228 protein-coding genes, 2 pseudogenes and 1 riboswitch (2 of these 231 only partly in view) are annotated in these 223530 nt (G+C 72.1%); of the genes and pseudogenes, 101 read left to right on the top strand and 129 right to left on the bottom strand.

Annotated features, from left to right (window positions below):
* Positions 1–349 carry the 3' portion of a Cys-tRNA(Pro) deacylase gene (gene ybaK / locus N538_RS0102210; protein ID WP_028635927.1) on the top strand. 125 nt of this gene lie to the left of the window's left edge, so 349 of the gene's 474 nt are visible here — the last part of the coding sequence; the start codon falls outside the window, past its left edge; its stop codon occupies positions 347–349.
* Here the strand turns inward: ybaK and N538_RS0102215 are convergent.
* The 25 genes and pseudogenes from N538_RS0102215 to mraZ all read right to left on the bottom strand — a co-directional run bounded on the left by N538_RS0102215 (position 336) and on the right by mraZ (position 26294).
* Entirely contained in the window at positions 336–851 is a 516-nt protein-coding gene (locus N538_RS0102215; RefSeq protein ID WP_028635928.1) for a hypothetical protein, read from the bottom strand. The genes ybaK and N538_RS0102215 overlap by 14 nt on opposite strands.
* The gene (gene dnaE / locus N538_RS0102220) at positions 836–4429 is read right to left on the bottom strand and encodes a DNA polymerase III subunit alpha (RefSeq protein ID WP_231496114.1); all 3594 of its coding nucleotides are present in this window, start codon (positions 4427–4429) and stop codon (positions 836–838) included. The genes N538_RS0102215 and dnaE overlap by 16 nt, the downstream gene beginning before the upstream one ends.
* 204 nt (positions 4430–4633) lie before the next feature.
* Positions 4634–5341 carry a GNAT family N-acetyltransferase gene (locus tag N538_RS27100; protein WP_051548636.1) on the bottom strand — a complete coding sequence of 236 codons (708 nt, stop codon included), beginning with the start codon at positions 5339–5341 and terminating at the stop codon, positions 4634–4636.
* Positions 5331–6266 carry an RluA family pseudouridine synthase gene (locus N538_RS0102230; protein WP_036569211.1) on the bottom strand — a complete coding sequence of 312 codons (936 nt, stop codon included), beginning with the start codon at positions 6264–6266 and terminating at the stop codon, positions 5331–5333. Before N538_RS0102230 ends, N538_RS27100 begins: the two co-directional genes overlap by 11 nt.
* Entirely contained in the window at positions 6266–6835 is a 570-nt protein-coding gene (gene lspA / locus N538_RS23490; RefSeq protein ID WP_036569213.1) for a signal peptidase II, read from the bottom strand. The genes N538_RS0102230 and lspA overlap by 1 nt, the downstream gene beginning before the upstream one ends.
* A complete protein-coding gene (locus N538_RS29195) occupies positions 6808–7713 on the bottom strand; it encodes a TraR/DksA family transcriptional regulator (RefSeq protein WP_081790234.1) in 906 nt (301 codons plus the stop codon). The genes lspA and N538_RS29195 overlap by 28 nt, the downstream gene beginning before the upstream one ends.
* A 161-nt stretch (positions 7714–7874) precedes the next feature.
* Positions 7875–8624 (bottom strand): DivIVA domain-containing protein, encoded by a 750-nt coding sequence (locus N538_RS0102245; RefSeq protein WP_036569365.1) that lies wholly within the window; start codon positions 8622–8624, stop codon positions 7875–7877.
* A gap of 102 nt (positions 8625–8726) precedes the next feature.
* Complete coding sequence (locus N538_RS0102250; protein ID WP_231496115.1) at positions 8727–9002, bottom strand: YggT family protein; 276 nt, start codon at positions 9000–9002, stop codon at positions 8727–8729.
* A gap of 46 nt (positions 9003–9048) precedes the next feature.
* Positions 9049–9537 (bottom strand): cell division protein SepF, encoded by a 489-nt coding sequence (locus N538_RS0102255; RefSeq protein ID WP_028635934.1) that lies wholly within the window; start codon positions 9535–9537, stop codon positions 9049–9051.
* Positions 9538–9574: 37 nt separating this feature from the next.
* Complete coding sequence (locus N538_RS0102260; protein WP_028635935.1) at positions 9575–10273, bottom strand: YggS family pyridoxal phosphate-dependent enzyme; 699 nt, start codon at positions 10271–10273, stop codon at positions 9575–9577.
* The gene (locus N538_RS0102265) at positions 10270–10956 is read right to left on the bottom strand and encodes a polyphenol oxidase family protein (RefSeq protein WP_028635936.1); all 687 of its coding nucleotides are present in this window, start codon (positions 10954–10956) and stop codon (positions 10270–10272) included. The genes N538_RS0102260 and N538_RS0102265 overlap by 4 nt, the downstream gene beginning before the upstream one ends.
* 254 nt (positions 10957–11210) lie before the next feature.
* Positions 11211–12158: pseudogene (gene ftsZ / locus N538_RS0102270) on the bottom strand (cell division protein FtsZ); the annotation flags it as partial.
* A gap of 210 nt (positions 12159–12368) precedes the next feature.
* Positions 12369–13100 (bottom strand): cell division protein FtsQ/DivIB, encoded by a 732-nt coding sequence (locus N538_RS0102275; protein WP_036569215.1) that lies wholly within the window; start codon positions 13098–13100, stop codon positions 12369–12371.
* The gene (locus N538_RS0102280) at positions 13097–14434 is read right to left on the bottom strand and encodes a UDP-N-acetylmuramate--L-alanine ligase (protein WP_028635939.1); all 1338 of its coding nucleotides are present in this window, start codon (positions 14432–14434) and stop codon (positions 13097–13099) included. The genes N538_RS0102275 and N538_RS0102280 overlap by 4 nt, the downstream gene beginning before the upstream one ends.
* Positions 14431–15504: an undecaprenyldiphospho-muramoylpentapeptide beta-N-acetylglucosaminyltransferase gene (murG, locus tag N538_RS0102285; protein WP_028635940.1), complete on the bottom strand. Its 1074-nt coding sequence runs from the start codon at positions 15502–15504 to the stop codon at positions 14431–14433. The genes N538_RS0102280 and murG overlap by 4 nt, the downstream gene beginning before the upstream one ends.
* 11 nt (positions 15505–15515) lie before the next feature.
* Positions 15516–16754, bottom strand: a complete 1239-nt coding sequence (gene ftsW / locus N538_RS0102290; protein ID WP_028635941.1) for a putative lipid II flippase FtsW — start codon at positions 16752–16754, stop codon at positions 15516–15518.
* A gap of 25 nt (positions 16755–16779) precedes the next feature.
* Positions 16780–18231, bottom strand: a complete 1452-nt coding sequence (gene murD / locus N538_RS0102295) for a UDP-N-acetylmuramoyl-L-alanine--D-glutamate ligase (RefSeq protein WP_036569217.1) — start codon at positions 18229–18231, stop codon at positions 16780–16782.
* The gene (mraY, locus tag N538_RS0102300) at positions 18231–19325 is read right to left on the bottom strand and encodes a phospho-N-acetylmuramoyl-pentapeptide-transferase (protein WP_028635943.1); all 1095 of its coding nucleotides are present in this window, start codon (positions 19323–19325) and stop codon (positions 18231–18233) included. Before mraY ends, murD begins: the two co-directional genes overlap by 1 nt.
* The gene (locus N538_RS0102305; RefSeq protein ID WP_231496116.1) at positions 19322–20668 is read right to left on the bottom strand and encodes a UDP-N-acetylmuramoyl-tripeptide--D-alanyl-D-alanine ligase; all 1347 of its coding nucleotides are present in this window, start codon (positions 20666–20668) and stop codon (positions 19322–19324) included. Before N538_RS0102305 ends, mraY begins: the two co-directional genes overlap by 4 nt.
* On the bottom strand, positions 20668–22095 hold the full coding sequence (locus tag N538_RS0102310) for a UDP-N-acetylmuramoyl-L-alanyl-D-glutamate--2,6-diaminopimelate ligase (RefSeq protein ID WP_331279513.1): 1428 nt from the start codon (positions 22093–22095) through the stop codon (positions 20668–20670). The genes N538_RS0102305 and N538_RS0102310 overlap by 1 nt, the downstream gene beginning before the upstream one ends.
* A gap of 101 nt (positions 22096–22196) precedes the next feature.
* Positions 22197–23957 (bottom strand): peptidoglycan D,D-transpeptidase FtsI family protein, encoded by a 1761-nt coding sequence (locus tag N538_RS0102315; protein WP_028635946.1) that lies wholly within the window; start codon positions 23955–23957, stop codon positions 22197–22199.
* Between the two features lie 41 nt (positions 23958–23998).
* On the bottom strand, positions 23999–24550 hold the full coding sequence (locus N538_RS27110; RefSeq protein WP_051548638.1) for a hypothetical protein: 552 nt from the start codon (positions 24548–24550) through the stop codon (positions 23999–24001).
* A complete protein-coding gene (gene rsmH / locus N538_RS0102325) occupies positions 24547–25506 on the bottom strand; it encodes a 16S rRNA (cytosine(1402)-N(4))-methyltransferase RsmH (protein WP_028635947.1) in 960 nt (319 codons plus the stop codon). The genes N538_RS27110 and rsmH overlap by 4 nt, the downstream gene beginning before the upstream one ends.
* Before the next feature lies 1 nt (position 25507).
* Positions 25508–25681 (bottom strand): hypothetical protein, encoded by a 174-nt coding sequence (locus tag N538_RS28270; protein WP_155991937.1) that lies wholly within the window; start codon positions 25679–25681, stop codon positions 25508–25510.
* A 169-nt stretch (positions 25682–25850) separates the two neighbouring features.
* Positions 25851–26294, bottom strand: coding sequence for a division/cell wall cluster transcriptional repressor MraZ (mraZ, locus tag N538_RS0102335; RefSeq protein WP_028635948.1), 444 nt, complete (start codon positions 26292–26294; stop codon positions 25851–25853).
* 396 nt (positions 26295–26690) lie between these two features.
* Between mraZ and N538_RS0102340 the strand changes: the two genes are divergently transcribed.
* Genes N538_RS0102340 through N538_RS0102350 form a run of 3 tightly spaced genes read left to right on the top strand, consistent with a single transcriptional unit; the run spans position 26691 to position 31337 of the window.
* Complete coding sequence (locus tag N538_RS0102340) at positions 26691–27668, top strand: AAA family ATPase (RefSeq protein WP_036569219.1); 978 nt, start codon at positions 26691–26693, stop codon at positions 27666–27668.
* Between the two features lie 7 nt (positions 27669–27675).
* Positions 27676–28950, top strand: coding sequence for a DUF58 domain-containing protein (locus N538_RS0102345; RefSeq protein ID WP_028635950.1), 1275 nt, complete (start codon positions 27676–27678; stop codon positions 28948–28950).
* The gene (locus N538_RS0102350) at positions 28947–31337 is read left to right on the top strand and encodes a transglutaminase family protein (RefSeq protein WP_028635951.1); all 2391 of its coding nucleotides are present in this window, start codon (positions 28947–28949) and stop codon (positions 31335–31337) included. The genes N538_RS0102345 and N538_RS0102350 overlap by 4 nt, the downstream gene beginning before the upstream one ends.
* 123 nt (positions 31338–31460) lie before the next feature.
* On the opposite strand, the gene N538_RS0102355 is transcribed toward N538_RS0102350, so the two are convergent.
* From N538_RS0102355 to N538_RS0102370, 4 genes are all read right to left on the bottom strand, one after another.
* Complete coding sequence (locus N538_RS0102355; RefSeq protein WP_028635952.1) at positions 31461–31907, bottom strand: DUF3040 domain-containing protein; 447 nt, start codon at positions 31905–31907, stop codon at positions 31461–31463.
* A 135-nt stretch (positions 31908–32042) separates the two neighbouring features.
* A complete protein-coding gene (locus tag N538_RS0102360) occupies positions 32043–32762 on the bottom strand; it encodes a methyltransferase (RefSeq protein WP_028635953.1) in 720 nt (239 codons plus the stop codon).
* Between the two features lie 18 nt (positions 32763–32780).
* Positions 32781–33212 carry an SAV_6107 family HEPN domain-containing protein gene (locus N538_RS0102365; protein ID WP_028635954.1) on the bottom strand — a complete coding sequence of 144 codons (432 nt, stop codon included), beginning with the start codon at positions 33210–33212 and terminating at the stop codon, positions 32781–32783.
* Between the two features lie 160 nt (positions 33213–33372).
* A complete protein-coding gene (locus N538_RS0102370; RefSeq protein ID WP_028635955.1) occupies positions 33373–33813 on the bottom strand; it encodes a hypothetical protein in 441 nt (146 codons plus the stop codon).
* A 61-nt stretch (positions 33814–33874) separates the two neighbouring features.
* Here N538_RS0102370 and N538_RS0102375 point away from each other — a divergent pair, with 61 nt between their 5' ends.
* Genes N538_RS0102375 through N538_RS0102390 form a run of 4 tightly spaced genes read left to right on the top strand, consistent with a single transcriptional unit; the run spans position 33875 to position 37089 of the window.
* The gene (locus N538_RS0102375) at positions 33875–34348 is read left to right on the top strand and encodes a YbaK/EbsC family protein (RefSeq protein ID WP_028635956.1); all 474 of its coding nucleotides are present in this window, start codon (positions 33875–33877) and stop codon (positions 34346–34348) included.
* Positions 34348–34704 (top strand): ArsC/Spx/MgsR family protein, encoded by a 357-nt coding sequence (locus N538_RS0102380; RefSeq protein WP_028635957.1) that lies wholly within the window; start codon positions 34348–34350, stop codon positions 34702–34704. Before N538_RS0102375 ends, N538_RS0102380 begins: the two co-directional genes overlap by 1 nt.
* Positions 34691–35812, top strand: coding sequence for a hypothetical protein (locus N538_RS27115; protein WP_051548640.1), 1122 nt, complete (start codon positions 34691–34693; stop codon positions 35810–35812). The genes N538_RS0102380 and N538_RS27115 overlap by 14 nt, the downstream gene beginning before the upstream one ends.
* Before the next feature lie 11 nt (positions 35813–35823).
* Positions 35824–37089, top strand: a complete 1266-nt coding sequence (locus N538_RS0102390) for a phytoene desaturase family protein (protein ID WP_028635958.1) — start codon at positions 35824–35826, stop codon at positions 37087–37089.
* A 7-nt stretch (positions 37090–37096) separates the two neighbouring features.
* On the opposite strand, the gene metF is transcribed toward N538_RS0102390, so the two are convergent.
* Positions 37097–37987, bottom strand: a complete 891-nt coding sequence (gene metF / locus N538_RS0102395) for a methylenetetrahydrofolate reductase [NAD(P)H] (RefSeq protein WP_028635959.1) — start codon at positions 37985–37987, stop codon at positions 37097–37099.
* A 64-nt stretch (positions 37988–38051) separates the two neighbouring features.
* Here metF and N538_RS0102400 point away from each other — a divergent pair, with 64 nt between their 5' ends.
* Positions 38052–39137 carry a polyprenyl synthetase family protein gene (locus N538_RS0102400; RefSeq protein WP_028635960.1) on the top strand — a complete coding sequence of 362 codons (1086 nt, stop codon included), beginning with the start codon at positions 38052–38054 and terminating at the stop codon, positions 39135–39137.
* A 13-nt stretch (positions 39138–39150) separates the two neighbouring features.
* Here the strand turns inward: N538_RS0102400 and N538_RS0102405 are convergent, their stop codons facing one another.
* Positions 39151–39519 (bottom strand): Rv2175c family DNA-binding protein, encoded by a 369-nt coding sequence (locus tag N538_RS0102405; protein ID WP_028635961.1) that lies wholly within the window; start codon positions 39517–39519, stop codon positions 39151–39153.
* 120 nt (positions 39520–39639) lie between these two features.
* On the opposite strand from N538_RS0102405, the gene pknB reads away from it, so the two are divergent.
* From pknB to N538_RS0102425, 4 genes are read left to right on the top strand one after another with little or no spacing between them, the layout of a single operon-like run.
* Complete coding sequence (pknB, locus tag N538_RS0102410; RefSeq protein ID WP_051548642.1) at positions 39640–41646, top strand: Stk1 family PASTA domain-containing Ser/Thr kinase; 2007 nt, start codon at positions 39640–39642, stop codon at positions 41644–41646.
* 31 nt (positions 41647–41677) lie between these two features.
* On the top strand, positions 41678–42529 hold the full coding sequence (locus N538_RS0102415) for a deoxyribonuclease IV (RefSeq protein ID WP_028635963.1): 852 nt from the start codon (positions 41678–41680) through the stop codon (positions 42527–42529).
* Positions 42526–43413 carry a DMT family transporter gene (locus tag N538_RS0102420; RefSeq protein ID WP_028635964.1) on the top strand — a complete coding sequence of 296 codons (888 nt, stop codon included), beginning with the start codon at positions 42526–42528 and terminating at the stop codon, positions 43411–43413. The genes N538_RS0102415 and N538_RS0102420 overlap by 4 nt, the downstream gene beginning before the upstream one ends.
* A 13-nt stretch (positions 43414–43426) precedes the next feature.
* On the top strand, positions 43427–44485 hold the full coding sequence (locus N538_RS0102425; RefSeq protein WP_028635965.1) for a DNA glycosylase AlkZ-like family protein: 1059 nt from the start codon (positions 43427–43429) through the stop codon (positions 44483–44485).
* Positions 44486–44491: 6 nt separating this feature from the next.
* Here N538_RS0102425 and N538_RS23505 read toward each other — a convergent pair whose 3' ends face one another.
* Positions 44492–44893 carry a DUF7144 family membrane protein gene (locus tag N538_RS23505; RefSeq protein WP_036569223.1) on the bottom strand — a complete coding sequence of 134 codons (402 nt, stop codon included), beginning with the start codon at positions 44891–44893 and terminating at the stop codon, positions 44492–44494.
* A gap of 415 nt (positions 44894–45308) precedes the next feature.
* On the opposite strand from N538_RS23505, the gene N538_RS0102435 reads away from it, so the two are divergent.
* Positions 45309–46037, top strand: a complete 729-nt coding sequence (locus N538_RS0102435) for an NADase-type glycan-binding domain-containing protein (protein ID WP_028635966.1) — start codon at positions 45309–45311, stop codon at positions 46035–46037.
* On the opposite strand, the gene N538_RS0102440 is transcribed toward N538_RS0102435, so the two are convergent.
* Both N538_RS0102440 and N538_RS23510 read right to left on the bottom strand, forming a co-directional pair.
* Complete coding sequence (locus N538_RS0102440; RefSeq protein WP_028635967.1) at positions 46034–47026, bottom strand: threonine aldolase family protein; 993 nt, start codon at positions 47024–47026, stop codon at positions 46034–46036. The two genes, N538_RS0102435 and N538_RS0102440, sit on opposite strands and share 4 nt — an antisense overlap.
* Before the next feature lie 12 nt (positions 47027–47038).
* Positions 47039–47929, bottom strand: coding sequence for a DMT family transporter (locus tag N538_RS23510; RefSeq protein ID WP_036569225.1), 891 nt, complete (start codon positions 47927–47929; stop codon positions 47039–47041).
* A 79-nt stretch (positions 47930–48008) separates the two neighbouring features.
* On the opposite strand from N538_RS23510, the gene N538_RS23515 reads away from it, so the two are divergent.
* The 4 genes from N538_RS23515 to N538_RS0102465 all read left to right on the top strand — a co-directional run bounded on the left by N538_RS23515 (position 48009) and on the right by N538_RS0102465 (position 51637).
* Positions 48009–48908 carry a LysR family transcriptional regulator gene (locus N538_RS23515; RefSeq protein WP_231496117.1) on the top strand — a complete coding sequence of 300 codons (900 nt, stop codon included), beginning with the start codon at positions 48009–48011 and terminating at the stop codon, positions 48906–48908.
* 229 nt (positions 48909–49137) lie between these two features.
* On the top strand, positions 49138–50301 hold the full coding sequence (locus tag N538_RS27120; protein WP_197025216.1) for an HNH endonuclease signature motif containing protein: 1164 nt from the start codon (positions 49138–49140) through the stop codon (positions 50299–50301).
* 20 nt (positions 50302–50321) lie between these two features.
* Entirely contained in the window at positions 50322–50873 is a 552-nt protein-coding gene (locus tag N538_RS0102460; protein ID WP_028635968.1) for an AAA family ATPase, read from the top strand.
* A gap of 101 nt (positions 50874–50974) precedes the next feature.
* Positions 50975–51637 carry a Type 1 glutamine amidotransferase-like domain-containing protein gene (locus N538_RS0102465; RefSeq protein ID WP_028635969.1) on the top strand — a complete coding sequence of 221 codons (663 nt, stop codon included), beginning with the start codon at positions 50975–50977 and terminating at the stop codon, positions 51635–51637.
* Here N538_RS0102465 and N538_RS27125 read toward each other — a convergent pair.
* The 5 genes from N538_RS27125 to N538_RS0102490 are packed head-to-tail and all read right to left on the bottom strand — an operon-like array spanning position 51624 to position 56634.
* The gene (locus N538_RS27125) at positions 51624–52181 is read right to left on the bottom strand and encodes a plastocyanin/azurin family copper-binding protein (protein ID WP_051548645.1); all 558 of its coding nucleotides are present in this window, start codon (positions 52179–52181) and stop codon (positions 51624–51626) included. The two genes, N538_RS0102465 and N538_RS27125, sit on opposite strands and share 14 nt — an antisense overlap.
* Before the next feature lie 10 nt (positions 52182–52191).
* Positions 52192–53154: a haloalkane dehalogenase gene (locus N538_RS0102475; protein ID WP_036569229.1), complete on the bottom strand. Its 963-nt coding sequence runs from the start codon at positions 53152–53154 to the stop codon at positions 52192–52194.
* 10 nt (positions 53155–53164) lie between these two features.
* Positions 53165–54502: a class II 3-deoxy-7-phosphoheptulonate synthase gene (locus tag N538_RS0102480; protein WP_028635971.1), complete on the bottom strand. Its 1338-nt coding sequence runs from the start codon at positions 54500–54502 to the stop codon at positions 53165–53167.
* Positions 54503–54561: 59 nt separating this feature from the next.
* Entirely contained in the window at positions 54562–56022 is a 1461-nt protein-coding gene (locus N538_RS27130) for an APC family permease (protein WP_028635972.1), read from the bottom strand.
* Between the two features lie 54 nt (positions 56023–56076).
* Positions 56077–56634, bottom strand: coding sequence for a hypothetical protein (locus N538_RS0102490; RefSeq protein WP_028635973.1), 558 nt, complete (start codon positions 56632–56634; stop codon positions 56077–56079).
* 64 nt (positions 56635–56698) lie between these two features.
* On the opposite strand from N538_RS0102490, the gene N538_RS0102495 reads away from it, so the two are divergent.
* Positions 56699–57460, top strand: a complete 762-nt coding sequence (locus tag N538_RS0102495) for an endonuclease/exonuclease/phosphatase family protein (protein WP_028635974.1) — start codon at positions 56699–56701, stop codon at positions 57458–57460.
* A 5-nt stretch (positions 57461–57465) separates the two neighbouring features.
* Here the strand turns inward: N538_RS0102495 and N538_RS0102500 are convergent, their stop codons facing one another.
* Positions 57466–58506 (bottom strand): 6-phosphofructokinase, encoded by a 1041-nt coding sequence (locus tag N538_RS0102500; protein ID WP_028635975.1) that lies wholly within the window; start codon positions 58504–58506, stop codon positions 57466–57468.
* A gap of 92 nt (positions 58507–58598) precedes the next feature.
* On the opposite strand from N538_RS0102500, the gene arfA reads away from it, so the two are divergent.
* Complete coding sequence (gene arfA / locus N538_RS23545) at positions 58599–59999, top strand: arabinosylfuranosidase ArfA (protein ID WP_155991938.1); 1401 nt, start codon at positions 58599–58601, stop codon at positions 59997–59999.
* Here arfA and N538_RS0102510 read toward each other — a convergent pair.
* Entirely contained in the window at positions 59965–61215 is a 1251-nt protein-coding gene (locus N538_RS0102510) for an MFS transporter (protein ID WP_231496118.1), read from the bottom strand. The two genes, arfA and N538_RS0102510, sit on opposite strands and share 35 nt — an antisense overlap.
* Positions 61216–61275: 60 nt before the next feature.
* Between N538_RS0102510 and N538_RS0102515 the strand changes: the two genes are divergently transcribed.
* Both N538_RS0102515 and glpK read left to right on the top strand, forming a co-directional pair.
* Complete coding sequence (locus N538_RS0102515; protein ID WP_028635977.1) at positions 61276–62097, top strand: DUF1028 domain-containing protein; 822 nt, start codon at positions 61276–61278, stop codon at positions 62095–62097.
* Complete coding sequence (glpK, locus tag N538_RS0102520; RefSeq protein ID WP_028635978.1) at positions 62094–63560, top strand: glycerol kinase GlpK; 1467 nt, start codon at positions 62094–62096, stop codon at positions 63558–63560. Before N538_RS0102515 ends, glpK begins: the two co-directional genes overlap by 4 nt.
* On the opposite strand, the gene N538_RS0102525 is transcribed toward glpK, so the two are convergent.
* The 4 genes from N538_RS0102525 to N538_RS0102540 are packed head-to-tail and all read right to left on the bottom strand — an operon-like array spanning position 63557 to position 66528.
* A complete protein-coding gene (locus N538_RS0102525; protein WP_028635979.1) occupies positions 63557–64453 on the bottom strand; it encodes a hypothetical protein in 897 nt (298 codons plus the stop codon). The two genes, glpK and N538_RS0102525, sit on opposite strands and share 4 nt — an antisense overlap.
* Positions 64454–64463: 10 nt before the next feature.
* Complete coding sequence (locus N538_RS0102530) at positions 64464–65306, bottom strand: arylamine N-acetyltransferase family protein (protein ID WP_028635980.1); 843 nt, start codon at positions 65304–65306, stop codon at positions 64464–64466.
* Positions 65303–65812: a flavin reductase family protein gene (locus N538_RS0102535; RefSeq protein ID WP_028635981.1), complete on the bottom strand. Its 510-nt coding sequence runs from the start codon at positions 65810–65812 to the stop codon at positions 65303–65305. The genes N538_RS0102530 and N538_RS0102535 overlap by 4 nt, the downstream gene beginning before the upstream one ends.
* On the bottom strand, positions 65809–66528 hold the full coding sequence (locus N538_RS0102540; protein WP_028635982.1) for a lysophospholipid acyltransferase family protein: 720 nt from the start codon (positions 66526–66528) through the stop codon (positions 65809–65811). The genes N538_RS0102535 and N538_RS0102540 overlap by 4 nt, the downstream gene beginning before the upstream one ends.
* 113 nt (positions 66529–66641) lie before the next feature.
* Between N538_RS0102540 and N538_RS0102545 the strand changes: the two genes are divergently transcribed.
* The 3 genes from N538_RS0102545 to N538_RS0102555 are packed head-to-tail and all read left to right on the top strand — an operon-like array spanning position 66642 to position 69159.
* Positions 66642–67415 carry an alpha/beta hydrolase gene (locus N538_RS0102545; RefSeq protein ID WP_028635983.1) on the top strand — a complete coding sequence of 258 codons (774 nt, stop codon included), beginning with the start codon at positions 66642–66644 and terminating at the stop codon, positions 67413–67415.
* A 23-nt stretch (positions 67416–67438) separates the two neighbouring features.
* On the top strand, positions 67439–67897 hold the full coding sequence (locus N538_RS27135; RefSeq protein WP_051548649.1) for a hypothetical protein: 459 nt from the start codon (positions 67439–67441) through the stop codon (positions 67895–67897).
* A gap of 17 nt (positions 67898–67914) precedes the next feature.
* Positions 67915–69159 (top strand): ornithine cyclodeaminase, encoded by a 1245-nt coding sequence (locus tag N538_RS0102555; protein WP_036569381.1) that lies wholly within the window; start codon positions 67915–67917, stop codon positions 69157–69159.
* On the opposite strand, the gene N538_RS23555 is transcribed toward N538_RS0102555, so the two are convergent.
* Positions 69092–70060, bottom strand: a complete 969-nt coding sequence (locus N538_RS23555; RefSeq protein ID WP_081790239.1) for an ROK family protein — start codon at positions 70058–70060, stop codon at positions 69092–69094. The genes N538_RS0102555 and N538_RS23555 overlap by 68 nt on opposite strands.
* A 551-nt stretch (positions 70061–70611) precedes the next feature.
* On the opposite strand from N538_RS23555, the gene N538_RS27140 reads away from it, so the two are divergent.
* The 10 genes from N538_RS27140 to N538_RS0102615 all read left to right on the top strand — a co-directional run bounded on the left by N538_RS27140 (position 70612) and on the right by N538_RS0102615 (position 79662).
* A complete protein-coding gene (locus tag N538_RS27140) occupies positions 70612–71856 on the top strand; it encodes an HNH endonuclease (protein ID WP_028635985.1) in 1245 nt (414 codons plus the stop codon).
* Between the two features lie 162 nt (positions 71857–72018).
* Positions 72019–72303 carry an antibiotic biosynthesis monooxygenase gene (locus tag N538_RS27830; protein ID WP_197025217.1) on the top strand — a complete coding sequence of 95 codons (285 nt, stop codon included), beginning with the start codon at positions 72019–72021 and terminating at the stop codon, positions 72301–72303.
* Positions 72304–72466: 163 nt separating this feature from the next.
* The gene (locus tag N538_RS23565) at positions 72467–74728 is read left to right on the top strand and encodes a hybrid sensor histidine kinase/response regulator (RefSeq protein ID WP_051548652.1); all 2262 of its coding nucleotides are present in this window, start codon (positions 72467–72469) and stop codon (positions 74726–74728) included.
* 8 nt (positions 74729–74736) lie between these two features.
* A complete protein-coding gene (locus N538_RS0102585) occupies positions 74737–75120 on the top strand; it encodes a response regulator (protein WP_028635987.1) in 384 nt (127 codons plus the stop codon).
* Positions 75117–76253, top strand: a complete 1137-nt coding sequence (locus tag N538_RS23570; protein WP_036569239.1) for an adenylate/guanylate cyclase domain-containing protein — start codon at positions 75117–75119, stop codon at positions 76251–76253. The genes N538_RS0102585 and N538_RS23570 overlap by 4 nt, the downstream gene beginning before the upstream one ends.
* Positions 76250–77815: a peptide ligase PGM1-related protein gene (locus N538_RS0102595; RefSeq protein ID WP_028635988.1), complete on the top strand. Its 1566-nt coding sequence runs from the start codon at positions 76250–76252 to the stop codon at positions 77813–77815. The genes N538_RS23570 and N538_RS0102595 overlap by 4 nt, the downstream gene beginning before the upstream one ends.
* A complete protein-coding gene (locus N538_RS23575; RefSeq protein ID WP_036569241.1) occupies positions 77812–78447 on the top strand; it encodes a hypothetical protein in 636 nt (211 codons plus the stop codon). Before N538_RS0102595 ends, N538_RS23575 begins: the two co-directional genes overlap by 4 nt.
* A 4-nt stretch (positions 78448–78451) precedes the next feature.
* Positions 78452–79108: a Crp/Fnr family transcriptional regulator gene (locus N538_RS0102605; RefSeq protein ID WP_051548653.1), complete on the top strand. Its 657-nt coding sequence runs from the start codon at positions 78452–78454 to the stop codon at positions 79106–79108.
* A gap of 71 nt (positions 79109–79179) precedes the next feature.
* On the top strand, positions 79180–79419 hold the full coding sequence (locus tag N538_RS0102610; protein WP_155991940.1) for a hypothetical protein: 240 nt from the start codon (positions 79180–79182) through the stop codon (positions 79417–79419).
* A 15-nt stretch (positions 79420–79434) separates the two neighbouring features.
* Positions 79435–79662 carry a hypothetical protein gene (locus N538_RS0102615; protein ID WP_028635991.1) on the top strand — a complete coding sequence of 76 codons (228 nt, stop codon included), beginning with the start codon at positions 79435–79437 and terminating at the stop codon, positions 79660–79662.
* Between the two features lie 46 nt (positions 79663–79708).
* Here the strand turns inward: N538_RS0102615 and N538_RS0102620 are convergent, their stop codons facing one another.
* Positions 79709–80014 carry a hypothetical protein gene (locus N538_RS0102620; protein ID WP_028635992.1) on the bottom strand — a complete coding sequence of 102 codons (306 nt, stop codon included), beginning with the start codon at positions 80012–80014 and terminating at the stop codon, positions 79709–79711.
* 268 nt (positions 80015–80282) lie between these two features.
* On the opposite strand from N538_RS0102620, the gene N538_RS0102625 reads away from it, so the two are divergent.
* Positions 80283–80927, top strand: a complete 645-nt coding sequence (locus N538_RS0102625; RefSeq protein WP_155991941.1) for a hypothetical protein — start codon at positions 80283–80285, stop codon at positions 80925–80927.
* A 70-nt stretch (positions 80928–80997) separates the two neighbouring features.
* Here the strand turns inward: N538_RS0102625 and N538_RS0102630 are convergent, their stop codons facing one another.
* The 5 genes from N538_RS0102630 to N538_RS0102650 are packed head-to-tail and all read right to left on the bottom strand — an operon-like array spanning position 80998 to position 85039.
* Positions 80998–82065, bottom strand: a complete 1068-nt coding sequence (locus N538_RS0102630; RefSeq protein WP_028635994.1) for a saccharopine dehydrogenase — start codon at positions 82063–82065, stop codon at positions 80998–81000.
* 47 nt (positions 82066–82112) lie between these two features.
* Positions 82113–83054 (bottom strand): ROK family glucokinase, encoded by a 942-nt coding sequence (locus tag N538_RS0102635; protein WP_028635995.1) that lies wholly within the window; start codon positions 83052–83054, stop codon positions 82113–82115.
* A complete protein-coding gene (locus tag N538_RS0102640; protein WP_028635996.1) occupies positions 83051–83410 on the bottom strand; it encodes a hypothetical protein in 360 nt (119 codons plus the stop codon). Before N538_RS0102640 ends, N538_RS0102635 begins: the two co-directional genes overlap by 4 nt.
* A gap of 1 nt (position 83411) precedes the next feature.
* Complete coding sequence (locus N538_RS0102645) at positions 83412–84605, bottom strand: ArsA family ATPase (RefSeq protein ID WP_028635997.1); 1194 nt, start codon at positions 84603–84605, stop codon at positions 83412–83414.
* Complete coding sequence (locus tag N538_RS0102650; protein WP_028635998.1) at positions 84602–85039, bottom strand: SRPBCC family protein; 438 nt, start codon at positions 85037–85039, stop codon at positions 84602–84604. The genes N538_RS0102645 and N538_RS0102650 overlap by 4 nt, the downstream gene beginning before the upstream one ends.
* A gap of 89 nt (positions 85040–85128) precedes the next feature.
* Between N538_RS0102650 and N538_RS0102655 the strand changes: the two genes are divergently transcribed.
* The 9 genes from N538_RS0102655 (at position 85129) to N538_RS0102695 (ending at position 94872) form a co-directional block, all read left to right on the top strand.
* Positions 85129–86916: an AMP-dependent synthetase/ligase gene (locus N538_RS0102655; protein WP_028635999.1), complete on the top strand. Its 1788-nt coding sequence runs from the start codon at positions 85129–85131 to the stop codon at positions 86914–86916.
* 169 nt (positions 86917–87085) lie between these two features.
* Complete coding sequence (gene cpaB / locus N538_RS27145; RefSeq protein ID WP_028636000.1) at positions 87086–87823, top strand: Flp pilus assembly protein CpaB; 738 nt, start codon at positions 87086–87088, stop codon at positions 87821–87823.
* A 10-nt stretch (positions 87824–87833) separates the two neighbouring features.
* A complete protein-coding gene (locus tag N538_RS23585; protein ID WP_051548655.1) occupies positions 87834–88997 on the top strand; it encodes an AAA family ATPase in 1164 nt (387 codons plus the stop codon).
* Between the two features lie 4 nt (positions 88998–89001).
* The gene (locus tag N538_RS0102670) at positions 89002–90366 is read left to right on the top strand and encodes a CpaF family protein (protein ID WP_028636001.1); all 1365 of its coding nucleotides are present in this window, start codon (positions 89002–89004) and stop codon (positions 90364–90366) included.
* Entirely contained in the window at positions 90363–91337 is a 975-nt protein-coding gene (locus N538_RS0102675) for a type II secretion system F family protein (RefSeq protein ID WP_036569246.1), read from the top strand. Before N538_RS0102670 ends, N538_RS0102675 begins: the two co-directional genes overlap by 4 nt.
* Position 91338: 1 nt before the next feature.
* Positions 91339–92256 carry a type II secretion system F family protein gene (locus N538_RS0102680; protein WP_051548657.1) on the top strand — a complete coding sequence of 306 codons (918 nt, stop codon included), beginning with the start codon at positions 91339–91341 and terminating at the stop codon, positions 92254–92256.
* Positions 92253–93788 (top strand): sensor histidine kinase, encoded by a 1536-nt coding sequence (locus tag N538_RS0102685; protein ID WP_028636004.1) that lies wholly within the window; start codon positions 92253–92255, stop codon positions 93786–93788. The genes N538_RS0102680 and N538_RS0102685 overlap by 4 nt, the downstream gene beginning before the upstream one ends.
* Positions 93785–94429: a response regulator transcription factor gene (locus tag N538_RS0102690; protein ID WP_028636005.1), complete on the top strand. Its 645-nt coding sequence runs from the start codon at positions 93785–93787 to the stop codon at positions 94427–94429. Before N538_RS0102685 ends, N538_RS0102690 begins: the two co-directional genes overlap by 4 nt.
* Positions 94430–94641: 212 nt before the next feature.
* Positions 94642–94872, top strand: a complete 231-nt coding sequence (locus N538_RS0102695; RefSeq protein ID WP_028636006.1) for a Flp family type IVb pilin — start codon at positions 94642–94644, stop codon at positions 94870–94872.
* Positions 94873–94930: 58 nt separating this feature from the next.
* On the opposite strand, the gene N538_RS0102700 is transcribed toward N538_RS0102695, so the two are convergent.
* The 6 genes from N538_RS0102700 to N538_RS0102725 all read right to left on the bottom strand — a co-directional run bounded on the left by N538_RS0102700 (position 94931) and on the right by N538_RS0102725 (position 100513).
* Positions 94931–96193 (bottom strand): M48 family metallopeptidase, encoded by a 1263-nt coding sequence (locus N538_RS0102700; RefSeq protein WP_028636007.1) that lies wholly within the window; start codon positions 96191–96193, stop codon positions 94931–94933.
* The gene (locus N538_RS27150) at positions 96190–97428 is read right to left on the bottom strand and encodes a hypothetical protein (RefSeq protein ID WP_051548660.1); all 1239 of its coding nucleotides are present in this window, start codon (positions 97426–97428) and stop codon (positions 96190–96192) included. Before N538_RS27150 ends, N538_RS0102700 begins: the two co-directional genes overlap by 4 nt.
* 13 nt (positions 97429–97441) lie before the next feature.
* Positions 97442–98356, bottom strand: coding sequence for a C40 family peptidase (locus N538_RS0102710; protein ID WP_231496119.1), 915 nt, complete (start codon positions 98354–98356; stop codon positions 97442–97444).
* Between the two features lie 81 nt (positions 98357–98437).
* Positions 98438–98609: riboswitch (cyclic di-AMP (ydaO/yuaA leader) on the bottom strand.
* 166 nt (positions 98610–98775) lie between these two features.
* On the bottom strand, positions 98776–98979 hold the full coding sequence (locus tag N538_RS0102715) for a hypothetical protein (RefSeq protein ID WP_036569248.1): 204 nt from the start codon (positions 98977–98979) through the stop codon (positions 98776–98778).
* Positions 98980–99044: 65 nt separating this feature from the next.
* A complete protein-coding gene (locus tag N538_RS0102720; protein WP_028636010.1) occupies positions 99045–100280 on the bottom strand; it encodes an NYN domain-containing protein in 1236 nt (411 codons plus the stop codon).
* Positions 100277–100513, bottom strand: coding sequence for a hypothetical protein (locus N538_RS0102725; RefSeq protein WP_028636011.1), 237 nt, complete (start codon positions 100511–100513; stop codon positions 100277–100279). The genes N538_RS0102720 and N538_RS0102725 overlap by 4 nt, the downstream gene beginning before the upstream one ends.
* Positions 100514–100610: 97 nt before the next feature.
* Here N538_RS0102725 and N538_RS23595 point away from each other — a divergent pair, with 97 nt between their 5' ends.
* Genes N538_RS23595 through N538_RS0102740 form a run of 3 tightly spaced genes read left to right on the top strand, consistent with a single transcriptional unit; the run spans position 100611 to position 103298 of the window.
* Positions 100611–102392, top strand: coding sequence for a DEDD exonuclease domain-containing protein (locus N538_RS23595; RefSeq protein ID WP_036569249.1), 1782 nt, complete (start codon positions 100611–100613; stop codon positions 102390–102392).
* An 18-nt stretch (positions 102393–102410) separates the two neighbouring features.
* The gene (locus tag N538_RS0102735; protein WP_028636012.1) at positions 102411–102689 is read left to right on the top strand and encodes an Lrp/AsnC family transcriptional regulator; all 279 of its coding nucleotides are present in this window, start codon (positions 102411–102413) and stop codon (positions 102687–102689) included.
* 3 nt (positions 102690–102692) lie between these two features.
* Positions 102693–103298, top strand: coding sequence for a hypothetical protein (locus tag N538_RS0102740; RefSeq protein ID WP_028636013.1), 606 nt, complete (start codon positions 102693–102695; stop codon positions 103296–103298).
* A gap of 10 nt (positions 103299–103308) precedes the next feature.
* Here the strand turns inward: N538_RS0102740 and trpD are convergent, their stop codons facing one another.
* Genes trpD through N538_RS0102755 form a run of 3 tightly spaced genes read right to left on the bottom strand, consistent with a single transcriptional unit; the run spans position 103309 to position 105714 of the window.
* Positions 103309–104334 carry an anthranilate phosphoribosyltransferase gene (trpD, locus tag N538_RS0102745; RefSeq protein WP_028636014.1) on the bottom strand — a complete coding sequence of 342 codons (1026 nt, stop codon included), beginning with the start codon at positions 104332–104334 and terminating at the stop codon, positions 103309–103311.
* Positions 104331–104750 (bottom strand): Rv3143 family two-component system response regulator, encoded by a 420-nt coding sequence (locus N538_RS0102750; RefSeq protein WP_028636015.1) that lies wholly within the window; start codon positions 104748–104750, stop codon positions 104331–104333. The genes trpD and N538_RS0102750 overlap by 4 nt, the downstream gene beginning before the upstream one ends.
* A gap of 13 nt (positions 104751–104763) precedes the next feature.
* Entirely contained in the window at positions 104764–105714 is a 951-nt protein-coding gene (locus N538_RS0102755) for a cytochrome c oxidase assembly protein (RefSeq protein WP_028636016.1), read from the bottom strand.
* 73 nt (positions 105715–105787) lie between these two features.
* On the opposite strand from N538_RS0102755, the gene ctaE reads away from it, so the two are divergent.
* The 4 genes from ctaE to qcrB are packed head-to-tail and all read left to right on the top strand — an operon-like array spanning position 105788 to position 110154.
* Positions 105788–106426, top strand: coding sequence for an aa3-type cytochrome oxidase subunit III (ctaE, locus tag N538_RS0102760; protein ID WP_036569254.1), 639 nt, complete (start codon positions 105788–105790; stop codon positions 106424–106426).
* Positions 106427–106463: 37 nt separating this feature from the next.
* On the top strand, positions 106464–107333 hold the full coding sequence (qcrC, locus tag N538_RS0102765; RefSeq protein ID WP_028636018.1) for a cytochrome bc1 complex diheme cytochrome c subunit: 870 nt from the start codon (positions 106464–106466) through the stop codon (positions 107331–107333).
* Positions 107330–108400, top strand: a complete 1071-nt coding sequence (qcrA, locus tag N538_RS0102770; RefSeq protein ID WP_028636019.1) for a cytochrome bc1 complex Rieske iron-sulfur subunit — start codon at positions 107330–107332, stop codon at positions 108398–108400. The genes qcrC and qcrA overlap by 4 nt, the downstream gene beginning before the upstream one ends.
* A gap of 2 nt (positions 108401–108402) precedes the next feature.
* A complete protein-coding gene (gene qcrB, locus N538_RS0102775) occupies positions 108403–110154 on the top strand; it encodes a cytochrome bc1 complex cytochrome b subunit (protein ID WP_036569255.1) in 1752 nt (583 codons plus the stop codon).
* A 378-nt stretch (positions 110155–110532) separates the two neighbouring features.
* On the opposite strand, the gene N538_RS0102780 is transcribed toward qcrB, so the two are convergent.
* From N538_RS0102780 to ctaC, 4 genes are all read right to left on the bottom strand, one after another.
* Positions 110533–111741 carry a L,D-transpeptidase gene (locus tag N538_RS0102780; protein ID WP_028636021.1) on the bottom strand — a complete coding sequence of 403 codons (1209 nt, stop codon included), beginning with the start codon at positions 111739–111741 and terminating at the stop codon, positions 110533–110535.
* A 93-nt stretch (positions 111742–111834) separates the two neighbouring features.
* Positions 111835–112233: a cytochrome c oxidase subunit 4 gene (locus N538_RS0102790; RefSeq protein WP_028636022.1), complete on the bottom strand. Its 399-nt coding sequence runs from the start codon at positions 112231–112233 to the stop codon at positions 111835–111837.
* Positions 112233–113984: an aa3-type cytochrome oxidase subunit I gene (gene ctaD / locus N538_RS0102795; RefSeq protein WP_028636023.1), complete on the bottom strand. Its 1752-nt coding sequence runs from the start codon at positions 113982–113984 to the stop codon at positions 112233–112235. The genes N538_RS0102790 and ctaD overlap by 1 nt, the downstream gene beginning before the upstream one ends.
* On the bottom strand, positions 113981–114877 hold the full coding sequence (ctaC, locus tag N538_RS23600; protein WP_051548664.1) for an aa3-type cytochrome oxidase subunit II: 897 nt from the start codon (positions 114875–114877) through the stop codon (positions 113981–113983). Before ctaC ends, ctaD begins: the two co-directional genes overlap by 4 nt.
* Before the next feature lie 95 nt (positions 114878–114972).
* Here ctaC and N538_RS0102805 point away from each other — a divergent pair, with 95 nt between their 5' ends.
* Positions 114973–116079, top strand: a complete 1107-nt coding sequence (locus tag N538_RS0102805) for a cysteine desulfurase family protein (protein ID WP_028636024.1) — start codon at positions 114973–114975, stop codon at positions 116077–116079.
* A complete protein-coding gene (locus N538_RS0102810; RefSeq protein ID WP_028636025.1) occupies positions 116076–116300 on the top strand; it encodes a sulfurtransferase TusA family protein in 225 nt (74 codons plus the stop codon). The genes N538_RS0102805 and N538_RS0102810 overlap by 4 nt, the downstream gene beginning before the upstream one ends.
* Here N538_RS0102810 and N538_RS0102815 read toward each other — a convergent pair.
* Genes N538_RS0102815 through N538_RS23605 form a run of 3 tightly spaced genes read right to left on the bottom strand, consistent with a single transcriptional unit; the run spans position 116276 to position 118417 of the window.
* Positions 116276–117403: an NAD(P)/FAD-dependent oxidoreductase gene (locus tag N538_RS0102815; RefSeq protein WP_028636026.1), complete on the bottom strand. Its 1128-nt coding sequence runs from the start codon at positions 117401–117403 to the stop codon at positions 116276–116278. The genes N538_RS0102810 and N538_RS0102815 overlap by 25 nt on opposite strands.
* A gap of 4 nt (positions 117404–117407) precedes the next feature.
* Positions 117408–118013: a GTP cyclohydrolase I gene (folE, locus tag N538_RS0102820; protein ID WP_028636027.1), complete on the bottom strand. Its 606-nt coding sequence runs from the start codon at positions 118011–118013 to the stop codon at positions 117408–117410.
* Entirely contained in the window at positions 118010–118417 is a 408-nt protein-coding gene (locus tag N538_RS23605) for a hypothetical protein (RefSeq protein ID WP_036569258.1), read from the bottom strand. The genes folE and N538_RS23605 overlap by 4 nt, the downstream gene beginning before the upstream one ends.
* Positions 118418–118509: 92 nt before the next feature.
* On the opposite strand from N538_RS23605, the gene N538_RS0102830 reads away from it, so the two are divergent.
* The gene (locus N538_RS0102830; RefSeq protein ID WP_028636028.1) at positions 118510–119187 is read left to right on the top strand and encodes a helix-turn-helix transcriptional regulator; all 678 of its coding nucleotides are present in this window, start codon (positions 118510–118512) and stop codon (positions 119185–119187) included.
* Here N538_RS0102830 and N538_RS0102835 read toward each other — a convergent pair.
* Positions 119171–120154, bottom strand: a complete 984-nt coding sequence (locus N538_RS0102835; RefSeq protein ID WP_028636029.1) for a carbohydrate kinase family protein — start codon at positions 120152–120154, stop codon at positions 119171–119173. The two genes, N538_RS0102830 and N538_RS0102835, sit on opposite strands and share 17 nt — an antisense overlap.
* Before the next feature lie 64 nt (positions 120155–120218).
* Here N538_RS0102835 and N538_RS0102840 point away from each other — a divergent pair, with 64 nt between their 5' ends.
* From N538_RS0102840 to N538_RS28845, 4 genes and pseudogenes are all read left to right on the top strand, one after another.
* A complete protein-coding gene (locus tag N538_RS0102840) occupies positions 120219–120416 on the top strand; it encodes a hypothetical protein (protein ID WP_155991943.1) in 198 nt (65 codons plus the stop codon).
* A gap of 338 nt (positions 120417–120754) precedes the next feature.
* A complete protein-coding gene (locus N538_RS28835) occupies positions 120755–121159 on the top strand; it encodes a hypothetical protein (protein ID WP_197025218.1) in 405 nt (134 codons plus the stop codon).
* Positions 121160–121184: 25 nt separating this feature from the next.
* Positions 121185–121418 carry a hypothetical protein gene (locus N538_RS28840; protein WP_028636032.1) on the top strand — a complete coding sequence of 78 codons (234 nt, stop codon included), beginning with the start codon at positions 121185–121187 and terminating at the stop codon, positions 121416–121418.
* 75 nt (positions 121419–121493) lie between these two features.
* A pseudogene (locus N538_RS28845) lies at positions 121494–121853 on the top strand (transposase); the annotation flags it as partial.
* 197 nt (positions 121854–122050) lie between these two features.
* Here N538_RS28845 and erpA read toward each other — a convergent pair.
* Positions 122051–122413 (bottom strand): iron-sulfur cluster insertion protein ErpA, encoded by a 363-nt coding sequence (gene erpA / locus N538_RS0102860; RefSeq protein WP_028636034.1) that lies wholly within the window; start codon positions 122411–122413, stop codon positions 122051–122053.
* Between the two features lie 61 nt (positions 122414–122474).
* Positions 122475–123548: a glycerate kinase family protein gene (locus tag N538_RS0102865; RefSeq protein WP_028636035.1), complete on the bottom strand. Its 1074-nt coding sequence runs from the start codon at positions 123546–123548 to the stop codon at positions 122475–122477.
* Positions 123549–123566: 18 nt separating this feature from the next.
* Between N538_RS0102865 and N538_RS0102870 the strand changes: the two genes are divergently transcribed.
* Both N538_RS0102870 and nadA read left to right on the top strand, forming a co-directional pair.
* Positions 123567–124439 carry a GNAT family N-acetyltransferase gene (locus N538_RS0102870; protein ID WP_231496120.1) on the top strand — a complete coding sequence of 291 codons (873 nt, stop codon included), beginning with the start codon at positions 123567–123569 and terminating at the stop codon, positions 124437–124439.
* Between the two features lie 29 nt (positions 124440–124468).
* The gene (gene nadA, locus N538_RS0102875) at positions 124469–125641 is read left to right on the top strand and encodes a quinolinate synthase NadA (protein ID WP_028636036.1); all 1173 of its coding nucleotides are present in this window, start codon (positions 124469–124471) and stop codon (positions 125639–125641) included.
* A 51-nt stretch (positions 125642–125692) separates the two neighbouring features.
* On the opposite strand, the gene pspAB is transcribed toward nadA, so the two are convergent.
* From pspAB to N538_RS0102890, 3 genes are read right to left on the bottom strand one after another with little or no spacing between them, the layout of a single operon-like run.
* A complete protein-coding gene (gene pspAB / locus N538_RS0102880) occupies positions 125693–126271 on the bottom strand; it encodes a PspA-associated protein PspAB (RefSeq protein ID WP_028636037.1) in 579 nt (192 codons plus the stop codon).
* Positions 126272–126287: 16 nt separating this feature from the next.
* Entirely contained in the window at positions 126288–127202 is a 915-nt protein-coding gene (gene htpX, locus N538_RS0102885) for a zinc metalloprotease HtpX (protein WP_028636038.1), read from the bottom strand.
* Positions 127203–127234: 32 nt separating this feature from the next.
* Positions 127235–128026 carry a PspA/IM30 family protein gene (locus tag N538_RS0102890; RefSeq protein ID WP_028636039.1) on the bottom strand — a complete coding sequence of 264 codons (792 nt, stop codon included), beginning with the start codon at positions 128024–128026 and terminating at the stop codon, positions 127235–127237.
* Between the two features lie 76 nt (positions 128027–128102).
* On the opposite strand from N538_RS0102890, the gene N538_RS0102895 reads away from it, so the two are divergent.
* On the top strand, positions 128103–128684 hold the full coding sequence (locus tag N538_RS0102895; protein ID WP_028636040.1) for a DUF3043 domain-containing protein: 582 nt from the start codon (positions 128103–128105) through the stop codon (positions 128682–128684).
* Positions 128685–128693: 9 nt separating this feature from the next.
* On the opposite strand, the gene N538_RS0102900 is transcribed toward N538_RS0102895, so the two are convergent.
* From N538_RS0102900 to paaA, 6 genes are read right to left on the bottom strand one after another with little or no spacing between them, the layout of a single operon-like run.
* Positions 128694–129707, bottom strand: coding sequence for an aldo/keto reductase family protein (locus tag N538_RS0102900; RefSeq protein ID WP_028636041.1), 1014 nt, complete (start codon positions 129705–129707; stop codon positions 128694–128696).
* Between the two features lie 28 nt (positions 129708–129735).
* Positions 129736–130794 (bottom strand): 1,2-phenylacetyl-CoA epoxidase subunit PaaE, encoded by a 1059-nt coding sequence (gene paaE, locus N538_RS0102905; protein WP_028636042.1) that lies wholly within the window; start codon positions 130792–130794, stop codon positions 129736–129738.
* 15 nt (positions 130795–130809) lie between these two features.
* Entirely contained in the window at positions 130810–131283 is a 474-nt protein-coding gene (paaD, locus tag N538_RS0102910) for a 1,2-phenylacetyl-CoA epoxidase subunit PaaD (protein ID WP_036569260.1), read from the bottom strand.
* A 5-nt stretch (positions 131284–131288) separates the two neighbouring features.
* Entirely contained in the window at positions 131289–132026 is a 738-nt protein-coding gene (gene paaC / locus N538_RS27835; RefSeq protein ID WP_028636044.1) for a 1,2-phenylacetyl-CoA epoxidase subunit PaaC, read from the bottom strand.
* Positions 132023–132304 (bottom strand): 1,2-phenylacetyl-CoA epoxidase subunit PaaB, encoded by a 282-nt coding sequence (paaB, locus tag N538_RS28275; RefSeq protein ID WP_028636045.1) that lies wholly within the window; start codon positions 132302–132304, stop codon positions 132023–132025. Before paaB ends, paaC begins: the two co-directional genes overlap by 4 nt.
* On the bottom strand, positions 132301–133221 hold the full coding sequence (gene paaA / locus N538_RS0102925) for a 1,2-phenylacetyl-CoA epoxidase subunit PaaA (RefSeq protein ID WP_028636046.1): 921 nt from the start codon (positions 133219–133221) through the stop codon (positions 132301–132303). The genes paaB and paaA overlap by 4 nt, the downstream gene beginning before the upstream one ends.
* An 85-nt stretch (positions 133222–133306) precedes the next feature.
* Here paaA and N538_RS0102930 point away from each other — a divergent pair, with 85 nt between their 5' ends.
* The 4 genes from N538_RS0102930 to N538_RS0102945 are packed head-to-tail and all read left to right on the top strand — an operon-like array spanning position 133307 to position 135102.
* A complete protein-coding gene (locus tag N538_RS0102930) occupies positions 133307–133840 on the top strand; it encodes a GNAT family N-acetyltransferase (protein ID WP_028636047.1) in 534 nt (177 codons plus the stop codon).
* Between the two features lie 44 nt (positions 133841–133884).
* Positions 133885–134103, top strand: coding sequence for a hypothetical protein (locus N538_RS0102935; protein ID WP_028636048.1), 219 nt, complete (start codon positions 133885–133887; stop codon positions 134101–134103).
* A 10-nt stretch (positions 134104–134113) separates the two neighbouring features.
* Complete coding sequence (locus N538_RS23615) at positions 134114–134803, top strand: AzlC family ABC transporter permease (protein WP_036569262.1); 690 nt, start codon at positions 134114–134116, stop codon at positions 134801–134803.
* Complete coding sequence (locus N538_RS0102945; RefSeq protein ID WP_028636049.1) at positions 134800–135102, top strand: AzlD domain-containing protein; 303 nt, start codon at positions 134800–134802, stop codon at positions 135100–135102. Before N538_RS23615 ends, N538_RS0102945 begins: the two co-directional genes overlap by 4 nt.
* 60 nt (positions 135103–135162) lie before the next feature.
* Here the strand turns inward: N538_RS0102945 and N538_RS0102950 are convergent, their stop codons facing one another.
* Together N538_RS0102950 and dapB are read right to left on the bottom strand one after the other, a co-directional pair.
* The gene (locus tag N538_RS0102950; protein ID WP_028636050.1) at positions 135163–136722 is read right to left on the bottom strand and encodes a M4 family metallopeptidase; all 1560 of its coding nucleotides are present in this window, start codon (positions 136720–136722) and stop codon (positions 135163–135165) included.
* A gap of 124 nt (positions 136723–136846) precedes the next feature.
* The gene (dapB, locus tag N538_RS0102955) at positions 136847–137593 is read right to left on the bottom strand and encodes a 4-hydroxy-tetrahydrodipicolinate reductase (protein WP_036569264.1); all 747 of its coding nucleotides are present in this window, start codon (positions 137591–137593) and stop codon (positions 136847–136849) included.
* A gap of 30 nt (positions 137594–137623) precedes the next feature.
* Here dapB and N538_RS0102960 point away from each other — a divergent pair, with 30 nt between their 5' ends.
* The 3 genes from N538_RS0102960 to N538_RS0102970 are packed head-to-tail and all read left to right on the top strand — an operon-like array spanning position 137624 to position 139341.
* Entirely contained in the window at positions 137624–138139 is a 516-nt protein-coding gene (locus N538_RS0102960) for a class I SAM-dependent methyltransferase (RefSeq protein ID WP_028636052.1), read from the top strand.
* Positions 138140–138196: 57 nt separating this feature from the next.
* On the top strand, positions 138197–138793 hold the full coding sequence (locus tag N538_RS0102965; RefSeq protein ID WP_036569265.1) for a transposase: 597 nt from the start codon (positions 138197–138199) through the stop codon (positions 138791–138793).
* The gene (locus tag N538_RS0102970; RefSeq protein WP_028636054.1) at positions 138790–139341 is read left to right on the top strand and encodes a hypothetical protein; all 552 of its coding nucleotides are present in this window, start codon (positions 138790–138792) and stop codon (positions 139339–139341) included. Before N538_RS0102965 ends, N538_RS0102970 begins: the two co-directional genes overlap by 4 nt.
* A 321-nt stretch (positions 139342–139662) precedes the next feature.
* Here N538_RS0102970 and N538_RS0102980 read toward each other — a convergent pair whose 3' ends face one another.
* The gene (locus tag N538_RS0102980) at positions 139663–140376 is read right to left on the bottom strand and encodes a hypothetical protein (protein WP_028636055.1); all 714 of its coding nucleotides are present in this window, start codon (positions 140374–140376) and stop codon (positions 139663–139665) included.
* Positions 140366–140881, bottom strand: coding sequence for an RNA polymerase sigma factor (locus N538_RS0102985; RefSeq protein ID WP_028636056.1), 516 nt, complete (start codon positions 140879–140881; stop codon positions 140366–140368). The genes N538_RS0102980 and N538_RS0102985 overlap by 11 nt, the downstream gene beginning before the upstream one ends.
* Positions 140882–140994: 113 nt before the next feature.
* Between N538_RS0102985 and N538_RS0102990 the strand changes: the two genes are divergently transcribed.
* Complete coding sequence (locus tag N538_RS0102990) at positions 140995–141558, top strand: GNAT family N-acetyltransferase (RefSeq protein ID WP_036569404.1); 564 nt, start codon at positions 140995–140997, stop codon at positions 141556–141558.
* Positions 141559–141592: 34 nt separating this feature from the next.
* Here N538_RS0102990 and N538_RS0102995 read toward each other — a convergent pair whose 3' ends face one another.
* The 6 genes from N538_RS0102995 to N538_RS0103020 form a co-directional block, all read right to left on the bottom strand.
* The gene (locus N538_RS0102995) at positions 141593–141991 is read right to left on the bottom strand and encodes a hypothetical protein (protein ID WP_028636058.1); all 399 of its coding nucleotides are present in this window, start codon (positions 141989–141991) and stop codon (positions 141593–141595) included.
* An 86-nt stretch (positions 141992–142077) separates the two neighbouring features.
* Positions 142078–143409 (bottom strand): M16 family metallopeptidase, encoded by a 1332-nt coding sequence (locus N538_RS0103000; protein WP_028636059.1) that lies wholly within the window; start codon positions 143407–143409, stop codon positions 142078–142080.
* 14 nt (positions 143410–143423) lie between these two features.
* Entirely contained in the window at positions 143424–145664 is a 2241-nt protein-coding gene (locus N538_RS0103005) for a polyribonucleotide nucleotidyltransferase (protein ID WP_197025220.1), read from the bottom strand.
* Between the two features lie 242 nt (positions 145665–145906).
* On the bottom strand, positions 145907–146182 hold the full coding sequence (rpsO, locus tag N538_RS0103010) for a 30S ribosomal protein S15 (protein WP_028636061.1): 276 nt from the start codon (positions 146180–146182) through the stop codon (positions 145907–145909).
* Positions 146183–146376: 194 nt separating this feature from the next.
* Positions 146377–146619 carry a DUF6458 family protein gene (locus N538_RS0103015; protein WP_028636062.1) on the bottom strand — a complete coding sequence of 81 codons (243 nt, stop codon included), beginning with the start codon at positions 146617–146619 and terminating at the stop codon, positions 146377–146379.
* A 55-nt stretch (positions 146620–146674) separates the two neighbouring features.
* The gene (locus tag N538_RS0103020; protein ID WP_028636063.1) at positions 146675–148822 is read right to left on the bottom strand and encodes an MMPL family transporter; all 2148 of its coding nucleotides are present in this window, start codon (positions 148820–148822) and stop codon (positions 146675–146677) included.
* Between the two features lie 136 nt (positions 148823–148958).
* Between N538_RS0103020 and N538_RS23620 the strand changes: the two genes are divergently transcribed.
* From N538_RS23620 to N538_RS0103050, 6 genes are all read left to right on the top strand, one after another.
* Positions 148959–150107 (top strand): sensor histidine kinase, encoded by a 1149-nt coding sequence (locus N538_RS23620; protein ID WP_036569267.1) that lies wholly within the window; start codon positions 148959–148961, stop codon positions 150105–150107.
* Positions 150059–150700 (top strand): LuxR C-terminal-related transcriptional regulator, encoded by a 642-nt coding sequence (locus N538_RS0103030; protein WP_028636064.1) that lies wholly within the window; start codon positions 150059–150061, stop codon positions 150698–150700. Before N538_RS23620 ends, N538_RS0103030 begins: the two co-directional genes overlap by 49 nt.
* Positions 150701–150774: 74 nt before the next feature.
* A complete protein-coding gene (locus N538_RS0103035; RefSeq protein ID WP_028636065.1) occupies positions 150775–151158 on the top strand; it encodes a hypothetical protein in 384 nt (127 codons plus the stop codon).
* Complete coding sequence (locus N538_RS0103040) at positions 151155–151583, top strand: hypothetical protein (protein ID WP_028636066.1); 429 nt, start codon at positions 151155–151157, stop codon at positions 151581–151583. Before N538_RS0103035 ends, N538_RS0103040 begins: the two co-directional genes overlap by 4 nt.
* Positions 151584–151598: 15 nt before the next feature.
* Positions 151599–153389, top strand: coding sequence for a hypothetical protein (locus N538_RS0103045; RefSeq protein ID WP_028636067.1), 1791 nt, complete (start codon positions 151599–151601; stop codon positions 153387–153389).
* Positions 153390–153625: 236 nt separating this feature from the next.
* Positions 153626–154045 (top strand): helix-turn-helix domain-containing protein, encoded by a 420-nt coding sequence (locus N538_RS0103050; protein ID WP_197025221.1) that lies wholly within the window; start codon positions 153626–153628, stop codon positions 154043–154045.
* On the opposite strand, the gene ptsP is transcribed toward N538_RS0103050, so the two are convergent.
* Positions 154042–155712 (bottom strand): phosphoenolpyruvate--protein phosphotransferase, encoded by a 1671-nt coding sequence (gene ptsP, locus N538_RS0103055; RefSeq protein ID WP_028636069.1) that lies wholly within the window; start codon positions 155710–155712, stop codon positions 154042–154044. The genes N538_RS0103050 and ptsP overlap by 4 nt on opposite strands.
* 87 nt (positions 155713–155799) lie before the next feature.
* Between ptsP and N538_RS0103060 the strand changes: the two genes are divergently transcribed.
* The 4 genes from N538_RS0103060 to N538_RS0103075 are packed head-to-tail and all read left to right on the top strand — an operon-like array spanning position 155800 to position 159908.
* On the top strand, positions 155800–156567 hold the full coding sequence (locus tag N538_RS0103060) for a DeoR/GlpR family DNA-binding transcription regulator (protein WP_028636070.1): 768 nt from the start codon (positions 155800–155802) through the stop codon (positions 156565–156567).
* A complete protein-coding gene (locus tag N538_RS0103065) occupies positions 156564–157523 on the top strand; it encodes a 1-phosphofructokinase family hexose kinase (protein ID WP_028636071.1) in 960 nt (319 codons plus the stop codon). The genes N538_RS0103060 and N538_RS0103065 overlap by 4 nt, the downstream gene beginning before the upstream one ends.
* A 5-nt stretch (positions 157524–157528) precedes the next feature.
* Positions 157529–159601, top strand: a complete 2073-nt coding sequence (locus N538_RS0103070; RefSeq protein ID WP_028636072.1) for a PTS fructose transporter subunit IIABC — start codon at positions 157529–157531, stop codon at positions 159599–159601.
* A gap of 49 nt (positions 159602–159650) precedes the next feature.
* Entirely contained in the window at positions 159651–159908 is a 258-nt protein-coding gene (locus N538_RS0103075) for an HPr family phosphocarrier protein (RefSeq protein WP_028636073.1), read from the top strand.
* Positions 159909–159913: 5 nt separating this feature from the next.
* Here N538_RS0103075 and N538_RS0103080 read toward each other — a convergent pair whose 3' ends face one another.
* The gene (locus N538_RS0103080) at positions 159914–160603 is read right to left on the bottom strand and encodes an aspartate/glutamate racemase family protein (RefSeq protein WP_028636074.1); all 690 of its coding nucleotides are present in this window, start codon (positions 160601–160603) and stop codon (positions 159914–159916) included.
* Between the two features lie 80 nt (positions 160604–160683).
* Between N538_RS0103080 and N538_RS23625 the strand changes: the two genes are divergently transcribed.
* The gene (locus tag N538_RS23625; RefSeq protein WP_051548666.1) at positions 160684–161634 is read left to right on the top strand and encodes a LysR family transcriptional regulator; all 951 of its coding nucleotides are present in this window, start codon (positions 160684–160686) and stop codon (positions 161632–161634) included.
* On the opposite strand, the gene N538_RS0103090 is transcribed toward N538_RS23625, so the two are convergent.
* The 8 genes from N538_RS0103090 to rimP form a co-directional block, all read right to left on the bottom strand.
* Positions 161567–162532 (bottom strand): hypothetical protein, encoded by a 966-nt coding sequence (locus N538_RS0103090; protein ID WP_028636075.1) that lies wholly within the window; start codon positions 162530–162532, stop codon positions 161567–161569. The two genes, N538_RS23625 and N538_RS0103090, sit on opposite strands and share 68 nt — an antisense overlap.
* Positions 162529–163461, bottom strand: coding sequence for a bifunctional riboflavin kinase/FAD synthetase (locus N538_RS0103095; RefSeq protein ID WP_028636076.1), 933 nt, complete (start codon positions 163459–163461; stop codon positions 162529–162531). Before N538_RS0103095 ends, N538_RS0103090 begins: the two co-directional genes overlap by 4 nt.
* Positions 163462–163484: 23 nt before the next feature.
* Positions 163485–164345: a tRNA pseudouridine(55) synthase TruB gene (gene truB, locus N538_RS0103100; protein WP_028636077.1), complete on the bottom strand. Its 861-nt coding sequence runs from the start codon at positions 164343–164345 to the stop codon at positions 163485–163487.
* Positions 164342–164797: a 30S ribosome-binding factor RbfA gene (rbfA, locus tag N538_RS0103105; RefSeq protein WP_028636078.1), complete on the bottom strand. Its 456-nt coding sequence runs from the start codon at positions 164795–164797 to the stop codon at positions 164342–164344. Before rbfA ends, truB begins: the two co-directional genes overlap by 4 nt.
* 68 nt (positions 164798–164865) lie before the next feature.
* Positions 164866–167676, bottom strand: a complete 2811-nt coding sequence (gene infB, locus N538_RS0103110; protein WP_028636079.1) for a translation initiation factor IF-2 — start codon at positions 167674–167676, stop codon at positions 164866–164868.
* A gap of 142 nt (positions 167677–167818) precedes the next feature.
* A complete protein-coding gene (locus tag N538_RS0103115; RefSeq protein WP_081790248.1) occupies positions 167819–168142 on the bottom strand; it encodes a YlxR family protein in 324 nt (107 codons plus the stop codon).
* Between the two features lie 80 nt (positions 168143–168222).
* Positions 168223–169200 carry a transcription termination factor NusA gene (gene nusA, locus N538_RS0103120; RefSeq protein WP_028636081.1) on the bottom strand — a complete coding sequence of 326 codons (978 nt, stop codon included), beginning with the start codon at positions 169198–169200 and terminating at the stop codon, positions 168223–168225.
* The gene (gene rimP, locus N538_RS0103125; protein WP_028636082.1) at positions 169200–169709 is read right to left on the bottom strand and encodes a ribosome maturation factor RimP; all 510 of its coding nucleotides are present in this window, start codon (positions 169707–169709) and stop codon (positions 169200–169202) included. Before rimP ends, nusA begins: the two co-directional genes overlap by 1 nt.
* A 74-nt stretch (positions 169710–169783) precedes the next feature.
* On the opposite strand from rimP, the gene N538_RS0103130 reads away from it, so the two are divergent.
* Together N538_RS0103130 and N538_RS23630 are read left to right on the top strand one after the other, a co-directional pair.
* Positions 169784–170209, top strand: a complete 426-nt coding sequence (locus N538_RS0103130) for a hypothetical protein (RefSeq protein WP_028636083.1) — start codon at positions 169784–169786, stop codon at positions 170207–170209.
* The gene (locus tag N538_RS23630) at positions 170206–170640 is read left to right on the top strand and encodes a ferritin-like domain-containing protein (protein WP_036569270.1); all 435 of its coding nucleotides are present in this window, start codon (positions 170206–170208) and stop codon (positions 170638–170640) included. The genes N538_RS0103130 and N538_RS23630 overlap by 4 nt, the downstream gene beginning before the upstream one ends.
* Positions 170641–170795: 155 nt before the next feature.
* On the opposite strand, the gene N538_RS0103140 is transcribed toward N538_RS23630, so the two are convergent.
* Positions 170796–171497, bottom strand: coding sequence for an HAD family hydrolase (locus N538_RS0103140; protein WP_028636084.1), 702 nt, complete (start codon positions 171495–171497; stop codon positions 170796–170798).
* 49 nt (positions 171498–171546) lie between these two features.
* Positions 171547–173316 carry a proline--tRNA ligase gene (locus N538_RS0103145; protein ID WP_028636085.1) on the bottom strand — a complete coding sequence of 590 codons (1770 nt, stop codon included), beginning with the start codon at positions 173314–173316 and terminating at the stop codon, positions 171547–171549.
* 60 nt (positions 173317–173376) lie between these two features.
* Between N538_RS0103145 and N538_RS0103150 the strand changes: the two genes are divergently transcribed.
* Complete coding sequence (locus N538_RS0103150; RefSeq protein ID WP_028636086.1) at positions 173377–174303, top strand: hypothetical protein; 927 nt, start codon at positions 173377–173379, stop codon at positions 174301–174303.
* A 177-nt stretch (positions 174304–174480) separates the two neighbouring features.
* Here the strand turns inward: N538_RS0103150 and N538_RS27155 are convergent, their stop codons facing one another.
* The 9 genes from N538_RS27155 to N538_RS23645 all read right to left on the bottom strand — a co-directional run bounded on the left by N538_RS27155 (position 174481) and on the right by N538_RS23645 (position 183184).
* Positions 174481–175095, bottom strand: a complete 615-nt coding sequence (locus N538_RS27155; protein ID WP_155991944.1) for a hypothetical protein — start codon at positions 175093–175095, stop codon at positions 174481–174483.
* Between the two features lie 173 nt (positions 175096–175268).
* Entirely contained in the window at positions 175269–175841 is a 573-nt protein-coding gene (locus N538_RS0103160; RefSeq protein WP_028636087.1) for a DUF6318 family protein, read from the bottom strand.
* Positions 175842–175903: 62 nt separating this feature from the next.
* Complete coding sequence (locus tag N538_RS23640) at positions 175904–176101, bottom strand: hypothetical protein (RefSeq protein ID WP_051548668.1); 198 nt, start codon at positions 176099–176101, stop codon at positions 175904–175906.
* Entirely contained in the window at positions 176101–176946 is an 846-nt protein-coding gene (locus tag N538_RS0103170) for a GNAT family N-acetyltransferase (RefSeq protein ID WP_028636088.1), read from the bottom strand. The genes N538_RS23640 and N538_RS0103170 overlap by 1 nt, the downstream gene beginning before the upstream one ends.
* 170 nt (positions 176947–177116) lie before the next feature.
* Positions 177117–178256 (bottom strand): alkaline phosphatase family protein, encoded by a 1140-nt coding sequence (locus tag N538_RS0103175; RefSeq protein WP_028636089.1) that lies wholly within the window; start codon positions 178254–178256, stop codon positions 177117–177119.
* A complete protein-coding gene (locus N538_RS0103180) occupies positions 178253–179515 on the bottom strand; it encodes an alkaline phosphatase family protein (protein WP_051548670.1) in 1263 nt (420 codons plus the stop codon). The genes N538_RS0103175 and N538_RS0103180 overlap by 4 nt, the downstream gene beginning before the upstream one ends.
* A 63-nt stretch (positions 179516–179578) precedes the next feature.
* Complete coding sequence (gene ispG, locus N538_RS0103185; RefSeq protein ID WP_036569272.1) at positions 179579–180730, bottom strand: flavodoxin-dependent (E)-4-hydroxy-3-methylbut-2-enyl-diphosphate synthase; 1152 nt, start codon at positions 180728–180730, stop codon at positions 179579–179581.
* Positions 180731–180740: 10 nt separating this feature from the next.
* Positions 180741–182102 carry a M50 family metallopeptidase gene (locus tag N538_RS0103190; protein ID WP_028636092.1) on the bottom strand — a complete coding sequence of 454 codons (1362 nt, stop codon included), beginning with the start codon at positions 182100–182102 and terminating at the stop codon, positions 180741–180743.
* The gene (locus N538_RS23645) at positions 182099–183184 is read right to left on the bottom strand and encodes a 1-deoxy-D-xylulose-5-phosphate reductoisomerase (RefSeq protein WP_036569275.1); all 1086 of its coding nucleotides are present in this window, start codon (positions 183182–183184) and stop codon (positions 182099–182101) included. The genes N538_RS0103190 and N538_RS23645 overlap by 4 nt, the downstream gene beginning before the upstream one ends.
* 92 nt (positions 183185–183276) lie before the next feature.
* On the opposite strand from N538_RS23645, the gene gabT reads away from it, so the two are divergent.
* From gabT to N538_RS0103215, 4 genes are all read left to right on the top strand, one after another.
* Complete coding sequence (gene gabT / locus N538_RS0103200) at positions 183277–184623, top strand: 4-aminobutyrate--2-oxoglutarate transaminase (RefSeq protein ID WP_028636093.1); 1347 nt, start codon at positions 183277–183279, stop codon at positions 184621–184623.
* A 111-nt stretch (positions 184624–184734) separates the two neighbouring features.
* Positions 184735–185988, top strand: a complete 1254-nt coding sequence (locus N538_RS0103205; protein WP_028636094.1) for a cation:proton antiporter domain-containing protein — start codon at positions 184735–184737, stop codon at positions 185986–185988.
* Positions 185989–186022: 34 nt separating this feature from the next.
* Positions 186023–187810, top strand: coding sequence for an N-acyl-D-amino-acid deacylase family protein (locus N538_RS0103210; RefSeq protein ID WP_028636095.1), 1788 nt, complete (start codon positions 186023–186025; stop codon positions 187808–187810).
* Complete coding sequence (locus N538_RS0103215; protein WP_028636096.1) at positions 187807–188256, top strand: nuclear transport factor 2 family protein; 450 nt, start codon at positions 187807–187809, stop codon at positions 188254–188256. The genes N538_RS0103210 and N538_RS0103215 overlap by 4 nt, the downstream gene beginning before the upstream one ends.
* A 72-nt stretch (positions 188257–188328) precedes the next feature.
* Here N538_RS0103215 and N538_RS0103220 read toward each other — a convergent pair whose 3' ends face one another.
* Together N538_RS0103220 and N538_RS0103225 are read right to left on the bottom strand one after the other, a co-directional pair.
* Entirely contained in the window at positions 188329–190356 is a 2028-nt protein-coding gene (locus tag N538_RS0103220) for a hypothetical protein (protein WP_155991945.1), read from the bottom strand.
* Positions 190357–190494: 138 nt separating this feature from the next.
* The gene (locus N538_RS0103225) at positions 190495–194007 is read right to left on the bottom strand and encodes an ATP-binding cassette domain-containing protein (protein ID WP_028636098.1); all 3513 of its coding nucleotides are present in this window, start codon (positions 194005–194007) and stop codon (positions 190495–190497) included.
* Between the two features lie 161 nt (positions 194008–194168).
* Here N538_RS0103225 and N538_RS23650 point away from each other — a divergent pair, with 161 nt between their 5' ends.
* The 3 genes from N538_RS23650 to N538_RS0103240 are packed head-to-tail and all read left to right on the top strand — an operon-like array spanning position 194169 to position 195801.
* Positions 194169–194858 carry a hypothetical protein gene (locus N538_RS23650; RefSeq protein WP_051548673.1) on the top strand — a complete coding sequence of 230 codons (690 nt, stop codon included), beginning with the start codon at positions 194169–194171 and terminating at the stop codon, positions 194856–194858.
* On the top strand, positions 194855–195259 hold the full coding sequence (locus N538_RS0103235) for a phage holin family protein (protein WP_028636099.1): 405 nt from the start codon (positions 194855–194857) through the stop codon (positions 195257–195259). The genes N538_RS23650 and N538_RS0103235 overlap by 4 nt, the downstream gene beginning before the upstream one ends.
* A complete protein-coding gene (locus N538_RS0103240; protein WP_028636100.1) occupies positions 195235–195801 on the top strand; it encodes a DUF3618 domain-containing protein in 567 nt (188 codons plus the stop codon). Before N538_RS0103235 ends, N538_RS0103240 begins: the two co-directional genes overlap by 25 nt.
* Positions 195802–195827: 26 nt before the next feature.
* On the opposite strand, the gene N538_RS0103245 is transcribed toward N538_RS0103240, so the two are convergent.
* Positions 195828–196700 carry an ADP-dependent NAD(P)H-hydrate dehydratase gene (locus N538_RS0103245; protein ID WP_028636101.1) on the bottom strand — a complete coding sequence of 291 codons (873 nt, stop codon included), beginning with the start codon at positions 196698–196700 and terminating at the stop codon, positions 195828–195830.
* Positions 196690–197445 (bottom strand): histidine phosphatase family protein, encoded by a 756-nt coding sequence (locus N538_RS0103250; protein WP_028636102.1) that lies wholly within the window; start codon positions 197443–197445, stop codon positions 196690–196692. Before N538_RS0103250 ends, N538_RS0103245 begins: the two co-directional genes overlap by 11 nt.
* 117 nt (positions 197446–197562) lie before the next feature.
* Between N538_RS0103250 and N538_RS27160 the strand changes: the two genes are divergently transcribed.
* Both N538_RS27160 and N538_RS0103260 read left to right on the top strand, forming a co-directional pair.
* Complete coding sequence (locus N538_RS27160; protein ID WP_197025222.1) at positions 197563–198840, top strand: polysaccharide deacetylase family protein; 1278 nt, start codon at positions 197563–197565, stop codon at positions 198838–198840.
* Between the two features lie 113 nt (positions 198841–198953).
* The gene (locus tag N538_RS0103260; protein ID WP_028636103.1) at positions 198954–199172 is read left to right on the top strand and encodes a hypothetical protein; all 219 of its coding nucleotides are present in this window, start codon (positions 198954–198956) and stop codon (positions 199170–199172) included.
* Between the two features lie 166 nt (positions 199173–199338).
* Here the strand turns inward: N538_RS0103260 and N538_RS23660 are convergent, their stop codons facing one another.
* From N538_RS23660 to speB, 4 genes are all read right to left on the bottom strand, one after another.
* Positions 199339–200547, bottom strand: a complete 1209-nt coding sequence (locus tag N538_RS23660; RefSeq protein WP_231496122.1) for a saccharopine dehydrogenase family protein — start codon at positions 200545–200547, stop codon at positions 199339–199341.
* A complete protein-coding gene (locus N538_RS0103275) occupies positions 200540–201973 on the bottom strand; it encodes a gamma-aminobutyraldehyde dehydrogenase (protein WP_028636104.1) in 1434 nt (477 codons plus the stop codon). Before N538_RS0103275 ends, N538_RS23660 begins: the two co-directional genes overlap by 8 nt.
* Before the next feature lie 71 nt (positions 201974–202044).
* Positions 202045–203625 (bottom strand): amidohydrolase, encoded by a 1581-nt coding sequence (locus N538_RS0103280; protein ID WP_028636105.1) that lies wholly within the window; start codon positions 203623–203625, stop codon positions 202045–202047.
* Complete coding sequence (gene speB, locus N538_RS0103285; protein ID WP_028636106.1) at positions 203622–204623, bottom strand: agmatinase; 1002 nt, start codon at positions 204621–204623, stop codon at positions 203622–203624. The genes N538_RS0103280 and speB overlap by 4 nt, the downstream gene beginning before the upstream one ends.
* A gap of 103 nt (positions 204624–204726) precedes the next feature.
* Between speB and N538_RS0103290 the strand changes: the two genes are divergently transcribed.
* Together N538_RS0103290 and N538_RS23665 are read left to right on the top strand one after the other, a co-directional pair.
* Positions 204727–206109: an aspartate aminotransferase family protein gene (locus N538_RS0103290; protein ID WP_028636107.1), complete on the top strand. Its 1383-nt coding sequence runs from the start codon at positions 204727–204729 to the stop codon at positions 206107–206109.
* A 148-nt stretch (positions 206110–206257) separates the two neighbouring features.
* Entirely contained in the window at positions 206258–207226 is a 969-nt protein-coding gene (locus N538_RS23665) for a type IV toxin-antitoxin system AbiEi family antitoxin domain-containing protein (protein WP_051548677.1), read from the top strand.
* 16 nt (positions 207227–207242) lie between these two features.
* Here N538_RS23665 and N538_RS0103300 read toward each other — a convergent pair whose 3' ends face one another.
* From N538_RS0103300 to N538_RS0103315, 4 genes are read right to left on the bottom strand one after another with little or no spacing between them, the layout of a single operon-like run.
* Positions 207243–208046, bottom strand: a complete 804-nt coding sequence (locus tag N538_RS0103300) for an ABC transporter permease (RefSeq protein WP_028636108.1) — start codon at positions 208044–208046, stop codon at positions 207243–207245.
* The gene (locus N538_RS0103305) at positions 208046–208951 is read right to left on the bottom strand and encodes an ABC transporter permease (RefSeq protein ID WP_036569277.1); all 906 of its coding nucleotides are present in this window, start codon (positions 208949–208951) and stop codon (positions 208046–208048) included. Before N538_RS0103305 ends, N538_RS0103300 begins: the two co-directional genes overlap by 1 nt.
* On the bottom strand, positions 208951–210120 hold the full coding sequence (locus tag N538_RS0103310) for an ABC transporter ATP-binding protein (protein ID WP_081790251.1): 1170 nt from the start codon (positions 210118–210120) through the stop codon (positions 208951–208953). Before N538_RS0103310 ends, N538_RS0103305 begins: the two co-directional genes overlap by 1 nt.
* Positions 210104–211273 (bottom strand): polyamine ABC transporter substrate-binding protein, encoded by a 1170-nt coding sequence (locus N538_RS0103315; protein ID WP_036569279.1) that lies wholly within the window; start codon positions 211271–211273, stop codon positions 210104–210106. The genes N538_RS0103310 and N538_RS0103315 overlap by 17 nt, the downstream gene beginning before the upstream one ends.
* 163 nt (positions 211274–211436) lie before the next feature.
* Here N538_RS0103315 and N538_RS0103320 point away from each other — a divergent pair, with 163 nt between their 5' ends.
* Positions 211437–211910 carry an Lrp/AsnC family transcriptional regulator gene (locus N538_RS0103320; protein WP_028636112.1) on the top strand — a complete coding sequence of 158 codons (474 nt, stop codon included), beginning with the start codon at positions 211437–211439 and terminating at the stop codon, positions 211908–211910.
* Positions 211895–213301, top strand: coding sequence for an NAD(P)/FAD-dependent oxidoreductase (locus N538_RS0103325; RefSeq protein ID WP_081790252.1), 1407 nt, complete (start codon positions 211895–211897; stop codon positions 213299–213301). Before N538_RS0103320 ends, N538_RS0103325 begins: the two co-directional genes overlap by 16 nt.
* Positions 213302–213304: 3 nt before the next feature.
* On the opposite strand, the gene N538_RS23670 is transcribed toward N538_RS0103325, so the two are convergent.
* Positions 213305–214735: a M1 family metallopeptidase gene (locus N538_RS23670; protein WP_051548679.1), complete on the bottom strand. Its 1431-nt coding sequence runs from the start codon at positions 214733–214735 to the stop codon at positions 213305–213307.
* A gap of 56 nt (positions 214736–214791) precedes the next feature.
* Between N538_RS23670 and N538_RS0103335 the strand changes: the two genes are divergently transcribed.
* The 4 genes from N538_RS0103335 (at position 214792) to N538_RS0103350 (ending at position 220046) form a co-directional block, all read left to right on the top strand.
* Positions 214792–216144 (top strand): rhodanese-like domain-containing protein, encoded by a 1353-nt coding sequence (locus tag N538_RS0103335; protein ID WP_028636114.1) that lies wholly within the window; start codon positions 214792–214794, stop codon positions 216142–216144.
* A 157-nt stretch (positions 216145–216301) separates the two neighbouring features.
* A complete protein-coding gene (locus N538_RS0103340) occupies positions 216302–217156 on the top strand; it encodes a serine protein kinase RIO (RefSeq protein WP_028636115.1) in 855 nt (284 codons plus the stop codon).
* Between the two features lie 313 nt (positions 217157–217469).
* Complete coding sequence (locus tag N538_RS23675) at positions 217470–218381, top strand: LOG family protein (RefSeq protein ID WP_231496123.1); 912 nt, start codon at positions 217470–217472, stop codon at positions 218379–218381.
* Between the two features lie 27 nt (positions 218382–218408).
* Positions 218409–220046 (top strand): TIGR03767 family metallophosphoesterase, encoded by a 1638-nt coding sequence (locus N538_RS0103350; RefSeq protein WP_028636116.1) that lies wholly within the window; start codon positions 218409–218411, stop codon positions 220044–220046.
* A 119-nt stretch (positions 220047–220165) separates the two neighbouring features.
* On the opposite strand, the gene N538_RS28280 is transcribed toward N538_RS0103350, so the two are convergent.
* The 5 genes in view from N538_RS28280 to rlmN are tightly spaced (at most 38 nt apart) and all read right to left on the bottom strand, a layout consistent with a single transcriptional unit that may run on beyond the window.
* Positions 220166–220909, bottom strand: a complete 744-nt coding sequence (locus N538_RS28280; RefSeq protein ID WP_028636117.1) for a hypothetical protein — start codon at positions 220907–220909, stop codon at positions 220166–220168.
* Positions 220909–222087, bottom strand: a complete 1179-nt coding sequence (locus N538_RS0103360) for a hypothetical protein (RefSeq protein WP_028636118.1) — start codon at positions 222085–222087, stop codon at positions 220909–220911. Before N538_RS0103360 ends, N538_RS28280 begins: the two co-directional genes overlap by 1 nt.
* Positions 222087–222365, bottom strand: a complete 279-nt coding sequence (locus tag N538_RS28285) for a hypothetical protein (protein ID WP_036569282.1) — start codon at positions 222363–222365, stop codon at positions 222087–222089. The genes N538_RS0103360 and N538_RS28285 overlap by 1 nt, the downstream gene beginning before the upstream one ends.
* The gene (locus N538_RS23685; protein WP_036569284.1) at positions 222362–222634 is read right to left on the bottom strand and encodes an SAV_915 family protein; all 273 of its coding nucleotides are present in this window, start codon (positions 222632–222634) and stop codon (positions 222362–222364) included. Before N538_RS23685 ends, N538_RS28285 begins: the two co-directional genes overlap by 4 nt.
* A gap of 38 nt (positions 222635–222672) precedes the next feature.
* Positions 222673–223530, bottom strand: the 3' portion of a protein-coding gene (gene rlmN / locus N538_RS0103375) for a 23S rRNA (adenine(2503)-C(2))-methyltransferase RlmN (protein WP_028636119.1). It continues 273 nt past the right edge of the window; only the last 858 of its 1131 coding nucleotides appear in the window; the start codon falls outside the window, past its right edge — the gene reads right to left on this strand; the stop codon is at positions 222673–222675.

Here is a 223530-nt window from a genome sequence, read left to right on the forward strand (position 1 = left end):
CCCGGGCTGCGTCCTCAAGACGCTGGTGGCCACCGTCGACGGGAAGCTCACCGTCGGCATCGTCCCGGTCTCCGGCCAGCTCGACCTCAAGGCCCTGGCTCGGGCGAGCGGCGGGAGCCGGGCCGCGATGGCCGACGTCGCCGCGGCCGAACGCGCCACCGGGTACGTCGCCGGCGGGATCTCGCCGATCGGTCAGAAGCGCCCCCACCCGACGGTGCTCGACGACAGCGCGACGGGCTTCGCGGTCGTCTACGTCTCCGGCGGGCGGCGCGGGCTCGACCTGGGGATCGCGCCGGCGGACCTCGTGCGGGTCACCGGCGCGACCGTCGCCGGGATCAGTCGGCGGTGACGTCGGACCGGTGCACGGCCGACAGGCCGATGAACACCAGCGCCAGCGCGACCAGGGCGGCGGCCGGGAGCGCGACCCACGGGCTGCCGCCCGAGATCGAGAGTTGGGCGGGCAGGTGCGCGCCCTGCTTCTGGCTGAGCGCCACCTTCGTCGGGTCCGACGGGCCGAGGAGGACGCCGACGCGGTACATCAGGGCGGCGCCGAGGAGCGAGCCGACCGTCACGCCGATCAGGGTCGCGATCGGCACCCGGTCGAGGAACAACGCGACCAGCGCGCCGCCGACGAGCCCGGCGACCGAGCCCACGACGACGTACAGGCCGGTGGCGGAGAACTGCCCGCGCAGGCTGGCCTCGTCGAGCGCGACCCACTTGTGGTCGACCACCACGCCGGTGGGCGCGGTCCAGACCCACTCCCACACCACGCCCGCGAGCGCGCCGGTGACGGCGAGGACGATGACGGCGAGGCCGACCTGCAGCAGCGCCGGCTTCAGCCCGTCAGGCATCCGGGCCCCAGCAGCTGCTTGAGGTCCGCGAAGAGCGCGGGGCTCGGGCTGACCCGCAGGCGGTCGTCGAGGCGCATGACCATGGTCTGCTCACGGGTCAAGAGTCGCAGGCGCACCTCGGTCATGCCGGGGTGGGTGCCGAGCACGTCCTTCAGCTGCTCGACCACCGGTGGCGTGCACCTGGTCGACGGGAGGCTGATCACCACCGGTCCGGACGGGCCGTCGGACAGGTCCGGGACGGACACCTCCTGGCCGTGGATCTCCGGCTGGTCCTTGCTGCGCGACAGCCGGCCGCGGACCGTGATGATCGCGTCCTCGACCAGGTGCGGCCCGGCGAGCTGGTAGGCGCTCGGGAACAGCAGGACGTCGATGGCGCCGTCCAGGTCCTCCAGCGTCACCATCGCCCAGGCGTCACCACGCTTGGTGATCTTGCGCTGCACGGTCGTGACCAGGCCGGAGATCGTGATCGAGGCGCCGTCGGGACGCTCCTCGTCCAGCATCAGCTGGCCGATGGTGCAGTCGGAGCTGTTCGACAGGACGTGCTCGAGGCCGAGCAGCGGGTGGTCGGAGACGTAGAGACCGAGCATCTCGCGCTCGTGGCCGAGCAGGGTGGTCTTGTCCCACTCGTCGATCTCCGGGATCGCGACCGAGACGCCGAAGCCGCCGTCCGCGTCGTCGAGCCCGCCGAACAGCGAGTCCTGCCCGATCGCCTCGTTGCGCTTGATGTCGACGTACTGGTCCACGGCGGTCTCGTGCACCGCCACCAGCGCACGGCGCCGGTGCTTCATGTCGTCGAACGCGCCGGACTTGATCAGCGACTCGATGACCCGCTTGTTGCAGACCTGGGCCGGGACCTTCTCGAGGAAGTCGTTGAACGTCTCGTAGCGGCCCTTCTCCTCGCGGGCCGCGACGATCCCGTCGACGACGTTGGCGCCGACGTTCCGCACGGCGGTCAGGCCGAAGCGGATGTCGTGGCCGACGGGGGTGAAGTTGTGGGCCGACTCGTTGACGTCCGGCGGCAGCACCTGGATCTTCATCCGGCGGCACTCGTTGAGGTAGATCGCCGACTTGTCCTTGTCGTCCTTCACCGAGGTCAGCAGCGCGGCCATGTACTCGGCCGGGTAGTTCGCCTTGAGGTAGGCGGTCCAGTACGACACCAGGCCGTACGCCGCGGAGTGCGCCTTGTTGAAGGCGTAGTCGGAGAACGGCAGCAGGATGTCCCAGAGCGTCTTGACGGCACCGGCGGAGTAGCCCCGCTCGCGCATGCCGGCGGAGAAGCCCTCGAACTGCTTGTCCAGCTCCTCCTTCTTCTTCTTGCCCATCGCCCGGCGCAGGATGTCCGCCTGCCCGAGGCTGTAGCCCGCGAGCTTCTGGGCGATCGCCATGACCTGCTCCTGGTAGACGATCAGGCCGTAGGTCTCCCCCAGGATGTCCGCCAACGGCTCGGCCAGCTCGGGGTGGATCGCCTCGACCGGCTCGCGGCCGGTCTTGCGGCGGGCGTACTTGTTGTGGGAGTCCGCGCCCATCGGGCCGGGCCGGTAGAGCGCGCCGACCGCGGAGATGTCCTCGAAGGTGTCCGGGCGCATGCTGCGCAGCAGCGCCCGCATGGGGCCGCCGTCGAGCTGGAAGACGCCCAGGGTGTCGCCACGCTGGAGCAGGCGGTACGTCGCCTCGTCGGTCAGCGCCAGGTCCTCGAGGACGATGTCCTCGCCCCGGTTCGCCTTGATGTTCTTGACCGCGTCGTCGAGCACCGTGAGGTTGCGCAGCCCCAGGAAGTCCATCTTGATCAGGCCGAGGGCCTCACAGGTGGGGTAGTCGAACTGCGTGATCATCGCCCCGTCGGCGGGCCGCTTGAGCATCGGGATGATGTCGAGCAGCGGCTCGCTGGACATGATCACGCCGGCTGCGTGCACGCCCCACTGCCGCTTGAGGCCCTCGATCCCGATCGCGGTGTCGACCACGCGCTTGACGTCGTTGTCGGCGTCGTAGAGCGAGCGGAACTCGCCGCCCTCGCCGTACCGCTTGTGCTCGGAGTTGAAGATCTCCTGGAGCGGGACGTCCTTGCCCATCACCGCGGCGGGCATCGCCTTGGTGATCCGGTCGCCCATCGCGAACGGGTAGCCGAGGATCCGGCTGGAGTCCTTGACCGCCTGCTTCGCCTTGATGGTGCCGTAGGTGACGATGTAGGAGACCCGGTCGTCGCCGTACTTCTCGGTGACGTACCTGATCACCTCGCCGCGCCGGCGCTCGTCGAAGTCGATGTCGAAGTCGGGCATCGAGACGCGGTCGGGGTTGAGGAAGCGCTCGAAGATCAGGCCGTGCTCGAGCGGGTCCAGGTCGGTGATCCGCATGGCGTAAGCGACCATCGAGCCCGCGCCCGAGCCACGCCCGGGGCCGACCCGGATGCCGTGGTCCTTTGCCCAGTTGATGAAGTCCGCGACCACGAGGAAGTAGCCCGCGAAGCCCATCTGGGTGATCACGCCGATCTCGAACTCGGCCTGCCTGCGGACCTTGTCCGGCACGCCCGCGGGGTAGCGCCGGCTCAGGCCGGTCTCGACCTCCTTGACCAGCCAGGAGTCCTCGTTCTCCCCGGGCGGGCAGGGGAACCGGGGCATGAAGGTGCCGTTGCCCTCGGTGAAGGAGACGTCGCACCGCTCGGCGATCAGCAGCGTGTTGTCACAGGCCTCCCGGAGGCCGTGCTTGTCGACCCAGAGAGCGCGCATCTCCTCGGCCGACTTGATGTAGTAGCCGTCACCGGAGAACGCGAACCGCTGCCCCGGCCCGTCGCCGGCCGGGATGTCCATCGTCGAGCCCGAGTTGATGCAGAGCAGGTGCTCCTGGGAGGGCGCGTCCTCCCGCATCACGTAGTGGGAGTCGTTGGTCGCGAGCAGCGGGATGCCGAGGTCCTTGTGGAGCCGCAGCAGCCCGTCGCGGACGCGGTTCTCGATGTCGAGCCCGTGGTCCATCAGCTCGAGGAAGTAGTTCTCCTTGCCGAGGATGTCCTGGAACTCGCCCGCGACCTTGCGGGCGGCGTCGTACTGGCCGTGCCGCAGGTGCACCTGCACCTCGCCCGACGGGCAGCCGGTCGTGCCGATGATGCCCTTGCCGTGCTGGGCGAGCAGCTCGCGGTCCATGCGCGGCTGCTTGAAGAAGCCGTCGCGCCAGGCGCCGGTGCTCAGCCGGAACAGGTTGTGCATGCCCTCGGTGGTCTCCGAGAGCAGCGTCATGTGCGTGTAGGCGCCGCGCGCCGAGACGTCGTCCGGGCCGCCGCCGTAGAAGTTGACGCCCTTGCGCTCGAACCGGCTGATGTTGGGCGTGAAGTAGGCCTCGATGCCGATGATCGGCTTGACCCCGGCCGCCTTCGCCTTGCGGTAGAACTCGTAGGCGCCGAACACGTTGCCGTGGTCGGTCATCGCGATCGCGGGCATCCCCAGCTCGGCCGTGCGCTCCGCCATCGCCTGGAGCCGGGCGGCCCCGTCGAGCATGGAGTACTCGGTGTGCACGTGGAGGTGGACGAACGAGTCCTGGGCGCCGTTGGCCATGGTCGCGGGCCACTCCTCGAGTCGATCTTCGGGCATGCTGCACAGAGCCACGGTCGCGTCGTGGCGCCGCTGTTGGGGAAGGGCGCCAGCCTACGCGACCGCGAGACCCACGGTAGGGGGACGCACCGACAGCCGACAGATACCGGTCTCGATACGCCGGTCGCGAGCTCGTGCCTCGCTCGCGCGGCTACTCGACCTGGCTGCTGGGTGCTGATCCTCGCACGCTCGGATCAGGCCAGCTCAGAGCTCGGTGGCGGCGTCCAGGCTCTCGGTGATGATCGCGTGCACGATCCGCGACAGCCGGTCGTGGCCGAGCGCGGGCGCGCGCCGTGCCAGCGCGGCGGCGATCTCCTGCTCGCGCTCGGGATCGCGGGACGAGTCGTCCTTGTGCGCCTGCACCGCGTGGGTGAGCGCGGCGCGCCGGGCCAGCAGGTCACCGAGCTGCTCGTCGACCTCGTCGATCAGGCGCCGGTAGAACGCCAGCGGGTCCTGCCCCGGCCAGGCCATCCGCAGGTCGGGCGACCGCTCCTCGTTCGTGGATCCGTCCGTGTGCTCGAGGTCGACCAGGCCACGCCGCTGGTAGAAGCCGCGGGCCGGCAGGTTGCTCTCGAACACCCAGAGGCAGAACCCCTCCGGGCGCAGGCCCTTCGCGACGTCGAGCAGGGCACTGCCCACACCGTGGCCCGCGGCCTCGGGCAGCACGTACAGCGAGTTCAGCCAGGCGTCCTCGACCACCAGGAACCCGACCGGGCGGCCGTCCAGCTCGGCGAGCCAGACGTCCCGGCGGGCCAGGTCCCAGCCGCCGACGTAGGCGTGCACCTCGTCGGGCGTGTGGATCTGGGGTGGCATCGCGGGAACCGCGGCGGTGCGGACCAGCAGGTAGATGTTCGCGATCGCCGGCAGGTCGTCGGCGGTCGCCGGTCGCAGCTGGAGCTCGTCAGTCGGCATCGCGGATCACTTCGAGCGCGTGCGCGAGGTCCTCCGGATACGCGGTCTCGTACTCGACGTACTCCCCCGAGTCGGGGTGCTCGAAGCCGAGGCGCACGGCGTGCAGCCACTGCCGCTCGAGGCCGACCCGCCTGGCGAGCGAGGGGTCCGCGCCGTAGGTCAGGTCGCCCACGCACGGGTGCTTGAGCGCGGCCATGTGGACCCGGATCTGGTGGGTGCGCCCGGTCTCGAGGTGGATCTCGAGCAGGCTGGCGAAGCGGTGCGCCTCGAGCGTCTCGTAGTGGGTGACGCTGTGCCGGCCGTCTGCCATCACCGCGAACTTATAGTCCGCGCGCGGGTGGCGCCCGATCGGCGCGTCGATGGTGCCCTCGAGCGGGTCCGGGTGGCCCTGGACCAGCGCGTGGTAGACCTTGTCGACGGTCCGGTGGCGGAACGCGTTCTTGAGCACGGAGTAGGCGTGCTCGGACTTGCAGATCACCATCACCCCCGAGGTCCCGACGTCCAGTCGCTGCACGATGCCCTGCCGCTCCGAGGCGCCGCTGGTCGAGATCCGGAAGCCGGCACCGGCGAGGTGCCCGACCACCGTGGGCCCGGACCAGCCGGGCGAGGGGTGCACGGCGACGCCGACCGGCTTGTCGATCACCACGATGGCGTCGTCGTCGTGGATGATCTTGATCCCCTCGACGACCTCGGGGACGACCTCGAGGGGGTTGGCCTCGACAGGGATCCGCACGTCGAGCACGGCGCCCGGGACGACCCGGTCGCTCTTGCCGACCGCCCTGCCGTCGAGCTCGACGTTGCCGCGGGCGATCAGGTCGGCTGCCCGGGTGCGGGACAGCCCGAACAGGCGCGCCATGGCGGCGTCCACCCGCTCACCGTCCAGGCTCTCGGGCACCGACAGGACCCGGTGGTCGGCGGCGGCCATCACGTCGCGCCCTCCCGGGATGCGCGACTGCCGTCGAGCCGGATGCCGCGGTAGACCTGCACCAGGATCAGCGCGGCCGCGACGTCGATGCACATGTCAGCGACGTTGAAGACCGGCCAGTGCGGCAGCATGAAGAAGTCGATGACGTGCCCACGCAGCGGACCGGGCGCGCGGACCAGCCGGTCGGTCAGGTTGCCGGCGACGCCCGCCATCAGGAGGCCGAACGCGACCGCCCAGACGGCGTTGCCGAGCTTCCGCGAGAACCACGCGATCACCAGCACGGCGGCGATCGCCACGACGCTGAACACCTCGGTGTAGGCGGTGCCGGTGCTGAAGGCGGCGCCCGGGTTGCGCACCAGGTGCAGGACGAACAGATCCCCCACGACCTCGACGTCGGCGCGGTCCGTCAGCTTCTCGACCGCGACCACCTTGGCGACGACGTCGACGGCGTACGCCGCGATCGCGACCGCGGCGAAGACCGCGAGGTACCGGCCGCGAGGGCCGTGGGGACGGGTCGTTCCGCTGTCGTTCTCGTCGCCGGTCAGCGACGCTCCTCGCGCTGCTTGCATGTCATGCACAGTGTGGCACGGGGGAACGCCATGAGCCGCATCTTGCCGATGGGGTTGCCGCACGACTCGCACACGCCGTACGTGCCGTCGTCGATCCGGGCGAGCGCGCGCTCGATCTGGGCCAGCTTGTCGCGCTCGCTGTTGAGCACGGTGAGCTCGTGGTCGCGCTCGAAGCTGGTGGCGCCGAGGTCGGCCTGGTCCTGGCCGGCCCCGTCGCCGGAGTCGCGCATCAGGCCGCTGAGCTCGGTCTCCTGCGCCTCGACGATCGAGCGGCTGTGCTCGAGCTGCTCGTGCAGCTCGGCGACGAGCTCCTTGAGCTCGGCCTTGGTCCAGGCGCCCTCGCCCTCCTTGACCACGAGCGAGCTGCGGGCGGCCTTGCGCGGAGCGGCCTTCTTGGCCGGGGCCGCCTTCTTCGCGGGCACGGCCTTCGTCGCGGGAGCCGCCTTCTTGACCGGTGCCGCCGCCTTCTTCGCCGGAGCCGCCTTCTTCACGGGTGCCGCCGCCTTCTTCACCGGAGCCGCCTTCTTCACCGGGGTCGCCTTCTTCGCCGGGGTCGCCTTCTTCGCCGGAGCCTTCTTCGCCGGAGCCGCCTTCTTGACCGGAGCCGCCTTCTTGACCGGAGCCGCCTTCTTCGCCGGAGCCGCCTTCTTCGCCGGAGCCGCCTTCTTCGCCGGAGCCGCCTTCTTCGCCGGAGCCTTGGCGGCGACCGTCCTCTTGGTCGGAGTGGCCTTCGCCACGGCGCCGTTCCTCGTCGACGTGGCCTTCGGGGCCGCCTTCTTGGCCGGCGTGGCTGCCTTGGCGGCCGGCTTGCGGCCGATCACCTTGCGAGCGGCGGAGGCCGCCTGCCCAGCGAGCGACTTCCTCGTGCTGCGAGCCATGGTCGGGCCTCCTCAGGCCTCGGCGACTGTGGCTTCAACCACAGCGTGTGCGGGGAGGGTAGCCGGTGACTCCAAGGGCCTCAAATCAGCCACACCGCGGAATGCGAAAGCGGCCGGCCCCCTCGGGGGCCGGCCGCTCGCGCCAAGCGATGGTACGGCGGTCAGGCGTCGTCCTCGCCGAGGATCGAGCGCAACCGCTTCGGTGCCGGGGTGTCCTCGCCCGCCGGGCCGTCGGACGTGCCGCTGCCGAGCGCCTCCAGCTGCTGGCTGAAGTAGCTCTTGAGGCGGGAGCGGTACTCGCGCTCGAAGGAGCGGAGCTTCTCGACCTCGCCGTTCAGGATGTCGCGCTCGCGCTCGAGGTCCCCGAACATCTGGCGACGGCGCTCGGCCGTCTCCGAGTCGAGCATCTGGGCACGGGTGCGGGCATCCGACTCGAGGCGGTCGGCCTTGGTCTTCGACTCCGACTCCAGGCGCTCGGCCTTGGTACGGGCCTCGCCGACGATCTTGTCGGCCTCGTTCTTCGCGTCCTCGACGAGCTCGTCGGCGTTGCGGGTCGCGATCTCGAGCAGCCGAGCCGCGGCGTTCGAGGCCTGCGGGACGGTCTCGACCCGGATCGTCTCGACGGGGGTCGCGGCGACCACGGGGGCCGGCGTGGCGACCACCTCCGGCTCCGGCGCCGGCGTCGGCTCGGGTGCCTTCTCCTCGGCGCGCGGCTGCGGGGCCGTCTCGGTCGAGACGCCACCCTGGGCCGTGGACAGCTTCGCCCTGAGGTCGTCGTTCTCCTTCGTGAGACGCGCCAGCTCGGCTTCCACCTCGTCGAGGAACTGGTCGACCTCACCCATGTCGTAGCCCTCGCGGAGCCGGACGGGAGTAAAGCGCTTGTTGCTCACGTCCTCAGGCGTCAGCGGCATGACCTCACCCATTCTCGTCGTCAAAGTTACTGTCGGTCGAACAATAGCGCTTGCACAGGTGAGCGGCTCATCGACGCCGGCGCTCCCCTGCTCCCGGCCGGTTCAGGCCAGGAAGATCTCGCGGTTGACCCGGAGCAGGACGTACGCGGCGACGATCACGATCAGGAAGCTCAGGTCGAGCGAGATGCTCCCGATCCGCAGTGGCGGGATCACCCGGCGCAGCGCCTTGATCGGCGGATCCGTGGTGGAGTACACGCCCTCGAGCGCCACCAGGAGCACGCCGTGGGGCACCCACGCCCGCGCGAACACCTGCACCCAGTCCACCACGAACCGGACCCACAGCAGGGCGATGAAGAACCACAGCACGGCCTCGATCAAGCCACCGGCAACATTCACGTACGACGGATCCTCGCTCTGGACGGCGTCAGCTCTGGTTGAAGAACCCGCCTGCGACGATCCGCTGCTTGTCCTCGGCGGCCACCGTCACGTTCGGCGGCGAGAGCAGGAACACCTTGTTGGTGACGCGCTCGATCGTGCCACGCGTGGCAAACACCAGCCCGGCCGCGAAGTCGACGAGCCGCTTGGCGTCGGAATCGTCCATCTCCGAGAGGTTCATGATCACCGGCGTGCCCTCGCGGAAGTTCTCGCCGATGGTGCGCGCCTCGTTGTAGGTGCGCGGGTGCAGGGTCGTGATGCGGGACAGCTCGGCCACCACTCCGGTCGGTCCGGGAGCCGGACGCCGGCGCTCGGAGATGTCGGACACGGGTGCGGGACGCACCTCGCGCTTCGGCGCACGGACAGGAGCGGTCTCCTGGGTCTCGTACTCGCCCTCGTAGGCGTACTCGTCGTCGTACCGGCCGGTGTCCTCGAGCAGGCCGAGGTACTCGCCGATCCTGCGCATAGCGCCGCTCATGACTGTGCCCTCCGGTGGTGGTGTGGTGGTTGGGACATTACTTGACCTGTGGCCTCGAACCGAGGACCGCCGAGCCAATGCGCACGTGTGTCGCGCCGGCCCGGACGGCGTGCTCGAGGTCGCCGCTCATCCCGGCCGACAGCCAGGTCGCGTCGGGGTGGTCGGCGAGGAAGTCACGGCGGATCCCGGCGAGCCGCTCGAACGCGGACGCCGGATCCTCACCGAGCGGCGCTACGGCCATCAGCCCCCGCAGCCGGAGCATGCCGGCCGCGGCGACCGCGGTGCCGAGGGCGGCCAGCCCGTCGGGGTCGACGCCGGCCCGGCCCTCGCGCCCGGGCGGGTCGAGGCTGACCTGGAGCAGGACGTCGAGGGCGCGGTCACGCTCGTGCGCGCCGCGGTCGAGGCCGGTGAGCAGCTTCGCGCGGTCGACGGACTCGACGACGTCGGCGTACGACGCGACGGCCGCCGCCTTGTTGCTCTGCAGGCCGCCGATGAAGTGCCAGGTGAGCCCGAGGTCGGCGCACTCAGCTGCCTTCGCCTGGGCCTCCTGGTGACGGTTCTCCCCCACGTCGGTGATGCCGAGGTCGGCGAGGATCCGGACGTCGGAGGCCGGGAAGAACTTGGTGACCACGACGAGCCGGACCTCGCCCGGGTCGCGGCCGGCGTCGGCGCAGGCGCCCGCGATCCGGCCCCGGACGACCTCGAGCCCGGAGGCGACCTGCTCCTGGCGGGTCATGCACTCCTCCAGACCACGCCGGCGAGCCGGCCGGCGGCCACGCCGTCGCGGCGGTAGGAGTGCAGGCTCTCGTCCTCGCGGGTGCAGCCGCCGACCTCGGTCGCGGGTACGCCGGCCGCGGCGAGCTGGGCCAGGACGCCGGCACCGAGGTCGAGGGCAGGAGTGCCCCAGCTGGTGGTGGCGCCGGTCTCGGGCACGGCCGCCGCGACCTCGGCCCGCAGCTCCTCGGGCACCTCGTAGCAGCGGCCACAGATGTGCGGCCCGACCCAGGCCCGGAGACCGGTCGCGCCGAGCTCGCGCAGCCGCTCGACGGCGGCGGTGACGACGCCCCGGCGTACGCCCTCCCGGCCGGCGTGCACCGCCCCGATCTCGCCGCCGGCGGCGACCAGGAGCACCGGCACGCAGTCGGCCGCGCGCGCGAGCAGTGCGATCCCCGGCTCGGTGGTGAGCAGGGCGTCCGCGTCCGGCGCCGCCTCGTACGAGCCATCGACGAGGTGGACGGCGGTGCCGTGCACCTGGTGCATCAGGTACGGCGTCGCGCCGGTCTCGGCCGCGACCGTCGCGAGAGCCGCGCCACGGACGTGGTCCGTCGCGAGGTCGCCGAGGTCGAGGGTGCGGTCGGTGAACGCGACCGACACCGTGCCGGTCGTGACCGGCACGGTGTCCTGGAAGAGGAAGGTCACTTGAGGAAGTCGGGCACGTCCAGGTCGTCGTCGTCGAACTGCACCTGGTGCGGAGCGGGTCGCGGCGTACTGGCCTGGGAAGCGGTCGTGCCGACCTTCTCCTTCTCCTTCTCGCGGTCCTGGTCCCGGCCCTTGTCCCTGTCGGCCGCCGGCGGGGCGGCGGGGCCGGCCTGCGCCGGCGCCTTCGTCTCGGAGGGGGCCTGGGCCGGCCGGGTGTCGCGGCGCAGCACGGCGCCCTCGTCACGACGCTTCGGCTGGCCGCCGTCGAACCCGGCCGCAATGACCGTGACCCGCACCTCGTCGCCGAGCGCGTCGTCGATGGTCGCGCCGAAGATGATGTTCGCCTCGGCGTGCACGGCCTCGGCGACCAGCGCGGCCGCCTCGTTGATCTCGAACAGGCCCAGGTCGGAGCCGCCGGCGATCGAGAGCAGCACGCCGTGCGCTCCGTCGATGCTGGCCTCGAGGAGCGGGCTCGACACCGCCATCTCGGCCGCCGCCACGGAGCGGTCCTCGCCCCGGGCCGAGCCGATGCCCATCAGCGCGGAGCCGGCGTTCGACATCACGGACTTCACGTCCGCGAAGTCGAGGTTGATCAGTCCGGGCGTGGTGATCAGGTCGGTGATGCCCGAGACGCCCTGGAGCAGCACCTGGTCGGCCTGCTTGAACGCGTCGAGCACCGAGACGTTGCGGTCGCTGATCGAGAGCAGCCGGTCGTTCGGGATCACGATGAGGGTGTCGACCTCCTCGCGCAGCTGCGCGATGCCCTCCTCGGCGGAGTTGGCGCGACGCCGGCCCTCGAACGAGAACGGCCGGGTCACGACGCCGATGGTCAGGGCGCCGAGGCTCCGGGCGATCCGGGCCACGACGGGTGCGCCGCCGGTGCCGGTGCCACCGCCCTCGCCGGCGGTCACGAACACCATGTCGGCGCCCTTCATGACCTCCTCGATCTCGTCGGCGTGGTCCTCCGCCGCCCGGGCGCCCACGTCGGGGTTCGCCCCGGCGCCGAGCCCGCGGGTCAACTCACGACCGATGTCGAGCTTCACGTCGGCGTCGCTCATGAGGAGCGCCTGCGCGTCGGTGTTGATCGCGATGAACTCGACGCCCTTGAGGCCGACCTCGATCATCCGGTTGACGGCGTTGACACCACCACCGCCGATGCCCACGACCTTGATGATGGCCAGGTAGTTCTGCGCTGCTGCCACGGCTTTCGCCCTTCGCTGCTCGTCGGATGCTGGTCGATGTGCTGTGTCTCGGGTGTGTCTGCGTGACTCGGGGAAGTCGGCGTCGGCCTGTCCGTTAACTCTGACCCTCAGCCTGAGGGTTATAGTTATGTCAACCTCGCCGTGGTCACGACACTAGGCAGCCGCCGCGCTCGATCGATGGAGACACGCCGGTGGATGCGGGCGCTGCTCCTACTTCGTGGTCGGCTGACCCGGGACGGAGACGTCGTAGGTCTGGGCCTTGCGGGCGACCAGGAGCTGGGCGAGCACCTCGGCCTTGAGATCGGAGTCGGCGGAGCTCCCCCAGCGGACGGTCCGACCGTCACGGAGGTCGAGGGTGATCTCGTCGACGGTCTCGACCTCGACGTGGTCGACCTTCGCGGCCAGGTCGGCGGGCAGGGCGGCGACGACGAGGGCGGCCTCGCGCAGGGCGGCGTTCCCGGTGTCGTTGCCGGTCACCACACGCGGGAGGTCGGGTGGGGCCTGGGCGTAGTCGCGGAACACCACGCCGTCGGCGTCCATGCCGCGCAGCTGTCCGGCGATCTCGACGACCGCGACGGGGACGCGCTCGGTGACGTCGATGCGGACCTGGTCCGGCCACTCGCGCGAGACGTCGGCGGAGCGTACGGCGGCGAGCGCCTCGACCCGGGTGCGGATCCGCTCGAGGTCGACCCGGGCGAGGGCCTGGCCCTCGGGCACCGCGGCCGCCTGGCGGACCTGGCTGTCCGAGAGCAGCCGGGCGCCGTGCACGTCGACGCCCGTGACCGAGAGGTAGGAGGAGAAGAAGACCAGCCAGACGGTGCCGACCAGGAGGACCAGGACCAGCACCACCGCGAGCACGGGCTTCCAGTTCAGCCAGCGGCGGGCCCACTGGCGGCGCGCGAACCGCTTCCGGGTGCGCAGGTCGGTCGACGCCTCGGTCATCCGAGCAGCTCCAGGACCTGAGGGCCGATCGCCGTCACGGTGCCCGCGCCCAGCGTGAGCACCAGGTCGCCGGGCCGGGCCCGGGCGACGAGCGCCGCGGCGACGTCGTCGAACGACGGCACGAACGCCACCCGATCGGCCGGGAGCGGTACGGCGGCCGCCACCATCGCCCCCGTCACGTCCGGGTCCGGGTCCTCGCGGGCGAGGTAGACGTCGAGCACGACGACCTCGTCCGCGGCACCCAGCGCCTCGCCCATCTGCACACCGAAGATCCGGGTGCGCGAGACCAGGTGCGGCTGGTAGCCCACCACGACCCGGCCCGACCCGGCGAGCGCCCGCGCGGCTTGCAGGTCCCCGGCGATCTCGGTCGGGTGGTGCGCGTAGCTGTCGTAGACGCGCACTCCCCCGGCCTCGCCCTTGAGCTCCATCCGGCGCTTGGTGCCGGTGTACGCCGCGATGCCGCGCACCAGGTCGTCGGCGTCGTAGCCCAGCGCGACACCGGCGGCCAGCGCCGCCAGGGCGTCGACGAGGTAGTGCTCCCCCGGCGACCAGAGCGTGACGTCCGTCAGCAGGCCGGGCGACGACGCCGACACCCGCACGACCCGCCGGCCCCGGTCCTCCGCACGCGACGCGAGCGCGGCGGCCCCCGGGTCGTCCACGCAGCAGACCAGGAAGCCGTCGGGCGCGACGGTGTCGGCGAAGTCCTCGAACGCGCGCCGGTAGCCCTCCTCGGTCCCCCAGTGGTCGAGGTGGTCGGCCTCGACGTTCGTGACGATCGCGGCGTACGGCGAGTAGTGCAGGAACGCACCGTCGCTCTCGTCCGCCTCCGCGACGAAGTCGAGTCCGGTGCCCTCCGCGGCGTTCACGCCGGTGGCCGCCAGGTCGCCGCCGATCGCGTACGTCGGGTCCGCGCCCGCCGCCTGAAGTGCGACCGTGAGCAAGGAGGTGGTCGTCGTCTTGCCGTGCGTGCCCGCGACCGCGACGACGCGACGCCCGGCCATCACCGCGGCCAGCGCCGCCGACCGCGGGAGGACGCGCAGCCCGCGGCGGACGGCCTCGGCGTACTCCGGGTTGTCCGCACGGACCGCCGTCGACACGACCACCGTGTCCGCGTCGCCCAGCTGGGACGCGGAGTGCCCGACGAAGACGGAGGCGCCCAGCGCCCGCAGGGCGGCCAGCGCCGGCGAGTCGGCACCGTCGCTGCCGCTCACCGTGATGCCGCGGGCCAGCATGATCCGGGCGATGCCGGACAGGCCGGCCCCGCCGATGCCGACGAAGTGGACGTGACCGAGCCGGTCGGCGGGGAGGATCTCGTCCGGGACGGGCACCTTCACGGACGCGCCGCCTCGAGGACGATGCGCGCGAGCCTCTCGTCGGCGTCGCGCGGGATCAGGGCCGCGGCCGAAGCGCCCATCGCCGCCAGCCGCGCGGTGTCGGCGGCGAGGTCCGGGACGTGCGCGACGACCCACTCCGTCGTCAGGTCGGCGTCCCGCACCAGGAGCCCGCCGCCCGCGGCGACCACGGGCGCGGCGTTCTTCTCCTGCTCGCCGTTGCCGATCGGCAGCGGCACGAAGACCGCGGGCAGGCCGACGGCGGCGGCCTCGGTCACGCTGGAGGCGCCCGCCCGGCAGACGACGAGGTCGGCGGCGGCGTACGCGAGGTCCATCCGGTCGATGTAGTCGACGACGACGTACGGCAGGTCGGTCGGGTCCGGCGTGGCGCCACCGTGCTTGCCCTGCGCGTGCAGCACCTGCACGCCGGCCGCGGCCAGCGAGGCCGCCGCTCCGGACACCGCCTGGTTGAGCCGGCGGGCGCCCTGGGAGCCGCCGGTGACCAGCAGCGTGGGGCGGTCGGGGTCGAGGCCGAAGAACGCCCGGGCCTCGGCGCGCCGCGCGGCCCGGTCGAGGCCGGAGATCATCGTGCGGATCGGCAGGCCGACGTACTCAGCCTTCCTCAGCGGGGTGTCCGGGAAGCTCACCAGCACCCGCTCGGCGAATCTGGCACCGGCCTTGTTCGCCAGGCCGGGGACGGCGTTCTGCTCGTGGATCACCAGCGGGACCTGGCCCTTGCGGACCGCGAGGTAGAGCGGCATCGAGACGTAGCCGCCGTACCCGACGACGACGTCGGGCCGCACTCGATCGAGCACCGCGCGGGTCTCGCGCACCGCGGCGCGGAGCCGGGCGGGGACCTTGAAGAAGTCGGCGTTGGGGCGGCGCGGCAGCGGCACCGGCGGGATCAGCTCGAGCGGGTAGCCCGCCTCGGGGACGACCTTGTTCTCCAGGCCGCGCGGCGTGCCGAGACAGGTGACCTCGACGCCGGGCGCCAGGCGGCGCAGGGCGTCGGCGGTGGCGAGCAGGGGTGAGGTGTGGCCGGCGGTGCCGCCGCCGGCGAGGAGTACGCGCATCGCGGTCAACCCTAGGAGACGCGACCCGCCGACAGTCCGGCGGAGCGGGCCTTCCTGCGCTGCGCCAGGGCGCGCGCGGCCTCGGGCTCGCGGCGTGCGAAGCCGACCAGGATGCCGAGCGCGACGAGCGAGGGCACCAGGGCCGAGCCGCCGTACGACACCAGCGGCAACGGGATGCCGATGACGGGGAGGAGGGCCAGCACCATGCCGACGTTGATGATCATCTGGCCGAGGAGCCAGACCACGATGCCGAAGGTCATGTACCGGACGAACGAGTCCTTGGTCTGCGCCGCGACCCGGATGGCGGCGTACGCGATGGTGAGGAAGAGCGCGATCACCAGCAGCGTGCCGACCAGCCCCAGCTCCTCGCCGAGCACCGCGAAGATGAAGTCGGTGTGCGCCTCGGGCAGCTCGCCCCACTTCTGCCGGCTGGCGCCGATGCCCTCGCCGAAGATGCCGCCGCTGGCGAGCGCGAACAGCCCGTGCGCGGGCTGCCAGCCCGCGTTGTGGTAGTCCTTGAACGGATCCGCGAAGTTCGTGATCCGCTGCAGCCGTTCCGAGCTCGTGGACGCGAGCCCGATCGCGACCACGCCCACGATGGTCAGCGCGAACGTGAAGAGCCGGCCGGGAGCGCCGACCACCCACAGCATCGCCAGCAGGATCGCGAAGAGCACCAGCGCGGTGCCCAGGTCCTTGCCGAAGACGACCAGTCCGATGACCGCGAGCAGGCCGGGCACCACGGGCATGAAGACCTCGTGGAAGCTGCCCAGCCGCTTGTCCTTCATCGCGTACACGTGGGCCGCCCAGAGCACGATCGCGAGCTTGGCGATCTCGGCGGGCTGGACGACGAACGGCCCGACGCCGAGCCAGTTCTGGTTGCCGTTCACCGTACGGCCGAGTCCGGTCTGGGTCAGGCCGAGCAGCACGATCGAGGTGAACAGGCCGAGCCACGCGAACCGCCGGATCAGCGAGTGCGGCAGCCGCGAGGCGACGAACGCGCACGGGATGCCGATCAGCACCCAGACCAGCTGCCGCTCGACGACCGCGTAGGAGTTGCCGTTCTGCTCGTAGGAGTAGACGCTCGACGCGCTGAGCACCATGACGAGCCCGATGGTGAGCAGCAGCCCGGAGGCGCCGAGCAGCAGGTAGTACGCCGTGAGCGGGCGGTCGAGCGCCTCGCGGACCGACGCGTACCAGCTCCCGAGGGCGGAGCGGCGCCGCGTCTGGTCGAGGGGGTCCGCGGTGGTCATCGCGTCCTCCTCGGGGTCGAGCTGGCTAGAGCCTGCGGCGTACGGCGTCTGCGAACGCGTCGCCGCGCTCGGCGTAGTTGGTGAACATGTCCATGGACGCGCACCCGGGAGCCAGCAGGACCGTGTCGCCGGGTCGAGCCAACTCGGCTGCGGCTCCCACGGCACGCTCCATGGCATGCCCACCGTCTACGGGACCAGTCTCGTCGGCACCGACCACGATCACGGGCACATCGGGGGCGTGTCGCGAAAGCGCGCCCGCGATCACGTCCCGGTCCCGGCCGAGCAGGACGACGCCGCGCAGGCGGTCGCGCACCGCGAGGACGAGCTCGTCGAAGCGCGCACCCTTGGCCAGGCCTCCGGCGACCCAGACGACCGGGTCGTAGGCCTGCAGCGACGACTGGGCGGCGTGCGGGTTGGTGGCCTTCGAGTCGTCGACCCAGGTGACGCCGTCGCGCTCCCCGACGACCGCGATCCGGTGACCGTCGGGACGGAAGTTGCGGAGCCCCTCGCGGACCGCGGCCTGGGAGACGCCGTGGGCCCGGGCCAGCGCGGCGGCCGCGAGGGCGTTCTGCACGTTGTGCGGCGCGGGCGAGGAGAGGTCGGAGATCGTGCACAGCTCCGCCGCACTCGACTCACGCTGCTCGATGAACGCCCGGTCCGCGAGGATGTCCTCGACGACGCCGAGCATGCCGACGCCGGGCATCCCGAGGGTGAAGCCGACGGCCCGTGCCCCCTCGACGACGTCGGCCTCGCGCACCAGGCGCTCCGTCTCGGGGTCGGCGACGTTGTAGACGCAGGCCCGGCTGACCCGCTCGTAGATGCGGCCCTTGTCGGCCGCGTAGTCCGCCATCGAGGAGTACCAGTCGAGATGGTCCTCGGCGACGTTGAGCACCGCGGCCGACTCCGCGGCCATCGAGTCGGTGTAGTGCAGCTGGAAGCTGGAGAGCTCGACGGCGAAGACGTCGTACGGCTCGGGGTCCATCACGGCCTCGACGATCGGCAGGCCGACGTTGCCGACCGCGATGCTGCGCAGGCCGGCGGCGCGCAGGATCGTGTCGAGCATCTGCACGGTCGTGGTCTTGCCGTTGGTGCCGGTGACGCAGAGCCACGGGGTGTGGTGGTTCGGGTCGCGCAACCGCCAGGCGAGCTCGACCTCGCCCCAGACCGGCACGCCGCGCGCTCGCGCCTGCGCCAGCAGCGGCGCGTCCGGCCGCCAGCCGGGCGAGGTGACGAGCAGGTCGGCGTCGTCCGGCAGCGTCGCGGTGCTCCCGAGCCCCAGGCGGACGTCGGCGCCCAGCACCTCCAGGAGCTCGGCCTTCTGGGGGCGGTCGCCCGCCTCGGACTCGTCGAGCGCGACCACCCGCGCGCCGAGGTGGTTGAGGTTGTCGGCGGCGGCGAACCCGGACACGCCGAAGCCCGCGACGACCGCGTGGACACCCTCCCAGGAGTCGTGGCGTCCGAGACTGCGCGGGTCCATCAGATGCCCGCGACCCATTCGGCGTAGAAGATGCCGAGGCCGGCGGCGACGCAGATGCCGGTGATGATCCAGAACCGGATCACGACCGTCACCTGCTCCCAGCCGAGCATCTCGAAGTGGTGGTGGACGGGCGCGATCCGGAAGACCCGCCGCCCCGTCCCGGTCAGCCTCTTGGTGACCTTGAACGTCGTGACCTGGAGCATCACCGAGACCGTCTCGAGGACGAAGAGCCCGCCGAGGATGATCAGCAGCAGCTCGGTGCGGGTGAGGATCGCGAGCCCCGCGAGCGCTCCGCCGAGCGCGAGCGACCCGGTGTCGCCCATGAAGATCGCGGCGGGCGACGCGTTCCACCACAGGAACCCGAAGCACGCGCCGGTGATCGCGGCGGCGACCACCGCGAGGTCGAGGGGGTCCCGGACCTCGTAGCAGAGGTTGGGCTGGTCGAGGCCGGACTGGCCGCACCACTGGTTGTTCTGCCAGATGTTCACGAACATGTAGGCGCCGAAGACCATCACGCACGCACCGCTGGCGAGCCCGTCGAGGCCGTCGGTGAGATTCACGCCGTTCGACGTGGCGGCGATGACGAGCCAGATCAGCACCAGCACGACGACGGTCGGCAGCGTGATCCAGCCGATGTCGCGGATGAACGAGATGTGCTTGGACGCCGGGGTCTGGCCGCGGTCGTCCTCCAGCCACGGCGACAGCGAGAGCGCGCCGAAGACCAGCGCGATCACGGTCAGCCCGATCATCTTCGCCTTGCTGCGCAGGCCCAGGCTCCGCTGCTTGGAGATCTTGATGAAGTCGTCGAGGAAGCCGACCAGGCCGGTGCCGACGAACAGGAACAGCAGCAGCAGCGCCGAGGCCGTCGGCATGTCCTGGGTGATCAGCTTCGCGGCGAAGTAGCCGATCACGGTGGCGAGGATGATGACGACGCCCCCCATCGTGGGCGTGCCGCGCTTGGTGTGGTGGCTGGTCGGACCGTCGTCGCGGATCTCCTGGCCGTACCCCCACTGGGTGAACAGCGTGATCGCGACCCGGGTGCCGAGCAGCGAGACGAGCAGGGCGAGGCCGCCGCCGAGCAGGATGGCTCTCATGGCGCGGTTCCGTCTCCCTCCACCAGCAAACCCTCAGCGATCGTCTCCAACGCGGCGCCGCGCGATGCCTTGACCAGCACGACATCGGCGCCCGACGCATTCTCCCGCACCCACGCCAGTGCCTCGGCACGCCCCGCCGTGACGATCGTCTCGCGTCCGAAGCCGACGGCGATGCCGGCCGCGCCCTCGCCGACGACCACCAGCAGGTCCACCCCCAGGTCGGCCGCGGTGCGCCCCACACCCACGTGCTCGTCGTACGACGTCGGGCCGAGCTCGCGCATCTCGCCGAGGACCGCGACCGTGCGCCGGGACCGGCGCGCGCCGATCGCGACCAGCGCCTCGAGCGCCGCGGTCATGGAGGCGGGGTTGGCGTTGTAGGCGTCGTTGACGACCAGCAGCCCGTCGCCGCGCTCGTGCAGCTCCATCCGCATCGGCGACGCCGCCGTCGCCGTGCTGAGCGCCGAGGCGACCGTGGCCAGCGGGACACCGGCGGCGACCGCCATCGCCGCCGCCGCGGTGGCGTTCGCGACCTGGTGGAGGCCGGACTGCGTGAGCCGCACGGGCCGCCACTCCCCCGCGTGCCCCAGCTCGAACGACGGTCGGCCCAGGTCGTCCAGCTCGACGCCCCGCCACGCGACGTCGCCGGCGGCGCCGAAGGTCAGGACCGTCGCGGACGTGCGAGCGCGCATCGCGGCCACGAGCTCGTCGTCGACGTTGAGGACGGCGGTGCCCGTGGACGGCAGCGCCTCGACGATCTCGCCCTTCGCGATCGCGATCGCCTCTCGGCTCCCGAACTCGCCGAGGTGCGCCGTGCCGACGTTGAGCACGGCGGCGATGGACGGCCGTGCGATCTCGCAGAGGAAGGCGATGTGGCCGATGCCGCGGGCGCCCATCTCCAGCACGAGGAACTCGGTGCCCGCGTCCGCGCGGAGCACCGTGAGCGGCAGGCCGAGCTCGTTGTTGAAGCTGCCCGCGGTGGCGACGGTCGGGCCCGCCGCGGCGAGCACCTGCGCGAGGTAGTCCTTGGTCCCGGTCTTGCCCTGCGAACCGGTCAGCGCCAGCACCGTCGCGTCGAGGCGGCGCGCGACGTGACGCGCGAGCGCCGCGAGCGCCGTCTCCGGGTCGCCGACGACGACGGTCGGTGCGCCGATCGGCCGGCTGCCCAGCACGGCGTGCGCCCCGGCGGCGTACTCGTGACCGTCGACGTGCTCGCCGACGACCGCCACGAACAGCCCGCCCGGCTCGGCCTTCCGGCTGTCGAGGAACGCGGGGGCGTCGACCACCAGATCCGGGTCGCCGTGGACGGTGCCGCCCACGACCTCGGCGATCTCCTGCAGGGTCATCACAAGCACGCGAGCTCCTCCCGGGCGACCTCGCGGTCGTCGAAGGGGTGCACCACGCCGTCGACCTCCTGGCCGGTCTCGTGGCCCTTGCCGGCGATCAGCACGATGTCGCCGGGCCGGGCCCGGCGCACCGCCTCGCGGATCGCGAGCCGCCGGTCGCCGACCTCGAGCACCTCGCCACCCGCGTCGTCCCCGACACCCGCGAGCATGGCGGCCCGGATCGCGGCCGGGTCCTCGGTGCGCGGGTTGTCGTCGGTGACGACGAGCAGGTCCGCGAGCCGCGCGGCGATCCCCGCCATGATCGGGCGCTTGCCGGGGTCCCGGTCCCCGCCCGCGCCGAGCACCATGATCACGCGGCCGTCGGTCAGCGGGCGCAGGGTCCCGATCGCGGCCTCGACGGCGTCCGGCTTGTGGGCGTAGTCGACGACGACCACGAAGTCCTGGCCGGCCTCGATGCGCTCGAGCCGCCCGGGTACGCCGCCGCCCGCCGCGATGGCAGCCGCGACCGCGGGCGCGTCGAGCCCGGCCTCACCGGCGGCGGCCACGGCAGCCAGCGTGTTGGCGACGTTGAAGCCGCCGGGCAGCGGGCAGCCGGCCGCGAAGGTCTCACCCTCCGGCCCGGTGACCACGAACGTCGAGCCGTCCGGCCTCAGCTGGACCTCGCCGGCCCGCCAGTCCGCCTCCGCCCCGGTGGCGGAGAAGGTGCGCACCGGGACCGTCGCCTCGCGGACCAGCCGCCGGCCGTGCTCGTCGTCGACGTTGACCAGCCCGAGCCGGGCGCGACCAGGGGTGAACAGCGACGCCTTGGCGAGGAAGTAGTCCTCGACGTCGGCGTGGAAGTCGAGGTGGTCGCGGCCGAGGTTGAGGAACACCGCGACGTCGAAGACGACCCCGTCCACGCGTCCCATCACCAGCGCGTGGCTGGAGACCTCCATCGCGCACGCCTGCACCCCGCGCTCGCGCATCATCGCGAACAACCCGTGCAGGTCCGGCGCCTCGGGCGTGGTGAGCGTGGTCCTCACGTCCTCGCCGCCGACCCGGGTGCCGACGGTGCCGATCACGGCGGCCGGGACGCCGGCGCCGGCCAGCCCGCTCTCCAGCAGGCGTGTGGTCGTGGTCTTGCCCTGCGTGCCCGTGACGCCGACCATCCGCATCGCGGCCGCCGGCTCGCCGTACAGCCGCGCCGCGAGCCGGCCGAGCACCGCGCGGGGCTGGTCGACGACGAGGAGCGGCACGTCGACGGACACCGCATCCGCGCCGGCGGGGTCGGTCAGGACGGCGACGGCGCCGGCCCGCACCGCGGCGGCCGCGAACTCGATCCCGTGCGCGCGGGAGCCGGGCAGGGCGGCGTACAGGTCACCGGGCCGGATCCGCTGCGAGGACAGCGAGATCCCGGTGACCTCGACGCCCTCGGCGTCGCCGCGCAGGCCCGCGTCGAGCCAGGCCGCGACGGTCGGGAGCGGCGTCCGCGCAGGTGCGTCGGGCCGGGTGGAGTCGCTCACCACGTGAACCTATCGCTGCGAAACCCTCACCACTCCACAGGGAGGGTGGAGGGCTTCGCACCGGTCGGCGGGACCGCGTAGCGCTTGAGCGCGTAGCTCATGATCTTGGAGAAGGCAGGGCCGCCGACCGAGCCGCCACCCCCACCGTTGCTGGGGTTCTGCACCACGACGTAGACCGTGAAGCGCGGGTCGTCGGCCGGAGCGAAGCCGGCGAACGACACTGTGAACGTGCCGTCGTAGCAGCCGCAGGCCTTGCCCACGCGCTGGGCCGTGCCGGTCTTGCCGGCGACCACGTAGCCGGGCACCTGCGCGGCCGGGGCGACGCCGACCTCGGGGTCGACGACCCGCTCCATCATGTGCGTCATCTGGGTCGCGGCGCGGGAGCTGACCACCCGCCGCTTCGTGGTGTGGTCGGTGCCGACGGGCTGGCCGTCGTCGGTGGTCGCGGACCCCTCGATGAGGCTGGGCGACACGCGGACCCCGTCGTTCGCGATGGTGTTGATCGCGGCGGCCATCTGGACGCCGTTGACCGACAGCGACTGGCCGAAGGCGATCCGGTCCTGGGTCTGGTGGGTCCACACGCTCCTGGCGGGCAGCAGACCTGCGGTCTCGCCGCGGACGCCGATGCCGGTCGGCTGGCCGAGGCCGAACTGGCGCAGGTAGTCGTAGAGCTGGCCCTGCTTGAACCGGTCGGCGGCGAGCACGGTCGCGATGTTCGACGACTTCGCGATCGCGCCGGCCATGGTGAGGTGGATGGTGCCGTGCGGGAACCAGTCGTGGATCGGGCGGTCCTCGCGCATCAGCATGGGGGGCACGACGATCCGCGTCTGCGGCGTCACGAGGCCCTCGTCGAGCAGCGAGCTCACCGTGAGCACCTTCTCGACCGAGCCCGGCTCGTAGACGTCCTGCATCGCACGCGAGCCGAGGTCCGCCTTGGGCGCGTCTGTCGGGTCGTTGGCGTCGTACGTCGGGTCGTCCGCGACCGCGAGGAGCTCGCCCGTGCGGCTGTCCATCACGACGGCGAAGCCCGACTCCGCGCCGGCGTCCTCGACGGTCTGGCGCAGCACCCGCTGGGTGTACCACTGCAGGTCGAGGTCGATCGTGGTCCTCAGGTCCTGTCCGTCGACCGGCTTGGTCACGGTCTGGTCGCCGAGGGGGATCCGGTTGCCACCCCCGACCTCGTACCGGGCCGAGCCGTCGGTGCCCGAGAGCTGGGTGTCGAAGGTCCGCTCGAAGCCGGCGAGCGGCTCGTCGGTGCCCATGAAGCCGACCAGGTTCGCCGCGACGTCGCCGGCCGGGTAGTCGCGCACCGGGTCGCGGCGCGTGTCGAGCCCGTCGTACCCGTGCTTCTCCGCCGCCGCGATGACGGCCGTCGCGAGCGTCGACGGGACCCGGCGGGCGATGTACTCGAACCGGCTGCCGGGCGCGCGCAGCTTGGTGAGCGTCGAGACGTAGTCGATGTCGAGGCGCTTGTAGAGGAACCGCGCCAGCTCGGGGGCCTTCGCGGCGGTCAGGGCGGGATCCGCCACGACCATCATCCCGTCGACCGAGTCCGCGAGCGGCTCGCCGTTGCGGTCCAGGATGTCGCCGCGCTCGGCGGGCAGGTCGACCCGGACCAGACCCTCGGCGGCCGCCATCGCGGCGTACGAGTTCGGGTCGAGGCCCTGCAGCTGCACCAGGCGGGCGCCGAACAGCGACAGCACCATCGCGATGAAGACGAACCCGACGCGCAGCCGCAGCTGCGGCGAGCCACGACGGGATCCGCGCGGCGGGCGGGTCTGGCGCACGTCTGCTCGATTCTTCCGCGGGTCAGGTGGGGCGGGTGTGACTACTGGTGATTCTTGTCGCGGTGCCGCCCGTTTCCGGTGCTCTGCTGCCCCGTGTCGTGAGATTCCTCCGGCGTGACCGTGACGACGTGCGCCGGCGGGTTCAGCAGCGCCGGCTTCTTCGGCGGCAGCGGGTTGATCCGCAGCGCGGTGGTGCCGTCGCCCGGTGAGGGGACCCCGGTGACCTTGCCGGTGCCGAGCTCGAGGAACGCCGGGTTGCCCGCCTGCACCATGCCCAGGCCGATCGCGGCCTTGGCGATCCGCTGGGGGTTGCGCAGCTGGTCGAGGTCCATCTGGAGCGTCTGCTGGCGGGCGGCCAGCGTGCTCGCCTGGTCCTCGAGGGCGGTCGACGCGAACGACGCCTGCTGCATCGAGGTGTTGAAGAGGAGCAGCCCGACGACGCCGCCGAGCAGCACCATCGAGACGAGCGCCACGAACGGCATCCGGGCCGCGCGGGTGCGCCGGCGCGGGACCACGGTGAGCCGGGCGCGCTCGACGGCGACCTCGGCGATCCGCGGCATCCTGGTGCGGATCTGGGCGACCGTACTGCTCATGCTGCAACCCCTCCCTGGGTGACACGCTCGACCGCGCGCAGCCGGACCGAGGCCGCGCGCGGGTTCTGTGAGATCTCCTCCGGGCTCGCCTTCTCGGCGCCCCGGGTGACCAGCCGGAGGGCCGGCTCGTGCCCCTCCGGCACGAACGGCAGGTCCTCCGGGACGTCGAGCCGCGTGGCCGCGGCGAACGCCTGCTTCACGAGCCGGTCCTCCAGCGAGTGGTAGGACTCGACCACCACTCGCCCGCCGACGCTGACCGCGTCGATGGCGGCCGGCAGGGCGCGGCGCAGGACCGCGAGCTCGTCGTTGACCTCCATGCGGAGGGCCTGGAAGGTCCGCTTCGCCGGGTGCCCCCCGGTACGCCGGGCCGGCGCCGGGATCTCGGCGTAGAGCAGCTCGACCAGCCGGGCCGATGTCGTGAACGGCTCCTTCGCACGCTCCCGCACGACGGCGGCGGCGATCTTGCGCGCGAACCTCTCCTCGCCGTACTCCCGCAGCACCCGGGTCAGCTCGGCCGCGTCGTAGGTGTTGAGGACGTCGGCGGCGGTCGGGCCGTCGCCGCCCATCCGCATGTCGAGCGGCGCGTCCTCGGCGTAGGCGAACCCGCGCTCACGCACGTCGAGCTGCATCGAGGAGACGCCGAGGTCGAAGAGCACGCCGTCCACGGTCGGCAGGCCGAGGTCGTCGAGCACCTCCCGCAGCTCGTCGTACACCGCGAGCACGCCCGTGAACCGGTCGCCGAACGGCGCCAGCCGCTCGCCCGCCCGACGCAGCGCCTCGGGGTCGCGGTCGATGCCGACCACCCGGACCGCGTCGAGCCGCTCGAGCACCGCGGCGCTGTGTCCACCGAGGCCCAGCGTGCAGTCCACGAGCACGGCGCCCGGGCGGTCGAGCGCAGGCGCCAGCAGGGCGACGACCCGGTCGAGGAGGACCGGGACGTGGGAGGGGCTGCTCATGTCAGGCCTGACGCGCCAGCAGTGCCAGCGGCAGGAAGCCCCCGGCTACCCCGAGTGAGGTCACGGCCGAGAAGGCCATCAGCGCCGCGGCGTCGCGAGCCTGGTGGCGGACCCGGCGTACCGGAGCCTCCTCCTCGACCCGGAGCGGCGTGACCGCCGCGTGCGCGATGCTCATTCGACCCTGCCTCGACCCTCGTGTGTCCCGGAAATCCGATGGCGATCCGCCTGACCAGGTCCCTGCCCGCTCCCTGGGGAAGGCCATCTGGAACCGGGGAAGTTGACCCAGATGGCAGCGGGAGCGGGCTCGAGACCTCGTCCTGCGGATCGCTGTTGAGTTCGTGGTGCTAGTTCTGCTGGTGCTGCTGCGGGTTGGGCTGCTCGTCCAGCTCGGCGAACTTCGCCTGCGCACCGGAGGAGTAGTCCTGCCACCGGGCCGGGTCCCAGATCTCGATGCGGTCCATCACGCCGATCACGACCACGTCGCGGTCGAGCCCGGCGTACTCCCGCAGCGAGGCCTGGATGCCGATCCGGCCCTGCTTGTCGAGCGAGCCCTCGTCGGCGCCGGCGAACAGGATGCGCGCGTAGTCACGCGCTCCTCGCACCGTCAACGGCGTGGCCTGCGCCCGCCGGGCCTCCTCCATGAAGACGTCCGTGGGCCACACGACCAGGCAGTTCTCCTGACCTTGGGTCACCACGAGCCCCTCCGCGAGTCGGTCCCTGAACTTCGCCGGGAGGAACAGCCGGCCCTTGTCGTCGAGCTTCGGCGTGTACGTGCCCATGAAGAACATCGGGCACCTCCACTCCTGACCCTTCCTCCACTGCGCTCCACTTTACGCCACTTTCCCCCACCGTCAACCATCTTCCGCGCGTTTCGCCGCTGTTTCCGCCCGGTTCTCCACGTCGGTCGCACCGGGAGCCGGCAACGGGAGGAGTCCCGTTCCTGCAGGTCAGCGCGTGCGAAGCCAGACGACCCACGGAGAGTGGGGCGTGGTGGAGGGCTCGGCGCAGGGCGCGTGGGGCGGAGTGGAGGGAGGGGTGGAACCCCCGCACTCCCCCACTGCAACCAATTCGTGACCCGGGGAGTCGAACGCATCGGTGCTCGGTCCACGTAGGTTTCTCCGGCACGACTACGGTGAGACCAGCAAGTGGCGTGGGTCACGCGGGGGATCGGGGAAGGGACACCAGTGGGAACAGAGTCAGATGGGGCGACGGGCGGAGCGGACCTGCAGACCCTGGCCCGCGTGGTCGGCCGGGTGCGGTCGAACATCGAGCGCGTCATCGAGGGCAAGCCCGACGTCGTCAACGCCGCGCTCGTGGTGCTGCTCGCCGAGGGCCACCTGCTCATCGAGGACGTGCCGGGAGTCGGCAAGACGATGCTGAGCAAGTCCCTGGCGCGGAGCATCGACTGCTCGGTGCGGCGCATCCAGTTCACCCCGGACCTGCTGCCCTCCGACGTGACCGGCGTCTCGGTGTTCAACCAGAACACCCGGGAGTTCGAGTTCCGCCCCGGCGGCGTCTTCGCGAACATCGTGGTCGGCGACGAGATCAACCGCGCGTCGCCCAAGACCCAGTCCGCCCTCCTGGAATGCATGGAGGAGCGGCAGGTCACCGTCGACAACACGACGTACCAGCTCGAGCAGCCGTTCATGGTGATCGCGACCCAGAACCCGATCGAGATGGAGGGCACCTACGCCCTCCCCGAGGCGCAGCGGGACCGCTTCATGGCGCGCGTGTCGATCGGCTACCCGGTCGAGGCCGCCGAGATCGCGATGCTCACCTCGCACACCGGCCAGAACCCGCTCGACGACCTCGAGCCGGTGACCGACGCCGCCGAGGTGCGCAAGCTCGTGGGCATCGTCGGCCAGGTGCACGTGTCCGAGGCCGTGCAGCGGTACGCCGTGGCGATCACCTCCGCCACCCGTCGCTCCGACGAGCTCACCCTCGGTGCGTCGCCGCGCGCGTCGCTGCACCTGGTCCGCGCCTCCAAGGCCGTCGCCGCGATGGACGGCCGGGACTACGTGCTCCCCGACGACGTGCTCCGCCTCGCCCGACCGGTGCTGTCGCACCGGCTGCTCCCGAGCGTCGAGGCCGCGATGAGCGGCCGCTCGACCGCCGCCATCCTCGAGGCGGTGCTCACCGGCGTACCGGTCCCTCAGCCGTGAGCACGTCATGAAAGAGGCACTGGCCGGCCTGACCGTCCGCGGACGGGCGTTCCTGGCCGCCGGGGTGACGGCGCTGGTCTGCGCCATCGTGCTCGACCAGTCCGCGCTGACCCGGGTCGGGATCCTCGTCGTCGCGCTGCCACTGATCACCGCGTGGGTCGTCGGCCGCAACCGGTACCGCCTCGCGCTGGTCCGCACCGTGACCCCGCAGCTGGTCGCCGCCGGCCAGCCCGCCCGGGTGACGCTCAGCGTCACCAACGAGGGGCGTACGCCGAACGGCGTGCTGCTGCTCGAGGACCAGGTGCCCTACGTGCTCGGCACCCGACCGCGCTTCATCGTCGAGGGCATCGGCATGGGCTGGAAGCAGACGGTGACCTACCAGGTCCGGTCCGACATCCGCGGCCACTTCGAGATCGGCCCGATGTCGGTGCGGGTGACCGACCCGTTCGGCCTCGTCGAGCTCGGTCGCGCGTTCCGCACCACGGTGCCGCTCACGGTCACCCCGCGCACCGTCGTCCTGCCCCAGATCCCGCTCGGGGGCGCCTGGACCGGCTCCGGCGACAACCGGCCGCGCGCGTTCGCGACCGGCTCGGCGGAGGACGTCACCGTGCGCGAGTACCGCCGCGGCGACGACCTGCGCCGCGTGCACTGGCGCAGCTCGGCCAAGGTCGGCGAGCTGATGGTGCGCCGCGAGGAGCAGCCGTGGCAGTCCCGGGCGACGCTGTTCCTCGACAACCGCTCCAGCGCCCACCGCGGCCACGGCATCGCGTCCTCGCTCGAGGCGGCCGTGTCCGCCGCGGCGTCGATCGCGGTCCACCTGACCCACCGCGGCTTCGCCGTACGCCTGGTGACGGCGACGGGCGAGGACCCCAGCAGCGCCTGGCACGTCCGGAACGCCGACCTCAACACCGGTCCGCTGCTCGAGGCGCTCGCGGTGGTGCAGGCGGTCCCGCAGCTGCGGCTCGACACCTCCTGGCTGACGGAGGGCTCGCACGGCGGCCTCACGGTCTCGGTGTTCGGCAAGGTCGACGCCTCCGACCTCCCGGCGATGCGCCGGATGCAGCACCAGGCCGGTTCCGCGCTGGCGGTCGCGGTCGACGTGGACGCGTGGGCCGGCGCGCCCCCGAGCCCGGGGGCGACCAGGGCGCTCGCCCAGCAGGGCTGGCGTTCGGTCGTGCTCGGGCCCCGCGACCGTCTCGACGCCGTCTGGCAGGAGCTCGGCCGCAGCAGCGCCCACTCCTCCCGCGGGGCCGCCCACCCACGCGAGGGGGTCGTCGGATGAGCAGGAACCGCGGCAGCCTGGCCGCGTCGGTCACGCTCCCGGCCGTCGCCGCCGGCACCACCTGGATCGCGATGTACGCCTGGCGGGACTTCGCCGCCACCCCGGGTGGCTTCCTCAATCCCCTGTTCCTGCTGGCGATCGTCGTCGCGGGCACGGGCACCGCGCTGCGCCGGTGGCGGACGCCGGCGTCGCTCGTCGTCACGGTCCAGGTCCTGGCGTCCGGCCTGGTGGCGATGCTGCTCATCACCGGGTCGCCGCTGCCGGTCGGCGGGGGGTGGACCGAGCTCCACCGCGCGATCTCGGAGGCGCTCGACACCTCGCGCCAGTTCGCGGCACCGGTGCCCGACACCGCCCCGCCGATCGACCCGCTGCTGATCCTGTGCGGGCTGCTCTGCCTGCTGCTCGTCGACCTCCTGGCCTGCACGCTGCGCCGGGTCCCGCTGGCGGGCCTGCCGCTGCTGACGATCTACAGCATCCCGGTCAGCATGGTCGGCCACGGCATCAGCTGGTGGGTGTTCGTCGCGACCGCGGCCGGCTTCCTCGTCATGCTGTTCCTCCAGGAGGGCGACCGCGTGGCCCGCTGGGGACGGCCGATCGGCATCGACCGCGAGACCGGCGACCCGATCTCCTTCGGCGCCGGCGCCCACGTCGTCCGCAGCACCGCCGGCGCGATCGGCGGCGTGGCCACCGCGCTCGCGGTCTTCCTGCCCGCACTGGTGCCGACCGCCGGCGTGCACCTCCTGGACTTCGGACCGGGGCACGGCGGCGGCAACGACATCCGGATCGACAACCCGACCGCGGACCTGGTGCGCGACCTCAAGCGCGGCGACGACACTCCCCTGGTGCAGATCACCACGACCGATCCGGACCCGTCGTATCTCCGCATCCTCGCGCTCACCCGCTTCAGCGACACCGAGTGGAGCCCGGGGAACCGGGACGTGCCGGCGGACCAGGGCGCGGACGGCGCGGTGCCCCCGCCCGAGGGGGTGTCCGCGTCGGTCGGACGCCAGGAGACGCCGTACGACGTCACGATCCTCCCGGCGTTCAACTCCCGCTGGCTGCCCACGCAGGCGCCGATCAGCAGGATCCAGGCCGCCGGCGACTGGCGCTACGACAGCAAGACCATGGACTTCCTCGCCGTACCGGACGACCTGTCGACCTCCGGCATGCACTACACGATGAGCGCGCTGGACCTGAGGCTCACCTCCCAGCGGCTCGAGGACGCGGGCAGCGCGGTCGGCCGGGTCAGCGAGGCGTTCACCGACGTCCCCGCCGACGTCCCGCCGATCGTGCGCGAGCTCGCCGTCGAGGTGACGCAGGACGCCACCACCCGGTTCGAGAAGGCGGTCGCGCTGCAGGACTGGTTCCGCTCGGGCGGGGGCTTCACCTACTCCCTCGCCAACGCGGACGGCAGCGGGTACGACGCGCTGGTCAGCTTCCTCAGCGACGGTCCCGGCGGGCGCACCGGCTACTGCGAGCAGTTCGCCTCCGCGATGGCGGTGATGGCGCGACTGCTCGGCATCCCGGCCCGGGTCGCGATCGGCTTCCTCCATCCCGACCCGGCCGGCCCGGACACCTGGATCTACAGCTCCGACGACATGCACGCCTGGCCGGAGCTCTTCTTCGAGGGCGCCGGCTGGGTGCGGTTCGAGCCCACCCCCGCAGGGCGCGCCGAGACGGTGCCGACCTACACCCGGATCGCGACCGGGCCGGGCGAGGGCGTGACCGACCCGGCCGGTCCGACCGGTGGCCAGAGCGCGATCCAGCCCACCAACAACCGCCCGAGCCTGGACGAGCAGTCCGCGGCCGGTGCCGGCCCGAACGACCACGGCGGCAACGGGCCGTGGCTCCCGCTCGGCGGCGCGCTGGTCGCGGCGCTGGTCGTCGGCGGGCTGCTGCTCCTCCCCCGGGCCGTCCGGGGGCGGCGCCGCGAGCGACGGCTGACGGCCGGCGCGCCGGAGGAGGCGTGGGTCGAGCTCCGCGACACCGCGGTCGACCTCGGCGTCCCGTGGCCGGCCGGCCGGTCACCACGCGCGACCAGGAACCTGCTGGTCGACCACCTCGGCGCCCCGCTCGGTCCCCACACCCCGGACCGACCGGCGCACGGCCCGGTCGAGGCGCCCGCGGCGGTGGCGGCCCTGGACCGGCTGGTGCACGACCTCGAGCGGCTCCGCTACGCCCGCCCCGGCTGGGCACCCGACCCGGTGCGGGTGCGTGCCGACGCCCAGACCCTGCTCGACTCGCTCGCCGGGGGCGCGATGCGGTCCGCGCGGCGCCGCGCGACCTGGTGGCCGCGGTCGGTGCTGGCCTTCGCCTCCCGCCCGACCGGCCCCGCACCCACCACCGTCGAGGCGCGGTACGGCGGGGTCGTCGACCACGTCAACTGAGGGTCAGCTGGTCAGCGCGTCTGGATCGGTCTCGATACGCCGGATCCGAGCTCGTTCCTCGCTCGGACGGCTCCTCGACCTTTGCGTCTGTCTTTCACCCCGAGCAAGCTCGGGGCGAGGACGCTAGAACCCGCCGTCCTCGCGGCGGCGACGCCACCGCTCCTCGACCCGCTCCATGAAGGAGTGGCCGGAGTGGCTGCGGCGCAGCCGCCTGGCCTTGCCGGTCTTGCCGGTCTTGCCGCCCTCGATGACGGTGAACCCGTGGCTGGGGTGGGCGGACCGCGGGTCGTGGCCGTGGCCCTGCTGGCCGCGCATCGCGGTGAGCGCCACGGTGGCCGAGACGAGCATGATCACGAACCCGACGATGCCGACGGGGGTGATCTGGGCGACCGCACCGGTCATCAGCACGACCACGCCGACCACGAAGCCGACACCCGCGACGATCGCGCGGCGACGGGCGGAGCGACGGAACGCGGTGCCGCGCAGCGTCGAGGCGAGCTTGGGGTCCTCCTCGACGAGGGCACGTTCCATCTGCTCGAGCAGTCGGAGCTCCTCTTCCGAGAGTGGCACTGTGCCTCCCCTGCCATGTCAGCGCCGGTCCGGGTCCGGTTGTGGCAAGTCTAGGCAGCGGCCGGGCAACTCGGTAGGCGGGATCGTAAATTCGTGATTCAACCGTTCCCGTTCTCACGGACCCGAAACGAGGGCTCAGCGCGCAAGCACGTGCAGCTGCGTCGCCAGCGGCCGGAACTCCGTCCGTTCTGCGACCGCCCGCTCCAGCTCCACGAGGGCGGCCGTCGCCCCTGGCTCCAGGTCGAGCAGTGACCCCGGCACCAGGTCGGCGAACACGCGTACGCCGTGCACGGTCCCGATCTCGAAGCCGGCACCGACCAGCAGGGCGCGGACCTCCTCCTCGGTGAAGCGGTGCCCGGCGCGGCCGCTTCCGGCGGCGGGATCGTCGAGCATCGCGAGCGCCTGGGCGAAGTGGCCGGCCATCGCGCGCGCCACGACCGAGGCGTACCGCTGGGCGACCAGCAGGCTCAACGTGCCGCCCGGCCGCAGCACCTGGCGCAGCGTCGTCAGTGCGGCAGCCGGGTCGTCGACCACCTCGAGCACCCCGTGGCAGAGCACCACGTCGGCGCTCGCGGGGCCGCTGACGTCGAGCAGCGTGGACAGGTCACCCTGCTCGCCGGTGACGGCCACACCGAGCTCACGCGCCCGGCGGTCGAGGGCGGCGAGTGCGTCCGGGCTCGGGTCGACCACGGTGACCCGGTGGCCGAGCTCGGCGACCCGGACCGCGAACCCGCCCGTGCCCCCGCCGATGTCGAGCACGTCGCCGGCACCGGCCAGCACCTGCTCGAGCGCCGTCCAGACCAGCGAGGTCCGGGCGGAGCTGCGGCGCTCGCTGGGCTTGACGCTGTCGGGCATGGCCCCACCCTAGAGGGCTCAGCCGGCCCGCATCGCCACCGACCGCGCGGGCCCGGTCGCGTGCGGGACCAGGCCGAGCGACCGCTCGACGACGGCGAGGAACCGGTCCGCGTCGCGGACCAGGTCGTCGGCCTCCCGCTCGCTGACCGCGCGGGTCGAGCCGGCCTCCGCGGCCGCCCGCTTCGCCGCTCCCCCGGCGAAGAACTGCGCCCACTCGGTGAGCTCGGGCGCGACCTCGGCGAGCAGCACCCACGCGTTCTTCTGGCGGCGCCGCCGGGCCGGCGTGGGCTGGGCGCGGGCCGCGAGCAGCGCCGCCGCCGCCCGGAGCGCGGCGACGTGCGCACAGGCGTAGCGGGTCGGGACCTCGGTCGCGGCGATCGCCTCACTGAGCGACTCGGCGGCACGGGCGAGGTAGGAGTGGGTGGTGGCGGGCAGGGCGTACGGGTTCATCGCTGACCTCTCCTCGACCCCGGGACCGCGACCCCTGGGCCTGCGTCGTGCGACCCCGGCGGGGGCGGGGGTCGAGGTCGCCCCCGCCGGGTCTGTTCGAACGCATGTTCGAACAGGACCCTCACGCTACACCCGCCCCCGGACAGGGCGTCAAGGCCGGTCAGGCGGCGCGGTCCCCGGTGCCGCAGAAGACGCGGGTGTCCTTGTGCCACAGCCCGACGACGGCCGCGACGTCGACGAGGAGCGAGACGATCGCGACGACGAGGAACAGCGCCGGCGGGTTGGTGCGCAGGATCGCGAACGTCGCGATGCCGATCATCACCACCAGGGCGCTGAGCAGGATCCGGGCCCAGTTGTGCCCGCCGCGGAAGAACGAGATCAGCACCACGGCGAGCAGCGCGACCACGACGAACATCGTGATCGCCACCGGCACGAACGCCGGCGGCTCGACCGCTCCGGCGTCGGAGCGGTCGGCGGCCCACGCCCGCACCAGCTCGTCCTTGAACACGATGGTCATCAGTGCGGTGAGGCCGGTCATCGCCACGGCGGCGGCGGCGAGCCAGGTCGCACCGGTCACCACGGCCGGGCGCTGCGGGGTCATCCGCTCTCCTCACTGGTCCCTCGGGTGTCGCTGTCCGCTGGACACCCTAGGGTCTCGCTGTATGACGACCGAGCACCCCTCGATCAGCCGCTTCCGCGAGGACCACTCCGCCCGCGGTGGCGCCGGGGAGATCGTGGTCCTGCCCGACTCCGTGCACACCGCGGCCCTGGCCGCGGAGGCGCTCGGCTGCGAGGTCGGCGCGATCGCGAACAGCCTGCTGTTCGACGCGGACGGCGGACCGGTCCTGGTCCTGACCTCCGGCGCGCACCGCGTCGACACCGGCAAGGTCGCGGCGTTCATCGGGGTGGGGAGGCTCAGCCGCGCGACCCCGGAGTTCGTGCGCGCGCACACCGGCCAGGTGATCGGCGGTGTCTCCCCCATCGCCCACCCGGCGCCGGTCCCGACGTACCTCGACTCCTGGCTGCGCCGCTATCCCGCGGTCTGGGCCGCCGCCGGCCACCCCTCCGCGGTGTTCTCGACGACCTTCGACGAGCTCGCCGCGATGACGGGCGCGACCGAGATCGAGGTCGAGTGATGGAGATCTGGCTCAACCCGGGCTGCTCGAAGTGCCGCACCGCGGTCTCGGAGCTCGACGCCGCCGGGGTCGAGTACACCGTGCGCCGTTACCTCGACGACCCGCCGACCGCCGCCGAGCTCGGCGAGGTCGTGGCCCGGCTGGGGCTCCAGCCCTGGGACGTGGCCCGGGACAAGGAGGCCCGCCAGGAGGGCATCGACCTGCCGAAGGACGCCGCCCACCGCGACGACTGGCTGGCCGCGCTGGCCGCACACCCGCGGGCGATCCAGCGGCCGATCATCACCGCTGCCGACGGCACCACCGTCGTGGGACGCGACGAGGACTCGCTGCGGCGGGTGCTCGATGCGGAGGGCTGAGCTCCGCGATCGACTGGCCGAGCTGTACGCCGGCCGCCCGGTCGTCCTCGGCCCCGGACCGGTGGCCGCCTGGGCGCCCTGGGTCGAGCGCCTGGGCCGCCTCGGCTGCCCGACGCTGGCGCTCGACCTGCCGGCACCCGCGACCCTGCTGGCCACGGACGGCGCCCGGCTGCACGACCGGCTGCTGCGCGACCTGCCGCCCGAGACGGTCGCGGCGGTGGAGCGCTTCGACCCCGACCGGCGCGGGGTGTTCCGCACCTCGCCGTTCGTCACCAGCGACGAGCCGGTCCTCGGCCGCCCGGTGACGGGCGGCCGGCCGCGCGCGTTCCTGGCCCTCGAGGACAAGCTGCGCGCTGACGCGATCTGGGCCGCCGCCGGGGTCGACGCCGCGCCGTACCGGATCGTGCCGCTGCAGGAGGACGCGCTCGCGGAGGCCACCCGGGAGGTCGCCGGTCCCCTGGGCGCGGTGTGGTCGGGCGACGGCTTCACCGGCGGCGGCGACTACGTGCGCTGGGTGCTCGACCGCGACGACCGGGTCCGCGCCCGGGCGTTCTTCGCGCCGCGGTGCGAGCGCGTCCGGGTGATGCGGTTCCTCGACGGGGTGCCGTGCTCGATCCACGGCTTCGTGCTGCCCGACGGCACCGCCGTGCTGCGCCCCGTGGAGATCGCGGTGCTGCGCGACCGCGCCGCGCGGACGTTCGAGTACGCCGGCGTCGGCTCAGGCTGGGACCCGCCACCCGCCGACCGGGAGCACCTGCGGGACGTCGCCCGCCGGGTGGGCGAGCACCTGCGCGCCGAGCACGGGTTCCGCGGCGCGTTCGGCGTCGACGGCGTGCTCACCGCCGACGGCTTCCGGCCCACCGAGCTCAACCCCCGGATGTCGGCCGGGTGCACGCTCCTGACCGGCGTCGACCCCGACTTCTTCCAGCTGCTCCAGGCCAACCTGCTCATGGGTATCGACGCCGGCGTCACGGTGCCGGACGTCGAGGGCTTCCTTCCGGACATGGACGCCGAGCGGCGCAGCAGCACCGACCGGCTGCTCCGACCCGGCGACCGGCTCGCGGTGTCGGCCGGGCACCTCGAGGCCGCTCCCGACCTCAAGCCCTAGAGTCACGGCCCATGCGGGTCGTGGTGGTCGGTGGGGGCTTCGGCGGCCTCGCCGCCGCGGTGCGGCTCGCCAAGCTCGGTCACGCCGTGACCGTCGTCGAGCGCGCACCGACCGTCGGCGGCGCGCTCTCCGAGGTCACCGAGGACGGCTTCAGCTGGGACGCCGGTCCGACGTACACCCTGCTGCCCGCCGTGGTGCGCGACCTGTTCCGCAAGTCCGGCCGCCCGGTCGAGCGCGAGCTCGAGCTGGTCCCGCTGGACCTGGTCCGCGAGCACCGCTTCGAGGACGGCTCGTCGGTCCGCGTCGCCACCGGGCGCGCGGCCCAGCTCGCGGCGTTCGAGGAGCTCGGCGCCGGCCTGGGCCGGCGCTGGGTGGACTACGTGGAGTCGTACGCCGACGACTGGGACGTGCTGCGCCGCACCTACCTGGAGAACCCGTGGGACCCGGCCGCCCCTTCGCGGCTCCTCGACGGCCGGGAGATGCTGCACAAGCGCCTGAAGAAGGCGTTCAAGGACGAGCGCCTGCGGCTGGTCGCCGGCCACCCGTTCGTCGCCGAGGGGCACGAGCTGCGCAACGTGCCGGCCTGGCTGGGCGTCACGGCGTACGTCGAGCAGCGCTTCGGCGCATGGACCGTCGAGGGGGGCATGCACCGGCTCGGTGCCGCGCTGGCTGACCGGCTCGCGACCCGTGGCGTGACCACGGTGACGGGCACCGAGGCGCGTGACCTCGTGATCCGCGAGGGCCGGGTGACCGCGGTGCGCACGGCCACCGGCGACCTCGACGCGGACGCCGTCGTGTGCGCGATCGACCCGCGAGGCCTGCCGACGCTCGCGCCGTACGTCGAGCGCACGATGCCCGCCATCCCGCCGGTCGTCGTGCACGTCGGGCTGTCCGGTGAGGCGCCCGACCTCCCCCACGAGCTCGTCCTGCACGGCGACCCGATGCTGGTCGTCCGCCGGAGCGGCGACGCGCTCACCGTGCACGGACGCGGCCGGCTCTCCGAGGACATCCTGCGCGCGCTGGCGAGGCACCGGATCGACGTGCGCGCCCAGGTCGCGGCCCGGGTGGACCGCAGTCCGCGCGACCAGGTCGAGCTCTGGGGCAGCTCGCCGATGGGCGTGCGCTGGCAGGGCCGCGGGACCGTCCGCCGGCGGCTCGGGCCGCGCACGCCGGTCGCCGGCGTGTACGCCGCCGGGGCGCACGCCACCCCCGGGGCCGGCATCCCCTTCGTCGGGCTGTCCGCGGCGCTCGTGGCGGCGGAGATCGGCCCTGCCTGACCGGCGATCAGACCGACATGTTCAGCGCGGCGAAGATCTCGCGCGTCGCCTTGGACCGGTTCAACGTGTAGAAGTGCAGGCCGGGCGCGCCACCCGCCAGCAGCTCGTCGCAGAGCTCGGCGGCGAGCTCGATGCCCGCGGCGCGCATGGACGCCGGGTCGCCGTCGTGGGCGGTGATCCGGGCGACCACCGGGGCCGGCACCTCGGTGCCGATCAGCTCGCCCTGGCGGCGGATGTTGGCCAGGTTCAGGATCGGCATGATCCCCGGCAGGATCGGCAGGTCGACGCCACGTGCCCGCACCCGGTCGACCAGCCCGAAGTAGTCCTCCGCCCGGAAGAACATCTGGGTGACCGCGAACTCGGCACCCGCGCGCGCCTTGGCCACGAGCACGTCCGCGTCGTGGTCGAGCGACTCCGCCGACGGGTGCCCCTCCGGGAACGCCGCGACGCCGATGCTGAACTCACCGCGCTCGCGGACCAGCTCGACCAGCTCCCGTGCGTAGGTGAAGCCGCCCTCGGTCGGGGTCCACGGCGCGCGCGGGCCCTCCTCCGGGTCGCCACGGAGCACCATCACGTTGCCGATGCCGGCCGCGGCGTACGCGTCGAGGATGCCCTCGAGCTCGGCCCGGGTGTGGCCGACGCAGGTCAGGTGGGCCATCGCGGTCAGCGACGTCTCGGCGGCGATCCGGCCCGTCACCCGCACCGTGGTGTCCCGGGTGGAGCCGCCGGCGCCGTACGTCACGGAGACGAAGGTGGGGGCGTACGGCTCGAGGTCGCGGATCGCCTGCCAGAGCTGCTCCTCGCCGGCGGCGTCACGCGGCGGGAAGAACTCGAACGAGAACGACCGCTCGCCGTCCCGGACCAGGTCACCGATCCGCCGAGTCTGCCCGTGCACCATGCGCAACAGTCTAGGGACGGGGCCGCGTCGGGCCCGACGCCGTCCACTGGCTAGTCTCGACGCCGTGACGGGCGAGGACGGCTGCGACACCGCTTGGGACAGCGCCGGGTTCCGCGACCGGGTCCAGTCCGCGCTCGACGCGTTCATCGACGAGCGGGCCACCACCCTCGCGCCGCTCGGCCCCGACGCCGACCGCCTGGTCCGTGAGGCGCACACCTCCGTCGCCGGGGGCAAGCGGTTCCGCGCCGCGTTCTGCTACTGGGGCCACCGCGCCGTCGCGCCGGACGTGGCCGACGAGGACGCCCTGGTCCGCGCCTGCGCCTCGCTTGAGCTCCTGCACGCGAGCGCGCTGGTGCATGACGACTTCATGGACGCCTCCGACACCCGGCGGGGCCGGCCGGCCACGCACCGGCAGTTCGAGGCGGAGCACCGCGGGGCGGGGTGGCGCGGCGACCCCGGGCAGTACGGCGCCGCCGCGGCGATCCTGCTCGGCGACCTGCTGCTCAGCTGGTCCGACGAGCTGCTGCGTCGCTGCGGGCTCCCGTTCGCCCAGGTGGCGCCGGCGCTCGAGGTCTTCGACACGTGCCGCGCCGAGGTGATCGCCGGCCAGTTCCTCGACGTCTCGGTGCAGGCACGCGGCCGCGCCGACGTGGAGGCGGCGATGACGGTGCTGCGCTACAAGTCCGCGAAGTACTCCATCGAGCGGCCGCTGCACATCGGCGCCGCGCTCGCCGGCGCGTCGCCCACCACGATGGCGGAGCTGTCCCGGTTCGGCCTCCCGCTCGGCGAGGCGTTCCAGCTCCGCGACGACCTGCTCGGTGTCTTCGGCGACCCGTCCGCCACCGGCAAGCCGGCCGGGGACGACCTGATCGAGGGCAAGCGCACCGTGCTCGTGGCGCTCGCCCTCGATGCCGCCGGCCCCGCTGACGCCGCGAAGCTCGATGCCGCCCTCGGCACCGACCTCTCCGAGGAGCAGGTGGCCGAGCTGCGCGCGATCATCGACGCCTCCGGCGCGCACGCGCAGGTCGAGGCCGTCATCGAGGAGCTCGCCGGCCATGCGGTCGCCGCGCTCGGCCGGGCCGACCTCGACGAACGCGCCCGCGGCGTGCTGCGCGGTCTGGCGTCGTCAGCGACCCAACGGGTCGTCTGACCGGAGCACCTGGCTAGAGCATCGCCTGGGCGCGGCGCTTGACCTCCGAGCCGCGGTTCTCGCGGAGCGCGTCGATCGGGCGGCCCGGGAGGTCGTCGTCGGTGAAGATCCACGCGATGCACTCGCGGTCGTCGAAGCCGGCGTCGTGCAGGATCGTCAGCAGCCCCCGCAGGCCCTTCACGGGGAGTCCGTCCTGGAAGAAGTCGGCCGGCACCTGCTGGCCGGCGCCGGGCGCGGGCACCGCGGCGGCCAGCTCGTGCTCGCGGATCATGGTGCGGACCTTCGCGACGGTGACGCCCAGCTGCTCAGCGGCCGCGGCCCAGTCGATCCACTCGGGCACGAGGGCGGCGAGATCGGCGTCGGCGAGGCTCGGGTCGTTCATGGGATCAGTCTTGCACCGTCGGCCGCGCCACGCCGGGGAGGGCTGAGCACGGCGCCACGCCTCCGCGTCCGTACGATTGGGGCACCGGATCCTTCCCCATCCGGCCACAGGAGGGTCGCTGTGACGCCTGACCGGCGCTCGGAGCGGCACGCCCAGAAGGGCGCTGCCGACGCCCCCGTCGACCCCATGACCGGCCGGGTGCTCGACGGTCGCTACCGGATCGGGCCGCGGATCGCTCGCGGCGGGATGGCCAGTGTCTACGAGGCCACCGACATGCGGCTCGACCGCACCGTCGCGGTCAAGGTGATGCACCCCGGGCTCGGCGACGACGAGGAGTTCGCGGCCCGGTTCGTGCGCGAGGCGCGCGCCGCCGCCCGCCTCTCGCACCCGAACGTGGTCGCGGTCTACGACCAGGGCGACGACCACGGAACCGTGTTCCTGGCGATGGAGCTGATCGACGGCATCACGCTGCGTGACGTCATCCGCAAGGAGGCGCCGATGTCGCCGGCTCGGGCGCTGGCGCTGCTGGAGCCGGTCCTCTCGGCCCTCGCCGCCGCGCACCGGGCGGGGCTGATCCACCGCGACGTGAAGCCCGAGAACGTCCTGATCGCCTCCGAGTCCGACTCCGGGGCGAGCCGCGTCAAGGTCGCCGACTTCGGCCTGGCCCGCGCGGTCAGCGCCGAGACCCAGCACACCGCGACCGGCGGCGTGCTGATCGGGACCGTCTCCTACCTCGCGCCCGAGCTCGTCGTCGACGGCCGCGCCGACGCGCGCGCGGACGTGTACGCCGCGGGCATCGTGCTGTTCGAGCTGCTCACCGGGGTCAAGCCGCACGACGGCGAGACCCCGATCCAGGTCGCCTACAAGCACGTGCACGAGGATGTCCCCCCGCCCTCGAGCCTCGAGCCCGGCATCCCGGCGTACGTCGACGCGCTCGTCGCCCGCGCCACCGCACGCGACCGCAGCCTGCGGCCCGCCGACGCGGGCGTGCTGCTGCACCAGGTCCACCGGGTCACGCACGCACTCGCCGAGGGCGTGGCCGAGGACCCGGACCTGACCGCGGACCTCACGCCCCTCCTGATGACCGCGAGCCACGAGGACACCGCGGCCGACCCCTTCGACTCCCGCGAGATGGCCACGCTGATGGCGCCGTCGGACCTCGCCGAGGAGCGGACCACGCAGCTGCGCACGTCTCCCCCGCCACCTCCGCCGCCGGGCCGGACCTCGGGGCCTCGACGGCGTCGCCGCGGCCTGCTCGCGACGGTCCTGACCGTCCTCCTCGTCGCGGGCCTCGGCGTCGGCGCGTGGTGGTTCCTCGACGGGCGCTACACCTCGACCCCCGGGGTGCTCGGCATGACGAAGGCGGCCGCCGAGCACGAGCTCGAGGACGCCGGGCTCACCGCCGGGACCGGCGACCCGGCGTACTCCGAGACGGTCCCCGCGGGGCACGTCGTCGCGACCGACCCGGACCCGGGCGCGAAGGTGCTCGACGGCGGCACCGTCACGCTCACGCTCTCGCTGGGCAAGGAGCGCTACGACGTACCGAAGCTCAAGGGGATGACCGAGGACGAGGCGCAGGACGCGCTCGCCGGCACGCACCTGGCGTACGGAACCTCGACGGGGCGCTGGTCTGGGACCGTACCCGAGGGCCAGGTCATCACCAGCAAGCCCGGCGCGGGTACGACGCTGCGCCCGGACACCGCCGTCGACCTGGTCGTGAGCAAGGGGCCGAAGCCGGTCACGCTCAAGGACTGGGTCGGCAAGGACTCCGACGACGCGCTGGCGTGGCTCGACAGCAGGGGCCTGGACGGCAAGGTGACCAGCTCGGAGTACTCCGACACCGTGGACGACGGCGACGTCATCTCGATGGACCCGACCGGAGGCACCACGCTGCACCGCGGCGACACGGTGCGCCTCGTGGTCTCGAAGGGCCCGGAGCTGGTCGACGTGCCGTCCGTGCGCGGCCAGGGCGTCGACGCGGCGACCCAGACCCTCGAGGGCCTCGGCTTCCACGTCGTGACCCGGGAGGCGTCCGGCTCGCTCGGCCTCGGCTTCGTCTGGTCCCAGGACCCCGAGGGCGGCGCGCGGGTGCCGAAGGGCTCGACGATCACGCTCACCCTGATCTGACCGTCCGCGCCGTGCTCGATAGGTTGACGCGGTGCGCAACCCGATCGGAACCCATGTGCTGGTCGGCAAGGGGCTGGTCGACGGAGCCGTCGCGAACGCCGACCTCGTGGGCTGCGAGACCTTCCAGGTCTTCGTCGGCAACCCACGCGGCTGGGCGCTGAGCGACGGGAAGCCGGCGGAGGACGCGCGGTTCCGCGACCTGATGGCCGAGCGGCGCACGCGCACCTTCATCCACTCGCCGTACCTGGTGAACCTCGGCAGCCCGACGCCGGCGACGTACGAGCGCTCGGTGGCGTCGGTCGCGCACAACCTCAGGCGGGCCGCCGAGATCGGCGCCGAGGGCGTCGTCGTGCACACCGGGTCGTACGTCGGGGACGTGGACGACACCCGCGCGATGAGGCAGGTCCGCGAAGGGCTGCTGCCGATCCTCGACGCGATCGCGGACGACGCCGCGCCGTGGCTGCTGCTGGAGCCGACCGCCGGCCAAGGGCGGTCGCTGTGCGCTGGCGTCGACGACCTCGAGGCGTACCTGGCGGCCCTCGACTTCCACCCCAAGGCCGGGATCTGCCTCGACACCTGCCACGTATTCGCAGCCGGGGCGCCGCTCGACGAGCCCGGCGGCACCACCGCCACCGTCGACCGGGTCGTCGAGATCGGCGGCCCCGGGCGGCTCCGCCTGGTCCACGCCAACGACTCCATGGACGTGCGCGGCGCGTTCCGGGACCGGCACCAGCGGATCGGCGAGGGGCACATCGGCGAGGCGGCGTTCGTCGAGCTGTTCGCGCACCCCGCGACCGAGGGGGTGCCGTTCATCCTCGAGACCCCCGACTCGCGGGACGCCGACACCCGCGACATCCCGCTGCTGAAGCGGCTGCGCGGATGAGCCGCCGTACCTCGCTGCTCGCCACGCTCACCCTGCTGGGCATCACCGCGTGCTGGGGATCGACCTTCTTCCTCATCCACGACCTGCTGGACCGGATCCCCGCTGTCGACTTCCTCGCGGTGCGGTTCTCGATCGCCGGCGTGCTGCTGCTCGTGGTCGCGCCGAAGGCCGTCCTCCGGCTCTCGCCGCAGGCGCGCCGCCAGGCCGTGGTGCTCGGCGGCCTGTACGGCGTCGCGCAGATCCTCCAGACCCTCGGCCTCGCGCACACCCCGGCGAGCGTGTCCGGCTTCATCACCGGCATGTACGTCGTGGCCACGCCGCTGTTCGCGGCCGTGCTGCTGCACAACCGGATCACCGGGCTGACCTGGGCGGCGGTGCTGCTCGCGTTCGTGGGGCTGGCGGTGCTGACCCTCGACGGGCTCTCGGTCGGGTACGGCGAGGCGCTGACCTTCGTGGCGGCGATGCTCTACGCGCTGCACATCGTCGGGCTTGGCGCCTGGTCGAACGCCCGGGACGCGCTCGGGATGTCGATCCTCCAGGTTGTCGTGGTCGCGGTGATCTGCCTGGTCGCCAGCGCTCCGCACGGCATCGTGCTGCCCGACAACGGCCGCGACTGGCTGTCGGTGGTCTACATGGCGGTGTTCCCGGCGGCGCTCGCGCTTCTCGGCCAGACCTGGGCGCAGGCGCACCTGTCGGCGACCCGCACCGCGATCGTGATGAGCATGGAGCCGGTGTTCGCGGCCTTCTTCGCAGTGCTCTTCGGCGGGGAGTCGTTCACGGTGCGGATGGTCACCGGCGGCGTGCTGGTGCTGACCGCGATGCTGATCGTGGAGCTCGGGCCGCGCCGCAAGGTCGAGGCCGAGGTCCCCCACATCGCCGTCTGACTACGCTCGTCCGGTGCACGAGCTGACCCGCGACGACGCCCGCCGGGTCGCCGTGCGTGCGCAGCTGCTCGACGCACGTCGGCCGAGCGACCTCCTCGAGGTCGTCCGGCACCTGACCGCGCTTCAGGCCGAGCCGACGAACGCCGTCGCGCCGAGCGCCGACCTGGTGCTGTGGAGCCGGCTCGGCTCGACGTACGACCCGGCCGACCTGCGCGCCGCGCTCGACGAGCAGGTGCTGGTCGAGCACCAGGGCTTCGTCCGGCCGGTCGAGGACCTCGCGCTGTTCCGCGCCGAGATGGCGGTGTGGCCGGGCACCGGTGAGCTGAAGGACTGGGAGGTCTGGCGGGCCGGGTGGGTCGAGGCGAACGACGGCTGCCGGCGCGAGGTCCTCGAGCTGCTGCGCACCGACGGGCCGCTGCCGACCAGCGCGCTGCCCGACACCTGCGAGGTGCCCTGGCGCTCCAGCGGCTGGAACGACAACCGCAACCTGCCACGGCTGCTGAACCTGATGGTCGAGAGGGGCGAGGTCGTGACGGTCGGCCGGCAGGGCCGCGAGCCGTTGTGGGACCTGGCCGAGCGGGTCTACCCCGACGACCGGGTGCCGGACCTCGAGGAGGCCCGGCGGATCCGGGCGGAGCGTGAGCTGCAGGCGCTCGGCATCGTCCGCCGCGGCGACGCGGGCGAGCCGGCGAAGGTGGACGGCGTGCGCGGGACCTGGCGGGTCGAGCCGTCCCTGCTCGACGCGCAGCTGACGGCCCGGGCGGCACTGCTGTCGCCGTTCGACCGGCTGGTGTTCGACCGCAAGCGGCTGGCGGACCTGTTCGGCTTCGAGTACCAGCTCGAGATGTACAAGCCGGTCGAGAAGCGGCGCTGGGGCTACTACGCCCTCCCCGTCCTGTACGGCGACCGGTTCGTCGGCAAGGTCGACGCCACCGCCGACCGGGCCGAGGGCGAGCTGATCGTGCACGCGCTGCACGAGGACGAGCCCCTCGACGACACCGCGCGCGACGCGGTGCTGGCCGAGGTCGACGACCTGGCCGCCTGGCTCGGTCTCGAGCCGGTGCTTCCCTGAGCCGGGCTAGCGGCGCTGGCCCATCATCACCGTCATGGCCCAGATGACCGCGAGGTCGAAGGCGATGATCGCGAGGGTCCAGAACGGGTAGAACGGCAGGAACGCGAAGTTGGCGAGCGCCGAGAGGACCGCGACGCAGATGCCGGCGACCATCGCCCAGTACTGGCCGAGCAGCACGCAGACACCGATGACGACGGCGGCAGCGCCGATGAGCATGTGGACCCAGCCCCACGCGTTGACGTCGACGTCGAACAGGTAGTTCTGCGTCCGCACGAAGACGTCGTCCTTGGCGGCGGCGGACAGGCCCTCCAGGAACTGGAAGACGCCGAGCGTCGCGAGGATCGTGCCGGCGAAGATGCCGGTGCCTTCGGCCCAGGCACGCTCGCGGGGCGTTGTGTTGTCGACCATGCCCGCACTCTCCGCCGCCCCCGGACGGCGCGGTTCACCCGTACCGGGCGAAACTGCCCTTTGGTCCTAGTACCACCCAAATGCCGGTGGACGGCCGTCCCGCGGCCCTAGCCTGTGCCTCGGTCGACCCCACTGCTCTCGTCCCACGCCCGGTGCCGGCCATCGAGCTCCCGGAGGGTGCTCGGCGTCCTCGCCCGCAGCGCAGCGGTGGACGATGCCACGGGCACCCTCCTGGGCAGCAGCACGGGCGCACTACTCTGACCCGCGGGCCGGAAGGCTGGGAGGAGGGTCGATGGGCACCTGTGTGAGCTGTGGCCACGAGCTCGGGGGCGGCCGGTTCTGCACGAGCTGCGGCCGCCCGGTCGGCGCGCCCCCGCCCCCGCCCTCGACTCCCCCGCCCCCGCAGGCGGGTCAGGTGCCGCAGCCGGCTCCGCGGTACCCGTTGTTCGCCGACGAGTCGGAGCCGACGTACGACGCTCCGCCGCCCTCACCTCCCCGGCGCCGTCGCCGCCCGGTCTGGCCCGCCGCGGTCGCCGCGGCCGCGCTGGTGCTGGCGGTCGGCGTGCTGGCCGGGATCGCCGCGCTGTCCGGTGACGACGACCCCCCGCCGGCCGCGACCCCCGGGAGCACCGGGCACGGACACTCCTCCTCGGCCACGCCGTCCGGCGCCGACCTGGCCACGGGGTCGACGGTCTCCGTCCCGGCCACGGCACCGCCGAACCAGGACGTCACCGGCAGGCCCACGACGTACGACGGCGACAACATGCTCGACGGCGTGCCCGAGACCTGCTGGCGGATGCCCGGCGACGGCACCGGCGAGGAGATCACCGTGACGCTGCCGCAGGAGACACGCCTGCGCCGGGTCGGGTTGATCAACGGGTACGCGAAGACCGCACGGGACGCGCAGGGCAACGAGCTCGACTGGTACCACGGCAACCGCCGCGTGCTCAGCGTCGAGTGGGTCTTCGACGACGGCACGACGGAGCAGCAGGACCTCTCGGACACCCGGGCCGTGCAGTGGCTCGACGTCGACGTCACCACCACGACCGTCGTCCTGCGGCTGGTCACGGTCTCGCCGCCGGGGACGGGTCGGGCGGCCCGCGACTACACCGCGATCAGCGACCTGTCGTTCGTGGCGGGCTAGAGCGCCCCCAGGACCGCTGCGGCCTTCTCGGCGTCCTCGCGGGTCACGTCGAGGTGCGTGACCAGGCGCACGGCGGTGGGGCCGACCGTGGAGATCACGACACCCTCGTCCCGGGCCCTCGCCACGAAGTCCGCGGCGTCGGACCGGTGCACGACCACGATGTTGGTGTCGACCGTCGCCGGGTCCACGCCACAGGCTTCGGCGAGGAGCTTCGCGTGTGCGTGGTCGTCGGCCAGCCGCGCGACGTGGTGGTCCAGTGCGTGCAGCCCGGCCGCGGCGAGGATGCCGACCTGGCGCATGCCGCCGCCCATCCGCTTGCGCCACACCCGCGCCTCGGCGATCGCGTCGCGGCTGCCGATCATCAGCGAGCCGACCGGGGCGCCGAGTCCCTTCGAGAGGCAGACGCTCATGACGTCGGCGACCGCGCCGTACTCCTCGAACGGCGTGCCGGTCGCGACGTGCGCGTTCCAGATCCGGGCGCCGTCCATGTGCACCCGGACCCCGACACCGGTGGCGTACTCGCGCAGGTCGCGGAGGTCCGCCAGCGGCAGCACCGCGCCGCCCGCGAAGTTGTGGGTGTTCTCGACCGAGATCGCCGCGGTAGGCACGAAGAACGGCCCCATGTCCGGCGCGAAGATCGTCTGGATCGTCGGGAGGTCGACCTGGCCACGCGGGTGGATCCAGGTGCGCATGGTCAGGCCCGTGTACGCGCCGTGCGCACCCAGCTCCGCGCGCGCGATGTGCGCGCTCGCCTCGCAGAGCACCTCCTGGCCGGCGTTCACCACGGACCGTACGGCGAGGACGTTCGCCATCGATCCGGTCGGCGTGAACAGCGCCGCCTCGTGCCCGAACATCCCCGCGACCCTCTCCTCCAGCGCGGCGACCGTCGGGTCCTCGCCGTACACGTCGTCGCCGACCTCGGCGCGCGCCATCGCCGCGCGCATCTCGTCGGTGGGCCGGGTCAGGGTGTCGGAGCGGAGGTCGATCACGGAGCCATCCTGTCAGGCCGACGCGGGCTCCAGCTCGAGCCCCTGCTGCCGCACGGGCCACTGGACGACGGCGACCGCGGACAGGACGAGCAGCCCACCGAACGCCTGTCCTGCGGCCAGGGCCTCCCCGAAGACGATGGCGGCGGCGCCGACCGTGACGACCGGCTCGATGATGGAGAGCAGCGCGGCCGGCGTCGGGCCCACCCGCGCCATGCCCGCGAAGAACAGCAGGATCGCGCCGACGGTGCTGACCAGGGCCAGCGCGCTCAGCCAGCCCCAGGCCGCCCGGCCGAGATCGAGGTCGGGTCCACCGCCGACGAGCAGGCTCGCCGCGAGGCAGCTGATGAAGGCACCGACGCAGATGAACGCGGCCAGCGGCAGGGGCGGGATGTCGGTGACGACCCGGTCCCCGACCAGGATGTAGACGCAGTAGACCAGGGCGGAGCCGAACGACAGTGCGGCCCCGACCGGGTCGAACCCACCCCCGGCGGCGCCACCGAGCACGAGCACGATCCCGGCGAGCGCCAGGACAAGTGCCGCCAGGCGCCGGGCCGAGGACCTCTCCCGACCGATCGCGATCGCCGCGACCATCACGAGCACCGGGTAGACGCAGAACACCAGGGCGACCTGGGACGCGTCGACGCGGGACACGGCGGCGAGGTACAGGCCGGCCTGCAGCGCGTAGCCGAGCCCGCCCATCGCGAGGCCGGTCAGGACCGTGCGCCTCTCGAGCCGGCGCAGCGCACCCGTCGCCGCCCCGATGACGAGCAGGACCAGGCCCGCCAGCCCGAACCGGACGACGAGGAGCCCGTCGACCGACGCCCCGTCGGCGTACGCCAGCTTCGCGAACACGGCCATCAGGCCGAAGCCGACGGCGGACAAGAGGCAGAAGACGGGACCCACGCCACCATCGTCCGGCCTCCGAAACTTGTGCGTCCAGCGCAATCTTTCGAACGGTATCGTCCCTATGATCGGGACGGTGATGGACCTGCGCCGCCTGCACCTGCTCCGAGAGCTCCGGGAGCTCGGGACGATCCACGCCACCGCGACAGCACTCGGGTACTCCACGAGCGCGGTGTCCCGTCAGCTCGCCGTCCTCGAGCGCGAGGTCGGGGCTGCGGTGCTCGAGAAGGTCGGTCGCAACGTCCGGCTCACCCCGGTCGGCGAGCTCCTCGCGGCGCGCGCCGACGTGCTCCTGGCCGAGGCCGAGGCGGCGGAGGCGGCGGTGGCCGAGGTCACCGCCGGACGGCTGGCCGGTGTGGTCCGCGTGGCCGGGTTCCAGTCCGCCGTGCTCCGCATCGTGGCGCCCGCCGTACGGGCCCTGGCCGTCACGCACCCCGACATCACCGTCGAGGTCACCGAGGCCGAGGTCGAGCAGTCGGTCCCTGCCTTGCGCCTCCAGCACCTCGACCTCCTCATCGGCGACGAGTACGCCGAGCAACCTCGCCCCGTCTACGACGACCTCAACCTCATCACCCTGCTGCGCGAGCAGATCAACCTCGTGCTCCCCGAGGACCACCCCGCGGCGTCGGGTGCCGAGGTGGTGCTCCGCGACCTGGCCGACACACCGTGGGCCGCGTGCCAGCCCGGGACGGGACACCACCAGATGCACCTGCGGGTCTGTCGCCAGCTCGGCGGCTTCGAGCCGCGCATCCGGCACACCTCGGACGACTTCGTGATCCTGCTCGAGCTGGCGCGGGCCACCGGCTCCGCGGCCCTGCTCCCCGAGCTCATCCACCCCCAGGACGCCCCCGGTGTGGTGGTGCGCGAGCTCGCCCACGGAAGTGTCGAGCGGCACGTCTACGTCCAGACCCGCCGCGGCACCACCCCGACCGTCGCGGCCGTCGTCGACGCGCTCCGGGCCGCCAGCGCTGGTGGTTGAGGACGTGTCGGCAGCTTTCCGGTCGCCAGTGGTGGCGACCGAAAGGGCAGCTACGGGAACGGTCGGTGGGTGGTCGTCGCCGGTTGCCGACTTGCGGGTCCGCCGTGCCACCGGGCCTGTGGAAAGCGGCTCGGAATCGTGACCTGTTCGTCACCCAGATCCCTGTGGAACAAGGGGTTCTGGGCCTCTCAGTGTCGGTGCTCGATGCTTGAGTAGCACCATGACAGCGATGGCCACACCCAGGCACCGAGTCTCGGTGGCCGTCGCCCACGCCCACACCGAGATCGATGCGGTCGCGGACGCCTCGGTGTGGTCCATGGAGCCCGCGGAGACCACCGCGACGCTCGTGGAGATCAGCAAGCTCAAGGCGAAGGTCGCCGAGCTGGAGGCCCGGGTCGCCGAGCACGCCGACGACGAAGCCGTGGACGCGTGGGCGCACCGGACCCGGCAGACCAAGCCCGCGGTGCTCGGCCAGGTGAAGCTCGGCCAGGCCCTGGTCACCCGCGGCCATGTCCGGGACGCGCTCGCGGCCGGTGACCTGGTGCTCGAGCAGGCCCGGGTGATCGTCACCGCCCTCGACCAGCTCCCCGGCGACCTCCACCCGGCCTTGGTGGCCAAGGCCGAGCGGCACCTGGTCGCCGCCGGACGCGAACACACCGCCCCCACCCTGCGGATCCTGGGCAAGCGACTGATGGACGTGGTCGCCCCCGACCTGGCCGACGCCTACGAAGCGCGGCAGCTCGAACGCGAAGAGGCCGACGCGCTACTGGCCACCACGTTCACGATGGTCGACGACGGCCACGGCAAGTGCCACGGCCGGTTCACCGTCCCGTCCCTCCACGGCGCCGCGCTGAAGAAGATGCTGCTCGCAATCGCCGCCCCCAAGCACCGCACCGCCACCGACGGCCCCGCCGCCGGTGCCGTGCCCCGGCCCGGCCGGGAACGCCTGGGGCGGGCGTTCTGCGAGCTCCTCGAGCGCTACCCCGCCCACCAGCTCCCCCAGACCGGCGGAGTCTCCGCCACCATCGTGGTCACCATGACCCTCGAGGCCCTCGAAGGCCGCCTCGAGCAGGCCGCACTCCTGGACACCGGAGAGAGGATCACCGCATCGACGGCCCGCCGGCTGGCCTGCGAGGCGGGGATCATCCCGGCCGTGCTCGGCGGCAACTCTGAGGTGCTCGACCTCGGCCGCACCCGCCGCTTCCACACCAAGGCCCAGCGCATCGCGATCGGGATCCGCGACAAGGGCTGCACCGAACCGGGCTGCGATTGGCCACCGGCGATGTGTCACGTCCATCACGACATCCCGTGGAGCCGCGGCGGACCCACCGACGTCGAGCACGGCAGACTGCTCTGCCCCCGCCACCACGCCCGCTACCACCGACGGACGTGAGCCGGCGCTAGCCTCGGTCGGTGAGCCGACTGATCCACCTCAACGGTCCACCGGGAGTGGGCAAGTCGACCATGGCCCGGCGCTACGGCGCCGATCACCCGGGCGTGCTGAACTGCGACATCGACGTGTTGCGGACGCTGGTCGGTGGCTGGCAGGACGACTTCGCCGGTGCCGGGGCCGCCATCCGGCCCGCAGCGCTGGCGATGATCCACGCGTACCTCGCCGAGGGCCGGGACGTCGTGATGCCCCAGATGCTGGTCGACCCGGCCGAGCTCGCGCGCTTCGAGAAGGCAGCCACCGACGCCGGCGCCGACTTCGTCGAGCGGTTCCTCATGGACTCCGCCGACTCGACGATCGCGCGGTTCCACCGCCGCGGAGCCGGTGGCGACCCGGACCCGTGGCACGACCAGGTGCGGCAGATCGTGGCCGGGGAGGGCGGGGACCAGCGCCTGGTGCAGTGCCACAGGGCGCTCGAGGAGCTGGCGGCACGGCGATCCCGGGCGAAGATCGTCAGGAGCGTCGAGGGTGCGGAAGACCGGACCTACCGGGACCTGGTCGAGTCCCTCGCCTGAGCGGTGCGGGACGAGGACGACACCGGACGAGACGATGATTCCGGCGCCGGCCGCCGGTCCGTACGCCGTACCCATCCATCGCAACCGCACCAGGAGGCCACGTGAAGCTGCTGCTGACGTCCGGGGGTGTCGCGAACCCGAGCATCCGGGACGCGCTGGTCGAGATGCTGGGCAAGCCGATCGCCGAGTCCACGGCACTCTGCATCCCCACCGCCCAGTGGGGCCACCAGATGTGCGGTCCGGCATCGGTGCGCGGATTCGTCACGGGCGAGCCGCCTTGGGGCCTGACCAGCATGGGCTGGAGGTCCGTGGGCGTCCTGGAGCTCACGGCGCTGCCCACGATCGGCGCGGAGCGCTGGGTCCCGTGGGTCCGGGACGCCGACGTCCTGCTCGTGGACGGCGGCGATGCGACCTACCTGTGCCACTGGATGCGGGAGTCCGGGCTGGCCGACCTGCTCCCGACGCTCGAGGACACCGTCTGGGTCGGCGTGAGCGCCGGCAGCATGGTGATGACGCCGCGGATCGGCGCGGACTTCGTCAGCTGGACCCACAGCGAGACCGACCGCACGCTGGGGATCGTCGACTTCTCGATCTTCCCGCACCTCGACGTCTTCCCGGACAACACCCTGGCCGCGGCCGAGCGGTGGGCAGGCGACATCGGCGGGCCGGCGTACGCGATGGACGACCAGACCGCGATCCGGGTCGTCGACGGCCAGGTCGACGTGGTCTCCGAGGGGACGTGGCAGCTGCTCAGCTCGACCTGACCTTCACCGCCGGGGACCAGCCGGAGGTCGAGGAGCCGATCTGGGTCCGCGCGCGCACCGACCAGGTGCCGACCCGATGGAACGACGCCGAGGTGGCGGAGGTGTCGTTCTTCAGCGCCTTCCAGGTGCGGTGTCCCTTGCGGACCTGGACGTCGTACGTCGCGCCGGAGCCGGTCGCCCAGCGCAGGGTCCAGCCGGACGAGGTCGAGCCGGAGCGGGACACCGGGACCCGGATCGAGCCGCGCATCTCCGGGTGGATCGTGCAGTGGTACGGATACGTGCCCGCCGAGCCGAAGGTCCGCTGGTAGGACGCCCCGCCGGACTTCTGGCCGCTGTTCCAGAAGCCCTGCGTGGAGGTCGTGGTGTGAGCGATCGAGTCCGGGAAGCTCCACGTGACCGTGGCGCCGAGCCCGGTCTTGAGGGTGGCCGGGGTGAACTGCATGTCCGCCACCGACACGGTGGGCCCGCCGGCCGACGTGGAGGCAGCGGGTACGACGCTGAGCCCGGCCGCCAGCAGCAGGCCGGCAACTACGCGAGTGATCATGGCCGGGACGCTAGACCCGCTTCATGAGAGCGGCGACGATCAGCGCCAGCTCCTCCCCCGCGTCCTCCTGGAGGAAGTGCCCGGCCCCGGCGAGCGTCACGTGGTCCTGGCCGCGCGCGCCGGGGACACATTCCTGGAAGATCCGGTCCCAGCCCCGCGTGGCCGGGTCGCCGTCGGAGTAGCAGGTCAGGAACGGCCGCTCGAACTCCTCGAGTGCGCGCATCGTCCGGCGGCCGATCCGCGCGCCCACGTCGTTGCGGGTCAGCGGGAGCAGCGCGGTCATCTGGCGCAGCCCGGCCGTGAGGTCCTCCGAGGGGTACGGCGCGTCGTACGCCGCCAGCACCTCGGCCGCCAGCGGCCGGGCGGTCGCGGCGCCGACGAAGTCACTGGCCCGCAGCTGCGGCGCCCGCTGGGTGTGGAGGAGGTAGTCGACCAGCGCCTGCTCGAGCACGACCCGGCTCTCACCGGATCCGTGCACGGCCCAGTCGAGCCGGCCGGCGAGCGCGGGGTCGGCCGTGTGCAGGATCGTGTTCGCGGCGACGACAGCCGAGAACCGGTCGGGTTCCGCGGCCAGCACACTGAAGCCGATCGGCCCGCCCCAGTCCTGCGCGACCAGCGTGACGTCGCGCAGGTCGAGGGTGGTGACCAGGCTCCGCATCCACTCGATGTGCCGGGCGAAGGTGTAGTCCGTGGGGCGCGCCGGCTTGTCGGAGCGGCCGAAGCCGATGTTGTCCGGGGCCACGACCCGGATGCCCCGCGCGACCAGGACCGGCACCAGCGACCGGTACAGGTAGGACCAGGTCGGCTGGCCGTGCAGCAGCAGCGCGACCGGGCCGTCCGCCGGACCCTCGTCGAGGTGGTGCATCCGCACGGGGCCGAGGCCGTCGGCCACGACCTCGGCGTAGTGCGGCTCGAACGGGTGGCCGGGCAGGTCCGCGAAGCACTCGTCGGGAGTGCGCAGCACCTCGGTCACGCCCCGCAGACTAGGCCTGGCGCAGCATCTCCGCGACGAGGAACGCCAGCTCGAGCGACTGGACCCGGTTCAGGCGCGGGTCGCAGACCGACTCGTACCGGTGCGCCAGGTCGAGATCGGTGAGCTCCTCGCCACCGCCCACGCACTCCGTGACGTCGTCGCCGGTGAGCTCGACGTGCAGGCCGCCGGGCCAGGTGCCGAGCGAGCGGTGCACGTCGAAGAAGCCCTGGACCTCGTCGATCACGTCGCCGAAGCGGCGGGTCTTGTAGCCCGAGGACGCCTCGAAGGTGTTGCCGTGCATCGGGTCGCAGACCCAGGCGACCTCCAGGCCCGCGGCGGTGACCTTCTCGACGAGGTCCGGCAGCCCGTCCCGGATCCTGCCGGCGCCGAAGCGGGTGATGAACGTCAGCCGGCCCGGCTCGTTGGCGGGGTTCAGCTTCGCGGCCAGCGCCAGCGCGTCGTCCGGGCTGGTCGTCGGGCCGAGCTTCACGCCGATCGGGTTGCGGATGTGGCTCATCAGCTCGACGTGCGCGCCGTCCAGCTGCCGGGTCCGCTCGCCGATCCACACGAAGTGGGCCGACACGTCGTACGGCGTGCTGGTCCGCGAGTCGATGCGCGTCATGGAGTGCTCGTACTCGAGCACCAGCGCCTCGTGGCTGGAGTGGAAGTCGACGCGGTGGAACTCGTCCGGGTCCGCGCCGATCGCCTGCATGAACGTCAGCGCGCGCTCGATCTCGTTCGCCATCGCCTCGTACTGCTGGCCGACCGAGGACTCCCGCACGAAGTCGGTGTTCCAGGTGTGCACCTGGCGCAGGTCGGCGTAGCCGCCGGTCACGAACGCGCGGACCAGGTTCAGCGTCGCGGCGCTGGAGTTGTAGACGTCCACGAGCCGCTGCGGGTCCGGAATCCGCGAATCGGGTGTGAAGTCGTAGCCGTTGACGGCGTCGCCGCGGTAGGCCGGGAGCGTCACGCCGTCGCGGGTCTCGAGGTCCGACGAGCGCGGCTTGGCGTACTGCCCGGCGAGCCGCCCGACCTTCACGACCGGCACGGAGGCGGCGTACGTCAGCACGACCGCCATCTGCAGCAGCACCCGCAACTTGTTGCGGACGTTGTCGGCGGTCACGCCCGCGAACGTCTCGGCGCAGTCGCCGCCCTGGAGCAGGAACGCCTCGCCCCGCGCGACCTGGGCGATCTTGGCCTTGAGCTCGTCGCACTCCCCCGCGAACACCAGCGGCGGCACCGTGCGCAGGCGGGCGACGGCGGCGTCGACCGCGGCACGGTCGGGGTACGACGGCTGCTGCGCCGGGCCGAGGGCGTGCAGGTCGGTCAGGGACGGGACGACACTCACCCGGCAAGGGTACGGCGCGGCCCGGTCCCGGCCCGATTCGGCAGCCCGGCGCGAGACGGCTACTCCCCGTCGACGTGCTCGATGTCGCGGAAGCCGGTCCTCTTCGCCCGCACCGCCCGGTTGGTCAGCCACGTGAACGCCCAGAGCGCGATCCCGAGGACCAGCAGGCCGCCGGCGACCTGGTACTGCACCCAGTCCTCGCGGTCCCGGGCCCACGGCCCGGCGAGGAACACGCACGCGGCGGCGCCGACGAACGGCGTCCAGCCGGGCGCGCTGAACCGGCTCTCCGCGGAGGAGTCACGGCGCAGGACCACGCAGGCGACGTTCACGACCGCGAAGACGCACAGCAGCAGCAGCGCGGTCGTGCCGGACAGTGCCGAGATGACCGAGGTGTCGGCGAGGAAGGTCACCACGACGATCAGCCCCAGCGCGAGCACCGTCGAGAAGCCGATGCCGGCGTACGGCGTCCGGCGGCCCGGCAGCACCTTCCCGAGGGTGCGGGGCAGCACGTCCTGCTGGGCGAGGCCGTAGAGCAGCCGGCTGGCCATCAGCATGTTCAGCAGGGCGGTGTTCGCCACCGCGATCACGGTCAGGAACGGGAAGATCTTGTCGATGGGGAGGCCCGGCGCGCCGGTCTGGACGACCGCGAGCAGCACCTTGCCCTCGTCGGCGACGACGGACTCGATCTCGCCCTCGGGGATCACCGCGATCACCGAGATCGCGACCAGCACGTAGAACACGACCGCGATGCCGAGGCCGCTGAGCATGATCCGCGGGAAGATCCGCTCCGGCTCCCGGGTCTCCTCGACCATGTTGACGGAGTCCTCGAAGCCGACCATCGCGAAGAACGCGATGGCGGTCGCGACCGTCACCGCCAGGAACAGGCCGCGGTCGGACTTCGAGTCGAACACCACGATCCGGCCCAGGTCGGCGTCGCCCTGGGCCATCACCCAGAAGCCGATCACGATCACGATCACCAGTGCCGCCATCTCGATCAGCGTCAGCACGACGTTGAACTTCACGCTCTCGCCGACGCCGCGCAGGTTGATGCCGGCGAGCAGCAGCATGAAGGCGATGGCCACGACCGTGATGGCGGTGTCGCCCTGCGGCACGTCCCAGCCCAGGCCGTCGAAGCCCGCGAGCAGGTTGGTGGCCAGCAGGTTGGAGGACGTCGACGCGCTGGTGACCCCGGAGCAGATCACCGCGAACGCGACGAGGAAAGTGACGAAGTGGATCCCGAACGCCTTGTGCGTGTAGAGCGCCGCACCGGCGGCCTGCGGGTACTTGGTGACCAGCTCGAGGTAGGAGAGCGCCGTCAGCGTCGCGACCGCGAACGCGACCAGGAACGGCAGCCACACCAGTCCGCCGACCTCGAGCGCCATCTCGCCGGTGACCGCGTAGATGCCGGCGCCGAGGATGTCGCCGACGATGAACAGCAGGAGCAGCCGGGGACCGAGGACCCGCTTGAGGTCCGGGGTGGGGCCGTTGACGTCCACGGAGTCCGAGCTCTGGGTGGTCATGGGCCCCACCCTGCCCCGGGACCGGCGCCTCTAACCAGAGCCAGCTCGGCGTCCTCAGGCGGACGGCTCGACCACCTCCAGCCGGCGGAGCAGGAACAGCGCGGCCTCGGCGAACGGGTTGCCCTCCGTGCGCCGCGCGACCTCGTCCCAGTCCACCTGCTCGCGCACGGCGCGCGCGGCGGCGACCGTCTTGCCGAGGTCGCAGGCGTGCTCCTCGAGTGCCCCCAGCTTGTCGACCATGAGCTCGGTGGCCGACAGCACGGGCATCAGGACGGACTCGACCTCCAGCTGGTCGACGTGCTCGAACCGCTCCCGCCCCACCGGTTCGCTCCCGGCCCGGAAGAGCACGTCGACCATCGCGTCGTCGACGTACACCTTGAAGAGCCAGTCCTCGGGGGGCTGCACCACGTCCAGTCCTCGGCCGGCGAGCAGGGCGGCCGTCTCGGCGGCGTCCTCCTCGGCGACCAGGAAGTCCACGTCGTGGTCGGGCTCGGGCCCGCCGCGCGCCCACAGCGCGTAGCCGCCGGTGAGCGCGAACGGCGCGTCGCCGCCCTTGAGCGCCACCGCGACCAGCTTCAACGCCTCACGCAGGTGCCGCTGCCCGTCGCTCATGCCCCCGCGTACCCGCCCAGCCGCGCGGCATGCCGGTGCGGTACGACGGGGTACCGGTGTCCCGATGCGCCTCGCGACCTTCAACATCCTGCACGGGCGGCACCCCGCCGACGACCACGTCGAGCCGGCGCGGCTGGCCCAGGCGGTCCGCGACCTGGACGCCGACGTCCTCGCCCTCCAGGAGGTGGACCGCAACCAGGCGAGGTCCGCGCACGCCGACCTCACCGCCGTGGCGGCGGAGGCGATGGGTGCGGTGGACCACCGCTTCGTCGCGGCCCTCCACGGCAGTCCGGCGACCTGGACCGCCGCGACCGGCGACGAGCAGCCGGACGCGGCCGCCTACGGCATCGCCCTGCTCACCCGCTACCCGGTCCGCGCCTGGCAGGTGGTCCGGCTGGCCCCGGCCCCGACACCGGTGCCGATGTGGTTCCGCGGCAGCCGGCTGCCGACGCTGGTGCGCGACGAGCCGCGGGTCGCCGTCGCCGCCGAGGTCGAGTCGCCGCTCGGGTGCGTGACGGTCGTGAACACGCACCTGTCGTTCCTGCGGTCGTGGAACCGGCGGCAGCTGCGCCGGGTCGTCGCCGCCGTCGGCACCGCGCCGCGGCCGCTCGTGCTGGTCGGCGACCTCAACATGGGCCCGGCGCCGGCCAGGGCGGTCACGCGCCTGCGACCGATCGCGGTGCACGCGACGTTCCCCGCCGACGCGCCGCGCGAGCAGATCGACCACGTGCTCCTCGACGGGCAGCTCGGCGTGACCGCCACGGCGGCCGCCCGATTCCCGCTGTCCGACCACCGGGCGCTGGTCGTCGACCTGGCGCCAGGCTGACGCCGTCAGCCGAAGAAGACCTGTGCCTCGGCGTACTCCTCGGGGCTGACCAGCTTCAGGGCGCCGGTGCCCTCGATGAGCGGCACCCGCACGATCTTCGTGCCGCGCAGCGCCATCATGGTGCCGAAGTCGCCGTCCGCGACCGCGTCGATCGCCTGGAGCCCGAAGCGGGTGGCGAGCCAGCGGTCGAACGCCGTCGGCGTGCCGCCGCGCTGGATGTGGCCGAGCACGACCGCCCGCGCCTCCTTGCCGGTGCGCTGCTCGATCTCGTGGGAGAGCCGGTCCCCGATGCCGCCGAGCCGGACGTGCCCGAAGGCGTCCAGCTCCCCGGACACCAGCGTCATGCCCTCCCCGTCGGAGGTGCTCTCGCGCGGGACCGCTCCCTCGGACACGACGAGGATCGGCGCGTAGTGGGACTCGAACCGGCTCTCGACCAGGGCGCACACCTCCTCGATGTCGAACGGCTGCTCGGGGATCAGCACGATGTTCGCGCCGCCGGCGATGCCCGAGTGCAGTGCGATCCAGCCCGCGTGCCGCCCCATCACCTCGACGACGAGCACCCGGTGGTGGGACTCGGCGGTGGTGTGCAACCGGTCGATCGCCTCGGTCGCGATGTTGACCGCGGTGTCGAAGCCGAATGTGAAGTCGGTGCCGGAGAGGTCGTTGTCGATCGTCTTCGGGACGCCGACGACGTTCACCCCGAGGTCGGCGAGCTTGGTGGCGACGCCGAGGGTGTCCTCGCCGCCGATGGCGACCAACGCGTCGACGCCGTCGGTCGCGAGGTTCTGCTTGATCCGCTCCACGCCGTTCTCGAGCTTGAACGGGTTGGTCCTGGACGAGCCGAGGATGGTGCCGCCACGCGGGAGGATGCCCCGGCACTGCTCGATGCCGAGCTCCATGGTCACGCCCTCGAGCGGGCCGCGCCAGCCGTCCCGGTAGCCGACGAACTCGAAGCCGTGCTCCTTGACCCCCTTGCGCACGACCGCCCGGATGACGGCGTTCAGGCCGGGGCAGTCCCCGCCTCCGGTGAGCACTCCGACGCGCATGACCACTCCTGATCAAAAGGTTTGGATCGTTCACAACAAACAGGGCGACTCTAGTGGGACGCGCGGACCGGTAGAAAGGCCCGGTGCCCCCCGTGACCAGAGCCTCCCTGACCGTGGACCCGGCTGCCCGGGTCGGCCCCGTCGACCGCCGCCTCTTCGGGTCGTTCGTCGAGCACATGGGCCGCTGCGTCCACACCGGGATCTTCGAGCCGGGCCACCCCGCGGCCGACGAGCGCGGCTTCCGGGCCGACGTGCTCGACCTGATCCGCGAGCTCGGGCCGTCGATGATCCGCTACCCCGGCGGCAACTTCGTGTCCGGCTACCGCTGGGAGGATGGCGTCGGCCCGGTGGCCGAGCGACCGAGGCGGCTGGACCTCGCGTGGCACGCGGTCGAGCCGAACACGTTCGGGACCGACGAGTTCGTCGCGTGGTGCCGCGCGGCCGCCGTCGAGCCGATGCTCGCCGTCAACCTCGGGACCCGCGGCGTGCAGGAGGCCGTCGACCTCCTCGAGTACTGCAACCACCCCGGCGGGACCCGCCTGTCGGACCAGCGGCGCGCGAACGGCTCTCCCGACCCGCACGACGTCCGCGTCTGGTGCCTCGGCAACGAGATGGACGGGCCGTGGCAGATCGGGCACCGCTCGGCGGCGGAGTACGGCGCGCTCGCGGGCCGGACCGCCCGGGCGATGAAGATGCTGGACCCCCGGATCGAGCTCGTCGCGTGCGGGAGCTCGAACAGCGGCATGCCGACGTTCGGCGCCTGGGAGGCGACGGTGCTCGAGCACTGCTACGACGCCGTCGACCACGTGTCGCTGCACAGCTACTACGACCCCACCGGGAAGTCCGTCGGCGAGTTCCTCGCCGGCGCTGCGGATCTGGACCGGGCCATCGACGCGGTGGTCGCGACCGCCGACCACGTCGGCGCCCGGCTCAGGTCTCGCCGGAGGCTCGGGGTCTCGGTGGACGAGTGGAACGTCTGGTACTACTCCGCGTGGGACCCCGAGGCGGTCGCCGAGTGGCGCGAGGCCGGGCCGCTGATCGAGGACACCTACGACGACGTGGACGCGACCATGGTCGCCTCGCTGCTCGTGACCCTGCTCCGGCACGCGGACCGGGTGCACCTGGCCTGCCTGGCCCAGCTGGTGAACGTGATCGCGCCGATCCGCACCGAGCCGGGCGGGCGCGCGTGGAAGCAGAGCATCTTCGAGCCGTTCGCGGCGATCGCGGGTGCCGCGCGCGGCGACGTGCTCGACGTGCGGCCCCGCGTCGCGACGTACGAGAGCGAGTCGGGCGACGTGCCCCTGGTCGACGCGACGGCGACGTACGACGAGGCGTCGGGCGCCGTGGCGCTGGTGCTCGTCAACCGCTCGACCGAGCCGGCCGAGGTCGCCGTCGACGCGCGAGCGCTCGGCCTCGCCACCTTCGACGTCCGGCTGGACCCGGTCTCGTGGCGGCTGGTCAGGCCGGGGCCTGCTGCCCCGCCCGGTTCGTGACCCGCAGCGCGGCCTCCGGCAGCACCCGGCCGAGCTGGACGGCGAGCAGGGAGCCGACCAGGCTCAGCGCGGCGAGCGCCAGCCAGATCGGCGACGAGCCACGGGCCAGCAGCCAGGCGAACGCGACGGGCGCGACCGCGCCGGAGATCGTCCAGGCCAGCTGCATCAGCGAGAGGTAGCGGCCGCGCAGGTGCTCCGGCGCGGCCTCGGCACCGAGCGCGCCGAGGACCGGGCCGCCGAGCAGCTCACCGCCGGTGTACACGACCGAGCCCACCAGCACCACGACGGTCGCGAGCACGACGGAGACCGCGGTCGCGCCCACCAGCACGACGAACGAGGCAGCGAACACCAGGTTCGTCAGCACCAGGACCCGCCAGCGGTGGTGGCCGGTCATGCCACGGACGACCAGGCCCTGGCCGAAGCCGACCATCACCGTGTTGATCGTGAACACCGCGCCGGTCACCCAGCCCGGCAGGCCGAGCACCGTGACCGCGTAGATCGGCATCGCGAAGTTGAGCGCCATCATCGCGGTCGAGTAGCAGAGCTGGACGAGCCACAGCAGCCGGTAGGGCCGGTCCCGGAGCACGGTCGCCCAGGCCCCCTCGGGCGACCGGTGCCCGCTCGGCGCGGTGGGCGGCACGGCGAGGAGCAGCAGGAAGGCGACGGCGTACGACACCGCGTTGACCAGCACGACCGACAGGTACGCCTCGTGCGTCCCGATCGTGATCGCGAGGCCGGACAGCAGGCCGCCGGCCGCGAACCCGACGTTGCGCAGTGCGCCGAGGAAGCCGAACCACTTCTCCCGCTCCCCCGGCTGGGAGATCGCGGCGACGATGTTGCCGTACGACCCCCAGAACGCGGTGCGGCCGACCGCGACCACCACGGTCCAGAGCGTGAGGCCGAGGAACGAGTCGGTGACCAGGTAGGCCAGGAAGCCGACGAACTGGGCCAGGTTGCCGGCGAGCAGCACCCGCTTCGCGCCGTACCGATCGACGATGCCGCCGAGGAGCGGGCCGGCCGGGATGGCGGCTGCCGACGCGACCGAGATCGCGGCGCCGATCTGCACCAGGCTCAGGTCGGTGGTGACGAGGAAGTAGAGCATCGACACCGGCATGAACACGCCGCTGCCGACCGCGTCGATCGCGATCGCGGTGACGAACCGGCGGTGGTGGCCGAGGGAGGGGAAGCCGAGCTTGTCGGTGACGCGATCGAGCACCCGCCCATCCTCCGGCTTCGACCCCGCTCGAGAGCAAATCGTTATCGGTAGTGTCGCGTCATGACGTTCTCGATCGTGGCCCGCTCCGCCGACGGCCGGTCCTGGGGCGTGGCCGTCGCCTCGAAGTTCCTCGCCGTGGGCTCCCCCGTCCCCGCAGCCGTCGCCGGAGTCGGTGCGATCGCCACCCAGGCCGACGCCAACGTGGCCTACAAGGGCCAGGCGCTGGCCCACCTCGACGACGGCGCGACCGCGTCCGTCGCGCTCCAGCGGCTGCTCGAGGACGACGAGGGCCGCGACCACCGGCAGGTCGGGATCGTCGACGTCGACGGCGGCGCCGCCAGCCACACCGGCCCCGCGTGCCTGGACTGGGCGGGCGGCGTGACCGGCGACGGGTACGCGATCCAGGGCAACATCCTCACCGGCGAGGAGGTCGTCCAGGCGATACAGGCCGCGTGGCTGGCCTCGCCCGAGGACGCCCCGCTCGCCCGCCGGCTGCTCGCGGCGCTGGTCGCGGGCGACGAGGCCGGCGGTGACTCCCGCGGCCGGCAGTCGGCGGCCGTGCTGGTCGTGGAGGACGGTGCCGGGTACGGCGGCCTCGACGACATCGCCGTCGACCTGCGGGTCGACGACCACGAGCAGCCGATCCCCGAGCTGACCCGGCTGCTCGACCTCAGCGACCTCTACCTGACGGCCTCCACCGAGGACGAGAAGGTGCCGGTCACGCCCGAGCTCGAGGCCGAGCTCGAGGAGCTCGCCCGGGCCGCCGGCGCCCGCGACTTCCCGGCCTGGGTCGGCACCCAGAACTACGAGATGCGCGTCGCCGCGGACGGTTCCTGGATCGACCGGAAGGTCCTGGAGATCATCCGGGCCGCCCGCGCATGAGCGTCCTCGCGATCGACGCCGGGACGACCGGCGTCACCGCGGTCGTCGTCGAGCAGGACGGGTCCATCGCGGCGAAGGGCTACCAGGAGTTCGCGCAGCACTTCCCCCGGCCGGGCTGGGTCGAGCACGCGCCGGAGGAGATCTGGCAGGCCACCCTCGAGGCGACCCGCCAGGTCCTGGCCTCCCACGACGCCGGCCGGCTCCGGGCGGTCGGCATCACCAACCAGCGCGAGACCGTGCTGCTGTGGGACCGCGAGACCCTCGGCTCGCCACGCAGGGCGATCGTCTGGCAGGACCGGCGTACCGCCGACCTGTGCACGCGGCTGCGCGACGAGGGCCACGAGGAGCGGGTCAGCGAGCTGACCGGGCTGCGCCTCGACCCGTACTTCTCCGGCACCAAGCTGATGTGGCTGCGCGAGAACGAGCCGCACACCTGGGCGCTCGTCGAGTCCGGGCGGTACGCCGTCGGCACCGTGGACTCGTACCTCATCGCGCGGATGACCCGCGGGACCTACCACGTCACCGACGTCTCGAACGCGTCGCGCACGCTGCTGATGGACCTCGCCGCCGGAGACTGGTCCGACGAGCTCTGCGACCTGTTCGGCGTCCCCCGCGACGCGCTGCCGGAGCTGGTGCCGAACTGGGGCGAGATCGCCACGACCGACCCGAAGTCGTTCCTCGACCTGTCGCTCCCGATCGCGGGGGTCGCCGGCGACCAGCAGTCCGCGCTCTTCGGCCAGACCTGCTTCGACGAGGGCGACTCGAAGTGCACCTACGGCACCGGCTCGTTCGTGCTCTCCAACACCGGAACGTCGATCCAGCGCTCCGACGCCGGCCTGCTGGCGACCGCCGCGTGGCGCTCGCCGGACGGCGAGCTGACCTACGCCAGCGAGGGCGCGATCTTCGTCACCGGCGCCGCCGTGCAGTGGCTGCGCGACGGGCTGCAGATCGTCGGCTCGGCCGCCGAGACGCAGGCGATCGCCGGGACCGTCCGCGACACCGAGGGCGTGGTGTTCGTGCCCGCGCTGACCGGGCTGGGCGCCCCGCACTGGGACCCGCGCGCCCGCGGCCTGATCATCGGCATCACCCGGGGCACGACCCGCGCCCACATCGTCCGGGCGACGCTCGAGGCGATCGCGTTCGAGGTCCGCGACGTGCTGGAGACGATGCCCGCGCTGTCGTCGCTACGGGTGGACGGCGGCGCGGCCGCGAACGACCTGCTCTGCCAGGTGCAGGCCGACCAGGTCGGCGTACCGGTGGAGCGGCCGAAGGTCGTGGAGACCACCGCCCTGGGCGCAGCGTTCCTCGCCGGCCTCGGCGCCGGCGTCTGGGACTCCACCGACGACCTGCGGCACACCTGGAGCCTGGACCGCCGCTTCGAGCCGGGCGGGGACCGGGCGGCCGCGGACGCGGCGCACGCCCGGTGGCGGGACGCGGTCGAGCGCTCGAAGGGCTGGGCCTAGCTCCGCAGCTTCTCGAGCGCCGCGGCCGCGGCATCCCGGGACCTGGTCGCCTCCCGGACGCCGGCCTCGGCCTCGTCGCGGGTGTCCTCGGCGTCGGAGAGCTCGTCGTCGACCTCCTCGGCCGTCGACTCGAGCTCCGCGATCCTCCCGCGCAGCTCGTCGATCTCGGCCTGGAGCTGCAGGCTGCGGGCCTCGAGCTCGTCGTACGCCGACCGCGCGCCGTCGTACGCCTGGGTGGCCTCGTCCAGCTGGGACTGGGCGGCGGCGAGCGCCTGCTCGGCGGCCTCGACCGCCTTCCGGTCCGCCTCGGGGTCGGGCACCACGTGCAGCTCGGGCCGCGGCGGCGGCTCCACCTCCCGGGCGCTGGCGCTGAACCCGATCGCCTCCGGCACGGCGACCGCTCCCGCGAGGTCCGCCGGGTCGAGGCCGGTCGAGGACAGCGCGGCGACCAGCATCCCGCTGCGCACCGCGAGGCCGCACTGCTCGTCGACCATCGCGGCGGTCAGCGTGGCCTCGACCTGGTCGGCGACCGCGTCGGTGACCTTGGTGCCCTCCTCGCGAGCGGTGCGCCGGGCCTGGGTGGTGACCGCCGCGGTGAGCTGCCGCCGCTGCCGGGTCAGCTCGCGCAGCGCGTCGCCCGACATCGACGCCTGCGCCTCGCGCAGCGCGGCACCCACGGACAGCACCTGCTCGACCTGCTCGGTCTCGCGGCGGACCAGGAGGTTCACGACCCACGCCGCGACCGACGGCTTGCGCAGGGCCTTGACCTGCTTGCCCAGGTCGGCGCCCTTCAGCTCCTTCGCCTTCGCGTCCCGGGCGGGGGTGAACTCGGGCAGCGACAGGCCGTAGAGCTCGTCCGCGATGCTCAGCAGGTCCGTGGACTGGTCGGCCATGCGGGTGATCCTAGGAGTCCCGCCGGACGAGGTGCGCGGCCCACATCCGCTCGTACAGCTCGCGCAGCTCGTCCTCGTCGAGGTCGTCGAGCGGCAGGTGCAGGTCGGCGAGGGCCGTGCACCACGTCCCGAACGTCGCCAGCTCGGTCTCGGTGGTGCCGCCGGCGCCGACCCGCGTGAGCAGGCAGCCGCGCAGGGTGGCCGCGCCGCCGGCGTACCGGCGCTGGACGACGAGCACCTTCGAGAACCGTCCGGTCCCGGGCGCGGACAGCTCCGCGTGCGAGGCGAGCAGGTCCGCGGGCTCCGTCGGGCGCGACGTCACCTCGACCCCGGTGAAGCTGCCCGTGGCGTCGTGGCGGAACGACCAGCCGTCGGGGCGCACCTCGTCGACGACGTAGGTGAAGGGGTCCTGCCGGTGCTCGCCGACGACCAGCGGCAGCGGATCGCGGAACGCGTCGCCGAGCCCGACGTCGACCCACCACTCGCCGCCGGGGTTGGCGGAGGTCGGCAGCCCCGCGACCTGGAGGACGAGGTGGTTGAGGAAGTCCCCGTGGCGGTCCCACTCGTCGGTCCAGACGTGACCGTGGCGCCGGGTGACGTCGTACCCCAGCTCCCTCAGCACGAGCTCGATCGCGCCGTTCTGGTGGAAGCAGTACCCGGCCCGGCCGAGCTCGCCGACCCGCTCCAGCGACGCGACGGCGTCCACGGACGGCGGCCGGCCGAGCATCACGCCGAGGTTCTCGTACGGCACCCGCTCGAGGTGCCGCCGGTGCAGGAGCACCAGGGTCTCCAGGGTCGGTGGCGGCGGGATGTCGAAGCCGAGGCGGCTCAGGTACGCCGCGGTCGCGCTCACCGGCCGGGGCGCACGTAGCGCCCGCGCCGGTGCACGAGCGGCTCCGGGTCGTCGCCGGCCGTGATCTCGTCCACGGCCAGCGTGAGCAGCGTCGACCAGCCGACCGGGGCCGCCGACTCGAGCGTGGTGCCGACCCAGGTCGCGGCGTCGGCCAGTCGAGGCCCCCACGCGGTGTCCTCGAAGGTCCCGGTGCGGAAGGGACCGCCCGGTGCGGGGGCGGTGCCGGCGAACGCCTCCGCGAGGTCGCGGTGCGACCAGGACAGCAGCTGCACGACGGCCCGCCCGGTGCGCGCGACCTCCTCGGCCAGGTCGCTGTCCGGGTCGACCAGCGCCAGCACCCGCGCCGGCTCACCGTTGGCGACCATCAGCGAGCTCACCGTCAGGCCGGCGCGCTCACCGTCCCCTCCGGCCGTGACCAGGGCGACCGTCCCGGTGAGCCGGCCGCGGAGCCGGCGTACCGGGTCGGGCTCGGGATCGGCGAACGGGTGGCTGGAGTGGATGGTCAAGACGCCAGCTTGTCGGCCTCGGAGCCGCCGTCCTTGTCCTTCTTGGACTCCTCCTTGGCGCGGGAGGCGTACATGTCGACGTACTCCTGGCCGGAGAGCCGCATGATCTCGTACATGATCTCGTCGGTGATCGACCGCAGGATGTAGCGGTCGTTCTCCATGCCCTCGTAGCGGCTGAAGTCCAGCGGCCTGCCGAACCGGACGACGGGACGCGTGAACCGGCCGAACGTCTTGCCGGGAGGCGCGACGACGTCGGTGCCGACGACCGCGACCGGGATGACCGGCGCCTTCGTTTCGAGCGCCAGCCGCGCGACGCCGACCTTGCCGCGGTAGAGCTTGCCGTCGTGGGAGCGGGTGCCCTCGGGGTAGATGCCGAACAGCTCGCCCTGGTCGAGGAGTCGCTTGGCCGAGATGATCGCGCCCTCGGACGCGTTGCCGCCGGACCGGTCGATCGGCACCTGGCCGGAGCCCTTGAAGAACGTCTTCTGCAGCCAGCCCTTGAGGCCGGGCGACGTGAAGTACTCCGCCTTCGCGACGAACGTGACGCGGCGCGGCAGCGTGAGCGGCATGAACAGCCAGTCGGCGTACGAGAGGTGGTTGCTCGCGAGGATGGCCGGGCCCTCGAGCGGCACGTTCTCGGCCCCGGAGACCCTCGGGCGGAACACCAGCTTGAGCCACGGACCCAGGGCGATCCACTTCAGGAACCAGTAGAACACCCGACACCTCCGCACGCGATCCCGAGACGACCCGACGCGGGCAGCCTAGACCGTCGCCGGGGACTTCCCCATACCCCAGTCCGTGGATGGCTCCGGTGGGGCATCATGCCGCCATGACTGTGCATCCCCAAGCCTCGCCGTACTCCGCCCCGGCCCGGCCGGAGCTCACCGGGGGGCGCAGCATCGGCGTCCTCCTCAGCCACGGCTTCACCGGGCAGCCGGCCTCGATGAAGCCCTGGGGCGAGGCGCTCGCGGCCCTGGGGTACGCCGTCGAGGTGCCGCGCCTGCCCGGCCACGGCACCACCTGGCAGGAGATGAACTCCACGACCTGGGCGGACTGGTACGCCGAGGTGTCGGGCGCGCTGGACAAGCTGCGTGCGGACAACGACGCGGTCGTGCTCTGCGGGCTGTCCATGGGCGGCGCCCTGGTGCTCCGCCTCGCCGCCGACCGGCCGGACGACGTCGCCGGCGTCGTGGTGGTCAACCCCGCGGTCGCGACCAAGCGGCTCGACGTGAAGCTACTGCCGGTGCTCAAGCACCTGGTGAAGTCGTTCCCCGGGATCGCCAACGACATCAAGAAGGAGGGCGGCGAGGAGTACGGCTACACGAAGACGCCGCTCAAGGCCGCCCACTCGATGATGCAGGCGTGGCCGCTGCTCGTGGCCGACCTGTCGAAGGTGACCGCGCCGCTGCTCTACCTGCGCTCCACCGAGGACCACGTCGTCGACGAGAAGTCCCAGCCGCTGATCACCGGCGGCGTCTCGTCGACCGACGTGACCGTCGTACCGCTCGAGGAGAGCTACCACGTGGCGACCCTCGACAACGACTTCGACAAGATCGTCGCGGAGTCGTCCGCGTTCATCGCCCGCGTGACTTCGGCGTCCTAACGCCGGGGGCATACCCTCGGAGTGTGCAGCCCGACCACCACGACGACGAGGCCGAGGACCAGGCCTGGCGCGCGATCGTGGACAACTACGGCGACCGCGCCGAGATCGACGACTCCGCCCCGCCCACGGCTCCGCCGACGGCGCCGCCCGCGTCCGGTGCGCCGTTCGCCGGCCGCTTCGGTGACCTGCGGGCGTTCCCGTCCGAGAACGAGGACGAGCCGTTCGTGGCGGCGGAAGAGGACGAGGGCTTCGTCCCGCCCGAGCCGCCACCGCTCCCCCGCGTCGAGCCGGACCGGATGCTCGCCTGGGTGGGGGTCCTGGGCTCCCCCGTGGTGCTGCTCTGCGCCCTGGTCTTCGCGATCAGCGTGCCCGAGTGGCTGGGCTACCTGCTGGTCGCCGGGTTCGTCGGCGGGTTCCTCTACCTGGTGGTGAAGATGCCCCGCGAGCCGCGTGACCCCTGGGACGACGGCGCGCAAGTCTGACGGTTAGTGTGCGCAGCGTGAGCGCCAACGAGACGGTCGAGATCACCGGCCACCTGATGGACCACGGCATCCTGTCGCGGGTCCTCGACGACATTCGCGAGTACGGCGGCGACTACTCGATCGACCGCTTCGACGTCGGCCGGGAGACCGACGACCCGTCGCACGCGGTGATCACGGTGGTCGCCGAGGACGAGGAGTCGCTCCAGCGGCTGCTGATGCGGCTGCAGACCCGTGGCGTGAACCAGGTGGACCCGGGCGAGGCGTCCGTGGCCGTCGCGGACCGCGACGGCGTGTTCCCCGACAGCTTCTACTCGACCACCAACCTCGACACCCGGGTCCGCGTCGACGGCACCTGGCTGGAGGTCGAGAACCCCGAGATGGACTGCGGCCTGGTGCTCGAGCGCGACGCCGACGGGCGACCCACGCGCGTCTACACGCTGCCGATGTCCGACGTGCGCGAGGGCATGCTGGTGATCACCGGTGCGTCCGGCGTCAAGGTGTCGGTCCCCGAGCCGGACCGGACCGCGGGCGCGTTCGGGTTCATGGAGTCCGAGGTGTCCTCCGAGAAGCCGCAGGCCGTCCTGGTCCGCCAGGTGGCCGACGGCATGCGCGAGGCCAAGGCGGAGGGCAAGAAGGTCCTCTGGGTCGGCGGCCCCGGCGTCGTGCACACCGGCGCCGCGCCGGCGCTGGTCGCGATGGTCCACGCCGGCTTCGTCGACGTGCTCTTCGCGGGCAACGCCCTCGCCACCCACGACATCGAGTCCTCGCTGTACGGCACCAGCCTCGGCATCGACCTGGCCATGGGCCGCGGCGTCGAGCACGGTCACGAGCACCACATCCGCGCGCTCAACACGATCCGCAAGGAGGGCTCGATCAAGGCCGCCGTGGACAGTGGCGTACTGACCGGCGGCATCATGCACGCGCTCGTCACGCACCGGAAGGAGTTCGTCCTCGTCGGCTCGGTCCGTGACGACGGTCCGCTTCCGGACGTCTACACCGACGTGATCGAGGGCCAGCGGGCGATGCGCGCCCAGCTCCAGGGCGTCGGGTTCTGCCTGATGGTGGCGACCATGCTGCACTCCGTCGCGACCGGCAACATCCTGCCGGCCTCGATACCCCTGGTCTGCGTGGACATCAATCCGGCGACCGTCACCAAGCTCGCCGACCGAGGGTCGTCGCAGGCGCGCGGCATCGTCACCGACGTGGGGCTGTTCCTCGAGCAGCTTGCAGTCGAGCTCGTGCCCGAGTACCGGCGTTCCTGAAGGTCTGCCGGGCCAGGTACGCCGCCCCGATGGCGCCCGCCTCCGGTCCGAGTCCCGCCCGGACGAGCGGCGGCACGACCCGGTGCTCCGCACCCACCAGGGACTCGCGCAGCGCGGCGCGCGCCGGCTCGAGGAGCAGGTCGCCCGCGATCGACGGGCCACCACCGACCACCACGATCTGCGGGTCGAAGGCGGCCACCAGGTTGGCGGTGCCGACGCCCAGCCAGCTGCCGATCGACTCGAACGCCGCCCGCGCCACCGGGTCACCCGCCTCGGCCGCCTCCATCACCTGGGGACCGGTCAGGTCCTCGGGGCCGCCGTTCTCACGGACGAACCGGCCCAGCGCGTTGCCGCTGCAGTACTGCTCCCAGCAGCCCGTGCCCCCGCACTCGCACGCCCGGCCACCGGGGACGACCTGCATGTGGCCGAACTCGCCCGCCATGCCGTTGTAGCCGCGGTGCACGGCGCCGTCGAGCACGACCGCCCCGCCGATCCCGGTGCCGAGCGTGATGACCAGGGCATCCTCGACGTTGCCGACCGCGCCGTACACGACCTCCGCGCGGGCCGCGCAGTTCGCGTCGTTGTCGAGCACCACCGGAGCGCTCCAGCGCTCGGCGAGCCGGGCGCGCACGCCCTCGTCGCGCCAGGGCAGGTGCGGGGCGAACCGCACTCGCTCCCCCTGCGCGTCGACGAAGCCGGCCGCGGCGATGCCGATCGCCGAGGGACGCCGTATCCCTGCGATCTCCTGGACCGCCTCGGTCAGCGCGTCCTCGACGAGCCGGGCCTCGACCCGCCGGCCCGGCGTCGTCCGCCGTGCGGTGCGGAGGACCCGACCGGTCGAGGAGACCGCGGCCGCGAGGACCTTGGTGCCGCCGATGTCGACACCGATGAAGAGCGCCATGGGGGTTATTCGACCAGACCGCATCGCTGGTGGTCGGGGAACGCGCTCTGCGGGTTGCCGTCGAAACGGTGCTCGGTCGGTGACGGCTAGTCGCAGGCCTTCTGTGGTGGCGGCCGACGTGGCGGCGGAGCGGGTGCGGTGCGCTGGGGTCGAGGTCGCTTTCCAGGTTGCGGGTTCGTGCCGGTGGTGTGGAGTTCAGGACCATCACTTCGCCGGTGGCCGCGGGCTGCGGGCCTCTGGATGGTTACGACCGACATGGCAGCTAAGCGGGTACGGCAGGCGCGGGTCGAGGTCGCTTCCCGGCCTGCGGGTCCGCGCCAGTGGTTGAACTTGAAGACCATCACCTGGTCGGTGACGGCGGGCTGCGGGCTTCTAGCTGGTTGCGACCGACAAGGCAGCGACGGCAGGCGGGGCGGTTGGTCGCCGCCACTTCCCGGCCGGCGGGACCGCGTTGAGACCCGGCCGAGATTTTACTTTGGAAATGCTCAGAACCCTGTGGATACAGGGGTTCTGGGCCTCTGAGTGTCGGTGGTCGATGCTGTGATGGATCCATGACAGCGATCGCGACGCCCCGGCACCGGGTCAGTGTCGCGACCGCGCATGTGCACGCCGAGCTCGACGCGGTCGCCGAGGCGTCGGTGTGGTCGATGGACCCGGTCGAGACCGGCCAGACGCTGGTCGCGCTGCAGCGCGCCGAGGCCCGGCTGGTCGAGCTGAAGGCCCGGGTCGCGGCGCACGCCGAGGACCTGCACGTCGGCCACGAGGTCGGGGCGTCGTCCGCGGCGAACTGGCTGGCCCACGAGACGAAGGCGACCCGGGCCGCGGCATATGCCGCGGTCCGGCTCGGCCGCGACCTCGAGGCCCACTCCCTGACCCGGGCGGCGTTGGCCGCCGGGCGGGTGTTGGCCGACCAGGCGCGGGTGGTGATCCGGTGGGTCGACCAGCTCCCCGACACCCTCGATCCCCAGGCCATCGCGAAGGCGGAGGCGCACCTGCTGGGCCAGGCCCGGCACCACGACGCGAAGGCGCTGAACCGGCTCGGGAAGCACCTGTTCGAGGTGGTCGCCCCCGAGGAGGCCGACGCCCGCGAAGCCGCACTGCTGGCCAAGGAGGAGGCGGCCGCCGCCAAGGCCTGCCGGCTCTCGATCTACGACGACGGGCAGGGCAAGACCCACGGCACCTTCACCCTCCCCACCCTCCACGGCGCCGCCTTGCGCAAGATCCTCGGCGCCCTCGCCGCCCCGAGGCACGTCGCGGCTACCCAGGGCGCCGGAATTGAGCGGCCACCCACTCCCGAAGCACTCGGCCAAGCGTTCTGCGAGCTGATCGAGCGCTACCCCGCCGACCAGCTCCCCACCACCGGCGGCGTCTCGGCCACGGCCGTGGTGCTCATCGACCTCGACGTCCTCCTGGGCAAGCTGGACAAGGCGTGCGTGCTGGACACCGGGGAGAAGATCTCCCCCGGCCTCGCCCGCCGCCTCGCCTGCCAGGCCGGGATCATCCCCGTCGTCCTCGACGGCGACTCCCAGCCCCTCGACGTCGGCCGCAAGAAGCGCTACTTCACCGAAGCCCAGCGGACCGCCATGCACGTCCGCGACCGCGGCTGCCGCGCCGAGGGCTGCGACCGCACCACCGGACTCCACGCCCACCACAAGACCCGCTGGGCCGACGACGGCCACACCGACCTCAAAGACGGTGTGTCCCTGTGCCACTGGCACCACAACCGTGCCCACGACACCAACTACGACACCACCTACCTGCCCACCGGCAAGGTCCAGTTCCACAGGCGGACCTGACGGTCCGTCCGGCCACCGGACTGCGACAGGCTTGCTGACTCGCGGTGCCGGAGTTCCTCAGGCTTGGCGATGCCGCGGGGGGCCAGATCACGCTACGTTCCGAGCGCCGGGTCAGACTCGACGGTCATTCGGCCGCGGAGTCTGTCCGCAGAGGAGTCAGGCATGTACGGACGAGTAGTTGTCTACACGCACGACGAGGACAGGGATGCACTGGAAGCCAAGGCCAGGGCCGGCGTGATCCCGATCGTCACCAGTGCTCCGGGCTACATCTCCTACGGGGTCATGTTCGACGGCGACCGCGTGGTGTCGGTGAGCCAGTGGGAGTCCGAGGAGCACGCCAAGTCGGCAGACGCCGCACTGGCCGAGTGGGTCAGCGCGAACACGTCGATGAAGAGCGAGACCCGCTTCACCGGCGACTTCGCGTGGCTGGAGCTCGCCTCACGATAGGTGGTGGCGCAACATCCTGGCGGTCATCGTCTCGGGCTGGTGGCCGCCCGCGGGTGCTAGCCATTGCGGTCCTCTCGACCACCGGCGGCCTTGCCGCCGTCGGGCAACGCGAGGAGAGTGGACGACGCGGCCGGGGGTGCCCGTCCGCAGGGAGGGACCACCCGTGGTCGAGCTTGGACCGTCTCGCAGCCGGGGCGGCGTCGACGTCGCGGAGTACGAACGGCTCCGTCGGGACCATGGCGCCCTGAAGGACCAGCTCGGTGCCACGTCCGACGTCCTCGAGGCCATGGGCCGGTCGGCCGCCGATCCCGATGCGGTGCTGAGGACGATCGTCGAGAGCGCGCGCCGACTGTGCCGGTCCGAGGCCGCGCACCTCTACCTCCTGGAGGACGACACCTACCGCGTGATGACCACGGTCGGTCTCTCCGAGGAGTCCCGCCGCCTGTTGATCGAGCACCCGATCGCGGCGGACCGGGAGACCCTCACCGGACGTGTCGGCCTGGAGCGTCGGACCCTCCAGATCGCCGACGTCCTGGCGGACCCGGACTACGGACGTCTCGACCTCCAGCGCGCCGCCGGCTTCCGTACCGTGATCGCGGCGCCGCTGGTCGTCGACGACGAGGTCGTGGGCGCCCTCAACGTCTGGCGGAACGACGTCCGCCCCTTCGACGACCGCGAGATGGCCATCGTCAGCGCCTTCGCCGTCCAGGCAGGCATCGCCGTCCACGGGGTCACGCTGGTCCAGCAGCTCGAGGCGCGGGGCGCCCAGCTCGCCCGGAAGGTCGACGAGCTCGAGGCGCTCCGGGCGGTGGGCGAGGCGGTCAGCTCCACGCTCGACCTCGAGGACGTCCTGGAGACCATCGCGGAGCACGCGGTCGCGTTGTCCGGAACCGATGGCGGCTCGATCATGGAGTATGTCGAGCGTGACCGGAGATTCTTCGTGCGGAGCGTCTACCGCACCGAGCCCGAGGTCGTCGAGCGGCTGCGCTCGGTGCGGATCGACCTCGACAGCACCCTCGTCGGCCGCGCGGCCGGGGAACGCCGGCCGATCGTCGTCCCTGATCTCGGTGCGGTCGAGCTGGACCCGCACCTGGCGATCCTGCACAAAGGGGGGTGGCGATCCCTCGTCGCGGTCCCCCTCCTGCGCGAAGGCACGATCGTCGGGTCACTCATCGTGCGTCGCAGGCGCACCGGCAACTTCTCTGCCGAGGTCGTCGACCTCCTGGAGACCTTCGCGAGCCAGTCGGCCCTGGCGTTGCTCAACGCGCAGCTCTTCCGCGAGCTCAAGGAGCAGAGCCTCGAGCTCGAGCTGGCGAGCCGGCACAAGTCGGAGTTCCTGGCGAGCATGTCGCACGAGCTCCGCACTCCCCTCAACGCGGTCCTCGGGTTCTCCGAGGTGCTGCTCGATCGCATGTTCGGCGACATCAACGAACGCCAGGAGGAGTACCTCCGCGACATCCACGGGTCGGGCAAGCACCTGCTCGAGCTCTTGAACGAGATCCTCGACCTGTCGAAGGTCGAAGCGGGGCGGATGGAGCTGGAGTACTCGTCGTTCGAGCTGCGGGTCGTCCTGGAGGAGGCCGCCGGGATGATCCGTGAACGAGCGGCCGCCCACCGCATCGCGCTGCACGTCGAGGCCGATCCGGGCCTCGACTCCGTGTACTCCGACCACCTGCGGCTGAAGCAGGTCGTCCTCAACCTGGTCACGAACGCCGTCAAGTTCACTCCGGACGGCGGCACGGTCATCATCCGGGCACGTCGGACGCCGTTCGACATGGAGGTCACGGTCACCGACACCGGGATCGGCGTCCCCGAGGCCGACCAGGAACGCATATTCGAGTCGTTCCAGCAGGGCGGTCGGGGCGCCTCGCGGGAGGAAGGGACCGGGTTGGGACTGACCCTGTCACGACGGATCGTCGAGTTGCTGGGCGGACGGATGTGGCTGGAGAGCGAGGTCGGCGTCGGCAGCACCTTCGGCTTCTCCCTCCCTTCCCGGACCAACGACGGTCCGACCGGCCCGGACCTCGCCCCCGGCGTTCGCGACGTCGTCGTCATCGAGGACGACCGGCCGTCGCTCGACCTCTTCACGGCGTTCCTGACCGGCGCCTCCGTGCGTGTCACGGCTGCTCGCGACGGGCTCGCGGGACTCGACGCCGTGCGTGTGAACCGGCCGAGCGCCGTGCTGCTGGACATCCGGCTCCCGGGCATAGACGGCTGGGCCGTGCTGACCGCGCTCAAGCAGGACCCGGAGACGCGCGACATCCCGGTGATCGTGGTGTCGATCGTGGACGAACGCCAGCGCGGCGCAGCCCTTGGCGCGGCGGCCTACCTGGTCAAGCCGGTCAGCCGCGACATGCTGCTCGGTGCCCTGGATCGGGTCGGCGCTCCGGCCGCCACGACCGAACGCAGGGCGGAAGAAGTGTGAGGACGGCGATGGGCGACAGACGGATCCTCGTGGTCGAGGACAACCCCAAGAACCTCAAGCTCGTCTGCGACGTGCTCGTCCACTTCGGCTACGAGGTCGTCGGGGCGACCACCGGTGAGGACGGGGTTCGCCTGGCCGGGGAGATCGCACCGGACCTCGTGCTGATGGACCTCCAGCTGCCCGGCATCGACGGCGTCGAGACGCTACGGCAGATCCGGGCGATCGAGTCCATCGACGCGGTGCCCGTGGTGGCGGTGACGGCCTTCGCCATGGACGACGATCGCGAGCGTGCGCTCGCGTCGGGGTTCGATGCGTACGTCGAGAAGCCGATCAGCGTGCGTGCGCTGCCGCAGCAGGTCGAGACGTTCCTCCGGCTCGGACGAGTGAGATGACGACCGCCGAGCCGCGCACAAGGGTGCTGGTGGTCGATGACCAGCCCGCGAATGTCCGCCTGCTCGATGCCATCCTCACGCCGCTCGGCTACGACGTACCTACCGCGGCCTCGGGCGACGAGGCGCTGCTAGCGATCGCCGACCTGGAGCCGGACCTCGTGCTGCTCGACATCGTGATGCCGGGCATGGACGGCTACGAGGTGTGCGAACGCATCCGGGAGAGGCCGGAGACGGCCTATCTCCCGGTCGTCATGGTCACCGCGAGCGGCGACGCGCAGAAGGTGCAGGCCCTCCAAGCAGGCGCCGACGACTTCCTCACCAAGCCGATCGATCGCAACGAGCTGATCGCGCGCGTCGCCTCCCTGACCCGCATCAAGCGGTACCAGGACACCATCAGGCGCCAGGCGAACGAGCTCGCGAGCTGGAACCGGGAGCTCGAGAGCAGGGTGGAGACCCAGGTCGCCGAGCTGGACCGCATGGGACGCCTGCGACGTTTCCTCGCCCCGCAGCTCGCCGAGCTCATCGTCGACTCCGGCGACGCGTCCTTCCTGGACAGCCACCGGCGGGAGATCGTCGTCGTGTTCTGCGACCTCCGCGGTTTCACGCCGTTCGCCGAAGCGAGCGAGCCGGAGGAGGTGATGGGCGTGCTGGCCGACTACCACGCGGCGCTCGGCGACCTCATCTTTCGGTTCGAGGGCACCCTGGAGCGCTTCACAGGCGACGGGCTGATGGTGTTCTTCAACGACCCGGTCCCTTGTGACGACGGGCCGCTGCGCGCCCTCCGCATGAGCGTTGCCATGCGGTCACGGGTGATGGGCCTGGCAGAGACATGGAGCCGTCAGGGTCACGATCTCGCGCTCGGGATCGGGATCGCGCAGGGATATGCCACCTTGGGCAGGATCGGGTTCGAGGGCCGGTCCGACTACGCAGCGATCGGCACCGTCACCAACTTGGCAGCCCGGCTCTGTTCCGACGCCGGGCCGTGGGAGATCCTCACCACCGAGCGCGTGCACGCAGCCGCCGGGCCCTCGGTCGTGGCTCAGGAGGTGGGGACGCGCCAGCTCCGTGGCTTCAGCCGCCCCGTGCGGGCGTTCGCGATCACCGGTCTCGACGCAGCGAGGACGCCGTCGTGAGCACACGTGGCGACCTCCTGTCCGAGCTCCCCGAGGAGGCGCGCAACCGCCGGTTCGACGAGCTGCAGCGCCGGCTGGCGGACGTCTGGTCCGAGATGCGGCTCAACCACCCCGATGAGTCCGTGGTGGTGATCCCGTCGGTCACGCTCGACCGCGCGGTGTCGGCGAGCGGGAGCCTCACCCAGGCCTACGAGGAGCGCTACCTCTTCATGCTGATGCTCCTGCGTCAGCCGCGGCTGCGGATGATCTACGTGACCTCGACTCCCGTCGCTCCTGAGATCATCGAGTACTACCTGTCGCTGCTGCCGGGCGTCATCCCCAGTCACGCGCGCGCCCGACTGTCCCTGGTCGCCGTCAACGACCTGTCGGAGCGGTCCCTGAGCGAGAAGCTGCTCGACCGGCCGCGGCTGCTGCGTCGCATCGCCGCCCTGATCCCGAACCCGAAGCGCTGCCACCTGGTGCCGTACAACTCCACCGAGCTCGAGCGGGACCTGGCGCTCGGCCTCGGAGTGCCCATGTTCGGCGCCGACCCGCGCCTGGCTCCCCTCGGGTCGAAGACCGGGTGTCGCCGCCTGTTCGCGGAGGTCGGTGTCCCCCATCCACTCGGTGCGGAGGACCTGAGGCGCCTCGACGAGGTCGCCGACGCGGTGCTCGGGATGCGAGCCGCGCGACCTTCCATGCAGGGCGTGATCGTCAAGCTGAACGAAGGTGTGTCCGGCGCCGGCAACGCGCTCGTCCGGTTGGACGGCCTGCCGGTCCCCGGCGCGGCCGACGAGCGCGCTGCCGTCCTCGCACGGCTCGGCGACATGGAGCTCGAGTCGAAGGAGACGCCACGAGAGGTGTACCTCGCCAAGCTCGAGGAAGGCGCCGGGATCGTCGAGGAGCGCATCACCGGCACCGACCTCCGTAGCCCGAGCGTGCAGTTGCGCGTGCTGCCGAACCGAGAGGTCGAGCTGCTCTCGACCCACGACCAGCTGCTCGGCGGCGCGAGCGGCCAGAGCTACCTCGGCTGCACCTTCCCGGCCTCTCCCGAGTACGCCGCGATCATCTCCGAGCAGGCCGCGCGTGTCGGTGATCGCCTTGCGGAGCTCGGCGCGCTGGGCCGGTTCGCGGTCGACTTCGTCGTCGTGCGGGACGACGCCGGGTCGTGGTCGTCCTACGCCATCGAGCTCAACCTGCGCCGTGGGGGCACCACGCACCCGTTCCTGACCCTGCAGTTCCTCACCGATGGGCGGTACCACCCGGACTCGGGGCTCTTCCTCACACCTCGCGGACGCGAGAAGCACCTCGTGGCGACGGACCACCTCGAGTCGGACGTGCTGCGAGGTCTGGCGCCCGCCGACCTCTTCGACATCGTTGCCCGGCACGGCCTGCTCTTCGACCAGTCCCTCCAGGCGGGGGTGGTCTTCCACATGATCAGCTGCCTGACCGAGCACGGCCGCGTGGGGCTGACCGCCGTCGGCGACACCCCGGCTGACGCCTGGGAACGGTACGTCGCGGCCGAACGGATCCTCCTGGAGGAGGCGCGGCTCGCCCTCCAGGAGCAGCCGCTCCCCGGATGAGCGCCAAGGCGCCGACGCGGGTCTGGTACGTCGCCTACGCGTCCAACCTGTCGCTGGAGCGGTTCCGCTACTACCTGCGCGGTGGTGCCGTGCCGGGAGGCTCCCGGACCTACCCGGGGTGCCGCGATGCCGCCGACCCGGAGGAGGCAGCCGGTCTCTGTCTCCCCGGTCGGCTCGTCTTCGCCGGCCGGTCGACCGTGTGGGGAGGTGGCATGGCCTTCCACGATCCCGGAGGCCCGGGGCAGGTCGCCGCGCGCGGCTACCTGGTCACGCCGGGCCAGTTCGCCGACGTCGTCGCACAGGAGGTGCGGCAGCCGCCCGGCGGCCGCGTGGCGCTCGGGATCGAGGACTGGCTCCGCGAGCAGGACGGGACCCCCGACGGCTGGGACGCCACGGTGCTCTACGACAGCGTGACCGTCCTCGGCCGGCGCAACGGCGTCCCGCTCGTCACGATCGCACGCCGCGACGTCGCAGGGATGACACCTGTACCACCGGCCGCGGCGTACCTGAGTTGGATCGTCACGGGCCTGCGCGAGGCACACGGGTGGGAGACCGACCGGATCGACCGCTACCTGGCGCGGATGCCCGGCATCGAGCCCCGCGACGGCGACCCCGCGCGTGTGCTTCACTGACGGCGTGTGGCGGCTGCTCGAACCGCTGCGAGCCGAGGAGCGCGAGGCGTTCCTCGCCCTCGCCCACCGTCGTACGTTCACACGCAACGAGGTCCTGTGCCACGAGGGCGATCCGGCTGACTCGTTGCACCTCGTGGAGGACGGGCACCTCTCCGTGCGGGGCACGCTGGCGTCCGGCGCCACCGCGACCTTCTCGGTGCTCTCCGCCAGCGACTACGTCGGCGAGCTCGCGCTGCTGCGAGCCGACCGCCGGCGTACGGCGACCGTGGTCGCCCTCGAGCCGAGCCGGACGCTGGCAGTCGCTGCTGCCGCATTCGACGGACTCCGCAGCCGCAACCCGGGGGTGGAGCGGATCGTCTCCACCCTGCTGGCGGACCGGATCGACGACCTCAGCCGACGGCTGCTGGAGACGATGTACGAGAGCCTGGACCGCCGCGTCTACCGGCGCCTCGTGGAGCTCGCCCTCGCCTACGGTGGGGCCGACGACACCGTCACGGTCGTCCCGCTGAGCCAGGGCCAGCTCGCCGATCTCGTGGGCGCGACGCGCCCTCCGGTCAACCAGGTGCTGAAGCGTCTCGCCGATCGCCGGGTGCTGCGGCTCGGCCGGGCACGTATCGAGATCCTGGACCTGGCCGAGCTACGACGACGGTGCCCTGCCTAGAGCCGGGTCGGGCCGGCCACTGTCCGGCGCCGGACATCCACAGAGTCATCCGGCGAACAGATACTTCCTCGGTGCACGCGCAGGATCGGGTGATCACCCGATCCCGCAAGGAGCCCGACATGTTCCCCTACGAAGCCGAAGCAATCACCCGTGCGAACATCGAAGACCGCCTGCGAGAGGCGACCCACCGGCGACTGGTCCGCGAGGTCCGAGCAGGGGCTCCCGCCCCGAAGGAGACGACCACGAGCGACCAGTCCCGGCGCCACTCCCGGCTCTGGCGCCTCGTCCACCTCCCCCACGCCTACACCTGAGTGATGGTGAGACCGATGGTCACACCTGTCGCCGCCGGGCCCGGCCAGCTGAACGACGCGCTGCGACGGGAGCTGCTGCGGTTGGCCGGCCAGGAGGAGACCGCCGCCGCCTCGGAAGCCGAGGGCCTGCGGTACTGGGAGGCGGTACCCGTCGGGGTCGTCGTCCATCGCCGGTGCGCTGCTGCCCTGCGCGACGCTGCGGACGAGCTCCTCGTCCGTCCTCCTCGGCGCCTCGAGCACTGAGCTCGTCGGGCGCCACCAAGTGCCTTCGCCCCACGGTCCGGCCAGCTCAGCTGGGCGTGAGTACGGCCTGGAGGAAGACAACCGCAACCCCGACGAGGAACAGTGTGGTCAGCCCGAGGAGCATGCCTTGCCCCAAGAGGCGAGTGGAGCGCCGTGTCGTCAACACGACCGCGACAAGGCACGCCGCCGTCGCGAGCGCGAACCACCACGCGAACCAGGCCGACGAGATCCCACCCGTGTCCGAGCGCGCATCGGTCTCGTAGAGGCCGACCAGGACGACGAGCCAGAGAGCCCCACCGCCGCCGCCGACGACCCAGCCGACGCCACGCTCAGGAAGTCCGGAAACGATCAAGAGCCGCCTCCCATCCGGGACCGGTTGGGCTCCCGACGTTCGGTCTCAGCATGCTCGGGCCGCGAGTGCCCGTCCAGAGCGTTGGTCCGCCGGTCGGCGGAATCCGCACCCCATTGAGCACCGAGCCCCCGAATCCAGGTGGTGGCGCGACATCCTGCGGTCACCTGCTAGGGCCGGTGGCCGCCCGCGATGAGCGGACGCTCGCGCCGCGACGGATCAGTGCGTCGCACTGCTTGCTGCGAGGGCGCGTCGAGACGGATCCTGAGGCATGGCACCGCTCGCCCGCATTGCCCTCGCGGGACTCCTCGGAGCGCTGATCGCGGGCTGCGGAGGTGGTGCCGACGAATCATCACGCTCCACAGACCCAGCCCCGGATGCAGGCACGGACGCAGCCACGGCTGCGGCGTCGCCCGACCTCGAACGGTTTCTCCTGCAAGAAGATGAGGGGCCCAGCCTGGAACCGGTGGTGTCGCCGCAGACCGACTCGGAGGAACCGTTCGATCTCTCTCAGGGGGGCGCTGAGCGCCTTCAGCGCAGCGGCTACATCGCGAACACCTACCAGCCCGGCCGGGGCGCCAGCAGCGCCGGCGTCAGCAGCGTCCTGCTCTTCGAGACCGAGACCGAGGCCGGGGCACGTGGCTGGATGGCCTACGAGACGAGCGACGAGGCGCTCAACGCCCAGATCCCGGGCGAGCGGTACAAGCGGTTCGAAGTTCCGGAGGTCCCTGGCGCGAACGGGTGGACTGGACCCGACATTCACGGCAACGCGATCGGCCAGGTGTACTGGACCCAGGGCCGCTGCATGATGACGATCAGCCTGGAGACCATGGGGCCGCGAGTCGAGCCGTTGTCGGCCGGCGCCAAGGCGATCTATGAGCGCACGGGCGGCACCTGCCCGGAGTCGCGCAGCTGATCACAGGCCGGGCGGCCCAGGATGATCGCCTGCACGGCAGGCCTCGGCCTCGCCGCGGCGTGCGCCTCGTTCACGCGCGGACGCGCAGCGCCTGGTCGAACGCGCGGCCGGCCGCCTGCCACGGTCCCGACGGCCCGACCTCCCCGGCCAGGCCGAGCAGCTGCGGGGTCAGTTCCGCGCTGAACCCTTCGCTGGCTTCGCGCGGGAGCAGCGAGGGCAGGTTGTCGATGGCGATGACCTCCAACGGCGCGCTGCCGTGCTCGGGGGTGCCGTCGTGCAGTCGCCGGACCGGTTCCTGCCAGGTGGTGATCTCGGTGTTCACCGGGAGCATGTTCGTCGGGCCGGTGACGTCGCAGGTCACGTCCGCGAGAACCCGGAGCCGGCGCTCGTGGTCCAGGTCCGCCTGCTCCACGAACGGAGTCGTCGGGGTGTGCGTGACGACGCAGTTCACCAGCAGGTCGTGGCCGAGCAGGGCCTGCTTGTGCAGGTCCCGCGTCTCCGGGCGATCCCACCGGGTGATCGGCAGACCAGCGGTCATCAGCGCCCTCTGGGCGCCTCGACCGGACCGTCCACGCGCGCCGGTGACCAACGCCAGCAGCTGGTCGGCTCCCGCCTTCCCGGCCTGCTCCAGCTCGGCGTCGAGCTCGTGCTTGGCCATCGGGGCGAGCGGCGCGGCCAGCATGCCGGCCAGGTGCAGCACGCCGAGCGCGGCCCCGACGTAGCCGGCCCAGTAGCCGAAGGCGACGACCCGCTTGCCGTGTTCGTCGGTGAGGTACTCGATGTCGAGCAGCCGGCCTCCGCCGCGGCGGAACCGCTCCAGGGTGCGCCGGGCGTCCTCCTGGCCCTTGAATGCGTGCGCGAAGTAGATGTGCCGGTGCCGGAGCGACGCCGGCTCGTCCGGCAGCTCCTTGATCCCGAGGACGTAGGCGTCGTCGGGTGCGTCAACCCAGGTGCCTTCGGCCACGACGGACGCTCCGGCCGCGGCGTACTCCTCGACGTCGAAGATCCGTTGCGGCGACTCCTCGACGGTCACCTCGATCCCGGCGTCCAGCAACACCGGGACGTCGGCAGGTACGACGGGCGCACGTCGCTCCGTGCCGCGGGACTCGGACCGGATCCACACCTGGAGGGGATGCATGCGCACAGGATGGCATCGTCGGCCGCGGCGGGCTCGACCCCGGGTCCTCAGCGCCGGGAGAGGTCCGCCGCGCCGATCATGCCGGCCTTGTTGCCCAGGCGGGCCTTGCGGATCTCGGGGATCGGCCGGAAGCCGCGGCCGACGAGCTGCCCGGCGAACGCCGTCCGGGTCGGGTCGAGCAGCAGCTCGTCCGCCTCGCTGACACCGCCGCCGATCACGACGACCTCCGGGTCGAGGATCTCGGTCAGCGACGCGATGCCTTCGCCGAGCCAGCGGCCCAGCTCGGCCAGCTGCTGGGTGGCCCCGGCGTCGCCGGCCTGGGCGGCCTCGGTGATCAGCGGCCCGGTGATCCCCGTCAGGTCGCCGCCGGCCCGCCGCAGCATCCCCTGCGCGATCTGCGCGCCGCTCATCGCCAGCGCCCGGGCCTCGCGCACCAGCGCCGACCCCGACGCGTACTGCTCGAAGCAGCCGTGCTTCCCGCAGCCGCACAGGATCCCGTTCGGCACCACCCGCATGTGCCCGATCTCCGCACCCACCCCGTTCGCACCGCGGTAGACCTCGCCGTCCAGCACCAGGCCACCGCCGACACCGGTCCCCACCGTGACCAGCAGCAGGTCATCGGCGTCGTGGGCAGCGCCGTACCGGAACTCACCCCACGCCGCGGCGTTCGCGTCGTTCTCGATGACCACCGGCAGCTCCACGCGCTTCTCGAGCTCGGCCTTCAGGTCCTCGTTGCGCCACGCGACGTTGGGGGCGAACAGCACCACCGCGCGCGCCTTGTCGACGTACCCGGCCGCACCGACCCCGACCGTCGCGATCGGGTGCCGCGAACGCAGCTCCGTGACCAGGCCCGCGATCGCCTCCTCGATCGCCTCCGCGTCGGTCGCCGGCGACTCGACCCGCAGCTCCTCGAGGATCCTGCCGTCCTCGTCGACCACGCCGCCGGCGATCTTGGTGCCCCCGACATCGATCCCGCAGGCCAGGCTCATCGCTCACCCTCCTCGGGATCAGTGTCCTCGGGCCAGTCACCGTCGTCATCGTGGCCGTCGAGGTCGATGTGCTCGACACTGCCACCCCGGGCGTCGGGCGAGGCGTTCGCCATCAGTCCGGCCGCGGCCTGGAGGAACGTCGTCGCGGCCGTCGCGAGCTGCGTCCGCACCTCCGGGCTCAGCCCGCGCACCGCGTGCACGGTCCGGCAGATCGGACAGTACGTGCACTCCTCGGCGCCGGTCGCGACGTGGCTCTCGACATCGTGCGCCGCGTCCTTCGCCCACTCCGAGAGGGCAGCCAGCAGCTTCGCCGCCTCGTCGGCCACGGACCCGACGTCATCCCGGTCCCCGCTCATGTCACCTTCCGGCCTCGTCCACGGGGTCCTCGACGAACCGCACCTGCAGTTCCCCCTGCTCCACCCGGGCCCCGGCGATGCGGAAGCGCGCCAGCCCGGACGGGAGCGTCAGCAGCCGACGATACGATCCCACGGTCACGACCAGATCGTCGCCATTGCGCGCCAGGTCCACGTCGGCGCGTGAGACGAGCGGCAGCGCGAGGCGGAGCACCGCGCCGGCCTCGGTACGCCGGATCCGGAACGGTCCACGGCCCGTCCCGGTCGCCAGCGGGTCGGCGCCGGCGTACAGGTCGCGCGCCATCGTCACCACGGACTCGACCCCGACCGGCTCGCTCGCGCGGTACTCCGAACGCCAGATCGGCAGCCCTGCGAACGACTCGCCGACCCGCTCCAGCACCTCGTCCTGCGCGACCACCCAGCCGGCCCGCCAGTCGTCGGCGCCGTCGGCGGGGAACACGCGGTTCGCGACCACGCCGTCGACGCGGTAGCCGAAGAGCGAGAGCGTCGTGTACGAGCGTCGGGCCTCGGCGAGCACGACGTTCTCCGGGGTGAGCACGAGCCGGACGCTCGAGTCCGGTCCGCTGAGCAGCTGGCGGACCTCCTCGAGCTCGGCGTGCAGCCGCTCCACGGCGTCGAAGACGGTGTCGCCGGGCATCGGGACACCGGCGGCGCGGTTCAGGACGGGCCGCAGCGCCTTGACCACCCGCCGCTCGACCGGGAGCACGCGGTGCATGTACCAGCCGAGCGCCTCGGGGAGCGCCAGCAGCCGCAGCGTCTCGGCGGTCGGCGCGCAGTCGACGACGATCACCTCCCAGTCGCCCGACAGCGCCTGGTGGCGCAGCTCGAGCAGCGCCAGCACCTCCTCGGCGCCCGGGATGACCGTGAGCTCCTCGGCCGCGACCGGGTCGACGCCCGCGGCGTCGAGCACGGACAGGAGGTACCGCTGGATGTCGGCCCAGGACTGCTCGAACCGCAGCTGCGCGTCGACCTGCTGCACGAACAGCTGCTCCGCCACCTCGGTCGGCTCTGCCCCGATGGCACCGGTCGGGCAACCGAAGGCGTCGGCCAGCGAGTGCGCCGCGTCGGTGGACAGCACCAGCGTGCGGCGACCCTCGGCAGCCGCCAGAGCCGCGGTCCCGGCAGCGACGGTGGACTTCCCGACCCCGCCCTTGCCGGTGAAGAGAAGGATCCTCAGAGCGACTCCACGCGCTTCTTCAGGCCCTTGAGCGCGGTGTCGATCAGGATCTTCTCGCCCTTGCGCTTGAGCATGCCGATCAGCGGGATCGAGACGTCGAGGGAGAGCCGGTAGGTCACCTCGGTGGAGCCGTTGCCCAGGTCGCGGAGCACGTAGGCACCGTCGAGCGCACGCAGCATCTTGCCCTCGACCAGCGTCCAGGTGACCTCGTCGTACCCGTCCCACTCGTAGGCCAGCGTGTACTCGTCCTTGATCGGGCTGACGTCCAGCGCGAAGAACACCTGCTCGGCCCAGCCGTCGGGTCCGTCCTTGACGACCTCGGCCCTGGTCACACCCTTCGCCCACTGGGGGTACGCCGGGAAGTCGCCGATCACGCCCATGATGTCCGCCGGGTCGGCGTCGATGACGATCGACGAGGTGGTCTGCTCGGCCATCGGGTCCCCTTGCTCCACGGGCTGGTGTGACTCGGGCAGCGAGCGTACCGGATGGACCGGGGCCCCTCGCCACGCGGTAACGTCGGCTCGTGCGTGAGTTCTCGACCCCGATGACGACCGGTGTCCCGGCCACCGGCAACCTCACCGACGACGTCGTGAACAACGCCCGCGACGCCGGCGACCGGGTGCAGTTCAGCCGTCCCGGTGCCGACGGTTGGGAGGACGTCACCGCGGCCGGCTTCCTCGCCGAGGTCAGCGCCGTGGCGAAGGGCCTCATCGCGGCCGGCATCGAGGTGGGCGACCGCGTCGCCCTGGTCTCCAAGACCCGCTACGAGTGGACACTCCTCGACTACGCGATCTGGTTCGCGGGCGCGGTCACCGTTCCCGTCTACGAGACCTCGTCCGCCGAGCAGATCGCCTGGATCCTCCAGGACTCCGGAGCCCGGGCCGTGGTCGCCGAGGGTCCGGACCACCTCGCCCGGATCCGGGAGGTGCGCGGCGGCCTCGACGAGCTCAACCACGTCTGGTCGATCTCCGACAACGCCATCGGCACGCTCACCAGCCTGGGCGACGACATCTCGGACGAGGAGCTGGAGAAGCGGCGTACGTCGGCGACGCCCCTCGACCTCGCCACCCTGATCTACACCTCGGGCACCACCGGGCGGCCCAAGGGCTGCATGCTCACCCACGGCAACTTCATGTTCGAGCTCGCGGTGGCCCTCGAGGAGCTGCCCGAGCTGTTCGACACCGACGACGCCTCGACGCTGCTGTTCCTCCCGCTGGCCCACGTGTTCGCGCGGATCATCCAGGTCGGCTGCATCAAGTCCCGCACCCGGCTGGGTCACAGCGCCGACATCAAGAACCTGCTGCCGGACCTCCAGGCGTTCCGGCCGACGTTCATCCTCGCCGTGCCGCGGGTGTTCGAGAAGGTCTTCAACACCGCCTCGCAGCGGGCCACCGCGGACGGCCGCGGCAAGATCTTCGACCAGGCCGCACAGACCGCCATCGACTACTCACGCGGGCTCGACCGCGGCCGGCCCTCGGTCGCGACCCGCGCGAAGCACGTGGTGTTCAAGAGGCTGGTCTACGGAAAGCTCCTCGACGCGCTGGGCGGCCGGTGCGTCTACGCCGTGTCCGGCGGCGCTCCGCTGGGCGACAAGCTCGGCCACTTCTACCGCGGCATCGGCCTGACCGTCCTCGAGGGCTACGGCCTGACCGAGACCACGGCGGCCCTGACCGCGAACCTCCCGGCCGCGATCAAGGTCGGCTCGGTCGGACGGCCCCTGCCCGGCACCGCCGTCCGGGCGGCCGACGACGGCGAGCTGCTCTTCCAGGGCGGCCAGGTGTTCGCTGGCTACTGGCACAACGAGCAGGCGACGATCGAGGCGTTCGAGCGGGACGGCTGGTTCCACACCGGCGACCTCGGCGAGGTCGACGACGAGGGCTTCGTCCGGATCACCGGCCGCAAGAAGGAGATCATCGTGACGGCCGGCGGCAAGAACGTCGCGCCCTCGGTGCTGGAGGACCGGGTCCGGCTGCACTTCCTCGTGGACCAGTGCATGGTCGTCGGCGACGGGCAGCCCTTCATCGGCGCCCTGGTGACCATCGACCGCGAGTCCCTCCCTATGTGGGCCGAGCAGCACGGCAAGACCGGCACCGTCGCCGACCTCGTCGACGACCCCGACCTGCGGGCCGCGGTGCAGGAGGCCGTGGACGACGCCAACAAGGCCGTGTCGAAGGCCGAGGCCATCCGCAAGTTCGCCGTCCTCGCCGACGAGTGGACCGAGGAGAACGGCCAGCTCACGCCGAGCCTCAAGCTCAAGCGCAACGTCGTGATGCGCGAGTTCAAGGACGACGTTGCCGCCTTGTACCAGTGAATCCGGGTCCATTACCCAGGAGTAGCGGGTTTCCAAACCTTCGTCCCGCAGTGGTCTGCTCCGCCGATTCACACGCGTCAAGAACGGCTCTACAGTCCGGCTGAGGAACCGGACTGTCGGGGGTGAGAGTCCGGTTGTCCGCCGTCGTCAGATGGGAGGGCATCCGGGGATGGACCGACGACGACTGCTGATCCTGGGCGCGGCCGTGGTGGCCGTGCTGGGGGTGGCACTGGTACTGACGTACGCCCGCAGCGCCGACGCGCGCGCCGAGGACCGCTTCGGCGGGGTCGACGTGCTCGTCGCGACCCAGCAGCTCGCACCCGGCGAGACCATCGAGGCGGCCGAGGCGGCCGGCAAGATCGGCACCGCCAAGGTCGCGCGCGGCGACGTCCTCGACGGCGCCGGCGCCACGGCGGACGCGTTGAAGGGCGAGGTCGCGCTGGTGCCGATCTACCCCGGCGAGCAGCTGATCGCCGCGAAGTTCGGGTCCTCCGCCGAGGCTGCCGCGACGCTGCCGATCCCGCCGGGGAAGATGGCCGTCTCGGTCAACCTCACCGACGCGGCGCGGGTCTCCGGGTTCCTCGAGCCGGGCTCGGAGGTGTCGGTGTTCCTCAACGGCACCGACCCGCAGACCGGCCAGACGTTCACCCGGCTGCTGCTGCCCCGGGTGACCGTGCTCGGCGTCGGCTCGACGGCACCCGTGACCACGACGACCACCGGCGACGACGGCGCCCCGACGACCGAGGAGCTGCCTCGCACGCTGCTCACCGTCGCCGTCGACCAGAAGGACGCCCAGAAGGTGCTCTACGCGTCCTCGAACGGCGAGCTGGCGTTCGCCCTCATCAACGGGGACAGCAAGGTCAAGGGCGGCGGCGGCGGCGTGACCTCGACGAATCTCTTCAAGTGAGGCTGAGCTGATGCCCGTCGTCGTCGATCCCGACCCGACCGCCGTCGCCGAGCTGCTGACGGCGATGCCCGACTCCGCGCACGGCGTCGACTCCACCGAGCGGCTGGCCGCCTGGCTCGCCGAGCACACCGAGGAGTACCTGGTGCTGCTCGGTCCGCACCTCGACCTGGACGACGCGCTCGCGGTCTGCGAGGGCCTGCGCACGGGCCGGCCGACGGTCAGCGTCGTGCTCGCGCGGGACGCGATCGACGCGGGGGTGCTCGGCCGGGCCATGAAGGCCGGCGCCCGCGACGTCGTACCGGACCACGACCTCGATGCCGTCGCGGCCGCCGCGAACCGCGCCCACCAGCTGTACGTCGCCCTGCGCGGGCCGTCCGGCGCGACCCAGCACGGGAAGGTGGTCACCGTCTTCTCGCCCAAGGGCGGCGTCGGCAAGACCACGATGGCGGTCAACCTCGCACTGGCGCTCGCCGACCGGGGCGCCCGACGGGTGTGCCTGGTCGACCTCGACCTCGCGTTCGGCGACGTGGCGATCACGCTGCAGCTGTTCCCGTCGCACACGATCGAGCACGCGATCGGCTCCGAGGACGCCCTGGACGCCGCACTGGTCGGCACCCTGCTGACCCGGCACCAGGACGCGCTCATGGTGCTCGCCGCCCCGAGCCAGCCCGACGTCCGCGAGCGGGTGACGCCCGCGCTGGTGAGCCGGGTGCTCGCGCTGCTGCGGGAGTCGTTCGACTACGTCGTGATCGACACCGCCCCGGCGTTCGACGAGCCGACGCTCGCCGCGCTCGACGAGACCGACGAGTGCGTGGTGATCGCCACCCTCGACGTACCGACGCTGAAGAACGTGCGGGTCGCGCTCGAGACGCTGGAGATGCTCGGGATCGCCCGCGGCCACCGGCACCTGCTGCTCAACCGCGCGGACGACGCGGTCGGGATCGGGCCGGACAAGGTCGAGGCGATCCTCGGGCTGTCCGTCGCGACCCAGGTCGCCACGTCCATCGACATCGCGGCGTCCACCAACGCCGGCACCCCGATCGTCGTCGGCAAGCCGGACCACCCCTCCAGCACCGCGATCCGCGGCCTGGCGACGCGGCTGACCGGGGACCCGGCCGAGCCGGCCGCCGAGCAGCTGGCGCCGGCCGGCCGCCGCTTCCGGATCCGGAGGTGACCCGATGAGCCTCGCCGACCGCCTCGCCGCTGCCCGTGAGGATGCCGGACCCGAGCCCGCCGAGCCGACGCCGCTCACCGAGCGGATGTCGCAGCTGGGCAAGCAGGACCCGCTCGAGGAGATCAAGGGCACGGTGCACGCCGAGCTCCTCCAGGAGCTGGGACCGCAGCTGTACGACGCCGAGATGGACCAGGACGAGCTCGCCGGCAGGGTCCGCGCCGTGCTGGCCGACGTCCTCGGCGCCCAGGAGAAGCCGCTCAGCCACTCCGACCGAGCTCGCGTGACCCAGGAGATCACCGACGACATCCTCGGCTACGGCCCGATCGAGCCGTTCCTGCGCGATCCCACCGTCTCCGAGGTGATGGTCAACGGCCCGCACCAGGTCTGGCTGGAGCGGAACGGCCGGCTGGAGCCGACCGCGGCGCGGTTCGTCGACGAGTCGCATCTGCGCAGGACGATCGACAAGATCGTGTCGCGGATCGGCCGGCGCGTCGACGAGTCGAGCCCGATGGTCGATGCCCGACTGCCGGACGGCAGCCGGGTGAACGCCGTGGTGCCGCCGCTCGCGGTCGACGGCTCGGCCCTGACGATCCGGAAGTTCGCCGCCGACCCGCTCGGCGCCGACGACCTGGTGGCGAACGGCACCCTCACTCCCGGGGCTCACGACTTCCTCTCGGCGTGTGTCCGCGGGCGCCTCAACATCATCGTCTCCGGCAGCACCGGCGCCGGGAAGACCACCACGCTGAACGTGCTGTCGTCGTTCATCCCCGAGGACGAGCGGATCGTCACCATCGAGGACGCCGCCGAGCTGCAGCTCAAGCAGGAGCACGTCGTCCGGCTGGAGTCGCGGCCGCCGAACATCGAGGGGCGCGGCGCGATCGACACCCGCGACCTGGTGCGCAACGCGCTGCGCATGCGCCCCGACCGGATCGTCGTCGGCGAGGTCCGGGACGCGTCCGCCCTGGACATGCTCCAGGCCATGAACACCGGCCACGACGGCTCGATCTGCACCGTCCACTCGAACGGGCCGCGCGACACGCTGTCCCGGATCGAGACCATGGTGCTGATGGCCGGCATGGACCTGCCGATGCGGGCGATCCGTGAGCAGATGGCCTCCGCGATCGACGTGATCGTGCACCAGACCCGCTTCAAGGACGGCTCGCGACGGGTCACGCACGTCACCGAGGTCGAGCGGATGGAGGGCGACGTCGTCACCCTCCAGGACGTGTTCGTGCTCGACCGCGCGGGGGGCACGCTGGTGCCCAGCGGGCTGCGGCCCAAGGTGCTCGAGAAGCTCGCGTACGCCGATGTGGAGGTCGACCCTGCCCTGTTCGCCGTGCCTCCGACCCCGCCCGCGAGGCGCCGGTGAGCTGGCAGCTGGTCGTCGGCGCCGCGGCCCTGGGCCTCGGCGTCCTCGCCGTGCTCGTGCTCCTCGTGCCGGCATCGGGCCCACGGGTGATGTCGGCCGAGGAGCGGGTGACGACGTACGCAGGGCCGGGCGCCGACATCGCGGCCGCGGCGGCCGCCCACCGCCCCGGCGCGGTCGCCCAGGCGACCGGCGCGGCCGCCCACGTGCTGGGCAGCAACCGCGGCCTCGAGCAGCGGATCCACCACCGGCTCGAGGGGGCGGGCAGCCGGCTCACCTCGGCCGAGTGGCTGCTCCTGCACACCGCGATCTTCGTGCTCGCCGGCCTCGCCGGGCTGCTGCTCGGCGGCGGGAACGTGCCCCTCTTCCTGCTGGTCGGCGCTCTCGGCGCGCTCGGACCCTGGCTCTACCTCGGGATCCGGCACGGGCGGCGCCGCAAGGCCTTCGCGGCGGCGGTCCCGGACACGCTGCAGCTGATGTCGGGCTCGCTGGCGGCCGGTCTGTCGCTGGCCCAGGCCGCGGAGACGGTGACCCGCGAGGGCTCCGAGCCGGTCTCGGGTGAGTTCCGCCGCGCGTTGGTCGAGACCCGCCTCGGCGTACCCCTCGAGGACGCGCTGGAGGGCGTGGCGCAGCGCTTCGACAGCGACGACCTGCACTGGGCGGTGATGGCGATCCGGATCCAGCGGGAGGTCGGCGGCAACCTGGCCGAGCTGCTCGACACGGTGGCCGCCACGATGCGCGAGCGGGAGTACGTCCGGCGCCAGGTCAGCGCGCTCTCCGCGGAGGGCCGCCTGTCGGCGTGGGTGCTCGGCTGCCTGCCGGTGCTGTTCCTGCTGTACATGCTGCTGGCGAACCGCGCGTACATCATGCCGCTGTTCACCGATCCGCGCGGACTGGTGCTGCTCGGATTCGGCGGCATGCTGCTGGCCGTCGGCGTCTTCTGGATGAGCCGCATGGTGAAGGTGGAGGTCTGACGTGATCCTCCTGCTGGGTGCGCTCCTCGTCGCGGTCGCGATCGGGCTGCTGTCGGTCGCGCTGCGCGAGGAGCCCGACCAGCGGGGCGTGGCCCGGTCGCTGGCGCTCGTCGAGGCCTCCTCGACGGCGCCTCAGCGGCTGCTCGAGGATGCGCGTCCGCCGTTCCGCGAACGGGTCCTCGACCCCGCCCTGGACTGGTTCCGCGGGCTCGGCCGGCGCCTGGCCGGCGCGGACGCACCCGAGCGGATCCGTCGCCGCCTGGACCTGGCCGGCAACCCGCCCGGGTGGAACGTGGACCGCGTCCTGACCTGGACCGTGCTCGGCGCGCTCGCGGGAGCCGGCGGCGCGGGCGTGCTCGGGCTGCTGCTCGGCGCCTCGGTGCCGGTGCTGCTCGTGCTCGTCGCGGGGGGTGCCGTGCTCGGGTTCTACTCCCCCGGACTGCTCCTGTACCAGCGCGCGTACGACCGCTCCGAGCAGGTGCGCCGCGCGCTCCCCGACGCCATCGACCTGCTCACGATCAGCGTCGAGGCCGGGCTCGGGTTCGACGCGGCCGTCCAGCAGGTCGCGCACAACACCGAGGGACCGCTCGCCGACGAGCTCTCGCGGGTGATCCGCGAGATGCAGCTCGGCCAGGGCCGGGCCGCGGCACTGCGCGGCCTCGCCGCCCGCTCGAACGTCCCCGAGCTGCGCGCCTTCGTCGGCGCCATGGTGCAGGCGGACTCGCTCGGCATCCCGATCGCGCAGGTGCTGCGCGTCCAGTCTGCCGAGATCCGCGTGAAGCGCCGTCAGCTGGCCGAGGAGCGCGCCCAGAAGGTGCCGGTGAAGATGACCATCCCGCTGATCTTCTGCATCCTGCCCTGCCTGTTCGTCGTCGTCCTCGGGCCGGCGGCACTGAGCATCATGGACTCGTTCGGATGAACCGGCTCGTCAGGATCACCCGCCTCGCGGCCATCGTCGTGCTGCTCGCCCCCGCGCTGTGGACCCGCGACCTCACGGCAGTGGTCGCACTGCTCGCCATCGGGGGCCTGTGGTTCGTCGCCGAGCTGGTCGACCTGCCCGGCGGGTGGGCCTCGATCGCGATCGAGTCGCTTGCGCTCGGAGCGCTCTGCGGCGCCACGCTGCCGACGACCACCGCGGTCCTCGCCACGCTGGTGGTCCCACCCTTCACCGCGGGCGTACGCCGGGGGTCGCGCGGCTCCGGGTTCTCGCTCGCCGTGGAGCTGGCCGCTGCCGTGGTCGCCGCCCTGCTCGTCGGCGACCGGATGTCCGGCACCGAGGTCCGCGCGCTCACGACCTGGGCGTTCGCGGCGGTCGGGTTCGCGATGATCGCGGCCTTCCTGCACTCGGCCCTGCGTCGCGACCCGGATCCTCTGACGCCGTACCACGACGCCCGGGAGCTGATCCGCCAGCTGATCAGGGTGTCGGACGGACTCAGCTCCGGACTCGACCCGACCACGCTGGCCACGACCCTGCTCGACGCCGTCCGCGACGAGCTGCCGACGACCGCGCTCGTCCTGTACGTGCCCCGCGGGCCGGACCTGACCCCTCTGGTGTCCACTGCCCAGGCGCCTGCCGTCACCGAGGTCGCGCTCAACTGCTGGACGGGCAGGGAGCCGGTGCTCGACGGACCTGCGTTCGCGTTCCCGCTGACTGCTGACGACAGCGTGGTCGCGGTCGTTGCCGGCCGGTTCTCCGAGCGCGTCGACCCCACCGGCATCGGGCTGGCGGACCGCGTGCGCGAGCTCGGCAGGCGGCTCGGCCCCAGCGCGGTCCGGCTCGACACCGCGCTGTTGTTCGCCGAGCTGCGCGACCGGGCCGCCGCGACCGAGCGGCGCCGGCTGGCCCGCGAGATGCACGACGGACTGGCCCAGGACATCGCCTCCCTCGGCTACCTCACCGACGCGCTGGCGGCGACCCCGAGCTCGCCCGAGCAGGCGGCCCGGATCGATGCGCTCCGGAGGAGCATCACCGCGGTCGTGGCGGAGGTGCGCAGCTCGGTGGTCACCCTGCGCACCGGGGTCGGCGAGGCGGCCAGCCTGGGCGCCGCACTCGGCACGGTGGCGCGGAACCTGACCGAGTCGTTCGGCGTCCCCGTGCACGTCACGCTGGACGAGCGGGAGACCCGGCTCCGTCCGGAGATCGAGGCGGAGCTGTTCCGGATCGCCCAGCAGGCGATGAGCAACGCGGTGCGCCACGCGGGCGCCACGGCCATCCACGTGCACTGCCGGGTGCGGCCACCGGGGGCGGTCATCACCGTGGCCGACGACGGCCGCGGGCTTCAGCCCGCGCGCCCGGACTCCCAGGGCCTCGACATCATGCGCGAGCGCGCCACCCTCATCGGCGCCCGCCTGGACATCGCGGAGCGACACCCTCACGGCACCACCGTGACCGTCCGTCTGGGAACCCGTGCCACGCCGGCAGCCACCCGGGAGGAGGCGGTCACCGCATGACGACGTCCGTGCTGCTGGTCGACGACCACGAGCTGATCCGCAACGGCCTGGCCGCCGTGCTCGACCTCGAGCCGGATCTCGACGTCCTCGGGACCGCCGGCACCGTCGCGGAGGCCCTCGCGGCGTACGAGGACCTCCGTCCGGGCGTCGTGATCACCGATCTCCAGCTGCCCGACGGCACCGGGCTCGACATCGTGCGCGCGGTGCGGCGCACCGACCAGGCCACCGGCCTGGTGGTGCTCACCCTGCACTCGGGGGACGACCAGATCTTCGCGGCCATGGAGGCCGGCGCGTCCGGGTTCGTCGGCAAGGACGCCCCGGCGGCCGAGGTCGTCCGCACGGCCCGGCACGCCGCGGTGGCGCCGCGCTCGTTCGTCTGCAGCGGGCTGTCCGAGGTCGTGCTGCGCCGGGCCGGGTCCGGCTCGACCCGGCTCTCCGAGCGCGAGCACGAGGTGCTGCTGCTGCTCGCCGACGGCGTCGGGACGGCCGGCATCGCCGAGCGGCTGTTCATGAGCGAGTCGACGGCGAAGTCGCACATCGGGCACATCTACCAGAAGCTCGGCGTCTCGAACCGTGCCCAGGCCCTGGTGACCGCGATGCGGGTCGGCCTGCTCTCGTCGGTCGGCCCGCTCGACGCCTGACCCCGGCGGCTCGACCCCGGCGGCAGCTGCCACCGGGATGGCCCGCGCGTGCCCCGCGACCGATGGCCGATCGACGCGCTGACCTAGTCATAAATGACTAGATGAACCAGGGCGATCGTCCGGTTCGGGTCACCCGTCTGCGGGGAATGTTGTGGTTCCGAGGGGTGAGGGCCCCGCCGGGCACTCGCAAGAACAAGTGGGAGGGAAACCACATGCTCCAGTACATCCGCAACCTGATGAACGGCCACCGGGAGAGGGACGAGCGCGGCGCGTCCGCCGTCGAGTACGGCCTTCTGGTCGGCGGCATCGCCGCCGTCATCGTCGTTCTCGTGTTCGCACTCGGGAGCCAGATCAAGGACAAGTTCTCGGACACCTGCGACGCCGTGAAGACCGGGGGCGGCGCCGCAGCGAGCTGCACGACCACCACGCCCGGTGGTAGCTGACAGAGATCCCCCGACGTCGAAGGCCGCGGACCGCGAGGTCCGCGGCCTTCGGCGCGTCTCAGGGCTGGTGGGCCCCGTCTTGCGCCGGCTGCAGGTCGAGCTGCCGGGCGATCGCGATCCGGGTCAGGCCCAGCGGGTGCGAGCCGAACCAGAGCTGCGCCCAGGCGGGTGGGGTCGGATCGGCGAGGGAGCGCACCATCAGCTGCCGCTGCACCGCCTGGAAGGCGCCGGGGTCCCGGGTCACCTCGAGCGCATCGACGTCCGCGCGGGTCTCGATGTGCCGGCTGATGCCGTTCTGGACCGGCATGGAGAGCAGCGTCCCGACCGCGATCAGCGCGAGCACGAGCGGCACGACCTCCGGGTCTCGCATCCGCACGCCACGACGCTCCCCCACTGCCCCGACCACCAGCGCGAGCAGCCCGACCCCGAGGACGGCGCCGGCGGCGCCGAGCAGCGAACCGGTCAACACGTCGTCGTGCTTGGCGTGCGCGAGCTCGTGCGCGACGACCGAGAGGGTCTGGTCCTCCGGCACGTCGTCGACCAGGTTGTCGTAGAGCACCACGCGGCGGGTGTCGCCGAAGCCGGACACGTAGGCGTTGAGCGTCGTCGTACGCCGGGACGCGTCGGCCACCAGCACGTCGTCGATCGGCACGCCCTCCTGGTCGGCGAGCGCGAACACCTTCGTGCGCAGGTCGCCGTCGGGCAGCGACGTGAAGTTGTTGAAGAGCGGCTCGACCACCACCGGGTAGCCGAAGGACGCGACCATCACGAAGACGCCGAGGGCGCCACCCGCGACGGCCGGCCAGGCCCGCGGCCAGCGTCGCGCGCACCCGACGAGCACGACCAGCAGCACCGACGTGACGACCGCCGAGACGCCGAACGAGAGGGCGACGTCGCGCGCGAAGCCCGACCAGGCCTGGGTGCTGAGCCCGTAGTCGAGGACGTGCCGGCGGGCCAGCACGGCGAGCGGCAGGGTCGCCAGCCGGCCGATCAGCGCGACCACCAGGACCGCGAGCACCACCCGCACCCACCACCAGCCGGGCAGCCTCGCCACGATCCGGCGGCCCCAGCTGCTGAAGCCGAGCACGCATGCCACGACGAGCGAGACCGCGAGCGAGGACCACCCCCAGGTGCGGGCCAGCGCGGAGAAGTCCTCGGCGCGCCGGACCTGCTCCGACGTCAGGACCGAGCTCGCCGCCACCGGCGGCGGCGTCCCGCCCGGGACCGGGTGCCACGGCACGAGCACCGCTGCGATCACCACGAACGCGATGCCCCCGACCGCGGTCACGACCCACGCCACGCGGCGGTCTGCGCTGCTCACCCGGCCAAGTGTTGCAGGAGCGTCCGCCACTGCTCCGTGAAGGCCGGCACGCCGAAGCCGAACGTCGACCGCATCGCGCGGCCGACCGGGGCACCACCGTCCACCTCCCGGTAGAACCGCACCAGTGCGGGCTCCCCGCCGTCCCGGGCGAGCAGCCGGTTGGCGAGCCAGGCGCTCTCGTACGTCGCACCGAGGTCCGGCGTGCGGGTGCCGAAGTCGTCCTCGGACGGGAGCGACCGCGGCGCGCCGTCCTTGCGCACCTCGGCGATGATCTGCGACGCCGACCGCGGCACCGGCAGGTCGACGTCACGGAGCGCGACGTAGTCGGCGAAGCCCTCCAGGATCCACAGGGGCATCGGGCTGGTGAACGCACCCGTCGCGACGTGCGTCGCCTCGTGGCTCATCACCACCTGCGCACCGGTCGGCTTCAGGCCGCCGAAGACGTCGGGGTTCACGAACACGTGCACCGGTGCGTTCGCGGTGAGCTGCCCGTCGTCGGACGTCGTGACCGCGGCGATCTGGTCGTAGCTGCCCGGGTCGGCGTCCAGGACCCCGTCCAGCGCCTTCTCGGACGCCGGCACCTCGACCACCAGCCCGCGCCGCCAGTCCGGGAGCACGCGTCGTACGACGGGCACGGCGGTGGCCGCCCGCAGCGCGTACTGCCGCGCCTCGGCCGGCGTCCCGTCGACCAGCACCAGCGTCCTCGGCGTACGCCGGACCTGGAGCGGACCCGACAGCCACAACGGCGACACCCGGTCGCCGCCGCCGAACCCGGTCAGCGCGACCCGGTCGCCGTCGTCCTGGAGAGCCACCAGCACCTCCGCGTGCGCCGGCGCCCGGTCGAACCCGGCGAACCGCCAGGTCGCGTCCACGGCGGCGTGCCAGCCACCGTCGGCGTACGCACCCTCGGCGTCGACGTAGCGCAGCGTGAAGTCCTCCACCCGCGCGGCGCGGGCGTTGGCGACGATGCCGGCCAGGCGGTCGGCGGCCGCGTCGTCGCCCGTCGGCGCGAGCGCGCGTGCGGCGTCCTCGTCACCGGTGCGGACGGCGCGCTCGAAGGCGCGCAGCACCTCGCTCGCGAGTGCCGGCGACGGGCTCGACCGGGTGGCGGCCGGCTGCGTCGGGACGACGTACGGACCGTCGTCGACGACGACCACCCAGGAGACGACGCCGACGGCGACGAGCAGGCACAGCGAAAGACCGGCCACCCACCAGAGGGGACGACCGGTCTTCACGCGAAGGAGTATCTCAGCCGGGGCGGACCGCTCCGACGTACGGCATGGCGTGCAGGCCGGTGACCCGGATGCCGGAGCCGGGGTTCTCGGCGTTCACGATCAGGCCGTTGCCGATGTACATGCCGACGTGGCTGATCGGGCTGTAGTAGAAGACCAGGTCGCCCGGCTGGAGGTCGCTCTCGGCGATGTGCGGGCCGGAGGAGTACTGCGCGCTCGACGAGTGCGGCAGGGCCACACCGGCCTGGGCCCAGGCCATCATCGTGAGGCCGGAGCAGTCGAACGCGTTCGGGCCGGCGGCGCCGTAGACGTAGGCCTTGCCGACCTGAGCCATCGCGTACGCCACGGCGGCCGAGGCCCGCCCCGAGACAGGGATGTCGGAGGGCGTGCGGACCGTGCCGCGGGAGAGGATCTCCTGGCGCTGCTCGGCCTGCAGCTGCCCGAGGAGGGTCTTGGCCTCGGCGAGCTTCTTGTCGGCGGTCGCCTTCTCGGCGCCGAGGTCCTTCTGGAGCTCCGCGACCTGCGCGGCCCGCTTGGCGGTCGCGTCGCTGCGGATGTCGAGCGACTTGAGCTCGGTGGCGTAGTCGTCGAAGAGCTGGTCCTGCATGTCGTTGTACGACGACATGGTGCTCAGCTGCGAGAGGAACTTCTGCGGGTCGTCGGAGAGGACGACCTGGCCCATGGCGGAGAGGCTCTGGCCCTCGTACTGCCGGATGACGGAGTCCTGGACCTGCCGGCGGACCTTCTCCAGCCGGTTGCCCTGGCGACCCTGGTCGGCCTTGAGGAGGCCGAGGTCGCGCTTGAGCGAGGTCAGCTCGAGCTTCGCGTCGTTGTAGCGCTCGGAGGCCTGCTCGGCCTCGTGGTAGAGCCGGTCCACCCGGGCCTGGACGTCGCCGATGTCCGGCTCCGCGCTCGCCGGCGTGGAGGGCATGAAACCCACCACTGCGACGAGGGCACTTCCGGACACCAGGGTGATCAGTCGCTTCCGGGCGTTCAGCACGAGCCGGCGCTCTCCTTGTTACGTCGTACGCCTACCGGGTGAGCTGACGGATTCGGGCACGACATTTGCCCTACCTCCGCATCGCGGAGGATTCACCCCAGTGGTGGTCGTCCGAGCACGGCCACCGGTTGGTTCCCCGGCTCCCGGGCCGGCGAACCGGTCCGAGACTCAGCGCGGTGGCCGCGAGGATCCGAGTGATCCACGGTCCGGCCACCTGAGTGCCACACGTTAACGGGGGTCTCGCAGGACGACCAAACTTTCAACGTAAAAGGTGGGCGTGTTTCGCCGCGAGATGGGCAGGGGGTGTCACACAGGTCACACCAGTCACACCAGTCACAGGGGCGGCCGGCTCATGCGGACTCCACGTGGGGCGTGTCGACCGGCTGGACCAGGCGCAGCGGTGGCACCAGCCCGCCCGCGGCCAGGACGTCGAGCGCGCGGGCGCCGTCGTCGTCGAGACTGAGCTCGGGTGGCGGCCCGAGCAGGACGGTCACCACGCAGTCGTGGCAGTGGAGACCCCGCACCGTGCAGGAGTCGCAGTCGATTCTCGTCATGCCGGGAACGGTCGCAGGCACCACCGACAGTCGGACCGGCCGCCCGGGGCACCGGCGTGTCGCCGCTACCGCGTGACCAGGTCCAGGAGCGCGTCGGGCGGTACGACGCGGGCGCCGTCGCGGGCCACGTCGCGGGCGACCGCCTGGTCGGCGGTGACCACCACGACCACCCGGCCCTCGGGCTCGGCCGCGACCAGGTCGCGGATCACGTCGTCGGCGATCACGCCGCGCGGACTGAACAGCACCCGGACGCCGCGCGGCGCGTTCACCGGCGGTCGGTGGTCGGTCTCGGCGGCGTCGAACACGACGGTGGTCTCGGCACCGGTGCGAGCCACCAGGGGGGCGAGCGAGCCCATCAGGCGGACCCGCTGGGCCTCCAGCGACGAGCTGGGCCACGCGGCCTTGCTCACGTTGTAGCCGTCGACGACCAGGCGGGCGCGCGGCATCGCGAGGTACTGCTCGAGCGACGCCTGGCTCGGCACCCGCTGGCCCGCCTCGGCCACGTCGGCCTCGACCCGGTCCGAGGGCGCGCCGCTCACCTGCGGCAGCGCGAGCTCGCGGCGCAGTCCGGTCGCCGCGTCGATCACGGTCTCCAGCAGGATCCGGGCGCGCAGCGTCGCCTCGTCGCGCTCGGCCCGCGCGTCGCGGCGTCCCTCCCGGGCGTCCTCCTCGAGCCGCTCGACCTGCGCGCGCAGCCGCTTGTTCTCCCGCTCCAGCGCCGTGGTGCGCTCCCCCGCGGCCCGTCCGGCGGCGGCGGCCTCCTCGGCCGACGCCCGCGCCTCCTTCTCGGTGACCCGGCTCTCGCCGAGCCTGCGGCGGAGCGCGGTGTTGTCGGCTTTGACCTCGTCGAGCTGCGCCTTGTGCGCAGCACGCAGCTCGCGGGCCGACTGCTCCGCCTCGGCCAGCCGGCTCCGCAGCCGCTCCAGCTCCCGCTCGGTCCGGTCACCGGCCGGGGCCGGCCGCTCGGCGACACGGCGCAGCGCGTCCTCGAAGCCGTCCTCCCAGTGCTCGGGCCGGGTCAGCCAGCGCAGCGCCGCGTCGGCCGCGGGATCGGCCGGGTCCGGCGCCGGTCGCGCGGCGACCTGGGTGCCCACCCGCTCGCGCAGCTCGTCGTCCCCGAGCGCGTCGGCGATCGCGGTCGCCCCCAGCCGGGCCCGGCGCGCGGGGGCGAAGCCGGCCACCCGGCGTACCGCCGGCGGGAGCTTGGGTACGTCGGGGAGCACGTCGGCCGTCAGCGCGACGATCCGGGCGCGGACCGGCTCGGGCAGCTCGGCCAGGGCGGGACCGCGTCGGTCGGTCATGGCGCGGGCTGGTGGCGGGGCACGAGCTCGATCGCGTCGGAGCGCCCGCACCAGCGGCAGGTGACCTGGTCGACCGACTCGCCGTGCACGTCGGTCTCCTCGACCCGGTGCTCCCCCGCGAGGTCGAAGTGCCAGAACTCCGTGGTCCGCTGGGTCCGCGTCACGTCGAACCGGGTGAGGTTGCCGCAGCCGGCGCAGCGCCAGCGCTGGTCGTCAGGGATCGCGGGGCTCATCGCCGGCTCCTCTCTCGTGGTGGCCCCGAGCGTAGTCAATGCCCGGGTCCGCGCGTCGTCCCCGCGAATGTCGGTGGCCGGATCTAGCGTCGAAGCCATGAGCAGCGGCGTCCAGCGTGCGACCTCCCGGTGGGAGTCGCAACGGAGTTTCGACGAGCTGGGGCGTCCGCTGCGGGACATCACGTTCTGCGTCGTCGACCTCGAGACGACCGGCGGGTCGGCCGAGGGCGGCGCGATGATCACCGAGATCGGGGCGGTCAAGGTCCGCGGCGGCGAGGTGCTGGGCGAGTTCCAGACCCTCGTCAACCCCCGCACCGAGATCCCGGCGTTCATCGCGGTCCTGACCGGCATCACCAACACCATGGTCTCCGATGCTCCGCCGATCGAGTCGGCGCTGCCGGCGTTCCTGGAGTTCGCGGTCGGGACCGTGCTCGTGGCCCACAACGCGCCGTTCGACGTCGGCTTCCTCAAGCACTTCGCCGAGCAGCAGGGCCGGCCGTGGCCGCGGTTCGAGGTCCTCGACACCGCCCGGCTCGCGCGCCGGGTCGTCACCCGCGACGACGCCCCGAACTGCAAGCTCTCGTCGCTGGCCAAGGCGTTCGGCTCACCCGTCACGCCCAACCACCGCGCGCTCGAGGACGCCCGCGCCACCGTGCACGTGCTGCACGGGATGATGGAGCGCCTCGGCGGGCTCGGCGTGCACACGCTCGAGGAGCTCCAGACGTTCTCCTCGCGGGTCACCGCCGCCCAGCGCCGCAAGCGGCACCTGGCCGAGGGGCTGCCGCACGCTCCTGGTGTCTACCTGTTCCGCGACGAGCGCGCCCGGGTCCTGTACGTCGGCACCTCGCGCGACCTGCGCACCCGGGTCCGCTCCTACTTCACCGCCTCGGAGACCCGGTCCCGGATGGGCGAGATGGTCAACATCGCCAGCCGCGTCGACGGCATCGAGTGCGCGACCGCCCTCGAGGCCGAGGTGCGCGAGCTGCGGCTGATCGCGGAGCACAAGCCGCGCTACAACCGGCGCTCGCGGTTCCCCGAGAAGGTGCACTTCATCAAGCTCACCCGGGAGCCCTGGCCACGGCTGTCGCTGGTGCGCCGGGTGCTCGACGACGACGCCGACTACCTCGGCCCGTTCGCGTCGAAGAAGACCGCCGAGAAGTGCCTGGCCGCGCTGCACGACACCTTCCCGGTCCGGCAGTGCTCCGACCGGCTGCCGCGCGACCCGTCGCGGGCCCCTTGCGTGCTCGCCGAGATGGGCCGTTGCCTGTCGCCGTGTGACGGCAGCGTCGACGACACGACGTACGCCGCGGTCGTCCGCCAGCTGCGCGACTCCCTGCTCCGCCGCCCCGACGAGGTGGTCGACGCGATCAACCACCGGATGGCCGCCCTTGCTGCCGACGAGCGGTTCGAGGAGGCCGGCATCCACCGCGACCGGCTCTCCGCCTTCGTCCGGGCGGCCGCCCGGACCCAGCGCCTGACCGCCCTCACCCGCTGCCCCGAGGTGGTGGCCGCTCGGCGCGAGGACGACGGGAGGTGGGCGGTCCACGTGGTCCGCTACGGCCGGCTCGCCGCCGCCGGCGTGATCCCGGCGGGCGCGGACGCGCCCTCCTACGTCACCACGCTCCGGCTCTCCGCGGAGACCGTCTCCCCCGCGCCCGGGCCGACGCCAGCGGCGACGGCCGAGGAGACCGAGAAGGTGCTGCGCTGGCTCGAGTCCCCCGGCATCCGCCTGGTCGACGTCGACGGCGAGTGGACCTGCCCGGTCGCGGGCGCCACCCGCCACCTCGCCGTCCACGACGCGGTCAACCAGTCCCGGCTGTCCCTGGTGCCGTTCGCGGAGCGCCGCGGCCTCACGACGGTGCACCAGCCGGCGCGCTGACGGGCTAGGGTCCGTCCTGTGATCACCGCCATCGTCTTCGTCAAGGCAGACGTCGCCCGGATCCCCGAGGTGGCCGAGCAGATCGCCGCCCTCGACGGCGTCAGCGAGGTCTACTCCGTGACGGGGCAGATCGACCTGATCGCGCTGGTCCGGGTCCGCGCGCACGAGGACGTCGCCAGCGTCGTCGCCGACAAGCTGAACAAGGTGCCCGGCGTCAACGCCACCGAGACCCACATCGCGTTCCGCACCTACTCGCGCCACGACCTCGAGTCGGCGTTCTCCCTCGGCCTGGACTAGCCCATGGACTGGCTCGACATCGTCGGGTGGGCCGGCAGCGCGCTGCTGGTCTTCTCGCTCCTCCAGGCGCGCGTGCTGCGCTTCCGGGTGCTGAACACGATCGCCTGCTGCGTGCTGGTGTTCTTCAACGCGTTGATCGGCGTCTGGCCGATGGTCGCGATGAACATCGTGCTCGCCGCGATCAACCTCTGGTTCATCGCGCAGCTGCAGCGGCAGCGCCACGACGAGGCGGCGTTCGATGTGCTGCGGGTGGGCACCGGCGACGACTACCTGCGGCACGTGCTCACCATGCACGGCGAGGACATCCGCCAGCACCAGCCCGACTTCACCGCGCCGCAGCCCGACGAGGGCGCCTTCATCGTGATGAAGGGTGACGAGACCGTCGGCGTGGTGGTCGTGCACCGCGACGGCGACGTGGCCCGGGTGGTGCTCGACTACGTGACGCCGAAGTACCGCGACTTCACCCCGGGCGAGTTCGTCTGGCGGCGCAGCGGCCTGCTCAACGGGCTCGGCTTCACCCGGGTGGAGACCTCACCGACGATGGTCGGCGCCTACTACGACAAGGTCGGCTTCCGCAGCAGCGGCTCGGCGTACGTGCTCGACCTCTGACGGCGACCGGCTAGGCCGAGGTCGCGGCGACCCAGCGGTCCAGCGTCGCCCGGGCCGCGCCGGAGTCGACCGCCTCGCGGGCCCGCTCGAGCCCGGCCGCCAGCGCCTCGTCCGGGTCGGCGCCCGGCGCCTCGTGGACGGCGAGGGCGGCCCCGGCGTTGAGCAGCACGGCGTCGCGCACCGGTCCCTGTTCACCGTCGACCAGCCGGCGTACGACCTCGGCGTTGTGGGCCGCGTCGCCGCCCCGGAGCCCCTCGGCGGTGCCGCGCGGGATGCCGTGCGCGGCCGCGTCGACCGTCGTCTCGCTGACCTCGCCGGCGTGCACGCGCCACAGCCGGGAGGTCGTCGTGGTGGTCAGCTCGTCCAGTCCGTCGTCGCCCCGGAACACCCAGGCGTCGACGCCGCGGCGGGCGAAGACGCCGGCCATCACCGGCGCGACCCGAGCGTCGGCGCAGCCGATCGCCTGGGCGGCCGGCCGGGTCGGGTTGGTCAGCGGCCCGAGCAGGTTGAACGACGTGGCGATGCCCAGCTCACGGCGGGGCACCGCGGCGTGCCGCATCGCCGGGTGGAACGCGGCCGAGAAGCAGAAGGTGATGCCGGCCTCCTCGGCCACCTCGGCGACCCGGTCCACGGGCAGGTCCAGCCGGATGCCGAGCTGCTCGAGCACGTCGGCGGACCCGGACTGCGACGAGGCCGACCGGTTGCCGTGCTTGGCGACCTTGGCGCCCGCCCCGGCCGCGACGATCGCGGCCATCGTGGAGATGTTCACCGACATCGACCGGTCGCCACCGGTGCCGACGACGTCGAGGAGCCGGCCGGGCACCTCGATCGGGTTGGCGCGGGCCAGCATCGCGGCGGCCAGCCCGGTGACCTCCTCGGAGGTCTCGCCCTTGGCGCGCAGCGCGACCGCGAAGCCGGCGATCTGCGACGGCGTCGCCTCGCCGGCGAGGATCTCGCCCATCGCCCACGCGGCCTGCGCCGCGCTGAGGTCCGAGCCGCCGACCAGCGCCGTGAGGACCTCGGGCCAGCTGCTCACGTGCTGGCGGGGACGCGTGACTTCAGCAGCGAGACGACCGTGTCGGCGAGCTGGATCGGGTCCAGCGGGTGCGGTACGGCGGCCTCGGCGCGGGACCAGGTCGCCAACCAGGCGTCCTGCGGCCGGCCGGTCAGCACCACCACCGGCGGGCACTGGTAGATCTCGTCCTTGAGCTGCTTGGCGATGCCCATCCCGCCCGCCGGGACCGCCTCGCCGTCCAGGATGGCGAGGTCGATGGTGCCGGCGTCCATGTTCGAGATCACGACCGGCTCGGTCGCGACCTCGACGTACTGGAGCTCGGGCAGGTCGGGGTGCGGGCGGCGGCCCAGGGCCAGGATGACCTGCTGGCGGGTGTTCACGTCGTCGCTGTAGACGAGCACCCGCAGGGGCTCGCGCCGGGAGGTCGAGTCGCTCACGGCCGCGATGCTACTAGTCGGCGTCGGCGGCGCGCTGGGACGCCGCCCGTTCCCGCGCCTCGAGCAGGTCCAGGCGCCGGTCCTCCCGCTTGGCCTCCTGGAGCGAGGACCGCACCCACTGGGTGAACAGCACCCCGAACAGCGCCAGGGCGACCAGGTCGCCGGACCCCCACAGCAGGCCCCCGGCCAGGTGCTGGTCGTCGAGCGGGTCGGGCAGCCAGGCGCCCATCGGGCCGTGGTGCAGGTTCGGGTACCAGTCGCCGCCGATCAGCGTCTCCTCCCCCATGATCGTCACGCCGAGGAAGGCGTGGAACGGCAGCGTCAGCACCACCAGCAGCATCCGGAAGGGGTAGGCGACCTTCCCGGGCACCGGGTCGATGCCGATGATCGGCCAGAAGAACAGGCAGCCGACCAGCACCAGGTGCAGGTGCATCACCTCGTGGAGGTACGCCGAGTGCAGCGTGGCGGTGTACCAGCCCGAGAAGTAGAGCGCCCAGGGCGAGGTCACGTACAGCAGCAGCGTCAGCGGCGGGAAGGACAGCACCTTCGCGACCCGCGAGTGCAGCACGGCGAGCAGCCAGCGTCGCGGCCGCGGCGGCAGGGTGCGCAGCGCGAGCGTCACCGGCGCGCCGAGGGCGAGGGCCATCGGCACCAGCATCGACAGGATCATGTGCTGGACCATGTGCACGCTCAGCAGCGTGGTGTCGTAGGTGCCCAGCCCCGATGCGGTCGCGAAGTAGAACAGCCCCATCCCGGCCGGCACGAACGCGACGGTCCGGCCCACCGGCCAGCGGTCGCCGCGCCGCCGCAGCAAGGACGCGCCGTACAGGTAGAGGCCGGCCACCCAGACGGTCAGCACGAAGGGCACCGGCTCGAGCGACCAGCCGGTGAAGACGGTGCCGAGGGTGAAGCGGGGAAGGTCACCGGTGGCCGTCAGCAGGGCCCCGGACAGGGGTTGGAGCACGGTGTGAACTTTATGACCTCGAAACACGGGGGGCCGGGGTGCCCTCGGGAAGCGGTCACGACATAATGAACGGGTGGCGACAGCAACCGCGATTCCGGCATCCCGACTGCACGGGCACCACGACCGACCGAGCATGGTCAGCGTCGGGACGATCATCTGGCTCTCCAGCGAGCTGATGTTCTTCGCGGCGCTGTTCGCGTCGTACTTCACCATCCGCGCCGTCAGCCCCGACCTCTGGGCCAAGAACACCGCGATCCTGAACGTCCCGTTCGCCTCGGTGAACACCACGATCCTGGTGCTGTCCTCGCTCACCTGCCAGCTCGGTGTCTTCGCCGCCGAGCGCGGCCAGGTCGGCCGCACCGGCTCGGTCCTCAAGGTCAAGGGCTGGGGCCTGCGCGAGTGGTTCGTGCTCACCTACATCATGGGCGCGGTCTTCATCGCCGGCCAGGCCACCGAGTACGCCTCCCTGGTCCGCGAGGGCGTCACGATCCAGGACTCGGCGTACGGCACGATGTTCTACCTGACCACCGGGTTCCACGGCCTGCACGTGACCGGCGGCCTGATCGCCTTCCTCTTCGTTCTCGGCCGCACGTTCGTGGCGCGCAAGTTCACCCACGAGCAGGCGGTCAGCGCGATCGTCGTCTCCTACTACTGGCACTTCGTCGACGTGGTGTGGATCGGCCTGTTCGCGACCATCTACCTCGTCCAGTAGTCCCCACCGCCGCACGACTGAATCGCAAGGACTTGATGTGCGTCTCCTGAACCGATCCGCAGGTCGCCTCTCCCGGCACCGCCGTGGTCCCCTGGCGGGCCTCGTCGTCCTCCTGCTGGGGCTGCTGATGACCGGTGGCCTGTACGCCGCCTTCTCCCCCGCGTCCGCGGACGAGACCGCCTCCAGCGCGGACCAGATCGCGAAGGGCCGTGAGCTGTTCCTGGTGAGCTGCTCGTTCTGCCACGGGCAGAACGGCGAGGGCGTCCGCAGCGAGGACGGCAACCAGATCGGCCCGTCCCTGGTCGGGGTCGGCGCCGCCGCGGTCGACTTCCAGGTCGGCACCGGTCGGATGCCGTTGGCCCAGCCGGGCGCGCAGGCACAGGAGAAGCCGCCGACCTTCGACGACGACGAGGTCGCCGCGCTCGCGGCGTACGTCGCCTCGCTGGGCCCCGGCCCGGCCGTCCCCGACGAGGGCGACTACAGCCTGGCGGGGATGTCCGACGAGGAGCGCCAGGCCGCGATCACCCGCGGCGGCCAGATCTTCCTGACGAACTGCACCGCCTGCCACAACTTCGAGGGCTCGGGCGGGGCCATGCCGCGTGGCGGCTACGCCCCGCGGATCCGCGGCGTGGAGCCGCGCTACATCTACGAGGCGCTCCTGACCGGCCCTCAGAACATGCCGAACTTCTCCAACGGCAACCTCTCGCCCGACGAGAAGCGCGACGTGATCGCCTACCTGGGCTCGCTGGAGGAGATGCCGAACTACGGCGGCTTCGGCCTCGGCGGCCTCGGCCCCGTTCCGGAGGGCCTCGCGGCCTGGATCGGCGGCATCGGCATCTGTGTCGGGTTCGCGGTCTGGATCGCGGCCCACACGACCCGTTCGAACAAGAAGAAGGTGGAGGCGTGAGCGACGACGCCCACGAGCTCGACACTGTCCCCGACGCGACAGTGACGGACGACCTGTACGCGAACCCGGGCCTGGCCGAGCACCACTGGCGGCCGACCGACGTCGACCCGAAGATGGAGAAGCGCGCCGAGCGCCAGGTCGCGACCCTGTTCGGCCTCTCCACGATCTGCACGATCCTGTTCGTGGTCTCCTACTTCACCGTCGACAAGACCGACACCTTCGCCGGCCTCGGCGCGCAGAACCTCACCCTCGGCCTGACCCTGGCGGGTGCGCTGCTCTTCATCGGCATCGGCGTCATCCAGTGGGCCCGCAAGCTGATGGCCGACCTCGAGATCGTCGAGAGCCGGCACCCGGCCTCGTCCTCCGAGGCGGACCGCGCGGCCACCCTCGAGTCCCTCGACCAGGGCATCGCGGAGTCCGGCATCGGGCGGCGCCCGCTGGTGCGCAACTCGCTGCTCGGCGCGGTCGGCCTCGTCGGCGTGACGGCAGTCGTCCCGCTGTGGGACCTCGGCCCGACCAACGCCAAGGTCACCAAGGAGCAGCCTTACCCCGGCGCCGGCCTCGAGAACACGATCTGGGCCCCCGGCATGCGCGTCGTACGCGACGTCGTCGGCACCCCGATCCGGCCGGGCGACCTGCAGATCGGCGACCTCGTGAACGCCGAGCCCGAGGGCCTGTTCAACGGCGGCCCCGACGGCGAGCCGCTGGAGGGCGTCGCGCTCCAGGTCGGCAAGTCCAAGGGCGCGGTCGTCGTCGTCCGGATGGAGCCCGAGGAGATCATCCCGGGCAAGGGCCGCGAGAACTGGTCGGTCGACGGCATCATCTGCTACTCCAAGATCTGCACGCACGTGGGCTGCCCGATCTCGCTATACGAGCGGACCACCCACCACCTGCTGTGCCCCTGTCACCAGTCGACCTTCGACCTGGCCGACTCGGCCCGGGTCGTGTTCGGCCCGGCCGCGCGGCCGCTGCCGCAGCTGCCGCTCCAGGTCGACGCCGACGGCTACCTCGTGGCGCAGCGGGACTTCGATGAACCGGTCGGACCGAGCTTCTGGGAGCGTGGCTGAACATGGACACCACCAAGGTCGCCAACACGAACGGCACCGAGCCGGCGATCGCGGCGAAGCCGAGTCGTGCGGGCGCGGTCGCGTCCTGGGCGGATGATCGCCTCGGTCTCGCGACCATGGCGAAGAAGAACCTCCGCAAGGTCTTCCCTGACCACTGGTCGTTCATGCTCGGCGAGATCGCGCTCTGGAGCTTCGTCGTACTCCTGCTGACCGGCGTGTTCCTCACCCTGTGGTTCACCCCGAGCATGGGCGAGGTCCAGTACAACGGCAGCTACGAGCAGCTGCGGGGCATCCAGATGTCCGAGGCGTACGCCTCGAGCCTGAAGATCTCCTTCGACGTGCGCGGCGGCCTGCTGATGCGCCAGATGCACCACTGGTCCGCGATGCTGTTCGTCGCCTCGATGATGGTGCACCTGCTGCGCGTCTGGTTCACCGGCGCGTTCCGCAAGCCGCGCGAGCTGAACTGGGTGATCGGCTGCCTGCTGCTGCTCCTCGGCACCCTCGAGGGCTTCACCGGCTACTCGCTCCCCGATGATCTGCTCTCCGGCACCGGCATCCGCGCCGCGGACGGCTTCATCAAGGCCAGCCCGGTGGTCGGCACCTACATGTCGTTCCTGCTGTTCGGTGGCGAGTTCCCGGGTGAGTCGATCATCCCGCGGCTCTACATCATCCACGTGCTGCTGATCCCGGGCCTGCTGCTCGCGCTGGTCGGCGCGCACATGCTGCTGCTCGTGTACCACAAGCACACCCAGTGGCCCGGTCCCGGCCGCACCGAGAAGAACGTCGTGGGCTTCCCGATGCTCCCGGTGTACGCCGCCAAGGCCGGTGGCTTCTTCTTCATCGTGTTCGGCGTGACCGCCCTGATGGGCGCGTTGCTCTCGATCAACCCGGTGTGGAAGTACGGTCCCTACGATCCATCGAAGGTGACCGCGGGCTCCCAGCCGGACTGGTACATGGGCTGGCCGGACGGCGCGCTGCGCATCATGCCCGGCATCGAGACCCACATCTGGGGGGTCACGATCTCCTGGAACGTGATGCTGCCGATCCTGATCCTCCCGGTCGTGGCGTTCACGGTGCTGCTCCTGCTCCCGTTCATCGACGCCTGGGTGACCGGCGACAAGCGCGACCACCACCTGCTCTACCGGCCGCGGAACGCCCCGACCCGCAGCGCGGTGATGGTGGCGCTGATGACGATGTACGGCCTCTTCTGGGCGGCCGGCGGCAACGACATCATCGCGATCCGGCTGCACGCCTCGATCAACCAGATCACGTACTTCCTCCGGGCCGCCGTGATCGTGGGACCGGTCATCGCGTTCCTGGTGACCCGGCGCTGGTGCATCTCGCTCCAGCGCAAGGACAACGAGACACTGCTGCACGGCTACGAGACCGGCATCATCATGCGCTCCCCGGAGGGTGGCTACACGGAGCGGCACCTGCCGCTCGACGCCACCCGCGCCTACGTCCTCACCGCCCGCGACCGCGACCCGGTCGTCGACGGCGAGGTGCAGCACGAGGTGGACGGCAACGGCGTACCCACTCCGCACACCGGGCGGTTGTCCGGGGTCCGCAACCGGCTCCGCACCCTGATGTGGTCGGACAACGTGCAGAAGCCGACCGCGGAGGAGCTCGACGCGGGCCACCACCACGCCGAGCACGAGCACGAGCTCCAGACCGCCTTGGACGGCCACGCCGCGGACGGCCACCAGTTCGACGGCCACCACCTCGTCGAGGACGAGGGCCTGCGCCACCACTGAGGCCCCCCGCCTCGGCGTACCCGTACCACTGAGAAGGCCGTACCACTGCGAAGGCCGCCCCTCTCCCCCTCCGGGAGTCGGGCGGCCTTTCGTGTTCCCCGCCGAGTCGGCGCAGTCTCAGCCAGCCCGCCCGCCGAGTCGGCGCAGTCTCAGCCAGCCCGCCCGCCGAGTCGGCGCAGTCTCAGCCAGCCGGCCCGCCGAGTCGGCGCAGTCTCAGCCAGCCCGCCCGCCGAGTCGGCGCAGTCTCAGCCAGCCCGCCCGCCGAGTCGGCGCAGTCTCAGCCAGCCCGCCCGCCGAGTCGGCGCAGTCTCAGCTGAGATGGCGCCGACTCGGCGTCGCTGCAGCTGAGTTGGCGCCGACTCGGCGTCGCTGAGGGGCTCAGCTCAGGGCGGAGCCCTGCTCGTACTGCTTGAACGACTCGTTCCAGTCGCCGTAGCCGTTGTCGAGGGTCATCGGCTTGTCGCTGCCGGTGTACTCGACCACGTCGCCGCGGCGGGACATCGCGTAGAGCCAGGCGGCGTTGGCGGTGCTCATGCCGGTGCAGCCGTGGGAGACGTTGGCGTAGCCCTGCGAGCCGACCGACCACGGGGCGGCGTGGATGAACTCACCGGAGTAGGTGAGGCGCATCGCCCACTGGACGCCCTCGATGTTGTAGGCGTCGGCGCCGGTGATGCCGACGGTCTCGGAGTTCATGTCCTTGGACGCGAACTTCTCGATGATGACCTTGGTGCCGGAGCGCGTCGTGTACGTCGGCTGCTGGCCGGTCGTGATGGGGATGGTGCGCAGCAGCTTGCCGTTGCTGAAGACCTTCATCTGGTGCGACACCATGTTCACGCGGTAGACGTGCGCGTCGCCGACGTGGAAGTTCAGCTCACGGCTCTCCTGGCCGTAGATGCCGTTGCCGGCCGGGACGCTGTTCACGTCGACGTCGACGTGCACGTCGGTGTCGGCCTTCCAGTACGACTTCGGGCGCCAGTGCGCCTCGGTGCTGCTCAGCCAGTGCCACGCGCCGGGCTGGGCCGGCTTCGACGTGACCGTCATGTGCTTCTCGAACGCCGCCTTGTCGGTCACCGGGACGTCGAACGTGACGATCACCGGCATGCCGACCCCGACGGTCTCGCCGGCCAAAGGCGCGACGGAGGGGTAGGTCTGCTGGTCCAGGGTGAGCGCCTGGGTGTGGAAGTTCGCGGTGCGGGTGACCTTCGAGCCGTCGGTCTTCTCCGCCGTCGCGGTCATCGTGTACGACGTGCCGGGCTCGAGCCGGTCGGTGGCGGTCCAGCTGGACCCGTCGCTCGCGAGCTCGCCGGCCAGGGTGGCGCCCGAGGAGGACACCTTCACGGCGTCGATCGTGCCGCCCTGCGCGGACACGCTCACCGCGTGGTCCACCGGGACGTCCTGGGCGCCCTTCTTGATGCTCGTCGTGAGCCGGAGCGCCGGGACCGGCTCCGAGGGAGAGGCCGACGACGGCTCATCACTCCCGGCGGCGCCCGGGACCGCGTCGTCGGTGTTGCACGCGGCCAGGGTCAGGCTCAGAGCGCCCACCGTGACGAAGGTGGCCGCGCGCAGGAGCAGACGACTGTCGGACATGCAGGAACTCCCCGTGACGAGCGTGCTGATCGATCACCACCAGACTAACCGGACCCACCACAGGATCCGATTCGGCGCGGCGTGAGAGTTGCCTCAGTGCGCGTGCACGCCCCGGTAGTACTCGAAGATCCACCCCGACAGCGCCAGCGCGCCCAGGACGACGCCGATGATGAACAGCCACCACGCGCCCATGGCCACGCCGTACACGCACACGCCGAGCGTGGCGGCGCACCACAGCGGCCACCAGGAGTACGGCGGGAAGAAGCCCAGCTCGCCCGCGCCGTCGGCGATCTCGCCGTCCTTGCGGTCCTCGGGGCGCGGGTCCATCTTCTTCGCGTGGAAGCCCAGGTAGAGCGTCATCATGCCCGCGAGCAGGGTGGTCATGGTGAGGGCGGAGGTGCCGGTCCACTCAGAGGTGATGAACCAGTACGCCGGGCTGACCAGCAGGAAGAAGATCGTGACGATCCCGAAGATCCAGGCCTCGGACTTCATCAGGCGTTGCCCTCCGGGTTGTCGTGGTTGCGGTCGCGCAGCATCTCCTCGCGACCCTCCATGTCAGGCGCGTCGGCCGGCCCGCCGACCCGCGCCATCTCGTTGTCCTCGAGCTCGATCGCGGCGACCTCCGGGTGGTGGAGGTCGAACGCCGGCGACTCCGAGCGGATCCGCGGGATCGACACGAAGTTGTGCCGTGGCGGCGGGCAGCTGGTCGCCCACTCCAGCGAGCGGCCCCAGCCCCACGGGTCGTCGGTGTTGACCAGCGGGGCGCGCCGCGAGACGTAGACGTTGTAGAGGAACGGCAGCGTCGAGGCACCGAGCAGGAACGCTCCGATGGTCGAGACCTGGTTGAGCGTCGTGAACCCGTCGCCCGGCAGGTAGTCGGCATACCGCCGCGGCATGCCCTCGACACCCAGCCAGTGCTGGATGAGGAACGTCGTATGGAAGCCGATGAACAGCAGCCAGAAGTGCAGCTTGCCGAGGCGCTCGTCGAGCATCCGCCCGGTCATCTTGGGCCACCAGAAGTAGAAGCCCGCGAACATCGCGAACACCACCGTGCCGAAGACGACGTAGTGGAAGTGCGCGACCACGAAGTAGGAGTCGGACACGTGGAAGTCCAGCGGCGGGCTCGCCAGGATCACGCCGGTCAGGCCGCCGAAGAGGAACGTCGTCAGGAAGCCGATCGACCAGAGCATGGGCGTGTCGAAGGAGATCGACCCGCCCCACATCGTCCCGATCCAGTTGAAGAACTTCACTCCTGTTGGAACCGCGATCAGGAAGGTCATGCCCGAGAAGAACGGCAGGTCCACGGCGCCGGTGACGAACATGTGGTGCGCCCACACCGCGACCGACAGGATCGCGATGCCGAGGGTCGCGCCGACGAGGCCGATGTAGCCGAACACCGGCTTGCGGCTGAACACCGGCAGGATCTCGGTCACGATGCCGAAGAACGGCAGCGCGATGATGTAGACCTCGGGGTGACCGAAGAACCAGAACAGGTGCTGCCAGAGGATGGCGCCGCCGTGCGAGGTGTCGAACACGTGCGCGCCGAGCTGGCGGTCCGCCTCGAGCGAGAGCAGCGCGCCGGCGAGCACCGGGAACGCGATGAGCACCAGCAGGCTGGTGACCAGCGTGTTCCAGACGAAGATCGGCATCCGGAACATCGTCATGCCGGGCGCGCGCATGCAGATGATCGTGGTGATGAAGTTGACCGCGCCCAGGATGGTGCCGAGACCGGCCATCCAGAGGCCCATGATCCAGAGGTCACCACCGACGCCCGGCGACCGGACGGCGTCCGACAGCGGGGTGTAGGCGAACCAGCCGAAGTCGGCGGCGCCCTGCGGGGTGAGGAAGCCGGAGCCCGCGATCAGCCCACCGAACAGGAACAGCCAGTAGCTGAACATGTTCAGGCGCGGGAACGCGACGTCGGGCGAGCCGATCTGCAGCGGCATGATGACGTTGCCGAAGCCGAAGAACAGCGGGGTCGCGAACAGCAGCAGCATGATCGTGCCGTGCATCGTGAAGAGCTGGTTGTAGACCTCGTCGTTCACGATCTGCATGCCCGGGTACGCCAGCTCCGAGCGGATCAGCATGGCCATCAGGCCAGCGATCAGGAACCAGGCGAACGACGTGCCGAGGTACAGCTTGCCGATCAGCTTGTGGTCGGTCGTGGTCAGGATCCGCGCGAGCTCCTGCCCGAGCGGACGACGCTTCGCGACGCTGGTGGGCGTGGCGGCGGTGGCGGTCACTTGCCTTCTCCCTCGGGTTCCTCGTCCAGTCCGACCTGGGTGCTGGCGTTCTGGCCGCCGATCAGCGGCTTGTCGCTCTCGGCGCCCGCGTCCTGGAGGCTCTGCACGTAGGCGTCGTAGTCCTCGCGGGACACGACCTTCACGTCGAACAGCATCCGCGAGTGGTAGACGCCGCACAGCTCGTAGCACTTGCCGCGGTAGTCGCCGATGCGGGTGGGGGTGATCTCGTAGTGGTTCACGCGACCCGGGACGACGTCCATCTTCATCAGGAACGCCGGCACGCCGAGGTCGTGGATGACGTCGGGCGAGTGCAGGTTGAACCGCGTCGTCTCGCCGACGGGCAGGACCAGCAGCGGGAAGTGCGAGCCGGTGCCGGAGTCGTGGACGTACGACTGGTACGGGAAGTTGTCGTCGAACAGGTCGTCGTCCGCGGACCGGTCCTGGTTGCCGATGCCGTAGTTGAAGGTCCACGACCACTGCTGGCCGGTGACCTCGATGGTGTTGTCGACGGGCCGGTCGTCGTCGAGCACGAAGTTCTGGACCTTCACGGTGTGCGCGAAGAACACGATCACCATGATGATCGGCGCGATCGTGTAGAAGATCTCGAGCGGCAGGTTGTAGCGCGTCTGGATCGGGATCTCGTCATCGCTGCGGCGACGGAACCGGAAGACCGCCCAGAAGATGAGGCCCCAGACGACGACTCCGGTGATCAGCGCGGCGATCCACGCGCCCTGCCAGAGGTTGAGGATGTGCTCGCCCTGCTCGGACGCGGGGTCCGGCATGGCGAACCGCTCCCACTGGCCCTGGGTCTCGGACGAACAGCCGCCCAACGCGAGGACACCGACGCCCACGGCGGCCAGGGCGGCCACACGCTTGGGGAGTTGCAGACTCAACGCTTGAGCCTCTCTCTCAGCACGATCACGGATACGCAGAACACTATCGGAACCGGGCCCCGGATCGACTGGTGGGGGGCCGGTACGTTGCGGGTGTGAGAAACGCCTCCGGGTACCTCGACGCCGCGTCGTCGGAGCCGCTCCACCCGGCCGCCCGGGAGACCCTGGCGGCGGCGCTCGACCGGGGGTACGCCGACCCGCGGCGGCTGCACGGGCCCGGCCGGGACGCCCGGCTGCTGCTCGACAACGCGCGGGCGGTCGTCGCGGAGTGCCTCGGGGTGCGCGCCGACGAGGTCACCTTCACCTCCTCCGGCACCGACGCGGTCCATCGCGGGCTGCTGGGCCTGCGGCTGGGTCTGCCGCACGGTGCCGACACCCCGGTTTCCCACTCGGCCGTCGAGCACTCCTCCGTCCTCCACGCGGCCCGCTGGACGGGCGTGGAGCCGGTCGTCGCGCAGGTCGACCGGCTCGGCCGGGTCGCCCCGTCCGGGTTCGCCGGGTCGACCGGCGGGGTGGCCGCGCTCCAGCACGCCAACCACGAGGTCGGCACCGTCCAGCCGCTCGCCGACCTGGAGGTCGGCGTACCGCTCTTCGTGGACGCCTGCGCCAGCATGGGCCGGCTGCCGCTCCCGGACCGCTGGGACGTGGTCGCCGGCTCCGCCCACAAGTGGGGCGGCCCGGCCGGGGTCGGCGTGCTCGTGGTGCGCAAGGGCGCACTCTGGGTGAACCCGTTCCCCGGCGACGACCGCGTGGACGAGCGGTCGGCCGGCTTCGAGAACGTCCCCGCCGCGCTCGCCGCGGCCGCCGCCCTCCGGGCGGTGGTCACCGACCGCGCCGAGACGAACGCTCGCCAGCACGCGCTCGTCGACCGGATCCGGGCGGCGGCCGCGGAGATCCCGGACGTCGAGGTGGTCGGTGACCCCGTCGACCGCCTCCCCCACCTCGTCACCTTCTCCTGCCTCTACGTCGACGGTGAGGCGATCGTGACGGAGCTCGACCGGCGCGGGTACGGCGTCGCCAGCGGGTCGGCCTGCACCGCCTCGACACTCGCGCCGAGCCACGTCCTCGAGGCGATGGGCGTGCTCACCCACGGCAACGTCCGGGTCTCGCTCACCCGGGAGACCACCGCGGCCGACGTGGACGGGTTCCTGGCCGTGCTGCCCGACGTCGTGCGCGAGATCCGGTCCCGGGTGGGGCTGTGACCGGCGCCGAGCTGGAGCTCGACTGCCGCGGGATGCTCTGCCCGCTGCCGGTCATCGAGCTCGGCAAGCGGTACGCCGAGGTGCCGGTCGGCGGCCTGGTCGCCGTGCTCGCCGACGACGTCGCGGCCCGCACCGACATCCCGGCCTGGTGCCGGATGCGCGGCCAGGAGTACGTCGGCGAGGAGCCGACAGGTCGCTACGTCGTCCGCCGGCTCAGCTGATCCGGGTCGACGGTCTGCCCCACCAGCTCCCTCATCTCGTCGATCGCGTCCCACTCGTTGACGTGCATCGCGCCCAGCACCCGGCCGGCGTCGTGCCAGAAGACCACCGCCTGTCGCGCGGCGAGGTCGCCCCTCACCACGACGCTGCCGAGGTGCTCGCGCGGGACGTGGCCGACGTACTCCATGCCGAGGTCGTACTGGTCGGTGAAGAAGTACGGCGACCGCTCGTACGCCTCGGTCCCGCCGAGCATCACCCGGGCGGCGGCCTTGCCCTGCTCGATCGCGTTGTCCCAGTGCTCGACGCGCAGCCGGCCGAACACCGGGTGGTCGTGGGCGGCGATGTCGCCGGCGGCGAGGACGAGCGGGTCGGACGTGCGCAACGTCGCGTCCACGAGCACCCCGTTGTCGACGTCCAGCCCGGCGTCGCGGGCCAGGTCGACCCGCGGCACGGCCCCGACGGCGACGAGCACGAGGTCGGCCGGCACGGGCGGCGTCCCGTCGAAGGAGGTGCCGAGCCGGAGGTCGACGCCGTGCTCCCGGTGGAGGTCGGCGAACATCGACCCGACCCGCTCGCCCACCACGCCGAGCAGCGGCTGCGCCTGGGGCTCCACGACGGTGACCTCGCAGCCGGCGGCCCGGGCGGCGGCGGTCACCTCGAGGCCGATCCAGCCGCCTCCCACCACCAGCACGCGCGGCTGCTGGAGCAGGGCCGCGCGCAGGGCGCGGGAGTCGTCGCGGGTCCGCAGGTAGACGGCGCCCTCGACCGGGAGCCGCCGCGGCTCCGACCCGGTGGCGAGCAGGAGCCGCTCGTACGCGACGTCGCCGGCATCGGTCTCGACGACCTGCCGGAGCCGGTCGATCCGGCGCGCCGCCGAGCCGGTGCGCATGTCCACGCCCTGGTCGGCGTACCACTGCGCGTCGTGGACGTCGGTGCCGTCGGCCTCCTCCTTGCCGAGCAGGACCTCCTTGGAGAGCGGTGGCCGATGGTAGGGCAGGTACGACTCCGCACCCAGGACCACCACGTCGCCGTCGTACCCCTGCTCGCGCAGCTCCTCGACCGCGGACGCGCCCGCGAGGCCTCCACCGACGATCACGTGTGCCATGGGTTCACCTTCCCGAGCGGGTCAGCGCGAGGAACTCCGCGCGGGACGCCGCGTCGTCCCGGAGCCTTCCGAACAGTGCTGACGTCACAGTACGACTCCCCGGCACCCGCGCGCCCCGCAGCGACATGCAGGTGTGCTCGGCCTCGATGACGACACCCACGCCCTTGGCCCCGAGCGCGGTCCGGAGGTGGTCGGCGACCCGCTGAGTCAGCCGCTCCTGGGTCTGCGCGCCCCGCGCGTGGTACTCCACGGTCCGGGCGAGCTTGGACAGGCCGAGGATCCGCTCCCCCGGCAGGTAGCCGACGTGCGCGACGCCCACGAACGGCAGGACGTGGTGCTCGCACAGCGACTGGACCGGGATGTCCTGGACGAGCACCAGCTCGTCGTACCCCTCCGTGTTGGGGAACGTCGTCATCTCGAAGTCGGTCGGGCTCAGCATCTCCGCGAGCGCCCGGGCCATCCGGCCGGGCGTCTCGGCCGTGGACTCGTCGGCGAGGTCCATGCCGAGCGCGGTCAGCAGGTCGGCTGCGGCGACCTCCGCCGCCCGGAGGTCCACCCGCGAGTGGTGCTCGACCCGCCAGCGGGCGAGGTCCTGGGGCGCCTCGCTCATGCCTTCGACCTGCCCATCGCGAGCAGCGTGAGGGCGAGGGCCGCGAGCATCAGGCCGAAGTCGCGCAGCGCGATGTCGTAGTACTCCCCCGTGCTGACCAGGTTCACGATGATGCCGGCGAGCCAGGCGGCCACCAGCAGGCCGCCCCACCGCGGCGTGACCAGCACGACCAGGCCGGCCACGATCTCGACGACGCCGACCATCAGCATCGCGTCGTGCGCCGACCCGGGGACGAGGTCGTTGACCCACGGGGCCAGGTACCCCTCCCAGTCGTCGGTGAGGATCGTCAGGAACTTGTCGAGGCCGAACAGGATCGGCGCCACGACGAACGCGGTGCGCAGCAGCAGGAAGGCCTGCTCGGTGTGGTCGGCCGTCACGACGGACGGCCGGTGCAGGGTGGTCATGGGCCCCTCCGATGTCTAAAAGAGATTTGATTAGATGTTAGAACCTGTGACACCATTGCGTCAACGGTTTCGCCTCGAGAAATGGGTGGCGCATGGACCTCTCCCGGGCCGCCAGCGTCGGCGCCCTCGCGGACCCGACCCGCCGCTCGCTCTACGAGTACGTCGCGACGCGACACGCGCCGGTCGGCCGCGAGGAGGCGGCGGCCGCCCTGGAGCTCCCCCTGCACACGGTGAAGTTCCACCTCGACAAGCTGGTCGGGGCCGGGCTGCTGGCGACGGAGTTCCGGCGACTCGGCGACCGGACCGGGCCGGGCGCGGGCCGGACGAGCAAGCTCTACCGGCGGGCCGAGGGCGAGGTGTCGGTGTCGCTGCCCGACCGCAGGTACGACCTGGTCGGGCACATCCTGGCCAGCGGGGTCGAGCGCGCCAGCGCAGGGACGTCCCTCGACGAGGCGATCGACGCGGCCGCGGGCGAGACCGGCCGCGACCTCGGGGCGGAGGCGGCGCCGGGCGACGTCGCGGCGTTCGCCCAGCTGCTCGCCGCGCAGGGGTTCGAGCCCCGGGTGGAGGGCGACACCGTGCTGCTCGCCAACTGCCCGTTCGACACGCTCGCGAAGAGCCACACGGCGCTGGTGTGCGGGCTGAACCGCGCGTTCGTCCAGGGCGTGGCCGACGGGATCAGGTGCGGCGTCACCGCGTGCCTGGAGCCCGAGCCGGGACAGTGCTGCGTGAAGGCCCGGGTCAGCCCCGAGGTCAGCCCAGCGCCTTGAGGTGCGGCGCCACGTCGTCGGCGGCCGCGGCGCCGTAGGACTCCTCGAGGCGGCCGAGGAACTGCGCGGGCGTGAAGGCGTACTCCTGGGTGCCGACCGTCTCGACGACGTACGCCGCGAGCACGCAGCCCACCTGAGCCGCGCGCTCGAGCCCGACCTGCCACTCCATCGCGGCCAGGAACCCGGCGCGGAACGCGTCGCCCACCCCGGTCGGCTCGAGCGCGGTGACGCCGCGGGCGGCCGCGAGCTCGATCGGCTCCTCGCCCCGGCGCAGGATCCGGGCGCCGTTCCTGCCGAGCGTGGTGACCTGGATGCCGACCCGGGAGAGCACCTCGTCGGCGGACCAGCCGGTCTTCTGCTCGATCATCGCGGACTCGTACTCGTTGGAGAACAGGATCGCCGCGCCGTCGATCAGCTCACGGATCAGCTCCCCGCCGCTGAACGCCAGCTGCTGGCTCGGGTCGGCGATGAACAGGTAGCCGCGCTGGCGGCACTCCTCGGTGTGCCGGAGCATGCCGTCGGGGTCGTCGGCGCCGATCAGCACGTAGTCCGGCGCGCCGACGCGCTCCGCGATCGGGCCGAGCTCGATCAGCCGGGCCTCGCTCATCGCGCCGGGGTAGAACGACGCGATCTGGGCGCCGGTCGGGTCGGTCGTGCAGACGAACCGCGCCGTGTGCCGGGTCTCGGAGATGCGCACGTGGCCGCAGTCGACGCCGTGCCGCTCGAGCCAGGAGCGGTAGCCCGCGAAGTCCTCGCCGGCCGCGCCCACCAGCACCGGACGGACGCCCAGCTGGCCGAGGCCGAAGCAGATGTTGGCGGCGACACCCCCACGCCGGATCTCCAGGTCGTCCACGAGGAACGACACGGAGAGCTTGTCGAGCTGCTCGACGACCAGGGAGTCGGCGAACTTGCCGCCGAAGCTCATCAGGTGGTCGGTGGCGATGGAGCCCGCGATCAGCAGAGACACGTGACGGAACACTACCGAGCGGTACTGCTCCCGGTACCAATCGGTAGGCCCTAGCGTCGGTGGCATGACGCCTCAGCGACTCGTGTACGACGACATCTCGACCCCGGCCGAGATGGGCACCGACGCTCTCGCCGTCCTCACCGCGCTCGGCTGGCTGCCGGGCACCTACGTGCCGCGGGAGGCGACCAAGCGCGAGGTGGAGATCCCCGCGGCGGCCGCGCGACTGGCCGCGGCGCTGAACCTCCAGCTCGACGGGGAGTGAGGCCGCGCCGGCCGACTCACCTCATCGGTGGTCGAGTAGCACGGCGTGACCGAGGAACGAGGTCGCGGCGAGCGTATCGAGACTGTGAGTCTTTCCCTGCGGCCCTGACTGGTGGTCGGGTTGTGGTCGGCAACCTGCGTGTGACCCGTATCGAGATTGGCTTCGTGCCCTTTCTAGGACTTGTCCGCCTGGGTTGCCGGCCCCCGGTCCACGACGGAGTGCTGGCCTGATCAGGAGCTTGACCGTTCGGCGTTCGCGCGCCGTTCGTGTCTCATCACAGTCCTGCCGAATCCGCCGGGACCGGGAACCGTCCACGTCCCCGGTTCAAGGAGGAACGCATGTCCAGTGTGATGAAACTGTCCGAGGTTGTCGATGTCGTGATCGGGGTCGACACCCACGTCGACACCCATGCCGCGGCGGCCGTCGATGCCCGTACCGGCGGGGTACTGGCCCAGATCGTCGTCGAGGCCACCGCGCTGGCGTACGCCGAGCTCGTCGAGTTCGCCGACCAGGTCGGCGCCGAGCACGCGGCGTTGCGGGCCTGGGCGATCGAGGGCACCGGCAGCCACGGCCGAGGCCTGACGGTGCATCTGCACGAGACCGAGGAGATGGTCGTCGAGCTCGACCGTCCCGAACGTGCCCGGCGCCGTGGCGGGGTGAAGTCCGATCCCGCGGACGCGATCCGTGCTGCCCGTGAAGCCATCTCCCGGGCCCGTCGGCACCCCGCGGGGGTCGGGCAGTGACGCTGAGCAGGCCGGGACCCGCCAGGTGCTCGCGGTCCGGCTGGCGATCCGTCGCTCCGCGGTTCAAGCGGCCGGTGACGCACGACGCCAGCTGTTCTCCGCTGTGCTGACCGCCCCCGAGCCGGTCCGCGCCAGGCTGCGCGGGCTCACCTCCGAGGCGCTGGTCGCCAAGATCGCGGGGCTGCGCACCAACGCCGCCTGGGCGAACGTCAATGTCGAGACCGCGACCACCGTGGTGTGTCTGCAGACCTGGGCCTGACGGATCCAGGCGCTGACCGCCGAGGCCACCGACCACGAGAAGCAGATCCGCACCCTGGTCCGCTCCTGGCGACCTGACCTCCTCGAGGAGACCGGGATCGGCCCCATCGTCGCCGCGGTCGTGCTCTGTGCCTGGTCCCACCCCCGCCGGATCCACTCCGAGGCCGCTTTCGCCAAGCTCGCCGGCACCAGCCCGATCGAGGCGACCAGCGGACAGGTCCACACCCGCCACCGGCTCAACCCCTACGGCGACCGACGCCTCAACTGCGCCCTGCACACCATCGTCATCACCCGCCAACGACACGACACCAAAACCCAGGCCTACACCCAGCGACGCACCACCGAAGGCAAGAACCCCCGCGAGATCCGACGCTGCCTCAAGCGCTACATCGCCCGCGACCTCTACCGGCTCCTCGAACGCCCCGACAGGGCTTGACGCGACATAGGAGCGTCCCGGTCGGACGACCGCGCGCTCCAGACGCACATCAGCCCCGGACCGAGGAGGTCCGGGGCTGATCTGTCGGTTCAGGCTGCAGCTGTCTCACGGGGTATCGACACCCGCCTGCTGACTTCGCAGGCTCAGTCAGAGCGCTCGCTCGACCACCATCATCGAGGCCGCTGACGCGTCCTGGATCAGTGGAACGAGTCGCCGCAGGCGCAGGAGCCGGTGGCGTTCGGGTTGTCGATCGTGAAGCCCTGCTTCTCGATCGAGTCCACGAAGTCGATCATCGCGCCGTTCAGGTAGGGGACGCTCATCCGGTCCACGACGACGGAGACGCCGTCGAAGTCGGTCACCACGTCGCCGTCCAGGCTGCGCTCGTCGAAGAACAGCTGGTAGCGGAGGCCCGAGCACCCGCCCGGCTGCACCGAGATGCGCAGCGAGAGATCGTCACGGCCTTCCTGCTCCAGGAGGCTCTTCACCTTGCCGGCGGCCACCGGGCTCAGGTTGATGGAGTCGGTGCGACGCTCGGTGCTGGTCTCGACCTGCTCGGTCATGGGCTGCTTCTCCCGAAGTAGGTGGAAAGGTCTTGCTCGGTCAATGGTCGCACACGGCCGGTTATTCCCGTGACCACGTGCGCGCGACGCGTTCCGCGAGGTCACCGAGCGCCCCCACGGGATCCGCGAACGCCCGCTGCTCCCCCACGGCGTCCACGAGGGAGTACGCCGACTCGACGCCGAGCGCCCGCATCTCCCGCGAGCCGACGTGCACCTGGCCGGCCAGCACCACGCAGGGCCGGAGCGCCGCGGCGGCGACCTCGGCGACGCCGTACGGGACCTTGCCGCCGCGACTGGAGTAGTCGAACGCTCCCTCGCCGGTCACCACGAGGTCGGCGGCCCGCGCGCGCTGGGCCAGGCGCAGCGCGCCGGCGACGAGCCCGATGCCGGGTTCGCGGGTGGCCCCGAGCAGCAGCAGGGCGAACCCGAGACCGCCCGCGGCCCCGGCGCCCTTCTCGAGCGCGATCCGGCGGTCGGCCGCCACGGCCAGCTCCTCGAGCCAGCCGTCCACGACCGGGAGCCGGTCCTCCGCGATGCCCTTCTGCGGGCCGAACACCTTGGTCGCACCGAACAGCCCGGTCAGCGGGTTGTCCACGTCGGTGGCCGCGACCAGCTCCACGGCGAGCGCCGGCAGCTCGACGGTCGTGATGCCCGGCAGCCCGGCGGCACCCTGGTCGAGCGGCCGGTCCGCGGTCGCGCCCAGGGCGGCGAGCAAGCCGGCGCCCCCGTCGTTGGTGCCGCTGCCGCCGAGGCCGACCACGACCTTCGTCGCGCCGGCGTCGACGGCCGCGAGCAGCAGCTCGCCGACGCCGTACGTCGTGGCCGACTCGGGCCGCTCGCCGCCGGTCAGCTCGAGACCGCACGCCTGCGCGGCCTCGACGTACGCCGTGGTGCCGGTCAGCAGCACGGTCGCGGGTGTCGGCTCGCCGTGCGGGCCGCGGACGGTCACCGCCAGCAGCTCGCCGCCGAGCGCCGCGTGGAGGACGTCGACGAATCCCGGTCCGCCGTCGGCCATCGGCGCCAGGTCGAGCTCGTCGTCGGGAGCGCGACGACGCCACCCGGCCGCGATGGCGTCGGCGGCCTCGACCGCCGTGAGCGTGCCCGCGAACTTGTCCGGGGCGACCAGGATGCGCATGCACCTAGTCTGTCGGACGTGCAGATCCGCCCGATGACCCTGGCCGACGTGCCCGAGGCCGAGCGGATCAGCGACGAGGGCTTCTTCGAGCTGGACAGCCGGACCCGGCGGCTGGACGGCCCCGAGCCGCAGCGCCGCTCGGACCCGCACCGCGAGGTGTGGATGAGGCGGACGCGGCACTTCGTCGAGACCGATCCGGGCGGTTGCTGGGTCGCCGAGGACGAGACCGGCCTGGTCGGCATGGCCACGTCGTACCGCCGCGAGACGTTGTGGTGCCTGGCGACGTACGCCGTCCTGCCGGGCCGCCAGGGCCAGGGCATCGGCAAGCCGCTGATGGCCGCCGCGATGAGCCACGGCCGCGGCTGCACCCGCGCGATGCTGTCCGCGTCGTCGGACACCCGGGCGGTGCGGGTCTACCACCAGGCAGGGTTTCAGCTGCACCCGCAGATGTACCTGACCGGCACGCTCGACCGCTCCGCGATCCCGACCGTGGACAAGGTGCGTGAGGGCACGGCGTCGGACTTCGAGCTGATGGACTCCCTCGACCGGGCCGCCCGCGGCGCGGGCCACGGGCCGGACCACGAGCTGATGCTGTCGACGTGGCGGCTGCTGGTCAGCGACACCTCGACCGGCTCGGGCTACGCCTACCTGAACGAGCGCGGCTCGCTGGCGCTGCTGGCCGCGTCGAACCGGCGTACGGCGACCCGCCTGCTGTGGGCCGCGCTGGCCGACGGCCCGGACGAGGCGACGATCAGCCACGTGACGGGCGCGAACCAGTGGGTGCTCGACGTGGGTTTCGCGGCCCGGCTGGCACTGCACCAGGAGGGCTACCTCGCGCTGCGCGGGATGAAGCCGCCCTCGCCGTACGTTCACAACGGTGCGCTGCTCTGAGCAGATCACCGCGAGAATAGGATCGAGCCATGACCACCGTGGACCTCCCGCTGCTGCCGCTCGGCCGCGGCACCGATCTCAACAGCGAGCGTGGCGTGGAGTGCCCGGGCGACCTGCCCGCGGCGTCCGACCCGGACCTGGTGGCGCGGGCGCTGGCCGCCAAGGAGGCGCTCGGCGACAAGGTGTTCGTCCTCGGCCACCACTACCAGCGCGACGAGGTCATCCAGTTCGCGGACGTCACCGGCGACTCCTTCAAGCTCGCGCGGGACGCGGCGGCCCGGCCCGAGGCCGAGTACATCGTCTTCTGTGGCGTGCACTTCATGGCCGAGTCCGCCGACATCCTCACCGGTCCGGACCAGCAGGTGATCCTGCCCGACCTCGCCGCCGGCTGCTCGATGGCCGACATGGCGCGGCTGACCCAGGTGGAGATGGCCTGGCAGGCGATGGCCGACGCCGGCGTTGCCGACAGCGTCGTACCCGTCACCTACATGAACTCCTCCGCGGACATCAAGGCCTTCTGCGGGCGCAACGGCGGCGTCGTCTGCACGTCGAGCAACGCCGAGACGGCGCTGGAGTGGGCGTTCGGGCAGAAGCCGGACGCCAAGGTCCTGTTCCTGCCCGACCAGCACCTCGGCCGCAACACCGCGGTGCTGAAGATGGGCCTCACCCTCGACGACTGCGTCGTCTGGGACCCGCACCGCGCCAACGGCGGCCTCAGCCCCGAGCAACTGCGCGACGCGAAGATGATCCTCTGGAAGGGCCACTGCTCCGTGCACGGCCGCTTCTCCCCCGAGGTGGTCGACAACCTGCGCGCCGAGATCCCCGGCATCAACATCCTGGTGCACCCCGAGTGCCGCCACGAGGTCGTCCTCAAGGCGGACCTGGTCGGCTCGACCGAGTTCATCATCCAGACCATCGAGGCCGCCCCCGCCGGCTCCGCCTGGGCGATCGGGACCGAGCTGAACCTCGTGCAGCGGCTGGCGGCCGCCCACCCGGACAAGCGGATCGTCTTCCTCGACAAGACCGTCTGCTACTGCTCGACGATGAACCGCATCGACCTGCCGCACTTCGTCTGGGCGATGGAGGCGCTGGTCGAGGGCACCGTCGTGAACCGGATCGAGGTCGACCCCGAGACCTCCCGCTGGGCCCTGGTCGCCCTCGAGCGGATGCTCGCCCTCCCCGGCAAGACCGCCAAGGACTGACGCCGGTCGAGTCGGGACTCCTGACGGGCGGGGAGGTACGGCGGGCGGCGGCTACAGCCCGGGGGCGCCCCAGATCGCGAGCCAGCGGCTCAGGTCGTCCTCGACGGGCAGCTCGCCGCCGAGGGTGTCGCGGACCTGGATCTCCAGCAGGTTGTCGCGCTGCCGGTTCGCTCCCGGCTTCGGCGCGAACGGGTAGAACGTGCCCTGCTTGTAGAGGTACACCAGGCCGACCCGTCGTCCACCGGCGTCGGCGAACGGCACCAGCGAGCACAGGAGGCCGGGCCCGAAGCCCTGCGCCTCCAGCGAGGTGTTCACCGCGTGCAGGTCGGTGACGAGCCCGGAGACGTCGGCGGGATCGTGGCGGTTGAGCAGCCACGTGTAGCCGAACTCGTCCCGGGTCACCTCGACCGGGGGGGCGCTGGGATCGGCGTCCAGGAGCGCGACCACCTCGTCCTGGGTCTGGCGGAACGCCGGGCCCTCGGCCGCCCGGTAGCAGACGGCGCCGCTCCCGGTCGGCTCCAGCCCCAGCGAGACCTGCAGCGTGATCGCGGCGCTCGGTACGCCGAAGAGCGCGTCGAGGTTGGCCTGCTTGGGCCGGCTCCTGCCGGCGATGACGTCCCAGAAGCCCATGTCGTCAGCCGGGCCGTCAGGCGGGCCGGTCGAGCTCGGCCTGGATCCTGGCCAGCTGCTCGAGCCGCTGCTCGAGGGACGGGTGCGTCGAGGTCAGCGTGCGGAGCGAGACGCCGCGCGCGGCGGGCGCGATGAAGAACGCGTTCATGGCCTGGGTCGCCCGCAGGTCGCGGTCGGGGATCTGGTTGATCTCGCCGGTGATCTTCTGGAGGGCGGACGCGAGGGCGTGCGGCTTCAGCGTGAGGTACGCGCCGGCCCGGTCCGCCGACAGCTCGCGGTAGCGGGAGAGGAGGCGGAGCAGCACGAAGCTGACGGCGTACGTCACCAGGCTCACCGCGAGGACGACCAGCCACACGGGGAGACCCGAGTTGTTGTCCCGGCGTCCGCCGCCGAAGATCGCGCCGTACTGGGCGCCGCGCGTCAGCATGCCGGCGAGGATGCCGGCGCTGGCGGCCACGGTCATCACCAGGACGTCGCGGTGGGCGACGTGGGACAGCTCGTGCGCGAGGACGCCCTCGAGCTCCTCGGCGTCGAGCCGGCGCAGGATGCCGGTGGTCACCACGACCACCGACCGGTGGGGCGAGCGACCGGTGGCGAACGCGTTCGGCAGCTCGGTGTCGGCGACGCCGACCCTCGGCTTCGGCATGTCCGCGAGCGCGCAGAGCCGCTCGATCATCGCGTGCAGCTCGGGCGCCTGCTCGGGAGAGACCTCGCGGGCGCGCATCGCCTTCATCGCGACCGTGTCCGAGAAGTACCACTGGCCCCACGCGATGCCCAGGCCGACGACGCCGATCAGCAGCGAGAGGGCCGGGGACTGCACCGCGAGCATGAGCGCGACGATCAGCCCGACGAAGAGTCCGCCCAGGAGGAACATGACCGTGGTCATCCGGGCGGTCAGCCCCGGGTCCCCGACGAAGCGCGTACGTGCCATGCCACCGATTGTTGCCGGTGCCCCCAAAGCCGTCAGGCGTCGCCCTTCGGCTGCTCGGTCGCCTCCGGCTCGGTCGCGATGATGTCGCCGCCGGCCTCGGCGGGCTCGATCGCCTGCGGGGGCGGCGGGGCGCCGCCGGCCTTGAGCGCGGCGAGCTCGGCCTCGACGTCGGCCTCTGAGCTCATCGCCTCGAGCTCGCGCGCGATGTCGTCCCCGCCTCCGCCGGTCACATCCTCCAATGCACCGGAGGCGATCAGCTCGTCGATGGCGCCGGCCCGGGCCTGCATCTGCGCGGTCTTGTCCTCGGCGCGCTGGATCGCCTGGCCGACGTCGCCGAGCTCGTCACCGAGGCCGGAGAACGCCTCGTTGATCCGCGTCTGTGCCTCGGCCGCCGTGTACGTCGCCTTGATCGTCTCCTTGCGGGTGCGGAACGACTCGACCCTCGCCTGCAGCCGCTGCTGCGCGAGGGTGAGCTTCTCCTCCTCCGCCTGGAGCTGCGCGTGCTGAGCCTTGAGGTCGTTGATCTGGGTGGTCAGCCCGGACTTGCGGGTCAGCGCCTCGCGGGCAAGGTCCTCGCGACTGACGGAGATCGCCTTCTGGGCCTGGTCCTGGAGCTTCGCGGACTGCTGGTCGAGCTGATTGATCTGCAGCTCGACCCGCTTGCGGCTGGTGGCCACGTCGGCAACGCCGCGGCGTACCTTCGAGAGCAGGTCCAGCTGCCGCTGGTAGCTGTAGTCGAGGGTCTCGCGCGGGTCCTCGGCGCGGTCGAGCGCCTTGTTCGCCTTCGAGCGGAAGATCAGGGTGAAGCGCTGCCAGAGTCCCATGGCCCCAGCGTAGACGAGCAGCCCCGCCGGTAGTCTGGTGTCAGCCCGTCGTCCCCCTGCTGTGTGAGGCCCTGCGTTGTTCCGTCGCTCGAAGACCGAGACCCCCGCCACCACCGTCACCGACAAGGTGGGCGGCAAGGGCCGGCCCACTCCCACGCGCAAGGAGGCGGAGGCGGCCGCGAAGGCTCGCGCCAAGGCGCCCCAGGGCCGCAAGGAGGTCGCCACCGCGCAGCGCGGCGCCCGCTCGGAGTCCAGCCAGAAGGTCCGGCAGGCGATGAAGAGCGGCGACGAGCGCTACTACCCCGCGCGCGACCGCGGCCCGGTCCGCCGGTTCGTGCGCGACTTCGTCGACGCCCGGTTCTCGCTCATCGAGCTGGTCATCCCGCTGCTGCTGGTGACGCTGATCCTGGGCTACTCCGGCAACACGACCCTGCGCCAGTGGGGCAACACCCTGCTGATGGTGATGGTGCTGTTCGTGCTGCTCGACATGGTGATGCTGCGGTTCCGGCTGCGCCGCGAGCTCGCGCGGCGGTTCCCCGACGAGTCGACCAAGGGCCTGACCTACTACGCGATCACCCGGGCGCTGCAGATGAAGTTCATGCGGCTGCCCAAGTCGCAGGTCAAGCTCGGGCAGAAGCTGCCCGACACCTACCGCTAGCCCGCAGACTCAGCGCTGCATCAGCGCGGCCCGGCTGATCTGCTGGGTCTGCTCCGGGTCGCGGACGACGACCGGCTCGATCACCTCGTCGATCGCCTTCATCGCGTCGGCATCGAGGCGTACGCCGGCCGCGCGAGCGTTGTCGCTCACCTGGTCCGGCCGGCTGGCGCCGACGATGGCGCACGAGACGTTGTCGTTCTGGAGCACCCACGCGACGGCGAGCTGCGCCATCGTGAGGCCCGCCCCGTCGGCGATCGGCTTGAGCTGCTGGACGCGCTCGAGGACGTCGTCCTGCATCCAGCGGCTGATCATGTCCGCGCCGCCCTTGTCGTCGGTCGCCCGCGAACCCTCCGGGTGCGGCTGCCCCGGGACGTACTTGCCGGTGAGGACGCCCTGCGCGATCGGTGAGAACACGACCTGCCCCAGGCCGAGCTCGCGGCAGGTCGGCTCCACCTCGGCCTCGATGACCCGCCAGATCAGGTTGTACTGCGGCTGGTTGGAGACCAGCGAGATGCGGAGCTCGCGGGCCAGCACGTGCGCGGCGCGGATCTGGTCGGCGCGCCACTCCGAGACGCCGATGTAGAGCGCCTTGCCGTGGCGCACCACGTCGGCGAACGCCTCCATGGTCTCCTCGAGCGGCGTCTCGTCGTCGTACCGGTGGGCCTGGTAGAGGTCGACGTAGTCGGTGCCCAGCCGCTTCAGCGAGGCGTCGATCGACTCCATGATGTGCTTGCGGGACAGCCCGTGGTCGTTGTGCATCCCCGGGCCGGTGGGCCAGAAGACCTTGGTGAAGATCTCGAGCCCCTCGCGGCGCTCACCCTGGAGTGCCCGGCCGAGCACCGACTCCGCGCGGGTGTTGGCGTACACGTCCGCGGTGTCGAAGGTCGTGATGCCCTCGTCGAGCGCGCGGCGCACGCAGGCCAGGGCGGCGTCCTCCTCGACCTGGGACCCGTGGGTCAGCCAGTTGCCGTACGCGATCTCCGAGACCTTGAGGCCGCTCTTGCCGAGGTTGCGAGTCTGCATGGGTCCGACCCTAGTGGCGCCCCCAACCTCAGCCGTCGAAGTCGAGCACGACCTTCTCGGAGGTGGGGTGCGACTGACAGGTGAGCACGTAGCCGCGCTCGATCTCGTCCGGCTCCAGCGCGTAGTTGGCGTCCATGGCGACGGTCCCCTCGACGAGCCGGGCACGGCAGGTGCCGCAGACGCCGCCCTTGCAGGCGAACGGCAGGTCGGAGCGTACGGCGATGGCGGCGTCGAGCACGGGCTCGCCGTCCGGCCGGAGGTCCAGCGTCGAGGTGCGGCCGTCGAGCCGGATCGTCACGTGGGCAGCGCCGTCGGGGACGTCGAGCGCCTCGATCGGCGCGCGCGGCACCGGGTCGGCGTGGAACAGCTCGGTGTGCACGTGGTCGGCCGGCACGCCCAGCGACGAGAGCATCGAGCGGAGCTCGGTCACCAGCACCTGCGGCCCGCAGAGGAACCACTGGTCGACCTCGGCCGGCGGCATCAGCGCGCCGAGGATCCGCGAGAGCCGCTCGCCGTCGAGCCGCCCGGAGAACAGCTCGACGTCCTGGGTCTCGCGCGACAGCACGTGCACCACCTGGAACCGCTCCGGGAAGCGGTCCTTGAGGTCGTGCACCTCGTCGAGGAACATCACCGAGCGGTGCGTGCGGTTCGCGTAGACCAGCATCACCCGAGCGCCCGGCTCGCCCTCGAGGATCGCGGCGAGGATCGAGAGCACCGGCGTGATGCCGGAGCCCGCCGCGATCGCGACGTACGTACGGCGGGCCGTCGGGTCGAGCTGCGAGGTGAACCGCCCGGCGGGCGTCATCACCTCGAGCGTGTCGCCGACCGCCAACCGCGAGACCACGCCCTCGCTGAAGGCGCCACCCGGCAGCCGCTTCACGCCGATGCGCAGCACCCCGGACGACGGCGGCGAGCAGATCGAGTACGAGCGGCGCACGTCGTCGCCGCCCCGGATGGAGAGGTGCTGGCCGTGCACGAAGCGGAACTCGCCGGCCAGCTCCGGGGGCACGTCGAAGGTCAGGGCGACCGCATCGTCGGTCAGCTCGTCGATCGCCGCGACCCGCAGCGAGTGGAAGGTGGCCGACACGTCAGAGTCGCCCCATCAGAGTGCCTTGAAGTGGTCGAAGGGCTCGTGGCAGCTGCGGCAGACCCACAGCGACTTGCAGGCCGTCGACCCGAACCGGCTCGACTCACGGGTGTCGAGCGACCCGCACTGGGGGCAGCGCACGCTCAGCGGCAGCGCCACGGCGCCGCCGTGGCCGACGGCGCCGGGTGGCGCGATGCCGTACGCCAGCAGCTTCTGCTTGGCATCCTCGGTCATCCAGTCGGTCGTCCACGCCGGCGACAGCACGAACTCGACGTCGACGTGCTGGTAGCCGGCCGACAGCAGCGCCTCGACGAGGTCCTCGCTGATGGTCTCCATCGCCGGGCAGCCGGAGTACGTCGGGGTGATCTGCACGTGCACGCGGCCCTGGTCGTCCTCGGTGACGTCGCGCAGGATCCCGAGGTCGGCGATGGTCACCACCGGCAGCTCGGGGTCGGGCAGGTCCGCGACGATCTTCCAGGCACTGCTCATCGTGTTCACCAGGTGGCCCCCGGGTGCGAGCGGTGCAGGTGCTGCATCTCGGCGAGCAGGTAGCCCAGCTCCTCGGTGTGCAGGCCCGCGCGGCCGCCGCCGCGCGCCGGCGCGACCTGGGGCACCTCGAGGGTCGCCTCGGCGACCACCGGCTCGATCCGGGCCAGCACGAGCGGGTGCAGCGAGGCCGGGTCGACGACGGCTCCCTCGACCGGCCGGAACAGCTCGTCGAGGTAGGGCCACTCGGCGTCGAGCGCCGCCTGCATGCGCTGGTGCGACTCCTCGGTGCCGTCGCCGAGCCGCACGACCCACCGCGCGGCGTGGTCGAGGTGGTAGGCGACCTCCTTCACGGCCTTGCCGGCCACGCCGGCCAGTGTCGGGTCCGGGCAGGAGGCGAGGGCGGCGTACAGCTCGGACTGCCACGCCGCGAACAGCAGCAGCCGCGCCATCGTCACGCCGAAGTCACTCTGCGCGCGCTCCACCAGCCAGACGTTGCGGAACTCGCGCTCGTCGCGCAGGTAGGCGAGGTCGTCCTCGGTCCGGCCGTCGCCCTCGAGCTGCCCGGCGTACGACAGCAGCGTGCGCGCCTGGCCGAGCTGGTCGAGGCCGATGTTCGCGAGCGCGAGGTCCTCCTCGAGCTGCGGCGCGCGGCTGATCCACCAGCCCATCCGCTGGGCGGAGACCAGCGCGTCGTCGGCGAGGCCCAGGACGTAGTCACCGAGTGTCTTCGAGGGAGTGCTCACAGGTGCTCCACGCCCTCGGGGACGTTGTAGAAGGTCGGGTGCCGGTAGACCTTGTCGTCCGCGGGGTCGAAGAACGCGTCTCGCTCCCCCGGGTCGGACGCGACGATCTCCGCCGCCGGCACGACCCAGAGCGAGACGCCCTCCTGGCGCCGCGTGTAGACGTCGCGCGCGTTGCGGAGCGCCATCTCGGCGTCCGGCGCGTGCAACGACCCGACGTGGACGTGCGACAGCCCCCTCCGAGACCGCACGAACACCTCCCAGAGCGGCCAGTCCCTCACGCGGCACCCTCCCGAACCGCCTGCTTGGCGGCATATGCCGAGGCGGCCTCCCGCACCCAGGCTCCGTCCTCGTGCGCCCCCACACGGTGCGCGAGTCGTTGCTGGTTGCAGGGACCGTTGCCCTTGATCACCTCGAACAGCTCGGTGAAGTCCACCGTGCCGAAGTCGTAGTGGCCGCGCTCCTCGTTCCACCGGATCTCCGGGTCCGGGAGCGTCAGGCCGAGCGCCTCCGCCTGCGGCACGGTCATGTCGACGAAGCGCTGGCGCAGGTCGTCGTTGGAGAAGCGCTTGATGCCCCACGCCATCGACTGGGCGGAGTTCGGCGAGTCGTCGTCCGGCGGGCCGAACATCATCAGCGACGGCCACCAGTAGCGGTCGACGGCGTCCTGCGCCATCGCCCGCTGCGCAGGGGTGCCGTGCGACAGCGTGTGCAGGATCTCGAAGCCCTGCCGCTGGTGGAAGGACTCCTCCTTGCAGACCCGCACCATCGCGCGGGCGTACGGCCCGTAGGAGCAGCGGCACAGCGGCACCTGGTTCACGATCGCGGCGCCGTCGACCAGCCAGCCGATCGCGCCGACGTCGGCCCACGTCAGCGTCGGGTAGTTGAAGATCGAGGAGTACTTCTGCCGGCCGGTGTGCAGCTGGTCGAGCAGGTCCTCGCGGTCGACGCCGAGCGTCTCGGCGGCGGCGTACAGGTAGAGGCCGTGCCCCGCCTCGTCCTGCACCTTCGCCATCAGGATCGCCTTGCGGCGCAGGCTCGGCGCGCGGCTGATCCAGTTGCCCTCGGGCTGCATGCCGATGATCTCGGAGTGGGCGTGCTGGGCGATCTGGCGGACCAGCGTGCGGCGGTAGCCGTCGGGCATCTCGTCCCGCGGCTCCACCCGTCCGTCACCGGCGAGGAGGTCGTCGAAGTCCACACGACGACGCTACCCGACCGTGTTACAGATGTCTGCATCCATGACAGAGATTTGTAACAGCGGGACCGGCTGACAGGATGCGTCCATGAGTGACGTGTCGGTCCGCGTCGCCTGGGCCGACGACGCCCGCGCGATCGCCGAGGTCCAGCTCCGCACCTGGCGGGCGACGTACGCCGGGGTGCTGCCGGCCGAGGCGCTCCCGAGCGACGTCGAGGCGGCGGCCGCCGCCTGGCACGCGGCGCTCTCCAAGCCGCGCGACGCCCGCAACCGGGTGCTCGTCGCGCTCGAGCGCAACCGGGTCGTGGGCTTCGCGCTGACCTCGCCCGCTGCGGACCCGGACTGCGACCCGGTCGTCGACGCCGAGCTCGCCGACCTGACCGTCGACCCGGACGCGCGCGGCCAGGGGCACGGATCCCGGCTGCTCCAGGCGGCGGTGGACACGATGGCGGCCGACCGGTTCTCGCGTGCCGTGCTGTGGGCGATCGCGTCCGACGACGCGCTGCGCACCTTCCTCGCCGACGCCGGCTGGGCTGCCGACCAGGCCCACCGCGAGCTCGACCTGGACGGCGAGGGCACCACCGTCGTCAAGCAGGTCCGGCTGCACACAGCAATCTCCTAGCCCGTACCCCTTGATTTCCGGGGATCCGGGGAGACGATGGACCTGTGTTCGGTCCACTGCCCCCGCTCCACCGCCTCCTGGTGGTGGCCACCGCGCTGATCGTGGGCATGCTCTCCGGCATCTGGCTGGTCCACGTCACCGAGGTGCCGGCGCTCATCGCCGCCGGGGTCGGCTGGGGTCTGCTCGCCGGACTGCTGCTCACCTACGTGCTGCTGCACGACTTCCACCACCGCCCCACGCCGGTGCGGGTACGCCGGCGCTAGCCTCGGCCGCGTGAGCGACGCGCCCCTCGAGCCCCGCGCGCGGTCCGCGATCATCCGCGACAGCCTCGGCGTGGGCGTCGCCACCGGGGCGTACGGCGTCAGCTTCGGCGCGATCTCCGTCGCGTCCGGACTCTCGGTGGCACAGACGTGCGCCCTGTCCCTGTTGGTGTTCACCGGCGCCAGCCAGTTCGCCCTGGTCGGTGTCGTGGCCGCCGGCGGTGCACCGATCTCGGGCGCGCTGACCGCCCTGCTGCTCGGCACCCGCAACACCCTCTACGGGCTGCGGCTCGCCCCGCTGCTCGCCTGGCGTGGCGTCAGGCGGGTGCTCGCCGCACACGTGCTGATCGACGAGTCCACGGCCATGTCGGTGACCCGCGAGACCCGCGACGCCGCCCGGCTCGGCTTCCTGGTCACCGGCGTCTCGGTCTTCGTGCTCTGGAACGTCGCCACGTTCGCCGGAGCCGTCGCGGGCAACGAGCTCGGGGACCCGCGCCGGTACGGCCTCGACGCGGCCGTCGGCGCGGCGTTCCTCGCGCTGCTCTGGCCGCGGCTGCACCGCCGCCGCAACCGGCTGGTGGCGGTCGCTGCCGCCGCGGTCGCCCTGGGGATCGTGCCGATGGCACCCGCCGGCGTGCCGGTGCTCGCCGCGGCCGGCGTGGCCCTGGTCGCCGGCGTGCTCACCCGGGAGCGGGACGCATGATGTGGACGGCGGTGATCGTCGCCGCGGTCGGCTGCTATCTGCTCAAGCTGGGCGGCCTGTCGGTGCCGCCGTGGGTCCTCGAGCGACCCGTGGTCGAGCGGGTCGCCGACCTGATCCCGGTCGCCCTGCTGTCCGCGCTCGTGGCGGTCCAGGTGTTCACCCGAGGGCACGAGATCGTGGTCGATGCTCGCGCCCTCGGGCTGGGCGTCGCGGTGGTGCTGCTGCTCCTGCGCGCGCCGTTCCTGGTCGTGGTGTTCGGCGCCGCCCTGGTCGCGGCGGTCGCGCGACTCCTCCTCTAGAACGGGCACAGGGGCCCGCGCCCGTTCCGTGGGCGCGAACCCCTGTGCGTCGGCAGCCGGTCAGCTCACGCTGACCGCGCTCCAGGCCGCGGCGACGGCGTTGTACTGGGCGCTGCCTGCGCCGTACAGGTCCTTGGCCGCGTTGAGGGTGGCCGTGCGGGCACCCGCGTAGTTCGTGCTCGAGGTCATGTAGACGGTCAGGGCGCGGTACCAGATGGCGGCAGCGGCGTCCCGCCCGATGCCGGTCACGGTGGAGCCGTTGCAGGTCGGGCTGTTGTAGGAGACGCCGTTGAGCGTCTTGGCACCCGAGCCCTCGGACAGCAGGTAGAAGAAGTGGTTGCCGATGCCCGAGGAGTAGTGCACGTCGGCGTTGCCGGCGGTCGCGGACCAGCAGTTCAGCGAGCTGCCGTCCGAGGCCGGGTTGTCCATCCGGCGGAAGCCGAGGTGCTTCTTGAGGTCGAACTCCTCGCCGATCAGGTAGTCGCCCGGGTCGTTGGCGTTGTTCGCGAAGAACTCCACCATGGTGCCGAAGATGTCCGAGGTGGCCTCGTTGAGGCCGCCGGACTCACCGCTGTAGTCGAGACCGGCGGTGTTCTCGGTGACGCCGTGGCTCATCTCGTGACCGGCCACGTCGAGGGAGACCAGCGGGCCGTAGTTGGTGCCGTCGCCGTCGCCGTAGGTCATCTTGGCGCCGTCCCAGAACGCGTTGACGTACTTGCTGCCGTAGTGGACCCGGTTGTAGGAGCCGGCGCCGTTGCCGAAGATGCCGTCCCGGTTGAACGTGGCCTTGTAGAAGTCCCAGGTCTCGTTGCTGCCGTACTGCGCGTCCGCACCGGCGCTGGCCCGGTTGCTGTTCGTGCCATTGCCGAACACCGTGGTGGCGGAGGTGATCAGGGTGCCGGTGGAGCAGTTGATCCCGAAGAGCTGGCAGGCATAGGAGTCGGACTTGTTGTTCATGTCGGTCGTGTACGTGTTGCCACGCAGGCCGTCGTTCTTGAGCTGGTACGTCGAGCCGGACTTCGTGACGCTCAGCGGGACGGTGCCCGAGTAGAGCGTCTGGCCGGAGCCGTCCACGGTCTCGATCTGCTGCTCGCGGCGGATCACCGCGCCGGTCTTCGCGTCGACGTACGTCGCGAGCCGGCTCGGGGTGCCGTCCTTCTGCGTGCCGCCCGTGATGACCTCCCACGCGAGCCGGCCGGTCCCGGACGTCGCGTCGACGACCAGGCGGGTCGACCGGGCCTTGCGGGCCGGCTCGTTGCGGGCCGTCGCCCTGCTGACCGCGGGCTTGACCGACAGGCGGATCGCCCGGTCGAGGGTCCTGCTGACGCCGGTGAGCGCGCCCGCCGAGCCCTGGTGGACGACCAGGTCGCCGCCGAGGACCGGGAGGCCGCGGTAGAAGCGGTCCATCCGGACGTGGGTGGCGCCGTTGGCGTCGGTGATGCGGTCGGTGACCCGGTAGGTCGTGCCGGCGCTGGTGAGCGCGGCAGCCGGGTGCTGCCGGAGGACGTCGGCCGCCGATGGGCGAGCCGGTGGGGCGGCTGACGCGCCGTCGACGGCCTGGAAGGTGGCGGCCGTCAGGGCGAGGACAGCGAGGGATGCGAAGCCCGAGATCTTGCGCATGGACTGGTCCTTCTCGTTCGTCGGGAACTGCTGGGGGCGGAAGCCTCGCCTGCTCCAACGGCCGACGGAAGACCCGGTTACCTGCGGATACGTGCAATGCACGAACCTGCAGATCCGCGACGGATCAGTCCAGCGGGAGGAAGTGCTCCAGCCCGACGGTGAGACCGGGGTGGTCCGCGATCGCGCGCAGTCCGGCGAGGACGCCGGGGGTGAACGACACCCGGTCCAGCGAGTCGTGCCGGATCGTCAGCGTCTCCCCCACGCCGCCCAGCAGCACCTCCTGGTGGGCGACCAGCCCGCGCACCCGCAGGGCATGCACCCGGATCCCGTCGACGTCCGCGCCACGGGCTCCGTCGAGCCCGGTCGTGGTGGCGTCCGGCACCGGCCCCTTCCCGGCCTCGCGGCGGGCGGCAGCGATGAGCTCGGCGGTGCGCCGGGCGGTGCCGGACGGCGCGTCCGCCTTGGTCGGGTGGTGCATCTCGATGACCTCCACCGACTCGTAGAACGGCGCCGCGACGGCCGCGAACCGCATCATCAGGATGGCGCCGATCGAGAAGTTGGGGGCGATCAGCACGCCGGTGCCGGCCGCGCCCTCGAGCCAGCCGCGGAGGGTGTCGAGCCGCTGCTCGTCGAAGCCCGTGGTCCCCACGACCGCGTGGATCCCGTGCTCGATGCAGAACTGGAGGTTGTCCATGACGACGTCGGGGTGGGTGAAGTCGACGACCGCCTCCGCGCCCTCGGAGACCAGCGTGTCGATCGCGTCCCCGGCATCGATCTCGGCGACGAGCTCCAGGTCGTCGGCCGCGGCGACGGCGCGGCACACCTCGGTCCCGACCTTGCCGCGTGCGCCCAGCACGCCCACCCTGATCACGGGGGCCAACCTATCTGGCAGTCTGGGTCCATGGCGCTGCAGACCATCCCGCCCCGGATCCGGTGGGCGGTGGACATGATGGATGTCCAGCCGAGCGACCACGTCCTCGAGATCGGCTGCGGGCCGGGGGCCGGCGCGGAGCTGATCTGCGAGAAGCTCGAGACCGGCAAGCTGTTCGCCATCGACCGCTCCGAGTCAGGCGTGGACCGCACCAAGCGCCGGTGCGCCCGCTTCGTCGAGTCCGGCCGGCTCACCGTCCGCCAGATCGACCTGGCCACGCTGCGGGTGCCGGTGAAGCGGCTGAACAAGGTGTTCGCGTTCAACGTCAACCTGTTCTGGGTGCGCGACTGCGCCGACGAGGTCGCGCTCCTGCACGAGCGGGTGGTGCCGGGCGGCGCCGTCTACCTCTTCTACGAGGCGACCCAGCCCGAGCTGGTGCCGACCATCGTCAAGAAGGCCTCGGCCGCGCTCGTCGAGGGTGGTTTCCGGGTCTCCGTGGTGGACCAGAAGGCGCCGCCGGTGGTCGGCCTTATCGGCCGTCGGTGAAGGCAATTCCCTGAACTCATCTTGCATTAGGCTATTCCCTGAACTAACCTGGATCGCATGTCCGTCCTGGTGCTCACCGTCGACCAGCAGGGCAGCCGTCGCTCTCCCGACCTGGTCCAGGCCGCCCTGACCGCGCTGGGGGACGTCCCGGTCCTGCGCCCGTTCGAGCAGACCGTGGGTGACGAGTTCCAGGGCGTCCTCGACTCCCCCGCCGCCCTGCCGTCCGTCGTCGAGACCCTGCTCCGCCACAGCACCTGGCACGTCGGCATCGGGGTCGGCCCGGTCGAGGAGCCCCTGCCGGCGCACGCCCGCGCCGGCCGCGGCCCGGCCTACCTGCACGCCCGCGCGGCGGTCACGGCCGCGAAGTCCAGCCCGTGGCACCTCCGGGTCCTCGGCGACGATCCCGGCACCCGCGCGCTCGAGACCGTCCTCTGGTTGTGGGCGAGCGTGCTCGCGCGGCGTACCGCCCGGGGCTGGGAGGTCGCCGACCTCGTCGCCGACGGGCTGTCGTACGAGGAGACGGCCCACCGACTCGGCATCACCCCCTCCGCGGTGAGCCAGCGAGCCGCCGCGGCTGGCATCGTGGAGTCGCGGCGGGCCCGCGAGCTCGCCACCGACCTCACCGCTCGCCTGCTCGGGAAGGAGCCCTCATGAGCCCGTCCGACTACGGCGCGCTGCTGTTGGTCCTGCTCGGCTTCGCCGTCCTCGCCGGCACCATGGCCTGGCACGCGCCTGCCCGCCGGATCTTCGCGCCCGCGAGCTTGGCGGTCCTGGTCGCCGCCGGTGCCGTCGCGGCGGTCCCCGCCACCGTCGACGTCTCCCCGGGCTGGCAGACCGTCGTCCTCGTCGCCTTCGGCGGCATCCTCGCCATCGCCGGCGGCGGCCCCCTCACCTCCCTGGTGTTCGACCTGGTCGACCGTCGTGAGACGCCGGCCGACTCCCTGGACCGCGCCGGCCACGTCCTCCGCGGCGGCGCCTGGATCGGGGCCCTGGAGCGGGTCGCCATCTTCGCCACCCTCGTCGCCGGCTGGCCCGAGGGCCTCGCGGTCGTCCTCGCCGTCAAGGGCCTCGGCCGCTACCCCGAGCTCCGCGCGGCCGAGGACGGCGTCCGCACCGGCGCCGCCGAGCGCTTCATCATCGGGACCTTCGCCAGCGTGCTGTGGGCGTGCGGGTGCGCCGGAGTGGTCGTGCTCGTCCGCTAGCCCGAGCCGCCTGCGCGGACGACGAACGAGGCACCGTCCCCACCGGAGACGGTGCCTCGTGACGCGAGTGGCTGTGGATCAGACTCCGCGGCCTCCTCGGACGCGACCCAGGATGAACAGCACCAGCGCGACGATGGCGAGGATGATGAGGATGGTCCACAACATGGCGAAACTCCATTCCGTTGGATGAGCTGTCGTGCCGACAGCCGACAGGTCCGCCAGGTCCGCACGGGATGTGTGACCTCGCAGCAGCCGGGCTGATGCCTGAACGTGCCCAACGGGTCACCCCCTCAAACCGGCGCCGACGCCGGCGGCGCGCGCTCAGGAGCCGGTGAAGTGCAGCCGCGGGTCCCGCACCAGGTCCGCGAGGTCGGCGTCGGAGAGCTGGCGGCCCGCCGTGCCGGCCTGCTCGCTCTGGGCCGGGACGGACTCGAAGGCGTTGACGGCGGAGCCGTCCGGGCGGACGAAGTAGACGCCGAAGTACCACTCCACGGGATCGCCGGAGCTGAACGCCTGGCGGTAGACCGTGCCGCCCTGGACCTTCTGCTCGGTGCACCCGTCGCACTGCAGGCCGCCCTCGCTGGGCGCGGCCATGATCACGAGCAGCTTGCTGCCGGCCAGCGTGTAGGACGCCTGCCAGTCCTCGGCCTGCGCGAAGTCCGGGTCGGCGATCGGCCCCGCGGTGTGGCTGTCGCTGGGGTAGACGTCGTCGGGCGGGGGCAGCGACGGCAGGTGCTCGGCGATCACGCCGGTCATCCGCTCGTCGATGTCGGTGCCCGGCACGAAGTCGGGGGCAGGAGCGGGCGCGCCGGCGAGCGGCGCGTCGTGCGCCACGGTCGGGCCGCCGTCGCCTCCGGTGGCCGCGAGGACCCCGCCGGTGGCGATGCCCACCACCGCGACGGCGGTGCCCAGGCGGGCGCGCCGCTGGACGCGCTTGCGCCGCCCGCGCCGGACGGCCTGCTCCAGGTCGGGTGCGCCGGGTACGTCGCTGGTCACGCGGTCGAGCTGGTCGCGGAGGATCTGCTCAGAGGTCATGGGAGCTCCCTTCGGAGGTCTGGGGTGCGGCGAGCACCGCCTGGAGACGGTCGAGGGCACGCGCGGTCCGGCTCTTGACGGTGCCCTCGGGCAGGTCGAGGACCCGCGCCACCTCGGCGACCGGGAGGTCGTCGAGGAACCGCAGCGCGACCACCGCCCGGTCGCGCGGAGAGAGCCCGGCCAGCGCCCGCATCAGGTCGAGCCGCTCGAGCCCGGTCTCGGGACCGGCCACCTGGCGCTCGGGCAGCTCGCCGGTGGCCGGCTCCCGGTTGCGCTGCCGAGCCATCCGGAAGCACGTGTGCACCACCGTTCGTCGCGCGTAGGTGTCCACGGCCCCCGGCTGGATCCGGGGCCAGTGCACGTAGAGCTGCGTGAACGCCGTCTGCACGGCGTCCTCCGCCGCCGGCCAGCTGCCCAGGACGGCGTACGCCGTCCGCATCAGCGAACGCTGCCGGACCACGAAGAACTCGCGGTACGCGCTCTCCCATGCCGGCGTGCGTCCCACCCTGGCTCCTGTCCGGTCGGTGTCCTCACCAGTCAAGAGCTGTGAGGCCGGTCGCGGGTTCCGTCGACGCCCGAGAAGTTGCCGGGCACCCAGGACAGGGCACCATGGCGTCCATGTCGTTGCCCACCCCCGCACTGCAGACGGCGCGCCTCCGGCTGCGCGCGGTGGCCGACGCGGACGCCGACGCCCTCTTCGCGATGCACAGCAGCGCCGACGTGCTGCGGTACTGGGACTCGCCGCCGTGGACAGACCGGGGGAGCGCCACGCGCTTCATCGCGATGTCCCACCGGCTGGCGGAGAAGGGCGCCGGCGCCAGGTTGGCCGTCGACCGGACCTCGGACGGGGCGTTCATCGGATGGTGCGCACTGGTCCGGTGGAACCCCGACCACCGGAGCGCGGCGATGGGCTACTGCTTCGACCGAGCGGCCTGGGGCCACGGCTACGCGACCGAGGCCGCCGGCGCCGTGCTGGCCTGGGCGTTCGACACCCTGGACCTGAACCGGGTCCAGGCGGAGACCGACACCCGCAACGTCGCGTCCGCCCGCGTCCTGGAGAAGCTCGGCTTCGTGCGGGAGGGCACGCTGCGTGAGGACTGCGTCGTGAACGGCGACGTCTCGGACTCGTGGGTCTACGGGCTGCTCCGGCGGGAGTGGCGAGGTCAGGACCCCACGGGATGAGCCGGGAGGAGCACCGCGGCCGTGCGGCGGTCGCCTACCGCGACCTGTCCGGCTGAGCGACCGGCCGGCTGCGCCGCAGCTGTGGCCGCGGCTCCTGCAGGAGGATCGCCACGCCCGCCACCACGGCCACGATCTCGGCGATCGCCGCCGTCCAGACGGCCCACCCCGTCCAGACCTCCGACACCCCGAACAGGCCGACCGTCGCGGCGGTGACGAACGCGGCGAGGGTGGAGAGGCCGAACCCCACGGCGAGCAGCGGCGGCAGCCAGTGCCGCCAGGTCATCAGGAGCACGGCGATCACCAGCCCGGCGCCGGCGTTCAGCAGGAACGCCGGGCCGATCTGGCTGTCCTCGTGCGCCCAGTCGAAGTAGAGCTTGAAGTGCACCAACCCCGAGACGAGCACTCCCAGGGCGGCCAGGGCACGCATCCTCATGGTGATTCTCCGTTCGTCGGCAACCCGGACAGTCGGGTCATCCGTGCACACGGGATCGCGCGGCCCGCGGTTCACCGCGGGCGGTCCTAGCTCGGCCCGACCACCGCGAGGATCTCCGGCTTCGTGAAGACGTCGGCGGCGACCGACCGCACGTCGTCCAGGGTGACGCCCTCGACGCGGGCCATCACCTCGTCGATGCTGAGCAGCTCGTCGTGGACGAGCTCGGCCTTGCCGAGACGCGACATCCGGGATGCGGAGTCCTCGAGCCCGAGCACCAGCCCGCCGCGGAGCTGCCCCTTGCCGCGGGCGAGCTCCTCGGCCGTGATGCCCGTGGTGGCGACCTTCGCCAGCTCCTCCCGCACGACGGCGAGCACGTCGTCGAGCTTGGACGGGAGGCAACCGACGGAGACGCCGACCAGGCCGGAGTCGGCGTGGTGGGAGGCGAAGGAGAAGACCGAGTACGCGAGGCCGCGGTGCTCGCGGACCTCCTGGAAGAGTCGGGAGGACGTGCCGCCCCCGAGCGCGGTGTTGAGCACCCCGAGCGCGAAGCGCCGGGGATCGTCGCGGACCAGGCCCTCCATGCCGAGCACGACGTTCACCTGCTCGAACGGGCGGGTGGTGTGCACCTCGCCGGGCTGCACGCGCTTGCGCGAGCCACGCCGTGCGGGCAGCGGGCTGGCCGTGCCGGCCAGCCAGTCGTTGCGGGCGAACGCCTTCCTGACCTGGCGCACCAGGGCGGCGTGGTCGACGTTGCCGGCCGCCGAGACGACGATGTTCTCCGGACGGTAGTGGCGCCGGTGGAACCGGACGATCTGCGCGCGTGTGATCGCCTGGATCGAGGCGTCGGTGCCGGCGATCGGGCGGCCGAGGGGCGTGTCTCCCCAGGCCTGCGCCGCGAAGAGGTTGTGCACGACGTCGTCCGGGTCGTCGTCGTGCATCGCGATCTCGTCGAGGATCACGTCGCGCTCGGCCTCGACGTCCTCGGGGAGCAGGGTCGACCCCGTGATCATGTCGCCGAGCACGTCGACCGCCAGCGGCAGGTCCTCGTCGAGGACCCGCGCGTGGAAGCAGGTGTACTCCTTGGCGGTGAACGCGTTGAACTCACCACCGACCGCGTCCAGCGCGATCGAGATGTCCAGCGCCGACCGCTCACCCGTGCCCTTGAAGAGCAGGTGCTCCAGGAAGTGCGAGCAGCCGTGCAGGGTCGGCGACTCGTCGCGCGAGCCGACGCCGACCCACACCCCGATCGCGGCCGAGCGCACGCCCGCCTGGTGCTCGCTGATGATGCGCAGCCCCGACGGCAGGACCGTGCGCCGGATGCGCGAGGTCACCTGGCCGTCCGCATCGCGCTCGGTGAAGAGCGTGCGGGTGCCCGGAGAAGACGGTGACCCGCCAGAAGAGACCTTCTGGCGGGTCACCGGTGCAGCCTTGGTCACTCGGAGTCGTCCGCGCCTTCGGCGTCGGAGGACTCGGCGGACTCGGAGGACTCGGCCTCGTCGACCACCGGGACCAGCGACAGCTTGCCGCGGTCGTCGATCTCGGCGATCTGGACCTGGATCTTCTGGCCCACGGACACGACGTCCTCGACCGCGTCGACGCGCTTGCCGCCGGCCAGGCCGCGCAGCTTGCTGATGTGCAGCAGCCCGTCCTTGCCCGGCATCAGCGAGACGAACGCACCGAAGTTGGTCGTCTTGACGACGGTGCCCAGGTAGCGCTCACCGATCTCCGGCATCGTCGGGTTGGCGATCTGGTTGATCTGGTCCTTCGCCGCCTGCGCAGCCTCACCGTTGGTGGCGCCGATGTAGATCGTGCCGTCGTCCTCGATCGAGATCGAGGCGCCGGTGTCGTCCTGGATCTGGTTGATGATCTTGCCCTTGGGGCCGATGACCTCGCCGATCTTGTCGACCGGGATGTTGATCGTGATGATCCGCGGGGCGTGGATCGACATCTCCTCGGGCTCATCGATGGCCTCGGCCATCACGTCGAGGATCGCCATCCGGGCGTCACGCGCCTGCTGCAGCGCCTGCGCGAGCACCTCGGCGGGGATGCCGTCGAGCTTGGTGTCGAGCTGGAGCGCGGTCACGAACTGACGGGTGCCGGCGACCTTGAAGTCCATGTCGCCGAACGCGTCCTCGGCGCCGAGGATGTCGGTGAGCGCGACGTACTGCATCGAGCCGTCGATCTCGCCGGAGACGAGGCCCATCGCGATGCCCGCGACCGGGGCCTTCAGCGGCACGCCGGCCTGGAGCAGCGCCAGTGTCGAGGCGCAGACCGAGCCCATCGAGGTCGAGCCGTTGGAGCCCATCGCCTCGGAGAGCTGGCGGATGGCGTACGGGAACTCCTCGCGGGAGGGCAGCACCGGCAGCAGCGCACGGCGCGCGAGCGCACCGTGGCCGACCTCGCGGCGCTTCGGCGAGCCGACCCGGCCGGTCTCACCGGTCGAGAACGGCGGGAAGACGTACTTGTGCATGTAGCGGCGGTGCTTCTCCGGGGAGAGCGTGTCCAGCTGCTGCTCCATCTTCAGCATGTCCAGCGTGGTGACGCCCAGGATCTGGGTCTCGCCGCGCTCGAAGAGCGCCGAGCCGTGCACGCGCGGGATCACGCCGACCTCGGCGTGCAGCGGGCGGATGTCGGCCAGGCCACGGCCGTCGATGCGGACCTTGTCCTTGAGGATGCTCTCGCGGACGACCTGCTTGTTGACCGAGCGGAAGGCCGCGCCGATCTCCTTCTCGCGACCCTCGAACTGGCCGGCGAGCTGCTCGAGCACACCGTCCTTGAGCTCGTCGGTGCGGTCGTTGCGCTCCTCCTTGTCGGCGATCTTCATCGCGGCGACCAGGTCGTCCTTGACGGCCGCCTCGACCGCGGCGAACACGTCGTCCTCGTAGTCGAGGAAGATCGGGAACTCCTGGACCGGCTTCGCGGCGACGTTCGCCAGCTCGGCCTGGGCCTCGACGAGCTGCTTGATGAAGGGCTTGGCGGCGTCGAGGCCGCCGGCCACGACCTCCTCGGTCGGCGCGGTGGCGCCGCCCCGGACCAGCTCGATGGTCTGCTCGGTCGCCTCGGCCTCGACCATCATGATCGCGACGTCGCCCGTGTCGGTGACGCGGCCGGCCACGACCATGTCGAAGACGGCGTCCTCGAGCTGGCTGTGGGTCGGGAACGCGACCCACTGGCCGTCGATCAGCGCCACGCGGACGCCGCCGACCGGGCCGGAGAACGGCAGGCCGGAGAGCTGCGTCGACAGCGATGCGGCGTTGATCGCGAGGACGTCGTAGGGCGCGTCCGGGTTCAGCGCCATCACCGTGATGACGACCTGGACCTCGTTGCGGAGGCCCTTCTTGAACGTCGGGCGCAGCGGCCGGTCGATCAGGCGGCAGGTGAGGATCGCGTCCTCGCCGGGCCGGCCCTCGGAGCGGAAGAACGAGCCGGGGATCTTGCCCGCGGCGTACATCCGCTCCTCGACGTCGATCGTCAGGGGGAAGAAGTCGAAGTGGTCCTTGGGGTGCTTGCCCGCGGTGGTCGCGGACAGCAGCATCGTGTCGTCGTCGAGGTAGGCGGTGACGGCACCGGCAGCCTGGCGGGCGAGGAGCCCGCTCTCGAACTTGATGGTCCGGGTGCCGAACTTGCCGTTGTCGAGAGTGGTCTCGACAACGTGGATGACGGGTTCAGTCAAGGGATGTCCCTGTTCTGCTCGCGGAGCGATCCGCGGCGTCCCGCGTCATGCAGAGGCCTGGTCTTCGATCGAGGCCCGCAGAGCCGTGCTCTGAGAGCCACTACCGAGGACCGAGCCAGAACGTGCGGGTCGCTCCTGGTGTTCAGATGTACTTCTGAGTGGGTCTGCTGGTGAATCTAGCGTCCGGAGACGCTCCCGAGAAAGCGTGAAGGGCCCACCTGAGGCAGGCCCTTCACGGTAAATCAGCGGCGGAGGCCGAGACGCTCGACGATCGAGCGGTAACGGTTGATGTCCGTCTTCTGCAGGTAGTTCAGCAACCGGCGGCGCTGGCCGACGAGCAGCAGCAGGCCGCGACGGCTGTGGTGGTCGTGCTTGTGCTGCTTGAGGTGCTCGGTCAGGTGGCTGATCCGGTGGCTCAGCAGCGCGACCTGGACCTCCGGCGAACCGGTGTCGCCCTCGGTCGTGGCGTACTCGGCGATGATCTTCTTCTTGGTCTCCGCGTCGGTACCGATCGACATGCGGGCTCCTTCCGGTGGGTTTGCTGCGCGGCGCGCCGGGGCCTGTTCACCCGGGCACTCTGGTTCCGCGGCCGTTGGACGGCAGTCGTCACCCCTGGAGGCAACCTCAGAACTCTAGCGCGGGGGTGCTCCACCCACCGAATCCACATGCCTCTGACCCGGGGCGACGCCCCGGGTCGGGCAGCACCGCCGGCTCAGACGGCCGGCGGGACGTCGTTCCGCTCGCTGACCGTGCGGCTGCCGTCGGCGTGCGTCGTGACCGCCGTGCTGCGGCGCCGGCTTGCGGTCGTGGCCGCGACGAGGACGATGCAGAGCACACCCGCGGCGGCGAGGATCCAGCCGACCATCGTGAGGTCGACGCCGTTGATGCTGTCAGTCACGGCCAGCGCCAGGATCAGGCCCAGCGCGAGCAGGAAAACTCCCAGTCCATATCCCATGCCCCCCCTAGTCCCCGGTGCGGGCTTCGCGCAAACCCGCACCGGAGGCGACAGGTCAGCTGCCGGCGTACGCCGGCTCCGGCTCGGCGACGACGTCGCCGCGCGGCGCACGGGGCCTGAGCGGCCACCAGACCCGGTCACCGAGCAGCACCAGGATCGCCGGCAGCATGACCAGGCGGACCAGCGTCGCGTCGAGCAGGATCGCGGCAGCCAGGCCGACGCCCATCATCTTCATCTCGATCATGGAGAGCGTCGCGAAGATCGCGAACACCGAGACCATGACCGCGGCGGCGCTCGTGACCACACCGGCTGTGTCGGTGATGCCGCGCTCGACGGCCAGCCTCGTCGGGAGCCCGCGGTCCAGGTGCTCGCGGACCCGGCTCAGCACGAACACGTGGTAGTCCATCGACAGCCCGACCAGGACGACCAGCACGAACAGCGGCAGCCAGTCGATCACGAAGCCCGGACTGGTGAAGTCGAGCATCCCGCTCCCCCAGCCGTGCTGGAAGACCAGCGTGAGGACGCCGAACGCCGCGCCGACCGACGCCAGGTTCAGCACCGTGGAGACGATCGCGAGCGGGATGCTGCGGAACGTCACCGCCATGATCAGCATGGTCAGCAGGAGCACGAACCCGATCACCAGCGCGAGCCGGCCCTCCTGCTGCTTCATGAAGTCGACCTCCTCGGCCGCCCCGCCGCCGACGGCGTGATCGGCGTGCAGGTCGTCGAGCGCGGCCGGGACCAGCTCACCGCGCAGCTCGTGGATCGCGGCCGGGACCCGGGCGTCGGTCTCGTCGTACGGCATGCCGAGCAGGATCATCGACGTGGTGCCGTCGTCCGAGACCTGCACGCCCTGTCCGGAGGCGACGAACGTGCCGGTGCCGACCGCGTTCCTCGTGAGCTGCTCGAGCGCGGCCCTCACCCGCGCCTGCTCGGACGCGCCGGCCCTGACCACGACCGACGCGTTGGCGCCCTCGTCGGCCGGGAAGCCGGCGCTGATCGCCTTCACGGTCTGCACCTCGGGGATCGACTGGGGCAGCGTGTCGAGCGTCCCGGAGTGCGTCTTCATGCCGAACGCCGGGATCGCCAGGCCGACGACCAGGAGGCTCGACAGCGCGAGCGCGGCCGCGGGGTGCCGCACGACCGGGCCGAGCAGCCGGCGGCTGATGCCGCCCCGGCCGATGCGGCGGTTGAGCCGCCACAGCAGCGGGACGCGCGGGCGGTCCGACCAACGGCCGAGCTTGACGAGCAGTGCGGGCAGCACGGTGATCGAGCCGAGCACCGCCACCGCGACCACGAGGATCGAGCCGATCGCGAGCGAATTGAACGTCGCGTCACCGACCACGAACAGGCCGGCCATGGAGGCGATCACGGCGCCGCCGGAGACCAGGATCGAGTGGCCGGAGGTCTGCGCGGCGATCTCGACCGCCTCCAGCGTCGTGCGGCCCTTGGCGCGCTCCTCGCGCTCGCGCTTGAGGTAGAAGAGCGAGTAGTCGACGCCGACGGCCATGCCGATCAGCACGATCATGCTGGACACCGTCAGGTCGGCCGGGACGAGGTGCGACAACGGCGCCATCAGGCCGAGTGTCGCGGCGACACTGGTCGCAGCGAGCAGCACCGGGATGCCGGCGGCGATCAGCGCACCGAACGCCAGCAGCATCAGGACCAGCGTGATCGGCAGGCTGATCGTCTCGGCGGAGCCGAGGTCCTCGGAGACGCGGTCGTTGATGGCCGCGTCGATGCTCAGGTCACCGGCCTCGCGGATGGTCAGGTCGGGGTGCTCCCCCGCGACCTCCGTTGTGACCGCCTGGACGGCGTCCGCGTCCTCGACACCGTGCTCGAGCTCGACGGCGACGAGCAGCGCCGTACCGTTCCGGCTCGGCTGCGGGTCGGAGACGTGGGCGACGCCGGCGACGGCCTTCGCCTTCGCGACGAGCTCGGCCGCGGCCTGCTCGCCGTGCGCGCCCTCGACCAGGATGTTCTCGGTGTCCGGCGGCGTGAGGCCGGCCTCCGCGACCATCGCGTCCGCCCGGCCGGACTCGCCGACCCGGTAGTCGGCGTCGGTCGTCTCGGTGGTGGGTACGGCGATCGCGAGACCGACCGCCACCGCGACGAACGCGATCCACGCGAGGATCGCGCGCCACGGGTGCTCGGCGCTCCATCTCGCCGCTCGCATCGGCACTGCTGTCAACGGGTTGCCCATGGCCGTCTCTCCTCGGGTCTCGGTGTGGTGCTCCCAGCCTCGGGTCGCCGGCGCCGCGGGTCAGGGGCGTAGGAACCCGGGCGCTGGTGGTGCCTGCACCCCTGCGCGACGTCGGGCGCGCCAGCAGGATGGGGGCGTGGATCGCCTGCGCCTGACCGGGTACGCCGTTGCCCAGCTCTTCCTCGCCTTCGTGCTGATCGTGCTGCTGGTGCTCTGGATCGTCGGCGGCGTGCTCGTCGTCATCTGGGTCGGGCTGCCCATCCTGGCCGGGACGGTGGTCGCGACCCGCTGGGTCGCGAACCTGCACCGCGAGATGGCCGCGCGCACCCTGGGCCAGCCGGTCCCGGTCCCGTACCGACCGCTGCCGGACGGCGGGTTCTTCCAGCGGGCACGGTCGGTCCTCGCCGACCCGATGACCTGGCGCGACCTGGCCTGGCTGTTCGTCGCGCCGGTCGTGGGCATCCTGGTGTCGCTGGTCGTCCTGATCCTGCTGCTGGGGATCGTCACGGGCTTCATCTGGTGGTTCGCGACGCCGCCGCTGATGGTCGCGCGGGCGCACTTCGACCGGTTCTTCCTCGCCTACAGCCGCACCGAGAAGCTCGAGCAGCGGGTGCAGCAGCTCACCGAGACCCGCGCCGACCTGGTCGACCACTCCGCGGCCGAGCTGCGTCGGCTCGAGCGCGACCTGCACGACGGCGCGCAGGCTCGGCTGGTCGCCCTGTCGATGAGCCTCGGCATGGCCGACGCGGCCTTCGACGAGGACCCGGACGCGGCCCGGCGACTGGTGCAGGACGCCCGGGCGACGACCGCGGGTGCGATCGGCGACCTCCGCTCCGTCGTCCGCGGGATCCATCCACCGGTGCTGGCCGACCGCGGCCTCGGCGGCGCGGTGCAGGCGATCGCGCTGGACATGGCGATCCCGGTGAGCGTCGCCGTACGCCTCGACGGGCGGCCGCCGGCGCCGGTGGAGTCGGCGGTCTACTTCGGCGTGGCGGAGTGCCTGGCGAACGTCGGCAAGCACTCCGGCGCCGCGAACGCATGGATCACGCTCTCGCACGAGACCATCGATGGAGCCGGCGTGCTGCGGGCCGCCGTCGGCGACGACGGGCGTGGCGGCGCGGACCCCGAGTCCGGAACCGGCATGCTGGGCGTGATGCGGCGGATGGCCGCGTTCGACGGCACGATGTCCGTGTCGAGCCCGGCCGGCGGCCCGACCCTGGTCACCCTGGAGGTCCCGTGCGCCTTGTCCTCGCCGAAGACCACGCCCTCCTCCGCGCCGGGCTGATCCAGCTGCTCGAGGGCAACGGCTTCGAGATCCTGCACGCGGTCGACAACGCCGCGTCCCTCGCCGTCGCGCTGCGGGACCCCGCGGCCGAGGCGGCCGTGCTCGACGTACGCCTGCCGCCGACCCAGACCGACGAAGGACTGCGCGCGGCCATCGAGGTGCGCGGCGCCCGGCCCGGCTTCCCGGTGGTGGTGCTCTCGCAGTACGTCGAGCAGCTCTACGCCCGCGAGCTGCTGGCCAGTGGCGTGGGCGCCGTCGGCTACCTGCTCAAGGACCGGGTCTCGGACGTCGCCGAGTTCGTCGACGGCGTACGCCGGGTGGCCGCGGGCGGCACCGTCCTGGACCCGGAGGTGGTCGCGACCGTGATGGCCCGGCAGCGCGAGGAGCCGCGAGACCGGCTCTCCCCACGCGAGCAGGAGGTGCTCGCCCTGATGGCGGAGGGGCGCTCGAACGCAGCCATCGGCGTACGCCTGTCGGTCACCGAGAAGGCCGTCGCCAAGCACATCAACAGCATCTTCACGAAGCTCGACCTGCCCCTCGACGAGGACGACCACCGGCGCGTCCGCGCGGTGCTCGCGTGGCTGCGCGTGTAGTCGTCACGATGTGACGGCCGAAGTCACGCCTCACGGATGAGTGCACCACCAACCCACCATCCGAGGAGGACCCGATGCCCAGCGCATCCCGCTCGACCACACCGGTCGGCATCGACATGGACGTCGTCGAGGGCCGCTACGCCGAGCTCGACGACCACACCGTCTCCTTCGAGACGTTCAAGCAGGACCTCGACGTCACGCCGTACTTCCGCGGCCTGCCCGGCGACGCCTGCACCTGCGAGCACGTCGGGTACGTGATCTCGGGGCAGATCACGTTCCGGTGGCCCGACCACGAGGAGACGTACGTCGAGGGCGACGCCTACGTCGCCGGCCCGGGCCACCGTCCGCTGATCGCCGCCGGTACGTCGGTCGTGGAGTTCAGCCGGACGGCTGACCTGCAGCCGGTGATGGCGGCCATCGGCCGCAACATCGAGGCGATGGCGGGTGCCGGGTCATGACGGCCGTCGAGGCGCTGCCCGCGCTCGAGGGCGGCCTGGGCGACCTCGCCCGGGACTTCGTGACCTGGCTGGAGACGGGGATCCGCCCGGACTCGATGTTCGCCGAGGACGTGTTCGCCGACCTCACCGTCCCCCAGTGGCGGGTCCAGGCGCAGGGTGCGGACGCCGCGTTCCACCTGCGCGAGGACAGCCACCCGTTCGCGGGCGAGGTCCGGGTCGAGGCCCTGGATCGCACCGCGCGCGGCTTCCTCCTGCAGTTCGAGGAGCGGTGGGAGTCCGAGGGGCAGCGGTGGTACTGCCGCGAGCTGATCCACTGCGGGGTCACCGACGGCCGGATCAGCGAGCTCACCGTCTCGTGCACCGGCGACTGGGACGAGGAGCGGCAGCGCCTCCACGCCGACCAGGTGCGGCTGCTGCGGCCGTGACCTAGCCTCACGACCATGGCGAGCGTCCCGGCGTCCGCGTCGTCGCTGCTGGCCCGTGCCGAGGCGGCGTGGGCGAGCGGGGACGGCGCGTCCGCCATGACGTGGTTCGACCGGGCCGCGGAGGTCGCGGAGCAGCAGGACGACCTCCCGCGCCGGGCGGCCGCGGTCCTCGGCCTGGCTCGAGGCCAGGAGTACAACCTGACGCCGGGGCTGCTGCCGGTCCGGCTGCACGCGGCGTACGACGCCGTCGAGGACCCGGTGCTGCGGGCCCGGCTCGCCGCGGCCCTCGCACGTTGCTGGGCCTACGCGAACCAGCCCCGCCGGGCTCGGCCGTTCGCGATCGAGGCGCTGCACCTCGCCGAGCGCGAGGACGAACCGGTGCTGCTGGCGGACGCCCTCGACGCGGCGCTCGCGTCACACTGGGGACCCGACGACATCGCGCTCCGCCGGGACTGGGCGGCCCGGCTGGACGACGCCGCGGCCCACCTGGCCGACCCGGGTGCCCGGCTGCAGGCCCAGCTCTGGTCGCTCACCGTCGCGTGGGAGGTGCTCGACCTGCCGCGGATGCACCGGTCGGTGCACGCGCTCGAGCAGCTGGCGGAGGAGTCACCGCGGGCCGCGTTCTTCGCCGCGAGCCGCCGGCTGCCGGTCGAGCTGCTGCGCAGGAACCTCGACGCCGCCGGTGTCCTCGCTCAACGCGCTGCCGCCGCGGCTGACGAGGCGGTGATCCCCGATGCGTCCGGCGTGCTCCACTCGATGCGCGGCTACACGGCCTACTTCAGCGGCGATCGCGACGGGTGCGCCGCCGAGGCACCCGCCTTCGAGCACTACGGCGTCGACCTGGGGGTCGCGACCGTGCGGGCCGAGGCGACCGTGATCTGGCTCGGCGCCGGTCGGCTCGACAAGGTCGCGGAGATGATCGGGGCCTTCACGCCCGAGGTGCTTGCGACGCTGCCGCGGGACAGTGACTGGCTGCTCGTCCTCCAGTGCGTCCTCGAGGGCGCACTGGCCATCGGCGACACCGGCACGACGGCGGCGGTGCTCGCGCTGCTGGCACCGTACGCCGGGCGCTCGGTGGTCAACGCCGGTGCGGTGATGTGGCACGGGGTCACCGACGACACCCTCGCCCGGGCGCACGCGTTGCTCGGTGACGCGGACGCGGCTGACCGGCACCGAGCGGCCGCGCTGGCGACGTACGAGCGGGTCGGCGCGACCTGGTGGCGGGACCGGCTGCTCGGCGCGCTCCCCGCGGGGGCGGTGGCGGCCGCGGACGTCGTGACGGTCCATCTGCACCAGCAGCCCGGTGGCCTGTGGCTGGTCGGGCGCGAGGGCGCGACGTTCGTGCTGCCCCGGATGCGCGGCCTCGTCCACCTGCACGCGCTGCTCGACCGGCCCGACGCCGACCTGCCGGCCGCGGCACTGATGGGCGACGTCGTCGTCGAGCAGGCCCCGCTGGAGATCCTGGACGAGGAGTCCCGTCGCGTCCTGGGCGCTCGCCTCTCGGCGCTGGACGCCGAGCTCGTGGACCGCGACCGACCGGAGCTCCGCGAGGAGCGCGACGCGGTCGCGGCGTACCTCGCGGGCGGGTCCGGGTTGCGTGGCCGCAGCCGGACCACGGGGTCGCACGCCGAGCGGGCCAGGGTCGCCGTGCGCAAGGCCATCGTCGCCGCGCTGGCCAGGATCGCCGAGGCGGACCCGTGGCTGGGACGCCACCTGCGGGACCGCGTCCACACCGGCTTCGAGTGCCGCTACGAGTCGGACCCGGACCGTCCGGTCAGCTGGGTCCTGGAGCCCCCGCCGGGCTGAGGGCGAGGACGGGCAGTTCGTTCGTTCCTGCCCGCGGCGCACGGCCCGGACGAGTACCTGGACGTGCGGGAGTGGCGGGCCCAGGTCGATGCGCACGTGGTCCTGCTGGACCGGGTTGCCGCCACCGGAACCACTCAGTTGGGCCACGGCACCCAGCTGACCTACGGTGCTACCGTCCAAAGGCCTGCCGTCGCATGGGGCACAGGACGCGGGCGTGAGCGAGCTCGGGAGCCCACATGACCATGCCCAACCGGCTCGGGGACACGACACCGTTGTCGCCCGGGACCACGGATCCCCGACGTCTCGACGCGCTGCTCGCCGAGGTCGGCGTGCTGCTGAGATCGGGCGAGTACACGGCCGACGAGCGCGAGGGCGTGCTGCTCGACGTCACGGTCGGGAACGTGCGGTGCCTGCTCGTCCACCAGGAACCCGCGCTGCGCGTGACCCTGTCGCCGCGCGAGCGGCAGATCGCGCTGATGGTCGCGCACGGCCGGACCAACCAGGCGATCGCGACCTCCCTCGACATCAGCGTCTGGACGGTGTCGACCCACCTGCGCCGGATCTTCGCGAAGCTCGCGGTCTCCTCGCGCGCCGAGATGGTGGCGCGGCTGCTCGCCGACCACGACTACTGGCCGCTCGTGGCCCCGGAGCTCTAGCCCAGGAGCTCGCGGACCGCCGTCCGGCCGGCCCCGGGGTCGGACGCGGCGAGGGCGGCCTCGGCGGCCTCCTCGCACAGGTCGAGCGGGACGCCGGCGAGCCGCGCGCCCACCGGTCGTACGGCGGCCGCGGCCATCGACAGGGACGTGATGCCCATGCCGACGAGCACGCAGGCGAGCAGCGGGTCGGCGGCCGCCTCGCCGCAGACGCCGACCGGCTTGCGGGCCTGGCGGCCGGCCTCCGCGGTGATCGCGATCAGCTGGAGCACGGCGGGCTGCCACGGGTCGGTCAGGTGCGCGAGGTCGGTCGCCATCCGGTCGGCGGCCATCGTGTACTGCGTGAGGTCGTTGGTGCCGATCGAGAGGAAGTCCACGGCCTCCAGCATCCGGTGGGCGAGCAGGGCGGCGCTGGGCACCTCGACCATCACCCCGGCCTTCAATCCGCGGGCGTGCACCTTGCCGGCGAACTCGTGGGCCTCGGCGACGGTCGCGACCATCGGCGCCATCACCCACGTCTCGGTCCCCGTGGCGGCCGCCGCCGCGGCGATCGCATCGAGCTGCCGATCCATCAGTCCGGGGTTGTCGAACGACAGCCGCAGGCCGCGCACGCCGAGCGCCGGGTTCTCCTCGCCGTCGTGGGTGGCGAAGCCGACCGGCTTGTCCGAGCCGGCGTCCAGGGTGCGCACGACGACGTACCGACCCCCGCCGTGGAAGGCATCGAGCACCCCGCCGTAGATCGACGCCTGCTCCTCGGCCGACGGCTCCTCCTTCCGGTTCAGGAAGCACAGCTCGGTGCGGAACAGCCCCACCCCCTGGACCGGGGCGCTCGCGGCCCGGCGGGCGGACTCGGCGTCGGCGACGTTCGCGAGGATCTTGACCGGCACGCCGTCCGCCGTCCGGCCCGGTCCCTCCCACGCGGCGAGCGCGGCCCGCTGCTCGGCGTCTGCGGCGACCCGCGCCTCGGCGTCCGCCGCGTCGGTCTCGACGGTGCCGGCGGCCCCGTCGACGAGCAGCGGGGTGCCGTTCGCGAGCGCCGTCGCGCCGCCGACGCCGACGACGCACGGGATGGCGAGCTGGCGGGCGATGATCGCGGTGTGGCTGGTCGGCCCACCGCGCTCGGTCACGAGTGCCAGCACCACGGCCGGGTCCAGCCCGGCCGTGTCGGACGGCGCGAGGTCCTCGGCGACCAGGACACAGGGCGCCTCCGGTGCGCCGACGCCCGGCTCGGGCTCACCGACGAGGTGCGCGGTGATCCGCCGCTCGATGTCCCGCAGGTCGGTCACCCGCTCGGCCATCAGGCCACCCATGCCGGTGAACACGGTGACGAACTGCTCGACCCCGGCGTGCACGGACGCGAGCAGGTCGTCACCGCCGCGCAGGTGCTTGCTCACCGCACCGCGCAGCCCCTTGTCGCGGGCCAGCCCGGCGCTGGCGGTGAGCACCTTCGCGGCGTCGCCGGACACCCCGGCGGCCTTGCGGAGGAACCCGTCCGCGACCGCCTGCGCGGCCTGGTCGTACGCCGCCAGCGCGGCCTCGGCGTCGGCGTACTGCGAGGTGTCGAAGCGGGCGACCGCCTCGGGCGAGACCTCGGCACGCACGACGAGGGCCGGCGCGAACGCGACGCCGGGGACGACCGGGGTGCCGCGCAGGAGGGTGTCGGTGGCCATGACCACAGTAAACGCCCGACCGCCCTTGACAGTCAACACATTCGGGCGTAAAACAACAGATACAAAGATCGAAGGAGCCAGCCGACAATGTACGCCGAAGAGCGCCAGCAGGCCATGGCCCAGCTCGTCACCGAGCAGGGCCGGCTCTCCGTCGCCGCGATCGCCGAGCGGTTCGACGTGACCACCGAGACGGTCCGCCGCGACCTCTCGGTGCTCGAGCGGATGGGCCTCCTGCGCCGCGTGCACGGCGGCGCGGTGCCGGCCAGCTCGCTCGCGGTCATCGAGTCCGGGCTCGGCGAGCGCGACCAGGCGAACACCGCGCAGAAGGAGCTGGTCGCCAAGGCCGCCCTCGAGCAGCTCCCGCCGCCCGGCGGCACCGTGCTGCTCGACGCGGGCTCCACCACCGCCCGGCTCGCCAGCCTCCTCCCCCGCGACCACCGCCTCACGGTGATCACCCACGCGGTCCCGATCGCGGCCCGGCTCGCCGTGCACCCGCAGATCGAGCTGCACCTGCTCCCGGGCCGGGTCCGGACCACGACCCAGGCCGCGGTCGGCGCCGACACCGTGACGGCGCTCCACCACCTGCGGGTCGACGTCGCCTTCCTGGGCACCAACGGCATCACGGTCGAGCACGGCCTCTCCACCCCCGACCACGACGAGGCCGCGGCCAAGCGGGCGATGGTCGGCGCGGCGCGCCGCGTCGTCTGCCTGACCGACGCCAGCAAGGTCGGCACCGAGGCCGCGATCCGGTTCGCCACCCTCGACGAGATCGACGTGGTCGTGACCGACGGCGGCGTCGGCCCGGCCGACCGCGAGGCGTTCGAGGCCGCTGGTCCCGAGGTCGTGGTCGCGTGATCCTGACCCTCACCGCCAACCCCAGCCACGACCGCACCGTCGTGCTCAGCGGGCCGCTCGAGCGGGGTGCGGTCATCCGCGCGGACGCGGTGACCTCGCAGGCCGGCGGCAAGGGGGTCAACATCTCCCGCGCCTGCGTGGCCGCCGGCGTGCCGACGATCTCGGTGCTCCCCGCCGCGAAGGACGACCCGTTCGTGCTCGAGCTCCTGACCGCCGGCATCGACTGCCGCCCCGTCCACCACGACGGCGCGCTGCGCGTGAACATCACCGTCACCGAGCCCGACGGCACCACCACCAAGCTGAACAGCCCCGGGCCGCAGCTGACCGACGCCGTACGCCGTGAGCTCGGCGAGTCCCTGCGCCGCCGCGCCGCCGCGGCCGACTGGGTCGTGCTCGCCGGCTCTCTGCCGCCCGGCACGCCGCCCGCGTGGTACGCCGAGCTCGTCGTGCTGCTCCGCGCCAGCGGGGCCCGGGTCGCGGTCGACACCAGCGACGAGCCGTTGCGCGCACTGGTGGACCGGCTGCCGGACTCGGCGCCGCACCTGATGAAGCCCAACGGCGAGGAGCTCGCCTCGTTCACCGGGGACGACCCCGACCTGCTCGAGGCCGACCCGCTGGCCGCCGCGAAGGCGGCCCGCGCCCTGGTCGAGTCCGGCGTCGAGACCGTGCTCGCCACCCTCGGCGCCCGCGGCGCCGTCCTCGTCACCGCCGACGGCGCCTGGTCCGCCGAGCCGGTGCCGGTCGAGGTCGTCAGCACCGTCGGTGCCGGCGACTCGAGCCTCTTCGGATATCTGCTGGGCGAGCTGCGCGGACGTCGTCCGCAGGAGCGACTCGCACTGGCCGTGGCCTACGGCAGTGCCGCCGCAGGCCTACCAGGGACAACGATCCCGCAACCCCATCAGGTCCGCCCCGAGCTCGTCCCGGTGCGCGACCTGGACATCACCCAGGGAGGGTGACACCCATGCAGGACCTCATCACTGCCGACCTCGTGCGCCTCGACGCCGATCTCGGCGCGGACCGGCACGACGTGATCCGTGCGCTCGCCGGCGTCGTCGGCGACGCCGGGCGCGCCACCGACGTCGCCCAGCTCGTCGAGGACGCGTTCGCCCGCGAGGCGACGTCCGGGACCGGCCTCCCCGGGGGCATCGCGATCCCGCACTGCCGGACCGCCGGGGTGGCCGAGCCGGTCCTCGGCTTCGCGCGGCTGTCCCCGACGGTCGACTTCGGCGCCAAGGACGGCCCGGCCGACCTGGTGTTCCTCATCGCGGCACCGGCCGGCGGCGACAACACCCATCTCCAGCTGCTCACCAAGCTCGCCCGCGCACTGGTGAAGCCCGCCTTCACCGACGCGCTGCGCGCCGCCACGACGCCCGACGAGGTCGCCGTACTCGTGAACGACGTGGTGAGCGCGGCGCCCGCCGCCAAGCACGCCGCCCCGGCCGCACCGGAGAAGAAGCACTCGCTGGTCGCGGTCACCGCCTGCCCGACCGGCATCGCGCACACCTACATGGCCGCCGAGGCCCTCGAGGCCGCCGCGTCCCGCGCCGGGGTCGACCTCCAGGTCGAGACCCAGGGCTCGGCCGGCGCCAAGCCCCTCGCGCCCGGCACCATCGCCGCGGCCGACGCGGTGATCTTCGCCGTCGACGTCGGCGTGCGCGACCGGCACCGGTTCGCGGGGAAGCCGCTCGTCTCCTCCGGCGTGAAGCGGCCGTTCGACCAGGCCGACCAGATGATCGCCGAGGCCCTTCGGTACGCCGACGACCCGAACGCCCCGCGCGTCGAGGGCTCGGGTGCCGGCGCCGGTGACTCCGTCGGCACGGGCGGCGGGGCCGGCGAGAGCTGGGGCGGCCGCACCCGCCGGGTGCTGATGACCGGCGTGTCGTACATGATCCCGTTCGTCGCGGCCGGCGGCCTGCTGATCGCCCTGTCCTTCCTGCTGGGCGGCTACGAGATCGCCAACGACAACAACTACGGCGAGATCGCGGTCAACAACTCCTTGTTCGACCTGCCGAGCCCGTCCGCGTTGGGCCTGGACCACGCCCTGTTCGGGTCCGGGCTCGCGGCCTACATCGGCGCACTGTTCTTCGTCATCGGCAAGACCGCGTTCATGCTGTTCATCCCGGCGCTGGCCGGCTACATCGCCTACGCGATCGCCGACCGCCCCGGCATCGCACCGGGCTTCGTGATGGGCGGCCTGGCCGGCAACATCTTCGCCGTGCAGTCGGCGGGCGACAGCCCGGTCGCGATGCCGGCCACCGGCTTCATCGGCGCGATCATCGGCGGCGTGCTCGCCGGAGTGGTCGCACACTGGATCGGCGGCTGGAAGGTGCCCACCTGGGCGCGCGGCCTGATGCCGGTGATGGTCATCCCGCTCTTCACCTCGGTGATCGTCGGCCTGCTGATGATCATCGTCTTCGGCAAGCCGATCGCCTGGCTGATGGACCAGCTCACCCAGGGCCTGAACTCGCTCAACGGCGGCAGCGCCATCGTGCTCGGCGTGATCCTGGGCCTGATGATGGCCTTCGACATGGGTGGCCCGCTGAACAAGGTGGCGTACAGCTTCGCCGCAGCCGGCGTGGGCACGGCCGGCGCCGCGAGCGACTCCCCGGAGCTGAAGATCATGGCCGCGGTGATGCTCGCGGGAATGGTCCCGCCGATCGCGCTCGCGCTGGCCACCGTCCTGCGGCCGCGGCTGTTCAGCTCGGCCGAGGACGAGAACGGCAAGGCCGGCTGGGCCCTCGGGCTCTCGTTCATCACCGAGGGCGCGATCCCGTTCGCCGCTGCGGACCCGCTGCGCGTGATCCCGGCGATCATGCTGGGCAGTGCCGTGACCGGGGGGCTGTCCATGGCGCTGGACGTCGCGGTCCGGGCGCCGCACGGCGGCATCTTCGTGCTGTTCGCCGTCCACAACATCCTCGGCTACTTCATCGCCCTGGTCGCCGGCACCGTCGTGGGCGCGATGGCCGTCATCGTCCTGAAGTCCATCGGCACCGAGGATCCCGAGACCGCCGACCGCGAGCTCGTCACCGCCTGACCGTCAACCCCGGATCGTCAACGCCTGAATCGTCAACCAAGGAGCACGAATGCCCAGCAAGACCGTCGCCGTCGGCTCGTCCGTCGGCCTGCACGCCCGGCCCGCCCAGCTGATCGCCGAGGCCGCCGAGGAGCTCGGCGTCGAGGTGCTGATCGGCATCCCCGGCGACGAGCCGGTGGACGCCAGTTCCTCGCTGCTGATCATGACCTTGGGCGCCGGTCCCGGCGACCTGGTCGAGGTGAGCAGCGACGACCCGGGCGCCCTGGACACGATCGTCGCCCTCGTCGAGAAGGACCTGGACGCCTGACGGGCTCAGCGGAGGTGCACGCGCGCCAGCTCGCGCGCGTGCACCTCGGCGCTGTCGATGACCGGGAGCGCGCTGTCCTCGGGCCCGATCAGCAGGCCGATCTCCGTGCACGCGAACACGACGGCCTCCGCCCCCTGCTCGGCCAGCCGGTCGATGACCTCGACGTACCGGTGGCGGGACGCCTCACGCACGACGCCCTGCGTCAGCTCGTCGAACACGATCGCGTCGACCATCGCCCGCTCCTCCTGGCCCGGGACGACCGTCGTGACGCCGTGCCGCGCGAGGCGGTCTGAGTAGAACGTCTCCTCCATGACCCACCGGGTCCCCAGCAGGCCGAGCGTGCGCCAGCCGTGGCGCGCCGCCTCGGCCGCGACCGCGTCGCCGATGTGCAGCAGCGGTACGTCGATCGCCGCCTCGACCTGCGGTGCGACCTTGTGCATCAGGTTGGTGCAGATCGCCACCGTCGTCGCACCACCGGCGACGCATCGGCGCCCCGCCTCGGCGAGCAGCGCCGCCGCGGCGTCCCAATCGCCGCGCACCTGGCAGTCGCGGACCTCGGCGAAGTCCAGCGACTGCAGGGCGATGCGGGCCGACGCGTGGCCACCGCCGGCGGCGGCGACCTCCTCGTTGATCAGCCGGTAGTAGGTCGCGGTCGAGTGCCAGCTCATCCCGCCGATCAGTCCCAGGGTCTCCATGACGTCCATGCTGCGCGATGGACTGACCCCGAGGAAGACTGTGATTCCTGAACGCATCCCTTAGCTGGTCTAATACCCTCATGGACCCGCGCCGCGTGCTGCTCTTCCGCACCGTCGCCCGGTCGGGCTCACTGAGCGCGGCCGCGCGTGACCTCGGGACGACCCAGTCGGCCGTCAGCCAGCAGCTGCGGCTCCTGGAGCGGGAGGCGGGCGGCCCGCTCCTGGTGCGCACCCCGCGCGGCACCCAGCTCACCGAGGCCGGCGCGACCCTGCTCGCCCGCGCGGACGCCGTGCACAACGCCCTCCACGACGCGCGCGAGGAGCTCGGCGCCCTGGCGGACCTGCGCTCCGGCACCGTCCGGCTCGCGGCGTTCCCGTCGGCCGCGGCCACCCTCGTGCCGTCGGCCGTCCGCGCCCTCCACGACGAGCACGCCGGCGTCCAGGTGACGCTCGTGGAGCAGGAGCCGCCGGAGGCGTCGGCCGCGGTGCTGGCCGGTGACGTGGACGTCGCCCTGGTCTTCGGGTACGACGGGCCGTCCGACGACGACGGGTCGCTGGCCTGGGTGCCGCTCGGCGTCGAGCCGTTGCACCTGGTCCTCGCCCGCGACGGGGCGGTCCCGGCCCGCGCGACCTCGACCTGGCTGGCCGGCCAGGACTGGGTCGCGGGGTGCGAGCGTTGCCGGCAGCACCTGGTCGAGCGCTGCCGCGACGCCGGGTTCGAGCCCCGCCTCCTGCACGAGAGCGACGACTACGTCGTGGTGCAGAACCTCGTCGCCCACGGTCTCGGCGTCACGGTGCTCCCCCAGCTCGCGCTGACGGCGTTCCGCCACCCGGACGTCGAGGCGCGGCCGGCTCCGGCGTTCGGCGAGCGGCACGTGGGCATGGTGCACCGGCCCGGAGCCGAGTCCGTGCCCGCGGTCCGCGCGCTCATGGAACGGCTCCAGGCCGCGGCCTCCGACGTGCTCAGCCCGCGGCGCGCAGGTCGAGGTACACCGCACGCACGCCGACGGCCCGCTCGAGCTCCCGGGTGACCCCGCCGAAGAACTGCTTGCGGTAGTCCTCGTCGGTCACGGTCGAGACCATCAGGTACAGGCCGGAGAACGACGCCAGGAACACCGACACCTGGAGCAGCGCGCGCGACTGCGTGAACGGCGGGCTGGTCTGCCAGGTGTTCAGCACCGGATCCGTCATCGTGATCGACCCGAGCAGCATGAGGAAGGCGAATACGGTCAGCGAGAGCAGCACGACCTGGACCGTCTGGACGATCATCAGCACCAGGATCAGGTTCCAGCGCTCGTAGCCGGTCACCTCGGCGTACGCCGCCGGGTCGGCGTCGGGGTCCTCGACGAGCTCACGGCAGTGCGCCTCGAGCGGCGTGCCGCGACAGGCCCGCAGCAGCAGCGCGTCGTTCACGTCGTCGTCGGCGCGGTCGACCTCCTCGGGCAGGCGGACGAGCAGGAACCCGATCGCCAGCGCCGAGAACAGGGCCACGACCAGCCAGAGCGACGCGACCGACAGGTTCGAGGCGACCTGCCACACCTCGGTGTTGATGAACAGGAAGGTGATCGCGAGCAGCAGGAGCGGCAGCGCCCTGGTGGTCATCGGCAGGACCCGGCGGAGGCTGCCGAGAGTCCGGCCGAGGCTCCACGTCACGATCTGCCGGGCGTGCAGCGCGGTCAGCGCGTACCAGAGCGTGGCCGCGGCGCCGAGCGCGACGAGGGTCGCGGGCGCGGCGCTGAACTCGCCGGACACCCACGCGAGCGCGACGCCCGCGCCGGCCGCGAGCAGCGCGACCAGCACCACGAGCGGCAGCGTGCGCCGGAGCCGCAGCGCCTTCCGCACGTCGGCCCGCCGCTCCGGCACGAAGTAGGACAGGCCGTGCGCGAGGAACCACGCGTCCGTGGCCGCGAGGGTCTCCTCGCGGGTCACGTCAGCAGCTCGCGGGCGCGGTCGACGTCGGCCGTCATCTGCTCGACCAGGGCCTCGATCGAGTCGAACGCCACCATGCCGCGCAGCCGCTCCACGAAGCTCACCTCGACCTGGACGCCGTACAGCTCGAGGTCGTCACGGTCGAGCACGTAGCTTTCCACGCGGCGCTCGCGGACGCCGTCGAAGGTCGGGTTGGTGCCGACGCTGATCGCGGCCGGGTACGACTCACCGGTGTCCAGGCGGCGCAGCCGGCCGGCGTACACGCCGTCGGGTGGGGCGGCGGTCATCACGGACGTGGGCACGTTCGCGGTCGGGAAGCCGAGCTCGCGGCCGCGCTGGTCGCCCTGCACGACGGTGCCGCGCACGGTGTACGGGCGGCCGAGGGCCTCGGCCGCGCCCGCGACGTCACCGGCGGCCAGGCTCATCCGGACGTACGTCGAGGACCACACCTGGGGGCCACCGTCCAGGGGGATGCCCTCGGCGGTGAAGCCGTACCGCTCCCCCGTCTCGCGCAGCGTCGCGACGTCGCCGGCCGCCTTGTTCCCGAACCGGAAGTTCGCGCCCACGACGACGGCGGCCGCGTGGAGTCCGTCGACGAGCACGCGCTCGACGAACTCCTCCGGGGTCCACGAGGCGACGTCGCGGTCGAACGGCAGCGCGAAGACCGCGTCGGCACCGCAGCCGGCGAGCAGCTCGGCGCGCTCCTCCAGAGAGGTGAGGGTGGTCGGAGCGTGCTCGGGGCGCAGCACCGCCATCGGGTGCGGGTCGAAGGTGACCGCCACGACCGCGAGGCCGCGCTCGTCGGCGAGCTCCCGAGCCCGGGAGACGACGTGCCGGTGACCGAGGTGCACCCCGTCGAAGTTGCCGATCACGACGGCGGTCGGGCCGAGGTCGGCCGGGACCTCGTCGAGGCTTCGCCAGATCTGCACGCCGGGAAGACTACCGAGCGGGGTCAGCCGGTGAAGACGGCGACCGCTTTCGCCACGCCGCCGCGGGGTTCGTAGAGCGCGAGGAACTCGCCGTCCGGTGCGAACACCGCGGTCAGCCCGGCGAGCTCGAGGTCGAGCGCGCGGCCGTACCGGACGTCGGTCGCCTGCGCGTCGTCGAGCTCGAGCGAGCTGAACGCCGCCCGGGCCGCGGCCGCGATGGGCAGCACCGCGAGCTCCTCCTCGAGCTCCTCGAGGGTGTGGGCCGCAGCCAGGTCGTACGGCCCGACGGCGGTACGCCGCAGCGCGGTCAGGTGTCCCCCGACGCCGAGTCGCGCGCCCAGGTCACGGGCGATCGCGCGGACGTAGGTGCCGCTGGAGCAGCGCACCGTGATGTCGAGCTCGGTGGCGTCGGAGACCCGCACGTCGGTCACGGTGAGCTCGTGCACCGTCACGGGGCGCGCCTCGAGCCGGACGTCCTCGCCCTCGCGCACCCGCTGGTAGGCGCGCTTGCCGTCGACCTTGATCGCGGAGACGGCCGTGGGGACCTGCATGAGATCACCGACCAGCTCGGCGGCCGCCGCCCGGATCGTCGCCTCGTCGAGCCCGTCGGTGGTGCTGGTCGCGACGACCTCGCCCTCGGCGTCGTCGGTCGTCGTGGCCACGCCGAGCCGGACGGTCGCGTCGTACCGCTTCTCGGTGAGCATCAGGTGCCCGAGCAGCCGGGTCGCCCGGTTGAGGCCGAGCACCAGCACGCCGGTCGCCATCGGGTCCAGCGTGCCGGCGTGCCCGACCTTGCGGGTGCCGGCCAGCCGGCGTACCCGCGAGACGACGTCGTGCGACGTCATCCCCCCGGGCTTGTCGACGACGACGAGGCCGTCGGTCACTCGTCCTCGTCGGACTCGTCGTCCCCGGCCTCGCGCGGCTTCTTGTAGGGGTCGGGCTCGCCGGCGTACGCCGCGCCGCGCTCGGCCGCGAGCTGCTCGTCGAGCTGCTTGGCCTTCGCCAGCACCTCGTCGAGGTGCCGCGCGTTCTCCGGCAGCGCGTCGTGGATGAACGTCAGCGTAGGCGCGTGCCGCATGCCGAGCTGCTTGGCGACCTCGGAGCGCAGCAGTCCCTTGGCGGACTCGAGCGCGGCCGCGGACGCCTCGCGGGCGGAGTCGTCCTCACCGGCGTCCAGGACCGTGTAGAAGATCGTGGCCTGCTGGCTGTCGCCCGTGACGCGCACGTCGGTGATGGTGACGAAGCCGAGCCGCGGATCCTTGATCCGACGCTCCAGCATCTCCGCGACGATCACCTGGATCCGGTCCGCGATCTTGCGGACGCGAGGGTTGGTCATGGTTCCTTCTTACTCCTGGACGCCGAGTCGGCGCAGTCTCAGCTGAGACTGCGCCGACTCGGGATGGATCAGCTGCGGGGGATCTCCCGCATCTCGAACGCCTCGATCACGTCGCCTTCCTTGATGTCCTGGAAGTTGCGCAGCACCAGACCGCACTCGAAGCCCTCGCGGACCTCGGACGCGTCGTCCTTCTCCCGCTTGAGCGACGCGAGGTCGAGGTTGTCGGCCACCACGGCGCCGTCACGGATGACCCGCACCTTGGCGTTGCGCCGGATCACGCCACTCGTGACCATGCAGCCGGCGATGTTGCCGATCTTCGACGAGCGGAAGATCGCACGGATCTCCGCCTGGCCGAGGGTCGACTCCTCGTACTCCGGCTTGAGCATGCCCTTGAGCGCGGCCTCGATCTCCTCGATGGCCTGGTAGATGACGGTGTAGTACCGGATCTCCACGCCCTCGCGGTCGGCCAGCTCCGTCGCCTTGCCCTGCGGGCGGACGTTGAAGCCGATGATGATCGCGTCGGACGCGGCCGCCAGGTCGACGTTGGTCTCGGTGATCGCACCGACACCGCGGTCGATGACCCGCAGGCTGACCTCGTCACCGACGTCGATCTTGGCCAGCGCGTCCTCGAGCGCCTCGACCGAGCCGGACACGTCGCCCTTGAGGATGAGGTTGAGCTCCTGGCTCTCGCCCTTCTCCATGGAGGCCATGAAGTCCTCGAGGGTACGGCGGACGCGGCGCTTGGCCTGCATGGCCGCCCGCTCCCGCGCCTCGCGCTTCTCGGCGATCTGGCGCGCCATCCGGTCGTCGTCGACCACGATGAAGTTCTGACCCGCGCCGGGGACGGCGGACAGGCCGAGCACCATCGCCGGCCGCGACGGACCGGCCTCGGCCAGCTCGTTGCCGTACTCGTCGAGCATCGCGCGGACGCGGCCGTGGGCCGGTCCGGCGACGATCGAGTCGCCGACGTTGAGCGTGCCGCGCTGGACGAGCACGGTGGCGACCGGGCCGCGACCGCGGTCCAGGTGCGCCTCGATGACCAGGCCCTGCGCCTCACGACCCGCGTCTGCACGCAGGTCCAGCGACGCGTCGGCCGTGAGCACGATCGCCTCGAGCAGCTTGTCGAGGTTGAGCTCGGACTTGGCCGAGACGTCGACGAACATCGTGTCGCCGCCGTACTCCTCGGGCACCAGGCCGTACTCGGTCAGCTGGCCACGGACCTTGGTCGGGTCCGCCTCCGGCTTGTCGATCTTGTTGACCGCGACCACGATCGGGACGCCGGCCGCGTTGGCGTGGTTGAGCGCCTCCACGGTCTGCGGCATCACGCCGTCGTCGGCCGCGACCACGAGGACCGCGATGTCCGACGACTGCGAGCCGCGGGCACGCATGGCGGTGAACGCCTCGTGACCCGGGGTGTCGATGAACGTGATCTTGCGGTCGTCGCCGTCGACCTCGGTGTGCACCTGGTACGCACCGATGTGCTGGGTGATGCCACCGGCCTCGCCCGCGACGACGTTCGCGCTGCGGAGCGCGTCGAGGAGCTTGGTCTTGCCGTGGTCGACGTGACCCATGACGGTGACGACCGGCGGCCGCGCCACCAGGTCCTCCTCGTTGGTGTCCTCGTCGTCACCGAACTCGATGTCGAAGGACTCGAGCAGCTCGCGGTCCTCGTCCTCGGGGGAGACGACCTGGACGACGTAGTTGAGCTCCTCGCCGAGCAGCTCGAGGGTCTCGTCGTTCACCGACTCGGTCGCCGTGACCATCTCGCCGAGGCTGAACAGCATCTGGACCAGCGAGGCGGCGTCGACACCGATGCGCTCGGCGAAGTCGGTCAGCGAGGCGCCGCGCGGCAGGCGGACGGTCTCGCCGTTGCCCTTGCGGACGCGGATGCCGCCGATCGTCGGGGCCTCCATGGCCTCGAACTCCTGGCGACGGGCCCGCTTCGACTTGCGACCGCGGCGCGACGGGCCGCCCGGGCGACCGAAGGCACCCTGGGTCTGACCACGCTGGCCGGGGCGACCGCCGCCGGGGCGACCGCCGCCGCTGGGGCCGAAGCCGCCGGGACGACCCGGAGCACCGGCACCCGCACCACCCGGGGCGCCACCGCGACCCGGTGCGCCGCCACGACCCGGAGCACCACCGCGACCCGGAGCGCCACCGCGCGCCGGGGCGCCGGAGCGACCACCCGGGCCCTGCCCGAAGGCGGCCGGGGACTTGGGCATCATGGCGGGGTTCGGGCGCGGCATGCCCGGGCGCGCGCCGGCAGCCGGCGGACGCGGTGGGCGGTTGTCGCCGCCACCGGTCGCGGGCGCCGGGCGGGCGGGCTCGGGCCGACGGCCCATGCCCTGGCTGGACGCGAACGGGTTGTTGCCCGGGCGCGGTGCACCCGGACGGCCGACCGGCCGCGGGGCCGGCGACTTGGGCGCGCCGTCGGCCGGACCCTCGGCCGCGGGGGCCTCGGGCTCGGAGGTCGGCTCGGCCGGCGGCTCCTCGGCCTTCGGGGCCGGCTTGGGGCCGGGCTTCGGCGCCGCCGTCTTCGCGGCGGGAGCAGCCTCCTCCGCGGGCGCCTCAGCGGGCGCCTCAGCGGGCGCCTCGACGGCCTCGGGCTCCGCGACCGGAGCGGCGGCAGCCTTCTTGGCCGGCGCCTTCCTGGCCGGCGCGGGCTTCCCCGCGGCCGGCTCGGCCGGCGCGGCGGGAGCCGCCGACGCCTCGGACTTCAGCTTGTCGCCGTACTCCTTGCGGAACCGCATCTCCGCGGGGAGCTCGACGGTCGAGCTCGCCGACTTGACGAACTCCCCCATCTCCTTGAACTTCTCGAGAACGAACTTGCTCTCGACACCGAACTCCTTGGCGAGTTCGTGAACTCGGGTCTTAGCCACGCTTCTCCTTCTGGCCTGAGACCCGGGTCCAGCCTTGTTGCCGGGGGGTGATTCAGACCGTTAGTGGTTGTGCATGCTCATCGGGAAGTACTCATCGAGTGCTCATGAGCTGCTGCTCCAGTTTCTGTGTCAGGTCGGTCGATCAGATGTCTGCGCCGAGGTGTTCAGCGAGCGGGGCGCTGGTCAGCCCTGGCCCCTTCCCCGCGAACCGCAGGGCCCGGGCGAAGGCTCGCCGGCGCACCGCGAGCTCATAGCACTCGGTCGTGGGGTGCAGGTGCGCCCCGCGGCCGGGAGCGGTGGCCTCCGGATCGGGCACGACGGCCGGGTGGCCATCCGCGTCCGAGCCGACGGTCACCCGTAACAACTCAGCCTTGGCGGCCCGTGCCCGACATCCCACGCAGGTCCGGACCGGCCCCGCCGGAGCGGGGAGTTCCGGGCATGCAGAAGGAGTGTGTTCACGCGCCACTGCCGTCAACCTTACCGCGATCGCGCCAGCTATTCGAACCGGGAGCCCCTGCCGCCCCCGGTCGGGGTGGCCGGGACCGCTCAGTCGTCGGCGGGCGCCTCGTCGGAGCGGATGTCGATGCGCCAGCCCGTCAGGCGCGCGGCGAGCCGGGCGTTCTGGCCCTCCTTGCCGATCGCCAGCGAGAGCTGGAAGTCCGGCACCACCACCCGGGCGGACCTGGCCTCGGCGTCGACGACCTCCACCGACGTGACCCGGGCCGGCGAGAGCGCGTGCGCGACCAGGTCGGCGGGGTCGTCGGACCAGTCGACGATGTCGATCTTCTCGCCGTGCAGCTCCGACATCACGTTGCGGACCCGCTGGCCCATCGGGCCGATGCAGGCGCCCTTGGCGTTCACGCCGGGTGCGGTCGACTTCACGGCGATCTTGGTGCGGTGTCCCGCCTCGCGGGCGATCGCCGCGATCTCGACCGTGCCGTCGGCGATCTCGGGGACCTCGAGCGCGAACAGCTTCTTGACCAGGTTCGGGTGGGACCGCGACAGCGTGATCTGGGGGCCGCGCATGCCCTTGCGGACCGACACGACCAGGCACTTGATCCGGGTGCCGTGCTGGTACCGCTCCCCGGGGACGCGCTCACCGGCCGGGAGCAGCGCCTCGAGCTTGCCGAGGTCGACCATCACGTCGTCGGGGTTCCGGCCCTGCTGGATGATCCCGGAGATGATGTCGCCCTCCTTGCCGGAGAACTCGCCGAACCGGATGTCGTCCTCCGCGTCGCGGAGCCGCTGCAGCATGATCTGCTTGGCGGTCGTGGCCGCGATCCGGCCGAACCCCTCGGGCGTGTCGTCGTACTCGCCGAGCGTGTTGCCCTCGTCGTCGACCTCCGCCGCCAGCACCGTGACGTGACCGGTCTTGCGGTCCAGCTCGACGCGGGCCTTCTCTTGGGCGCCCGGCGTCTTGTGGTACGCCGTCAGCAGGGCCTGCTCGATGGCCTCCACGAGCACGTCGAAGGAGATCTCCTTCTCGCGCTCCAGCATCCGCAGGATGCTCATGTCGATGTCCATCAGGCCTCCTCGCCATCCACGTCGTCCCCGTCGTCACTGGCACGGCGGTTGAACTCCACCTGCACCAGCGCCTTCTGCACCTCGGCGTACTCGACCTGGCGCTGCGCGCCGTCGACGTCGAGCGTGACCTGCTCCTCGGTCGAACCGCCGATCCGCCCGGTCACCGATCCGCCGTCGGCGAAGGTGACCTTGACCAGCCGGCCGGCGTTGCGGCGCCAGTGGCGCGGCAGCGTCAGGGGCCGGTCGACGCCGCGCGAGGTGACCTCGAGCGTGTAGGGGTGCTCACCCATCACCTCGGACCCGTCGAGGACCCGGTTCACCTCCCGGGTCGCCTCGGCGACCTCGTCCAGCGTCACGCCGCCGTCCTTGTCCACGGCGACCCGCAGGATCCGCCGCTTGCCGGCCGGAGTGATCTCGACGGCCTCGATGTCGAGGCCCAGGGCACGCAGGGGGTCGTCGAGCTCCGCCTCGATCCGGTCCCTGGTGGCGTCCTGCTTGGCGCTGCTCACGGGCGGGCGACCTCCTTGTGCTGTTGTTGGTCGCCACGATAGCGGCTGACGATCCACTCGATAGGGTCGGCGCCGTGTCCGTCGGTCCGCTCCTCCCCCGCCGTACGGCGATCGCCCTGGCCGCGGCCGGGCTGGTCGCAGTGACGGGCTGCGACGACCGGGCGACCCCGACGCCGTCGGCCACCCCGACGGCCGACCCGGACGTCGCGCTCGTGGAGAAGGTGATCCGCCGGCTGCGGCACGCCCAGCACGTCGCCGAGGCGGGCGGCGAGTCGGAGCTGGCCGTCCTGCACCGCACCCACATCGAGGCTCTCGACGGCACGACCTCCGAGGGCAGCTCGCCCGCGAAGTCGGCTCCGGGCGCCGTCCGTGGCGAGGAGCAGCGGCTCCAGGAGTACCTGGAGGGCGCCGCGCTCGCGGCGGCCAGCGGGGCCCTCGCCCGGCTGCTCGCCTCGATGTCGGCGGCCGTCGCCCAGCGGCTGGCGCAGGGGCTCGGATGAGCGAGACCGACGCCCTCCAGACGACGCTCGCCGCCGAGCACGCGGCCGTCTTCGTGTACGGCGTGCTCGGCGGCCGCACCTCACGCGCCGCGACGCCGGAGCTGTTCGACTCCGTCACCGCCGCCTACGCCGCGCACCGGGCCCGCCGCGACCACCTGGTCCGCGAGCTCACGGGGCTCGGCGAGGACCCGGTCGCGGGCGAGGCGGCGTACGACGTGCCACAGCCGCTGGACACACCGGCGCAGGTCGAGCGCGCCGCGCTGGACCTGGAACGGTCCTGCGCCGCGACGTACGCGTACCTGGTGGCCACGACGGTCGAGGACCGACGGCGCTGGGCGATCGACGCGCTGAGAGAGACAGCGGTCCGCGAACTCGTCTTCCGGGGAACTCCCGAGACGTTCCCCGGAGGCGACGAGTACGCGGACCGCTGAGGCCTGGACTGAGGCCGGTGAGCGGTTCCCCGCCGGGATGTGGGGGGACTGACGGGAGGACCGCTCTTGCAAAACTATGCAACAGGGTGCAGCGAGGCGCGACCACTTCCGTTCCTCACCTTTCTGCATTGCAGAAAGGTGCAGTTCGGCGCCGGTCAGGACCAGGCGCGGACCACGTCCGCGATCTCCGCCAGGCGGTGCACGACGGCGTCCGGATCGCCCTCGGTGTGGCCGAGCTGCTCGGCGGGGATCCGGCTCAGCGGGATGTGGATCGCGCGCATCCCGACGCTGCGCGCGCCGTACACGTCGTCGAAGAGCCGGTCGCCGACGTAGACGCAGGTGGCCGGGTCGTCGACGCCCACGGCGGCCATTGCGGCCCGGAAGGCGTGCGGCGACGGCTTGGTCCACGGGATCTCGCTCGTGTAGACGTCGCCGTCGATGAGGTGGTGGACCCCGTCGCGCCGGAAGAAGCCCTCGTGCCACGCGCGGGGCCAGATGGTGTTGGAGAGGACCCCGACCCTGATGCCTTCCGCCCGGAGCCCCTCCCAGAGCGGGCCGACCTCGGGGTCGGTCCGGGTGTGCGGCTCCCAGAACTCGTAGTACGCCGTGAGCAGGTCGGGGTCGTGCTCGAGCCCGGCCTCGGTGAAGAGGTCCGCGAGCGTCGAGCTCTGCTGGTGGTCGCGGGAGCGGCCCCAGATCGCCTGGTTCGCCTCGTGCAGCCGGGCCTGGGAGACCTCGACCTCGTGGTCGACGTTCACGACCGCCTGGGCGAGCGCGAGCGACTCCGCGTGGAAGTCCACGTCGTGCCAGGCGGTGAGCGTGCCGCCCCAGTCGAAGATGACCGCCCGGACCGTCATGCGGGGTCCCCGCCCGGTCCGGAGCGCAGCGATCGATCTGGTGGGGTGGTCATGCCCGCACGAGCCGGACGACGTGGTCGACGACGTGGTCGGCGGGCACGTCCTCGCGCTCGCCGGTCGCGCGGTCCTTGACCTCGATGGTGCCGTCGGCCAGGCCCTTGCCGACCACCACGATGGTCGGGACGCCGATCAGCTCGGCGTCCTTGAACTTCACGCCGGGGCTGACCTTCGGCCGGTCGTCGTACAGGACCTCGATGCCCTGGCTGTTGAGCTCGTGCACGACCCGCTCGGCGGCGGCGTACACGTGCTCGTCCTTGCCGGTGGCGACGACGTGGACGTCGGCGGGCGCCACCTCGCGCGGCCAGACGAGGCCGAGCTCGTCGTGGGTGTTCTCCGCGATCGCCGCGACCGCGCGCGAGGGACCGATGCCGTAGGAGCCCATGGTGACGGTGACGAGCTTGCCGTGCTCGTCGAGCACCTTCAGGTCGAGCGCGTCGGCGTACTTGCGGCCGAGCTGGAAGATGTGGCCCATCTCGATCCCGCGGGCGGTCACGAGCACCCCGCCGTCCCCGCGCGGGCAGGGGTCGCCGTCGCGGACCTCGGCGACCTCGATGAAACCGTCGCCGTTGAAGTCGCGGCCGGCCACGAGGTCGAGCACGTGGCTGCCGGCGACGTCCGCGCCGGTGACCCAGCGGGTGCCCTCGACGATGCGGGGGTCGAGCAGGTAGCGGACGCCGGCGGGCTTCTTCTCCCCCAGCGCACCCGGCCCGATGTAGCCCTTCGCGAGGGTCGGGCGCGCCTTGAAGTCCTCCTCGCCGAAGGGCTCGAAGACCACGCCCTCGCCGAGGTTGGCCTCGAGCCGCTTCGCGTCGACGTCGCGGTCCCCGGGCAGGCCGACGGCGATCGCCTCGGTCGATCCGTCGGGGTGGCGCACCGAGAACACGACGTTCTTGAGCGTGTCGCCGGCGTGCCAGGGGCGGTCGTCGCGCGGGAACTTCTCGTTGAGGTGGTCGACAAGCGTGTCGATCGTCGGCGTGTCGGGCGTCTGCTCGGCGTGGGCGGCGGGCGCGTCGTCGTACGGCACGGGGGCGGGCGGCGGGAGCTCGACGGCCTCGACGTTCGCGGCGTAGTCGCACAGCGAGCAGCGGACGTAGGTGTCCTCGCCGACCGCGGCCTTGGCGAGGAACTCCTCGGACCTCGAGCCGCCCATCGCGCCCGACATCGCCTTGACGATGACGTACTCGAAACCGAGGCGGTCGAAGATCCGGACGTAGGCGTCGCGGTGGGCCTGGTAGCTGGCCTCGAGACCGGCGTCGTCGACGTCGAAGGAGTAGGAGTCCTTCATGACGAACTCGCGGCCGCGCAGCAGGCCGGCGCGCGGTCGCGCCTCGTCGCGGTACTTGGTCTGGATCTGGTAGATCGACAGCGGCAGGTCCTTGTACGAGCTGTACAGGTCCTTCACCACGAGGGTGAACATCTCCTCGTGGGTCGGGCCGAGGAGGTAGTCGGCGCCCTTGCGGTCCTGGAGGCGGAAGATGCCGTCGCCGTACTCCGTCCACCGGCCGGTCGCCTCGTAGGGCTCACGCGGCAGCAGCGCCGGGAAGCTCAGCTCCTGGGCGCCGATGGCGTCCATCTCCTCGCGGATCACGTTCTCGATCCGGCGCAGCACCTTGAGCCCGAGCGGCAGCCAGGTGTAGATGCCGGGCGCGGCGCGGCGGATGTAGCCGGCCCGCACCAGGAGCCGGTGCGACGGCACCTCGGCGTCCGCCGGGTCCTCCCGGAGGGTGCGCACGAACAGGCTCGACATCCGCATGATCATGCGGAGAAGGCTACTTGCCGGGAGGTGCAACCTTCCTCCGGGTTATCGCGTCTGGTTGGCATGAAGACCGCACTGCTGTCCCTGCTCCTCGCCGTCGCCGCGCCGACGGTGTCGGTCCATCCCTCGTCCCTCGACCGTGGTCCCGACGTGACCGGCCCGCACGTCGAGGGGCGGGTGCTCGTCGACGGGCCGATGCGGATGACGTTCCGGGCACCGGTGGTGACCTACCTCGGCAAGTCCGGCAACCGCTACTACGTGCACCTGTCGCGGCGCACCGGCGGCCACGCCCGGGTCCTCTGGATCACGCCGTCGGAGCGGCAGAAGGTCCTGGTGCGCGGGCTCGCCTCCGAGCTCGTGTGGCTCAGCGACGACGGCAAGGACCTCCTGACGGCGCCGAAGCAGACCTCGGAGGAGACGACGCTTCGCGTGCTCGACGCCCGGACCGGGCGAGTCGTCGGGGCGCGGACCTTCGCCGGCGCGGTCGACGTGCTGGACGCCGATGAGAGCCGCGCGGTCCTGGGCGGCTGGGGGCCGGACCGGACGTTCTGGTGGAACTACCGCTCCGACACGACGGTGACGGTCAACCACCGCGTGGGCTACGTCGCCTCGATCGCCGCCGACCGCCTTGCGGCGTACACGGGTGATCCGTACGACGGCGGCTGCTCGGTGCTGACCACGCTGGACGGCGACCGGCTGTGGCGGTCCTGCTCCTACCGCGTCGTGGCGGTGTCGCCCTCGGGCGGCCGCGTCGCCACGGTCGGGCTGCTGTCCGACGGACCAGGGGCGAGCGCGGCGGTGCTCCGCCGCGCGTCCGGTGGTGCCGCCCTCGTCCGGTACGAGGCGCCGTACGTCTTCGGCCGGGTCTCGTTCGAGGACGACGCCACCCTCCTCCTCGACACCTACACGACCCGGAAGGTCACCACGGTCCGCTGCGTCCTGGAGTCGTGCGAGCGCGCGTCGAAGACCGTTCGCAGTCCGATCTCCTGAGGGTCGGGTGCGTCGGTTCCGCCCGTCGCAGCTTCACCATGGTCTGCAGGGGAGCCTGCACCTCCCACGGCGAGCAGACCGTGGGATGTGCGGGTTTCCCCGGATCCCATGGTGGAACTGTGATCGCCCGGTGACGCCTGGTCCGGTGCTGGACGGACCCGGGAACGTACGGTTCCCTCAGCCGCCGACCAGCACCGGCCGCGCCGTCACCACTCGCAGGGCCTGTGGTGAGCCGGGGATCGTCACGGTGCCGTTCACGTCGCGCCACGGACCGCCACCGACCCGGAACCGAGCCGCGTACGTCGTGTCGACGCTCGGGCTGACCCGGCCCTCGCGGAGGTAGCGGTGCGTGACCTCCAGGTGGGGGTACCTATCGCCGGGTGTGGTGGTCCAGCGCTGCTGGCCGTCCCCGAACCGCCACCCGTACCGGGCCGGCCAGATCCGCAGCTCCACCCGCCGCCCCAGCAGGGTCACCGTGCGGGTGAACTCCCCGTTGTGCGTGTAGAAGTTCGTGTCGAAGTTGACCAGGGTGCGGCCGTTGGGTGGTTGGACCTGAAGCTTTGATGCTGGGAGCGATAGACGCCGGAACGCCGCGGACACGATGCCCGGGGTGACCGCCGGCGGCTGGACGGGCCCGACGTCAACAGGGCAGCTACTCCCTTGATCAACGACCTCCCCGTTAACTATGAAGGTGCTGATCGTCATGATGGTGCCGTCGTCGCAGAGGGCGGGCTCGCCGCAGGTCTGAGCGCCTCCGGGCGCACACTGGACGTCCTCGTTGACCGTGACCACCTCTTGCGGATTGTCCGTGGAGCCCTGAGCCCATGACCCCTGTTGGTGGTGAGACACCGAGACGAAGAAGTCGTTTGACCCAGCACCCACGTGATCGTGGTCCGCTGCTCGCGATGGCGCCACGGCTAGCAGGAATGAGGCTCCCGTGACGATGAACGGACGGAGGAGCCCAGTCATCTGGTCACCAGCGAACGAACAACCCACGCTCCGCTTGACGGCTGAAGGATCAGCCTGACGTCCGTGCTTCCTTTGGGGTACCTGACATCGTCTGACTCGCCCGGCCGATCGATCAGCTGCTTCCGCGTGAATACGGTGCACTCGACGACGGCCCAATCTCCGCCAACCTTGTCGAGGAAGCCCGTCTTGAACTCAGCCGCTCGTCCCTCGCCGCCCTTGATTGAGCCGCCCTCATCGTAGGTGCGCTCGATCGACTGCACGCCTGCATCGCAGCCACCGCATCGAGCAGCAAGGTGGTTGAGTGCGTTGACATCGCCCGTGCTCTGGGCGTAGTTGACGGTGTCGAAGTAGAACTTCACGAACGCCTCAGCCGAGGCCGCGTCGGTGCCGCGCGCCTCCGGCGGCATCGTCGGCGGGACGGTGTCGGAGGCGGGGGTGGTGCTGGGCGAGGTGGGCGGCGAGGTCGAGGGGGGTGCGACCCTGGGCTCGGGGTCGCCGCCCGAACAGGCGGAGACCCCGAGCGCCAGCGCAACACCAACAGCGGCGATGACCGCCCGAGTACCGGTCACGGCACGATCATTCCCCGGCCGGGGCGCCCGCGAAACTGCCCGCGTCGAGCCTGTGGAGAACCTCAGCCGCGGGCGGCGCGCAGCGCCCAGCGGACCATCGGCAGCTGCAGCGGCAGGCGGGTGAACGCGAGGACCTTGAAGCCGGTCGAGGAGGACGAGGCGGCGTCGGCGGCCATCTTCAGGTTGCCCGGGTAGACGCCGAGGAGCAGGGCGGCGCTGGCCCAGCCGGCGGGCCGCCGGAGCCGCACGCCGCGCGGCATCAGAACATCACTGTCGCGAACCGCGCGGTCTCCCGGAAGCCGACCTTCTCGTAGACCGCCCGCGCAGACGTGTTCCAGTCGTTGACGTAGAGCGACACCACCGGCGCGAGCTCGCGCCGCACGATGTTCACCACGGCCGCCATGCCGGCGGTCGCGAGCCCGCGCCCACGCTCGGACGGCGGCACGTAGACCCCCTGGATCTGGGCGGCGTACGGCGTGGCGCACGCGACCTCGGCCTTGAAGACGAGCCGCCCCTCGTCGTACCGCGCGAACGACCAGCCGCGGCTGACCAGCTGGGTGACCCGCGCGCGGTAGAGCTCCGCTCCCCCGCCGTACTCCGGCGAGATGCCGACCTCCTCGGTGTACATCGCGACGCAGGCCGGGTAGAGCGCGTTGAGGTCCGACCGGGTCGACTTCCGCACCCGCGGGTCGGCCGCGACCTTCGGCAGCGCCGCGATCTCGAGGTGCGGCTGCTCCCAGCGCGCCTCGCGCGGGCGTCCCCACGCAGCCGAGACGCCGTTCCAGAACACCCGGACCGCCTCCTGCGGTCCCACGATCGTCGACACCGTGCGGCCGCGGGTCAGCGCCCGCTCCGCGAAGGCCGCGGCGTCGTCCGCGGTGGCCTGCACCGGCACCAGGTTCGCGCCCACGTGGCAGGCCGCGGCGAGCTCGCCGTTCTCGAACCGGCCCCACATCTCGCCGCCGAGCCAGCGCGGCTCCAGGTTCGTCGTGGTCGCCCGGTAGTCGGCGAACACGTTGACCACCGGGTCGCGCCGGGCGAGCGCCAGGAAGGCGTCGAGATCCGCCGCCCCCAGGGGGCGGACACCGTGGCGAGTGGTGAGCACGGCGGCAGCCTACGTCCCTGGGGCGGGCCGAGGCGCACTCTCGCCACGATCATTGCCAGCGTTCCGACGCCGCGCAGGGCGGGCAGCAGCGCCGCGGACGACGGGTGCCGCCGGCAGGGGCGGACCTCGGGCAGCCGCACGGGAGAACGGCGACCCGCACGGCCGCAGCCCTACCGGGTGATCGGCGAAGCCGAGCTCGACGAGGAGTAGTCGTTCCACACGTCGAGGCCGAACGTGTCGACGCCCTCGTCGCGCGCGTATCCGAGCTTCGGCAGCCCGAAGATCTCCTCCATCGAGCCGAGCAGGGAGTAGTGGTTGTACGGCGTGGTGCTCCACGAGCCGGGCTGCACGAACTTCGAGATCACCAGCGCGCCGATCTTGCCGCCACCCGGTCCCAGGATGCCGGGCATCGGGCTGTTGGCCGACGTCGCCGGCCCGCAGCACGCGTCCGCGTCCGCCTGCGGCCCGTCCGACTCGTCGGCGGTGATGATCAGCGCCCCGTTCTTCCGGAACGCCGGTGACGCGAGGATCCTAGGCACCCACCGCTTCATCCAGGCGTTCACGGACGCCAGGCCTCCCGGCCGGCCGTCGGCGCACGGGGCGTCGTGGCCGTCGTGGCAGAGGTCCGGGGCGATGTAGGTCAGGTTCGGCGTCGTACGGACCCGCTTCAGGTCGTGCACAAGACCGCCCAGGGGGACGACGTGCCGCTTGCAGTACGCCGGGTCGTCGATGATCGAGTGGAAGTAGACGAACGGGTTGTGCCGCGCCGCGTAGTTCTGCTCCGCCGTCGCACGCTGGGTCGGGTCCACCGCACCGACGTCGGGATGCTGGCAGGGCTTCGTCATGTCGTCCATGTAGCCCTTCCAGGTCCGGCCCGCCGCGGTCAGCTGCCCCGGCAGCGTCGGCACGTCCGCCGGGAAGACGCACCCCGAGCCCACGGCCTGGTCCGGATCGACCGTCGAGGTGCGGGTGAAGTCCGTGAACAGCTGGCAGTCTGCCTGCATCTCGGGATTAGGCCCCTGGCCGGAGACCTGCGCGATGTAGTTCGGCTGCGAGTTGTGCGCGGTGCCGTAGTAGTGGTTGAGCAGGACGCCCTTCGCCCGCAGCGTCCGCGCCAGGTACGGCGCCGCGGAGTCGCCGCCCCAGGTCTCGTCGTAGCCCTTGTTCTCGATGTTGATCACGAAGACGTGCTTGACCGGTGGCACGTACGCCGTCGGCCGGGCCGGCGTGTCCGGGAGGGCACTGCTCGCCGGCGAGAGCAACGCCCCGGTGAGCACGATCGCGAGGGCGACGAGCGGGCGCGCGATCATCGCGGCAACCTGAAGCCGACGTCGCGGGCCAGCCGTTTGAGGTCCGCCCAGTCCGCCGACTTCGTCTCGTCCGGTGCACACGCGGCCGGCACGATCACCGGGACGTCGTACGTCGGCGCGGACAGGTCGGGCCCGCTCCCGAAGTCGAGGGCCTCCGCCATGTTCCGGGCCGCCTTGTCGCGGGGCGTCAGCGGCTTCAGTCCCCACCGCCACTCGATCATCCTCAGCACCGAGGTGTGGTCGTAGACGTGGTGCGAGACGTGCCCGCGCCGCGCGAGCGGCGAGATCATCAGGGCCGGTGTCCGGAAGCCGCGCAGTGCGGTCTTCTTCGAGACGTCCGGCGCCCGGCGCGGCCGGACGTGGTCGTAGAAGCCTCCCCACTCGTCGTAGTTGATCACGAGCACGGTCTTCTCCCAGCCGGGACCGTTGCGCACCGCGTCGTACACCTGGTTCAGGAAGAGCTGGCCGGCCCGGATGTCGGCGAGCGGGTGGTCGTCGTTCGACATCCCGCTCTCCTCGTTGAGGAACCGGGGGTCGACGAAGGACACCTGGGGCAGCGTGCCGGTGGCGGCGTCGAGCAGGAACTGCGCGAAGTGCTGGGAGATGTCGAGGTGCTTCTCGTACCAGAGCGCCGTGAACGGGATGTCGCTGTAGTAGTAGGTCCCGGTCAGGCCCTTCGCGGCCAGCCGGTCCCAGATCGTCGGCAGCGTCGACTTGTCGGTGTTGTTGTGCAGCCGGTCGGTCTGCGCGGCGTGCTGGTAGAAGCGGTTCGGGTACGTCTCGGCCATCACCGCGGAGAAGTACCGGTCGAACACGGTCCAGTCCCGGGCGGCGCCGGAGTAGAACGACAGGTCCTCGTCGGTGTAGTAGCCGATCGCCATCAGGTCGTTGTTGCCGGACTTCAGGAAGCCGTCCAGCTTCCCGCCGTTGAGCTGGATCCGGCCGCCCTCCCAGGAGTGGTCGGGGTCCTCGAACCCGCAGCCGTCGGGCGCCGTGAGGTGGTGGGTGTCGTGGCGTACGCCGTGCCGGTCGACGTAACTGAGCCCCGCCTGCTTCCCGTCGGCTCCGGGCAGCCAGCCCAGGTAGTGGTCGAACGAGCGGTTCTCCATCATCACGAGCACGACGTGCTCGATGCCGGAGTCCTCCGGCGACGGGAGGTCGACGGCTGCGGTCGCGGGGAGCCAGCGGGTCGCACCCGTGGCCGTCGCCACTCCGGACACGGTCGCGGTGCCGAGCAGCCGCCTGCGGGAGATGGTCACAGGCGAAGTCTGGGGCAGCGGACGCCGTCCGTCACCCCCGAACGGGTGGTGTTCGCCCGTCGTTCAGGAGACGGTGACCTGCGCGGCGGCGCCGTCGACGGACTCCATGCCCTCCGCGATCCGCATGGCCTCCTCGATCAGGGTCTCCACGATCTGCGACTCGGGCACGGTCTTGACGACTTCGCCCTTGACGAAGATCTGACCCTTCCCGTTGCCCGAGGCGACGCCGAGATCGGCCTCGCGGGCCTCGCCGGGACCATTCACGACGCAGCCCATCACGGCGACCCGGAGCGGGACCTCCATGCCCTCGAGACCGGCCGTCACCTCGTCCGCGAGCTTGTAGACGTCCACCTGCGCGCGCCCGCACGAGGGGCACGAGACGATCTCGAGCTTGCGGGGGCGGAGGTTGAGCGACTGCAGGATCTGGATGCCGACCTTGACCTCCTCGACCGGCGGGGCCGAGAGGGAGACGCGGATCGTGTCGCCGATGCCCCGGGAGAGCAGCGCGCCGAAGGCGGTCGCGGACTTGATCGTGCCCTGGAAGGCCGGGCCGGCCTCGGTGACGCCCAGGTGCAGGGGCCAGTCGCCGCGCTCGGCGAGCATCTCGTAGGCGCGCACCATCACGACCGGGTCGTTGTGCTTGACCGAGATCTTGAAGTCGTGGAAGTCGTGCTCCTCGAAGAGGCTGGCCTCCCACACCGCCGACTCGACCAGTGCCTCGGGCGTGGCCTTGCCGTACTTCTCGAGCAGCCGCTTGTCGAGCGACCCGGCGTTGACGCCGATCCGGATCGAGGTGCCGCGGTCCTTGGCGGCCGCCGCGATCTCCTTGACCTGGTCGTCGAACTGCCGGATGTTGCCGGGGTTCACGCGGACGGCGGCGCAGCCGGCGTCGATCGCGGCGTAGACGTACTTCGGCTGGAAGTGGATGTCGGCGATCACCGGGATCTGCGAGTGCTGGGCGATCGCGGGCAGCGCCTCGGCGTCGTCCTGGCTCGGGCACGCCACCCGCACGATGTCGCACCCCGTGGCGGTGAGCTCCGCGATCTGCTGCAGCGTCGCGTTGACGTCCGCGGTGAGGGTCGTCGTCATCGACTGGACCGAGACGGGAGAGTCACTGCCGACGCCGACCTTGCCGACCTTGATCTGACGGGTCTTGCGCCGGGGGGCGAGCACCGGCGGCGGGGCCGTGGGCATGCCCAGGCTGATCTCGGTCATGGCCCTAAGCCTAGGACTCGATGTGAATCGGTACGACGAGGTCCCCGACGATCAGCACCACGCCCATGACGAGGAGCACACCGGCCACGCAGTAGGCGATCGGCAGCAGCCGGGCGACGTCGACGTACCCGGGGTCGGGACGGCCGCGCAGCCGGGCGAACCCGCGGCGGATCGCCTCCCAGAGCGCGCCGGCGATGTGGCCACCGTCGAGCGGGAGCAGCGGGATGAAGTTGAACAGGCCGATGAACAGGTTGAACCCGGCGAGCAGCAGCATCAGGAAGACGGCCTTCTCGGCGAGCGGGAAGCCCGCGTCCGAGACGGTCTCGCCGGCCATCCGGCTCCCGCCCACGATGCTGACCGGGCTGTCGACGGCACGGTCCTTGACGCCGGCGATCGCCTCGGCGACCCCCCACACCTTGACCGGCAGCGTGGCGAGCGCCTGCACGCTCTGCTTGGTCATCGTGCCCATCTGGTCGAGGGTGTAGAGCGGGCCGCCGGTCTGAATCTGGGTGTGCGTGGTGGGCGTGACTCCGAGGAAGCCGACCTGGCGCAGGGTCTGGTCGGTCTGGGAGGTGGGGCGGGCCTCGACGGTGGTGTTGGCGGTCCCGGTCAGCTGCCTGCCGTCGCGCTCGTAGCCGATCACCGCGTCACCGTCTGAGTTGCCCCGGATCAGCGTGCGGAGCTGGTCCCAGTCGGCGATCGGGGTGCCGTTGAAGGTGGTGACGACGTCGCCCGGCCGGAGCCCGGCCTCGGCGGCGGGGCTGATCGGGTCGCTCGAGGTGCAGGTGGTCCGGTTGTCGACGTACGGGATCACGCACTGCGAGACCTCGTCGATGACCGGTCGGCCGGCGTCCGGCTCGATGCTGCGCTGTCCGTAGGTCCCGAAGACGATCCAGAACAGCGTGAACGCGATCAGGATGTTCACCGTCGGCCCGCCGGCCATCACGATGACCTTCTTCCACCAGACCATCTTGTAGAAGAGGCGCTCGCTGTCCTCCGGGCCGATCGTCTCCCACTCGGCCGCGCGGGCGTCGGAGATGAGCTGCGTGAACAGCCCGGTGTTGGACTTGCGGACCTTGACGACCTGGTTGCCCTCGGCGTCGGTGGTGACCTCGTCGGCCAGCTGCGCGGCGCCCGGCGGGAGCATCCCGACGATCTTGACGTAGCCGCCGAGCGGGATCGCCTTGACGCCGCACTCGGTCTCGCCGACCTGCTTGCTCCACACCGTCGGGCCGAAGCCGACGAAGTACTGGGTGACCTTCCCGCCGAACTTCTTCGCGGGGATCATGTGGCCGAGCTCGTGAAGGCCGATCGACGCGAGGATGCCGACCGCGAAGATCAGCACGCCCAGCGCGTAGAACAGAGTGGTCACTTGGTTCCCTCGATCAGCTGGCGGGCCGTCTCCCGAGCCCAGGCATCTGCGTCGAGGATGCCCTCGACCGTCACCTCAGAGGGTACGTCGTGGCGGCTGAGAACCGCCTTAACCGTGGGGACGATCTCCGCGAAGACGAGCCGCCCGCGGCGGAACTCCTCGACGCACACCTCGTTCGCGGCGTTGTAGACCGCCGGCGCCGTGGCGCCCCGCTCCCCTGCCGAGCGCGCGAGCGCGACCGCCGGGAACGCCTCGTCGTCGAGGGGGAAGAACTCCCACGTCTGCGGCCGCGACCAGTCGACGGGCGGGGCGGTGCCGGGCACCCGGTCCGGCCAGGCGAGGCCGAGCGCGATCGGGATCAGCATGGTCGGCGGGCTGGCCTGCACCAGCGTCGAGCCGTCCACGAACTCCACCATCGAGTGCACGACGCTCGTGGGGTGCACCACGACCTCGATCCGGTCGAACGGGATGCCGAAGAGCAGATGAGCCTCGATCACCTCGAGGCCCTTGTTGACCAGGGTCGCGGAGTTGATGGTGACGACCGGGCCCATGTCCCAGGTCGGGTGCGCGAGCGCCTCCTCGACCGTGACGCCGGCGAGCTCCTCGCGGGTGCGGCCGCGGAACGGGCCGCCGCTGGCCGTCAGCACCAGCCGGCGTACCTCCTCGGCCGACCCGCCGCGCAGGCACTGGGCGAGCGCGCTGTGCTCGGAGTCGACCGGCACGATCTGGCCGGGCGCGGCGCGGTCCAGCACCAGCGGGCCACCCATGATCAGCGACTCCTTGTTGGCGAGCGCGAGCGTGTTGCCGGCGTCGAGGGCGGCGAGCGTGGGGCGCAGGCCGACCGCGCCGGTGATGCCGTTGAGGACGACGTCGCAGTACATCGACGCGGCCTCGATGCTCGCGTCCTCCCCCAGACCGGAGTACGCCGGGGCGAGCTCGGCCACCTGCTCCTCGAACAGGCCGGGGTTCGACCCGCCCGCCGTCAGCGCGACGACCCGGAAGCGGTCCGGGTTGGCGCGCACGATCTCGATGGCCTGGGTGCCGATGGACCCGGTGCTGCCCAGGATCGCGACGTCTCTCACGCCCCCAGTCTCCCGCACGGGGGCTGGTGGTCACGAAATCCTCAGCCAAACCCCCTGCCGGGAACGGAACCACTCGTGAGAGGCTTCGATGCATGACCGAATCTGCTGTTGGCGGGCCCTCGCTCCCCCAGGAGCGCCGCCTCGTCACCGAGATCCCGGGCCCCGGCTCGCTGGAGCGCCTGGACCGCAAGAAGGCGCACGTCGCGGACGGCGTCGGCACGATGCTGCCGGTGTTCGTGGTCGCGGCCGGGGGCGGCGTCCTCGTCGACGTGGACGGGAACTCGCTGATCGACCTCGGGTCCGGCATCGCCGTGACCTCGGTCGGCAACGCGGCACCGGCGGTGGTCCGGAACGTCACCGCGCAGGTCGAGGCGTTCACCCACACCTGCTTCATGATCACGCCGTACGACGGCTACGTGGACGTGTGCGCCGCGCTCGCCGAGCTCACCCCCGGCGACCACGCGAAGAAGAGCGCCCTGTTCAACTCGGGCGCCGAGGCCGTCGAGAACGCCGTGAAGATCGCGCGCGTGGCCACCGGACGCGACGCGGTGGCGGTCTTCGACCACGCGTACCACGGCCGCACCAACCTGACGATGGCGATGACCGCGAAGAACATGCCGTACAAGAACGGCTTCGGCCCGTTCGCCGGCGAGGTCTACCGCGCGCCGATGTCGTACCCGCTGCGTGACGGGCTGACCGGCGAGCAGGCCGCGGCCCGCGCGATCGACGTGCTCGACAAGCAGGTCGGCGTCCAGAACCTCGCCTGCCTGGTCATCGAGCCGATCCAGGGCGAGGGCGGCTTCGTCGTACCGGCGCCGGGGTTCCTGCCCGCGCTCGCCGCCTGGGCGAAGGAGAACGGCGTGGTGTTCGTCGCCGACGAGATCCAGTCCGGCTTCTGTCGCACCGGCGACTGGTTCGCCGTCGACCACGAGGCGGTCGTGCCGGACCTGGTGACGACCGCGAAGGGCATCGCCGGCGGCCTGCCGCTCGCCGCCGTCACCGGGCGCGCCGAGCTGATGGACTCCGTGCACGTCGGCGGTCTCGGCGGCACGTACGGCGGCAACCCCGTCGCCTGCGCCGCCGGCCTCGGCGCGATCGAGGAGATGCGCCGGCACGACCTCGGCGCCCGCGCCCGCGAGATCGGTGCCCGCATGGAGAAGCGGCTGGCGGATTTGCGGGCCGAGCACGACGTGGTCGCGGACATCCGGGGCCGTGGCGCGATGATGGCGATCGAGCTCTGCAGGCCGGGCACCACGGAGCCGGACCCGGTCCGGACCGCGGCGGTCTCGGCGTACTGCCACCGCAACGGCGTGGTCACCCTGACCTGCGGCACTTGGGGCAACGTGTTCCGGTTCCTCCCTCCGCTCTCGATCGGCGACGAGCTGCTCGACGAGGGGTTCGACGTCGTCGCGGAGGCGTTCGCGGCGACGGCCGGCTGACCGGTCCACCCCTCCCCGCCGGCCGCGACCCGGGTCTGACCGCGTTCACGCTCCTGTCACTCCGGGGCGGTGACGAGGTGCGGAACCGCAGGCATCGGGTACCACGCGCCCGTGACCGCCGACCTCGTCTACCTCGTCGCCGGCGCGAGCCTCCTGCTGGCGATCGTGCTCCCTGCGCTCCTGGACCGCTGGGCGGTGTCGGCGCCGATGGTGCTGGTCACCGTCGGACTGCTGCTGGGCCTGACCCCGCTCCCCGACGGGATGCCGCTCGACCCCCAGGCGAACCGGGCCACGATCGAGCACGTCACCGAGCTGGTCGTGCTGGTCGCGCTGATGGGGGTCGGCCTGGCGCTCGACCGGCCGCTCGAGGTCCGCCGCTGGGCGTCGTGGCGGCGCTGGGGCGCCACCTGGCGCCTGCTCGGCATCAGCATGCCGCTGACGATCGGCGCGATCGGCCTCCTCGGCTGGGCGGCCGGGCTCCCGGCCGCGGCCGCGGTGCTCCTCGGCGCGGTGCTGTCGCCCACCGACCCGGTGCTCGCCTCCGACGTCCAGGTGGCCGGGCCGCAGACCGGGGACCATGAGGTCGACGAGGACGACGAGGTGCGGTTCACGCTCACCTCCGAGGCCGGGTTGAACGACGGCCTGGCCTTCCCGTTCGTGTACGCCGCGATCCTGCTCGCGACCCACGGCGCCCTGTCCGGCTGGGTGCTCGAGTGGGTGGGCTGGTACCTCGTCGGCAAGGTCCTCCTCGGCGTGCTCGCCGGCATCCTCGTCGGCCGGGTGCTGGCGTACGCGGCGTTCCGCTCGAGCAGCGCGTCGCTGCGGGTGGCCGAGCGCGGCGAGTCCCTGATGGCGCTCGCGGCGCTCGTGTCGGCGTACGGCGTGGGCCAGGTCGTCGGCGGCTACGGCTTCCTGTCGGTCTTCGCGTGCGCGATGACCTTCCGCTCCGCCGAGCGCTCCCACGACTACCACGCGGCGATGCACGAGGTCGCCGAGCGCCTGGAGCGGCTGCTGACGCTGTTCGTGCTGCTGGTGCTCGGCATCGCGACGACCCGCGGGCTCTTCGGGAGCCTGGACTGGAAGGGCGTCGCGATCGCGGTCGCACTGGTCCTCGTCGTGCGGCCGCTCGCCGGGACCGTCGGGCTGCACGGCTGCCTCGAGCCTGATGAGCGGCGGACGGTGGCCTTCTTCGGGGTGCGCGGGATCGGCTCGATCTACTACCTCGCGTACGCCGGCGGGGAGGCCGAGGGCCTGGCCACCGACTGGATGTGGTCGACGGTGTCGTTCGCGATCGTGCTGTCCGTCTTCGTGCACGGCGCGCTCGCCGCGCCGGTGATGAGGAGACTCGAAAGCTCCCGCTCTTGACGCGTGTCAACTGGAACCGGTTCCATTCCGAGGCATGACCTTCGACGCGATCATCAAGGGCGGCCGCTGGTTCGACGGGACGGGCGCGGCGTCCGCGGTCCGCAACCTCGGCATCCGGGACGGCCACGTCGTGGCCGTCACCAGCGAGGAGCTCGACGAGACGGGCTGCCCCGAGGTGGTCGACGCGGCCGGGAAGTGGGTGATCCCGGGGCTCGTCGACATCCACACGCACTACGACGTCGAGGTGCTCGACGGCCCCGGGCTGGCCGAGTCGGTGCGGCACGGGGTGACCACGCTGCTGCTGGGGTCGTGCTCGCTGTCGACCGTGCACGTCGGTGGCGTCGACGCCGGCGACCTGTTCGGGAGGGTCGAGGCGATCCCCCGCCAGCACGTGATCCGCGCCGTCGACGAGCACCGGACCTGGTCGAGCGCCGAGGAGTACGCCGCCGCGCTGGAGTCGCTGCCCCTCGGACCGAACCTGGCCGCGTTCATCGGGCACTCCGACATGCGCACCGCGACCATGGGCCTGGACCGCGCGACCCGCAAGGAGGTGCGGCCCAGCCGCCGCGAGCGGGCCCGGATGGAGAGGATGCTGGCCGAGGCGCTGGACGCGGGGTTCGTCGGCATGTCGGCCCAGCAGCTGCTCTTCGACAAGATCGACGGCGACCTGTGCCGCTCGCGCACGCTGCCCTCGACGTACGCGAAGGGCAAGGAGATGCGCGGGCTGCGCTCGATCCTCCGCCGCCGGCGCCGGGCGCTCCAAGCGGGGCCGGACGCGAGCCACCCGCACACGATCATCACCCAGGCCGTCGGCTCGATCGGCTGGTTCGGCCGGCCGGCCCTGCGCACCAGCCTGCTGTCCGCCGCGGACATCAAGGCGATCCCGTTCGTGATCCACCTGATGCGGCCGCTCGCCCGGGTCGTGAACCGGCTCGGCGCCGACTTCCGCTGGCAGCACCTGCCCGTGCCGTTCGAGGTGTACGCCGACGGCATCGACCTGGTGATCTTCGAGGAGTTCGGCTCCGGAGCCGCCGCCCTGCACCTGCAGGAGAAGCTGGCCCGCGACGAGCTGATGCGCGATCCCGCGTACCGCCGGCAGTTCCGCAAGGACTACGAGAGCAAGTACGGCCCCCGGGTCTGGCACCGGGACTTCTTCGACGCCGAGATCGTCGCCTGCCCGGACGGCTCCGTGGTGGGCAAGTCGTTCGGCCAGGTCGGTGTCGAGCGCGGCGGCAAGCACCCGGTGGACGCCTTCTTGGACCTGGTGCTCGAGCACGGGACGGCGATCCGCTGGCGCACGACGATCAGCAACCACCGGCCGGCGGTGCTGCGCAAGCTCGCGCGGGACCCGGGCATCCAGGTCGGGTTCTCCGACGCCGGGGCACACCTGCGGAACATGGCGTTCTACAACTTCGGGCTGCGGCTGCTCAAGCACGTCCGCGACGCCGACGCCGCGGGCACGCCGTTCATGAGCGTCGAGCAGGCCGTGCACCGGCTCACCGGGGAGCTCGGCGAGTGGTATCGGATCGACGCGGGCACGCTGCGCGTCGGCGACCGGGCGGACCTCGTGGTGCTGGACCCCGACCGCCTCGACGCCGCGCTGGAGGAGTACCACGAGGCTCCGGTCGAGCAGTACGGCGGGCTGTCGCGGATGGTGAACCGCAACGACGCCGCCGTGCCCGCCGTGTTCGTTAGCGGGCGTCGGGTCGTTGAGGACGGCGAGCCGACGGCGCTGCTCGGGCGTGAGCGGACCGGGCAGTTCCTGCGGGCCGGGCGCGGCGGCGCCGCCGTACCGGCTCCGGCCGTCGAGGCGGCCTCGTGAGCCGGACCCCGGAGGAGGCCGTCCGGGGCCTCTGGCGGACGCTGTCCGAGCGGGACTACGACGGCATCGCGGAGTGGGTGACCGAGGACTGCGTCTACCTGGACGTGCCGGTCGGCCCGACCCTGGCCGCCCGAGGCCCGGTGGACATCGCCAGGCGGCTCGAGGTCGGCTGGGGCGATCTCGCGGCGTACGAGAACCACGACGGCGTGCTCGTCGCCCAGGGCGCGGACGTGATGTACGAGCACTCCGAGACGTGGACGTTCGCCTCGGGCGAGGTCGTGACGCTGCCGTTCGTGACCGTCCACCGGGTGCGCGACGGCCGCGTGTGCCTCTGGAAGGACTACTGGGACTACGGCGCGATCATGAGCGCCGCGCCGGCCTCCTGGGTCGAGGGGCTCGCCACCGCCGACACCAGCTGGGTGTACGACGCGAGCGGGGAGCTGTAGGCGCCCACCGGACGGCCGACGTGCACGTGGCCGTGCCCGGCCGGCGGGGCGGGGACGACGGCCGAGGTCCGTCTAGCGCAGGCGGTACACGTCCATCGCGGTCTCCCGCACGGCGTTGCCGTGCCGGTCGCGACCCGTGACCCGGATGCTCATCGTCCCCCGGTCGCCGTGGGCACGCGGGGTGGCGTACCGCACCCGGAACGAGTCCGTCGAGGTCCGGACGACGCGCGCGTCCCGCCAGTGCACGCCGTCGGTCGACACCTCGACGGTGGCGCGGGCGACGTGCTGGTCGTGGGCCGGCGTGCTGAACGAGAGGCCGAACGTGGTGCGGCCCGGGGCGACGTACCCCGCCAGCGTCGACGGCGGCACGTACGACGGCGTCAGGATCGGCTGGCGGGCAGCGCCGTGCGCCGAGTGGAAGGTCCACACGTCCTCGACGTTCGTCGAGAGCGTCCAGGTGGGGGCGCTCGGGTGCGAGACGGCGGTCAGCTCGAAGGTCCGCCGGTCCCGCGGAACCTCGACGGCGTAGGAGATCAGGCCCGTTCCGTCCGCGATCACCCGGCCGTCCTGCCGGAGCGCCCACTCACCGTCCTCGTCCGGCACGAAGCCGAGCATCTCCGACCCGGCCCCGGAGAACAGCGGGAGCTGTCCGTACAGCACGTTGCGGTAACGCCCGGTGAGCGCGAACGGGCTCGGCCCCTCCGCGCCCGGTCCGACCGGGCCGTGGGCGAAGACGGTCCGGTAGGTGTGCCCGGCACGGGGATAGCGGTGCACGTCGATCAGCTGGGTGAGGTTCTCGTGGCGCCGGGTCATCAGGGGCATGACGACCTGCGTGTAGGACAGCTCCCGCGAGGCCTGGAGGAACAGCACCCGCCGGCCGGGCACCCGCGTCTCGAAAGACTGGCCACCGGACAGGCCCAGGTCCGACGTCCCGACCTCCACGAACGTGGGTCGGCGACCCGCGGGGCCGTTGGCGTAGAACTCCTGGACCACGCGCGCGAAGTCGTCGTGGTGGTGCACGAAGGTCAAGTCGGCCGGGACCCCGTCGGCGACGTCGGCGGTCACCGCGAGCCGGTGCGCGGTGCGGGCAGGTCCGCTGCCCCTCCGGACCAGCTGGGCGGAGACACCCGTGTGCACGGTGCCGTAGGTCGGCTGCGCGGCGACCGGTTGCACGCGCGTGAAGAAGTGCTTCCCGGAGAATCCGAACGAGTAGCCGTTGGAGTCGCCGACCTCGGCGCTGATGGTCAGGTCCGCCTCGACCACCCGGTGGCCGGGCATCGAGACGTGGGGCCGTGCGGTCGCGTCCGCGAGGTTCAGCGACACGGTGCTGTCGTCGGTCACGGCGAACTCCGGCGGGAGCAGCACCGCGCTGAACGTCGAGGCGACGAGCACGTACCTGCCCTCGGGAACCTTCGCCGTGACGGTGCCGTCGGCGCCGGTCGTGAGGAAGCCGCCGAACGCGGGATCGTCGAGGTCCATCAGGAGCACGTCGGCGTACCCGACCGGATCCCCACCGCCGCTGTGGAGCTCGATCGTCAGCGTGTGCCGGGCACGGGAGGCGGTGTGGGTCGTCGCTGCCCCGGCGAGCCGCACCGAGCGGACCGCCTGGAGGTCGGCGGCCTGCACGCCGGCCGCAGAGTAGGACCCGAGCACCGTGCCCGAGGACGTACGCCGCAGGTGCAGCGCGTCGCCGGCGGCGCTGCGGGCACGTGGCGCCGCGTCGTCCCGCAGCGTCACCACCACCGGGACTCGCGACCCGTGGAGCCGCGCGAGGCGCGTGACGTCGTAGAGCGACGGGTCGAGCTTCGACCGGAGCGCCGCCGGCAGCCGGGGCACGAGGTAGCTCGAGGTCCCGACGTCCCCGTGCATCACCTGCCCGCCGAGGTGCGGTCCCGACACGATCCGCGACACCCGCGAGCCGTCCGCGCGGGTCGTCAGCAGCACGGTGTCGCCGGTGATCAGGTGGACCGTCCGGACCTGGGTCACGGCCAGCGGTCGCGCGGCCGGCCCCGACGGGCGGCCCGGCGGCGGTCCTGCGGTGGCGGGTGCCGCGACGAGCGCGGCGGCGAGAACGGCGAGCGCGAGCAAGGTACGACGCATGAGGACCCCCGTGTCCGAGATGAGGGGCACACCGTAACCGCTCGCGGACCTTGCGCGTCGGCAGCGGCGCCGACCCGATCGAGCGCTTGCTGGGCGGCGAGCTCTGGGCGGCAGCGGAGGAGCTCGATCCGGCTCGCGCTAGCCCGCGAGGTGCCCCCAGGACGCCGACAGCTCGGTCCACGGGCCGACCGCGGCGACCCTGCCCTCGACGAGCACGACGACCCGGTCGGCCTGGACCAGCGCCGCGCGCTTCGAGGTCGCGCCGACCACGGTTGCGCCGCGCTCGCGCAGCGCGGTCCAGAGCTCGACCTCGGTCGCGGCGTCGAGCGCCGAGGACACGTCGTCGGCCAGCAGCAGCTCGGCCTCGCACGCGAGCCCGCGGGCGAGGGCGAGGCGCTGCACCTGACCCCCGGACAGCCGCACCCCGCGGTGCCCGACCAGCGCGTCCGGCCCGCCCGCCGCCTCGACGTCGGGCGTCAGCCGCGCGGTCTCGAGGGACGGGACGACGGCGCGATCGGGATGATCGAGCCGGACGTTGTCGGCGAACGTCCCCGACATCACCCTCGGCACCTGGGCGACGTGAGCGACGCGCCCGGGCCGCAGGAACGTCTGCGGGTCCGCGACCGCCTCGTCGTTCCAGCGGATCTGGCCGTGGCTGGAGACCAGGCCGGCGAGAGCGGACAGGAGGCTCGACTTGCCCGAGCCGACCTGGCCGAGCAGCAGCACCAGCTCCCGGGACCCGACGGTCAGCTCGACGTCGCTGACGCCGATCGTGCCGTCGTCGTGGACCGCGGTGAGGCCGCGCAGCTCCAGCGTGCGCAGCGGGTCGCGGACCCCGGGCTCGGGCGCGGGCGAGGCGCCCGTGACGAGGTCGACATCGGCCGGCAGCTCCATCAGGTCGCCACCCCCCGCGAGCCGGCTGGTGGTCTGCATCCAGGCGCGCGTGCCCGGGGCCTCGGTGATCACCGAGCCGGCGACCCGGCCGAACCAGTCGAACCCGTTGACCGCCCCGGCGACCAGCAGCGCGGTGGCCAGGCCCCAGCCGCCGCCGACCAGGACCGCCCACGCCGTCACCACGCCGCACTGGACCATCACGATCGGGACGCCGTCGAGCAGTGCCTGGACGCGGTGCTCGCGGACCGCCGCGTCGACCCGGCCTCCGTCGACCCGGCTCAGGTGGGCGTGCACGCTGGGGGTCGAGGCAGCGAGCTTCACGGTGCGCACCGAGTCGAGGGCGGAGACCAGGGAGCGGCCGAACCCGGCGCGCGCGGCGGCCGACGCCGCGGCGGAGCGGCCGGCCACCCGGCGACCGAGCGACGACGCCAGCGACGACGCGACCATCACCCCGAGGAGCACGCCGCCGGCCAGCAGGCTCCGCGCGAGGATCGCGGTCACGACCGCGATCAGCAGGCCGTTGACGAAGTCGACCCAGCGGTCGGCGTACCGGGCCAGCCGGTCGGCGTCCATCGTCCGGGCGACCACCTCGCCGGCGGGCGTGCGCTCGAGGCGGTGCTGGGCGGTCTGGCCGGCGAGGACCGAGGTGCGGACGCGCAGCATCACCGAGACCCACCAGCGCGGGTAGCGGCGGATCGCCTCGGCGAGCAGCAGCGGCGAGGTCAGCAGCGACACGACGAGCGCCGCAGTGAGGACCGTCGGGGTCTCGCCGCGCTGGAGCGCCACCACGAGGTGGCCCCAGATCCACCCGCTCACAGCACCCAGCGCACCGGTCAGCACCGAGAAGAGGAAGAGCGCGACGCTCACCAGCCCCCAGCGGGGCTCGACGACCAGAGCGGAGTACGTCGCGCGCGCCAGCCCCGGGATGTCGCGCAGCCGGGGCGGCGGGGGCGGCTCACCGGTACGCCGGGCGGTGCCGACGCTCCGGTCCGCCGACTCGTCGACGGGGCGGACGACCCCGTCCTCGGCGGATGCCTCGAGAAGGTCCCGGAACGGGCCGGGCTCCGCGGCGAGCACCGCCCGCAGACCGAGTTGCACGACGCGGCCGCCGTCGAGCACGGCGACCTGCTCGGCCCGCTCGGTGGTCGAGAGCCGGTGCGCGACCAGGATCCCGGTGCGCCCGGCGAGCAGCCGCTCGGCCGCACGGACCACGTGGCCCTCGGTGACCGGGTCCATCCGCGCCGTGGCCTCATCGAGCACCACCACGCGGACGTGCCGCACGAGCAGCCGGGCGAAGGCGACCAGCTGCTCCTCGCCCGACGACAGCGTGGTGCCGCCGGGACCCAGCAGGGTGTCCAGGCCGTCTCGCAGACCGGCGACCCAGGCGTCCAGCCCGAGCTCGGCGACGGCGGCCTCGACCTCGGCGCGCGGGACCGGCTCGAACAACGTGATGTTCTCGGCGAGCGTGCCGGCCAGGATCTCGGTGCGCTGGGTCACGACGCCCACCGAGGAGCGCAGCTTCTGCAGGTCCAGATCGAGGACGTCGACGCCCCCCAGGAACACCGAGCCGCGCTCCGGCTCGACTGCCCGCGAGAGCAGCGACGCCAGCGTCGACTTGCCGGAGCCGGTGCGGCCGACCAGCGCGCAGGTGGTCCCCGCCGGGACGTTGAGGTCGACGTGCTCGAGGGCGAACCGGCCCTCGACGTACGCGAAGTGGAGGTCGTGGAACTGCACGTCGAGCCGGCTGTCGGGCAGCTCCATCCCGCCGACCGGCTCCCGCTCGGCACCGAGGAGGCTGCGCAGCCGCAGCACCGCGCCGAAGCCGGCCTGGAGGTCGGGCAGGTGCCGGGCCAGGTTGTCCACCTGGCCGACGAACATGGTCGTGACGAGGTACAGCGTCACCAGCGACGCGGTGTCCAGGTCGCCGTCGGCGACCAGCGCGACGCCGACGAGCGCGGTGGCCGCGAGGACACCGTGCAGGAGCGTGCCCGTGCGGCGGCTGATGCGTGCCTCGAGGCCGACCACGACGGCGAAGCGGCGGTTCACCTCGGCCGCCAGCGCCGTGCACCGCCGCAGGACGTGCGCGCGGCCGAGGCTGGTGCGCACGTCGTCACGCCCGGCGATGCCCTCCTCCAGCGCGGCGGCGTGATCGGTCCACGCCGCCTCCTCCTCCACCTTGCGGGCGGAGAGTTGGGGCAGCAGCGGGCGGACGGTCAGCAGGGCGGCCAGGCCCGCGAGCGGGAAGAGGAAGAACGCCGGCCACCAGGTCACGCTGGCCACCACCCAGAGCGGGCCGGAGGCGAGCAGCGTCCGGATCGCGAGCCAGGCGCTCTGGCGCAGCAGCGTGCCGACCTCGTGGGTGTCGTCGTCGACCCGGTCGAGCACCTCGCCGACGGCCTGCTCCGTGAGCGTCGCGAGCGGCTGGTGCAACGCGGCGTCGAGCAGGTCGGCGCGCAGCCGCCCCTCGGCGCGATCGACGACGCCCGCCCACAACGTGCGTGCCCCGGTGTCGAGCACCGCCGCGCCGACCACGCAGAGTGCCAGCAGCCCCACGAGCCGGCTCGTGGCGTCCTCGGCCAGGTGGCCCGCGACGAGCGACCCCAGCGACGTGCCGACCGCCGCGATCGCGCAGGCGACCAGTGCCACGGTCGCGACCGGGCTGCGCAGCCGGCGCCAGTCCACGGTGCGCTCCGCAGGCGGCGTGACCCGGGGCGGGGTGCCGACGGGGCGCTGGGCGTCGAGATCGGTGGCAGTCATGGCGAGGTACGACGCTATGTCGCGGCACCGACGCCCGTCCCCCCATTTCCGTGCGGCGGGAACGCTCTGGCCGATCTGCTGGGATCCAATCACGCCCGTCCGGGTGAGAGTGCGGTGGGCACGACTGGCTACTGCGCTCTATCCGACCCATGGGAGGGCACATGACGACGAACACCGGCGCCACCGAGCGCGCCAAGGAGACAGCGTCGACGGCCGCCGACGAAGGGCGACACGTGGCGAGCGTCGCGAAGGAAGAGGCGACGAACGTCGCGGCCACGGCCGCCGACCAGGCTCGTTCCGTGATGGGCGACGCCGTGGACCAGGTCGGCAGCCAGCTCGGCGAGCAGGCGACCACCCAGCGCGACCGGTTGTCCGGCACGCTCCGCACCCTCGGCGAGGACCTGGAGCAGATGGCGTCGCAGTCCCCGAGCTCCGGGCTGGCGAGCAACCTGGCGCACGAGGTCGCCGAGCGGGCCCGGAGCCTGGGTGCGCAGCTCGAGAGCCGGGAGCCGCGCCAGCTCCTCGATGACGCGCGCGACTTCGCGCGGCGCCGGCCGGGGACGTTCCTGCTCGGCGCCCTCGCGGCGGGCGTGGTCGCCGGACGGCTGTTCCGTGGCGCCGCCGACGGCGCGGCGGCGGCCAGCCTTGCTCCGGCCGCGCCCAGCGCTCCGACGCCGACGACGCCCGTCACGCCGCCGGCGACGGCGACGGCGCCGACCGGCGGGGCGCGCTCCACCGGGGCGGTCACGACGACGCCGCCGTTGCCGCCGCCGGCGGCCTCGCCGACGACGCCCATCCCGGTCCCCGGCCAGCCGGTCGGCGTACCCGGCGCGGAGGGTGCTGGCTCGTGAGCGACCCGACCCCCCACCAGATGGACCAGCGCAGCCTCGGGGAGATCGTGGGCGACCTGTCCCAGGACCTGACGACGCTGGTCAAGCAGGAGCTGGAGCTGGCCCGCACCGAGCTGAAGCAGGAGGCCGCGCGCGCCGGCAAGGGCGCGGGCCTGCTCGGCGGCGCCGGCGTCGCCGGGCACCTGCTCCTGATCTCGGCCACGTTCGCGGTGGTCTACCTGCTCGAGAACTGGATGCCCGTGGAGCTCGCGTTCCTGATCGTCACCCTGATCTGGGCCGCCGTTGCCGGCATCCTCGCGCTCACCGGCCACAAGGCGCTCCGGGAGAGCAACCCCCAGCTACCGACCACGCAGCAGACACTCAAGGAGGACGCGGCATGGGCCAGAGCACAGAAGAGCTGAGCAGCAACATCGCCGAGACCAGGGAGGCGTTGACGGCGGACGTCGACGCGCTCCAGGAACGGGTGAGCCCGACGGCGATCATCGAGCGCCGCAAGGCCGCCGCCCGCAGCCGCCTGAGCAGCGTGCGCTCGCGGGTGATGGGCACCGCCCACGACGTCCGCACCACGACAGCCGGCTCGGCGGGGTCCGCCGCCGGGTCCGCCAAGGACGCGGTCGGCGCGATGCAGGACAAGGTGGAGGGCTCGCCGCTCGCGGCCGGCCTGGTGGCCTTCGGAGCGGGGATGGTGCTCGCCTCGCTCGTCCCCGCTGCCGATGCGGAGGCCCGGGCCGCGGCCCGGGCCGTCGACACCGCGAAGGAGAAGGCGGCCCCGCTCCTCGACGAGGCCAAGGCAGCCGGCCGGGACGTGGTCCAGCAGGTCGGCGCCTCGGCGGGCGACGCCGTCCAGGAGGTCAGGGACACCGCCACCGGCGGCGCGGAGCGCATCCGGTCCGAGAGCGGCTCGGCCGTCGACTCGGTGCGCTCGGACGCGCAGGGCGACTGACGACAGGGACCCAGGTCGGGCTGAGGTCAGCCGATCTCCGCGAGCGCTGCCGGCACCTGTGCCGGCAGCTCTCGCGCGAGGTAGCCGACCGTGGCGACCGCGGCCGCCAGCCGCTCGCCCACCCGGGCGTGCACATAGCCGCCCCAGGCGGCTGCCTGAGCGGGCTCGGCCCCGCGAGCCAGCAGTCCCGCGACGATGCCGGCCTGCACGTCGCCCGACCCGGACACCCCGAGAACGGGCCCACCCCCGTCCACACCCCACGTGCGGCCGTCGGGCGCCGCGATGCACTTGCCCTCGCCGCCGCACAGCACGACCACGCCGCTCCGCCGGGCGACCTGGACGGCGACGTCGGCCACGTCGCGCTCGACGCGGGACTCCTCGACGCCGGCGGTGCGCGCGAGCTCGGAGACGTTGACGGTGAGCACCGCGCGACCCGACAGGTGGGCCAGGCCGTCGGGATCCTCCGTCAGGTACGCCGACGCGACCGCATCGAGCACGACGGGCAGGTCGAGGTGCGGCAGCACGCGGCGCAGGAGCGCGACCGCGGCGTCGGGGTCCCCGAAGCCCGGGCCGACGAGCACTGCGGCAGCGGGGCCGGCCCGGTCGACGACGACCCCCGCCGAGCCGGGCGCGACGTTGCCGTCGTCGTCCTCGTCCAGGCCGACGACCTGCGCCTCCGGGACCGCGACACCGAGCGGGCCGGCCGTGGTCGCCGTGGTGGCGAGGGCGAGCTTGCCGGCTCCGGCACGCAGCCCGGCCTCCCCCGCGAGCAGCACCGCGCCCGGCGTCGTCCGGGTGCCGCCCAGCACGAGCAGCTGCCCGCGCGATTCCTTGCCGCCCGAGGCGTCGGGCAGCGGCCAGTCGCGCAGGGCTCCCGCCGTGAGCAGCTCAGTGGTCATGGCCCCGCCCGCGCTGCGGGTCCTCGTGGGTCACCGGCGCGTCGAGGTCGTCGATCGCCCGCGCGTCAGCGAAGACGTCGAGCTCGAAGCGGTCGCCGTCGCGGCAGAACCTGGTGAACGACGCGTTCGGGATCGGCGTGGTCCGGTCGATGTCGAGCAGCTCCTTCTCGTCGAGCCGCTCGAGGGCGTAGCGGAACGCCATGATCACCGCCTGGTGCGTGAACAGCCACAGCCGCTCGCCGTCGTACCCGTGCCGCAGGTCGGTGAGCAGGCTCCGCACACGCATCACCACGTCGGCCCAGCTCTCACCGGACGGCGGCTGGTAGTAGAACTTCCCGACCTTCGTCCGGCGCTTGGCCTCGTCGGGGTGGCGGGCCCGGATGCCCGCGCCGGTCAGTCCGTCGAAGACCCCGAGGTCGCGCTCCCGCAGCCGCTCGTCGAGGACCGCCTCGAGGCCGACCGGGCGCAGGGCGTGCTGGGCGGTCTCCGCGGCCCGGCGGTACGGCGAGGCCAGCGCGATCGTCGGCCGCCAGTCGTCGGGCGCCTTCTCCTCGAGCCAGGTCGCGAGGGCGGCGGCCTGGTCGCGGCCGGCCGGCGACAGCTCGACGTCGGCGTCCCGCTCGTCGAGGTCCAGCACCTCGGCCGCGGCCTCGCGGGCGCGTCCGTCCGCGAGGTTGCCGACACTCTCGCCGTGCCGGACGAGCGTCAGGCTCGCGGGGCCGTTCGTCCATCGGGGGGCTACCACGACCGGCGTGTACCCACCGCGCCGCGCCCGGGAACATCACCAGCGTCACGCTCCTGTGACGTCGGATGACAGCGACGACAACCGTGCGCCGCGCCGGGGCGTCAGACCCTCGTGAGGGTGCGTCTCGTGCTCGTGGCACTGCTCGTGGCACTGGTCGCTGCCGTGCTGGTGCCGGCTCCGGCGACGGCTGCGCCGGCGCGCCCGTGCTCGCGCGGGCTGGTGGCGCTGACGTTCGACGACGGACCGCTCGCGTCGGTGACCCCGCGTGTGGTGCGGCTGCTGGTGCGGCTGGACGTCCCCGCGACCTTCTTCATGGTGGGCGACCGGGTCGCCGCACACCCCGAGCTGGTGCGGCTCGTCGACCGCGCCGGGTTCGCGATCGGCAACCACACCTGGGCGCACACCGACCTCACCACACAGACGCCTGCGGAGGCCCGGCACGCCCTCGTCACCACCCGACACGCGCTCCTCGACGCGGGCGTGCAGCCGACCGACCTCGCGCGCCCGCCGTACGGCGCCGTGGACGACCGGGTCCGGCGGGTGATGGCGGGCCTGGGCCTGGTGCCGACGCTGTGGACCATCGACTCGCGCGACTGGACCGGGCTGTCGCCGCGCCGGATCGCGAACGGCGTCGTCGGTCACGTGCGGCGGCACCGCATCAACGTCGTGCTCCAGCACGACGGTGTCACCAACTCCCCGGCCACGGTGCGGGCGCTGCCGCACGAGATCGCGACCCTGCAGCAGCGGGGCTACTGCTTCGCCTCGCTCGACGCCCACGGTGAGCCGGCCGCGCCGGTCCCGGTCATCTCGGTCTCCCCGGATCGGCGCCGGATCACGGAGGGCGACCGGGTGCGGCTCACCGTCCGGCTGGACCGGCCGACGACCCGGGCCACCCGGGTGCACACGGCGGCAGGGAGCGTGGAGGTCGCGGCCGGCCGTCAGGTCGCGCACCTCTGGTTCCGGGCCCCGCAGGACCGCGCCGACGAGAGACCGGAGGACGTCACGGTCTTCGCTGGCACCGTGGTCCGGGTCGTCGACGACGACCCGCCGCCCGTCGTCTCGGTCGTGGATGCGACCGTCACGGCCTCTCCCCTGGTGCCTGTGGCCGCCACCGTGGCGGTGCACCTGGACCGCCCCCGGGACCGGCCGACCCGGGTCGTCGTCCGGAGCGACCTCGGCCCGGCGCGGATCACGGTGCCGGCGTTCTCCCGGCACGGCGTCGGCACGGTGAGCGTCCCCGCCACGGCTCGTGGACGCGAGGTCGCCCTGCACGCCGCCGGCGCCTCGTCGGCGACCCTGACGATCGAGCCGTCCGGCCGGACGTGGCTCGAGGCCGCGCGGGCCGCGGTGGCGCGCGTGCGCTGGCCGGACGTGAGGGTGCGGCCGATCTTCTGAACGACCCGATCGGCTCCGGAGGACGCACGCGCGCGACGACGGAGCAGAATCGGATCCACACCGGTATCGCAACAATTGCGCCGGACGGCCGAAGGCCTGCGATACTGGAGCCGATGACAACTTCGCCCGGGGTACGCCGACACCTGGCCAGCAGCCCCTTCCAGCCCAAGCCCGAGCCGACGATCGAGGTCTACGCGGTCGACGACCTGGTCTCCCACGACTCCTACGGCATGGGTCGCGTCATCCAACTCGAGGCGGCGGCCGTGACGGTCGACTTCCGCTCGCAGAAGGTGCGCATCACCAGCCCCTACAGCAAGATGGCCAAGCTGTAGGACGACGAGTGGGTCGCCCGGCGGTCAACCTGCCGTGACGACCCTGCTCCTCGTGCCCGGAGCCGGCGGCGACGCGTGGTTCCGGCATCCGCTCGTGCGGGCTCGGCGCGTGAGCGCCTCGGCGTCGAGGTCGAGCTCGTCGCCGGCCGGCTCTGCTAGAGCTCCTTCATCCCCCACGGGCTGCCGTACTCGGTGAGCAGCTCGAGGAAGGGACCGCGTCGAAGGCCTCCGGGCCGAGGACGCCGGCGCCCTGCCAGGTCCCGCGGGACAGCAGCTCGAGCGCCACCACCGGGTTGATCGCGGTCTGCCAGACGACGCACTGGTGCCCGTACTCGCGCATCGTCCACTCGTTGTCGACCACGTGGTAGAGGTACGTCGACCTCTCGGCGCCGTCCTTGCCACGGCCGGTGACCCACAGGCCCGCACAGGTCTTGCCCGTCATCCGAGGCCCGACCGTGGCCGGGTCCGGCAACACGGCCGCGACCACGTCGCGCGGTGACACCTCGACGCCCTTCACCCGCACCTTCTCGGTCGAGTCGAGACCGAGGGTGTGCAGGACCTTGAGGATGTTGATGAACTCGTCGCCGAGGCCGTACTTGAACGTCGCGCGCCTGCACTCCACCCAGCGCGGCATGAGGAGGACCTCCTCGTGCTCGACGTTCACGCACTCGACCGGGCCGATGCCCTCCGGGAAGTCGAAGACCTCCGGCTCGGAGAACGGCGGCGTCGTGAACCATTCCCCGTCCTGCCAGATGACGGGCGGGTTGAGGCACTCCTCGATCGTGGTCCACATCGAGAACGACGGCGCGAAGATCTCGTTGCCCTCGTCGTCGGTCACGACCAGGTTCGCCCCGTCGCGGGTGCCGAGCTCGTCGATCTCGCTGAACAGGTGGTCGGCGGCGTACCTCGCGAACACGTCGGACAGGCCCGGCTCGACGCCGATGCCGACGAGCGCGAGTCGGCCGGCCGCCTCCCAGTCGGAGGCGACCGCGAACTGCTCGTCACCGAGCTTCACGCCGGTCTTCTCGTACGGCGAGGTCGGGTGCGGCCGCGACAGCGACATCGCCATGTCGAGGTAGTCCGCGCCGGCGGCGAACGCGCCGTCGAAGACGGACATGTCGAAGACCGGGTCGACCGCGTTCATCACGTGCGTGATCCGGTGCTCGCGGCACAGCGCCGCCACCGAGTCGGCCGAGGAGGCATCGACCTGGGCGCCGACGTACCTCTCGTCCTCGGCGGCCGCCTTCTCGGCACGCGACTCGTCGTAGTCGGCGATCACGATCACCTCGAAGAAGTCGCGACGAGCGGCGATCGCGCAGAACGCCGACCCGACACCGCCGGCACCGACGAGCAGGATCCGCATCGGATCACTCACCGATGTACGACATCACGTGCTTGATCCGGGTGTAGTCCTCGAGCCCGTACATGGACAGGTCCTTGCCGTAGCCGGAGTGCTTGAACCCGCCGTGCGGCATCTCGCTGATGAACGGGATGTGGGTGTTGATCCAGACGACGCCGAAGTCCAGGCCGCGCGACATCCGCATCGCGCGGGCGTGGTCCCTGGTCCAGACGCTGGAGGAGAGGCCGTACTCCACGCCGTTCGCCCAGCGGAGCGCCTCGGCCTCGTCGCTGAACCTCTGCACGGTCATCACCGGGCCGAAGATCTCGGTCTGGATCTGCTCGTCGTCCTGCTTCAGGCCGGACAGCACGGTCGGCTCGTAGAAGTAGCCGCGGTCGCCCTTGCGGGACCCGCCCGTCTGCACGCTCGCGTGGTCGGGCAGCCGGTCGACCATGCCGGAGACGCGGTCCAGCTGGTTCTGGTTGTTGAGCGGGCCGTAGTAGGTGCTCTCGTCGTCGGGCATGCCGGTCGGCATCCCCTTCGCGGCCGCGGTGAGCGCGGAGACGAACTCGTCGTGGATGCCCGGGCCCACGAGCACCCGGGTCGCGGCGGTGCAGTCCTGGCCCGCGTTGAACAGGCCCGCGCCGGCGATGCCCTCGGCGGCCTTCTCGATGTCGGCGTCGTCGAAGACGATCACCGGGGCCTTGCCACCCAGCTCGAGGTGGACGCGCTTGAGGTCGTGGGAGGCCGACTCCGCGACCTCCATGCCCGCGCGTACCGAGCCGGTGATCGCGACCATCTGCGGGGTCTTGTGGGCGACCAGCGCGCGGCCGGTGTCGCGGTCACCGGTCACCACGTTGAGGACGCCGGGCGGCAGGAACTCCTGCGCGAGCTCGGCGAGCAGCGTGGAGCTCGCCGGCGTCGTGTCGCTCGGCTTGAGGACGATGGTGTTGCCGCCGGCGAGCGCCGGGGCGATCTTCCAGATCATCATCAGCAGCGGGTAGTTCCACGGCGTCACCTGCCCGACGACGCCGACCGGCTCGCGGCGGACCCACGAGGTGTGGTCGGCCATGTACTCGCCCGCGGACCGCCCCTCCAGGATCCGGGACGCGCCGGCGAAGAACCGGAAGTGGTCGGAGGCGTACGGCATCTCCTCGTCGAGCGTGATCTGGACGGGCTTGCCCGTGTCCCTGCACTCGACGGCGTTGATCTCGTCGACCCGGGACTCGATCGCGTCGGCGATCCTCAGCATCGCCTCCGACCGCTCCTTGGGCGTGCTGCTCCCCCACGACTCGAACGCGGCCGCAGCCGCGGTGTACGCCCGGTCGACGTCCTCGTCACCCGACTTGGGCGCCTGCGCGTACACCTCGCCGGTGGTCGGGTCGACGATGTCGTAGGTCTCCCCCGACACGCTGTCGACGAGCTCTCCGTTGATGACGTTCTTGAAGGTCTGGTCGGCCATGCGGGCGAGCCTAGTGATGCCGCAACGGAATCTGTAGGGGTTCGCGGCGTTCGCGCGCGGATTTCGTTGATTCAGGCCTCGTAGACAGCACTTCCGTCGATCCAGGTGGACACCACGCGCGCGGATCCGGTGTCCTCGGACGCCCCGGCGAACGGGTCGCGATCGAGCACGACGAGGTCCGCGACCGTCCCGGGCGAGACGGTGCCCGCGTCGTCACGGTGGTTCGCCCACGCCGACCCCGAGGTGTAGGCCGTGAACGCCTGCTCGAGCGTCAGCGCCTGCTCGGGCAGGAACGGCGCGGCACCGGCTCCCGGCTCGACCCGGGTCACCGCGACCTGGATCGCCTGGAGCGGGTCGGGGGTGCTGACCGGCCAGTCGCTGCCGGCCACCAGCCGCGCGCCCGCGCGGGCGAGGTCGCCGAACGGGTACTGCCAGCGGCTCCGCTCCGCCCCGAGGAACGGGATCGTCAGCTCGACCATCTGCTCGTCGAGGCAGGCCCAGAGCATCTGCAGGTTCGCGGCGACGCCGAGCCCGGCGAACCGGCGTACGTCGTCGGGGTGCACCACCTGGAGGTGCGCGACGTGGTGCCTCCGCTCGGGAGACGTGCCCTCGAACGCGTCGAGCGCCTCGCGCACGCCGCGGTCGCCGATCGCGTGCACGTGCACCTGGAACCCGGCAGCGTCGAGCGCCTGCACGGCGTCGCGGATCGCCTCGGCGGTCAGGAACGAGTGACCGCTGTTGTCGGTCGGGTGGCCGCACCGGTCGAGGTACGGCGTGAGCATCGCGGCCGTGTAGTTCTCGGCGACGCCGTCCTGCATGATCTTCACGGTCGTCGCGCGGAACCGTCCGCTGCTCATCGTCTCCCGGCGGCCGACCAGGTCGGCGACCTGCTCGATGCCGAGCCGCCGCTCCCACCAGAGCGCGCCGACGACGTACGACCTCAGGTCGCCGTTGGCAGCCGCGGTCTGGTACGTCGAGGCCGGGTCGTCCATGCCGGAGTAGGCGCCGACGATCGCGTCCTGCCAGGACGTGACGCCGACCGAGTGCAGGTAGGACTGCCCGGCCATCAGCGCGGCGTAGTAGTCCTCCCCGGTCGTGCGCGGGAGGTGGCGCGACACCAGCGCGGTCGCGCCCTCGTGCAGGGTGCCGCTCGGCCGGCCGTCGGCGTCGCGCTCGATCCGGCCGTCCGGCGGGTCGGGCGTGTGCTCGGCGATGCCCGCGATCTCGAGCGCTCGGCTGTTGACCCACGCGCCGTGGTGGTCGCGGTTGGGCAGGAACACCGGCCGGTCCGCCACCACGCCGTCGAGGTCGGCCGCGGTCGGCGTGCCGCCGGGGAACGCCGGCATCGCCCAGCCGCCACCGAGGATCCACCCGACGTCGGGGTGGCTGTCGGCGTACTCCCTGATCGCGCGGAGGTACTCCTGGCGGGTCTCGTGCTCCGAGAGGTCGCAGCGCAGCCGTTCGAGGCCGCCCTGGATCGGATGCACGTGCGCGTCGGTGAACCCGGGCGAGACGAAGGGGGCGTCGACGACCTCGTCGCCGGACAGCCCCTCGCCGACCGCGACGATCCGGCCGTCCTCCACGAGGACGTCGGCGCGACCGAGGTGGCGGCGGCCGTCGAAGACGGCACCGGCCCGGAAGAGGATGCTCACCGGCCCTCCAGCAGCGGGCCCGCCGGGTCGTGGGAGATGCCGTGCCTGCGCGCAGCCAGCGCGGACAGGGCCTCGAGGCAGACGCGGTTCGCGAGGTACGCCGTGATCTCGGCGTGGTCGTACGGCGGCGACACCTCGACCACGTCGATGCCGGCGACCGGGAGCTCGCGGCAGATCCGGCGTACGGCGTCGAGCAGCTGGCGGCTGGAGAGCCCACCCGGCTCCGGCGTACCCGTCCCCGGTGCGTGGCCCGGGTCGCAGACGTCGATGTCCACCGAGAGGAAGACGGCGTCGCACTCGTCCAGCGCGATCTCGAACGCCTCGTCGAGGCAGGCGTCGAGGCCGCGCTTGCCGATCTCGGTCATCTCGTAGGAGCGCATGTCCTGCTCGGCCATCCAGTCGAGCGTCTCGGGGCCGGGCCAGTAGCCGCGCAGGCCCATCTGGAGGAAGCGGTCCCCGCGCAGCGCGCCGGACTCGATCAGCCGGCGCATCGGCTGGCCGTGGCCGTAGAGCGAGCCGAACTCGATGTCACCGGTGTCGGCGTGCGCGTCGAAGTGGATCATCGAGACCTTGCCGTAGCCGTGGTGGCGGGCGACGCCGGTCGCGTCGGGCAGCGCGATCGAGTGGTCGCCGCCCAGGACCAGCGGGATCGCGCCCGCGGCGGAGACCCGGTAGACCGCCTGCTCGAGGGCGCCGAGCGCGCGCTCGATCTCACCGGGCGGCATCTCGACGTCGCCGGCGTCCACGACGCGGAGGTCCCGGAGCGCGTCGACGCGCAGCGCGAGGTGCGGGCGGGAGCCGTCCTGCGGGAGGTAGTCGGTCTGCCGGATCGCCATCGGCCCGAAGCGGGTGCCGGGCCGGTGCGACGTACCGCCGTCGAACGGCGCACCCACGACCACCACGTCCGCGGCCGCCAGCGCCTCGGCGTCGTCGAGGTCGACGGGGTCGACCCCGAGGAAGGTGATGTCGGGGCCGAACTGCGCGCCGTACCGTGTCATGCGCACATCCTGTCACGCCGATCACGACGGATTCCGCGCAAATCACCCCTTCAGGCGACGGATTCACTTGCAATTCGCGTAGCCGACCGAGCATCATGGAGGCATGCACTCGGACACTCAACCGGACTACGAGCACCTCCAGCGCGCCGCGAAGGACCACCTGTGGATGCACTTCACGCGGCACTCGTCGTACGAGAACGCCGACGTGCCCATCATCGTCCGCGGTGAGGGCGCCTACATCTACGACGCCCAGGGCAAGCGCTACCTCGACGGCCTGGGCGGGCTGTTCGTGTCCCAGCTGGGCCACGGCCGCACCGAGCTCGCCGAGGCGGCCGCCGCGCAGGCCAAGGAGCTCGCGTTCCACCCGCTGTGGTCCTACGCGCACCCGAACGCGATCCTGCTCGCCGAGCGGATCGCGGGCTACGCGCCCGGCTCGCTGAACCGCGTCTTCTTCAGCAGCGGCGGCGGCGAGTCCGTCGAGACCGCCTGGAAGCTCGCGAAGAACTACTTCAAGCTCACCGGCAGGCCGATGAAGCACAAGGTGATCTCGCGGGCGATCGCCTACCACGGGACCACCCAGGGCGCGCTGTCCATCACCGGGCTGCCGCCGTTGAAGCAGCAGTTCGAGCCGCTGGTGCCTTCGACGTTCCGCGTGCCGAACACCAACATCTACCGGGCGCCGCTGTTCGGCGACGACCCCGAGGCGTTCGGTCGCTGGGCCGCCGACCAGATCGCGGTCGCGATCGAGAACGAGGGCCCCGACACCGTCGCCGCCGTCTTCCTCGAGCCGGTGCAGAACGCCGGCGGCTGCTTCCCGCCCCCGCCCGGCTACTTCCAGCGGGTCCGCGAGATCTGCGACGAGTACGACGTCCTGATGGTCTCCGACGAGGTCATCTGCGCCTTCGGCCGGCTGGGCCACATGTTCGGCGCCGAGCGCTACGGCTACGAGCCGGACATGATCACCTGCGCCAAGGGCATCACCTCGGGGTACGCCCCGCTCGGCGCGATGATCGCCTCGGACGAGCTGATGGAGCCGTTCCTCGAGGACGGCGCGATGTTCGCGCACGGCTACACCTTCGGCGGCCACCCGGTCTCCACCGCGGTCGCGATGAAGAACCTCGACATCTTCGAGGAGGAGAAGATCCTCGAGCACGTCCGCAGCAACGAGGACGCCTTCCGCGCCACCCTCGAGCGGCTGCGCGACCTGCCGATCGTCGGCGACGTCCGTGGCGACGGGTACTTCTACGGGATCGAGCTCGTCAAGGACAAGGCGACCCGCGAGACCTTCACCGACGAGGAGTGCGAGCGGATCCTGTTCGGCTTCGTCTCCAAGCAGCTCTTCGCCGAGGGCCTCTACTGCCGCGCCGACGACCGCGGCGACCCGGTCATCCAGCTCTCTCCTCCGTTGATCTGCGACCAGCAGCACTTCGACGAGATGGAGCAGGTCCTCCGCGTCGTCCTCGACAAGGCCTGGTCGCTCCTCTAGGCCGAGTCGGCGCAATCTCAGTCTTGCCGCCCGCCGAGTCGGCGCAGTCTCACTCCCGCCGCCCGCCGAGTCGGCGCAGTCTCAGCCCTTATCCACAGGCGACGACGCTCCGTGGTGACGGGTGCCCCGGGAGGGGCAGGCGAGATGCATGACGAAGAGATGGCTGGACCGCCTCGACGGACTCCCTCGGGGTCTGCCGTTCACGACCGCAACGGCCCGCTCGGCCGGCCTCAGCTACCAGGCGCTGTCGTACCTGACGCGGGCCGGCGCCCTGCGGCGCCCGGTGGCCGGGGTGTACGTCGACGCGGCGGTGCCCGACACCATCTCGATGCGCTGCGACGTGGTGCGCCTCGTCGTACCACCGGACTGCTTCATCTGTGATCGGACCGCGGCGTGGCTGCACGCCGGAGACCGGGCGCTGGGGCCGGGCGAGCATCTCGCCGTACCAGCCCTCTGCTGCTTCCGCCCCAGCGATGGTGGCCGCCTCCGCAACTCCCTGACCGACAGTGGCGAACGCGAGATCGCGCCACACGACCTGATGCAGCTCCACGGCCTCACCGTCACGACGCCGTTGCGAACAGCGCTCGATCTCGGACGCCTGCAGCCCACGCGCGACCTGAGGCTGCACGGAATGGACAGCATGCTCGGGCTCGGCGCCTTCGGTCACGACGAGCTGCTCGCTGAGGTGCCCCGGTTCAACCGGCGGCGCGGCGTCGTCCTCCTCCGCGTGCTCGCACCGCTCGCCGACCCCGGCTCCCAGTCGTTCGGCGAGTCAGCCCTGCGGCTTCGCTGGTACGACGCCGGACTGCCCGCTCCGCGCACCCAGATCCCGGTGGTCGTGGGCGAACGAGTCCTGTACTACATCGACATGGGTCTCGAGGAGCTCGGCATCGGCGCGGAGTACGACGGCGAGGCGTGGCACTCGAGCCCGGAGCAACGTGAGCACGACACCGTACGGCGGGCGCACCTGATCGACGTGGAGCGCTGGCAGATCGAGGTGTTCCGCCGTGAGCACGTCTTCGGTCACCACCAGGACGCCGACCTGCGACTGAAACGCCTCGCCGAGTCGGCGCAGTCTCAGCTGAGACTGCGCCGACTCGGCATCGCTCGAGACTGAGACTGCGCCGACTCGGCTAACGGGTGGCGAGCTTGGCGGTCCGGCGGCGGGAGTTGACCTCGCTGCCGACCACGATCAGCACCGAGACCATGAACATCAGCGTGCCGATGACGTTGACCTGCATCGGGATGCCGCGCTGGGCGACACCCCAGACGTACATGGGGAACGTCGTGGTGTTGCCGGCGTTGAGGTTCGTGACGATGAAGTCGTCGAAGGACAGCGAGAACGACAGCAGCGCCGCGCCCAGGATGCCCGGGAAGACCAGCGGGAACGTGATCCGCCAGAACGTCTGCCGCGGTGTCGCGTAGAGGTCCATCGCCGCCTGCTCGAGGTTGTCGTCCATGCCCGCCAGGCGGGCGCGCACCGTGACGACGACGAACGACAGGCAGAACATGACGTGCGCGATGAGGATCGTCCAGAAGCCCAGCTGGCCGGCGAAGCCCGCGGCGACGAACAGCGCGAGCAACGAGGAGCCCATCACGATCTCGGGCGTCGCCATCGGCAGGAAGATCAGCAGGTTCATCGAGGACCTGCCGAGGAAGTCGTGCCGGACCAGGGCGAAGGCCATCAGCGTCCCGAGGATCGTCGAGCCGATGGTCGCCAGCAGGCTGATCTGGATGCTCGTCCCGAGCGCGTGGCACATGCCCTCCGGCTCGCACGGGTTCAGCCAGTTGTGCAGGGTGAAGCCGTCGAAGCGGTAGATGAGCTTGCTGCTCGGGTCGTTGAAGCTCATCAGGACGACCACGAAGATCGGGACGAACGTGTAGAGCAGGATCAGGATCCCGAGGATCAGCACCAGGTGATCGCGCAGCCACCGCATCAGAGGAGCTCCTCCGTGCCGGCCCGGCGCACGTAGAACAGCACCATCGCGACGATCAGGATCATCAGGATCATCGACAGGGCACCGGCCGCCGGGTAGTCGTTGGCCTGCGTGAAGAGGTTCTGGATCACGTTGCCGACCATCCGCTGGTTCGGGCTGCCGAGCAGCTGGGCGTTGATGTAGTCGCCGGCCGCCGGGATGAACGTCAGCAGCGTGCCGGAGACGACACCGGGCAGCGACAGCGGCCAGGTCACCTTCCAGAAGCCGACGAACGGGTTCGCGTAGAGATCGCTCGACGCCTCGATCAGGCGGTGGTCGATCTTGTCGATGCTGGCGAACAGCGGCAGCACCATGAACGGCAGGAAGTTGTAGACGATGCCGCAGATCACGGCGAACGGCGTGGCGAGCAGCCGGCCGTCAGGCCCCAGCAGGTGCACCGCCTGCAGCGAGTTCACGATGAGGCCACCGTCGGCCAGGATCAGCTTCCACGACAGCGTGCGGACCAGGAAGCTGGTGAAGAACGGCGCGATGACCAGCACCAGCATGAGGTTCTTCCAACGGCCGGCCTTGAACGCGATCGCGTACGCCAGCACGTAGCCGAGGACCAGGCAGATCAGCGTCGCCAGCCCGGCGTACCAGAGCGAGCGGAGCAGCGGCTCCCAGTAGTCCTGGATCGCGTGCCAGTAGTTGGAGAACTGGTAGCTCATCTCGTAGCCGCTGAACACCGACCCGCCCGGGTCGTACAGGCTCGTGGCGACCAACGAGTAGAACGGGATGACGAAGAACAGCGCGAGCCAGACGACTCCCGGCACCAGCAGGACGTAGCCGGTGAGGCCGCGGCGCCGACTCGAGTCGTCGGAGGCGGGAGCGGTCGTCACCGGCGCCGTGCCGGCGGTGCTCGCCATCAGTCCGTGCCTTCCTGGGCCCCGGCCCTGGCGTCCTGGCTGGCATCGAGGAGGAAGGCGTAGTCCGGCCGCCAGGACAGGTCGACCTGCTCGCCGGAGCGATAGATCCGCCGGTGGCCGGTGTTCTGCGCAAAGACCTGGAGCTCCTGGCCCCACGGCATCCGGACGAGGTACTGGGTGCTGACCCCGACGAAGCTGACATCGCTCACCACACCCCCCGGCACCGAGTTGCCGGGCGCATCGAGCTGCTCGCCCGGGTCGCCGATCAGCACCTTCTCCGGGCGGATGCCGATCCAGCCCTTGTCGCCGTCGGCGTGCGAGCGGGCCGCCGGGACCGACACGTCGATCCCGTGCATGTCGACGGTGACCAGGTCTCCCGAGCGGCCCTTGATGGTGCCCTCGATGAGGTTCGACTGGCCCAGGAAGTTCGCGACGAACGTCGTGCGCGGGTTCTCGTACAGCTCCTCGGGAGCACCCATCTGCTCGATGACGCCGGCGTTCATGACCGCAACCGTGTCGGCCATGGTCATGGCCTCCTCCTGGTCGTGGGTCACGTGGATGAACGTGAGGCCGACCTCGGTCTGGATCCGCTTGAGCTCGATCTGCATGTTGCGCCGGAGCTTGAGGTCGAGTGCGCCGAGCGGCTCGTCGAGCAGCAGCACCTCGGGCTTGTTGATCAGCGCCCGGGCCAGCGCGACCCGCTGCTGCTGGCCGCCCGAGAGCTGTGCCGGCCGCTTGCGCGTCTGGCTGTCGAGCTCGACCAGGGACAGCATCTCCTTGACCTGCGCGTCGACGTTCCCGGCCTTGCGCCGCTTGAGGCCGAAGGCGACGTTCTCGTAGATGTCGAGGTGCGGGAAGAGCGCGTAGTTCTGGAAGACGGTGTTCACCGGGCGCTTGTACGGCTTCGCGTAGGTGATGTCCTGGCCGGCCAGCGTGATCCCGCCCGAGGTGGGCGTCTCCAGGCCGGCGACCATCCGCAGGGTCGTCGTCTTGCCGCACCCCGACGGGCCGAGGAGGGCGAAGAACGAGCCCCGGGGTACGTCGAGGTCGAGGTCGTCGACCGCCGTGAAGGCGCCGAACGACTTGGTGAGGTTCTCGAGCCGCAGTCCGTCGAAGGACGCGCGCGCCGGCGCCCTCCGCTCCTGCGCCACGTCAGCCGACGATGACATCGTTGAAGTCTCCTTCGTACTGCTGGGACTGCTGGTCGGTCAGGGGCATGAAGTCGAACGCGTCCACGAGGTCCTCGTTGTCCGGGAAGATCAGCTTGTTGTCGACGAGGGAGGGATCGATCTTCTCCATCTCCTGCTTCGCCCCCTCGACCGGGCAGATGTAGTTGACCCAGGCGGCGAGCTTCGCCGCGACCTCGGGCTCGTAGTAGTAGTTCATCCAGGCCTCGGCGTTCGCCTGGTGCTCCGCGAGGTTCGGCACCATCATGTTGTCCGCCCAGAGGGAGAGCCCCTCCTCGGGCGTGACGAACTTGATGTCGGGGTTGTCGAACTGCGCCTGGATCACGTCGCCGGACCACGCCTCGCAGGCGACGATGTTCCCCGCCGCGAGGTCCTGGATGTACTCGTTGCCGGTGAACGACCGGACCTGGCCGCTCGCGACGACCTCCTGGAGCCGGTCGATCGCCTTGCTCCACTCCGCGTCGGTGAACTTGTCGGGATCGGCGCCGACGACGCGCAGCATGAACGCCATCGTGTCGCGCATCTCCGAGAGCAGCGTCATCCGGCCCTTGAGGTCGGAGCGGGTCAGCAGCTCCTCGAAGCTCTTGACCTCCGGCACCTTCGCGGCGTTGTAGGCGATGCCGGTCAGGCCCGCCTGCCACGGTGCGTGGAACTTCAGGTCCTTGTCCCACTGCCGGTTGCGCAGTGGCTCGATGAGGTTCTTGTGGACGTTCGGGATCTTGTCCGCATCCAGGGGCTGGATCCAGCCCAGCCCGATCATCCGGGCCGCCATCCAGTCGGTCATGATGATCATGTCCCGGTTGATGGTCTGGCAGGACCCGAGCTGGTTCTTCACCTTCGCGAAGAACTCCGCGTTGTCGTTGATGTCGTCGGTGTAGTCGACCTCGATGCCGGTGCGCTCGGTGAACACCGACGCGGTCGACGTCGACTTCTTGCGCGGGTCGATGTACGCCGGCCAGTTCGAGACGATGACCTTCTTCTCGGTGTCCGAGAGGTCGGTCGCCCGGCAGTCTGCCGGGACCTGCTTGGCACCGGAGACGCCGAAGAGCGGGAGCTTGAGCGCCGCCAGACTGACGCCGGCGAAGGCAACGGCGCCGCCTCCGTGGAGCAGTCCCCTGCGGGTCAGTCCGGTCATGCGGCTCCTATCGCGAAGGCAGCTGGATCCCTCGGATCGTGTCACGTGGACGCCCTCGCGACAAGCGAAACCGTCGATCCGAAACACGCTCGCAACGAAATCGCTTGTCCACACGCCGCGAAGACCTTTGACCCGCCTGCGCCGATGGGGAACCATCACGCCCATGACCAGGAAGCCCGGACGTCCCGCGACGCAGCTCGACGACGTGTCCAAGGCGATCATCGAGCAGCTCCAGCAGGACGGGCGCCGTTCGTACGCCGCGATCGGCAAGGTGGTCGGGCTCTCCGAGGCCGCCGTCCGCCAGCGGGTCCAGCGGCTGATCGAGAGCGGCGTGATGCAGGTGGTCGCGGTGACCGACCCTCTGGAGCTCGGGTTCGCCCGCCAGGCGATGGTCGGCATCCGGGTCACGGGCGCCCTCGAGCCGATCGCCGACAAGATCGCCGAGCTGAACGAGGTGGACTACGTCGTGGTGACCGCGGGCTCCTACGACCTCCTCGTCGAGGTCGTCTGCGAGAGCGACGAGCACCTGCTCGAGCTGATCTCGGAGCGGATCCGCGCGATCGAGGGGGTCGCCGCGACCGAGACCTTCATGTACCTGCGACTGCGCAAGCAGACCTACTCGTGGGGTGTCCGCTGAACCTGACGGAGAAGGACCCGCACTGGGAGCGCCTCTCGCTGTGGCACGACACGGTCATCACGGACTGGTCGCCCCGGGCCGGCCTGCGTGGGGACACGGAAGCCGACGTGGCGATCGTGGGAGCCGGTTTGACCGGCCTGTGGACGGCGTACTATCTCGCCGAGGCGGACCCGTCCCTGCGGATCGTCGTGCTCGAGGCCGAGACCGCGGGGTACGGCGCGTCCGGCCGCAACGGCGGCTGGTGCTCGGCCCTCTTCCCCGCGTCGCTGTCGACGCTGGCAGGGATGTCGGACCGCGACGGCGCGCTCGCGCAGCACCGGGCGATGCGCGAGACCGTCGACGAGGTCGCTCGCGCGGCGGCTGCCGAGGGCATCGACGCGGATCTCGCCAAGGGCGGCACCATCGTGCTAGCCCGCAGTCGCGCCCAGCTGCGCCGGGCACGACGGGAGGTCGCCGAGGCCCGCACGTGGGACCGCGACGAGGACGACCTACGGTTGCTCGGCAAGGCCGAGGCGCAGGCCGTGCTGCGCGGCACCCGCACGGTCGGGGCGACGTACACCCCCGACTGCGCCGCGATCCATCCGGCCAAGCTCGTGCGGGGGCTCGCCGACGCGGTCGAGCGCCGCGGGGTCACCATCCACGAGCGCACGCGGGTGCACGCCATCGCGCCGGGCCGGGCGCACACTGCCGACGGCGACGTCCGGGCGCGCACGGTGATCCGGGCGACCGAGGGCTACACGGCGACGCTGGCCGGGCACGAGCGCGCGATGATCCCGGTCTACTCGCTGGTGATCGCGACCGAGCCGCTCTCCGCGTCGACCTGGGACGAGATCGGGCTCGCGCGGCGCGAGACGTTCAGCGACCACCGGCACCTGATCGTCTACGGGCAGCGCACGGCCGACGACCGGCTGGTGTTCGGCGGCCGGGGCGCGCCGTACCACTTCGGATCGCGCACCAACCCGGAGTTCGACCAGGACCAGAAGGTGTTCGCGCGTCTCTACGCCACCCTCATCGACCTGTTCCCGGCGCTCGAGGGCGGCACCCGTGTCACGCACGCATGGGGCGGCGCGCTCGGCATCCCCCGCGACTGGTGCGCCTCGGTCGGCCTGGACCGCGAGACCGGCGTCGGCTGGGCCGGCGGGTACGTCGGGGACGGGGTGAGCACCACGAACCTCGCCGGCCGCACGCTGCGGGACCTGGTCCTCGAGCGCGACACCGAGCTCACCCGGCTGCCCTGGGTGGGGCACCGGTCCCCCGCCTGGGAGCGCGAGCCGCTGCGCTGGCTGGGCATCAACGCCGGGCTGCGCGCGATGACGCTCGCCGACGCCGAGGAGTCGGTGACCCGCCTCCCCAGCCTGGCCGCCAAGGTCGTCTCGCCGCTCCTCGGATAGCCGTCAGCCGAGGCCGTTGGCCGCGGTGTCCGCCGGCTTCGAGTCCGAGTGCAGCCAGGCGTCGAAGAAGCCGGTCAGGTCCGCGCCGCTGACCGACTCCGCAAGCGTCTCGAACTCGGTCGTGTCGCCGTTGCCGCCCTGGTGGTCGGTGACCCACTGGTGGATCAGCTCGGAGAAGTGCTGGTCGCCGATCCGGTTGCGCAGCGCGGCAAGCGCCATCCCGCCGCGGTCGTACACGAACGACGCGAAGATCGGCCCCACGCAGTCCTCGTGGTCCGGGCACGGGTCCGCGACCTCGTGGTTCCAGAACGCGTCGCCGGCAGGGATGTCGCCGTACTCGTCGCGCATCAGCTCATCGGTCGTCGGACCGCCGTGCGTCTCGGTGTAGAAGTTCTCGAAGTAGGTCGCCCAGCCCTCGTTGAGCCAGATGTCCGTCCAGCCCCGGACCGCGACCGAGTCGCCGAACCACTGGTGCGCGAGCTCGTGCGCCACGGTCCGCACGGCGCCGGGGCTGTCGCCCATGAAGGGGTACGTCGGGCGGGTCTGGTTCTCCAGCGCGAAGCCGACGGGCAGCGCGGTGGTCAGCCCCCCGGCCTCGGCGAACGGGTAGTCGCCGATGACGCCCTCGAGCCAGTGCAGCAGCGTCGGGGTCTGCTTCATCAGCCCCATGGCCACCTGCCGCGACGTGGTGCCCAGGCCCTTCGAGACCGCGACGTACCAGGGCCGTCCGCCCGCGTGGCCCCTGGCGATCTCGTAGGAGCCGGCCGCGAAGAACGCGAGGTAGGGCACCATCGGCTCGCCCGCCTCCCACGTCGTGGTGGCGAGGCCGCGCCGCACGGTGCGTCCGACCTGGCGGCCGTTCCCGACGACCTGCTTCTGCTTCGGCACCGTGATCGACATCCGCACCGTCGACCTGTCGAGCGGGTGGTCGTTGGCGGGGAACCACCAGGGCGCCATGTGCGGCTGGTTCATCGCGACGACCTCGTGCCGGTCGGCGAGCCAGTTGCTCTCGCCCGCGTAGGAGTAGTGGCCGGGCGCGCCGGCGTAGCGCACGACGACCCGCGCGGACTCGCCGTCCGCGAGCGGAGCGTCGATCGACAGCTCGTGGTGGGTCTGGTCGAACGGGGCGCGGTGCCCGTCGACCTCCACCCGCGACACCGGCAGCAGGAAGTCGAGGTCGAACCCGGACAGTGCCTCGGTCGCGGTCAACCGCAGGGCCGTCCACCCGGAGAGCCGCCCGGAGGCGAAGCGGTAGCGGTCGTGGATGTCGTAGGACTGCACGTCGATCCCGCCGTTCCCGTCCAGCGGGAAGTACGGGTCACCGATCCCCGGGGCGCCGTGCGGCGCGGCGGCGTACGACGCCGGCGAGCCGGCCAGCGAGGAGACCGCCAGACCGGCGGCGACAGTGAGTGCGAGCACGCGGCGTCGGGTCACCTCGGCATGCTATAACTTTAGTAAGTCACTCGACTTTAAGAAGAAGGAGTACGCCGATGCAGGTCGTCACGCTGGAGATCCCGGAGCTCGGCAACCGCTCCCACCTCGTCCACGACGGGGTGCGCGCCCTGGTCGTCGACCCGCCCCGGGACGTCACGGTGGTCGAGCGCGCCGCCGAGGCGGCCGGCGTCGAGATCGCGGCGGTGGCCGACTCCCACGTGCACAACGACTACCTGTCGGGGGCGCTCGCGCTGGCCCGGCGGCACGGCGCCGACTACCTCCTCGCCGCCGACGAGCCGGTCCGCTTCGAGCGGGTCGGGGTCCGCGACGGCGACGTGGTCCCCGTCGGGCGGCTCGACGTGACCGTCGTGGCGACGCCCGGCCACACCCGTCACCACCAGGCCTTCCTGGTCCGCCACCACGACGAGCCGACCGATCCGGCGGCGCTCTTCAGCGGCGGCAGCCTGCTGCGCGGCACCGTCGGCCGGACGGACCTGGTCGACGACCGGCTCACCCACGACCTCGCGCGTCAGCAGTGGGCCAGCGCGAGGTTGCTCGGTGCGCTCGACCCGGCCACGACCTTGCACCCCACCCACGGCTTCGGCAGCTTCTGCGCGGCCGCACCGGCCACGGACGGCGGCCGGACCGTCGGCGACCAACTGCGCACCAACCCGGCGCTGACCACCAACCGCGAGCGGTTCGTCGCCGAGCTGGTCGCCGGGTTCGGACCGGTCCCGTCGTACTACGGTCACATGGCCCCCTTGAACCGGGCCGCCGCCGGCGCCGGTCTCCCCCGGCCGGCCCGTCCCGTGACGGCCGAGCAGGTCACCGACGCCGTGCTCGCCGGGGTGTGGGTCATCGACCTGCGGTCCCGCGATGCCTTCGCCCGGGGACACCTGCCGGGGACGGTCAGCGTGGAGTACGGCACCCAGTTCGCGACGTACGTCGGCTGGCTGGTGCCGTGGCACGACGACCTGGTGCTGCTGTGCGACCGGCCCGAGGAGATCGAGCGGGCGCTGACCGACCTGGCGGCGATCGGCATCGACGGGCCCGACACGCACGTGCTGGACACCGGGTCGGCGCTCACCGCGACGTACCGCCGCGCCGGGTGGCAGGAGTACCTCGAGGCGGCCGGACCGAAGGTCGTCGTCGACGTGCGGCAGCAGCACGAGTTCGACGCCGGGCACCTGCCCGGCGCGCTGCACGTCCCGGTGCAGGACGTCGACGTCCGCGGCCGGGACCTGCCGTCCGGCGAGCTCTGGGTCCACTGCCGGTCGGGCTACCGCGCGGGCATCGCCGCCAGCCTGCTGCACCGGATGGGCCGCAGCGTCGTCCACGTGGACGACGCGTGGGACCGGGTCGTCGAGCTGGCCATCCCGACCGTCGCGACCGGCGGTGTCGCGGCGTAGCGGCGTAATTCGGTTGCCCGTCCCGGGCCGGGCCGGAAGGATCGCACCAGCGTCCGGACCGGCCGGGTGCTCCACGAGAGGAGGCGCGACATGTCCACGACTGTTGCTGGCCTGTCCGCAGACCGCCTCCTCTCCCACACCTGGAGCACCACCACCGATGTCCCACGACTTCTCCGAGACCTCTGATCTCGACCCCACCTTCGTCTTCGAGTTCCAGACCTACGACGAGGTCGGCGACGGCCAGCGCTGGTCGACCTGGCTCAGCGTGGAGCCGCTCTGCCGCGGCCCGGAGCCCCGCCCCGACTGGGTGGTGACCTCGCAGGCCGCGGTTGACACCGAGCTCGGCATCCTCAAGACGGGCAAGGAGGCCGACGCGTTCCTGCTCGAGCGGGCGGTCCCCGGCAGCGACGCCCCCGGTGAGTCCGTCGTCATGGTCGCCAAGCGCTACCGCGGCGAGGACCACCGCGACTTCCACCGATCCGCGGCGTACACGGCCGGCCGGAAGGTCCGCAACAGCCGCGACAACCGGGCGATGGTCCGCAAGTCCGCACACGGCCGGGCGGTCGCCGCCGGGCAGTGGGCGTGGGCCGAGTGGCAGGCGCTCGTGCGCTGCCACGGGCTCGGTCTCGCGGTCCCCTACCCGGTCCAGATCGACGGCACCGAGCTCCTCATGGAGTGGATCACCGTGGACGGCGAGACGGCGCCCCGCCTGGCGCAGACCCGGCCCGGCGAGGACCTGCTGGCCTCGTACTTCGACCAGGTCCGCGACTTCCTCTCCGAGCTGGCGCGACACGGACTGGTGCACGGCGACCTGTCGCCGTACAACATCCTCGCCGCCGGCGAGCAGCTGGTCGTGATCGACCTGCCGCAGATGGTGGACCTGGTCGGCAACCCGGAGGGCATGGACTTCCTGCTGCGCGACTGCACGAACGTCTGCTCGTGGTTCCGCGCGCGGGGACTCGCGGTCGACGAGCACGACCTCTTCGGAGACCTGATGTCCCACGCGTTCTGAGCTGCCCCAGCCCGAGCCTGCGAGGGCTGGGAATCAGCAGCCAGGTCGAGTAGCCGCGCGAGCGAGGAACGAGCTCGCGACCGGCGTATCGAGACCGACCTGTCCCACGGGGTCTCGATACGCCGCCGCTCGTCCCTCGCGACGGCTACTCGACCGACGACGAGAGAGCCCCACCGGGTCTCGAGACGCCGCCGCTCGTCCCTCGCGACGGCTACTCGACCACCGACGAGAGCCGCCCCAGCGGGTCTCGGCTGCTCGACCGACGACGGGTTGGACGCGGTCGGCACCGGCCCCGTGAGACTACTGTCGCGGCGTGAAGCCACGCGCCGTGCCGTCGACGACCGAGCTCGGGGTGGAGCAGTGGTTCGCCGACCACCCGGAGATCCCGGTCGACACCACGCGCGAGGCGCTCTACACAGCGCGCGAGCTCTACGACACCGAGCGGTACGCCGACTCGCTGGACGCCCGCGCCCACGCCTGGTCGGGGTCGCCGTTCACGCGCGACGCGGCGCTGGCCAGGGCGCTGCACGACCACGCGATCGACGTCGCGCTCGAGGACTGGGTGTCCGGTCGCCGGCTGGTCGGCGTGATGGGCGGGCACCGGCTCGAGCGCGACCAACCGGCGTACGCCGACGCCGCCCGCCTCGGCGCCGGGCTGGGCCGGGGCCTGGTCGTCGCGACCGGGGGCGGCCCGGGCGCGATGGAGGCGGCCAACCTCGGCGCGCAGTTCAGCGACCGTCCCGACGACCTGGACGCGGCTCTGGCGATGCTGGCCGAGGTGCCGTCGTACCGCCCGTCGGTCGACGCATGGGTACGTCGGGCGTTCGACGTGCGGGAGCGGTTCCCGAGCGAGGTCGACACGCTCGGCATCCCCACCTGGCACTACGGCCACGAGCCGCCGAACGCCTTCGCGTCGGCGATCGCGAAGTACTTCAGGAACTCCACGCGCGAGGCGATCCTGCTCCAGGTCTGCGACGCCGGGATCGTGTTCCTCCCCGGCGTGGGCGGCACCGTGCAGGAGGTGTTCCAGGATGCCTGCGAGAACTACTACGCCGACGCGGCGACGGTGGCGCCGATGGTGCTGGTCGGCGCGGCGTACTGGACCGAGGAACTCCCGGCGTGGCCGCTCCTCGAGCGGCTCGCGCGCGGCCGGCCGATGGAGGGCCGGGTCCACCTCGTCGACTCCCCCGCCGAGGCCGTGAACCTGCTCATTCCGGGGACGTGAACGCGCGGCGAACCCTAGATTGACGCGGTGCAGATCTCTCGTCGCGACCTCCTCCGCTCCTCCGCCGCCGTAGCCGGCAGCGCCACCGTCCTGAGCGGCGTCGGCGGGCTCTCCGCCGCTGCCGTCGCCGGCACCGTCCACCCGGTCGGACGCGTGGACGGCGGCGCCCTGACCACGCGCCAGGCGGTGCTCGTCCGAGGTACGCCGGGTGCCGGCGGGTACGGCCCGGTCGTCACCGCCGCGGGTGAGTCGTGGCTGGTGCGCTCCGACCTCGGCACCAAGCCGAAGCGGGGCCGCGCGAAGCGTCGCAAGCCGCTGGTCGCGTTCGCCCAGGTCAGCGACGTCCACCTCGTCGACTCCGAGTCCCCGATGCGGGTCGAGAACGCCGAGTCGTTCAGCAGCTCGGCGTACCGCCCGCAGGAGTTCCTCACCCTGCACGTCGCGGAGTCGATGGTCCAGGGCATCAACGCCGTGAAGAACGGTCCGGCCACCGGCAAGCCGATCGCGTTCACGCTGCAGACCGGCGACAACGCCGACAACGCGCAGTACAACGAGGTCCGCTGGAACATCGACATCCTCGACGGCGGCGCCATCACCCCGGACTCCGGCGACCACACCAGGACGGAGAGCGTCGCGGAGACCGACCCGGCGCTGTACGACGTGATGTTCTGGCATCCCGAGGGCACGCCGGCGGGGCTGGTCGACGACGACCCGCGCACCAAGTACGGCTACCCGACCATCCCGGGGCTGCTCACCAAGGCCCGGGCGCCGTTCGACGCCACCGGGCTCGACATGCCGTGGTACAGCGTGATCGGCAACCACGACAAGCTCGTCCAGGGCAACAACCATCCGGACGACTCCAGCCAGTCGCGGGCGACCGGGAACCAGAAGACGCTCAGCACCAAGAAGCTCACCGTCACCGCCGACCCCAACCGCCGCGAGCTGAGCACCGCCGAGATCGTCGACGAACACTTCACGACGACCGGCTTCCCCGTCGGCCACGGCTACACCGAGGACAACCGCGCCGACGGCACGGCGTACTACACCTTCGACAAGGGCCTGGTCCGCTTCGTCGTGATGGACACCGTGAACGCGAACGGCGGTGACGACGGCTCGCTGAGCAGGTCCGAGTTCGCCTGGATCAAGGACGTCATCGCGTCGTCGAAGCGCAAGCTGCTGGTCTTCTCGAGCCACCACCCGTCGTGGAGCATGGTCAACACCCTGGAGGGCGACGTCGACCCCGGCCCGCGGGTCCTCGGCACGGCACTGGTCGCGGAGCTGCTGAAGCACGACAACGTGATCGCCTGGATCAACGGCCACACCCACACGAACAACATCAAGGCGCACGTCCGCAAGCGGAAGGGGCAGGTCGTCAACGGCTTCTGGGAGGTCAACACCGCCTCCCACATCGACTGGCCGCAGCAGGGCCGGGTCGTGGAGATCGCGGACAACAAGGACGACACGCTCTCGATCTTCTGCACGATGCTCGACCACGCCGCGCCCACCGCGTGGTCGCCGGACCAGCTCGACGAGCCGATCCAGCTCGCGGCGCTGTCCCGCGAGCTCGCCGCGAACGACTGGCAGGAGCGCAACCGCGACCGCCGGGGCGCGCGCACGGCGCGCAACGTCGAGCTGGTGGTGCGGACGCCGAGGTTCCTGCGCTGAGCGAGGCGGCGCGGCGCCCGACGTAGCGTCCCGCAGGGAAGCTCGTCCACGGCGCCGACGCCAGGAAGCGGTGCTGGCCGGACGGCGGATCGACGTGGCGCCGCGGTGAACGTCTCGTGCTAGCTGCGCCGGATCTCCGCGACCACCTCGGGCGTGCCCATCCGCGCTCGCACGCCGGGGTCGACCAGGCACCGGGCGACCAGCTCGGCGACGACGACCGGGGGCTCGGCCAGGTAGCGGCTGTCGACCGCGAGGACGCCGGCGGGGGCGCTCGGCTCCCGACGCCACAGCCACCGGGTGCGGACAACGGGCTGCGGCGGCGGGCCGCTCAGCGTCAGCGCCAGCGGCTCGCCCGGCACGACACCGGAGACGTGCTCCCACGGGACCGACCAGCTGACGGCCTCCTTGCGCTGCTCGATGCCGCTCGGCGTGAGGTAGAGCCCGCCCGGCGCCACCCGGCCGCGCACGGCGGCGACCAGCGGCGTGGCGAACCCGATCGCGATCACCAGCAGCACGACCCGGGTCGCGATCTGGTCGGCGACCAGGCTGCCGGCCAGCGCCCAGAGGGCGAGCAGCACGGGCACGACCACCGACAGGACGAACGGCACCGGCGAGCGCAGGAACGCCGTGGCGGACGCGCCGGACGGCGCCTCGGCCGTCGTGAGGCCGGGCCGGTGGCGGACGTACCAGCTGTCGAAGCCGACGAGCGCGAATCCACCCGCGGCGACCAGGAGCAGCAGAGTGCCGCCGACGAGCCCGAGCGTGCGGTCCCTGGCGTACCCGACCACGGCTGCCCCGAGCAGGGCCAGGAGGATGTAGCCGAGGGCGTAGACCAGGTTGCGGCCGTTGCGTGCGTCGCTCATCAGCCGAACAGCCCTCCGATGCCGTCGACCACGGCGCCCGCGCCGTCCGCGATCGCGCCGCCGGTGTCCTCGAGCGCGTCGACACCGGAGTCGACCGCCGCGCCGACGTCCGGACCGTTCTCGAACAGCGAGTCGATCGCGCCGGAGGTGAAGATGCCGACGCCGGCACCGACGACCGCCCCGGCCGCCGTACCGACGCCGGGCACCGGGACGAAGCTGCCCACGACCGCACCGGTCGCGGCGCCGGCGCCGACCGAGGCGAGGAAGCCGCCGGCGCCGGACGCCGTCGCCTGGACGGGGTCCTCGCCACCGGCGATGTCGAGGCCGATGCCGGCGATCGCCAGCGCACCGCTGCCCTTGAGCGGGATCGACTTGCCGGCCTTCGCCAGGTCGTCGGCGCCCGCGGCCATCTCGTCGGCGTTCCTCGCGGTCTGGCCCCAGTGGTCCAGGTCGTCGTACAGCCGGCTCAGGTCACCGGGGTCGGCCCGGAGCCGGGAGAGGTTCTCGGCGGCGAGATCGCCGAAGTACCGCGAGGTGCCGCGCAGGGCGGAGGCGTTGAACTCCATGACCCCGCCCGCGAAGCCGCCCGCGATGTCGGCCGCATTGAGCACCCAGTCCGGTCCCTCGAGCCCGCGGTACTCGTCCTGCAGGCCCTGCGTGGCGGCCGTCAGCTCCGAGCGCGTCTCGGCGGCGTCGGCCGCGGCCTTGTTGTAGGCGCGGATCTTGTCCTGCTGCTCGTTCCAGGCGTCCACCGCGGCGTTGTAGGCGTTCGCCGCCTCCGGCGAGATCGGGCCGGTCGGCGGCGGTCCCGGGTCGGCGGGGCCGGCGCCGGGCTCCTGGATGAGGTACGCCGTGACGACCAGGCCGGCGCCCTGCGCCGTTCCCCTGATGTCGGCCATCCGGTTCTGGAGGTTGGCCAGCTTCGTGGCGAAGGCGTCCAGGGCGCCGGCGACCCCGGAGGCGGCAGAGGCGAGCGCGTCGGCGCGACCGACCGCGGTGCCCATCGTGCCCGCGAACGTGCTGCCGGTCTGGCCCTGCCAGTCCGACGCCGCGGTCGACCGCGCGGCCGCGAGCGCGTCGGCGCTGGACGAGACGGCCTTGCCCAGGGAGCTGCGCAGCCAGTCGGCCGCGGCCTCGATGGAGCCGGGCGAGCCCTTGATCTCGGTATCGACCGGCATCACGGCTCTCCCGTCAGGAAGCCCTGCTGGACGCCGAGGTCGACGTCGAGGAACGACGTCGCCGACATCCGCACCTTGCCGCTCGCCGCGGCCAGCCCCTCGCTGAGACCGGCGGCGCTCTCGCTGACCCGGGCCAGGAGCGCCTCGACCATCGCGGTCGCCTCACCGGCGTCGACGCCGGCAGGTGCCGACCCCGCCGTACCGTCCAGGTCCGTCCGGGCGTGGTCGAGGCTGGTCGCGATCGACTCGGCGGTCGCCCACGTCAGGTCGATGGTCACGACGCCTCCACGCGGGCAGGACGCTGGTCGAGGAAGATCAGGTCGTACGGCGCGGCGTCGTACGCGCGCTGCAGGTCCGGGACCGTCAGCAGTACCCAGGGCGAGTCGGAGCGGTAGTACTCGACGAGCCGGTCGAGCGCGGAGTACACGAACAGCGCGACCCGACCATCGTCCGTGCGGTGCACCGCCAGCCGCGTCTCGTCGCCCTCGCCCGGCGCCAGCGTGGGTGCGTACACCACGGGCGGGAAGGGTGGGCGGTCCGTCGTCATGCGGCGAGCGTTCCCGGCGCGGCTGGTGGGGAAACCGCTCAGGCCTCGGTCGCGGCGAGCTGTCCGCAGGCCCCGTCGATCTCGCGGCCGCGGGTGTCGCGGACCGTCGTCGGGATGCCCTTCGCCTCCAGCCGGCGCACGAACTCGCGCTCGTCGGCCGGCTCGGACGCCGTCCACTTCGAGCCGGGGGTCGGGTTGAGAGGGATCAGGTTCACGTGGACCCAGCCCCAGTCGCCGCGCGCGAGCAGGACGTCGGCGAGCAGGTCGGCGCGCCAGGCCTGGTCGTTGATGCCGCGCATCATGGCGTACTCGATCGAGACGCGACGCTTGGTGACCCGGGCGTAGTTCCACGCGGCGTCGACGGTCTCGGCGACCGAGAAGCGCGTGTTGATCGGGACCAGCTCGTTGCGCAGCTCGTCGTCGGGGGCGTGCAGGCTGAGCGCGAGCGTGACCGGGATGCCCTCCTCGGCCAGCTGGAGCATCCGGGGCACGAGGCCGACCGTGGAGACGGTGACGCCGCGGGCGCTCATCCCCAGGCCGTCGGGCTGCGGGTCGGTGAGCCGTCGTACGGCGCCGATCACCGCGCGGTAGTTGGCCATCGGCTCGCCCATGCCCATGAAGACGACGTTCGAGACCCGGCCCGGACCGCCCGGCACCTCGCCGCGGGCCAGCGACCGCGCAGCGGCCACGACCTGCTCGACGATCTCCCCGGTCGACATGTTCCGCTGCAGCCCGCCCTGCCCGGTGGCGCAGAACGGGCAGGCCATGCCGCAGCCGGCCTGGCTGGACACGCAGACGGTGGCCCGATCGGGGTAGCGCATCAGGACCGACTCGACGAGCGCGCCGTCGAAGAGCTTCCAGAGCGTCTTGCGGGTGGTGCCGCGGTCGGCCTCCAT

It is taken from the genome of Nocardioides sp. URHA0032 (genome assembly GCF_000620645.1).
Classification (GTDB): domain Bacteria; phylum Actinomycetota; class Actinomycetes; order Propionibacteriales; family Nocardioidaceae; genus Nocardioides.

What these genes read in the sequence shown, in the direction of transcription:
- N538_RS0103290 (WP_028636107.1), top strand. Translation starts at nt 204,727, where the DNA reads ATGCACTCGGACACTCAACCGGACTACGAGCACCTCCAGCGCGCCGCG.
- N538_RS0103360 (WP_028636118.1), bottom strand. Translation starts at nt 222,087, where the DNA reads ATGCCGGTCGATACCGAGATCAAGGGCTCGCCCGGCTCCATCGAGGCC.
- N538_RS23630 (WP_036569270.1), top strand. Translation starts at nt 170,206, where the DNA reads ATGAGCGAGACCGACGCCCTCCAGACGACGCTCGCCGCCGAGCACGCG.
- ftsW (WP_028635941.1), bottom strand. Translation starts at nt 16,754, where the DNA reads ATGACCACCGCGGACCCCCTCGACCAGACGCGGCGCCGCTCCGCCCTC.
- N538_RS0103150 (WP_028636086.1), top strand. Translation starts at nt 173,377, where the DNA reads ATGAAGACCGCACTGCTGTCCCTGCTCCTCGCCGTCGCCGCGCCGACG.
- N538_RS0103210 (WP_028636095.1), top strand. Translation starts at nt 186,023, where the DNA reads ATGACCTTCGACGCGATCATCAAGGGCGGCCGCTGGTTCGACGGGACG.
- N538_RS0102390 (WP_028635958.1), top strand. Translation starts at nt 35,824, where the DNA reads ATGCGGGTCGTGGTGGTCGGTGGGGGCTTCGGCGGCCTCGCCGCCGCG.
- N538_RS0102255 (WP_028635934.1), bottom strand. Translation starts at nt 9,537, where the DNA reads ATGAGCGGCGCTATGCGCAGGATCGGCGAGTACCTCGGCCTGCTCGAG.
- N538_RS23505 (WP_036569223.1), bottom strand. Translation starts at nt 44,893, where the DNA reads ATGGTCGACAACACAACGCCCCGCGAGCGTGCCTGGGCCGAAGGCACC.
- N538_RS0102525 (WP_028635979.1), bottom strand. Translation starts at nt 64,453, where the DNA reads ATGGCCGACCAGTCCACGGACCTGCTGAGCATCGCGGACGAGCTCTAC.
- N538_RS27140 (WP_028635985.1), top strand. Translation starts at nt 70,612, where the DNA reads ATGACAGCGATCGCGACGCCCCGGCACCGGGTCAGTGTCGCGACCGCG.
- N538_RS23650 (WP_051548673.1), top strand. Translation starts at nt 194,169, where the DNA reads ATGACGACGAACACCGGCGCCACCGAGCGCGCCAAGGAGACAGCGTCG.
- N538_RS0102515 (WP_028635977.1), top strand. Translation starts at nt 61,276, where the DNA reads ATGACGTTCTCGATCGTGGCCCGCTCCGCCGACGGCCGGTCCTGGGGC.
- N538_RS0103340 (WP_028636115.1), top strand. Translation starts at nt 216,302, where the DNA reads ATGTCCCACGACTTCTCCGAGACCTCTGATCTCGACCCCACCTTCGTC.
- N538_RS0102350 (WP_028635951.1), top strand. Translation starts at nt 28,947, where the DNA reads ATGAGCAGGAACCGCGGCAGCCTGGCCGCGTCGGTCACGCTCCCGGCC.
- N538_RS27130 (WP_028635972.1), bottom strand. Translation starts at nt 56,022, where the DNA reads ATGACCACCCAGAGCTCGGACTCCGTGGACGTCAACGGCCCCACCCCG.
- N538_RS23555 (WP_081790239.1), bottom strand. Translation starts at nt 70,060, where the DNA reads ATGGCGCTCTTCATCGGTGTCGACATCGGCGGCACCAAGGTCCTCGCG.
- N538_RS23605 (WP_036569258.1), bottom strand. Translation starts at nt 118,417, where the DNA reads ATGACCACCCTGCACCGGCCGTCCGTCGTGACGGCCGACCACACCGAG.
- N538_RS0102950 (WP_028636050.1), bottom strand. Translation starts at nt 136,722, where the DNA reads ATGCGCAAGATCTCGGGCTTCGCATCCCTCGCTGTCCTCGCCCTGACG.
- cpaB (WP_028636000.1), top strand. Translation starts at nt 87,086, where the DNA reads ATGGACCGACGACGACTGCTGATCCTGGGCGCGGCCGTGGTGGCCGTG.
- speB (WP_028636106.1), bottom strand. Translation starts at nt 204,623, where the DNA reads ATGACACGGTACGGCGCGCAGTTCGGCCCCGACATCACCTTCCTCGGG.
- rpsO (WP_028636061.1), bottom strand. Translation starts at nt 146,182, where the DNA reads ATGTCGATCGGTACCGACGCGGAGACCAAGAAGAAGATCATCGCCGAG.
- mraZ (WP_028635948.1), bottom strand. Translation starts at nt 26,294, where the DNA reads ATGTTCTTCATGGGCACGTACACGCCGAAGCTCGACGACAAGGGCCGG.
- N538_RS0102260 (WP_028635935.1), bottom strand. Translation starts at nt 10,273, where the DNA reads ATGACCCGCCAGGAGCAGGTCGCCTCCGGGCTCGAGGTCGTCCGGGGC.
- N538_RS0102995 (WP_028636058.1), bottom strand. Translation starts at nt 141,991, where the DNA reads ATGAGGATGCGTGCCCTGGCCGCCCTGGGAGTGCTCGTCTCGGGGTTG.
- N538_RS0102345 (WP_028635950.1), top strand. Translation starts at nt 27,676, where the DNA reads ATGAAAGAGGCACTGGCCGGCCTGACCGTCCGCGGACGGGCGTTCCTG.
- N538_RS27115 (WP_051548640.1), top strand. Translation starts at nt 34,691, where the DNA reads ATGCGGAGGGCTGAGCTCCGCGATCGACTGGCCGAGCTGTACGCCGGC.
- N538_RS0103060 (WP_028636070.1), top strand. Translation starts at nt 155,800, where the DNA reads ATGTACGCCGAAGAGCGCCAGCAGGCCATGGCCCAGCTCGTCACCGAG.
- N538_RS0102375 (WP_028635956.1), top strand. Translation starts at nt 33,875, where the DNA reads ATGACGACCGAGCACCCCTCGATCAGCCGCTTCCGCGAGGACCACTCC.
- N538_RS0103040 (WP_028636066.1), top strand. Translation starts at nt 151,155, where the DNA reads ATGACGGCCGTCGAGGCGCTGCCCGCGCTCGAGGGCGGCCTGGGCGAC.
- N538_RS0102790 (WP_028636022.1), bottom strand. Translation starts at nt 112,233, where the DNA reads ATGAAGTCCGAGGCCTGGATCTTCGGGATCGTCACGATCTTCTTCCTG.
- N538_RS28270 (WP_155991937.1), bottom strand. Translation starts at nt 25,681, where the DNA reads ATGAGCATCGCGCACGCGGCGGTCACGCCGCTCCGGGTCGAGGAGGAG.
- N538_RS0102865 (WP_028636035.1), bottom strand. Translation starts at nt 123,548, where the DNA reads ATGCGCATCCTGGTCGCCCCGGACAAGTTCGCGGGCACGCTCACGGCG.
- N538_RS0103240 (WP_028636100.1), top strand. Translation starts at nt 195,235, where the DNA reads ATGGGCCAGAGCACAGAAGAGCTGAGCAGCAACATCGCCGAGACCAGG.
- N538_RS0102930 (WP_028636047.1), top strand. Translation starts at nt 133,307, where the DNA reads ATGAGTGACGTGTCGGTCCGCGTCGCCTGGGCCGACGACGCCCGCGCG.
- N538_RS0102630 (WP_028635994.1), bottom strand. Translation starts at nt 82,065, where the DNA reads ATGCATCCCCTCCAGGTGTGGATCCGGTCCGAGTCCCGCGGCACGGAG.
- N538_RS0102725 (WP_028636011.1), bottom strand. Translation starts at nt 100,513, where the DNA reads ATGAGCCCCGCGATCCCTGACGACCAGCGCTGGCGCTGCGCCGGCTGC.
- N538_RS0102490 (WP_028635973.1), bottom strand. Translation starts at nt 56,634, where the DNA reads ATGAGCGACGGGCAGCGGCACCTGCGTGAGGCGTTGAAGCTGGTCGCG.
- N538_RS0102695 (WP_028636006.1), top strand. Translation starts at nt 94,642, where the DNA reads ATGCTCCAGTACATCCGCAACCTGATGAACGGCCACCGGGAGAGGGAC.
- N538_RS0102815 (WP_028636026.1), bottom strand. Translation starts at nt 117,403, where the DNA reads ATGGCACACGTGATCGTCGGTGGAGGCCTCGCGGGCGCGTCCGCGGTC.
- N538_RS0102720 (WP_028636010.1), bottom strand. Translation starts at nt 100,280, where the DNA reads ATGACCGACCGACGCGGTCCCGCCCTGGCCGAGCTGCCCGAGCCGGTC.
- N538_RS0102650 (WP_028635998.1), bottom strand. Translation starts at nt 85,039, where the DNA reads ATGGCCGAGCAGACCACCTCGTCGATCGTCATCGACGCCGACCCGGCG.
- N538_RS0102980 (WP_028636055.1), bottom strand. Translation starts at nt 140,376, where the DNA reads ATGACCTCTGAGCAGATCCTCCGCGACCAGCTCGACCGCGTGACCAGC.
- N538_RS23575 (WP_036569241.1), top strand. Translation starts at nt 77,812, where the DNA reads ATGAGCGCCAAGGCGCCGACGCGGGTCTGGTACGTCGCCTACGCGTCC.
- N538_RS0103070 (WP_028636072.1), top strand. Translation starts at nt 157,529, where the DNA reads ATGCAGGACCTCATCACTGCCGACCTCGTGCGCCTCGACGCCGATCTC.
- N538_RS27100 (WP_051548636.1), bottom strand. Translation starts at nt 5,341, where the DNA reads ATGCCGACTGACGAGCTCCAGCTGCGACCGGCGACCGCCGACGACCTG.
- ispG (WP_036569272.1), bottom strand. Translation starts at nt 180,730, where the DNA reads ATGACCGAGATCAGCCTGGGCATGCCCACGGCCCCGCCGCCGGTGCTC.
- N538_RS0103315 (WP_036569279.1), bottom strand. Translation starts at nt 211,273, where the DNA reads ATGACCGGACTGACCCGCAGGGGACTGCTCCACGGAGGCGGCGCCGTT.
- N538_RS0102740 (WP_028636013.1), top strand. Translation starts at nt 102,693, where the DNA reads ATGGACTGGCTCGACATCGTCGGGTGGGCCGGCAGCGCGCTGCTGGTC.
- N538_RS0102715 (WP_036569248.1), bottom strand. Translation starts at nt 98,979, where the DNA reads ATGACGAGAATCGACTGCGACTCCTGCACGGTGCGGGGTCTCCACTGC.
- N538_RS0103050 (WP_197025221.1), top strand. Translation starts at nt 153,626, where the DNA reads ATGACCATGCCCAACCGGCTCGGGGACACGACACCGTTGTCGCCCGGG.
- N538_RS23665 (WP_051548677.1), top strand. Translation starts at nt 206,258, where the DNA reads ATGACGAAGAGATGGCTGGACCGCCTCGACGGACTCCCTCGGGGTCTG.
- erpA (WP_028636034.1), bottom strand. Translation starts at nt 122,413, where the DNA reads ATGACCGAGCAGGTCGAGACCAGCACCGAGCGTCGCACCGACTCCATC.
- N538_RS0103260 (WP_028636103.1), top strand. Translation starts at nt 198,954, where the DNA reads ATGACAACTTCGCCCGGGGTACGCCGACACCTGGCCAGCAGCCCCTTC.
- N538_RS0102690 (WP_028636005.1), top strand. Translation starts at nt 93,785, where the DNA reads ATGACGACGTCCGTGCTGCTGGTCGACGACCACGAGCTGATCCGCAAC.
- N538_RS0102585 (WP_028635987.1), top strand. Translation starts at nt 74,737, where the DNA reads ATGGGCGACAGACGGATCCTCGTGGTCGAGGACAACCCCAAGAACCTC.
- mraY (WP_028635943.1), bottom strand. Translation starts at nt 19,325, where the DNA reads ATGAGAGCCATCCTGCTCGGCGGCGGCCTCGCCCTGCTCGTCTCGCTG.
- N538_RS0102365 (WP_028635954.1), bottom strand. Translation starts at nt 33,212, where the DNA reads ATGAACCCGTACGCCCTGCCCGCCACCACCCACTCCTACCTCGCCCGT.
- N538_RS0102900 (WP_028636041.1), bottom strand. Translation starts at nt 129,707, where the DNA reads ATGCAGACTCGCAACCTCGGCAAGAGCGGCCTCAAGGTCTCGGAGATC.
- N538_RS0103015 (WP_028636062.1), bottom strand. Translation starts at nt 146,619, where the DNA reads ATGGGATATGGACTGGGAGTTTTCCTGCTCGCGCTGGGCCTGATCCTG.
- N538_RS0102305 (WP_231496116.1), bottom strand. Translation starts at nt 20,668, where the DNA reads ATGACCCTGCAGGAGATCGCCGAGGTCGTGGGCGGCACCGTCCACGGC.
- N538_RS27830 (WP_197025217.1), top strand. Translation starts at nt 72,019, where the DNA reads ATGTACGGACGAGTAGTTGTCTACACGCACGACGAGGACAGGGATGCA.
- gabT (WP_028636093.1), top strand. Translation starts at nt 183,277, where the DNA reads ATGACCGAATCTGCTGTTGGCGGGCCCTCGCTCCCCCAGGAGCGCCGC.
- murG (WP_028635940.1), bottom strand. Translation starts at nt 15,504, where the DNA reads ATGCGCGTACTCCTCGCCGGCGGCGGCACCGCCGGCCACACCTCACCC.
- N538_RS23685 (WP_036569284.1), bottom strand. Translation starts at nt 222,634, where the DNA reads ATGACGACGGACCGCCCACCCTTCCCGCCCGTGGTGTACGCACCCACG.
- N538_RS23595 (WP_036569249.1), top strand. Translation starts at nt 100,611, where the DNA reads ATGAGCAGCGGCGTCCAGCGTGCGACCTCCCGGTGGGAGTCGCAACGG.
- nadA (WP_028636036.1), top strand. Translation starts at nt 124,469, where the DNA reads ATGACCACCGTGGACCTCCCGCTGCTGCCGCTCGGCCGCGGCACCGAT.
- N538_RS0103225 (WP_028636098.1), bottom strand. Translation starts at nt 194,007, where the DNA reads ATGACTGCCACCGATCTCGACGCCCAGCGCCCCGTCGGCACCCCGCCC.
- N538_RS0103310 (WP_081790251.1), bottom strand. Translation starts at nt 210,120, where the DNA reads ATGTCATCGTCGGCTGACGTGGCGCAGGAGCGGAGGGCGCCGGCGCGC.
- N538_RS0102830 (WP_028636028.1), top strand. Translation starts at nt 118,510, where the DNA reads ATGGACCTCTCCCGGGCCGCCAGCGTCGGCGCCCTCGCGGACCCGACC.
- N538_RS0102965 (WP_036569265.1), top strand. Translation starts at nt 138,197, where the DNA reads ATGTCCGTCCTGGTGCTCACCGTCGACCAGCAGGGCAGCCGTCGCTCT.
- N538_RS0103145 (WP_028636085.1), bottom strand. Translation starts at nt 173,316, where the DNA reads ATGATCATGCGGATGTCGAGCCTGTTCGTGCGCACCCTCCGGGAGGAC.
- metF (WP_028635959.1), bottom strand. Translation starts at nt 37,987, where the DNA reads ATGGTGCACGGGCAGACTCGGCGGATCGGTGACCTGGTCCGGGACGGC.
- N538_RS0103335 (WP_028636114.1), top strand. Translation starts at nt 214,792, where the DNA reads ATGCAGGTCGTCACGCTGGAGATCCCGGAGCTCGGCAACCGCTCCCAC.
- N538_RS0102405 (WP_028635961.1), bottom strand. Translation starts at nt 39,519, where the DNA reads ATGAACGACCCGAGCCTCGCCGACGCCGATCTCGCCGCCCTCGTGCCC.
- pspAB (WP_028636037.1), bottom strand. Translation starts at nt 126,271, where the DNA reads ATGGGCTTCTGGGACGTCATCGCCGGCAGGAGCCGGCCCAAGCAGGCC.
- N538_RS0103320 (WP_028636112.1), top strand. Translation starts at nt 211,437, where the DNA reads ATGACCAGGAAGCCCGGACGTCCCGCGACGCAGCTCGACGACGTGTCC.
- N538_RS0102615 (WP_028635991.1), top strand. Translation starts at nt 79,435, where the DNA reads ATGGTCACACCTGTCGCCGCCGGGCCCGGCCAGCTGAACGACGCGCTG.
- N538_RS27125 (WP_051548645.1), bottom strand. Translation starts at nt 52,181, where the DNA reads ATGATCACTCGCGTAGTTGCCGGCCTGCTGCTGGCGGCCGGGCTCAGC.
- glpK (WP_028635978.1), top strand. Translation starts at nt 62,094, where the DNA reads ATGAGCGTCCTCGCGATCGACGCCGGGACGACCGGCGTCACCGCGGTC.
- N538_RS0102230 (WP_036569211.1), bottom strand. Translation starts at nt 6,266, where the DNA reads ATGGCCGCCGCCGACCACCGGGTCCTGTCGGTGCCCGAGAGCCTGGAC.
- N538_RS0102625 (WP_155991941.1), top strand. Translation starts at nt 80,283, where the DNA reads ATGGCACCGCTCGCCCGCATTGCCCTCGCGGGACTCCTCGGAGCGCTG.
- N538_RS0102275 (WP_036569215.1), bottom strand. Translation starts at nt 13,100, where the DNA reads ATGACCGAGGCGTCGACCGACCTGCGCACCCGGAAGCGGTTCGCGCGC.
- N538_RS0102780 (WP_028636021.1), bottom strand. Translation starts at nt 111,741, where the DNA reads ATGTCCGACAGTCGTCTGCTCCTGCGCGCGGCCACCTTCGTCACGGTG.
- N538_RS0102245 (WP_036569365.1), bottom strand. Translation starts at nt 8,624, where the DNA reads ATGCCGCTGACGCCTGAGGACGTGAGCAACAAGCGCTTTACTCCCGTC.
- N538_RS0102500 (WP_028635975.1), bottom strand. Translation starts at nt 58,506, where the DNA reads ATGCGCGTCGGAGTGCTCACCGGAGGCGGGGACTGCCCCGGCCTGAAC.
- nusA (WP_028636081.1), bottom strand. Translation starts at nt 169,200, where the DNA reads ATGGACATCGACATGAGCATCCTGCGGATGCTGGAGCGCGAGAAGGAG.
- N538_RS0102370 (WP_028635955.1), bottom strand. Translation starts at nt 33,813, where the DNA reads ATGACCCCGCAGCGCCCGGCCGTGGTGACCGGTGCGACCTGGCTCGCC.
- N538_RS0102495 (WP_028635974.1), top strand. Translation starts at nt 56,699, where the DNA reads ATGCGCCTCGCGACCTTCAACATCCTGCACGGGCGGCACCCCGCCGAC.
- N538_RS0102380 (WP_028635957.1), top strand. Translation starts at nt 34,348, where the DNA reads ATGGAGATCTGGCTCAACCCGGGCTGCTCGAAGTGCCGCACCGCGGTC.
- ptsP (WP_028636069.1), bottom strand. Translation starts at nt 155,712, where the DNA reads ATGGCCACCGACACCCTCCTGCGCGGCACCCCGGTCGTCCCCGGCGTC.
- N538_RS28835 (WP_197025218.1), top strand. Translation starts at nt 120,755, where the DNA reads ATGTCCAGTGTGATGAAACTGTCCGAGGTTGTCGATGTCGTGATCGGG.
- N538_RS27120 (WP_197025216.1), top strand. Translation starts at nt 49,138, where the DNA reads ATGGCCACACCCAGGCACCGAGTCTCGGTGGCCGTCGCCCACGCCCAC.
- N538_RS0103245 (WP_028636101.1), bottom strand. Translation starts at nt 196,700, where the DNA reads ATGACCACTGAGCTGCTCACGGCGGGAGCCCTGCGCGACTGGCCGCTG.
- N538_RS0102640 (WP_028635996.1), bottom strand. Translation starts at nt 83,410, where the DNA reads ATGAGCGGGGACCGGGATGACGTCGGGTCCGTGGCCGACGAGGCGGCG.
- N538_RS23640 (WP_051548668.1), bottom strand. Translation starts at nt 176,101, where the DNA reads ATGCCGCGCGGCGTGCGGCTCCGGCGGCCCGCCGGCTGGGCCAGCGCC.
- N538_RS27110 (WP_051548638.1), bottom strand. Translation starts at nt 24,550, where the DNA reads ATGAGCAGTACGGTCGCCCAGATCCGCACCAGGATGCCGCGGATCGCC.
- N538_RS0103275 (WP_028636104.1), bottom strand. Translation starts at nt 201,973, where the DNA reads ATGGCCGACCAGACCTTCAAGAACGTCATCAACGGAGAGCTCGTCGAC.
- N538_RS0102970 (WP_028636054.1), top strand. Translation starts at nt 138,790, where the DNA reads ATGAGCCCGTCCGACTACGGCGCGCTGCTGTTGGTCCTGCTCGGCTTC.
- N538_RS0102710 (WP_231496119.1), bottom strand. Translation starts at nt 98,356, where the DNA reads ATGCCCTCCACGCCGGCGAGCGCGGAGCCGGACATCGGCGACGTCCAG.
- N538_RS0102960 (WP_028636052.1), top strand. Translation starts at nt 137,624, where the DNA reads ATGGCGCTGCAGACCATCCCGCCCCGGATCCGGTGGGCGGTGGACATG.
- N538_RS0102215 (WP_028635928.1), bottom strand. Translation starts at nt 851, where the DNA reads ATGCCTGACGGGCTGAAGCCGGCGCTGCTGCAGGTCGGCCTCGCCGTC.
- N538_RS0102840 (WP_155991943.1), top strand. Translation starts at nt 120,219, where the DNA reads ATGACGCCTCAGCGACTCGTGTACGACGACATCTCGACCCCGGCCGAG.
- folE (WP_028636027.1), bottom strand. Translation starts at nt 118,013, where the DNA reads ATGAGCGAGGCGCCCCAGGACCTCGCCCGCTGGCGGGTCGAGCACCAC.
- N538_RS0103045 (WP_028636067.1), top strand. Translation starts at nt 151,599, where the DNA reads ATGGCGAGCGTCCCGGCGTCCGCGTCGTCGCTGCTGGCCCGTGCCGAG.
- N538_RS0102670 (WP_028636001.1), top strand. Translation starts at nt 89,002, where the DNA reads ATGAGCCTCGCCGACCGCCTCGCCGCTGCCCGTGAGGATGCCGGACCC.
- qcrB (WP_036569255.1), top strand. Translation starts at nt 108,403, where the DNA reads ATGGACACCACCAAGGTCGCCAACACGAACGGCACCGAGCCGGCGATC.
- N538_RS29195 (WP_081790234.1), bottom strand. Translation starts at nt 7,713, where the DNA reads ATGGCTCGCAGCACGAGGAAGTCGCTCGCTGGGCAGGCGGCCTCCGCC.
- paaD (WP_036569260.1), bottom strand. Translation starts at nt 131,283, where the DNA reads ATGAGCAGTGCCTGGAAGATCGTCGCGGACCTGCCCGACCCCGAGCTG.
- N538_RS0102945 (WP_028636049.1), top strand. Translation starts at nt 134,800, where the DNA reads ATGATGTGGACGGCGGTGATCGTCGCCGCGGTCGGCTGCTATCTGCTC.
- rbfA (WP_028636078.1), bottom strand. Translation starts at nt 164,797, where the DNA reads ATGACCAACCCTCGCGTCCGCAAGATCGCGGACCGGATCCAGGTGATC.
- N538_RS0103035 (WP_028636065.1), top strand. Translation starts at nt 150,775, where the DNA reads ATGCCCAGCGCATCCCGCTCGACCACACCGGTCGGCATCGACATGGAC.
- N538_RS28280 (WP_028636117.1), bottom strand. Translation starts at nt 220,909, where the DNA reads ATGAGCGACGCACGCAACGGCCGCAACCTGGTCTACGCCCTCGGCTAC.
- N538_RS0102990 (WP_036569404.1), top strand. Translation starts at nt 140,995, where the DNA reads ATGTCGTTGCCCACCCCCGCACTGCAGACGGCGCGCCTCCGGCTGCGC.
- N538_RS23570 (WP_036569239.1), top strand. Translation starts at nt 75,117, where the DNA reads ATGACGACCGCCGAGCCGCGCACAAGGGTGCTGGTGGTCGATGACCAG.
- N538_RS0102635 (WP_028635995.1), bottom strand. Translation starts at nt 83,054, where the DNA reads ATGAGCCTGGCCTGCGGGATCGATGTCGGGGGCACCAAGATCGCCGGC.
- N538_RS0103020 (WP_028636063.1), bottom strand. Translation starts at nt 148,822, where the DNA reads ATGGGCAACCCGTTGACAGCAGTGCCGATGCGAGCGGCGAGATGGAGC.
- htpX (WP_028636038.1), bottom strand. Translation starts at nt 127,202, where the DNA reads ATGGCACGTACGCGCTTCGTCGGGGACCCGGGGCTGACCGCCCGGATG.
- N538_RS0102360 (WP_028635953.1), bottom strand. Translation starts at nt 32,762, where the DNA reads ATGCCCGACAGCGTCAAGCCCAGCGAGCGCCGCAGCTCCGCCCGGACC.
- N538_RS0102545 (WP_028635983.1), top strand. Translation starts at nt 66,642, where the DNA reads ATGACTGTGCATCCCCAAGCCTCGCCGTACTCCGCCCCGGCCCGGCCG.
- N538_RS23625 (WP_051548666.1), top strand. Translation starts at nt 160,684, where the DNA reads ATGGACCCGCGCCGCGTGCTGCTCTTCCGCACCGTCGCCCGGTCGGGC.
- rsmH (WP_028635947.1), bottom strand. Translation starts at nt 25,506, where the DNA reads ATGAGCAGCCCCTCCCACGTCCCGGTCCTCCTCGACCGGGTCGTCGCC.
- N538_RS0103140 (WP_028636084.1), bottom strand. Translation starts at nt 171,497, where the DNA reads ATGACGGTCCGGGCGGTCATCTTCGACTGGGGCGGCACGCTCACCGCC.
- N538_RS23515 (WP_231496117.1), top strand. Translation starts at nt 48,009, where the DNA reads ATGGACCTGCGCCGCCTGCACCTGCTCCGAGAGCTCCGGGAGCTCGGG.
- N538_RS0102420 (WP_028635964.1), top strand. Translation starts at nt 42,526, where the DNA reads ATGAGCCGCCGTACCTCGCTGCTCGCCACGCTCACCCTGCTGGGCATC.
- N538_RS0103220 (WP_155991945.1), bottom strand. Translation starts at nt 190,356, where the DNA reads ATGCGTCGTACCTTGCTCGCGCTCGCCGTTCTCGCCGCCGCGCTCGTC.
- N538_RS0102685 (WP_028636004.1), top strand. Translation starts at nt 92,253, where the DNA reads ATGAACCGGCTCGTCAGGATCACCCGCCTCGCGGCCATCGTCGTGCTG.
- N538_RS0103305 (WP_036569277.1), bottom strand. Translation starts at nt 208,951, where the DNA reads ATGGCGAGCACCGCCGGCACGGCGCCGGTGACGACCGCTCCCGCCTCC.
- dnaE (WP_231496114.1), bottom strand. Translation starts at nt 4,429, where the DNA reads ATGCCCGAAGATCGACTCGAGGAGTGGCCCGCGACCATGGCCAACGGC.
- lspA (WP_036569213.1), bottom strand. Translation starts at nt 6,835, where the DNA reads ATGCAAGCAGCGCGAGGAGCGTCGCTGACCGGCGACGAGAACGACAGC.
- N538_RS0102890 (WP_028636039.1), bottom strand. Translation starts at nt 128,026, where the DNA reads ATGGGACTCTGGCAGCGCTTCACCCTGATCTTCCGCTCGAAGGCGAAC.
- N538_RS23585 (WP_051548655.1), top strand. Translation starts at nt 87,834, where the DNA reads ATGCCCGTCGTCGTCGATCCCGACCCGACCGCCGTCGCCGAGCTGCTG.
- N538_RS0103175 (WP_028636089.1), bottom strand. Translation starts at nt 178,256, where the DNA reads ATGATCGCGCGCCCGCTCGTCGCCCTCGCGATCGTGCTCACCGGGGCG.
- N538_RS0103300 (WP_028636108.1), bottom strand. Translation starts at nt 208,046, where the DNA reads ATGCGGTGGCTGCGCGATCACCTGGTGCTGATCCTCGGGATCCTGATC.
- murD (WP_036569217.1), bottom strand. Translation starts at nt 18,231, where the DNA reads ATGGACCCGCGCAGTCTCGGACGCCACGACTCCTGGGAGGGTGTCCAC.
- N538_RS0103075 (WP_028636073.1), top strand. Translation starts at nt 159,651, where the DNA reads ATGCCCAGCAAGACCGTCGCCGTCGGCTCGTCCGTCGGCCTGCACGCC.
- N538_RS0103080 (WP_028636074.1), bottom strand. Translation starts at nt 160,603, where the DNA reads ATGGAGACCCTGGGACTGATCGGCGGGATGAGCTGGCACTCGACCGCG.